General features: G+C 72.3%; 199 protein-coding genes and 8 pseudogenes. 96 read left to right on the top strand and 111 right to left on the bottom strand.

Annotated features, from left to right (window positions below; genetic code table 11):
• Positions 1 to 330: 330 nt before the first annotated feature.
• Positions 331 to 2,505, top strand: a complete 2,175-nt coding sequence (locus ABZ919_RS17860) for an FUSC family protein (protein WP_361248413.1) — start codon at positions 331 to 333, stop codon at positions 2,503 to 2,505.
• A 359-nt stretch (positions 2,506 to 2,864) separates the two neighbouring features.
• Here the strand turns inward: ABZ919_RS17860 and ABZ919_RS17865 are convergent, their stop codons facing one another.
• Entirely contained in the window at positions 2,865 to 4,043 is a 1,179-nt protein-coding gene (locus tag ABZ919_RS17865; protein WP_361248414.1) for an acyl-CoA dehydrogenase family protein, read from the bottom strand.
• Between the two features lie 159 nt (positions 4,044 to 4,202).
• Entirely contained in the window at positions 4,203 to 4,574 is a 372-nt protein-coding gene (locus ABZ919_RS17870) for a ferredoxin (RefSeq protein WP_361248415.1), read from the bottom strand.
• A 156-nt stretch (positions 4,575 to 4,730) separates the two neighbouring features.
• Between ABZ919_RS17870 and ABZ919_RS17875 the strand changes: the two genes are divergently transcribed.
• The gene (locus ABZ919_RS17875; protein ID WP_361248416.1) at positions 4,731 to 5,099 is read left to right on the top strand and encodes a DUF6479 family protein; all 369 of its coding nucleotides are present in this window, start codon (positions 4,731 to 4,733) and stop codon (positions 5,097 to 5,099) included.
• 161 nt (positions 5,100 to 5,260) lie between these two features.
• On the opposite strand, the gene ABZ919_RS17880 is transcribed toward ABZ919_RS17875, so the two are convergent.
• From ABZ919_RS17880 to ABZ919_RS17950, 15 genes are all read right to left on the bottom strand, one after another.
• Positions 5,261 to 5,716 (bottom strand): RpiB/LacA/LacB family sugar-phosphate isomerase, encoded by a 456-nt coding sequence (locus tag ABZ919_RS17880; protein WP_361248418.1) that lies wholly within the window; start codon positions 5,714 to 5,716, stop codon positions 5,261 to 5,263.
• A gap of 146 nt (positions 5,717 to 5,862) precedes the next feature.
• On the bottom strand, positions 5,863 to 7,392 hold the full coding sequence (locus ABZ919_RS17885; protein WP_361248420.1) for an ANTAR domain-containing protein: 1,530 nt from the start codon (positions 7,390 to 7,392) through the stop codon (positions 5,863 to 5,865).
• Between the two features lie 121 nt (positions 7,393 to 7,513).
• On the bottom strand, positions 7,514 to 7,966 hold the full coding sequence (locus ABZ919_RS17890; protein WP_361248422.1) for an STAS domain-containing protein: 453 nt from the start codon (positions 7,964 to 7,966) through the stop codon (positions 7,514 to 7,516).
• A gap of 133 nt (positions 7,967 to 8,099) precedes the next feature.
• On the bottom strand, positions 8,100 to 9,008 hold the full coding sequence (locus ABZ919_RS17895; RefSeq protein ID WP_361248424.1) for a glycosyltransferase: 909 nt from the start codon (positions 9,006 to 9,008) through the stop codon (positions 8,100 to 8,102).
• On the bottom strand, positions 9,005 to 9,946 hold the full coding sequence (locus ABZ919_RS17900; RefSeq protein WP_361248426.1) for a glycosyltransferase: 942 nt from the start codon (positions 9,944 to 9,946) through the stop codon (positions 9,005 to 9,007). The genes ABZ919_RS17895 and ABZ919_RS17900 overlap by 4 nt, the downstream gene beginning before the upstream one ends.
• Entirely contained in the window at positions 9,936 to 10,931 is a 996-nt protein-coding gene (locus ABZ919_RS17905) for a glycosyltransferase family 9 protein (RefSeq protein WP_361248427.1), read from the bottom strand. The genes ABZ919_RS17900 and ABZ919_RS17905 overlap by 11 nt, the downstream gene beginning before the upstream one ends.
• Before the next feature lie 181 nt (positions 10,932 to 11,112).
• Positions 11,113 to 12,543, bottom strand: a complete 1,431-nt coding sequence (locus ABZ919_RS17910; protein ID WP_361248429.1) for a PfkB family carbohydrate kinase — start codon at positions 12,541 to 12,543, stop codon at positions 11,113 to 11,115.
• On the bottom strand, positions 12,540 to 13,241 hold the full coding sequence (locus ABZ919_RS17915; RefSeq protein WP_361248430.1) for an SIS domain-containing protein: 702 nt from the start codon (positions 13,239 to 13,241) through the stop codon (positions 12,540 to 12,542). Before ABZ919_RS17915 ends, ABZ919_RS17910 begins: the two co-directional genes overlap by 4 nt.
• Positions 13,238 to 14,470 (bottom strand): glycosyltransferase, encoded by a 1,233-nt coding sequence (locus tag ABZ919_RS17920; RefSeq protein ID WP_361248432.1) that lies wholly within the window; start codon positions 14,468 to 14,470, stop codon positions 13,238 to 13,240. The genes ABZ919_RS17915 and ABZ919_RS17920 overlap by 4 nt, the downstream gene beginning before the upstream one ends.
• Positions 14,467 to 15,429 (bottom strand): glycosyltransferase, encoded by a 963-nt coding sequence (locus tag ABZ919_RS17925; RefSeq protein WP_361248433.1) that lies wholly within the window; start codon positions 15,427 to 15,429, stop codon positions 14,467 to 14,469. Before ABZ919_RS17925 ends, ABZ919_RS17920 begins: the two co-directional genes overlap by 4 nt.
• Positions 15,426 to 16,436, bottom strand: a complete 1,011-nt coding sequence (locus tag ABZ919_RS17930) for a glycosyltransferase family 9 protein (RefSeq protein WP_361248434.1) — start codon at positions 16,434 to 16,436, stop codon at positions 15,426 to 15,428. Before ABZ919_RS17930 ends, ABZ919_RS17925 begins: the two co-directional genes overlap by 4 nt.
• Entirely contained in the window at positions 16,436 to 17,224 is a 789-nt protein-coding gene (locus ABZ919_RS17935) for an HAD-IIIA family hydrolase (protein ID WP_361248436.1), read from the bottom strand. Before ABZ919_RS17935 ends, ABZ919_RS17930 begins: the two co-directional genes overlap by 1 nt.
• Positions 17,221 to 18,219, bottom strand: coding sequence for a glycosyltransferase (locus ABZ919_RS17940; RefSeq protein WP_361248438.1), 999 nt, complete (start codon positions 18,217 to 18,219; stop codon positions 17,221 to 17,223). Before ABZ919_RS17940 ends, ABZ919_RS17935 begins: the two co-directional genes overlap by 4 nt.
• Positions 18,216 to 19,850, bottom strand: a complete 1,635-nt coding sequence (locus ABZ919_RS17945; RefSeq protein ID WP_361248439.1) for a carbamoyltransferase C-terminal domain-containing protein — start codon at positions 19,848 to 19,850, stop codon at positions 18,216 to 18,218. Before ABZ919_RS17945 ends, ABZ919_RS17940 begins: the two co-directional genes overlap by 4 nt.
• 31 nt (positions 19,851 to 19,881) lie before the next feature.
• Positions 19,882 to 20,889, bottom strand: a complete 1,008-nt coding sequence (locus ABZ919_RS17950; RefSeq protein WP_361248441.1) for an NAD-dependent epimerase/dehydratase family protein — start codon at positions 20,887 to 20,889, stop codon at positions 19,882 to 19,884.
• Between the two features lie 769 nt (positions 20,890 to 21,658).
• Here ABZ919_RS17950 and ABZ919_RS17955 point away from each other — a divergent pair.
• Positions 21,659 to 21,847, top strand: coding sequence for a hypothetical protein (locus ABZ919_RS17955; RefSeq protein WP_361248443.1), 189 nt, complete (start codon positions 21,659 to 21,661; stop codon positions 21,845 to 21,847).
• A gap of 102 nt (positions 21,848 to 21,949) precedes the next feature.
• The gene (locus ABZ919_RS17960; protein ID WP_361248444.1) at positions 21,950 to 22,513 is read left to right on the top strand and encodes a hemerythrin domain-containing protein; all 564 of its coding nucleotides are present in this window, start codon (positions 21,950 to 21,952) and stop codon (positions 22,511 to 22,513) included.
• 247 nt (positions 22,514 to 22,760) lie between these two features.
• Here the strand turns inward: ABZ919_RS17960 and ABZ919_RS17965 are convergent, their stop codons facing one another.
• The gene (locus tag ABZ919_RS17965; RefSeq protein ID WP_361248446.1) at positions 22,761 to 23,099 is read right to left on the bottom strand and encodes a DUF3040 domain-containing protein; all 339 of its coding nucleotides are present in this window, start codon (positions 23,097 to 23,099) and stop codon (positions 22,761 to 22,763) included.
• Between the two features lie 242 nt (positions 23,100 to 23,341).
• On the opposite strand from ABZ919_RS17965, the gene ABZ919_RS17970 reads away from it, so the two are divergent.
• Positions 23,342 to 23,983, top strand: coding sequence for a TetR/AcrR family transcriptional regulator (locus tag ABZ919_RS17970; RefSeq protein WP_361248448.1), 642 nt, complete (start codon positions 23,342 to 23,344; stop codon positions 23,981 to 23,983).
• A 91-nt stretch (positions 23,984 to 24,074) separates the two neighbouring features.
• Entirely contained in the window at positions 24,075 to 25,574 is a 1,500-nt protein-coding gene (locus tag ABZ919_RS17975) for a carboxylesterase/lipase family protein (RefSeq protein WP_361248450.1), read from the top strand.
• A 26-nt stretch (positions 25,575 to 25,600) separates the two neighbouring features.
• Here the strand turns inward: ABZ919_RS17975 and ABZ919_RS17980 are convergent, their stop codons facing one another.
• Positions 25,601 to 27,925, bottom strand: a complete 2,325-nt coding sequence (locus ABZ919_RS17980; RefSeq protein WP_361248452.1) for a SpoIIE family protein phosphatase — start codon at positions 27,923 to 27,925, stop codon at positions 25,601 to 25,603.
• Between the two features lie 799 nt (positions 27,926 to 28,724).
• On the opposite strand from ABZ919_RS17980, the gene ABZ919_RS17985 reads away from it, so the two are divergent.
• Positions 28,725 to 30,755: a SpoIIE family protein phosphatase gene (locus ABZ919_RS17985; protein ID WP_361248453.1), complete on the top strand. Its 2,031-nt coding sequence runs from the start codon at positions 28,725 to 28,727 to the stop codon at positions 30,753 to 30,755.
• Between the two features lie 84 nt (positions 30,756 to 30,839).
• Here the strand turns inward: ABZ919_RS17985 and ABZ919_RS17990 are convergent, their stop codons facing one another.
• Both ABZ919_RS17990 and ABZ919_RS17995 read right to left on the bottom strand, forming a co-directional pair.
• Entirely contained in the window at positions 30,840 to 32,546 is a 1,707-nt protein-coding gene (locus tag ABZ919_RS17990; protein WP_361248455.1) for a thiamine pyrophosphate-binding protein, read from the bottom strand.
• A gap of 603 nt (positions 32,547 to 33,149) precedes the next feature.
• Positions 33,150 to 33,596: a helix-turn-helix domain-containing protein gene (locus ABZ919_RS17995; RefSeq protein ID WP_361248457.1), complete on the bottom strand. Its 447-nt coding sequence runs from the start codon at positions 33,594 to 33,596 to the stop codon at positions 33,150 to 33,152.
• Positions 33,597 to 34,412: 816 nt separating this feature from the next.
• Here ABZ919_RS17995 and ABZ919_RS18000 point away from each other — a divergent pair.
• Positions 34,413 to 35,108, top strand: a complete 696-nt coding sequence (locus ABZ919_RS18000) for an SDR family oxidoreductase (RefSeq protein WP_361248459.1) — start codon at positions 34,413 to 34,415, stop codon at positions 35,106 to 35,108.
• A 105-nt stretch (positions 35,109 to 35,213) separates the two neighbouring features.
• Positions 35,214 to 35,348: a hypothetical protein gene (locus ABZ919_RS18005; RefSeq protein WP_361248461.1), complete on the top strand. Its 135-nt coding sequence runs from the start codon at positions 35,214 to 35,216 to the stop codon at positions 35,346 to 35,348.
• 336 nt (positions 35,349 to 35,684) lie between these two features.
• Here the strand turns inward: ABZ919_RS18005 and ABZ919_RS18010 are convergent, their stop codons facing one another.
• From ABZ919_RS18010 to ABZ919_RS18020, 3 genes are all read right to left on the bottom strand, one after another.
• Complete coding sequence (locus ABZ919_RS18010; protein ID WP_361248462.1) at positions 35,685 to 35,918, bottom strand: hypothetical protein; 234 nt, start codon at positions 35,916 to 35,918, stop codon at positions 35,685 to 35,687.
• Positions 35,919 to 36,198: 280 nt separating this feature from the next.
• Complete coding sequence (locus ABZ919_RS18015) at positions 36,199 to 37,146, bottom strand: alpha/beta hydrolase (protein ID WP_361248464.1); 948 nt, start codon at positions 37,144 to 37,146, stop codon at positions 36,199 to 36,201.
• Positions 37,147 to 37,535: 389 nt separating this feature from the next.
• Positions 37,536 to 38,288 carry a maleylpyruvate isomerase family mycothiol-dependent enzyme gene (locus ABZ919_RS18020; protein ID WP_361248466.1) on the bottom strand — a complete coding sequence of 251 codons (753 nt, stop codon included), beginning with the start codon at positions 38,286 to 38,288 and terminating at the stop codon, positions 37,536 to 37,538.
• Between the two features lie 492 nt (positions 38,289 to 38,780).
• Between ABZ919_RS18020 and ABZ919_RS18025 the strand changes: the two genes are divergently transcribed.
• The 4 genes from ABZ919_RS18025 (at position 38,781) to ABZ919_RS18040 (ending at position 42,362) form a co-directional block, all read left to right on the top strand.
• Entirely contained in the window at positions 38,781 to 39,611 is an 831-nt protein-coding gene (locus tag ABZ919_RS18025; protein WP_361248467.1) for an enoyl-CoA hydratase/isomerase family protein, read from the top strand.
• A gap of 678 nt (positions 39,612 to 40,289) precedes the next feature.
• A complete protein-coding gene (gene dhaK / locus ABZ919_RS18030; RefSeq protein ID WP_361248469.1) occupies positions 40,290 to 41,282 on the top strand; it encodes a dihydroxyacetone kinase subunit DhaK in 993 nt (330 codons plus the stop codon).
• Between the two features lie 67 nt (positions 41,283 to 41,349).
• On the top strand, positions 41,350 to 41,955 hold the full coding sequence (dhaL, locus tag ABZ919_RS18035; protein WP_361248471.1) for a dihydroxyacetone kinase subunit DhaL: 606 nt from the start codon (positions 41,350 to 41,352) through the stop codon (positions 41,953 to 41,955).
• A complete protein-coding gene (locus tag ABZ919_RS18040) occupies positions 41,952 to 42,362 on the top strand; it encodes a PTS fructose transporter subunit IIA (protein ID WP_361248473.1) in 411 nt (136 codons plus the stop codon). The genes dhaL and ABZ919_RS18040 overlap by 4 nt, the downstream gene beginning before the upstream one ends.
• A 22-nt stretch (positions 42,363 to 42,384) precedes the next feature.
• On the opposite strand, the gene ABZ919_RS18045 is transcribed toward ABZ919_RS18040, so the two are convergent.
• A complete protein-coding gene (locus ABZ919_RS18045) occupies positions 42,385 to 43,086 on the bottom strand; it encodes a glycoside hydrolase family 75 protein (protein WP_361248474.1) in 702 nt (233 codons plus the stop codon).
• A 550-nt stretch (positions 43,087 to 43,636) separates the two neighbouring features.
• Between ABZ919_RS18045 and ABZ919_RS18050 the strand changes: the two genes are divergently transcribed.
• Both ABZ919_RS18050 and ABZ919_RS18055 read left to right on the top strand, forming a co-directional pair.
• Positions 43,637 to 44,611, top strand: a complete 975-nt coding sequence (locus ABZ919_RS18050) for a fibronectin type III domain-containing protein (RefSeq protein WP_361248476.1) — start codon at positions 43,637 to 43,639, stop codon at positions 44,609 to 44,611.
• 181 nt (positions 44,612 to 44,792) lie between these two features.
• Complete coding sequence (locus ABZ919_RS18055; RefSeq protein WP_361248478.1) at positions 44,793 to 45,374, top strand: hypothetical protein; 582 nt, start codon at positions 44,793 to 44,795, stop codon at positions 45,372 to 45,374.
• Positions 45,375 to 45,395: 21 nt separating this feature from the next.
• Here ABZ919_RS18055 and ABZ919_RS18060 read toward each other — a convergent pair whose 3' ends face one another.
• On the bottom strand, positions 45,396 to 45,941 hold the full coding sequence (locus ABZ919_RS18060; RefSeq protein ID WP_361248480.1) for a PadR family transcriptional regulator: 546 nt from the start codon (positions 45,939 to 45,941) through the stop codon (positions 45,396 to 45,398).
• A 31-nt stretch (positions 45,942 to 45,972) separates the two neighbouring features.
• Entirely contained in the window at positions 45,973 to 47,988 is a 2,016-nt protein-coding gene (locus ABZ919_RS18065) for an NADPH-dependent 2,4-dienoyl-CoA reductase (protein WP_361248482.1), read from the bottom strand.
• A 160-nt stretch (positions 47,989 to 48,148) separates the two neighbouring features.
• On the opposite strand from ABZ919_RS18065, the gene ABZ919_RS18070 reads away from it, so the two are divergent.
• Positions 48,149 to 48,562: a tautomerase family protein gene (locus ABZ919_RS18070; protein WP_361248484.1), complete on the top strand. Its 414-nt coding sequence runs from the start codon at positions 48,149 to 48,151 to the stop codon at positions 48,560 to 48,562.
• A 12-nt stretch (positions 48,563 to 48,574) separates the two neighbouring features.
• On the opposite strand, the gene ABZ919_RS18075 is transcribed toward ABZ919_RS18070, so the two are convergent.
• Together ABZ919_RS18075 and ABZ919_RS18080 are read right to left on the bottom strand one after the other, a co-directional pair.
• Complete coding sequence (locus ABZ919_RS18075) at positions 48,575 to 48,946, bottom strand: hypothetical protein (protein ID WP_361248486.1); 372 nt, start codon at positions 48,944 to 48,946, stop codon at positions 48,575 to 48,577.
• 94 nt (positions 48,947 to 49,040) lie between these two features.
• On the bottom strand, positions 49,041 to 49,922 hold the full coding sequence (locus tag ABZ919_RS18080; RefSeq protein WP_361248488.1) for a hypothetical protein: 882 nt from the start codon (positions 49,920 to 49,922) through the stop codon (positions 49,041 to 49,043).
• Positions 49,923 to 50,212: 290 nt separating this feature from the next.
• On the opposite strand from ABZ919_RS18080, the gene ABZ919_RS18085 reads away from it, so the two are divergent.
• Positions 50,213 to 52,285: a SpoIIE family protein phosphatase gene (locus ABZ919_RS18085; protein WP_361248490.1), complete on the top strand. Its 2,073-nt coding sequence runs from the start codon at positions 50,213 to 50,215 to the stop codon at positions 52,283 to 52,285.
• 12 nt (positions 52,286 to 52,297) lie between these two features.
• On the opposite strand, the gene ABZ919_RS18090 is transcribed toward ABZ919_RS18085, so the two are convergent.
• The gene (locus tag ABZ919_RS18090) at positions 52,298 to 53,080 is read right to left on the bottom strand and encodes a putative protein N(5)-glutamine methyltransferase (protein WP_361248492.1); all 783 of its coding nucleotides are present in this window, start codon (positions 53,078 to 53,080) and stop codon (positions 52,298 to 52,300) included.
• A 345-nt stretch (positions 53,081 to 53,425) separates the two neighbouring features.
• On the opposite strand from ABZ919_RS18090, the gene ABZ919_RS18095 reads away from it, so the two are divergent.
• The 3 genes from ABZ919_RS18095 to ABZ919_RS18105 all read left to right on the top strand — a co-directional run bounded on the left by ABZ919_RS18095 (position 53,426) and on the right by ABZ919_RS18105 (position 57,930).
• The gene (locus ABZ919_RS18095; RefSeq protein WP_361248494.1) at positions 53,426 to 55,303 is read left to right on the top strand and encodes a hypothetical protein; all 1,878 of its coding nucleotides are present in this window, start codon (positions 53,426 to 53,428) and stop codon (positions 55,301 to 55,303) included.
• Between the two features lie 135 nt (positions 55,304 to 55,438).
• The gene (locus ABZ919_RS18100; protein WP_361248496.1) at positions 55,439 to 56,689 is read left to right on the top strand and encodes a MoxR family ATPase; all 1,251 of its coding nucleotides are present in this window, start codon (positions 55,439 to 55,441) and stop codon (positions 56,687 to 56,689) included.
• Positions 56,689 to 57,930: a VWA-like domain-containing protein gene (locus tag ABZ919_RS18105; RefSeq protein ID WP_361248497.1), complete on the top strand. Its 1,242-nt coding sequence runs from the start codon at positions 56,689 to 56,691 to the stop codon at positions 57,928 to 57,930. The genes ABZ919_RS18100 and ABZ919_RS18105 overlap by 1 nt, the downstream gene beginning before the upstream one ends.
• Before the next feature lie 62 nt (positions 57,931 to 57,992).
• Here the strand turns inward: ABZ919_RS18105 and ABZ919_RS18110 are convergent, their stop codons facing one another.
• Positions 57,993 to 59,129, bottom strand: a complete 1,137-nt coding sequence (locus tag ABZ919_RS18110; protein WP_361248499.1) for a hypothetical protein — start codon at positions 59,127 to 59,129, stop codon at positions 57,993 to 57,995.
• A 125-nt stretch (positions 59,130 to 59,254) separates the two neighbouring features.
• Here ABZ919_RS18110 and ABZ919_RS18115 point away from each other — a divergent pair, with 125 nt between their 5' ends.
• Positions 59,255 to 59,653, top strand: coding sequence for a MarR family winged helix-turn-helix transcriptional regulator (locus ABZ919_RS18115; RefSeq protein WP_361248750.1), 399 nt, complete (start codon positions 59,255 to 59,257; stop codon positions 59,651 to 59,653).
• Positions 59,654 to 59,717: 64 nt separating this feature from the next.
• Here ABZ919_RS18115 and ABZ919_RS18120 read toward each other — a convergent pair whose 3' ends face one another.
• Together ABZ919_RS18120 and ABZ919_RS18125 are read right to left on the bottom strand one after the other, a co-directional pair.
• Positions 59,718 to 60,446: a GNAT family N-acetyltransferase gene (locus tag ABZ919_RS18120; protein ID WP_361248501.1), complete on the bottom strand. Its 729-nt coding sequence runs from the start codon at positions 60,444 to 60,446 to the stop codon at positions 59,718 to 59,720.
• Positions 60,443 to 61,366, bottom strand: a complete 924-nt coding sequence (locus tag ABZ919_RS18125) for an NADP-dependent oxidoreductase (RefSeq protein WP_361248503.1) — start codon at positions 61,364 to 61,366, stop codon at positions 60,443 to 60,445. The genes ABZ919_RS18120 and ABZ919_RS18125 overlap by 4 nt, the downstream gene beginning before the upstream one ends.
• Positions 61,367 to 61,535: 169 nt before the next feature.
• On the opposite strand from ABZ919_RS18125, the gene ABZ919_RS18130 reads away from it, so the two are divergent.
• From ABZ919_RS18130 to ABZ919_RS18155, 6 genes are all read left to right on the top strand, one after another.
• Positions 61,536 to 62,141 (top strand): sulfite oxidase-like oxidoreductase, encoded by a 606-nt coding sequence (locus ABZ919_RS18130; protein ID WP_361248505.1) that lies wholly within the window; start codon positions 61,536 to 61,538, stop codon positions 62,139 to 62,141.
• A gap of 358 nt (positions 62,142 to 62,499) precedes the next feature.
• Entirely contained in the window at positions 62,500 to 63,219 is a 720-nt protein-coding gene (locus ABZ919_RS18135) for a ferredoxin reductase (RefSeq protein WP_361248752.1), read from the top strand.
• A gap of 221 nt (positions 63,220 to 63,440) precedes the next feature.
• Positions 63,441 to 64,025 (top strand): hypothetical protein, encoded by a 585-nt coding sequence (locus ABZ919_RS18140; RefSeq protein ID WP_361248507.1) that lies wholly within the window; start codon positions 63,441 to 63,443, stop codon positions 64,023 to 64,025.
• 105 nt (positions 64,026 to 64,130) lie between these two features.
• Complete coding sequence (locus tag ABZ919_RS18145) at positions 64,131 to 65,099, top strand: acetylxylan esterase (protein WP_361248509.1); 969 nt, start codon at positions 64,131 to 64,133, stop codon at positions 65,097 to 65,099.
• 108 nt (positions 65,100 to 65,207) lie between these two features.
• A complete protein-coding gene (locus ABZ919_RS18150) occupies positions 65,208 to 66,374 on the top strand; it encodes a serine hydrolase domain-containing protein (protein WP_361248510.1) in 1,167 nt (388 codons plus the stop codon).
• A gap of 131 nt (positions 66,375 to 66,505) precedes the next feature.
• A complete protein-coding gene (locus ABZ919_RS18155) occupies positions 66,506 to 67,291 on the top strand; it encodes a GntR family transcriptional regulator (protein ID WP_361248512.1) in 786 nt (261 codons plus the stop codon).
• Here the strand turns inward: ABZ919_RS18155 and ABZ919_RS18160 are convergent.
• A complete protein-coding gene (locus ABZ919_RS18160) occupies positions 67,258 to 68,013 on the bottom strand; it encodes a class I SAM-dependent methyltransferase (protein WP_361248514.1) in 756 nt (251 codons plus the stop codon). The genes ABZ919_RS18155 and ABZ919_RS18160 overlap by 34 nt on opposite strands.
• A gap of 4 nt (positions 68,014 to 68,017) precedes the next feature.
• The gene (locus ABZ919_RS18165) at positions 68,018 to 68,581 is read right to left on the bottom strand and encodes a PadR family transcriptional regulator (protein ID WP_361248516.1); all 564 of its coding nucleotides are present in this window, start codon (positions 68,579 to 68,581) and stop codon (positions 68,018 to 68,020) included.
• Between the two features lie 64 nt (positions 68,582 to 68,645).
• Between ABZ919_RS18165 and ABZ919_RS18170 the strand changes: the two genes are divergently transcribed.
• Positions 68,646 to 69,044, top strand: coding sequence for a nuclear transport factor 2 family protein (locus tag ABZ919_RS18170; RefSeq protein WP_361248517.1), 399 nt, complete (start codon positions 68,646 to 68,648; stop codon positions 69,042 to 69,044).
• 57 nt (positions 69,045 to 69,101) lie between these two features.
• Here the strand turns inward: ABZ919_RS18170 and ABZ919_RS18175 are convergent, their stop codons facing one another.
• Entirely contained in the window at positions 69,102 to 70,448 is a 1,347-nt protein-coding gene (locus ABZ919_RS18175; RefSeq protein ID WP_361248518.1) for a cytochrome P450, read from the bottom strand.
• Positions 70,449 to 70,789: 341 nt separating this feature from the next.
• Between ABZ919_RS18175 and rho the strand changes: the two genes are divergently transcribed.
• Both rho and ABZ919_RS18185 read left to right on the top strand, forming a co-directional pair.
• The gene (gene rho / locus ABZ919_RS18180) at positions 70,790 to 71,938 is read left to right on the top strand and encodes a transcription termination factor Rho (RefSeq protein ID WP_361248519.1); all 1,149 of its coding nucleotides are present in this window, start codon (positions 70,790 to 70,792) and stop codon (positions 71,936 to 71,938) included.
• 227 nt (positions 71,939 to 72,165) lie between these two features.
• A pseudogene (locus ABZ919_RS18185) lies at positions 72,166 to 72,909 on the top strand (D-alanyl-D-alanine carboxypeptidase); the annotation flags it as partial.
• A gap of 11 nt (positions 72,910 to 72,920) precedes the next feature.
• Here ABZ919_RS18185 and ABZ919_RS18190 read toward each other — a convergent pair.
• The 13 genes from ABZ919_RS18190 to ABZ919_RS18250 all read right to left on the bottom strand — a co-directional run bounded on the left by ABZ919_RS18190 (position 72,921) and on the right by ABZ919_RS18250 (position 85,281).
• Entirely contained in the window at positions 72,921 to 74,300 is a 1,380-nt protein-coding gene (locus ABZ919_RS18190) for a glycosyltransferase 87 family protein (protein ID WP_361248754.1), read from the bottom strand.
• Positions 74,301 to 74,308: 8 nt separating this feature from the next.
• Positions 74,309 to 75,712: a polyprenol phosphomannose-dependent alpha 1,6 mannosyltransferase MptB gene (gene mptB / locus ABZ919_RS18195; RefSeq protein ID WP_361248521.1), complete on the bottom strand. Its 1,404-nt coding sequence runs from the start codon at positions 75,710 to 75,712 to the stop codon at positions 74,309 to 74,311.
• 193 nt (positions 75,713 to 75,905) lie between these two features.
• A complete protein-coding gene (locus ABZ919_RS18200) occupies positions 75,906 to 76,844 on the bottom strand; it encodes a glutaminase (RefSeq protein ID WP_361248522.1) in 939 nt (312 codons plus the stop codon).
• A 62-nt stretch (positions 76,845 to 76,906) separates the two neighbouring features.
• Positions 76,907 to 78,319 carry an aspartate ammonia-lyase gene (gene aspA / locus ABZ919_RS18205; RefSeq protein ID WP_361248524.1) on the bottom strand — a complete coding sequence of 471 codons (1,413 nt, stop codon included), beginning with the start codon at positions 78,317 to 78,319 and terminating at the stop codon, positions 76,907 to 76,909.
• A gap of 121 nt (positions 78,320 to 78,440) precedes the next feature.
• Complete coding sequence (locus ABZ919_RS18210; protein ID WP_361248525.1) at positions 78,441 to 79,457, bottom strand: asparaginase; 1,017 nt, start codon at positions 79,455 to 79,457, stop codon at positions 78,441 to 78,443.
• 41 nt (positions 79,458 to 79,498) lie between these two features.
• Entirely contained in the window at positions 79,499 to 80,938 is a 1,440-nt protein-coding gene (locus ABZ919_RS18215; protein ID WP_361248527.1) for an amino acid permease, read from the bottom strand.
• Entirely contained in the window at positions 80,935 to 81,615 is a 681-nt protein-coding gene (locus ABZ919_RS18220; protein WP_361248756.1) for a FadR/GntR family transcriptional regulator, read from the bottom strand. The genes ABZ919_RS18215 and ABZ919_RS18220 overlap by 4 nt, the downstream gene beginning before the upstream one ends.
• 171 nt (positions 81,616 to 81,786) lie before the next feature.
• Positions 81,787 to 82,623, bottom strand: a complete 837-nt coding sequence (locus ABZ919_RS18225) for an undecaprenyl-diphosphate phosphatase (protein ID WP_361248529.1) — start codon at positions 82,621 to 82,623, stop codon at positions 81,787 to 81,789.
• Between the two features lie 75 nt (positions 82,624 to 82,698).
• On the bottom strand, positions 82,699 to 83,073 hold the full coding sequence (crcB, locus tag ABZ919_RS18230; protein WP_361248531.1) for a fluoride efflux transporter CrcB: 375 nt from the start codon (positions 83,071 to 83,073) through the stop codon (positions 82,699 to 82,701).
• Positions 83,070 to 83,444 carry a DUF190 domain-containing protein gene (locus ABZ919_RS18235; protein WP_361248533.1) on the bottom strand — a complete coding sequence of 125 codons (375 nt, stop codon included), beginning with the start codon at positions 83,442 to 83,444 and terminating at the stop codon, positions 83,070 to 83,072. The genes crcB (ABZ919_RS18230) and ABZ919_RS18235 overlap by 4 nt, the downstream gene beginning before the upstream one ends.
• The gene (gene crcB, locus ABZ919_RS18240; protein WP_361248535.1) at positions 83,441 to 83,902 is read right to left on the bottom strand and encodes a fluoride efflux transporter CrcB; all 462 of its coding nucleotides are present in this window, start codon (positions 83,900 to 83,902) and stop codon (positions 83,441 to 83,443) included. The genes ABZ919_RS18235 and crcB (ABZ919_RS18240) overlap by 4 nt, the downstream gene beginning before the upstream one ends.
• A gap of 67 nt (positions 83,903 to 83,969) precedes the next feature.
• The gene (locus tag ABZ919_RS18245) at positions 83,970 to 84,929 is read right to left on the bottom strand and encodes an SMP-30/gluconolactonase/LRE family protein (protein ID WP_361248536.1); all 960 of its coding nucleotides are present in this window, start codon (positions 84,927 to 84,929) and stop codon (positions 83,970 to 83,972) included.
• Between the two features lie 64 nt (positions 84,930 to 84,993).
• Positions 84,994 to 85,281: an ArsR family transcriptional regulator gene (locus ABZ919_RS18250; protein WP_361248758.1), complete on the bottom strand. Its 288-nt coding sequence runs from the start codon at positions 85,279 to 85,281 to the stop codon at positions 84,994 to 84,996.
• Between the two features lie 554 nt (positions 85,282 to 85,835).
• On the opposite strand from ABZ919_RS18250, the gene ABZ919_RS18255 reads away from it, so the two are divergent.
• Both ABZ919_RS18255 and ABZ919_RS18260 read left to right on the top strand, forming a co-directional pair.
• On the top strand, positions 85,836 to 86,186 hold the full coding sequence (locus tag ABZ919_RS18255; protein ID WP_361248538.1) for a VOC family protein: 351 nt from the start codon (positions 85,836 to 85,838) through the stop codon (positions 86,184 to 86,186).
• Between the two features lie 76 nt (positions 86,187 to 86,262).
• Positions 86,263 to 86,661 (top strand): MarR family transcriptional regulator, encoded by a 399-nt coding sequence (locus tag ABZ919_RS18260; RefSeq protein WP_361248539.1) that lies wholly within the window; start codon positions 86,263 to 86,265, stop codon positions 86,659 to 86,661.
• Positions 86,662 to 86,675: 14 nt separating this feature from the next.
• Here ABZ919_RS18260 and pqqB read toward each other — a convergent pair whose 3' ends face one another.
• From pqqB to ABZ919_RS18285, 5 genes are all read right to left on the bottom strand, one after another.
• Positions 86,676 to 87,566, bottom strand: a complete 891-nt coding sequence (pqqB, locus tag ABZ919_RS18265) for a pyrroloquinoline quinone biosynthesis protein PqqB (protein WP_361248541.1) — start codon at positions 87,564 to 87,566, stop codon at positions 86,676 to 86,678.
• Between the two features lie 389 nt (positions 87,567 to 87,955).
• A complete protein-coding gene (locus ABZ919_RS18270; protein ID WP_361248542.1) occupies positions 87,956 to 88,354 on the bottom strand; it encodes an SseB family protein in 399 nt (132 codons plus the stop codon).
• Between the two features lie 832 nt (positions 88,355 to 89,186).
• Entirely contained in the window at positions 89,187 to 89,738 is a 552-nt protein-coding gene (locus tag ABZ919_RS18275) for a cysteine hydrolase (protein ID WP_361248544.1), read from the bottom strand.
• Positions 89,735 to 91,249 (bottom strand): cytosine permease, encoded by a 1,515-nt coding sequence (locus tag ABZ919_RS18280; protein ID WP_361248546.1) that lies wholly within the window; start codon positions 91,247 to 91,249, stop codon positions 89,735 to 89,737. The genes ABZ919_RS18275 and ABZ919_RS18280 overlap by 4 nt, the downstream gene beginning before the upstream one ends.
• Positions 91,250 to 91,361: 112 nt before the next feature.
• The gene (locus ABZ919_RS18285; protein WP_361248547.1) at positions 91,362 to 91,685 is read right to left on the bottom strand and encodes a DUF2795 domain-containing protein; all 324 of its coding nucleotides are present in this window, start codon (positions 91,683 to 91,685) and stop codon (positions 91,362 to 91,364) included.
• A 330-nt stretch (positions 91,686 to 92,015) separates the two neighbouring features.
• Here ABZ919_RS18285 and ABZ919_RS18290 point away from each other — a divergent pair, with 330 nt between their 5' ends.
• From ABZ919_RS18290 to ABZ919_RS18300, 3 genes and pseudogenes are all read left to right on the top strand, one after another.
• A complete protein-coding gene (locus ABZ919_RS18290) occupies positions 92,016 to 92,210 on the top strand; it encodes a DUF2795 domain-containing protein (RefSeq protein ID WP_361248549.1) in 195 nt (64 codons plus the stop codon).
• Positions 92,211 to 92,440: 230 nt separating this feature from the next.
• A pseudogene (locus ABZ919_RS18295) lies at positions 92,441 to 92,567 on the top strand (AraC family transcriptional regulator); the annotation flags it as partial.
• Between the two features lie 167 nt (positions 92,568 to 92,734).
• Positions 92,735 to 93,808: an NAD(+)/NADH kinase gene (locus ABZ919_RS18300; protein ID WP_361248551.1), complete on the top strand. Its 1,074-nt coding sequence runs from the start codon at positions 92,735 to 92,737 to the stop codon at positions 93,806 to 93,808.
• 145 nt (positions 93,809 to 93,953) lie between these two features.
• On the opposite strand, the gene ABZ919_RS18305 is transcribed toward ABZ919_RS18300, so the two are convergent.
• A complete protein-coding gene (locus ABZ919_RS18305; RefSeq protein ID WP_361248553.1) occupies positions 93,954 to 94,343 on the bottom strand; it encodes a hypothetical protein in 390 nt (129 codons plus the stop codon).
• Between the two features lie 340 nt (positions 94,344 to 94,683).
• Positions 94,684 to 95,223: a peptide-methionine (S)-S-oxide reductase MsrA gene (gene msrA, locus ABZ919_RS18310; RefSeq protein WP_361248555.1), complete on the bottom strand. Its 540-nt coding sequence runs from the start codon at positions 95,221 to 95,223 to the stop codon at positions 94,684 to 94,686.
• Positions 95,224 to 95,604: 381 nt separating this feature from the next.
• Here msrA and ABZ919_RS18315 point away from each other — a divergent pair, with 381 nt between their 5' ends.
• Positions 95,605 to 97,314, top strand: coding sequence for a carbohydrate binding domain-containing protein (locus ABZ919_RS18315; protein ID WP_361248557.1), 1,710 nt, complete (start codon positions 95,605 to 95,607; stop codon positions 97,312 to 97,314).
• Here the strand turns inward: ABZ919_RS18315 and ABZ919_RS18320 are convergent.
• Together ABZ919_RS18320 and ABZ919_RS18325 are read right to left on the bottom strand one after the other, a co-directional pair.
• Complete coding sequence (locus ABZ919_RS18320; protein WP_361248558.1) at positions 97,301 to 98,308, bottom strand: SDR family oxidoreductase; 1,008 nt, start codon at positions 98,306 to 98,308, stop codon at positions 97,301 to 97,303. The two genes, ABZ919_RS18315 and ABZ919_RS18320, sit on opposite strands and share 14 nt — an antisense overlap.
• Entirely contained in the window at positions 98,305 to 99,120 is an 816-nt protein-coding gene (locus ABZ919_RS18325) for an SDR family oxidoreductase (protein WP_361248560.1), read from the bottom strand. Before ABZ919_RS18325 ends, ABZ919_RS18320 begins: the two co-directional genes overlap by 4 nt.
• A 79-nt stretch (positions 99,121 to 99,199) precedes the next feature.
• Between ABZ919_RS18325 and ABZ919_RS18330 the strand changes: the two genes are divergently transcribed.
• Genes ABZ919_RS18330 through ABZ919_RS18345 form a run of 4 tightly spaced genes read left to right on the top strand, consistent with a single transcriptional unit; the run spans position 99,200 to position 102,673 of the window.
• A complete protein-coding gene (locus tag ABZ919_RS18330) occupies positions 99,200 to 99,976 on the top strand; it encodes an enoyl-CoA hydratase family protein (protein ID WP_361248561.1) in 777 nt (258 codons plus the stop codon).
• Between the two features lie 14 nt (positions 99,977 to 99,990).
• On the top strand, positions 99,991 to 100,845 hold the full coding sequence (locus ABZ919_RS18335; RefSeq protein WP_361248760.1) for a CoA-transferase: 855 nt from the start codon (positions 99,991 to 99,993) through the stop codon (positions 100,843 to 100,845).
• Positions 100,842 to 101,612 carry a CoA-transferase gene (locus ABZ919_RS18340; protein WP_361248563.1) on the top strand — a complete coding sequence of 257 codons (771 nt, stop codon included), beginning with the start codon at positions 100,842 to 100,844 and terminating at the stop codon, positions 101,610 to 101,612. The genes ABZ919_RS18335 and ABZ919_RS18340 overlap by 4 nt, the downstream gene beginning before the upstream one ends.
• 11 nt (positions 101,613 to 101,623) lie before the next feature.
• Positions 101,624 to 102,673 carry a nitronate monooxygenase gene (locus ABZ919_RS18345; protein WP_361248763.1) on the top strand — a complete coding sequence of 350 codons (1,050 nt, stop codon included), beginning with the start codon at positions 101,624 to 101,626 and terminating at the stop codon, positions 102,671 to 102,673.
• 27 nt (positions 102,674 to 102,700) lie between these two features.
• On the opposite strand, the gene ABZ919_RS18350 is transcribed toward ABZ919_RS18345, so the two are convergent.
• Entirely contained in the window at positions 102,701 to 103,858 is a 1,158-nt protein-coding gene (locus ABZ919_RS18350; protein WP_361248565.1) for an acetyl-CoA C-acetyltransferase, read from the bottom strand.
• 180 nt (positions 103,859 to 104,038) lie between these two features.
• On the bottom strand, positions 104,039 to 104,827 hold the full coding sequence (locus ABZ919_RS18355) for an SDR family oxidoreductase (protein ID WP_361248566.1): 789 nt from the start codon (positions 104,825 to 104,827) through the stop codon (positions 104,039 to 104,041).
• A gap of 224 nt (positions 104,828 to 105,051) precedes the next feature.
• Between ABZ919_RS18355 and ABZ919_RS18360 the strand changes: the two genes are divergently transcribed.
• Positions 105,052 to 106,221 (top strand): acyl-CoA dehydrogenase family protein, encoded by a 1,170-nt coding sequence (locus ABZ919_RS18360; RefSeq protein WP_361248568.1) that lies wholly within the window; start codon positions 105,052 to 105,054, stop codon positions 106,219 to 106,221.
• A complete protein-coding gene (locus tag ABZ919_RS18365) occupies positions 106,221 to 107,210 on the top strand; it encodes an acyl-CoA dehydrogenase family protein (RefSeq protein ID WP_361248570.1) in 990 nt (329 codons plus the stop codon). The genes ABZ919_RS18360 and ABZ919_RS18365 overlap by 1 nt, the downstream gene beginning before the upstream one ends.
• 72 nt (positions 107,211 to 107,282) lie before the next feature.
• Here ABZ919_RS18365 and ABZ919_RS18370 read toward each other — a convergent pair whose 3' ends face one another.
• Positions 107,283 to 107,759: a (2Fe-2S)-binding protein gene (locus ABZ919_RS18370; RefSeq protein WP_361248572.1), complete on the bottom strand. Its 477-nt coding sequence runs from the start codon at positions 107,757 to 107,759 to the stop codon at positions 107,283 to 107,285.
• Between the two features lie 8 nt (positions 107,760 to 107,767).
• Entirely contained in the window at positions 107,768 to 110,092 is a 2,325-nt protein-coding gene (locus ABZ919_RS18375) for a molybdopterin cofactor-binding domain-containing protein (RefSeq protein WP_361248766.1), read from the bottom strand.
• A 291-nt stretch (positions 110,093 to 110,383) separates the two neighbouring features.
• Between ABZ919_RS18375 and ABZ919_RS18380 the strand changes: the two genes are divergently transcribed.
• Positions 110,384 to 110,842 (top strand): archease, encoded by a 459-nt coding sequence (locus ABZ919_RS18380; RefSeq protein ID WP_361248574.1) that lies wholly within the window; start codon positions 110,384 to 110,386, stop codon positions 110,840 to 110,842.
• Between the two features lie 58 nt (positions 110,843 to 110,900).
• Here the strand turns inward: ABZ919_RS18380 and ABZ919_RS18385 are convergent, their stop codons facing one another.
• Positions 110,901 to 112,310, bottom strand: a complete 1,410-nt coding sequence (locus tag ABZ919_RS18385; RefSeq protein ID WP_361248575.1) for an RtcB family protein — start codon at positions 112,308 to 112,310, stop codon at positions 110,901 to 110,903.
• A 33-nt stretch (positions 112,311 to 112,343) separates the two neighbouring features.
• Positions 112,344 to 112,985 carry a phosphoribosyltransferase family protein gene (locus ABZ919_RS18390; RefSeq protein ID WP_361248577.1) on the bottom strand — a complete coding sequence of 214 codons (642 nt, stop codon included), beginning with the start codon at positions 112,983 to 112,985 and terminating at the stop codon, positions 112,344 to 112,346.
• A 339-nt stretch (positions 112,986 to 113,324) separates the two neighbouring features.
• Between ABZ919_RS18390 and ABZ919_RS18395 the strand changes: the two genes are divergently transcribed.
• Both ABZ919_RS18395 and ABZ919_RS18400 read left to right on the top strand, forming a co-directional pair.
• Complete coding sequence (locus ABZ919_RS18395; RefSeq protein WP_361248579.1) at positions 113,325 to 113,774, top strand: hypothetical protein; 450 nt, start codon at positions 113,325 to 113,327, stop codon at positions 113,772 to 113,774.
• Positions 113,775 to 114,078: 304 nt separating this feature from the next.
• Complete coding sequence (locus ABZ919_RS18400; protein WP_361248768.1) at positions 114,079 to 114,894, top strand: class I SAM-dependent methyltransferase; 816 nt, start codon at positions 114,079 to 114,081, stop codon at positions 114,892 to 114,894.
• A 183-nt stretch (positions 114,895 to 115,077) separates the two neighbouring features.
• Here ABZ919_RS18400 and ABZ919_RS18405 read toward each other — a convergent pair.
• Together ABZ919_RS18405 and ABZ919_RS18410 are read right to left on the bottom strand one after the other, a co-directional pair.
• Positions 115,078 to 115,377, bottom strand: a pseudogene (locus ABZ919_RS18405) (DUF6192 family protein); the annotation flags it as partial.
• Positions 115,378 to 115,430: 53 nt separating this feature from the next.
• Entirely contained in the window at positions 115,431 to 116,168 is a 738-nt protein-coding gene (locus tag ABZ919_RS18410; protein ID WP_361248580.1) for an alpha/beta fold hydrolase, read from the bottom strand.
• Positions 116,169 to 116,386: 218 nt separating this feature from the next.
• Between ABZ919_RS18410 and ABZ919_RS18415 the strand changes: the two genes are divergently transcribed.
• Entirely contained in the window at positions 116,387 to 116,767 is a 381-nt protein-coding gene (locus ABZ919_RS18415; RefSeq protein ID WP_361248582.1) for a VOC family protein, read from the top strand.
• 129 nt (positions 116,768 to 116,896) lie between these two features.
• Here ABZ919_RS18415 and ABZ919_RS18420 read toward each other — a convergent pair whose 3' ends face one another.
• Positions 116,897 to 117,037, bottom strand: a complete 141-nt coding sequence (locus ABZ919_RS18420; RefSeq protein WP_361248583.1) for a hypothetical protein — start codon at positions 117,035 to 117,037, stop codon at positions 116,897 to 116,899.
• Between the two features lie 245 nt (positions 117,038 to 117,282).
• Here ABZ919_RS18420 and ABZ919_RS18425 point away from each other — a divergent pair, with 245 nt between their 5' ends.
• The gene (locus ABZ919_RS18425; RefSeq protein WP_361248584.1) at positions 117,283 to 118,143 is read left to right on the top strand and encodes an alpha/beta hydrolase; all 861 of its coding nucleotides are present in this window, start codon (positions 117,283 to 117,285) and stop codon (positions 118,141 to 118,143) included.
• 151 nt (positions 118,144 to 118,294) lie between these two features.
• Positions 118,295 to 118,769: pseudogene (locus ABZ919_RS18430) on the top strand (MBL fold metallo-hydrolase); the annotation flags it as partial.
• Between the two features lie 7 nt (positions 118,770 to 118,776).
• On the opposite strand, the pseudogene ABZ919_RS18435 reads toward ABZ919_RS18430, so the two are convergent.
• Positions 118,777 to 119,225: pseudogene (locus ABZ919_RS18435) on the bottom strand (SDR family NAD(P)-dependent oxidoreductase); the annotation flags it as partial.
• A gap of 74 nt (positions 119,226 to 119,299) precedes the next feature.
• Between ABZ919_RS18435 and ABZ919_RS18440 the strand changes: the two are divergent.
• On the top strand, positions 119,300 to 120,238 hold the full coding sequence (locus ABZ919_RS18440) for a Ku protein (protein WP_361248586.1): 939 nt from the start codon (positions 119,300 to 119,302) through the stop codon (positions 120,236 to 120,238).
• Between the two features lie 216 nt (positions 120,239 to 120,454).
• Here the strand turns inward: ABZ919_RS18440 and ABZ919_RS18445 are convergent, their stop codons facing one another.
• From ABZ919_RS18445 to ABZ919_RS18465, 5 genes are all read right to left on the bottom strand, one after another.
• The gene (locus ABZ919_RS18445; protein ID WP_361248587.1) at positions 120,455 to 121,642 is read right to left on the bottom strand and encodes a DUF2235 domain-containing protein; all 1,188 of its coding nucleotides are present in this window, start codon (positions 121,640 to 121,642) and stop codon (positions 120,455 to 120,457) included.
• Positions 121,643 to 122,014: 372 nt separating this feature from the next.
• On the bottom strand, positions 122,015 to 122,491 hold the full coding sequence (locus ABZ919_RS18450) for a hypothetical protein (protein WP_361248589.1): 477 nt from the start codon (positions 122,489 to 122,491) through the stop codon (positions 122,015 to 122,017).
• Between the two features lie 426 nt (positions 122,492 to 122,917).
• A complete protein-coding gene (locus tag ABZ919_RS18455) occupies positions 122,918 to 125,167 on the bottom strand; it encodes a prolyl oligopeptidase family serine peptidase (RefSeq protein WP_361248591.1) in 2,250 nt (749 codons plus the stop codon).
• A complete protein-coding gene (locus ABZ919_RS18460) occupies positions 125,143 to 126,924 on the bottom strand; it encodes an N-acetylglutaminylglutamine amidotransferase (RefSeq protein WP_361248593.1) in 1,782 nt (593 codons plus the stop codon). The genes ABZ919_RS18455 and ABZ919_RS18460 overlap by 25 nt, the downstream gene beginning before the upstream one ends.
• A gap of 175 nt (positions 126,925 to 127,099) precedes the next feature.
• Positions 127,100 to 128,293: a glutamate--cysteine ligase gene (locus ABZ919_RS18465; RefSeq protein WP_361248595.1), complete on the bottom strand. Its 1,194-nt coding sequence runs from the start codon at positions 128,291 to 128,293 to the stop codon at positions 127,100 to 127,102.
• A 680-nt stretch (positions 128,294 to 128,973) separates the two neighbouring features.
• On the opposite strand from ABZ919_RS18465, the gene ABZ919_RS18470 reads away from it, so the two are divergent.
• Genes ABZ919_RS18470 through ABZ919_RS18490 form a run of 5 tightly spaced genes read left to right on the top strand, consistent with a single transcriptional unit; the run spans position 128,974 to position 136,316 of the window.
• Positions 128,974 to 130,236: a phenylacetate--CoA ligase family protein gene (locus ABZ919_RS18470; protein ID WP_361248596.1), complete on the top strand. Its 1,263-nt coding sequence runs from the start codon at positions 128,974 to 128,976 to the stop codon at positions 130,234 to 130,236.
• Positions 130,233 to 131,510 (top strand): MFS transporter, encoded by a 1,278-nt coding sequence (locus ABZ919_RS18475; protein ID WP_361248597.1) that lies wholly within the window; start codon positions 130,233 to 130,235, stop codon positions 131,508 to 131,510. The genes ABZ919_RS18470 and ABZ919_RS18475 overlap by 4 nt, the downstream gene beginning before the upstream one ends.
• Positions 131,507 to 132,643, top strand: a complete 1,137-nt coding sequence (locus ABZ919_RS18480) for a GNAT family N-acetyltransferase (RefSeq protein WP_361248599.1) — start codon at positions 131,507 to 131,509, stop codon at positions 132,641 to 132,643. Before ABZ919_RS18475 ends, ABZ919_RS18480 begins: the two co-directional genes overlap by 4 nt.
• Complete coding sequence (locus tag ABZ919_RS18485; protein WP_361248601.1) at positions 132,640 to 133,806, top strand: acyl-protein synthase; 1,167 nt, start codon at positions 132,640 to 132,642, stop codon at positions 133,804 to 133,806. The genes ABZ919_RS18480 and ABZ919_RS18485 overlap by 4 nt, the downstream gene beginning before the upstream one ends.
• Positions 133,803 to 136,316, top strand: a complete 2,514-nt coding sequence (locus ABZ919_RS18490) for an acyl-CoA reductase (RefSeq protein WP_361248603.1) — start codon at positions 133,803 to 133,805, stop codon at positions 136,314 to 136,316. The genes ABZ919_RS18485 and ABZ919_RS18490 overlap by 4 nt, the downstream gene beginning before the upstream one ends.
• Before the next feature lie 82 nt (positions 136,317 to 136,398).
• Here the strand turns inward: ABZ919_RS18490 and ABZ919_RS18495 are convergent, their stop codons facing one another.
• The 4 genes from ABZ919_RS18495 to ABZ919_RS18510 form a co-directional block, all read right to left on the bottom strand.
• The gene (locus ABZ919_RS18495) at positions 136,399 to 137,202 is read right to left on the bottom strand and encodes an IclR family transcriptional regulator C-terminal domain-containing protein (protein ID WP_361248604.1); all 804 of its coding nucleotides are present in this window, start codon (positions 137,200 to 137,202) and stop codon (positions 136,399 to 136,401) included.
• Between the two features lie 92 nt (positions 137,203 to 137,294).
• Positions 137,295 to 138,248 (bottom strand): zinc-binding dehydrogenase, encoded by a 954-nt coding sequence (locus ABZ919_RS18500; RefSeq protein WP_361248605.1) that lies wholly within the window; start codon positions 138,246 to 138,248, stop codon positions 137,295 to 137,297.
• A gap of 348 nt (positions 138,249 to 138,596) precedes the next feature.
• A complete protein-coding gene (locus ABZ919_RS18505) occupies positions 138,597 to 139,736 on the bottom strand; it encodes an extracellular solute-binding protein (RefSeq protein WP_361248606.1) in 1,140 nt (379 codons plus the stop codon).
• 190 nt (positions 139,737 to 139,926) lie between these two features.
• On the bottom strand, positions 139,927 to 142,590 hold the full coding sequence (locus ABZ919_RS18510; RefSeq protein WP_361248771.1) for a SpoIIE family protein phosphatase: 2,664 nt from the start codon (positions 142,588 to 142,590) through the stop codon (positions 139,927 to 139,929).
• 319 nt (positions 142,591 to 142,909) lie between these two features.
• Between ABZ919_RS18510 and ABZ919_RS18515 the strand changes: the two genes are divergently transcribed.
• The 4 genes from ABZ919_RS18515 (at position 142,910) to ABZ919_RS18530 (ending at position 146,393) form a co-directional block, all read left to right on the top strand.
• Positions 142,910 to 143,119, top strand: coding sequence for a ferredoxin (locus ABZ919_RS18515; RefSeq protein WP_361248607.1), 210 nt, complete (start codon positions 142,910 to 142,912; stop codon positions 143,117 to 143,119).
• Positions 143,109 to 144,464: an FAD-dependent oxidoreductase gene (locus ABZ919_RS18520; RefSeq protein ID WP_361248609.1), complete on the top strand. Its 1,356-nt coding sequence runs from the start codon at positions 143,109 to 143,111 to the stop codon at positions 144,462 to 144,464. The genes ABZ919_RS18515 and ABZ919_RS18520 overlap by 11 nt, the downstream gene beginning before the upstream one ends.
• A gap of 31 nt (positions 144,465 to 144,495) precedes the next feature.
• Positions 144,496 to 145,680: a cytochrome P450 gene (locus tag ABZ919_RS18525; protein WP_361248611.1), complete on the top strand. Its 1,185-nt coding sequence runs from the start codon at positions 144,496 to 144,498 to the stop codon at positions 145,678 to 145,680.
• A 116-nt stretch (positions 145,681 to 145,796) separates the two neighbouring features.
• Positions 145,797 to 146,393: a TetR/AcrR family transcriptional regulator gene (locus tag ABZ919_RS18530; protein ID WP_361248612.1), complete on the top strand. Its 597-nt coding sequence runs from the start codon at positions 145,797 to 145,799 to the stop codon at positions 146,391 to 146,393.
• Here ABZ919_RS18530 and ABZ919_RS18535 read toward each other — a convergent pair.
• Positions 146,381 to 146,968: a pyridoxamine 5'-phosphate oxidase family protein gene (locus tag ABZ919_RS18535; protein WP_361248614.1), complete on the bottom strand. Its 588-nt coding sequence runs from the start codon at positions 146,966 to 146,968 to the stop codon at positions 146,381 to 146,383. The two genes, ABZ919_RS18530 and ABZ919_RS18535, sit on opposite strands and share 13 nt — an antisense overlap.
• 104 nt (positions 146,969 to 147,072) lie before the next feature.
• Positions 147,073 to 149,469, bottom strand: a complete 2,397-nt coding sequence (locus ABZ919_RS18540; RefSeq protein ID WP_361248616.1) for a glycoside hydrolase family 65 protein — start codon at positions 149,467 to 149,469, stop codon at positions 147,073 to 147,075.
• 224 nt (positions 149,470 to 149,693) lie between these two features.
• Between ABZ919_RS18540 and ABZ919_RS18545 the strand changes: the two genes are divergently transcribed.
• From ABZ919_RS18545 to ABZ919_RS18600, 12 genes are all read left to right on the top strand, one after another.
• Positions 149,694 to 150,761, top strand: a complete 1,068-nt coding sequence (locus ABZ919_RS18545) for a glucose-1-phosphate thymidylyltransferase (RefSeq protein WP_361248618.1) — start codon at positions 149,694 to 149,696, stop codon at positions 150,759 to 150,761.
• A complete protein-coding gene (gene rfbB / locus ABZ919_RS18550) occupies positions 150,758 to 151,747 on the top strand; it encodes a dTDP-glucose 4,6-dehydratase (RefSeq protein ID WP_361248619.1) in 990 nt (329 codons plus the stop codon). The genes ABZ919_RS18545 and rfbB overlap by 4 nt, the downstream gene beginning before the upstream one ends.
• Positions 151,744 to 152,637: a dTDP-4-dehydrorhamnose reductase gene (gene rfbD / locus ABZ919_RS18555; RefSeq protein ID WP_361248621.1), complete on the top strand. Its 894-nt coding sequence runs from the start codon at positions 151,744 to 151,746 to the stop codon at positions 152,635 to 152,637. The genes rfbB and rfbD overlap by 4 nt, the downstream gene beginning before the upstream one ends.
• Positions 152,634 to 153,233, top strand: coding sequence for an acyltransferase (locus ABZ919_RS18560; protein ID WP_361248623.1), 600 nt, complete (start codon positions 152,634 to 152,636; stop codon positions 153,231 to 153,233). Before rfbD ends, ABZ919_RS18560 begins: the two co-directional genes overlap by 4 nt.
• A gap of 265 nt (positions 153,234 to 153,498) precedes the next feature.
• Positions 153,499 to 154,671, top strand: coding sequence for a hypothetical protein (locus tag ABZ919_RS18565; protein ID WP_361248625.1), 1,173 nt, complete (start codon positions 153,499 to 153,501; stop codon positions 154,669 to 154,671).
• Positions 154,668 to 155,438 carry a WecB/TagA/CpsF family glycosyltransferase gene (locus tag ABZ919_RS18570; RefSeq protein ID WP_361248626.1) on the top strand — a complete coding sequence of 257 codons (771 nt, stop codon included), beginning with the start codon at positions 154,668 to 154,670 and terminating at the stop codon, positions 155,436 to 155,438. Before ABZ919_RS18565 ends, ABZ919_RS18570 begins: the two co-directional genes overlap by 4 nt.
• Entirely contained in the window at positions 155,438 to 156,697 is a 1,260-nt protein-coding gene (locus ABZ919_RS18575; RefSeq protein WP_361248628.1) for a nucleotide sugar dehydrogenase, read from the top strand. The genes ABZ919_RS18570 and ABZ919_RS18575 overlap by 1 nt, the downstream gene beginning before the upstream one ends.
• Before the next feature lie 3 nt (positions 156,698 to 156,700).
• Positions 156,701 to 157,816, top strand: a complete 1,116-nt coding sequence (wecB, locus tag ABZ919_RS18580; protein ID WP_361248629.1) for a UDP-N-acetylglucosamine 2-epimerase (non-hydrolyzing) — start codon at positions 156,701 to 156,703, stop codon at positions 157,814 to 157,816.
• Between the two features lie 12 nt (positions 157,817 to 157,828).
• A complete protein-coding gene (locus tag ABZ919_RS18585; RefSeq protein ID WP_361248630.1) occupies positions 157,829 to 158,713 on the top strand; it encodes a Wzz/FepE/Etk N-terminal domain-containing protein in 885 nt (294 codons plus the stop codon).
• Positions 158,676 to 160,163: an oligosaccharide flippase family protein gene (locus ABZ919_RS18590; RefSeq protein WP_361248632.1), complete on the top strand. Its 1,488-nt coding sequence runs from the start codon at positions 158,676 to 158,678 to the stop codon at positions 160,161 to 160,163. Before ABZ919_RS18585 ends, ABZ919_RS18590 begins: the two co-directional genes overlap by 38 nt.
• Positions 160,160 to 161,122, top strand: a complete 963-nt coding sequence (locus ABZ919_RS18595; protein ID WP_361248634.1) for a hypothetical protein — start codon at positions 160,160 to 160,162, stop codon at positions 161,120 to 161,122. Before ABZ919_RS18590 ends, ABZ919_RS18595 begins: the two co-directional genes overlap by 4 nt.
• Before the next feature lie 11 nt (positions 161,123 to 161,133).
• Positions 161,134 to 161,925: a glycosyltransferase gene (locus ABZ919_RS18600; RefSeq protein WP_361248636.1), complete on the top strand. Its 792-nt coding sequence runs from the start codon at positions 161,134 to 161,136 to the stop codon at positions 161,923 to 161,925.
• An 18-nt stretch (positions 161,926 to 161,943) separates the two neighbouring features.
• On the opposite strand, the gene ABZ919_RS18605 is transcribed toward ABZ919_RS18600, so the two are convergent.
• Positions 161,944 to 162,855: a glycosyltransferase family 2 protein gene (locus ABZ919_RS18605; RefSeq protein ID WP_361248638.1), complete on the bottom strand. Its 912-nt coding sequence runs from the start codon at positions 162,853 to 162,855 to the stop codon at positions 161,944 to 161,946.
• Positions 162,852 to 164,879: an O-antigen ligase family protein gene (locus ABZ919_RS18610; protein WP_361248640.1), complete on the bottom strand. Its 2,028-nt coding sequence runs from the start codon at positions 164,877 to 164,879 to the stop codon at positions 162,852 to 162,854. The genes ABZ919_RS18605 and ABZ919_RS18610 overlap by 4 nt, the downstream gene beginning before the upstream one ends.
• Before the next feature lie 71 nt (positions 164,880 to 164,950).
• On the opposite strand from ABZ919_RS18610, the gene ABZ919_RS18615 reads away from it, so the two are divergent.
• Positions 164,951 to 165,613, top strand: coding sequence for a hypothetical protein (locus ABZ919_RS18615; protein WP_361248642.1), 663 nt, complete (start codon positions 164,951 to 164,953; stop codon positions 165,611 to 165,613).
• 17 nt (positions 165,614 to 165,630) lie between these two features.
• Here the strand turns inward: ABZ919_RS18615 and ABZ919_RS18620 are convergent, their stop codons facing one another.
• The 8 genes from ABZ919_RS18620 to ABZ919_RS18655 form a co-directional block, all read right to left on the bottom strand.
• Entirely contained in the window at positions 165,631 to 166,677 is a 1,047-nt protein-coding gene (locus ABZ919_RS18620; protein ID WP_361248643.1) for a glycosyltransferase, read from the bottom strand.
• 79 nt (positions 166,678 to 166,756) lie between these two features.
• Complete coding sequence (locus ABZ919_RS18625; RefSeq protein WP_361248644.1) at positions 166,757 to 170,368, bottom strand: DUF4082 domain-containing protein; 3,612 nt, start codon at positions 170,366 to 170,368, stop codon at positions 166,757 to 166,759.
• 71 nt (positions 170,369 to 170,439) lie between these two features.
• Complete coding sequence (locus ABZ919_RS18630; protein WP_361248646.1) at positions 170,440 to 171,558, bottom strand: DegT/DnrJ/EryC1/StrS family aminotransferase; 1,119 nt, start codon at positions 171,556 to 171,558, stop codon at positions 170,440 to 170,442.
• Between the two features lies 1 nt (position 171,559).
• Positions 171,560 to 172,246 (bottom strand): acetyltransferase, encoded by a 687-nt coding sequence (locus ABZ919_RS18635; protein ID WP_361248647.1) that lies wholly within the window; start codon positions 172,244 to 172,246, stop codon positions 171,560 to 171,562.
• Positions 172,243 to 173,382, bottom strand: coding sequence for a DegT/DnrJ/EryC1/StrS family aminotransferase (locus ABZ919_RS18640; protein WP_361248648.1), 1,140 nt, complete (start codon positions 173,380 to 173,382; stop codon positions 172,243 to 172,245). Before ABZ919_RS18640 ends, ABZ919_RS18635 begins: the two co-directional genes overlap by 4 nt.
• Entirely contained in the window at positions 173,379 to 174,353 is a 975-nt protein-coding gene (locus ABZ919_RS18645) for an SDR family NAD(P)-dependent oxidoreductase (RefSeq protein WP_361248650.1), read from the bottom strand. The genes ABZ919_RS18640 and ABZ919_RS18645 overlap by 4 nt, the downstream gene beginning before the upstream one ends.
• A 31-nt stretch (positions 174,354 to 174,384) precedes the next feature.
• Positions 174,385 to 175,440: a Gfo/Idh/MocA family oxidoreductase gene (locus tag ABZ919_RS18650; RefSeq protein ID WP_361248651.1), complete on the bottom strand. Its 1,056-nt coding sequence runs from the start codon at positions 175,438 to 175,440 to the stop codon at positions 174,385 to 174,387.
• Positions 175,441 to 175,463: 23 nt separating this feature from the next.
• Complete coding sequence (locus tag ABZ919_RS18655) at positions 175,464 to 176,903, bottom strand: sugar transferase (RefSeq protein WP_361248653.1); 1,440 nt, start codon at positions 176,901 to 176,903, stop codon at positions 175,464 to 175,466.
• 277 nt (positions 176,904 to 177,180) lie between these two features.
• Between ABZ919_RS18655 and ABZ919_RS18660 the strand changes: the two genes are divergently transcribed.
• Genes ABZ919_RS18660 through ABZ919_RS18670 form a run of 3 tightly spaced genes read left to right on the top strand, consistent with a single transcriptional unit; the run spans position 177,181 to position 180,425 of the window.
• Positions 177,181 to 178,059 (top strand): glycosyltransferase, encoded by an 879-nt coding sequence (locus tag ABZ919_RS18660; protein ID WP_361248654.1) that lies wholly within the window; start codon positions 177,181 to 177,183, stop codon positions 178,057 to 178,059.
• Between the two features lie 27 nt (positions 178,060 to 178,086).
• Positions 178,087 to 179,379 (top strand): MFS transporter, encoded by a 1,293-nt coding sequence (locus tag ABZ919_RS18665; protein ID WP_361248655.1) that lies wholly within the window; start codon positions 178,087 to 178,089, stop codon positions 179,377 to 179,379.
• Between the two features lie 23 nt (positions 179,380 to 179,402).
• The gene (locus tag ABZ919_RS18670; protein ID WP_361248774.1) at positions 179,403 to 180,425 is read left to right on the top strand and encodes a TolB-like translocation protein; all 1,023 of its coding nucleotides are present in this window, start codon (positions 179,403 to 179,405) and stop codon (positions 180,423 to 180,425) included.
• Between the two features lie 14 nt (positions 180,426 to 180,439).
• Here the strand turns inward: ABZ919_RS18670 and ABZ919_RS18675 are convergent, their stop codons facing one another.
• The 5 genes from ABZ919_RS18675 to ABZ919_RS18695 all read right to left on the bottom strand — a co-directional run bounded on the left by ABZ919_RS18675 (position 180,440) and on the right by ABZ919_RS18695 (position 185,413).
• Positions 180,440 to 181,132 (bottom strand): adenylate kinase, encoded by a 693-nt coding sequence (locus tag ABZ919_RS18675; protein WP_361248657.1) that lies wholly within the window; start codon positions 181,130 to 181,132, stop codon positions 180,440 to 180,442.
• A 402-nt stretch (positions 181,133 to 181,534) separates the two neighbouring features.
• A complete protein-coding gene (locus tag ABZ919_RS18680; protein WP_361248659.1) occupies positions 181,535 to 183,217 on the bottom strand; it encodes a cation acetate symporter in 1,683 nt (560 codons plus the stop codon).
• Positions 183,214 to 183,561 carry a hypothetical protein gene (locus tag ABZ919_RS18685; RefSeq protein ID WP_361248661.1) on the bottom strand — a complete coding sequence of 116 codons (348 nt, stop codon included), beginning with the start codon at positions 183,559 to 183,561 and terminating at the stop codon, positions 183,214 to 183,216. The genes ABZ919_RS18680 and ABZ919_RS18685 overlap by 4 nt, the downstream gene beginning before the upstream one ends.
• Entirely contained in the window at positions 183,558 to 184,343 is a 786-nt protein-coding gene (locus ABZ919_RS18690) for a LytTR family DNA-binding domain-containing protein (RefSeq protein WP_361248663.1), read from the bottom strand. Before ABZ919_RS18690 ends, ABZ919_RS18685 begins: the two co-directional genes overlap by 4 nt.
• Complete coding sequence (locus ABZ919_RS18695; RefSeq protein WP_361248665.1) at positions 184,340 to 185,413, bottom strand: histidine kinase; 1,074 nt, start codon at positions 185,411 to 185,413, stop codon at positions 184,340 to 184,342. Before ABZ919_RS18695 ends, ABZ919_RS18690 begins: the two co-directional genes overlap by 4 nt.
• Before the next feature lie 212 nt (positions 185,414 to 185,625).
• Between ABZ919_RS18695 and acs the strand changes: the two genes are divergently transcribed.
• The 6 genes from acs (at position 185,626) to ABZ919_RS18725 (ending at position 191,411) form a co-directional block, all read left to right on the top strand.
• On the top strand, positions 185,626 to 187,596 hold the full coding sequence (gene acs / locus ABZ919_RS18700; RefSeq protein ID WP_361248667.1) for an acetate--CoA ligase: 1,971 nt from the start codon (positions 185,626 to 185,628) through the stop codon (positions 187,594 to 187,596).
• Positions 187,597 to 187,623: 27 nt separating this feature from the next.
• Complete coding sequence (gene bktB / locus ABZ919_RS18705) at positions 187,624 to 188,826, top strand: beta-ketothiolase BktB (RefSeq protein WP_361248668.1); 1,203 nt, start codon at positions 187,624 to 187,626, stop codon at positions 188,824 to 188,826.
• Entirely contained in the window at positions 188,823 to 189,173 is a 351-nt protein-coding gene (locus tag ABZ919_RS18710) for a hypothetical protein (protein WP_361248670.1), read from the top strand. The genes bktB and ABZ919_RS18710 overlap by 4 nt, the downstream gene beginning before the upstream one ends.
• Complete coding sequence (locus ABZ919_RS18715) at positions 189,170 to 190,234, top strand: alpha/beta fold hydrolase (RefSeq protein WP_361248672.1); 1,065 nt, start codon at positions 189,170 to 189,172, stop codon at positions 190,232 to 190,234. The genes ABZ919_RS18710 and ABZ919_RS18715 overlap by 4 nt, the downstream gene beginning before the upstream one ends.
• Positions 190,231 to 191,061: a 3-oxoacyl-ACP reductase FabG gene (gene fabG / locus ABZ919_RS18720; protein ID WP_361248674.1), complete on the top strand. Its 831-nt coding sequence runs from the start codon at positions 190,231 to 190,233 to the stop codon at positions 191,059 to 191,061. The genes ABZ919_RS18715 and fabG overlap by 4 nt, the downstream gene beginning before the upstream one ends.
• 83 nt (positions 191,062 to 191,144) lie before the next feature.
• A complete protein-coding gene (locus ABZ919_RS18725) occupies positions 191,145 to 191,411 on the top strand; it encodes a hypothetical protein (protein ID WP_361248676.1) in 267 nt (88 codons plus the stop codon).
• A 104-nt stretch (positions 191,412 to 191,515) separates the two neighbouring features.
• On the opposite strand, the gene ABZ919_RS18730 is transcribed toward ABZ919_RS18725, so the two are convergent.
• The gene (locus ABZ919_RS18730; RefSeq protein WP_361248678.1) at positions 191,516 to 191,800 is read right to left on the bottom strand and encodes a hypothetical protein; all 285 of its coding nucleotides are present in this window, start codon (positions 191,798 to 191,800) and stop codon (positions 191,516 to 191,518) included.
• A 206-nt stretch (positions 191,801 to 192,006) separates the two neighbouring features.
• Between ABZ919_RS18730 and ABZ919_RS18735 the strand changes: the two are divergent.
• Positions 192,007 to 192,760: pseudogene (locus ABZ919_RS18735) on the top strand (FAD-dependent oxidoreductase); the annotation flags it as partial.
• Between the two features lie 5 nt (positions 192,761 to 192,765).
• On the opposite strand, the gene ABZ919_RS18740 reads toward ABZ919_RS18735, so the two are convergent.
• The 4 genes from ABZ919_RS18740 to ABZ919_RS18755 form a co-directional block, all read right to left on the bottom strand.
• Entirely contained in the window at positions 192,766 to 193,332 is a 567-nt protein-coding gene (locus ABZ919_RS18740; RefSeq protein WP_361248679.1) for a helix-turn-helix domain-containing protein, read from the bottom strand.
• A gap of 224 nt (positions 193,333 to 193,556) precedes the next feature.
• Entirely contained in the window at positions 193,557 to 194,435 is an 879-nt protein-coding gene (locus ABZ919_RS18745) for an SDR family NAD(P)-dependent oxidoreductase (RefSeq protein ID WP_361248682.1), read from the bottom strand.
• A 124-nt stretch (positions 194,436 to 194,559) separates the two neighbouring features.
• Positions 194,560 to 195,528 carry a 3-hydroxyacyl-CoA dehydrogenase NAD-binding domain-containing protein gene (locus ABZ919_RS18750; RefSeq protein WP_361248685.1) on the bottom strand — a complete coding sequence of 323 codons (969 nt, stop codon included), beginning with the start codon at positions 195,526 to 195,528 and terminating at the stop codon, positions 194,560 to 194,562.
• A 679-nt stretch (positions 195,529 to 196,207) separates the two neighbouring features.
• On the bottom strand, positions 196,208 to 197,404 hold the full coding sequence (locus ABZ919_RS18755; RefSeq protein ID WP_361248687.1) for a helix-turn-helix domain-containing protein: 1,197 nt from the start codon (positions 197,402 to 197,404) through the stop codon (positions 196,208 to 196,210).
• 253 nt (positions 197,405 to 197,657) lie between these two features.
• On the opposite strand from ABZ919_RS18755, the gene ABZ919_RS18760 reads away from it, so the two are divergent.
• From ABZ919_RS18760 to ABZ919_RS18800, 9 genes and pseudogenes are all read left to right on the top strand, one after another.
• Positions 197,658 to 199,343 carry an alpha-keto acid decarboxylase family protein gene (locus ABZ919_RS18760; protein WP_361248689.1) on the top strand — a complete coding sequence of 562 codons (1,686 nt, stop codon included), beginning with the start codon at positions 197,658 to 197,660 and terminating at the stop codon, positions 199,341 to 199,343.
• 153 nt (positions 199,344 to 199,496) lie between these two features.
• On the top strand, positions 199,497 to 200,657 hold the full coding sequence (locus tag ABZ919_RS18765) for a hypothetical protein (RefSeq protein ID WP_361248692.1): 1,161 nt from the start codon (positions 199,497 to 199,499) through the stop codon (positions 200,655 to 200,657).
• Positions 200,658 to 200,795: 138 nt separating this feature from the next.
• Positions 200,796 to 201,452, top strand: a complete 657-nt coding sequence (locus tag ABZ919_RS18770) for a LuxR C-terminal-related transcriptional regulator (RefSeq protein WP_361248695.1) — start codon at positions 200,796 to 200,798, stop codon at positions 201,450 to 201,452.
• Between the two features lie 188 nt (positions 201,453 to 201,640).
• Positions 201,641 to 202,657 (top strand): GlxA family transcriptional regulator, encoded by a 1,017-nt coding sequence (locus tag ABZ919_RS18775; protein ID WP_361248697.1) that lies wholly within the window; start codon positions 201,641 to 201,643, stop codon positions 202,655 to 202,657.
• Entirely contained in the window at positions 202,654 to 204,405 is a 1,752-nt protein-coding gene (locus tag ABZ919_RS18780) for a thiamine pyrophosphate-binding protein (protein WP_361248700.1), read from the top strand. The genes ABZ919_RS18775 and ABZ919_RS18780 overlap by 4 nt, the downstream gene beginning before the upstream one ends.
• Positions 204,377 to 205,030, top strand: coding sequence for an SRPBCC family protein (locus ABZ919_RS18785; RefSeq protein WP_361248703.1), 654 nt, complete (start codon positions 204,377 to 204,379; stop codon positions 205,028 to 205,030). The genes ABZ919_RS18780 and ABZ919_RS18785 overlap by 29 nt, the downstream gene beginning before the upstream one ends.
• Positions 205,027 to 206,046 (top strand): 3-oxoacyl-[acyl-carrier-protein] synthase III C-terminal domain-containing protein, encoded by a 1,020-nt coding sequence (locus ABZ919_RS18790; protein ID WP_361248705.1) that lies wholly within the window; start codon positions 205,027 to 205,029, stop codon positions 206,044 to 206,046. The genes ABZ919_RS18785 and ABZ919_RS18790 overlap by 4 nt, the downstream gene beginning before the upstream one ends.
• Before the next feature lie 3 nt (positions 206,047 to 206,049).
• Positions 206,050 to 207,069: a histidinol-phosphate transaminase gene (locus tag ABZ919_RS18795; RefSeq protein ID WP_361248708.1), complete on the top strand. Its 1,020-nt coding sequence runs from the start codon at positions 206,050 to 206,052 to the stop codon at positions 207,067 to 207,069.
• A 250-nt stretch (positions 207,070 to 207,319) separates the two neighbouring features.
• Positions 207,320 to 208,354: pseudogene (locus ABZ919_RS18800) on the top strand (PP2C family protein-serine/threonine phosphatase); the annotation flags it as partial.
• A 241-nt stretch (positions 208,355 to 208,595) separates the two neighbouring features.
• Here the strand turns inward: ABZ919_RS18800 and lpdA are convergent.
• The 4 genes from lpdA to ABZ919_RS18820 form a co-directional block, all read right to left on the bottom strand.
• Entirely contained in the window at positions 208,596 to 210,011 is a 1,416-nt protein-coding gene (gene lpdA, locus ABZ919_RS18805) for a dihydrolipoyl dehydrogenase (RefSeq protein WP_361248711.1), read from the bottom strand.
• Between the two features lie 195 nt (positions 210,012 to 210,206).
• Entirely contained in the window at positions 210,207 to 211,160 is a 954-nt protein-coding gene (locus ABZ919_RS18810) for a YihY/virulence factor BrkB family protein (protein ID WP_361248713.1), read from the bottom strand.
• A 268-nt stretch (positions 211,161 to 211,428) separates the two neighbouring features.
• Positions 211,429 to 212,313, bottom strand: a complete 885-nt coding sequence (locus ABZ919_RS18815) for a short-chain dehydrogenase/reductase (protein WP_361248715.1) — start codon at positions 212,311 to 212,313, stop codon at positions 211,429 to 211,431.
• Between the two features lie 113 nt (positions 212,314 to 212,426).
• On the bottom strand, positions 212,427 to 213,170 hold the full coding sequence (locus ABZ919_RS18820) for a DUF1990 domain-containing protein (RefSeq protein WP_361248717.1): 744 nt from the start codon (positions 213,168 to 213,170) through the stop codon (positions 212,427 to 212,429).
• Between the two features lie 131 nt (positions 213,171 to 213,301).
• Between ABZ919_RS18820 and ABZ919_RS18825 the strand changes: the two genes are divergently transcribed.
• Positions 213,302 to 213,514 (top strand): hypothetical protein, encoded by a 213-nt coding sequence (locus tag ABZ919_RS18825; RefSeq protein WP_361248720.1) that lies wholly within the window; start codon positions 213,302 to 213,304, stop codon positions 213,512 to 213,514.
• Between the two features lie 6 nt (positions 213,515 to 213,520).
• The gene (locus tag ABZ919_RS18830; RefSeq protein WP_361248723.1) at positions 213,521 to 214,252 is read left to right on the top strand and encodes a DUF1990 family protein; all 732 of its coding nucleotides are present in this window, start codon (positions 213,521 to 213,523) and stop codon (positions 214,250 to 214,252) included.
• Positions 214,253 to 214,262: 10 nt separating this feature from the next.
• On the opposite strand, the gene ABZ919_RS18835 is transcribed toward ABZ919_RS18830, so the two are convergent.
• Positions 214,263 to 214,613, bottom strand: coding sequence for a hypothetical protein (locus ABZ919_RS18835; protein WP_361248726.1), 351 nt, complete (start codon positions 214,611 to 214,613; stop codon positions 214,263 to 214,265).
• Between the two features lie 541 nt (positions 214,614 to 215,154).
• Between ABZ919_RS18835 and ABZ919_RS18840 the strand changes: the two genes are divergently transcribed.
• Positions 215,155 to 215,604, top strand: a complete 450-nt coding sequence (locus ABZ919_RS18840; RefSeq protein WP_361248728.1) for a hypothetical protein — start codon at positions 215,155 to 215,157, stop codon at positions 215,602 to 215,604.
• A 68-nt stretch (positions 215,605 to 215,672) separates the two neighbouring features.
• Here the strand turns inward: ABZ919_RS18840 and ABZ919_RS18845 are convergent, their stop codons facing one another.
• Positions 215,673 to 216,833: a helix-turn-helix domain-containing protein gene (locus tag ABZ919_RS18845; protein WP_361248731.1), complete on the bottom strand. Its 1,161-nt coding sequence runs from the start codon at positions 216,831 to 216,833 to the stop codon at positions 215,673 to 215,675.
• Positions 216,834 to 217,053: 220 nt separating this feature from the next.
• Between ABZ919_RS18845 and ABZ919_RS18850 the strand changes: the two genes are divergently transcribed.
• Both ABZ919_RS18850 and ABZ919_RS18855 read left to right on the top strand, forming a co-directional pair.
• Complete coding sequence (locus tag ABZ919_RS18850; protein WP_361248734.1) at positions 217,054 to 217,689, top strand: carboxymuconolactone decarboxylase family protein; 636 nt, start codon at positions 217,054 to 217,056, stop codon at positions 217,687 to 217,689.
• Positions 217,682 to 218,491, top strand: coding sequence for an SDR family oxidoreductase (locus ABZ919_RS18855; RefSeq protein ID WP_361248736.1), 810 nt, complete (start codon positions 217,682 to 217,684; stop codon positions 218,489 to 218,491). The genes ABZ919_RS18850 and ABZ919_RS18855 overlap by 8 nt, the downstream gene beginning before the upstream one ends.
• 142 nt (positions 218,492 to 218,633) lie before the next feature.
• Here the strand turns inward: ABZ919_RS18855 and ABZ919_RS18860 are convergent, their stop codons facing one another.
• On the bottom strand, positions 218,634 to 219,554 hold the full coding sequence (locus ABZ919_RS18860; protein ID WP_361248738.1) for an MBL fold metallo-hydrolase: 921 nt from the start codon (positions 219,552 to 219,554) through the stop codon (positions 218,634 to 218,636).
• Between the two features lie 486 nt (positions 219,555 to 220,040).
• Here ABZ919_RS18860 and ABZ919_RS18865 point away from each other — a divergent pair, with 486 nt between their 5' ends.
• Entirely contained in the window at positions 220,041 to 222,206 is a 2,166-nt protein-coding gene (locus ABZ919_RS18865; protein ID WP_361248740.1) for a SpoIIE family protein phosphatase, read from the top strand.
• A 228-nt stretch (positions 222,207 to 222,434) separates the two neighbouring features.
• Here the strand turns inward: ABZ919_RS18865 and ABZ919_RS18870 are convergent, their stop codons facing one another.
• The 5 genes and pseudogenes from ABZ919_RS18870 to ABZ919_RS18890 form a co-directional block, all read right to left on the bottom strand.
• Positions 222,435 to 223,619, bottom strand: a complete 1,185-nt coding sequence (locus ABZ919_RS18870; protein WP_361248742.1) for a type III polyketide synthase — start codon at positions 223,617 to 223,619, stop codon at positions 222,435 to 222,437.
• Positions 223,620 to 224,400: 781 nt separating this feature from the next.
• Positions 224,401 to 226,125, bottom strand: a complete 1,725-nt coding sequence (locus ABZ919_RS18875; protein ID WP_361248744.1) for an acyl-CoA dehydrogenase family protein — start codon at positions 226,123 to 226,125, stop codon at positions 224,401 to 224,403.
• Between the two features lie 94 nt (positions 226,126 to 226,219).
• Positions 226,220 to 226,792 (bottom strand): PadR family transcriptional regulator, encoded by a 573-nt coding sequence (locus tag ABZ919_RS18880; RefSeq protein ID WP_361248745.1) that lies wholly within the window; start codon positions 226,790 to 226,792, stop codon positions 226,220 to 226,222.
• A gap of 172 nt (positions 226,793 to 226,964) precedes the next feature.
• The gene (locus ABZ919_RS18885) at positions 226,965 to 227,588 is read right to left on the bottom strand and encodes a hypothetical protein (RefSeq protein WP_361248747.1); all 624 of its coding nucleotides are present in this window, start codon (positions 227,586 to 227,588) and stop codon (positions 226,965 to 226,967) included.
• A gap of 216 nt (positions 227,589 to 227,804) precedes the next feature.
• Positions 227,805 to 228,152, bottom strand: a pseudogene (locus ABZ919_RS18890) (LysR family transcriptional regulator); the annotation flags it as partial.

Genomic DNA, 228,152 nt, shown 5'->3' on the forward strand with positions numbered 1-228,152 from the left:
CGGCCACAAGCGGTAAGAGACCCGGGGCCGCCGTGCCCCCTGTTTCACCGGACCGGTCCGGGGGACGGGTGGCGATCTGCCGGTCCTCCGGCCGGCGCGGGGGCCAATCGCCGCGCTCCGGCCGGACCTGACCCAACAGCGGTTGCCCCCGCTCCGGCCCGGAGGACGGACTGGCGGACGCTCAGCAGTGTCCGCAGTGGCAGCACCCGTCCAGCGGCTGCGGCCGCCAGCCAGTCAGCGGGCCGTGTGGGAGGCTTCCTTGCCCGACGGCTGCCCCACCTCAACCAGGCCGACGCGACCCGGCAGGGCGTTCCGGCCAGGCGGACACCCGTGACGTGGCTGCGGGCCTTCGGGGAGGTCGTGCGATCCGGGCTCAAGATCGAGGAGACGCGGCTGGAGCCCCTGCTCGCGCTGCGCGCGGCCGCCGGGGTGGCGATCGTCATCGGGCCGGCGCTGTGGCTGGTCTCCCCTGCGTATGCCGCGTCCGCCGCCCTCGGCGCCTACTCCGCGGGTGGGGCCACCTTCCAGCGCAGCTGGCGTCCGCGCAAGGTGGTCGCGCTCGGCGCGGGCGCGGGTCTGGCGCTCAGCACCTTCGTGGGCTACCTGGCGGCGGGGCGACTCGTGACGTTCCTGCCGCTGCTGGCCGTATGGGCCTTTGCCGCGGGGATGGCGTGGGCCGTCGGATCGACCGCTGGGATCGTCGCAGCGACGACCGTGGGCAGCATGCTGGTGACCATCACCTTGCCCACGAGCATCGGGCGAGCCCTGGAGCACGCCGGAGTCATCGCACTCGGAGGCGTGATCCAGGCCGTGCTGATCTTGCTGTTCCCGATCCGGCGTTGGGGAGCGCATCGTGACGCGCTCGCCGACGCCCTGGCCGCCGTGGCGGACTACGCCCGCCGGTTGCGGCACGACCCGACCGCCCCGTTCGACCCGGAGCCGTTGATGACGGCCCGGGACGCGGCTGCCGTGACGCCGTCACAGGCCCGTACTCGTCCCTCCGTCCTGCACGGCCCCCGGGGACTCGCCGAGCGCATTCGGCCGGTGGTCGCGGCGCTCGCCGACCCGGACGTCGGCGCCCCGGCGGAGGGACCCGGGCGGGACCGCGCGCGGGAGTTGCTCGACGCGGCCGCCGACGTCCTGGATGCGGCCGCCCGTTCGATCCGCCGGGGCACTCCCGCCGAGGTGCGGCCTGAGAGCACGGACGTCCTGCGCATCGACGAGGAGCACGAGGTGCTGGAGGGCCCCGCGCGGCAGGCCGCCGAGCGGCTCGTGGAACTGCTCGGCGAGGCGTTGGAGATCGCCGGGAGCGGCTGCGCGCGCGGGAGGACGCCCACGCCGCCCGGCCTCGCTGGCGCCCAGTTCCTGGTGCGCCCGACAATGCTCCGGCTGGTCCCGGTCGTCGTCCGGGCGGTGCGCCGTGAGCTCCGCCGGGACTCGCCCGTGTTCCGGCACGCCGTCCGCCTGGCGGCGGTGGCCACGCTCGGCTATGTGTTCGCCGCCCGGCTACCCCTGGGCCACGGCTACTGGGCGCCCATCGCCTCGGTGATGGTGATGCGGCCGGACTTCCACCGGACGTACGCGCGGGCGGTGGCCCGTCTCGCCGGGACCCTGGCGGGGGTCGCGCTCGCCACCGGGATGGTGCGGGCCCTGGGCCCGGACGCCCATGTGTCCGGCGCGCTGGCGGTGGTCTCGGCGGGCCTGTCGTACACGCTGAACCGTACCGGCTACGCCTACTCGCAGTGCTTCACCGCCGCGTACGTCGTCTTCCTGCTCGGCATGGGCGGCCAGGCATGGGAGCAGACAGTCCCGGAGCGGGTGGTGCTCACCCTGCTCGGTGGGGCCCTCGCGATGCTGGCGTACGTGGTGTTCCCCGCATGGGAGACACCCCGGCTGCCGGGCCGGCTTGCGGACTGGCTCGCCGCCAACGGCCGCTACGCGGCCGCGGTCCTCCGCGACTACGCCGAACCGACCCGGGAGCATCACGCCGACCTGCGCAGGGCGCTGCTGGAGAGCAGGGAGGCACGTGCCGCCTGGCAGGAGGCATACGACCGGGCAAGGCAGGAACCGGTCCGCCCCAGGGGTCTGACGTCGCGCGAGGCGCAGGAGGCGCAGGAGGCGCTCAAGGGGTTCGGCCGCGCGGCGATGCTCATGGAGAGCCACGTCCCGCGGGCCGACAGCCGTGTCGTCCCCGAGGCGGAGCGGTTCGCGGAGGCACTGGAGACGGACACCGCGAAGGCAGCGGTCGACGTGCGCGAGCACAGGAATCCGGACTGGGGACGCGTGGAGGAGGCGCTCCACGCGTGGGAGGACGCCGCCGGCGATGGGAGCCCGGTCGTGCGGCGCGAGGCGGAGCTGCAAAAACGGGCCTTGGAAGACCTCGCGACAGCCGTGAGCCGCACACCCCTGGAACGGGACGTCGGCTCTGCTCGCGAGGAGCAGCGGGTGCGGGCCGCCGCGGCGGCGGAAGGTGACGGATCAGGCCCCGCGCACCGGGGTGGGTGACGAAGTCGGCCACGGGGAGCGCCTCGCCTCCTGGAGCGGCAAGCAGTCGCCCCGCCGCGTCGGGCGTCGCCACACGTACGCCGCTGTCGCCATCACGAGAATCCAGCCAGCCGGGTTCTGCGGCGGTGATGCCGTTTCAGCGGCGGGGGCGAGCGGTTGTCGGCGGTGGTTCCTCCCCGGTGGGAAGGACGGCGAGCCCCGTGCGACCGAGCCGTTCTTCAGTACGAGGAGCCGTGGGCGCGGGTTCCCCACGACCGCACCAACGAGCGGCCGACCAACCCGGTCCCGCTGCTCGGCGCAGGCTGAGGACCTCCCTCTTCTGGCGCGTGGGTATCGACGCAAGAGATCTGCACTGGGAGCTAACGCCGCACCCTCGGCATACCCAGGCCGATCCAGGAGATGATCTCGCGCTGGATCTCGTTGTTGCCGCCGCCGAAGGTGAAGATGACCGCCGAGCGGTAGCCGCGCTCCAGCTCGCCGTGCAGGACGGCGCCCGCCGAGCCCTCCTTCAGCTCGCCCGCCGCGCCGGTGATCTCCATGAGCCAGGCGTAGGCGTCGCGGCGGGCCTCGGAGCCGTAGACCTTGACGGCGGAGGCGTCCTGCGGGGTGAGCGTGCCGTCCTCGACGGCGCCGACCATCTGCCAGTTGAGGAGCTTCATCGCGTCGAGCCGGGTGTGGGTCCGGGCGAGCAGCCGGCGCACCCAGGGCAGGTCGGCCACCCGGCGGCCGTCGGCGAGCTTGGTCTCCCACGCCCAGCGCTGCACGTCGTGCAGGGCGCGGATGGCCATGGTGCCGTGGGCCGCGAGGGTGACGCGCTCGTGGTTGAGCTGGTTGGTGATCAGCCGCCAGCCCTGGTTCTCCTCGCCGACGCGACGGGAGACGGGGACGCGGATGTTCTCGTAGTAACTGGCGGTGGTGTCGTGCGAGGCAAGCGTGTTGATGACCGTGCAGGAGTACCCGGGGTCCGAGGTCGGCACCAGGAGCATGGTGATGCCCTTGTGCGGCGGGGCGGCGGGGTCGGTGCGCACGGCGAGCCACACCCAGTCCGCGGTGTCGCCGTTCGTGGTCCAGATCTTCTGCCCGTCGACGACGTAGGTGTCGCCGTCGCGCACGGCCCTGGTCCTCAGCGATGCGAGGTCGGTGCCGGCGTCCGGCTCGCTGTAGCCGATGGCGAAGTCGATCTCACCGGAGAGGATGCGCGGCAGGAAGTAGGCCTTCTGCTCCTCGGTGCCGTAGCGCATGAGCGTCGGGCCGACCGTGTTCAGCGCCATCAGTGGAAGCGGTACGCCGGCCTGTGCGGCCTCGTCGAAGAAGATGAACTGCTCCATCGCCGTCATGCCACGTCCGCCGTACTCCTCGGGCCAGCCGACGCCGAGCCAGCCGTCGGTGCCGAGCCGGCGGATGGTGTCGCGGTAGAACCGCTTCTGCGCGGCCGGGTCGGCGTACCGGGCGTAGGCGTTGTCCGGGACCAGCTCGGCGAAGTAGGCGCGCAGTTCGGCGCGCAGTCGCTGCTGCTCGGGCGTGTGGTCGAGGTGCACGGCGCCTCCAGGCTCCCCAAGGGCGGTCCTGACGCCGCACACCGTAGAACGTGTTTCAGAAATTGGGAATGACGCACCCCGGGGCAATTCCGCCGCACCGCGCGGCACGGCCCGCCGGCCGGGCCGTTGCGCGAGGACGCGAGGAGGTTCCTCGGCAGGTCAGGTGAGGCTCTGCAGGAACTCCGTGCACGCCTCCACACAGGCCCGGCACGTGCCCGCCGCCGACTCGGCGCCCGGCTGCCCGTCGAAGGCGCGGGCGCACTCCAGACAGACCGAGCGGCACCACTCCAGCCGGACGCGGATCTCGTCCTCGTCCTGCCGGCTCTCCTCGCACAGCACGTGGCAGGTGGCGTCGCACACCTCGGCGCACATGATGCCGAGTCTGCGCACGCGCTCCTGGCGCTCGGTGCCGTCCGGGTCGACCAGGCTGGCGCACACCGCGCAGGCGCGGGCGCACTCCGTGCACGCCTGGGCACAGGCGAAGCGGTCCTCCAGGAACCGGTACAGCTGCTGTGAAGTCGGCGATGTCACACCGTGCGGGTAGCCGGGGCGCGGAGCGGCAAACCACCGGGAGCGGGGCTCGGCCGGCGGTCCGGGAACTCACGGTATCCGCGAGTCGCCGCAGGTCCCCGGCCCGCCACGGACGGTGTCCGGTTCGTCCGCTTCTGGGTGGGGTATTCCTGTCCTATGAGTACCGCATCGATGCAGTTGGCCGCGGCGAGCGGCCTGATGACCCTCGTGCTGTTCCTGGTGGCCGGCGTGGGCGTGGTGGTACTGCTCGCCGGCGGCTTCTGGATGACCTCCCGCGTCAAGTACCGCGAGGCTCCCCGGCCACGGCCCGAGGAGCAGCCCAAGCTGCCGCCGGAGGGACCGGTGCGCGAAGTCCGGCAGAACAGGGAGTCCGAGGAGGTTCCCCAGATCCCCAAGGGCGGCCGTCCGCTCACTCCGTACGAGCTGAGGAACCAGGACTCCAGGCCGAGCGAGACGAAGGAACGTCCGCGCTGGAGCCGGGGTTCCAGCGGCTCGTTCGGTGGCGGCGGGCTCGGCGCCCACTGACTCCCGGCCGCGCACGACCGCACCCACCGACCCCACCGGAGACCGACCCCACCGCAGACCGACCCCACCGCACAGCCCGACCACCCACCGCAGAGCCCGACCACCCACCGAAGAAGGCGACCAGCCCCGCCGGCCCGGCCCGCGCCGGACCGCCGTACGCCCTAGGAGTCCTTCCGCGCGGCGTCCAGGCGGCCGACGCGGGCCACGTTCCGCCGGTCGTCGGGGTCCTCGCTGGGTTCGCCCGCGAACCAGGCGTCGAGGATCTCCTTCAGCAGCGGTGCGGAGGTCAGGCGCAGGCTCAGTGCGAGGACGTTGGCGTCGTTCCAGCGGCGCGCGCCGTCCGCCGTGACGGCGTCCGTGCACAGCGCCGCGCGCACACCGGGCACCTTGTTGGCCGCGATGGACGCGCCCGTGCCGGTCCAGCAGCACACCACCGCCTGGTCGGCGGCGCCCTCGGCCACCTCCCGGGCGGCCGCTTCCGAGCAGGCCGCCCATTGCGCGTCCGCGCCCGGCCGCAGCGCGCCGTGCGGCCGCACGTCATGGCCCCGCCGCCGCAAGTCCTCGACGAGCAGCCGGGCCACGGGTTCATCCATGTCGGAGGAGACGGAGATCCGCATACGGGGAGGGTAGTGGAGCGCCGGGGCCGGCACCCCCCGAGGGGACGCGGGACGGTGGGGCCGGGTCACCCCCTCCGGGGCGCGGGGAACTGCGCGACCAGGCGCAGCCTGCCCGCACCCGGCGGAGGACGGTGCCCTCCGTGCGGTCAGGGGTGTTCCGGCTGCTGCGCCGGAGGCACGCCGCCGCCCTCGCCTCCGCCCTTCTCACCCTTGTCCGAGCCGTGCGGGCGTGCGCCCGCGCGGCGGCCGGCCTCCTGGCGGGCCTTGAGCTCGCCGCTGTCCTGCGGGGTGGCGCCCCCCTTGTCGCTGCGCCGCTGTTCGGGCTGCTGCGGATTGGACATGTGCCGGACTCCCTCCGGATGGTGCGTACTGCGTGCGGGCTCCGGGTTCCCCGGCCGGCGCGAGTCACCCACGCCGGCCTCGGCGGGCGGGGCCGCGCCGGTCAGCATCCGGTGGAGGTGTTCGAGGGCGTCCAGCAGCACCGAGCGGTGGTACCAGCTCAGCCAGGCCGCGGTGTCGGCGGCCAGCAGACCGAGGGCCTCGGCCTGCGCGGCGGTCGGCCGGTGCCCGGCGTCGGGCCAGTGCAGGGTGAGCACACCGATGCACGAGCCGGCCGCGGACAGCACGGGAACGCTGTACAGGGCGCCGGTGCCCGTGGTGAGCAGGACGCGCCGGAACTCCTCGGAGAGCAGTGCGTCGACGGCCACGTCGGGGATGCTGACCCGGCGTCCGCGCAACCGGGCCACCGCATCGGCGGTGCCCTCGTCCCGGCCGCGCACCAGGTGGTCGACGAACACCTCCGCACAGCCGTACTGGTTCTCCAGCACCAGCGCGTTCACGGCCGGGTCGACGAACCGCAGGTAGCCGGCCGGCGCCCGTCCGACGGCCAGCGCCTCGTGCAGCACGGCGTCGATCATCTGCCGCCGGCAGCGCGGGTCGCGGCCGTCGCGGGCCAGGATCCGCAGCTGCGGCACGGGCAGGAAACGGCGGCCTGGGAACCACACCTCGCCGTCCGGGGAGCGGGCCACCACCACGGCGGAGACGAGGACGCGCAGCGGCACGTTGAAGCGCTGCGAGGCCTCGCGCAACGCCCGGAAGGCGGTGCCGGAGTCCGGCAGGCCGTAGCGGACCATGAGCACGCCCTGGGCCATGCCGATGACCGGGGCGGTGCGCACCCGGGCGCGCAGCGCGCGGACCTCCTTGCGCAGATCCTCGTAGCTGGGCCGCAGCGGGTCCGCCATCTGCGACCGCCAGGCCGGCAGGTCCTCCACACGGGAGGCGGCGCGGGCCAGCTCGCGCAGCGCCTCGTCGAGGGTGGCGTAGAGCTTGACGCCGTTCAGCCGGGCGAGGTGCACCGCCTCGCGGACGCCGGGCCGGGCGCGGACGATGATCAGGTCCGGGCGTCCGGCGCGCTCCCGGGTCGTCTCGCTCAGCGTGTGCAGCACGGCCGCGCCGCCGAGCTGCACATGGGCCATGTCCAGGACGGGCCGCAGCCCCTCGCGGTCCGCCCTGTCGAGGTGGCCGCGAAGCTCCGCCGACCAGGCCTGGACGCCCGCGGCGTCGAGGCTGCCGGACATGCGCAGCAGCAGTGCTCCCTCGGCCGGCAGCCCCTCGACGACGGAGGACTCGATGACGAGTGGTGCCGGAGCGGCGGGCGGGTCGGAAGAGGTGTTCATGGCATCACCCAGACAGGACGTCGCGATGGACTCGGGCGGCCTCTCCCTGAGCACTGTGCACGGTAGGAGCCCGGCCCCCGGCCGCGCCAGGCGCCGCGCCGGAAGGGGTGGGCCGCTCCGCTCACCAACCGGGACCGCCGGGCCGCGGGCCGGCCCGCCTGCGGGCCTCCAGGGAGTTCAGGGCGGAGGTCATGGTGGCGTGCACCCGCACCCCGGGCAGCCCGGCGGCGCGCAGCGCGTCCCGCACATGCGGCCGGGGCTGGACGACGGGCAGGGCGCGGCCGGAGAAGGCGAGGGCCCCGGTCGCCCGGTCCACGGACCGCACGGCGGCCGGGCAGGCGAGGTACACCTCGGTCATGTCCAGCACGGGATCCTCGCCGGCCTTGTCGGCCTGGGCGATGTGGGCGGCGAGCGCCTCGGAGAACTCCACGGCGTTGGAGGCGTCGACCGTGCCCCGGGCCTTCAGGACGCTGACCGCGCCGGCCTCGGGCCGGTGCTCGTGCACGGTCTGCAGGAGCAGCGGGGGCGGGCCGCCGGGGCGGACCCGGTGACGGGACAGCTGACCGTTTTCCATGAGGATCGGACTTCCTGCCGGGAAGGTGCTTGGGGAAGGATCAGCCAGCCGCGTCTTGACCGGGGAGTTCACTGTGCCTCCGGCACACGCCCCGCGCAACGACTCTCTCCGGGCGTGTCGCACCGCGCCCGGTTCAGCCGACACACCGCCGCGCGGGTGAGGTCCGTCGGGCCCGTTCCAGCGCGGCCAACCGGTCTTCCAGGTCCGGCGGTACCGGGTCGCGCCGGCGCAGCACCCAGGGCAGGCCGGCGGTGGCCTGGGCGAAGGCGCGGGCGGAGGCGGCGTCCCAGGGCACCGTGCGCATCAGACGGCCGGTGCGGCGCAGCGCCGGCAGCAGGGGGCGGCGCAGCCAGGTGAACCACAGGGTGTTGCGGATCCCGAGGACGCGGCGGGCCGTGCTGTCGCGCAGCCGGGAGGCGTGGTGGTGGACGGTGAGCTCCTCGGCGTAGGCCAGCCACCAGCCCTGCCGTTGCAGGTCGCAGGCGAGCAGTTCCTCCTCGCCGCCGAGCCACAGGCCCGGGTGGAAGCCGCCGCCGGCCCGGAAGGCCCCGGTGCGCAGCACCGTGGCACCGGCGAGGAAGGAGCCGAGGGCCGGTCCCAGGAGCCCGCCCGGCCCGGGCAGCGGGGACTCGCGCAGTTCGCGTACGACGGGGTCCTCGGTGCCTACCGGTTCCACCACGATCCGCGCGGTGACGGCCGCGAGCCGGGTCCGGGCGTCGAGCAGATCGGCGGCGCGGCGCAGGCTGCCCGGTTCCCACCAGGTGTCGTCGTCGCAGAACGCCACGTAGGGCGTGGTCACCTGCCGGACGGCGAGGTTGCGGCCGACGGCTCCCAGATTGCGGCCCGGGCGCAGCAGCCCGACCTCGGGGAAGTCACGGGCGACCGCTGCGGCGGTGCCGTCGGTCGAGGCGCTGTCGGTGACGATCACACGGGGGCGTTCCGGCAGGCGGCGCAGCATGCCGAGGGTGCGCAGCAGTTCGGCGCGGCGGTTGTGGGTGGTCACGACGACGGTCGTACGGTCGTCCGGCCCGGTCCGGTTCATCGCTCCCGGCCTTCCTGCGGGCGCCCGGCCGGCTGCCGGTCGAGCAGGCGGGCGGCGTGTTCGACGTGCGGCGGCAGGAGGCGGCGGCGGGCGAGGGCGGCGGGCAGCCGCAGCAGGGTCTCCTTCAGTGCGCGGCGCGCACCGGGCCGTTGCGCCGCGGCGGCCACGGCGAGTCCGGCGACGGCCCGCAGGGCGACGTGCCAGGGTCGGCGCAGACAGGTGGTCAGCACGTAGTTGCGCCGGACGAGGAAGGGGCGGCCGGTGCGGCCCTCGGTCTGCGGGAGATGACGGGCGTGCAGCGCGGGTTCGTAGGCGACGCCCCAGCCCTCGGCGGCCAGGTCGTAGGCGAGCAGGGTCTCCTCGCCGCCGAAGAAGAGCAGCGGGTTGAAGCCTCCCGCGTCGAGGAACGCCTCCCGGCGCACCACGCAGGCACAGCCGAGGAAGCCGAGCACCGGGCGGCCGGGCAGGTCGGGCTCCAGCGGCAGGGGCGAGTCGGCGAGGACGGCGTTGAGGGGGTCGTCGGCGGCCTCGGCGCCGACGAGGGTGCGGGCGGCGAGCAGACCGAGCCGGGGGTGGCGGTCGAGGAGGTCGGCGGCGCGGCGCAGGCTGCCCGGCTCCCACCAGGAGTCGTCGTCGCTGAAGGCTACGTAGGGGGTGCGGGCGTGCCGGACGGCCAGGTTGCGGCCGAGGGCGCCGGTGTTGGCGGCCGGCCGCAGCAGTCGGGTGAGGGCCGGGTGACCGTGCACGGCCCTGCGGGTGCGGTCGTCGCGGGAGTTGTCGACGACGATCACCGGTGGCCGTTCGGGCAGCGCGGCCAGCGCGTCGAGGGTGCGCAGCAGGCTGGCGGTCCGGTCGCGGGTGATGACGGCGACGGTGATCCGCTGGTCGCCGGCCGTGGTCGCGCCGCGGGCGAGGCCGGTGGCGGACTCAGTGGACATGCGCCACCACCGGTCCCGGCTGCGGGCCGGGGGCGCGGACCGGTCCGAGCAGCGTCAGGCAGGCCGCGGCTACCTCGCCGGAGCGGATGCGCAGCAGCCGCGCGTCGGGGGTGCTGCCGTGTGGGTCGCCGGGCGGGCCGGTCTTCCACAGGGCCAGGTGGCGGGGGCTCTCGGGCGGTCCCCACAGGTGCGGGGAGACGGGGCCGAACAGGGTGACGGATCGGGTGCCGTGGGCGACCGCGAGATGCGCCAGGCCGGTGTCGCCGCTGAGCACCAGGGCCGCGTCGGCCACCAGCGCGGACAGTTCGCGGTACGGGAGACCACCGGCGAGCACGTCCTGGGCGCGCTGCCCGCTGCGCTCGGCGACCGAACGCACCAGGGCCTCCTCACCGGGTCCGCCGGTGACCACCACATGGTGTCCGGCGGCGCGCAGGCACCGAACGACCGCCGCGAACCGCTCCCCCGGCCAACGGCGCGAGCCGGAGGCGGCCCCGGGGTGCACGACCACCGCGCCCGGCGCCGGGGACCGCGTGCCGGGCCGGGGCAGACCCAGGTCGAACGGGTCGGCCGGGATGCCGTAGGCGTGCAGGAAGGCGCACCAGCGGTCCCGTTCGTGGACGTCGGCCGGCCAGGGCGGGCCGTCCGGGCAGGCGTGCGCGAGCAGCCGGCGCGGCTGCAGGGACGCGAGGGCGTCACGGCTCTCGGGGCCGTTGCCGTGCAGGTCGATCGCCACGTGGGGCGGCGGCCCGGTCCAGTGCGTGAGGGACGGCACCGCGCGCCCCGGGGCCTCGGCGGGGAACACGGCGTCGACGGCCCCCGTGGCGAGGGCCGGCTCGGTCAGTCCCGGGGGCAGCGCGAGGACGATCCGGTGCCGGGGGAAGGCCCGGCGGACGCCCCGCAAGGCGGGAACACCGGCGAGCAGATCACCGAGTCCGAGCGCACGCAGCACGAGGACGGTCGGGGGGTGGTACGGGGTGGGGGTCACCGAGTGGTCCTCCTGAGGGTGCGGGGCCGCGGCGGGACGGTGGCCGGGTACCACGGCGCGTACCAGGACGCGTGCCGGGCGGGCGCGTGGCGCCCTGGAGCCGGGGGCGGTGGCGCGACGTCCGGCCCGGACGGCACCAAAAGCCCCGGTGGAGGCGCCGGCCGTGCGCGGTGTTCCGTGGTCACTTGGGGCGGCCTCCGGTGGGGGCCGGTGCCAGGGCCGCGCGGCGGGCCAGGCCCGTGGTGGACCGGCCGTCGAGGTAGGGCAGGAGGAGGACCTGGCCGCCCCAGCTCTCCACGAGGGGCTGTTCGGGCAGCTCGGTGCGGGCGTAGTCGCCGCCCTTGGCCCAGATGTGCGGGCGGAGTTCGCCGAGGACGCGTTCGGGCGTGTCCTCGGTGAACACGGCGACCGCGTCGACGCACTCCAGGGCCCGCAGCACCCGGACCCGGTCGGCGACCGGCACCAGGGGCCGGCCCGCGCCCTTGCGGCGGCTTACCGATTCGTCGGAGTTCACGCACACGATCAGACAGTCGCCGGCCCGGCGGGCGGCCTGGAGCAGGGCGACGTGCCCGGCGTGCAGCAGGTCGAAGCAGCCGCCCGCCGCGACGACGGTGCCGCCCGCGGTCCGGACGCGTGCGGCCGTGCGTACGGCGTCCCCGTTGGTGTCGCCGTCGCCCTGGGCGGCCTCGGGCGCCTGCGGCTGCTCCACGGTGGCGATCGCGCGGGCGCCGCCCTCGGCGACGTAGCGGGTCGCGGCGTGGACGGCGGCCTGTACGGCGGCCTCGGTGAGCGCGCCGTCGGCGAGCAGGCCGGCGGCCGCCGCGGCGAACCGGTCGCCGGCGCCGCACGGATCGCCCGCCACGGCGGCCGGGGTGGGGACCAGCAGCGGGGTCTCGCCGTGGGAGAGCAGCGCACCGCGCTCGCCGAGGGTCACGGCGACGGCCCTTGCCTGCCAGGCCCGGACCAGGGTCCGGGCGTCCCGGGCCGCGGTGCGCAGTCCCGCGCCGTCACCGGGCCCGTCGGCGTCGTCGAGCCGGCGGGCGAAGGTCCGGGCCTCCTGGGCGGACGGCGTGGCCAGGCGGGCGCCCGGCACCGGAGCCCGGCCACGGACATGGGGGTCCCAGACCACGGGGGTGCGGCCGGCGGCGGTGGCCAGTGCCGCGCGCAGGACGTCGGCGGTGCCCCGGCCGTAGTCGGCGACCAGGATGCCGCCGGCTCGGGACACCGCGTCCTCGGCGGCCCCCGTCGCCGCGCGGGCGCGTCCCTCGCCGTCGTCCAGGCGGAGCAGCGGCCGGTCGCCGGCCATGACCCGGGTCTTGCTGCTCAGCGCGCCCTCCAGCGGTATTTCCACCAGGTCGACACGGCCAGCCAGCAGCTCCCGCAGGACCTCGCTGGCGGGGTCGTCGCCGAGCGCGGTGACGAGGGTGACCGGACGGCCGTCTGCGGCGGCGAGGCAGGCGGCGAGGGCCGCGCCGCCGGGTCGGGAGCTGCGCCGGGTGCCGTGCACCACCGGGACGGGCGCGTCCGGGGCCAGCCGATCGGCCCGGCCGCACAGGTCGTGGTCGAGCAGTGCGTCGCCCACGACCACCAGAGGGGTGGGTGTGCTCGTCATGGGTGCCCCTTGCGGTGGACCGCGGGCGCGGGGGGCGTGGTGCGGCCGACGGTGCGGGCCCGGCCGACCAGCCGGCCGACGACGCCCGGCCTGCCGTCCGCCCCGGTGGAGCCGGTCCGGTCGGTCTCCCCGCGCTCGGCCGCCTGGTCGAAGGCCTCGCACAGCATGTGCACGGCGACCAGGTGGAGTTCCTGCACGGTGGCGGCGACCGTCGCGTCCACGCACAGCGCTTCGTCCGCGCCGAGTTGCAGCGGGTTGGGCGCCCGTCCGGTCAGCGCCCACACCGTCATGCCGAGGCGGCGGGCGCGCTCGGCGGCGGTCAGCAGGTTGGCGCTCGCACCGCTGGTGGACAGCAGCAGGAGCACGTCTCCGGGGCGGCCGTGCGCGGCGGTCTGCCGGGCGAACACCTCCTGGACTCCGTAGTCGTTGGCGATCGCGGTCGTGGAAGAGGTGTCGGCGTGCAGGGCGAGTGCGGAGAACGGCGCCCGGTCGTCGCGGTAGCGGCCGACGAGTTCGGCGGTCAGGTGCTGTGCCTGGGCGGCGCTGCCGCCGTTGCCCGCGACGAGCAGCCGGGCCCCGGCGCCCAGCCGGCGGGCGAGTTCACCGCCCCACTCCTCGATGAGAGGGCCGTGCTCGCGGAACGCGTCCAGGGCCTGGGCGAGGTCGTCGCAGTGCGTGGTGTCGCTGACGGGCTTCATCGGACGACTCCCGAGAGCGAGGGGATCGAGGACACGGCGCCATACACTCCCGCCACGCAGTCGGTCACCCGGTCCCAGGTGTAGTGGGTCAGGACCCGCTCCCGGCCGGCGGCTCCGTACCGGGCCATCCGGTCGGGGTCGGCGAGCAGCGCGCGCACGACCGCACCGAGGTCGTGGTCCTCGTCGGCGGGGACCAGGACACCGGTGGTGCCGTCCACCACCGTGTCGAGCTGGCCGCCGACCGCGGTGGCGACGACCGGCGTGGCGCAGGCCATGGCCTCCAGCGGGACGATGCCGAACGGCTCGTAACGGGGCAGCGAGAGCACGAGGTCGGCGCCGGCCATCAGCCGGGGCATGCGGGCCCGGCTGATGCCGCCGAGCAGGGTGACGCGGTCGCTGACGCCGTACTCGCCGGCGATGGCACAGAGGCGCTGGGCCTCGGGATCGGTGCCGAGCAGCTCGGCCTCGGGGCCGCCCGCGATGAGCAGTTCGGCGTCGGGGATCCCGGCGAGGGCGCGGATGGCGCTGTCGAAGCCCTTGCGGGGCACCAGCCGGCCGACGGACAGCAGCCGCCTGCGCGCGCCGGCCGGGCGGGTGCGGGGGGCGGGCGCGAACTGGTCGGGGTCGACGCCGCAGGGTACGACGCTGATCCGGTCCTCGGGCAGGCCCATGGCCTTGAGTTCGGCGACCTCGTCGCTGCAGGTGGCGATGATGCGGGCGCACTCGTGGCCGATGGCCTCCTCCGCGGCGAGGCGCTCCGGGGGGCTCGTGTCGGCGGCGCCCTGGTAGCGCTTCTTGACCGTGCCCAGGGCGTGGTACGTCTGCACGACCGGTATGCCGAGCTCCCGGGCGCCGGCCAGCGCGGCCAGGCCTGACATCCAGAAGTGGGAGTGCACCACGTCCGGCGGGCTCAGCGACCACTGTCGGGCCAGGAAGGAGCCGAACTCGGGCATGTGGGGCAGGAGTTCGTCCTTGGGGACGGGTACGGGCGGCCCGGCGGGCACGTGCACCACCTGCACCCCGTCGATCAGGGTCACCCGGTCCGGCAGGCCCGCCGAGTCCCGCCGGGTGTACACCGTGACCCGGTAGCCCCTTCTGGCGAGTTGCCGGGCGACCTGTGCCACGTACACGTTCTGGCCGCCGGCGTCCGGTCCGCCGAGCGCGGCCAGCGGGCTGGCATGCTCGGAGACCATGGCGATGCGTCCGGCCGTGTGCGGAATACGGCTCATCGGGTGACCTCCTTGATCAGGCGCTCCCAGTCGTCCAGGAAGCGCCGCTCTCCGTAGCGGGCCTGTGCCGCGGCCCGGGCCGCCTCGCCGGTGCGACGCGCGAGTTCGGGGTCGGCGAGGAAGACGCGTACGGCGTCCTCCAGGACGTCGAGGCGGTTCGAGACCACCCCTGCGCCGTCGGGGACCGCCTCCCGCACTTCGGTGGTGTCGAGGGCGACCACCGGCATGCCCAGGAACATCGCCTCCAGCAGCGACAGCCCGAGGGAGGTCCAGCGCACGGGGTGCAGATAGAGCCGGCAGCGGGCCATCTCCCGGTGCAGTTCGTGCTGGGGCAGATCGCGGGCGCGGCAGCGTTCGGGCGGCAGGCCGAGGTGCCCGGCGAGTCCTTCGGTGCGCATGCCGAAGACGTCGAGGGGCGCGGACCGGGCGAACCGGGGCAGGAGGTCGGTACCGGTGGTACGGCCTCTGCGCACGGGCTCGTTGACCACGACGGCCGCGCGCCGCTCGGTGCCGGTCCAGCGGTGACCGGGGTCGATGATGCCGTGCTCGACGACCTCGGTGAGCGCCCGGCCGTTGTCCCACATCAGCCGGTTGAAGTGGGTGACGTGCACGATGGGGATCTCCGACTGCCCGGCGAGCGGGTGGAGCTGGCGTTCGGGGGACTCGTCGGGGCTGTTGTGCTCGACGTACACGGCGGGCACGTCCACGCCGGGCCGGCGACCGGTGCGGCGCAGGGCCAGGTCGAGTTCGTGCGGCCGTTGCAGCACCATCAGGTCGATGTCGCCGTCCCGCAGCTGCTTCGGGGTCCGCTCCTGGACGGTCTCGGGCCAGTCCCAGGTCACGGCCCGGCCGAGACCGTCCGGTCCGCGGTCGTCGGTGACCGGGACCAGGTAGGTGTGCGGGCCCTGCACGAAGGCGGTCAGCCACGATCCGTGCACGTGCCAGACGAGGATGTTCATGTGTACCGCTCCTGGATGAGCTTGTGCACCGCGCGCACCACGTCCTGTCCGGTGACCTCGTCCAGGCAGGGGTGTCCGGGGACCGGGCAGGTCACGGCCCGGGTGTTGGCGCACGGCGCGGACTGGTCGCCGAGCAGGATGGTCGGGACGCCGTACGGGGCCCAGCACTCGGCCGGGACCACCGGCGCGAACAGCGACACGACCGGTGTGCCGACGGCCGCGGCCAGGTGGGCGGGCCCGGTGTTGGCGCTGATCACGGCGTCGGCCATGCGCAGCACACCGGCGAGGGTGCGCGGGGAGGTACGGCCGCCGAGGTCCACGGCCAGGTCGCCGCTCACGCAGCAGGTGAGCACGCGCTCATGCGGGCCGCCGGTGACGACCACGCGGTGCCCGGCGTCGGCGAGCAGGGCCACCGCGTCCGCGCACCGCCGTGGGTCCCAGGCGCGGGCGGGTGCGCTGGCTCCGGGGTGCAGGACGACGTACGGGCCGTTGCCGGTCAGGCCGCTGGTGTCCGGGGGCGGCAGCACGCGCAGCCGGACCTCGTCCCCGGGAGGTGGCCGGAATCCCATGGCGGCGGCGGTGTCGAGGGCCGCCTCCACCTCGTGGCGGCCCGGCAGCCGCCGGTGCCGCACGTCGAGCAGCCGCCCGGGGTGGTCCACGCTGTCGGCGCCGATCCGGCCGATGCCCGCCAGCCTCAGCAGGAGCGCGGTGGGCAGGGGGCTCTGGTGGAAGGAGGTGAGGATCAACGCGGCGTCGAGGGCCCCGGCGCGCAGCCGGCCGAGCAGGGCGTCGATGTCGGCCGTGTCCACGTCGGGCGGATCGAAGCCCTCCCAGGGCGCCTCCCAGACCAGCACCTCGTCGACACCGGGCAGCAGGTGGGCGGCCTCAGCGCCGCGCGGGCCGCAGAGCATGGTGACGTGTGCGCTGTGGGCGGCGACGGCGCGCACGGCCGGGCCGGCGAGCAGCACGTCGCCGAAGCTGTCGAGCCGGACGACGAGCGCCCTCATCACGACCGCCGCCTTCCGCAACTCCCCGAGTCCGGCCCGGCCGCCCATGCTCCGCCCGCGCCCGCCGCACCCTGCCGGAACGGCCGCGCTCCGCCGGAAACCGCCGAGCACCGCCCGGCCGACCCCCTCCCCGACAGCCCCACCGGCCCGCCGGCCGCCACGTCCGGCAGCATCCCGGCCCCGGCCGCCCTGTCCGGCGCGGACGGCCACGACCGGCCGGGCGCCGTCTTTCCCGCGGGCGACCAGGGCGGTCCGGGCGGTGCCGTCGGTTCTGCGAGCGCCTTACGGACCGCGGTGAGTACGTCGGGGGCGCTCTGGTGGGCGAAACGCGCCACCTCCGCAGGTGCGGTGGCCGCGTTCGGGACGAGCACTCCGTGGGCGCCCGCCGCGCGTGCCGCCAGTACATCGGCCGCGATGTCGCCGATCACCAGGCATTGGGCGGGTGTGACGCCGAGTCGCGCCGCGGCCGCGAGGACCAGGCCAGGGTGCGGTTTCCGGCAGGCGCAGCCGGCCTCCGGGGCGTGCGGGCAGAACAGCCAGACGTCCAGGCCGCCCAGCAGGGCGTCGGCACGTTCGTCGACGCGGTGCACGGCGTCCGGGGTGAGCAGTCCGCGTCCGATGCCGGACTGGTTGCTGACCACCCCGGTGGCCAGGCCGCGGGAGCGCACGAGTCCGACGGCCTCGGCGGCGCCGGGGAGCAGCCGGACCCGGTGGGGGTCGCCGTTGTACGGCACGTCCTCGACGAGGGTGCCGTCGCGGTCGAACAGCACGGCGGTCACGGTGTTCACCCGCCACCTCCTCCCAGGGGTCGCGCGTGCCGGTGGCGGACGGCTCCGCCCAGCCAGTGCCGCACGGCGAGCGGCGGGATGAGCACGCTGGTGCCGAGCATCCCGGCGATCTCGCGGGCGCTGCGGGGGCCGGGCAGGATGCGGGCGAGGGCGAACTCGGTCGTGCCGAGCGTCCACAGGGCGGCGCAGGCCGCCGCGGCTCGCCGGCGCCCGGCCAGCGCGCAGGCGGCCGCGGCCAGCGCGGCACCGGTCACGGCCAGGTGGCGGGGCAGCCGGCCGCGGGGCGCCTGAGCGCGGTCCCACCAGCCCCGGCCGTGCAGCCGGTTCATCAGGGCGTCGTCGGCGTTGCCGCGCTGCGCGGGCAGCGAGGCCCACCAGTGGGCCGGGCGGACCGGGTGCCGGGTGACGCGCCGGCCGCGCCGCAGTGTCCAGCCGGCCCGCTGCACCCGCAGGGCCAGGTCGGCGTCCTCGCGAAAGGCGCGCGGGAAGCGTTCGTCGAAGCCGCCGGTCCGGGTGAGCACGACGGTGCGGTAGGCCATGTCGGCCGTCGCCCAGGCGGCGTTCTCCAGGCCCTTGGTGTTGCGTTCCCAGTCGGTCGGCCGGCGGTCCAGGGGCAGGGGGACACGCAGCTGTCCCTGGATGCCGCCGACGTCCTCACCGGCCTCCTGGAGGTCCTCGGCGAGCAGCCGGGACCAGTCCGGCAGCACCTGGACGTCGTCGTCGAGGAAGACCGTCCAGGGCGTTGCGACGGTCCGCCAGCCGGCGTTGCGGGCGGCGGCCGGGCCGTTGCCGCCGGTGCGCAGGATCCGTATCCGGTCGAGCAGTGGACCGGCCCGCTCCAGCGGCAGGTCGCCGTCGGTCTCCGGACGGTCGTCCACGACGACCACCTCGTGCGGCGGGTGCCCTTCGGCCCGGGAGAGGGCGCGCAGGCACGCGGCCAGGCAGGGGCGGCCGATCGTCGGGACGACGACGGTGTAGGCGGGCGCGCCGGTCATGCGAACGCCTTCCCGCGGCGGATCGCGAACGGCCCCAGCACCAGCAGGTCCACGGGAGCGGAGCCGAAGCACTCCAGGGCGTCGCGCGGGTCGTCGACCATGGGCCGCCCGGCGGTGTTCAGGCTCGTGTTGACGACCACCGGGAGACCGGTGCGCCGCTCGAACCCGTCGATCATCCGGGCGACCAGGGGCTCCTGGGCCCGGTCGACGGTCTGGATGCGGGCGGTGCCGTCGACGTGCACCACGGCGGGGATGCGGGCCTTCCAGTCGGCGGCCACGGCGTGCACGAAGAGCATGTGCGGGCTGGGCAGCGGCCCGTCGAACATCTCGGCCGCCCGTTCGGCGAGCACCATGGGCGCGACGGGCCGGAACTCCTCGCGTCCCTTGACCGCGTTGAGCCGCTCCAGGTTCGCTGCCCTGCCGGGGTGGGCGAGCAGCGAGCGGTGCCCGAGCGCCCGCGGCCCGTACTCGCTGCGGCCCTGGAACCAGGCCACGATCCCGTCGGCGGCCAGCGCCTCGGCGGCCGTCTCGGCGATGTCGGCGGGCTCCTCGTACGGTACGGCGGCCCGTTCCAGCCACTCCCGCAGCTCGGTGTCGCTCCAGCCACGGCCGAGCGCGGCCGTCGGCATCGGCTCCAGGGTGTCCTTCTGGCCGGCCACGTGCGCGGCGGCGCCGAGGGCCGTACCGGCGTCCCCGGCGGCCGGTTGCACCCAGACGTGCCCGAAGCCGCTCTCGCGCCACAGGCGGGTGTTGGCCACGCAGTTCAGGGCGACGCCGCCGGCCATGGCGAGCGCGTCCTCGCCGGTGCGCTCGCGCAGCCACCTCGCCAGAGCGAGCATGGCCTCCTCCAGGCACAGCTGGGCACTGGCGGCGAGGTCGGCGTGGTCCTGGCTCCAGGCGCCGCCTGCCGGGCGGGGCGGGACGAGGTCGGCCCAGGGGACGGGCCGGGCGCGGAAACCGCCCTGGTCGTCGGCCTGGACGTATGGGCGCAACCGGCCGGCGAAGCGTGGTGTGCCGTAGGAGGCGAGCGCCATCACCTTGAACTCGTCGCTGCTGCGGAGGAAGCCGAGGTGCTGGGTCAGGTCCTCGTAGAACAGACCTAGGGAGTCGGGTAGTTGCTGGGTGGCCAGGACGGTCAGCTCGCGGTTGGTGTAACGGCCGGCCAGGTGGGAGCCGCACTCGCCGCGGCCGTCGAGGACCAGGACGGCGCAGTCCGGATACGGCGACACGGGTCCGGCGGAGGCCGCGTGCGCCACGTGGTGCGGGACGAAGCGGACCTTGGCCGGGTCCAGGCCCGGCAGCGCCTCGGCGAGGAAGCGCGGGGCCTGGCGGGCGTACTCCTGGCGCAGATGGTCCCAGGGGTCGTTCAGGCCCATCTCCTCGGCGGGGCGGGCGAGCGCGGGGTCGTAGGAGTAGGCGACGGCGTCCAGGTCGGACGGGGCGAGGCCGGCCTGGCGCAGGCACCAGCGGGCGGCCTGCTCCGGCAGCTCCCACGCGGAGAAGGGAACGGGCCGCTTGCCGTGCTTGCGGCGCGAGAACCGCTCCTCCTCCGCCGCCGCCACGACCTTGCCGTCGGTGATCAGGGCGGCCGCGGGGTCGTGGAAGAGGGCGTTGATACCGAGGACGTGCATGCGCTGTCTCCAGTGCGGCGGGCGGTCGGGGTCAGTTCGGTGCTGCCGGTTCCTGTGCACCCGGCACCGGCTGGGGAGGCCGGGCGGCGAAGTAGGCGATGGTCTGCTTGATGCCTTCCTCCCACGGGATCTGCGGTGACCAGCCGAGCAGTTCGCGCGCGAGGGCGGTGTCGGGGCGGCGCCGGCCGGGGTCGTCGACGGGCCGGTCGATGAACTCGATCGGTGAACGGGAGCCGGTGAGGGCGACGATCCTGCGGGCCAGGTCGGCGACGGTGATCTCGTCGCTGCCGCCTATGTTCACCGGCCGCACCGACTTGCTCGCGGCCACCCGCAGGATGCCGTCGACGGTGTCGTCCACGTAGCACAGCGACCGGGTCTGGCTGCCGTCACCGGTCACCGTGACCGGTTCACCGGCGAGGGCCTGGCAGATGAAGGTGGGCACGGCCCGGCCGTCGTGGGCCCGCATGCGTGGCCCGTAGGTGTTGAACAGCCGCACGATCCCGGCGTTCGTCTCCCTGGTGCCGCAGTGCGCGGTGACCAGGGCCTCGGCGAACCGTTTGGACTCGTCGTACACGCTGCGCGGCCCGACGGGGTTCACGTTGCCCCAGTAGCCCTCGTGCTGCGGGTGCACCAGCGGATCGCCGTACACCTCGGAGGTGGAGGCGAGCAGGAAGCGCGCGCCGTCGCGTTCGGCGATCGTGAGCGCGTTGCGGGTGCCGAGGCTGCCGACGTCCAGGGTCTCCAGGGGCAGACGCAGATAGTCGGCGGGCGAGGCCGGACAGGCGAAGTGCAGCACCACGTCGTACGGCCCCGGCAGCCGCTGCGCGCAGTCGGGCGCGGAGACGTCGAGTTCCACGAAACGGAATCCGGGCCGGTCTTCGAGCTGGGCGACGTTCTCCCGCCGCCCGCAGGCCAGGTTGTCGGCACAGTCGACTTCGACGCCCGAATCCAGCAGGCTCTCGCACAGATGGGAGCCGAGGAAGCCGGCCCCGCCGGTCACGAGGGCGCGCCGCCAGGGAAACGGTGTGTCACCAGTCATGGGGCTGTTCCTTCGTCCACGTCGTCGCGCCCTGGGAACGCTCCTGCCTGGGCGTTCGGCGCATGCCGCGTCGCCGGGCCGAACTCGTCGGCCCGCTGAGGGAAAAGGACAGGGGTTCGGGTCCCGCAGATCCGGGGGACCGCCCTGATCGGCCGCCGCTGTCTGGACGGCACTGGCAGGCTGAGTTCCCGTGCCAGTCGGATTCACGCGTTGGATTCTCATTGTCCGGGGCTCCGGGTACTCGCGCGACTCCGGTGGCGGCCCGGCAGGCGACCGGGGCCCGAGTGGAAGGCCGGGGAAGGCATGGCGAGGGCCGGAGCGAGAAACGCCGGAACGGACCGGAGGGGAAGCGACGGGCTGGAGAGGGCATGCCCGACGACCTCACGGCCGCGCTGCCGCCCCGCTGCGCCGCCCCCGCCGAAGTCCCCGGCGGGTTGCTGCCGACCGACTGGTTCGGTTCCCGGGACGCCGGGGCGACGGCCGGGGCCGTTGCCCCGCCGAGCGGCACGTGCGGCTGCTGGGTGAGCTTTCCCTTGGGGGCGACGCGCCCGAGGCCTGCGGCGTCCCGCTCTTCGCGGCCCGGTGCAGGGGCCGCGGGCCACCGCGCTGCATGCCGGGTTCAGGGCCTGACGGTGACTGGCAGCCGCCCGGTCTCGGTCGTCGGTCCGGCCTACCCCGCGGCCGCCGGCTTCCACGAGTACGGCGCGCGCACAGCCGCCACGAGGAGGTCGACGCGCTGCTCACCGCCCGGCCGACCGAACAGGACACCGTGAGACCGGCCGAGACGCGTCCGGCCACGGACGACCGGCGGACGTGCGTCACGGCCGGGCAGTACCTGGCGCTGGTCCGTCGCTTCGACCGGAGCCGGGCGCTGCGCGGGGAACGGCTGGACCGCTGGTGGCTCCGGGCGCCTTCCGGATCGGGCCGGATGGCCGCGGCCCGCCACTCGATGCGCTGACCTCGGCCGGGCCGGCCGTGTAGCGCGCCGCGCGCGGGGCACTCGACGCGGCGACGGCAGGCCGCCAAGGGGCCGCCGCGATGTCTCGCAGGAGGTGACGACATGGGTCACGGCGGAAACGTCATTCAGGAGCTGACGACCGATCACCGTGAGGTCGAGGAGATCTTCGGGCGTATCGAGGCGCTGCCGCCCGGCTCCAAGGAGCGCAAGAACCTCGCCGACCAGGCCACGATCGAGCTGGTACGGCATTCGGTCGCGGAGGAGGCCTATCTGTACCCGGCGGTGCGCCGGCATCTGACGGGCGGGGACGCGCTGGCGGACAAGGAGATCGAGGATCACTCCAAGGCCGAGCAGATCATGAAGGACTTGGAGGGCTGCCAGGCGGACGATCCGCGGTTCGACACCCTCATGGCCCAGCTGATGAGCGAGATCCGTGCCCATGTGATGGACGAGGAGCAGAACCTCTTCCCGCAGCTGGAGACCGCCTGTCCGCCGGACGCGCTGATGGACCTCGGTGACAAGGTGCGCCGCGCGAAGAAGATGGCCCCCACCCGTCCGCACCCGTCGGCACCGGACACTCCCCCGGCCAACAAGCTGCTGGCCCCGGGTGCCGGTCTGGTCGACCGGATGCGGGACGCGCTCTCGGGACGCGGGAAGGAGAGCTGAGGAGGGCCGCCGCCCTGTGATCGCAGGTCCCCGTTCCGTCAACCAGGCGCCTGAGCAACGGAGTTGACGGGGACGGGGTCCGGTGTGCGTGGAGGGGCCCGGTGTGCGTGAAGACCGGGGACTTCTCAACCGGACGGCGCCGTCACCGGACGGCGCCGTCCGCGTTTCCGCAGGCGCCGTCCGCGTTTCCGCGGGGTCCGCGTTTCCGCGGTCCCGAGCGGGGCCCCTGGCGGGTGTCTCAGAGCGGTCAGAGCCAGGGGCACGTCCGGGCGTCGGACGGGGGCCGGCGGCGGGTGACGCGGCACAGGAGGCGGAACGCCTGGAAGAGGGTGAGGGGCCACAACAGCGCGAAGCACCACAGCAGCGCGGGGTCCGAGGTGCGGACTGCCATCACGGCCACGAACACCGACGCCGTGCCCAGCAGCAGCACGGCCGTCGACAGCCAGGACGTGCGGCGCGGGACACCCGTCCGGCGCGCGAACCGCCGGTCCTGCCGGAGGCCGGCCTCGATCTGCAGCAGTACGAGCCGTTCGTGCGGCGACAGCCGTACCTCGTCGTGCATCTCCCATTTCTCCCAGTCGTTCACGGCAACGACACCTCCTCCGCCCGACGGCGGCCCACGTGTCCCCGGGCGCCCGAGTTCCCCGGTCGGCCCGGCCGAAGCGAGGCAAGGCGCGGCGGCCCGGGCAGGGCGATGGCCGAGCTCGCAGGCGTTGTGGCGGGCGACCACGGTTGCCTCGTCGGCGCGGCCGTCGTACGGTCTGATCCATCACCCGGTCAACCAATCGATTGGTTGCCTCGGGGCGACGGCACGTGAGGAGCGAGGACGTGGAGGATCCGGGCTGGGAGCCGCGGCGGCTGGCCGCCGTCTCCGCCGTGCTGCCGGAGGGCGTCACACCACCGGGCACCCGGGGCAGGATCCTCGAGGCCGGTTTGTCCGTGTTCGCCGAGGCCGGGTTCGCGGGGGGCTCGATCCGGCAGATCGCCGGTGTGGTCGGCATCAACTCCGCGACCCTGTACGCGCATTACCCGTCCAAGAGTCATGTCCTCGCGGAGCTGGTGCGCGTCGGGCACCAGGAACTGCACTCCCGGCTGGCCGAGGCGCTCGCCGGGGCCGGGGACCGGGCGACCGGGCAGCTCGCGGCCCTGGTCCGGGCGCAGGTGCTGGTCCACGCGGACTACCCGCTGCTGGCCGTCGTCACCAACGACGAACTGCACGCCCTCTCCCCCGAGCTCGCCGCCCCGGCGCTCGAACTGCGCTCCCGCTGCCGCCGGATGCTGCTCGACGTCCTGGAACTCGGCGTGAAGGACAGCGACTTCGCCCTGCCGGACATCCTCATGGCCGCCGGAGCCATCGGGGCCATGGGTCTGCGGGTCGCCTACTGGTTCGGCCCGGACCAGCCGTACACCCGCGAGCAGGTCGCCGACGGCTACGCGGAGTTCGCCCTGCGGCTGGCCGGTGCCCACTGAGCCGGCCCCGCCCGTGCACACGGAACCGGAGCGCGGCGCGTGCCCGGACGCGGAACCGCACGCCACACCACTGCCGACGCACTCGGGAGACATGATGCTGCAACCGGTCGTCCACACCGGGCAGGGCACGGTGCGGGGGGTGCTCGACGACGGCGGAGTGGCCGCCTTCAAAGGCATCCCCTATGCCGCCGCGCCCTTCGGCGCGAATCGCTTCCGGCCACCGCGGCCCGCCGAGCCGTGGTCCGGGGTGCGTGACGCCTCCGGCTACGGCCCCACCGCGCCCAAGGCCCCGTACCCCGCGCCGTACGACAGGCTGATCCCCGAGGTGGACATCCCGGGCGGGGACTGCCTCAACCTCAACGTCTGGACGCCCGATCCCGGCGGACGGCTGCCGGTGATGGTGTGGCTGCACGGGGGTGCCTTCGCCAACGGCTCCGGCTCCGTGCCCGGGTACGACGGCAGCCGTTTCGCGCGGGACGGCGTCGTCTGCGTGACCCTCAACTACCGTCTCGGCGCGGACGGTTTCCTGTACCTGGGCGAAGGGGACCCCGCCAATCTCGGGCTGCTCGACCAGATCGCCGCCCTGCGGTGGGTGCGCGACAACATCCCCGCCTTCGGCGGCGACCCGGACCGGGTGACCGTGGCCGGCGAGTCGGCGGGCGCCATGAGCATCGGGGCCCTGCTGGCCATGCAGTCCGCCGCCGGGCTGTTCGGGCGCGCGATCCTGCACAGCGGCGCCGCGCACCACACCCTCGGCCCGGGGACCGGCCGGCTGATCGGCCGTCAGCTCGCGGACCGGCTCGGGGTCGCCCCTGCCCGCCGGGCTCTCGCCGCCGTCCCGCTGGACCGCCTGACCCAGGCCCAGCAGCAGCTGCGGGCCGACATCGCGGCCCGGCCCGACCCTGCCCTGTGGGGCGAGGCAACCCGCAACCTGATGCCCTTCGAGCCGGTCGTCGACGGGGTCACCCTCCCCCGGCCGCCGATCGACGCCATCGCGGACGGAGCCGCCGCCGGCGTCGACCTGCTGATCGGCACCAACAGCGACGAGTTCCGCCTGTTCCTGGTGCCGAACGGCGTCATCGACCACATCCCCGAACCCCTGCTCGCGCAGACGGCGGCCGGGTACGGGCTCGACGCTGAGAACGCGATCCGCACCTACCGCGAGCAGCGCCCCGGCGCCACGCCCGGAGACCTGCTGGCCGCGATCGCGACGGACTGGTTCTACCGGATTCCCGCCGTCCGCCTCGCCGAGGCCCAGATCCGGCACCGGCCGGACGGCGTCTTCCTGTACGAGTTCGCCTGGCGGCCCCCGACCTTCGCCGGCCGGCTCGGCGCGTGCCACGCCGTCGATCTCCCGTTCGCCTTCGACAACCTGCACGACACGGCGTTCGCCCCCCTCATCGGCACCGAGCCCCCGCAGCGGCTCGCCGACGCCCTGCACGCGGCCTGGGTCTCCTTCATCGCCACCGGCGACCCCGGCTGGCCCGCGTACGACGAGAAACGGCGCGCCACCCTGCGGTTCGACGTCCGACCGGACCTCGAGCACGACCCCCGGCCCGAGGAGCGCACCCTCTGGGAAGGGCGCCGCTGAGCGGTCACGGGGCAGCGCACCGTCCGTCACCCGCTGTGGAGGTGACCTGTTCCCGCGCATGGGGTCCGGATGGTCTGTTCCGCCCAGACCGTCTTGCCCTCGGCGTGGTAGCGGGTGCCCCAGCTGTCGGCCAGGGCGGCGATGATGAACAGGCCCCGTCCGCTCTCGTCGATGGTGCGGGCGTGCTTGACATGCGGCGCGCTACGGGAGGCGTCACTGACTTCGCAGGTCAGGGCGCAGTCGCGGATCAAGCGGAGCCGCAGGGGCGGGGCGCCGTAGCGGACGGCGTTGCCGACGAGTTCGCCGACGATGAGTTCGGCGGTGTCGGCGGTCTCCTGGTCGACGCCCCAGGCGTCCATCCGGCGGCGCACCGCCGCACGCGCGAACGGCCCGGCCTCGGGTCCCGGCGGCAGTGCACAGGTGAGGACCTGGTCCCCGTTCAGCGCCTCGGTGCGCGCCAGCAGCATGAGCGCGTCTTCCGACCGTTTGTCGTCGGTGAGTGCGTACGCGATCCTGTCGCACAGGTCGGCCGGCGGGCGGGTCCCGGCCTCGTTCAGCAGAGGTCGCAGCGGCGCGGACGGCGCGAGGACCTGCTCGGCCAGAGCGGCCGTGCCGATCACCAGCGTGCTGCCCGCCGGGAGGTCGACCGTGGTGGCGGGGAAGGGAGCATTGCCGGTACCGGCGAGCAGCGGTCCCGGCAGCACGGGCAGGACGGCCGAGCTGCCGTCCGCGAAGACCACGACCGGGTTCGACAGCCCCGAGCGGACGAGGGTGCATCTGAGGTCGACGGGGTCGTAGACGGCGATCAGGCATCCGGCGGTGAGCGGCTCGCGGTGCAGGGGGTCGCGCGAGGGCAGCGCGGCACGCTCGGCGGCGAGGCGGGCGGCGGTGTCGTTCAGACGGGCCATCAGATCGTCCGGGTCCAGTTCCAGCGCCGCGAGCGACGTGACGACGGTGCGCAGCTGTCCCATCGTGGTGGCCGCGGCGATCCCTCGCCCGGCGACGTCTCCTACGACGAGCGCCGTCCGTGCCCCTGCCAGGGGGATGACGTCGAACCAGGCGCCGCCGCCCTCGGAACCGGGAAGGTGCAGATGGGAGATGTCCACCGTGGAGGGCGCCTGCGGATGCTGGGGAAGCAGCCTGCGCTGCACCGTTGCCGCGATGGTCCGTTCCCGCACGTAGCGGCGCGCGTTGTCGATGCACAACGCCGCATGCGCGCACACGTCGGACGCCAAAGCGATGTCCGCCACCTCGAACGGCTCCTCGTCCTGGTGCCGGTAGAAGCTCACCACTCCCAGCGCCTCGCCGCGCAAGGCCAGCGGAGCCACGATCAGGGAGTGGGCGCCTGAGTGCCTGATGGCGTCCGCCCGGGCCGGATCGGCGGCGAGCCACAGGCTCTCCTCGTCCACCGACACGAGCCGCGGCCGCAGATCGCTCAGTACGCGCGCGAAGGGAGTTCCGTGGGGCAGGTGCCGCACATCACCCAGCGGGTACGCGGACACCCGGCCGCGGAACGCCGCTCGCCGCAGCGGCACATCGCGGGCGACGGGGACCAGCGGCGGCGCCTCACCCCGCACGACGTCCTCGATCACCTCCACCACCGCGATCCCGCAGAACGCCGGCACCACCGCGTGGACCAGCTCCTCGCTGACGGCGATCACGTCCAGCCGTTCCCCGACCCGTTTGCGGACCTCGTCCAGCACCGCCAGGCGCTCCAGCGCCCGCTCCCGCTCGGTGACGTCGACGGCAGAGGCCACCAGGCCGAGGACGTCACCGCGCGTGTTCTCCAGCCGCACATAGCTGACGGAATAGATGCAGCGTTTGCCGGCGGTCGGCCTCGACACGCGCCGCACCATCCGGTTCACCGCCGGCTGCCCGCTCTCCAGGACCCTGCGGGCCGCCGCCTCTTCCGCCTCCGGGTCGGCGAGCTGATACGCCTCGGTGAAGACCCGGCCCAGCAGATGTCCGACGGGGGCGTCGGGCAGCGCACCCGTCGCCGTGTTCACGCGGACGATGCGCAGGTGGTCGTCCAGGACGTGCAGGCCCACCGGAGACCGCGTGAACATGGCCCGAAGGATGGCCATGTCCTGCCCGGAGACGACGTCCGCCGCGGCATGGACCTCCCACCCCACCGACGAACCGGTCAGGACGGGCCGCACCAGGACACCGCCGACCTGCTCGACCCGGCCCCGGCGCCACTGCTCGTCGCCGGCCGCCTCGCCCACCAGGACGGCCACGGACTGACCTGCGGCCTCTTCGGCGGACCACCCGAACATCTCCTGCGCCGCGCGGGTCCACTCCGTCACCCGGCCGCCCTCATCCAGGTGCATGAGCACGTCACCAGTCACCATGGGCAACACACCTCCCGGCCCCTCCATGCCCGCGTGCGCACACCGCGGCGCAGCCCGGCCGGGAGGAGCCATCCATCGGCGCAGTACCGGGTACCTCGGCACGCGTTCCACGACACCGTGAAGACCGACGACGTCACCGGTGCCCGCGGCGAGGACCGGCGGGCTGACGGCACCGGCGCACCGGGCCCGGACGGCCCCGGATGCACGCAGTGACCACTGGCGGTCGCAGGTGTCCCTCGCTGTCGTGAGGCCGATCGTGCCCGATGGACGGGACGGACGGTCACCTCGATCAGGCGGCCGCCGCCGTCCTGATGCCCCGCCACGACCTGCCTCCGACCGCAATGGACCGCGACGAACCGCCGGGATCGAGAACCGCCCGTGCGGAGCCCGAAATACCAGACGTACTCAGGGCAGCGCGACGGCACCGACCAGCGCACGCCGCGGCCCCCGCGAAGGAAAGGCACAGGGGCAGGGCCTTCGCGCAGGGCGACGAGGGATCCGGGCAGAAGCCCCTCCCCCACCAGCCGCCGGGGCGGCAGTCCGACGAACTCCGCCGGTCACGGCCCCGGCGCGCCACGGACGACTCGGTCCGCCTCGGCCCGACGACGATGTGCGCGTGTGTGGCAGAGCGCCGGCAAGCGTTCGCCGGCGCGGGCCGGGCCTGCAACGGCGGCGGCACGTCCGACACGTCTCGGGGGACGAGGCAGCGGCGCATCGGGGCGAGGTGCAGGCTGGATTGTGGAGGTGGGTTGCCGTGGCGCAAAACGAAGCCGTCTCGCCGGGCAAGGGTGCTGCAGTGATGGAGACTCTGTTCCGTCAGTCGCCGACAGGCCTGCTGATCTTGGACAGGCAGTTGCGCATCCTGCGGATCAACATCACCAGGCCGGCTCTGCACAAGCCGCCGTTCGACCAGATCGTGGGCCGGCGCCTCACCGACGTGTACGACCTGTCCGCACCCGGTGAGGTGGAGGCGATGCTGCACGGCGTGCTGGAGAGCGGCGCACCCGCACGGAACCGACTCGTGGGGTTGCGTGCGAAGGGCTCACCAGGGCCGGAGTACGTGTTCTCCGTCTCAGCATCTCGCCTGGAGGACTCGCAGGGGAGGATCTGGGGGGTGCTGACGGAGATGCTCGACGTCACCGAACGCGAAAAGGTGGGCGCCCGCCTGCGGGTCCTCGCGTATGTGCGCGAGCACGTGGGACGGACACTCGACGTGGTGGCCACCTGCGAGGAACTGGTGCAGGCGGTGGTTCCCGACGTCGCCGACATCGCCGTGGTGGAAGTGGTGGACGCCGTGCTGCGTGGCGAGGAACCTCCTCCGGGTCCGCTGGGACCGGAGGTGCCGCTGCGCCGTGCCGCCTTCGCCCACCGCGGCGGCGAGGTGCAGAACCAGGCACATCCGGTGGGCGACGTGCGCCCTCTGCCGTTCCCCACGCCTTACACCCAGACGCTGACCGACCTCAAGCCCCGCCTCGTCGCCCTGGGCCCCGACACGCCCTGGCTGGCAGCCGACTCGCCACGCGCCGAGGCGATCCGCGCATCCGGTGCCCGTGTTCTGCTCACGGCACCCTTGACACTGCGTGGAACCGTGCTGGGACTGCTGAGCATGTACCGCACCGGTCAGGCCGACGTCTACGACGAGGACGATGTCACCCTCGCCCTGGCAGTGGCCGCTCACACCACGCTGTGCATCGACAACGCCCGCCGTTACACCCGCGAACACACCATCGCCCTGACAGTCCAGCGTCACATCCTGCTGCCCCACCCCGCGTCCCCGACCACTGTGGAGACCGCGCACATGCACGTGCCGTCCGAGGTGGGGGGAGGCGGTGGGTTCGACACCTTCGCCCTGTCCGGCGCCCGCACCGCACTGATGATCGGCGAAGTCGCCGGCCAAGGCATCCACGCGGCCATCACCATGGGCCAGGTACGGACCGCTGCCCACTCCCTGGCCTCGCTTGATCTGGAGCCCGACGAGATCCTCGCCCGCCTCAACGACACAGCCGTGAGCCTCGCCGAGGAGCGCGTGGCGCTGCCGCCCGGAGATCCCCTGCCGCTCACAGGAAGCTGCGCGTACGCGGTCCACGACGCGCTCGCCCGGACCTGCACCATCGCCTTGGCCGGCCATCCGCCACCTGTCATCGCCCATCCCGACGGGACCACCGAGATCCCTGACCTGCCCGCCGGCCCCCCTCTGGGCACTGCCGAGGGACCTCCCTTCGCCGCCACCACCCTGTCCGTCGCCGACGGCAGCGTCCTCGCCTTCTACACCGCGTCCCTGCCGCACGCCTCACGATCTCCGGACACCCTCCAACGGGTGCTGGCCCATCCTGAGCGGCCGCTGCGGGATCTGTGCGACGACGTGCTCTACCGGCTGCGGAACGACATCCGTGACAACGACGTCATCCTCCTCCTCGCCCGCACCCATCCATTCCCCGCCGACCAGGTCGCCGCGTGGCATCTCGACCACGACCCCAAAGCCGTCGCGACGGCGCGCGCCCACGCCCGCCACCAGCTCATCCGTTGGAGAGTCGATGAGGAGACCGCCTACACCACCGAAATGATCGTCAGCGAGCTGGTCACCAATGCCGTCCGCTACGGCACCCCGCCCGTCCGGTTGCGGCTCATCAAGGACCGCACACTCACCTGCGAGGTCCTTGACAGCAATTCCCTCGCGCCACGGCTGCGCCACGCGAAGACCGTCGACGAAGGCGGGCGAGGCTTGTTCATCATCGCCCAACTCGCGCAGAACTGGGGCGTGCGCTACACGCTCGACGGCAAGACCGTCTGGGCCGAGCAGACTCTCCCGCCCCCAGCCACAGCGAGCTGAAGGCCTGCCCGTTCCCCTGTGCATCCCGGCTGGCGGGCCGAAAGCGCCCTGCGCGCCGGAGCCGAAGGCCCTGTGCGGTCTGGGTCAGGCCGGCCTGAGTTGGACGTTGTGGCGGTGTTGCGGGCCGCGAGGCCCGTAATCGATGTCCGCGCCGGTGTTGCTGCTGGTCATGACCGCGGGGGGAGCGTCGTAGGGATCCATGACCGCTTCGATGAAGATCAGCGTGTCGTTGGGCGCGCTGAGGGCCTCCGTCAGGTCCGCGGTGGTCCTGACGACGAACGATCGCGCCGTGGTGTCCGGACGGAGCACCCTCGGCAGATCCGCGTAAGCCCAGGTGGCGATGTCGTTGTACTGCTCGGTCTTGCCGAGGTAACCGCGTTCGATGGTGTATCCGCCGTTGTTGATCAGGAAGATCACCGGCTTGTGGTCGTGCCGCAGGACGGTCGACAGCTCCTGCGCGGTCAGCTGGAACGAGCCGTCACCCAAGAACAGCAGGTGGCGACGGTCTGGTGCTGCGGTCAGCGTGCCGAGCAGGGCTCCGACCGAGTAGCCGATCGAGCCCCAGTTGATCGATCCGACGAAGGTGCAGCCGGGTGGCAGGTGCAGGCCGAGGAGAGCGTACGACGTGCCGTTGTCGAGAAGGAGCACGTCCCCGGCCCGGAGGTAGCCCTGGATTGCCCGCCAGTACGCAGCCTGCGTCAGATGGGTGGAACCGCCTGTACGGGTCCCCGCCGCTGCGGCCTCCCGCTGTGGCGCAGCGCGGCTCGTGACGTGCGGGACGGCGTCCAGGACGCCACGGATGACTTCCTCGAGCGTCACCGCCTGATAGTTGTCGTCACCGATGTCCACCGAGTGGCCGCGGGCGCGGATCGTGTCTGCGGGCAGCGAGGCGGTGAAGTCGCCCGTGGTCACCTCGATCGGCCGGTAGCCGATGGAGAGCAGGCAGTCGCTGGTCTCGATCGCCGCGCGCACGTGCGGCTCGCTCGCCTGGCCGTTGTAGATGCCGACGTAGTAGGGGAACGTCTCGTCGATGACCGCCTTGGCCGTGCTGATCGCTGCTACGGGAATCTGCATTTTCTCCGCCAGCCCCATGACGTCGGCTGCCACGCCGAACCGGTCCGCGTCCAGATCCACCAGGACCGCCGGTGACTTGGCGGCGGACAGCTGCCTCGCGATCGCGGTGGTGCACGACCGCAGCCGTTCCGGGTCGCTGGGCGGTTGCGCGAGCACCAGCGGGGTTTGCGGAACCTCGATGTCGAGATAGGCGATGTCGGAAGGCAGCTCCACGTACACCGGGAGCTTTTCCCGCCAGGCGGTGAGGATCAGCCTGTCGATCTCGGTGGCCGCGTTGTGCGGGGTCAGTCTGGCCTGCGCGGCGGTCACCTGTGCGTAGGCGCCGAGGAAGCGGTCCCAGGTGCCGTCGGCCATCGTGTGGTGCATTCCCAGGCCGCGGTCGATGGACTTGAGCGGTATCGACCCGCAGATACAGACCACGGGCACGTGCTCGCTGTAGGAGCCGGCGACCCCGTTGATCGCGCTGAGCGCGCCGACGGCGTTCGTCACGAGGAGCGCGCCCATGCCGTTCAGCCGGGCATAGCCGTCCGCTGCATAGGACGCGTTCAGCTCACTGCAGTTGCCGACCCATGTCAGCGTGCCCGCGTCTTGGAGCTGCTGCAACAATTCGAGGTTGAAGTCACCAGGGACGCCGAAGAGGTGGCGGACGCCGGCCTCCTCCAGACGCCGGAGCAGGAAGTCGCCGATCGTCATCCATCGGCTCGGGCCAGTGGTCATCGCCTGTGCCTCCGAATCGCTGGTGTCATCTCCACGGGGGAGCGGGAGAGCGGCCTATATCCATTTTGCGGTGAGAGGTGGCTGGGGCCCTCCGGGGCGTTCGTGCTCCCCCTCGCGGGCGGATCGACCAGGCATGATGTCCGCCATGCCATGCGCCCGATACCGCCGAGAGGACCCTGCGTGCATCCCCGCCGGCCCGCCGATCCGGGTGCCGGGACAGGCGCCGACCGTGGACTCAGCTCTTGGCGATCAGCCGTTCCGTCGCGGGGCCTGATGGCGGGCGCTGCGGCTCTGACGGTCGCCGACGGGAGCGGCGGGCCCTACGGCTACAGGCCCGAAGCGGCGGCGGGCCCTGTCCGCAGCGGCTGCGGCGGCGCGAGCGCGGTCGTCGCCGGGGTTGCGTAGTTCGGGACGGGGTGCCCGTACGTGGGACGGGATTCGTACTCGGGGACGGGGTTTCGTTCGTGAACGGGGTTTCGGGAACGGGTTCCGTACTCGAGAACCAGGTTTCGTACTTCACTCCGCGAGAGAGATCGGCCCCGACCACCATCAACCCCGACCACCTTGCAGCCGGGCGGAACTGAGCAATGAAGTCCTACGCCATCAGGCTCCGGTCCCCGTATTCATCACGAATGTCACGCCTTCGGCGGGCAACTCGCGGCCTTCGTCGTCGACGAACCCCACCCGGACGGCCTGACCGGTGGAACGCAATCGCCGCAGAGAGGAGGGTCCCGACGGACGAGGGCGGTGTTGGTCACCCCACTGCTGGAGAGCCGCCAGCACGAGTTGCAGCTCCTGCCCCGCCGGAGTCAGGTGATAGCTCTGCCGATGCCGGCTGCCAGGCTCCTGGTACGTCCGCGTGCGCAACACACCGGCCTCGCTGAGAAGCTTGAGCCTGTCACTGAGCAGGTTCGGCGCGATGCCGAGGGACGACTGGATCTCGGCGAACCTGTGCTTGCCCGCGAATATGTCGCGCAGGACCAGCAGGGTCCACCGCTCGCCAAGCACTTGCAGGCTGCGCTCGATGGAGCAGGCCGGCGAATCCTCCATGGGGCCGGACACTTTCCTTGACGATGGCACTGCCACCCCACCTCCCACATCTCTGCCGGATCCACACCCATGCCACGCGACTGCATGGCATCATCGCATCGTACACCTGAGTATCGGATCACTACCCAGTCTGCCGCTCAAGCGTCTGTTCAGGCGGCCGGAGCATGCTGCCGGCCCGTGACGCGCACGGCATACGCAGCGCGCCGGGGCAAGCCCAACGGCCCGGGCGTCAGGGGACGAGGCCCGTGACCCGCCGTCCTTGAGCCGGCCGGCAACGGTGGCGAGCAGTTCGCCGGAGAGGACCTTGCCGGCCACGGCCCTGGACATGAGCGTGGCGCCGACCAGGGCGCCGAGGGTGAGCATCGCCTCGGCCCGGGCCTCCTCGGAGTCGTCACTCAGGCCGGCGAGCAGCTCCAGGCAGGTGCGGACCTGTTCCTCGTAGGCCTCCCCCTGGTCCGCGACGCCACAGCCGCCCTCTCCCCCGGGCGGATGCACGCCGCACACGAATTGACCGGTCCGACCTACGCCCACGCCATCCTGACCACCGCAGAACCCGTCACCGCATTGGAGGACGCACAGGCGTGAGCCTGAAGGCGCGCCCACCAACCCGGTGAAGCGCCCGCGTGTCACCGTCGGCCGCCTCGTCGGCAAGGGTGACCGAAGCCGCGCCGAAGGACGCCCCGACCTGCCGGACAACCGCCTCGCCGGGGCCGAGGGCAGCCGAGACTTGACTTTAATAATAAAAGTTAGATGGAATCGCTGCCGCCGACCCCAGAGCTCGGCCCGCGTGCAACACCAAGTGGATGGGACACAGACATGCAGATTCAAGGCAAGGCCGCCTTGGTGACGGGTGCCAATCGAGGGATCGGCCGGGCGTTCGCCCGAGAGCTTGCCGAGCACGGTGTCACGGTCTATGCCGCCGCACGCCGCCCCGAACTGATCACCGACCCCGGGGTGGTGCCGATCCAACTGGACGTCACGGACCCGGCCACCATCGCCACGGCGGTCGAGGCGATCGGCGACCTCTCGGTCCTGGTCAACAACGCCGGGACGGCCCTCGCGGCGCCGGTGCTCACCGCGTCACCGGACGACGCCAGGCGCGAGATGGAGGTCAACTACCTCGGCACCTGGGCCGTGACCCAGGCCTTCGCTCCGGCACTGTCCCGCAACGGCGGCGGTGCCGTCGTCAACATGCTGTCCGCCGCATCCTGGCTGGCCCTGGAGCAGGCGCCCGGTTATGCGGCGAGCAAGGCAGCGCAGTGGTCACTGTCCAACGCGATGCGGCTGGCTCTGCGTTCACAGGGCACCCGCGTGCTCGGTGTACACGTCGGCTATGTCGACACGGACCTGTCAGCCGGTGTCGATCAGCCCAAGATCAGTCCCGAGGAGGTCGCGCGGGCCGCGGTCAAGGGGCTCATCGCCGGCGAGGAGGAAGTGCTCGTCGACGAGTTCAGCCGCCAGATCAAGTCCGCGCTGCCGAACGACATCGCCGCGCTGTACTCGGCCCGGTGACGGACGGCGCCCATGAGCGACCTGTGCCACCCACGGCACGGCGGTTCTGCCTGCCGTAACATCAGCGCCAGCGCTGCGGCGACACCTCGCGCAAGGTTCGGCACGTTGCCCGAGCGTATCCGTTACGAGGACATGGTCGAGGAGAAGGCGGCCACGCCGAACGACCCGGCCAGGTGTGCCTGCACCCCCGAAGGATCGTGGACGGCCTTCTCCTGCCTGGCAGTCGACCTGGGACTGTGAGCGAAGGGTCCTGAAGCTGGGTCCGTCAGCCGTTCGACCGCTCGGGGGCCCGGCTGCCACCTGGCGCCGCACCCCCGAGCGGTCGAACGGGCGTCACCGCACACATCGCCGCTACGGGCGCAAGGCCGAGCACCTCCTAGGCTGCGTCGGTCGCGCGGCGCACCTGATCGCATACCGCCGTCTCGCCAGGCAGACCAGGCCGAGAAGCCCATGAGCCGAGGCCGAGCATCGCTTCGTCCGAAGGTCAGTACCTTCCCGAGCGCCTCGCGCATCTCGTCGATGCTCTCGGCCGGCACGTCGAGCACCGCCTCCACCTCGGCGTCCTCCAACTCCACGTCATCCAGACACTCGGGGTCCAGCAACACCGTGAGCAGACCGCAGAGCGACCTCACGGACACAGCCGTAGGCCGTGCACTGGTCCGGGGTCATCACGCAGTTGGTATCGAGGCCGAGCGCCGTGTCCTGCGCGGACGGCTCACCGACAGCGCACGTGAAGAGCAGGAAGAAGCCCTCCTCGTCCTTCGCTACGCCCGCCTGCATCTCGCCGTCGACGTCGACCTCGGCAGCCACCGCACGGGCCGTGAACCTGTATGCCCTACGCCGGTTCTACCAGCAGCCCGCACGGCCCACGCTCAGCCCGCGGCAAGCGACGACACCGTCACCTCTCGCCGGGCCGGGAGGCCCACCGGACTTCCCGGCCCGGGCACGTGGTCATCGTCGCGTAGGAGGCCGCATGGATGTCCGGCACGCCCGGGCGTAGGCGGTGCCCGGGGCCGGCGGGACCGAGTGGGTCGGGGTTGAGCCACTCGGCCCCGGCGAGCGGGTCATGTGCAGAGGACCGGACCGGTCATCACCGGGACGGCACGGTCGTGCCGGCCGCGCGTCCCTGGCCGCGGTACGGGGCCAGGAACGTGGTCAGCGCCGCCAGCATCTCCTCGGGCGCCTCTTCGGCGACCCAGTGGCCGCAGTCGGGGATGACCACGCTCTGCACGTCGTGCGCGGCAGCCTTCATGGAGACCCCGGCTGCGCCACCGATGCTCAGCGCTCCGCCGATCGCCAGGACGGGCATGGTCAGCAGGCCGGCCTTCTGGCGTTGCACGTTCTGCGCCACCATGGTGTCGAACGCTCGGTAGAAGCCGAAGCTGCCGCGCAGTGCGTCGCGGTGGGAGGCCAGGGTGCGGATGTAGTAGTCGGTGGCGTAGTCGGGCAGCTTCTTCGCGGCCTGGATGTCGAACTCGTAGCCGAAGTAGATGTCTTCCCGTCCCCTGACGAGCAGCTCGTTCAGCTCGGCGAGCCGGTTGAAACCGATGTGCCACGCCCGGTCGTTGAGCCCCTCGGGGCCGAAGAGCGGCGGCGACACGCTGATGCCCGGCAGGGGAGCCTCAGCGACGGCCAGGCGATCGACCCGCTCCGGATGGTCCGCGGCCAGGGCGTAGGCGATCGGCATCCCGGTGTCGTGGCCGACCACGCCGAACCGCTGGTGACCGAGTGCGTCCATCAGCGCGACCAGGTCATTGGCGAGGGTGGCGGTGTCATACCCGTCCTGCGGCTTGTCGGTCAGGCCGATGCCGCGCTGGTCGACTGCGATGACCGTGAAGTCCTCGGCCAGTGCGGGCATCAGCAGGCGCCAGGCGTACCAGGTCTCGGGCCAGCCGTGGACCAGCAGCAGCGCCGGGCCGTTGCCTCCGACCACCACGTGCTGGCGCAGTCCACCAGCTTCGACGTACCGGCTGGTGAACGTCTTGGTGAAACCGGCCGGAAGGTGTGGTGCCTGTGAGACGGAGCCGAAGCCTTCCACCTTCCCACCCGCCGGCCATCCGCGGCTCGTTCCGCCTTCGGCTGCTGCAGCCGGCCGGGCAGGGAGCAGGAGGGATCCGGCAGTCGCTGCGACCGCCGCTGCGGCCGAGGTGGACAGGAATTTCCGCCGAGAGTGCGGCGGGATCATTTCAGTCACGGTAGACCTCTCGGGTTGTCCGGCTTGCATGTGAGGGCGAGATGCCAAGGGTGAGAGCGCGGGCGGCTCGTCGGAGCGATGAGTGCTCATCGACGCGACGCCGGGCGCACCCCCTTTTGAGCAGTGAAGGTGCTGTTCGACTTTGAGCAGTGAAGGTGCTGTTCGACGCCGACGAGGCCCGCCGCCCGGTGGGCGGTGCACCCCCTCGGCGGTTTTGGCCGGGCAGCGATGAATCAGAGCGTCAACGTGGCCGACAGCAGGGCGTTCGCCGCGGTGATGTCACCGCTGATCCATTCCGGTCGGGCGGCCTGCCGCTTCCACAGGGCGAGCAGCAACTCGGCTGCGGTGGCCTCCACCGTGGCCGCCGCGGGACCCGAATCCACCGGCAGGGCCTGCGGGATGTCGCCCGGCCGAATGAGCCAGCTGTGTCCCGTGTCGGTGGTACGGAGCGCCACGGGAGCCGGCAGCGGCTTGTGCTCGTCGCTGCCCCAGACCCTGGGAACCATCACGGCGAACACCTCGTCCACTCCGTCGGCCGCGATCAGAGGATCGACGTGCACCTCGGCCCCGAGGGCCAGCTGGGCATCGACCAGGTGGACCGCGGTGTCCTGGGTCACGCGCCGGAACCAGAGCGCAGCCACTGCGCCTTCGAAGCCGAATGCCCAGGTCGGAGCGGTGGGCTCGGTCTCCTCCAGGGCGGCCGCCACCGTGGCCGCGCCCTCGGCGTACCAGTCGGCGATCTGCTGCCCGGCAGGCGGGGCGAACTGGTCGCGGGGCAACTCCCCGGTCTTCAGCACGGCTGCCGCGAAGCGGGACGCCTGGCCCAGATGGGTGCCCAGGTCGTGCATGTTCCAACTGCCGCAGGTGGCCACCGGGACGCCCGGGTCCGCGATGCGCAACAGCCGCTCGAGTGCCACCGCCTCCTCGCGCAGTACGGCCAGATAGGTGCCGGTGGCGAGCGGCAACGGAGCGGGGGGCTGATTCACGGCGACCTCCGGAAAGGCGGGGCTGGTGACGGCGGTTGACTCGGCCGCCAGGGAACTGGCCCTGCATTCAGGAAGCGGCCGTCTGAGCGCCGCCCCTGGGGCCGGAGGGAAGCATGCACGGCAGACTAGAGTTTCGCAAGTCAGATGCTTCCGTCGGATGCGACGGCGCACACGGAAGGCAACTCGGCGCCCCCGATCGGCCCGACGGGGGTTTCGTTCCGCCGCTTCACCACGAGCCGGCCACGTCCGCACAGCGCGACCGGACCCCGGCACCCGCCCACAACGGCCGCCGAGGCGCCGCCCGCAGGTGGGACGGCGCGCATGGCCGGCCGGCGACAACGACGGCGAGCAGATCGCGGGCAGGTTCACCGCGTCAACTGCGTCCACTGCGTCCACTGCGTCCACTGCGTCAACCGCAAGAAGCACCGATACGCCCGTCGCCCCTTCGATGGAGCTTGACTTTCATTTCTATAGTTAGCTAGCGTGCGGCACATGCCAAGCACACAGCAGTTCCACGTGTCCGAAGTGTCGCCGTCCTACTGGAAAGTGACCTTCTCCAACGGCCCGATCAACCTCATGGACGTGGACACCATCGAGCAACTCGCCGCGCTGGTGGACCGGATGGAGCGGGCGCCTGACCTGACGGTGGTCGTGTTCGACAGCGACAACCCCGCCTTCTTCATGGCGCACTTCGACTTCCTGGCGGACAAATCACGCATCGCCGCGATGAAACCCGGCCCCACGGGGCTCCATCCCTACTCGGACAACTTCGTCCGCCTCGGCAAGGTCCCGGCCGTCACGATCTCCGCGCTCAAAGGCCGCACCCGCGGAGCGGGAAGTGAGTTCGCGCTGGCCACGGACATCCGTTTCGCCGGGCACCGCGCAATCCTGGGGCAGTTCGAGGTCAGTGTCGGGGCCGTGCCCGGCGGCAACGCGACGGGGCACCTGAGCAGGCTGGTGGGCCGGGGCCGCGCGATGGAGATCCTGCTCGGGGCCGACGACTTCCCGGCGGAGCTGGCGGCCCGGTACGGCTACGTCAACCGCATCCTTCCCGAGGACGAGCTGGACGATTTCGTCGATGCCTTCGCCCGCCGTGTCGCGGGGTTCGACAAGGCCGCCGTAGCCGGAACCAAAGCCCTCGTCGACGAGAGCACCCGGATCCCGGACGAAGAGTTCGGATCCGCTCTGGACGCCTACTTCCGAACGGTAGGACGGCCGGTGAACGAACACCGCGTCCGGCGCCTGTTCGAAGGAGGCCTGCAGAAGCCGGACGGCGTCGAACTCGACCTCGGCAGGCAGGTCGCAGAGAGCAACCGGAACTGACGCCTGCGACACAGCACCCCGAGCGGGACCTGGCCCTCAGCAAAGCTCGCTAAGGTCCGGCATGAGTGAGCGCACCGGGCGACTCGGCAACCACAGCCGCAACAGCACCTCTCCTGGATCGCCGCAAGCAGTCCTGGCCGGACCCCGGGCAGCCTCCGACCCGGGGTCCGGCCTGCCGACGGGACGGGAGGAAGGTACGGCATCCGACGAACCCTGGTGCTCCACCGCGGCCCGGCCGACCCAGCCCTGCCGAGCACCGCGCCGACCTGGGCCTCTTCACGCGTCAGAGGCCCCATACCGCCCTCATGACGTCAGCCCGTCGTCGCCCTGCACAGCCGGACCCACGGGTCTCATGCCTGCGTCAGGATCACTCGTAGTGCCGACACCGACCGCGACCGGCCGACGGCGCCGGAAGGCATTCGCGGACATCTACTCCGCTCCACGTGACCTTCGCTGCTGCAAGGTCGATACTGCCGACAGGGTTCCGACCGCAACGCAACCAATCGACAAGGGACACCTGGCACTCTGTCAGGGAAGTCAGCATTCAGTCGGCGTCCGGACCACCACGACCCCCTTGCGCCCGCCGTCACCCGCCAAGATCGAGAATCGACCGTACCCAGACTGACCAGCAAAGACACTTGCCAGAGGCCCGTCTGTTGGCCTCACCAGGAGGTATCCATGAAGATGCTGATCAACGTGCCGGAGACCGTGGTGGCGGACGCGCTGCGCGGGATGGCGGCGGCGTATCCCGATCTGACCGTGGACGTGGAGAACCGGGTGATCGTCCGCCGGGACGCTCCGGTGGCCGGACAGGTGGCACTGGTGTCAGGCGGCGGGTCGGGGCACGAGCCGCTGCACGGCGGCTTCGTCGGCCCGGGCATGCTCTCCGCCGCCTGTCCGGGCGAGGTGTTCACCTCGCCGGTGCCGGACCAGATGGCGCGTGCCGCGGCGGCGGTGGACAGCGGCGCCGGCGTGCTGTTCGTGGTGAAGAACTACACCGGCGACGTGCTCAACTTCGACATGGCGGCCGAGCTGGCCGAGGACGAGGGCATCCAGGTCGCCAAGGTACTGGTGAACGACGACGTGGCGGTCACCGACAGCCTGTACACGGCCGGGCGCCGCGGCACCGGCGCGACGCTGTTCGTGGAGAAGATCGCGGGCGCCGCGGCGGCCGAGGGGCAGCCTCTGGAGCGCGTGGAGGCGATCGGCCGACAGGTGAACGAGAGCTCGCGCAGCTTCGGCGTGGCCCTCAGCGCCTGTACGACCCCGGCGAAGGGCTCCCCCACCTTCGAACTGCCCGAAGGGGAGCTGGAGTTGGGCATCGGCATCCACGGCGAGCCGGGACGCGAGCGGCGGCCGATGATGACCTCCGGGGAGATCGCCGACTTCGCGGTGAACGCGCTCCTGGAGGACATGCCGCCGCGCAGCCCCGTGCTGGTGCTGGTCAACGGCATGGGCGCGACCCCGCTGCTGGAGCTGTACGGCTTCAACGCCGAGGTGCAGCGGGTGCTGCGCGAACGCGGAGTCGCCGTGGCCCGCGTCCTCGTCGGCAACTACGTCACCTCTCTGGACATGGCGGGCGCCTCGGTGACGCTCTGCCAGGCCGACGAGGAGTTGCTGCGCCTGTGGGACGCTCCGGTGAAGACTCCCGCGCTGCGCTGGGGGATGTGATACCGCGGACGAGGCGACCACCACCCCCGCCACAGCGGCCAACACCCCTATCACGCAAGGAGATCCTGTGCTCGACGCCGACTTCTTCCGCCGTTGGATGGTGGCGACCGCCGCCTCCGTCCACCGCGAGGCGGACCGGCTCACCGCCCTCGACTCGGCCATCGGCGACGCCGACCACGGCAGCAATCTGCAACGAGGATTCACGGCCGTACGGACCGCCCTGGAGAAAGAGGTGCCGGACACCCCGGGCGCGGTGCTGGTTCTCGCCGGGCGGCAGCTCATCTCGACGGTCGGCGGCGCGTCCGGGCCGCTGTACGGCACCCTGCTGCGCCGGACCGGGAAGGCGCTCGGGGATGCCACCGAGGTCAGCGAGGAGCAGCTGGCCGAGGCGCTGCGCGAGGGCGTGGACGGGGTGATGACGCTCGGCGGGGCGGCCCCCGGCGACAAGACCATGATCGACGCCCTGGTGCCGGCCGTGGACGCGCTCGGCGACGGCTTCGCCGCCGCGCGGGCCGCAGCCGAGGAGGGCGCGGTGGCCACCACCCCGCTGCAGGCCCGCAAGGGCCGGGCGAGCTATCTCGGCGAGCGCAGCATCGGCCACCAGGACCCGGGGGCGACCTCGTCGGCGCTTCTGATCGCGGCGCTGGAAGAGGCGTCGGAGGACGGACGGTGAAGGACGGGAAGGTGGTCGGGATCGTGCTCGTGTCGCACAGTGCGGAGGTGGCCGCCTCGGTCGCCGAGCTGGCGAAGGGCCTGGCCAGCGGGGCGCCGGCGGTGCCCGTGGCCCCGGCGGGCGGCACCGAGGGCGGCGGGCTCGGCACCAGCGCCGAGCTGATCTCCGCCGCCGCGGCCTCGGTGGACCGCGGCGCCGGGGTGGCGGTGCTCACCGATCTCGGCAGTGCCGTGCTCACGGTCAAGGCACTGCTCGCCGAGGGTGGCGAACTGCCGGACGGCGCCCGGCTGGTGGACGCGCCGTTCGTCGAGGGCGCGGTGGCCGCGGTGGTCACCGCCGCGACCGGTGCCGATCTGGACGCGGTGGAGGCCGCGGCGGCGGAGGCGTACGGCTACCGCAAGGTGTGAGCGTGCCGAGCGGTGCGGCCGGTCACCTGTTCGCGACGAACAGCCTGGCCAGCCGCGCCCCTTTGGACACCGCCGCCGCATGGTCCTCGATCGGGTCCAGGTGCGAGTGCTTGAAGACGACGTAGGTGACGCCGGAGGGCACGCCGCCGTCGCGCGGGTCGCTCGGGATGCCGAGGCCGCGGGCGGTGGCGTAGGAAGCCTCGCCGATGACGTCGCGCGGGCCGGTGTCACCGACCACGGCGTACTGGACCCGGCCGTGGTACAGGACGGCGGCGACCGAGCCGCCCTTGACGCCGTCCTTGCGCGGGTTCCAGATGCGGCTGGGGGGCGGGAGGACGATGTAGGGCAGGGAGTCGGCCTTCAGATGACGGCCGTCGGACTGCTGGTAGGCGGTCATGGCGGCGAACGACGGGTCGGTGCGGCGGTTGCAACGGGCGGTGGACTGTCCGTCGCAGTCGATGTCCATGTCGGCCTTCCAGAACACGGCGTCCCGGGTGCCGCAGACGGGCACCTTCGCCGAGCGGTCGGCGTCGGTGCGGTACCGGCCCCGGGAGATCTGGTGGCACTCACCCAGCCGGGCCAGCAGGTCGGTGGCGGCGACGGCGCCTTCGCCGTGGGCCGCGGACCGTTCGCGGGGCGGGACGGCTGCGGCCGTGACGGGCAGCGCGGCCGGGGCGAGCAGGGCGGCGCCGGCCGCGGCCAGCGTCAGCGACGGGACACGCACGATGAGGGACCCTCTCCTCGGGGACAAAACGGATATCTGGCCCTTATGGGGCAAACATCCAGCACACTGTGGGGTGAGCCCGCGCCCCCGGCAGTCCGGACCGCCCCGAAGAGGCCGGATGGAGCACGCTTCTGACGCCTCATGAGGGACGAGAAGTGGCGCAACAGGACTAACGAGGGCCACGGAAGTAGCGGTGAGTGACGAGAAGCGAGGGCGACAGCAGGGGCCGGGGGATCCGGACCGAAGCCGGGCCGGACCCCCGGCCGCCCGCGCGGGCGCGGGATCGGCGACGACAGCGTGTCCGCGCCACAGGCCTGAACTTCCCTGCTCTCCGGGGCAGTTCAGCCGTCGGGAAGCTCAGCATACGTAACCCTGCGGCAAGGTCACCAACGCGGACCCGCCCCGGTCACCCGCCCGGACCCGCCCCGTCCCCCACACGGACTCCCACCGGCCCCCCGTGCGGCCCCCTTGCCGTGGGAGTGCACGCCGCGCCATATTGGTCCGGACCTTTACGTGACCGCCGATGCCGCCGTCCTCGGGAGGCAGAGCCGTGCGACGCGTTCCCTGGCCGCTCCTTCCGGTCTGCGCGGCCCTGCTGCTGGTGACGTCCTGCGGCTGGGGCGGGGGCGCCGACGGGGACGAGGGCCGGGCGCCCGGCCCCCCGACCGGGGTCACCGCGCAGGCGGGCAGCGCCACGAGTGTGCATGTGATGTGGAACGCGGTGCCGGACACCCCGGGCGTCCGTGCCTACCAGGTATATCGGGGCACCACGAAAGTGGAGGAAGTACCCGGCTCGCAGCACATGGTGGACGTCACCAGGCTCAGGCCGTCCACCGTGTATGCCTTCACCGTGCGGGCCCGGGACTCCGCGGGACGGCTGGGGCCGCCGAGCCGTGCGGTGCGGGCGCGGACACCGGCCCTGGCGGCGGCCGACCGCTCGGCGCCGACCCGGCCGTCGCATCCCGCCGGGCGGGTCCTCGGCGGCCGGGAGGTCCAGCTGTCCTGGGGCGCGTCCCGGGACGACCGCGGCGTGGTGTCGTACGACGTGTACCAGGGCGACGCGAAGATCCACACGGTCGGCGGGGACCAGACCGCCACCGTGGTCACCGGGCTGCGCCCCGGCACCGGCTACGTGTTCACGGTGCGGGCCCGCGACGCCGCCGAGAACGTCTCCCCCGCGAGCGCCCCGGTCCCCGTGACCACCCCGGGCACCGACGACGGCCGGGGCACCGCGCCGGTCGGCTTCGCCGCGACGACCCACCACACCGGCGGCGCGTACTACATCGACCTGTCCTGGGACCCGCCCCGCGTGGACGGGGTCGTCACCGAGTACCGGATCCTGCTCGACGGCGCCGCGGCGACCTCGCTGGTGTGGGGCGGCACGCCCCCGCACGGACGGGCGGGCTACAGCTTCTACGTGGGCCGCACCGCGGGGCAGGAACACCGGGTGCGGCTACGGGCTCGGCTGCCGGACGGCACCTGGGGCGGCTGGTCGGCGCAGCGGACGGTGACCACGGGCGGCTGACCGGCGCATCCCCACGGCGTGCCGCCCTGCGCCGGAGGAAGGAGGCCGTCACCCGACCGGGTGTGTCCCGGGTGCGGGTGCCCGCACGGCCGCGTTGGCTGCTGACCAGGCAGCACGGACGCTTCCCGACCCACGGCGGCGCATGGGACGTACCGCCGACCGTGCCGCCGGAGGCCAGCCCATGCACACCTCGCGACTCCTCGTCCGCTCCGGACTGACCCTGGCGGCCGCCGCGGCACTCCCGGCCCTCCTCGCCGGGCCGTCCGCCGCGGTCTCGGGCATCTCCGTCAGCACCACCGGGTCCGCCGTCTCGGTGGTCACCAGCGCGTGCTCCGAGATCAACGGCAGCTGGGGCAACGCGGCCCTGCTCACCAGCAAGCAGGCGAACTTCGCCGAGGGCCGGCGGGTGCCCCTGGCGGGCACGACCGTCAGCCAGTCCGCGGCCTGGTCGGGAGTGGGCCCGGGTACGTACACCGTGGTCGTCATCTGCTCCAGCGGCAGCACGGCGGGCACCCAGTCGGTGATCGTCTCGCCCGCCTCGGCGCCGAAGTCGTCCGCCTCGGCGCCGGATCCGTCCGCCTCGGCGCCGGCGATCTCGTCGACGGCCTCGCCGGGACCGTCCCGGGGTGTGCTGGGCGGCCTGGGCGGAGCGGCCCGCGACTACGGTCCGCTGACGGTGGGCATCGGCGCTGCCCTGGTGTGCGCCGGAGGCATCGCCACGGGCTGGTATCTGCGCCGCCGTTCGAAGCCGTACCGGCTCTGACGCACCGGCCGGCAGCACGGCTCAGCCGGCGTCGGGCAGTTCGGCGAACTCCGCCAGCGCCTGGGTGAGCCACCGGGTCCAGAAGGTCTCCAGGTCGATGCCGGCCCGCAGCACGAGGTGGCGCAGCCGGTCCTCGGGGGCGTCCCGCTCCGGCGGGAAGTCGCGCTCCTCGATCTCCCGGTACTCGGCCAACTGCCTTCGGTGCAGCTCCAGATGCCGGCGCAGATCCGCCTCCAGACCCGTCGTGCCGACCACCGCCGCCGCCCGCAGCCGCAGCAGGAGCGTGTCCCGCAGCGGCTTGGGGTCCTGGGCGGCGGCGGACCAGCGGGCCAGTTCGGCGCGGCCCGCGGGCAGGACCTCGTAACTCTTCTTCTGCCCGCGGGCCGGCGTTTCCGCCGGCAGTGCGCGGATGAGGCCCTCGGCCTCCAGCTTCCCCAGCTCGCGATAGATCTGCTGGTGCGTCGCGGACCAGAAGTAGCCGATCGACTTGTCGAACCGGCGGGTCAGCTCCAGTCCCGACGACGGCTTTTCCAGCAGGGCGGTGAGGATCGCGTGCGGGAGTGACATGGCCTCATCCTAGGGACGGTTCCCACGGGACCTACAGCGCCGCCGCCAGCTCCGTGCCCTGCTTGATGGCCCGCTTGGCGTCCAGCTCGGCCGCGACGTCCGCCCCGCCGATCAGATGGACGCTGCGTCCGGCGGCGGCCAGCTCGTCGTAGAGGTCGCGGCGGGGCTCCTGGCCGGTGCACAGGACCACCGTGTCGACCTCCAGGACGGTGCTCTCCTCGCCGACGGTGATGTGCAGGCCGGCGTCGTCGATCCGGTCGTAGCGCACGCCCGGGACCATGGTCACGCCGCGGTGCTTGAGTTCGGTGCGGTGGATCCAGCCGGTGGTCTTGCCGAGGCCCGCGCCGACCTTGGTGGTCTTGCGCTGGAGCAGGTGGACCTGGCGGGGCGGCGCGGGCCGCTCGGGCGCGGCGAGACCGCCCGGCACCCGGTAGTCCATGTCGACGCCCCAGTTGCGGAAGTACGTCTGCGGGTCCTCGCTCGCCTTGTCGCCGCCGTCGGTCAGGTACTCGGCCACGTCGAAGCCGATGCCGCCGGCGCCGAGGACGGCGACCCGCTCACCGACGGGAGCGCCGCCCTGCAGGACGTCGAGGTAGCCGAGGACGCGGGGGTGGTCGACACCGGGGATGTCCGGGGTGCGCGGAGTGACGCCGGTGGCCACGACCACCTCGTCGTAGCCGTCCACGGTCTCGGCGGTGACCCAGGTGCCGAGGCGTACGTCGACTCCGTGGGCGTCGAGCTGGTGGCGGAAGTAGCGCAGCGTCTCGTCGAACTCCTGCTTGCCGGGGACCTTCCGGGCGACGTTGAGCTGTCCGCCGATCTCGCCCGCGGCGTCGAAGAGGGTGACGTCGTGACCCCGTTCGGCGGCGGAGACCGCGCAGGCGAGGCCCGCCGGACCGGCACCGACGACGGCGACGCGCTTCTTCAGCCGGGTCGGGGAGAGCACCAGCTCGGTCTCGTGACAGGCGCGCGGGTTGACCAGACAGGAGGTGATCTTGCCGCTGAAGGTGTGGTCGAGGCAGGCCTGGTTGCAGCCGATGCAGGTGTTGATGGCCTCCGGCGTGCCGGCGGCGGCCTTGGCGACGAAGTCGGGGTCGGCGAGCATCGGACGGGCCACGGAGACCATGTCCGCGTAGCCGCCGGCCAGCAACTCCTCGGCGAGTTCGGGGGTGTTGATGCGGTTGGTGGTCACCAGCGGCACGGACACCTCACCCATGAGCTTCTTGGTGACCCAGGTGTAGGCGCCGCGCGGGACGGAGGTGGCGATGGTGGGGATGCGGGCCTCGTGCCAGCCGATGCCGGTGTTGATGATCGTCGCCCCGGCGGACTCGACCGCCCTGCCGAGGGCGATCACCTCCTCCAGTGAGGAGCCGCCCGGGACCAGGTCCAGCATGGAGAGACGGTAGATGACGATGAATTCCTCGCCGACGGCCTCGCGGACCCGCTCGACGATCTCGACCGGGAAGCGCATCCGGTTCTCGTACGACCCGCCCCAGCGGTCGGTGCGCCGATTGGTCTGCGCGGCGATGAACTCGTTGACGAGGTAGCCCTCGGAGCCCATGATCTCCACGCCGTCGTAGCCGGCCTGCCGGGCGAGGCGGGCGGCGCGGGCGTAGTCGTCGATGGTCCGCTCGACGTCGGCGTCGCTCAGTTCACGGGGCACGAACGGGCTGATCGGCGCCTGCAGCGGGCTCGGCGCGACGAGGTCCTGGTGGTAGGCGTACCGCCCGAAGTGCAGGATCTGCATGGCGATGCGGCCGCCCTCGCGGTGCACGGCCTCGGTGACGACCCGGTGCTGCTCGGCCTCCGCCTCGGTGGTGAGCCTGGCCCCGCCCTCGTACGGCCGGCCCTCGTCGTTGGGCGCGATGCCGCCGGTGACGATGAGGCCCACTCCGCCGCGGGCGCGGGCCGCGTAGAACGCCGCCATCCGCTCGAAGCCGCGCTCGGCCTCCTCCAGACCGACGTGCATGGAGCCCATCAGCACGCGGTTGGGCAGGGTGGTGAAGCCCAGGTCGAGCGGGGTCATCAGATGCGGGTAACGGCTCATCGGGCCCTCCGTGCGCGGTGTCGTCGCCTCTTGTTGTAGAGGAGACCCCCCGATTATGCAATTAGTTGCAGAACCTCAAGGGGGTGACACCGACCACTCTGTACCTACTAGTATGTACACACGGATCAGCACTCGACCCGCTCCGAAAGGACGTTTCACCATGCCCTTCGTCCGGATAGACACGCTCGGCACCGACCCCGCCCGGCTCGACGCACTCGGCCAAGCCGTCCAGGACGCCCTGGTGGAGACGCTGGGCGTTCCGCCCGCGGACCGGTTCCAGGTGCTGACCAGCCACGACGGCGTCACCAGCATGCTGCGTCACGACGACTACCTGGGCATTCGCAAGGACGACTCGGTGGTGTTCGTGGCGATCACCATGCGTGCGGGGCGCTCCGCGGAGCAGAAGACCGCGCTGTACCGGCGGATCGCCGACCTGGTGCACGAGCGCACCGGGACCGAGCCGCGCAACGTGGTCATCACCGTCACCGAGAACACACTCGTGGACTGGTCCTTCGGCGACGGCGAGGCACAGTACGCCCCGGCCGGCGCAGAGCCGGCCGGGGCGCAGCCGTAGGACAGGGGCGGATCAGCGGCTCTGCAGCCGCAGGTGCAGGTCCCTCTCCTGGTCTCCGGAGGCCGTGCAGGTCTCCTCGACGGTGAACATCGAGTCCAGGGTGTGCCGGAACCGGTCCACGGCCCAGTAGCCGCCCTGGACGTCCGCCTGGACGGACGCGTCGAGGTGGACCGGTGGGCAGCCGGGCCCACGGGCGTCCGCGACGTCATAGGTGCCGAGCCACACCATCGGCCGTACCTCGTGGAGTTGCTGAGGCACCTCGTCCGCGCCCCGGTCGGACGCGAAGCAGGAGCTCAGCGCGTCGAAGACGAGACGGGCGTCCTCCTTGGAACCGCTGATCTCCACCGTGACGGTTTCGGGGTGCGACCGCTCCGTGTGTGCCATTGATCGCTCCTTTCGTGCCGCGCCGCGGTGGAACGGGGTACCCCGCCGAACCGCGTCCATCCCCAGGAAAGCACCAGCGGCCGGCCGGCACACCTCAGCCGCGGGAGAACTTGTACGTCTTGCTGTCCGTGAGAATGCAGAAGCCGGGCGACATCACGATCACGCGCAGGACACCGGTGCGCCGGTCGTAGTCGATGCCCTCCACCTCGAACGTGCCGGAGCAGGAGCTGCGCAGTGGCAGCTGGCGCAGGGCGGTGACATGCCCGGTGACGTCCGCCGAGCCGTTCGGCGGGGCCGAAAGGTCGATCTGGAGCAGCGGCTTGGTGATGCCGAAGAGGCTGCCGTCCGGGTCGTCGGAGGAGCACAGCAGCGTGGTGGGGCCGGAGAAGTCGCAGCCCTGGACGTCACGGACCGGGTGGTCCAGGTTGACCGTCGAGGCCTGCGGGAGATTCGCCGCGGGCGAGGTGGACGGGTTGACACCGGGGGTCGGGAAGACGAGCAGGCGGTTCATCGTGCCCCATTCACCCGAAAGCATCCACTGGCCGTCGGGCGAGATCGCGTCCCAGGAGTTGTTCAGGGCCTCGCCCGGGCTGAGCGTGTGGACGTACTCCGACCAGGTGCCGTCGGGCGCCTGGACGCGGTACATCTTCGTGTCGCCGGAGTCCCGCTGATAGGGCTCGATGTAGTAGCCGTTGTAGGAGGCATCGGGATCGCCGACGTGGTTCCAGCCGCGGCTGGAGACGCCGATCGGAATGGTGCCGACGCCGGTGTACCGGTTGGGGCTGTTCGCCGGGACCTCGACGGAGGTCAGTCCCTGGCTCTCGTCCAGCGGGCGGGCGCGGTCCGAGCCGGTCTCGGTCCAGGTGTCGGCCGCTGCGGCGGACCCGGGTACGGAGAGGGACACGACGGCGGCGGTGGCGAGGGTGACGAGTCCGGCGAGAACTGCGTGACAACGTTGCCGGGCGGACGCGGGCATGGCCGACTCCTCGGACGGGTGGGGGCACTCGGTCGGCGGACAGTCTGGCGTGGCGCATTAGTCATGTACAGGCCAATACAGCAACATGAGCGTGAACTCTCCCGGTCCGCAGCAGCGGCGTGCACGATGTCCGGGTGAGGAGTCGCCGCGCCGGCTTCACCGGACGCGTGCTGCTGTGGTGAGAGATGGTGGAGGCAGCGGCCGAGGCGCCGGTGTGTCGGGTGTGAGCGCGGTGGAACAAGGGGAGTCGGCACGGGGGAGTACGTGCCGTGCGGAAGGCGGTGCATGGCATGAGTGCAGCCGAGGCTCCGGCGACGGCCGGCGGCGAGCCGGAACCGGTTCGGCCCGGCGGTCTCCTCGACGTGCTGGGCGTCGCGTCCGTGGTGCTGGACACCGACGGGCGGATCGTGCTGTGGAGCCCGCAGGCGGAGGAGCTGTTCGGATACAGCGCGCGGGAAGCCCTCGGCCAGTACGCCGCCCGGCTCATGGTGCACGAGCGGCACCTGGAGCTGGTCGGCCGGCTCTGGGCCGATGTCATGCGCACGGGTCAGAGCTGGGCCGGCGGCTTCCCGATCCGGCACAAGGACGGCAGCACCCGGCTGGTGGAGTTCCGCAACATGCGGCTGCTGGACGACCGCGGTGACGTGTACGCGCTCGGCCTGGCCGCCGACCAGTCGACCGTACGGCGTCTCGAGCAGGACGTGGCGCTGTCCGAGCGGATGGTGAAGCAGTCGCCGATCGGCTACGCCGTCCTGGACACCAGGCTGCGCTTCGTCTCGGTCAACCCCGCCCTCGAGAAGATCAACGGGGTGCCGGCCGCCGAGACCGTGGGACGGACCGTGGGTGAGGCACTGCCGACGCTGGACGCGGCGCCCGTGGAGTCCGCCGCACGCCTGGTGCTGGAGACCGGTGTGCCCGTGATCGACGACATGCTGTTCGGCCGCACCCCCGCCGACCCCGACCGGGAGCACACGTGGGCCCTCTCGCTCTACCGGCTCGAGGACGCCACCGGCAACGTGCTCGGCGTGGCGGTGTCGGTGGTCGACATCACCGAGCAGCACCGGGCCGCCGTCGAGCGGGAGGCCGCCCGGCGCCGGCTCGCCGTCATCGCCGACGCCACGACCCGGATCGGTACGACGCTCGAACTGGACCGCACCGCCTGCGAGCTGGCCGAGGTCGCCGTACCGGAACTCGCCGACGTGGCCGCCGTGGACCTGCTGGACGCGGTGGTGGGGGGCCGGCGCAGCACGCTCGGCCCGTCGGAGGAAGCGGTGATCCAGGCCCTCGCGGTGCGCCCGCAGGACGGCTCGGACGCCGTACGGGCCGCCGACCCGCCAGGCGCCATCGCCCGGTACGCACCGGACCGCCTGGTCACCGAGTGCGTACGTACCGGCGAGGCGGTGCTGGTGCCGCACGTGAAGGACGAGGACCTGCCGCGCATCGCCCGCAGCCCCGAGGCGGTCGAACTGCTCGGCCGGGCGGGACTGCACTCCTACCTCGTAGTGCCGCTCATCGCGCGCGGCGAGGTGCTCGGCGCCCTGGACCTCAAGCGCACCCGCAATCCGGCGCCGTTCGACCAGGACGACGTCCTGCTCGCCCGGGAGCTGGCCGCCCGCGCCGCCGTCCAGATCGACAACGCCCGCTGGTACCAGAACGCCCGTAACACCGCCCTCACCCTCCAGCGCAGTCTGCTGCCCGGTCATCCGCGGCTCATGACCGGCCTCGAGGTGGCCTCCCGCTACCAGCCCGCGGGGGCCACCAGCGAGGTCGGCGGCGACTGGTTCGACGTCATCCCGCTGGAGGGCGGCAAGACCGCGCTCGTGGTGGGCGATGTGATGGGCAGTGGGATCAGCGCGGCCGCGACCATGGGCCGGCTGCGCACGGCGACCACCACGCTGGCCGCCCTCGACCTCGACCCGGCGATGCTGCTGGAGCACCTGGACAAGACCACCTCGGCGCTGGACCACTCCATCGCCACCTGTGTGTACGCCGTCCACGATCCGCATCTGCGGCAGTGCCGGATCGCCAACGCCGGCCATCTTCCACCGGCCCGGGTCCGCCGGGGCCGCCCGCCGGAACTGCTCGAACTGCCGACCGGGGTGCCGCTGGGGGTGGGCGGGGTCGAGTTCTCCACCGTCACCGTCGACTTCGAGCCCGGCGACGAGCTCGTGTTCTACACCGACGGGCTGGTGGAGACCCGCTGCCACTCCCTGGACGAGCGCCTGGACTTCCTGCTGTCCCTGCTCGGCGACCCGGCCCGGCCCCTGGAGGAGATCTGCGACCTCCTCCTGCGGACCCTGCACCACCCCGACAACCACGACGACGTCGCCCTGCTCATCGCCCGGGCGCAGGAACTCCCGTAGCCGGGGCGGAGATCAGGGCCGTACGCCGATCACCACGTGCGCGGACAGCTCCTCCGAGACCGCCGGCCGGGTCCTCAGGCCCGCCTCGGTCAGGGCCCGTACGGCCGCCGGTGCCTGGCGCTCACTCGTCTCGGTGAGCAGGCAGCCTCCGGGTGCCAGCCACTCGGTGGCCCCGGCTGCCACCCGGCGCAGCAGGTCCAGGCCGTCCGCACCGCCGTCCAGGGCGACGCGGGGCTCGTGCTCGCGGGCCTCCGCCGGGAGCAGGGGCAACTCGGCGGTGGGGACGTACGGCACGTTGGCGGTGAGGATGCCGACCCGGCCGCGCAGCGCGGCGGGCAGCGCGTCGTAGAGGTCGCCCTGGTGGGCCTGCCCGCCGAAGGCGGCGAGGTTGCGGCGGGCGCACCGTACGGCGGCCGGGTCGATGTCAGCGGCGTGCACCTCGGCACCGTCCAGTGCGTCGGCGAGGGCCGCGCCGAGCGCGCCGGATCCGCAGCACAGGTCCACGACCACGGTCGCGTACGGCGCCTGGGCCAGCGCCTGGTCGACCAGGAACTCGGTGCGGCGGCGGGGTACGAACACCCCGGGTTCGACCGTGACGCGCAGTCCGTGGAACTCGGCCCAGCCGAGGACGAGTTCGAGCGGGTGACCGGCGGCGCGCCGCTCCACCATCGAAGCCGCATCCCCGGGCGTGCGGGCGGTGGCCAGGATCAACTCCGCCTCCTCCTCGGCGAAGACGCACCCGGCGGCGCGCAGGGCGGAGACGACGGTGTCGGGAGACGGGAAAAGAGAGGGCATGGAAGCCGAAAAGCCTTTCGAGGAGCGCGGAACCACTGGGCGCTCCGCACGGTCACCGCTGCCGGTGCACCGCGTCGTCCTGAGGGGAGAGCACCCCGGCTGACACTGCGGTGATGGGTCCCACCTCCTCGGCGATCGGGGCCGCGACCCTCCGCGACCGGACGGCAACCATACCCCAACGCCCTGTTCCGCCACGCCCGGCAACCGGACGCGGACGGCCCGGCGCCCGCGCCCGGTTGCCGGGAAAACCGGGTGACGCGCCGCCGGATGCGCGGCTACGCTCCCGGCGATGACGACTCACGCGACTCAGAGATCGGAGGTCCCGTCCGCGCAAGGTGAGCGCTGATGCTCCCTTCCGCCGCGCACGGGGACTCCCGGCTTTCCATGTGGCTGCGCGTACGGACGTACGCCGTGCCACCGTCCATGATCGAACTGGCCACCGGCCGCCGCACGGCCGGGGACTGGGCCGGGGCCTGCGCCGCCGCCCGGATCGACGTCACACTGGATCTGCGTTCCGTCGCCCGCGCCCACGGCCGGGAGACGGCAGGCCGGCTCCGTGCCGACCTCCGCCGTCTCGCACCCGACCTGCTGCGCTGGCACATGCCGAGGATCGCACCCGACGGGTTGCTGCGCCCCGGACTGACCCTGACGCTGGCCCGGTACGAGCGGCCCGGGCGGGCCGGCCCGCTGCACCTCGTGGCCCGTACCCCGCCGGCCTGGGCGGACGCCGGTCAGCGGATCGGTCTCGCCCTGTGGGATCCGGCCGATCCGGCCGCCGGCCACCACCCGCATCCCCGCCCGAACCGCCGCTACCGGCTCGATCTGCACCGGCACCTGTGGGACGCGAGCAGGGCCGGTGAGCTGCGCGACCGGTCGGGGGCCGACGCCCCCGCACCGCCGGACAGCGATCCGCTGGGGCTCGCGCCGCCCGGGCACGGCTGTGCCGTCGACCGGTGGGCGGCCGAGGCGGCCATCCTGCTGCGCGCCGAAGGACGGTCCGCGGGCACCTTCGTCGTACGCCTCGGCCGCCGCCGGCTGCTCCTGGCACCGGCGCCGGACGCAGCCGGAGCCCCGGCTCCTGGCGAGCACCGACGCGGCTCCGCCCCAGCGGACGGGTCCGCGCAGCTGCCCGGACTGCGGCGCGGGTCCGACCCGGCGGACGGGTCCCCGGGGCTGTACGGGCTGCGACGCGGACCCGATCCGGCCGGCGGGACCCCGGACCGGCCCGGGCAACCGCTCAGGGCCGACCCCGCCGACGGGGCCCCGCACCTGCACGAAGTGCCGCGCGGGGCTGACCCGGCCAACGCGCCCCCGGACCCGCACGGACCACCGCGCGGGGCTGGCCCGACCGGCGTGCCCACGGCCCTCCCCGGACCACCGTGCGGCACCGGCACTTTCCCCGCCGGACCCGAACTCCCGTGCCGACCCGGCCCGGCCGGCGCGCCACCAGCCCCACCCGAACTGCGGCGCCGCACCGGCCAGTCGAGCGAGCCCTCGGCACCACCCGGACTCCCTCGCCGTACTCACCCCGGCAAGGGCGCGGTCGGCGGCGGTGCGCCGCGCCTGCGGATCGTCGGGGAGGTTCCAGCGGGCGGACTCTCCGCCGTGCCGGTGCTGCCCGACGCGGCCACCTGGGTGGTGCCCGATCTGGAATTGCTGCGTGCCGGGCTGATCGGCGCGGACCGGCTGCATCCCCTGGTCGCCGCCGCGCTGGTGCCCGGTGAGGCGGCCTTCGATGCGGCCGGAGATCCGGACCCGGTGGCACCGGCACGCCAGGTGGAGTGCAGGGGAGCCACGCACTGGATCGGCCTGGTCGACGGTGTTCTGGTACCGCTGGACCACGACCCGGACGAGATCCGGCGCGAGGAGCTGTTGGCCGCGCTCGGCGGGCCGCCCCTGCCCTGTCTGCGGGTCATCGACGAGGCGCACCGGCGTCCGGACTGCCTCACCGGTGTGCGGGAACGGCTGGACCACGGGGACACCGTCGGCGCCCTGGCCGTGGTCGAGGCCCTGCTGGGCCCGGGCGCGGTGCTGCGCGAGGGACCGCTGCGGGACGAACTCACCGCGGCCGCCGAGCGGCGCATCGCCTACGGCCTGTACCGGGCCGGTCTGACCGGCGCCGGGCAGACCCCCGCCGGGCAGACCCCCGCGGGCGTGAGCCCCCGCACCGGCCGGGGCCGCCGCCCCACCCGGCGGCAGAACCGCGTCGTCACCTTCTTCTGACCCGCCCTGTCCGCCTTGTTCCTCCGCCTTGTTCCTCCGCCTTCTTCATCCACCTGTCTCCTCCGCCTTTCCCTTCCGCCTTTCCCTTCCGAACCGCCCTTTTCCACCGCCGACTTCACACCCAGGTGATTCCTCATGACCTCGAACGACTCCGCGACCCTGCCCGCAGACCGGCCGATGGCCTCCCGACTCGCCGTTGCCGACGCTCTGTCGGCGCTGCTCGGCGACACGGCCACCGAACCGCGTTCCGACATCCAGCTGGAGGCACTGACCTTGGCCGTGGCCGCCGATCTCCCGGTGCTGCTGTGGGGCGAGCCCGGCATCGGCAAGACGGCGGCGCTCACCCAGCTCGCCACCGCCCTGGACCTGCCGCTCACGACCGTGATCGCGAGCGTCCACGAGCCGTCCGACTTCTCGGGCCTGCCGGTCGTGGGAGACGATCCGGCGGTGCAGGGCGTCCCCATGGCCCCGCCGGACTGGGCGGTACGGCTCGTACGGACCGGGCGGGGACTGCTGTTCCTCGACGAGCTGTCCACCGCTCCCCCCGCGGTGCAGGCGGCCCTGCTGCGGCTCGTGCTGGAGCGGCGGATCGGCGCCCTGCGGCTGCCACCCGGGGTACGGATCGTGGCCGCCGCCAATCCGCGCTCCTCGGCTGCCGACGGCTGGGAGCTGAGTCCGCCGCTGGCCAACCGGTTCGTGCATCTGCAGTGGGCCCACGACCACGACGTCGTCGTACGGGGTCTCGGCGGGACCTGGCCCCGGGCGACCCTGCCCCGACTGGACCCCGAGCGGCTGACCGGGGCCGTGGCCTTCGCCCGGCGCGCGGTGTGCGACTTCCTCGTCGCACGGCCGGCGCTGGTGCACCGGCTCCCGAACGGCGAGAGCAACCGGGGCGGCGCGTGGCCGTCGCCCCGGAGCTGGGAGGCGACCCTGCGGCTGGTCGCCTTCGCGCACGCCTCCGGGTCGTCGCGGGACGTGCTGTCGCTCCTGGTCCGCGGCACCGTGGGGGACGGCCCCGGGCTCGAGTTGCTGGCGAGCCTGGACCGGATGGACCTGCCGGATCCGGAGGAGCTGCTCGCCGACCCCGAGGGGGCCGGCCTGCCCGAGCGCGGGGATCTGCGGCAGGCCGTGCTGGACGGGGTGGTGGACGCGGTCCGCAGGCGACCGGAGCGGGCCCGCTGGGACGCGGCCTGGGCGTTGCTGGTGCGGGCGATGCGGACCGGGGCACCCGACGTGGTGGTCGTGCCGGCGACCACCCTGGCCTCCCTGCGCCGGGAGGACTGGGACGTGCCGGCGGCGATCGAGCAGCTCGCCGGGGTGGTGTCGCTGTCCCGGCGGGCCGACGAGGCCGCCCGGCGGGCCGGGGGGACCCCCGGTGCGCGCTGATGACCGCGGACACGCCCGGGGCGCTGGACCTCGGCAAGCTGTTCGCGGCGCGGCTGCACGCGGCCCGCGTCCGGCCGTACCTGGCGACGGCGCTGTTCGCGCTGCGGCCGGTGGAGTCGCGGCAGGTGCCGACGATGGGGGTCGACCGGTACTGGCGGTGTTATGTCTCACCGGCGTTCGTGGACCGCACACCGGTGGTGGAACTGGCGGCGGTGTGGGTGCACGAGGTGGCGCACCTGCTGCGCGACCACCACGGGCGCGGCGACCGCTTCGCCCGCGAGCACCGGCTGACCGGTTCCGCGGAGCGGCTGCGGATGAACATCGCCGCCGACTGCGAGATCAACGACGACGTGTACGGCGACGGGCTGGCGTTGCCCGAAGACGCCGTGACGCCGGGGAAGCTGGGACTGAACGCGGGCGAGCTGATGGAGGACTACCTGCGGCAGTTCCGGCTCGGGCCACGGCTTCAGCGGCTGGCCTGGCTGGACTGCGGCAGCGGCGCCGACGGGCTGGACCGGGCCTGGGAGCTGGGTCCGGACGGCGCCCACGGGCTGAGCGAGCAGGAGCGCGACGCGATCCGGTTCCGGGTGGCGCAGGGCATCAGGGGCCGCCCGGGCAGCGCCCCGCGGGGCTGGCGTCGGTGGGCGGAGGAGGTGTTCCATCCGCCGCAGCCGTGGCGGCGGTTGCTGGGGGCGGCGCTGCGCTCGGCGGTCTCCGCTGCGGGGGCGGGCGAGGACTACAGCTACGGCCGGCCGGCCCGGCGTTCGGCCGTGCTGCCCGGCGTCGTCCTGCCGAGTCTGCGCCGCAGGCCGCCTCGGGTGTGCGTCGTCATCGACACCTCGGGGTCGGTGAGCGACGCCGAACTGGGCAGCGCCCTGCTGGAGGTGGCCGCGATCTGCCGGGCCGTGGGCGGCCGGCGCGACCTGGTCTCCGTGCTGTCCTGCGACGCCGCGGCCCGGACCGTCAAGCCGTTGTGCCGGACGGAGGGCATCGAGCTGGTGGGCGGGGGCGGGACAGATCTGCGCACCGGGTTCGCGCGGGCGTTGCGCGGCCGGCCCGACGCGGTGGTGGTGCTGACCGACGGTCAGACGCCGTGGCCGGCCGAACGGCCGTCCTGCCGGACCGTGGTGGGACTGTTCCCGCGGTCCGGCGGGTCGTACGACGAGGACGATCCGGGCTACCGACCGGACGTGCCGCCGGCGTGGGCGCGGGTGGTGACCATCGGGCCGGCGGGCGGCTGAGACGCCGGCAGGGAGCTCCGCCCGCCGACGGGCACGCTCCCTGTGCGCGGGCCGGTATCGGGTCAGACGCCGACCGTCTCCTCGATCTCTTCCTCGATCTCTTCCTCGGCCGTCTTTTCGGCCTTGTCCTCGCCTGCTCGCGCCGCCTCGACTGCGCGGGCCGCCTCGCGCCCGGTCGGTACCGGGGCGGGGACGGATGCCCCTTCGGCCGCGGTGCCGGGGTGGCCGGCCGCGTGCCGGGCCTGCCGGGGCCGCTCGTACAGCGCCGCGATCCCGGTCACCACGAGGCCCACCAGGAGCCAGACCACGAGGGTCGCAACGTTGCGGGCGAGGCCGTCGCCGCCGAAGTAGAGCAGGCTGCGGACGCCCTCGACGAAGCCGGCGCCGTTCCAGAAGGCGTGCAGGGTGCCGAAGAAGCCGTTCTGCAGCTCGGGGCGGAACAACCCGCCGGAGCTGGTGAAGTTGAGCATCACGAAGAGCACCATCATCGTGAGCGTGGTCCAGCGCTTGAGGAAGGTGTGCAGGCCGACGCCGATGAACAGGATGCCGGCCGAGTACAGCCAGGCCATGCCCCACACGCCCGCGAGGTCGTGGTGGGCGAGGTGGAACACCGGTCCGGCGAGCAGCGCTCCGATGCCGCTGACCGCGGCGGAGACACCGAGCGTGAGCAGCGCCCGTACCCGCATCGACAGGGCGGCGCCCGCGGCACCGAGGGCGGCGACCGAGGCGTAGGAGCCGATGCTGAGGGCGATCAGCAGGAAGAACAGGCCCTGACCGGTGGGGTCGTCGGCGACCGGCTCGGCCACGTCGGTGACCTTGAGCGGGACACCTTCCTCGGCGGCGACCGGCGTGAAGACCCTCTCGACGGCCGTCGCGCCCATGTCGGAGGCGGCGCTCGCCACCAGCAGTTCGGGCGCCTCGGCGCTCGGCACGTAGGCGCCGGTGACATCGCGGGACTCGAGCAGGCGGACGGCGTCGGCGCGGGAGGCGACGGTGCGTACGTCGAGCTTGTCCCCGGCGGTGTCCTTGACCGTCTGGGCGAAGACCTTGACCTGCGGGGTGCTGCCGACGACGGCGACGGGCAGGTGGTGCGGTTCCGGGGTCACGAAGGCCCCCATGTACGCGAGCCCCATGCCTATGCACATCAGCAGCGGGGTGATCAAGTGCGTGAGCACATGGCGCAGTGCCGGTGACCTCATTGCGCGCGTCCTCCAGAAGGTTGGCTTATACAACTTCCGATCAAGTTGTACTATACAACTAGAGCGCCGGAGGAGGTATTCCCGTGAGCACAGCGGAGTCGGCCGTCGAGACGATCCAGCGCGAGATGACCATCTTCGCCCGCCGGGCCCGAGCCTCGGCGGGCCGTATGCACCCCGAGCTGTCGCTGGTGTCGTACACCCTGCTCGGCCATCTGGAGGAGCGCGACGGCTGCCGGGCCACGGATCTGGCGGCGCACTACGCGCTGGACAAGTCCACGGTCAGCCGTCAGGTTGCCGCGCTGGAGCGGTCCGGGCTGATCGAACGCCGCCTGGACCCGGAGGACCACCGGGTCCAGGTACTGCATCTGACGGCGGCGGGCCGGGACATCCTCGCCCAGGTCACCCGCAGCCGCCGGGCCGCGTTCCGCGAGCGGCTCGCGGACTGGCCGGAGCAGGACCTGGTCCGCTTCGCGGCCTACCTGGAGCGGTACAACGCGGATCCGGGCGGGACCGGGGCCGACTGACCCCCTTCCGCCCTCGCGTGTCCGCCGCCGCTCACTCCGGCCGGTTCCGCGGCCCGTCCGCCGGTCAGCCGCGCCGGGGCCGGGCCGCGAGGAACGCCGTGGAGCGGCGCAGCCGGAAGCCCAGCGACTCGTACAGCCGGATGGCACCCGTGCTCCGGGCGCTCGTGTGCAGGAACGGCGTCTCGCCGCGCTCGCGGATGCCGTGTGCGACCGCGCGGATCAGCCGGGTCGCGAGGCCCTCGCCGCGGACGGCGGGGTCGGTGCAGACCGCGCTGATCTCGGTCCAGCCCGGCGGGTGCAGCCGCTCCCCCGCCATGGCGACCAGCGCTCCGCCCCGGCGGATGCCGAGGTAGGTGCCGAGTTCGACGGTGCGCGGCAGGAACGGCCCGGGCCGGGTGCGGGCCACGAGGTCGAGCATCTCGGGTACGTCCGCCGGCCCGAGGCGGACCGCCTCCGCGTCCGGCGCTGCGGCGAGGCCGTCGTCCACGAGCTGCACCCCGTCCACCCGAAACGTGATCTCCCAGGCGTCCGGCACCTCACCGCAGTATCCCGCCAGCGGGATCTCCGCGCCGGGACCGGCCAGCTCGGCCACATCGGCCCAGTCCCGTGCGTCCGGTTCGTCGGGCAGCGCCAGCCACGGAGAGACGTCGACGGGATAGCGCAGCACCCGGCCCCGGCGCTCGGCGAAGTGAGCGTGCGGGCCGGTCAGCGAGGCGAGGGCGGGGTTGTCGAGGACGTGCGGGGCGTCGTCGGCGGCCGGGTCGCCGACGCCCGGACCGGTTATGAGGCTCATCCGGTGACCTCGATCACGATCTTGCCGAGGGTGTGCCCCTCCTCGACCGCGCGCAGCGCCTGACCGGCCCGCTCCAGCGGAAAGGTGCGCGTGACGTGCGCCTTCAGCAGGCCGCGCACGGCGAGGTCGGCCACCGCGTCCAGGACGGCGGCGGTGCGGGCCCGCTGGACGCGGTCGCCGCCCAGCGCGGCGACGGCCTCGGGGGGAGAGCCGGCGGTGACCAGTTTGCTCCGGTCCTTCAGCACCTCGGCGGCCTCACCGAGCACCGGGCCGCCCACCAGGTCGTACACCCCGTCGATGCCGTCCGGCGCGGCGGCCCGCACCCGCTCGGCCAGTTCGGGCCCGGAAGGCACGTGCACGGCGCCGAGCGACTCCACGAAGTCCTTCTTGCCCTCGCTCGCCACGCCCACGACCCGCAGCCCGAAGGCGCGGGCGATCTGCACGGCGGCGCTGCCCACGCCGCCGCCCGCCCCCGTCACCAGCAGCGTAGAGCCCCCGGGGAGGCCCAGCTGGCGGACACCGTCGTAGGCGGTGGCGGCGGCGACCGGGAAGGTGGCCGCGTCACGGAAGGACAGTGCGGCGGGCTTGTGGGCGCTCACCCCGGCGGTCAGCAGGGCGAACTCGGCGTAGCCGCCGTGGGCGGTGCTGCCGAACACCTCGTCGCCGGCGGCGAAGCCCGTGACCCCGGCGCCGACCTCCTCCACGACGCCGGCGGCCTCGCTGCCGAAGACCGTGGGAAACCCGCCCTCGCCCGCGGCGGAGCGGACGCGGCCCTGGCGCAGCTTCCAGTCGACCGGGTTCACTCCCGCCGCGCGGACCGCGATCAGGATCTCGCCGGGACCCGGTCTCGGCCGGTCCAGTTCGATCAGCGCCTCGGTCTCCGCTCCACCGTGCCGCGTGTAGACGTACGCCTTGGGCATGCTCTTCCTCGCTTCTCTCGCGCTGTCACCGGTGTACCGGTGCCGGCATCGTGCGCAAAGGAGAAGCGCCGCGGAGTCGTTCCCCTGGTCCGAAAGAGAGCGTACGGCCGCGCGGGCGCGGTCGGTGACCAGGGGCGGAGCACTCGGAGCGACAGCGTACGGTTGAAGGATGAATGTCACGCGAGGCTTCACGGGCCGCCCGCGCGTCCACAACCCCGGGTTGCCGCCCGGGCAGTACGACGCGGGCGAGGACTGGCCCGTCCTGTCCGCCGAGGTCACCCCCGACCTCGCGCCGTCCGACTGGTCCTTCCGGATCGACGGCCTGGTCGAGCGGCCGCGCACCTGGGACTGGGACACGGCACACGCGCTGCCGGCGTCGGCGTACGACGGCGACATCCACTGCGTGACCGGCTGGTCGAAGTTCGGCGTGCGCTTCGGCGGTGTCTCGCTGGACGCGTTCTTCCAGGTGGCGCGGCCCCGTGTGTCCGCCACCCATGTGATCGCCCGCTCCCACACCGGCTACACCACCAATCTGCCGCTCGCCGACCTCACCGACGGGCGGGCCTGGATCGTCTGGGAGTACGACGGCGAGCCTCTGCCGGCCGAGCACGGCGGCCCGGCGCGGCTGCTGGTGCCCCACCTCTACTTCTGGAAGAGCGCCAAGTGGATCGCGGGCCTCACGCTCCTCGACCACGACGAGCCGGGCTTCTGGGAGGCCAACGGCTACCACGAGCGCGGCAACCCCTGGGAGGAGCAGCGGTACTCCGGTGACTGACACGGCAACGACGAACGCAGCCACCGACGCCACGAGCGCGGAAGGCAACACCCACGCCGGTCTCCCGGCGAAAGACATCCGCACCGCGGGCCCGGAACCGAGAGCCGCCACCACGGCCCCGGAGCCGACGGTGCCGGACGCACTCCCGGAACCGGGACCGACGGTCCTTGCCGCGCCGCTGGAACCGTCCACTCACGCCGCCCTCCCGCACACGAACCCCCGCGCCGACGCTCCGGACACGGCGACTCCCGCTCCAGGCGCGGCCCCCCTCCCCTCCGCCTCCCCCGCTCCGGTCGCTCCCGCCGCAGCCCCCGCAGCCCCCGCAGGCGGACCCGCCGGTCGTGCCGGGCGGTTCGCGGTGCCCGGGCGGATCGCGGTGAGCGAGCAGGTGGCGGCGGTGTGGCAGACCGCCACGCTGACGGAGATCCGGCGCGAGACGCCGCACGCGGCCACCTTCCGGCTGGCGGTGCCGCGTTGGGCGGGACATCTGCCCGGCCAGCACCTGTTGCTGCGGCTGACCGCGGCGGACGGCTACGCGGCGCAGCGCCACTACTCGATCGCGTCGGCGCCGGACGACTCCGGGCACGTCGAGCTGACCTTGGACCACGTGCCGGACGGCGAGGTCTCCGGCTGGTTCCACACCGTCGCCCGCCCCGGTGACACGGTGGAGGTCCGCGGGCCGCTGAGCGGGTTCTTCGCCTGGCCGGGCGACCGGCCCGCGCTGCTGCTGGGCGCGGGTTCGGGGATCGTCCCGCTGATGTCGATGCTGCGGCACCACCGGCGGCGCGGTCTCACGGTCCCGCTGCGCATGCTGGTGTCCGCGCGCAGCCCCGAGGAGCTGATCTACGCGGCCGAGCTGGGCGCGGAGACGACGCCGGTGTTCACCCGCAGCGCCCCGCAGGGTGTACCGGTGGGACGTCTTGCGGCCGCACATGTGGCGCCGCTCCTGGCCACGCGGCCTCCCGGGGGCTGGGAGGCCTATGTGTGCGGGTCCAACGGGTTCGCCGAGCACGCGTCCCGGCTGCTGGTCGCGGCGGGCCAGCCGGTGGACCGGATCCGCATCGAGCGCTTCGGCTGATCCACCCGGGTCGCGTGCCGGGGCCGGTCGCGCGAGTGCGGGGCGCATGGCGCGTTCCGAGCTCCATATGGGCTTGAACTCGCGGTTCGCGGCGTGAGCGAGGTGCTCCGTACGGGGTACGAGACGGGTGTGGACGCTCGTGCGCGTGAGCGGCGGGGGTGCGACGGGTCCGTGGCCCGGCCTCCCCGGCGCTCCGGCCCCGGCGGTGCGAGGAGGTGGACATGCGTACCGGGCTGCGTGGTTGGCGTTGGCAGCGCAATCCGCTCAGGCGCCGCTCGGATGTCGTGGAGGCGTGGACGGTGCTGATCGTCGCCGTCCTGCTGTTCGTCGTCACGCCTCTGGTCGGCGTGGCCGCGGGCCTGCGCGCGCATGACGCGGCCCGGAGTCTCGCCGCCTCCCAGCGGGCCGAGCGCCACGAGGTGAGCGCGCAGGTGATCGGTGACCCGCCCGAGCGGCTGTCCTCCGAGCAGGTCGGCCGGGCGCGCCCGTACCGCGCCGAGGTCCGCTGGAGCGAGCCGGGCAAGGCGGCCCGTACGGCCTGGGTCCGGGTGCCGGCGGGGACCCGGACCGGGGACACGGTCTCCGTGTGGTTCGACGCCCGGGGCCGCGGTGTCGCGCCGCCGCCGGACGACGCGGCCGTCCTGCAGCACGCGGTGATGGCCGGGCTGTGCGCCGCGGCTGGTACGGCGGCCGTGGTGCTCCTCGGGCACGCCGTCGAGCGCAGGATCGCCCTGCGCCACCGGCTCGCGGAGTGGGAGCGTGAGTGGGCGCGGACCGGACCGAGGTGGACCCAGCCCCGGACATGACGAGCAGGTGAGGGGCCGCTCGAGGAAGCGGACGCTTCCTGGTCAGTGCTCGGTCACCCACGTACGGTGGGCCGACGCGGTCTCCGTTCACCAAGGCGGTTGCAGATGGCCCTGTTCGACCTCCCTCTCGACGAACTCCGTGCGCACCGAAGCGAGTCCACCGAACCCGAGGACTTCGACGCGTTCTGGGCCAAGACGCTCGAGGAGGCCCGCGAGCACCCGCTGGACGCCCGCTTCGAGCCGGTGGACACGGGGCTGTCGACGGTCCAGGTGTACGACGTGACGTTCGCCGGGTTCGGCGGCCACCCGGTCAAGGGCTGGTTGCGGCTGCCGGCCGCGGCCGGCGAACCGCTGCCGCTGGTCGTGGAGTTCATCGGCTACGGCGGCGGGCGCGGGCTGCCGCACGAGCATCTGCTCTGGGCGTCGACGGGCCGGGCGCACTTCGTGATGGACACCCGCGGCCAGGGCAGCACCTGGGGCGGCGGGGGCGGCACGGCGGACCCGGTGGGCGCGGCGCCGGCGTACCCCGGATTCATGACGCGCGGCATAGACGCACCGGAGAACTACTACTACCGCCGGGTGTTCACGGACGCCGTACGCGCCGTGGAGGCCGCCCGCTCGCACCCGCTGACCGACGCGGCGCGGACCGTGGCGCTCGGCGCCAGCCAGGGCGGCGGCATCACGCTGGCGGTCGGCGGCCTGGTCCCGGACCTGGTCGCGGTGGCGCCGGACCTGCCGTTCCTGTGCGACTTCCCGCGCGCCACGATTCTGACGGACCGTCACCCGTACCGCGAGATAGGCCTGTTCCTCAAGACGCATCGCGGCCGCTCGGCGCAGGTGCTGCGCACACTGTCGTACTTCGACGGGGTGCACTTCGCGGCGCGCGGCCGGGCCCCTGCACTGTTCTCGGTGGCACTGGAGGACCAGACCTGCCCCCCGTCGACCGTGTACGCGGCGTTCAACGCCTGGACGCACCAGGACAAGGCGATCGAGGTCTACGACTTCAACGACCACGAGGGCGGCGGCCCCTTCCACGAGGCGGAGAAGGTGCGCTGGCTGCGGTCGTACGCCTGAGGCGACGGGGGACGTGAGGGCACTTCCCTCCAGTCCGACCAGTCGGTACGTTCGGTGCAGCCGGGTCGCGGCGTCGCGGCCTTAAGTTCCGCCGACGACGGAGGTCCCATGTCCGCGCACGAGACTCAGGTCCACGGCCACTGCGACACGCGTTTCGCTGCGGTGCGGGAGGCGTTCGAGGAGAACTTCCGGGAGCGGGGCGAGCTGGGTGCCGCGGTGGCGGTGACCGTCGACGGCACGACCGTGCTGGACCTGTGGGGCGGCTGGGCGGACGCGGCCGGCACCCGGCCGTGGGAGCGGGACACGCTGGTCAACGTGTGGTCGACCACCAAGGGCCCGGTGGCCCTCTGCGCACATCTCCTCGCCGACCGGGGGCTGCTGGACTTCGACGCACCCGTGGCCGCGTACTGGCCCGAGTTCGCGGCGGCCGGCAAGGACAAGGTGCTCGTACGGCATCTGCTGTCGCACCGGGCCGGGCTGTCCGGGCTGCGGGAGCCGCACTCCCTGGCGGACCTATACGACTGGGAGCTGACGACCGCCCGGCTGGCGGCGGCGGAGCCCTGGTGGGAGCCGGGCACCCGGTCGGGGTATCACGCGCTGACCTACGGCCACCTGGTCGGCGAGGTGATCCGGCGGGTCTCCGGGATCCGGCCGGGCGCCTTCCTGGCACGGGAGGTGACCGGGCCGCTGGAAGCCGACTTCACCATCGGGCTGCCGGCGAAGGAGGCGTCCCGGGCGGCGGAGCTGGTGCACCCGCCGGCCGCCTCGAGGAGTGGGCAGGCGGCGGTCTTCAGCCAGTTGGCACCGGCCGCGCTGGCGGCCCTGACGAATCCGGTGGTCGGCGCGGCCGAGGCGAACACACCGCAGTGGCGGGCGGCCGAGATCCCCGCGGCGAACGGGCACGGGACCGCCCGCGCGGTCGCGGCCCTGTACGGCGTCCTCGCCGGCCGCGGTTCCCACGGCGGGCGCCGCCTGCTGTCGCCCGAGGCGGCGGAGCGGGCGCGAGAGGGCCAGGGCAGTTGCCGCGATCTGGTGCTGGGCGCGGGCTTCGACGGCGAGACCGAGGCGGGGCTCGGTCTGTGGCTGAGCGGTCCGCAGGGGTCGTACGGACCGAACCCACGGGCTTTCGGTCATGACGGGTTCGGCGGTTCGTGCGGGCTCGCCGACCCGGAGGCCGGCGTGTCGCTGGGGTACGTGATGAACCGGATGGGGCCGCGGATCGCCGACGACCCCCGGAAGACGGCACTGATCGAAGCCCTGTACAGCGCCCTGTGAGTGCGGGGAACGCGCGGGTGGGTTTCGGCCGAACCCACGGGCCGCTCTTCCCTTGTGGTTTAGACCAATGCTAATTGTGGTCGCGCAACGAGCCCGCACGACTACAACTTGTCACCACAGGAGGGCGCGGCATGGCCCGCACCACCACCCCGCACGAACCCGACCGGAGCGACCACCCCGACCGGAGCGACCACCACGACCCGAGCGACGACCGGCCCCTGTACGGACGGATCGCGGCACTGCTGCTCGACGAGCTGCGTGACGGCACCGTTCCGCCGGGCGAACGACTCCCGGGAGAACGGCACCTGGCGGCGCACTTCGGCGTCAGCCGGGAGACCGTCCGGCAGGCGCTGGAGCTGCTGCGGCGCAGCGGTCTGGTCGCCACCGACCGCAGGGGCAGCCATGCCACGCTGCCCGCCCGGCCGGTCCAGGCACAGGGCGCCTGGGCCTTTCCGCTGGGCGTCCGCTCGGCGGACCCCACAGCGGTGGACCGGGCCACGGTGACCTGGGAGACTCCACCACCGGAGCACGCGCGGGCGCTGGGGCTGGCTCCGCAGCGGCCGACGCTGGTGCACCGTTACCGGTCGGCGACGCCCGACGGCCGGTCGCTGCGGACGGCGGTGACGTCGTTCTCGGCGGTGGCGCTGGCAGAGGTCGCGGAGCTGGCCCGCTACCGGAACCGGGCCGACGGCAGCACGCCGGCGCAGCTGCGCCGGGCCTACGACTGGATGCGCAAGGCCGGCCTGTCCCTGCACCACCGCGACTCCATCACTCAGGTGGACGGTGGCCACTCGGTGCGGGTGACCCGGCGGGTGCACGACCAGTACGCCCGGCCGCTGGAGATCACCGATCTGGTGGTGGACGCCGAACGGGACGCGCTGGTCTACGAGTTCATGCTGCCCGCTGCCGCCGGCTGAGGCCGCCGGGCCACCACCAGCCGGGCCCGTGGGCTGCCGTCGCCGCGGCGCCCGAACTCGGGCAGGGCCTGCAGGTCGACGCCGAACCCGGCGCGGTGCAGTTCCCGCAGCACGTCACCGAGCCGGAAGGCCCGGTAGTACATCACGAACGGCGGCCGCCAGAGGGCGTTGCGCACCCGCATCACCGCGTCGAAGCCGAGCAGCATCCAGAAGCCGGCCCGGCTCGGAGGGGGCGGGGCGAGCACCGGGAAGGCGAACCGGCCGCCCGGCCGCAGGACGGAGTGGACCTGGGCGAACAGTCCCGGCAGTTCGCGCGGCAGGAAGTGGCCGAAGGCGCCGAAGGAGACGACGAGATCGAAGGCGGCCGTGAACGGCAGGGCGCGGGCGTCGCCACGCACCCAGGCGACCTCGGGCCCGTCGGCGGGCCGCACCCGGTGCCGGGCCGTGTCGAGCATGCCCGCGCTGAAGTCGACTCCGGTCACGCTCCGGCGGCACAGCCCGGTCAGCGCCGCGGCGCCCGCGCCGGTGCCGCAGCACAGGTCGAGCCCGTCCTCGAACGGCCCGAGGGGGGCCAGTGCCCTCGCCGTGGACCGAAGCACCTCGTCGGGGGTCCGGAAGGGGGTGTGGTCGAACTTCGGGGCGAGCAGATCGTAGCCGTGCTCGACGGACGACAGCGCCTGCACGGCGAGTTCACGCAGGCCGGGACCTTCGGGACCGAACATCTTCTCAGCCTAGGGCCACTCGCCGCGTCAGCACCGCGAGAACCCGCTCGCACCAGCGCAGGTTCTCCTCCTCGAAGGCGATTCCGGCCATGAGAGTGAGGTAGGGGCCGATGCGTTCGGCGGTGCCCAGGTACTCCTCCTCGGTCCGGCCGGCCAGGAGGCGGTCGCGGACCCGCCGGTAGCGGTCGAGTTTTCCGCTCGCCCAGCCCCTGCGCTCCTCGATCAGGGCGCGGGTGACCTCCGGGTCGCCGCCGTCCATCGCCTGGATCTTGATGAGGAGTTCGTCGCGGATGGCTGTGGGCCGTTTCGGCGGCTCGGCGGCGAACGCGTCCAGCTCGGCCCGGCCGGCGTCGGTGAGCGTGAACATCCGCTTGTTCGGCCGCCGTTCCTGCTGCACCGTCCGGGCCCGGACGAGCCCGTCCTGCGCCAGCCGGTCCAGTTCCCGGTAGAGCTGCTGCGGGGTGGCGGGCCAGAAGTTCGCGAGCGAGACGTCGAACGACTTCGACAGCTCGTAGCCCGAGGCCTCGCCCTCCAGCAGGGCGGCGAGGACGGCGTACTTGAGCGACATGTGGACAGGTTAACAGCCGTTGATTAATCTCATCCGCACCTATTCAATTAATTGAGGTGATCCGATGCACGCGTTCCGCGCGGCGGTCGAGGCCGGGGACATCGACGCCGTCGAGGCGCTGCTGGCCGAGGACGTCGTCTTCACCAGCCCGGTCGTCTTCAAGCCGTATCCCGGCAAGGCGATCACCGCGGCGATCCTGCGCGCGGTCTCCCAGGTCTTCGAGGACTTCCGGTACGTCCGCGAGATCGGCGAGCCGGACGCGCCCGATCACGCGCTGGTCTTCACCGCCCGGGTGGGCGAACGCGAGCTGACCGGCTGCGACTTCCTGCATGTGAACGAGGACGGCCTGATCGACGAGCTGATGGTCATGGTCCGCCCGCTCTCCGGCGCGCACGCCCTGGCCGAAGCCATGGGCGCGCGCTTCGACGACATCGTGAAGGAGGCGGAGGCGCGCTCGGCGTGAGCGCGCCCGAGGCCGGGGCGTCAGGCGACCGCGGGCGTCACGGCCGTCGTCCGGCGCTCAGCCCCTGCGCCGCCCCGGCGTGGCCCCGCCGTCCGTCTCCGTCGGGCCGTCGGCGTCACCGAACGCGGCCGGGCTCTCTCGCGGACCGCCGGGGGCACCGGCGGGTGTGAGCCTGACCGGCAGGGTGCGCACGCTGTTGCCGACGAAACCCGCGTGCGGGGCGAGGTCGGCCTCGGCCACGGCGAGGTCGAGGGCCGGGAAGCGGGTGAACAGCCGCTCCAGCGCGATGCCCGCCTCCAGCCGGGCCAGCGGCGCGCCGAGGCAGTAGTGCGCGCCGTGCCCGAGGGAGAGATGGCGTGGGGCGCCGGGCCGGGCGGGCCGGGTGACGTCGAAGCGGTCGGCGTCGGGGCCGTGGGCGGCCGGGTCGCGGCCCGCGGCGGAATAGCCGGCGAGCACAGGGGTGCCGGCGGGTATGTGCGTGCCTGCGACGGTCAGGTCGCGGACCGGGTAGCGGAACGGGAAGTAGCTGACCGGTGCGTCCCAGCGCAGTGTCTCCTCCACGACGTCGGCCCAGCTCGCCCTGCCCGCGCGCACCAGGTCGAGCTGGTCCCGGTGGGCGCACAGTGCACGGACGGCGTTGGTGATCAGGTTGAGCGTGGTCTCGTGCCCGGCGACGATCATCAGCAGGAGCGTGCCGATCAGTTCCTGGTCGCCGAGCCGGTCGCCGCCCTCGTCCCGGGCGGCGATGAGCGCGCTGGTGAGGTCGTCGGCGGGCGCGGCAGCCTTGGCCTCCGCGATCTCGCCGAGGAGCGCGAGGAGTTCGCGGTTGGCGGCGATGGCCTCGGCGGGCCCGATGCCGGTGGCGACGACCTGGCTGCTGAGGTGGTGCAGCCGGTCCCGGAACTCCGCGTCCACGCCGAGGAGTTCGCAGATGACCGCCATCGGCAGGGGCAGGGCGAAGTGCCGCCGTAGGTCGGCGACGCCGTCGGCTGCGGCGGCACGGGAGAGGCCGTCCAGGAGCGTGGCGGTCAACTGCTCGATCCGGGGACGCAGTTCCTCCACACGGCGGGGGGTGAAGGCCCGGCTGGTCAGGGACCGCAGCCGCCGGTGGTCCGCGCCGTCGGCGGTGGTCATGCCCCGGACCGTGGCGAAGGTGAGCAGCGGCCAGCCCGCGGGGATCCGGCCCTCCCGCAGGTCCGTGAAGTGGCGAGCGTCCTTGGCGACTTCCGGATGCTGAAGGAACTCCTTCAGCGCCTCGTGCCCGAGTACGGCCGCTCCCGGGACCCCGCCGGGCAGTTCCACCGGGACCACCGCACCCCCGGCCAGCAGCCGCGCGTTGAGGGAATGGGGGCAGCCCCCTGCGGGGTCCAGACGGTGCGGGGTCCGGGCGGGAGGGGTCTGCACGGGTTCTTCTCCTCGGAGTCGGGCGGAGGCGACGTGGTCCCGGGGCGGGAACAGACGTGGACGGCATCATGTTGACGCAACCGAGCACACGGGTATAGTGCGATCAGCGCGTGTGTGTGTCCCGTTCTCCGGACGCCGGCGCCGCTCATCTCTCCATCAGCCTCTCGGCCGAGGCTTCCGACCGGCCGGGGCTTCTTCTCCACAGCACCTCGTGACCTGGGCGTTCCCGTCGTACCCGAGGTGCCGTTCCCGCCGCGCACGAGGCAGCTGTCAGCGCCTCCCGCTCGCGGCCTCTCCCCCCTTCCCACGCTCTTGTCCCGTCCCTGAAAGGACCACCCACCATGACCACCACACTCGAACACCCGCCCACGGTCCGGCAGGCACCGGCCGTCCGGCTCGTCACCGGTGTCCTCGACATCGACGCTCACGGGAAGGGCCGGCTGCGCACCGCGAGCCTCCTGCCCTCCCCCGCCGATCCCCTGGTCCCGCCGGCCCTGATCCGGCGCCACGGACTGCGCAGGGGCGACCTCGTCGAAGGTGTCCACGGCGACCAGCGCACCCTGACCGAGGTCACGCGCATCGACGGCCGCGACCCGGCAGAGCTGCGCGGCCGGCGCCACTTCCGCGACCTCACCCCGCTCCATCCGCACGACCGCATCCGCCTCGAACACCCCGCATCCGGGTTGGCGGGCCGCGTCGCCGATCTCTTCGCGCCGGTCGGCAAGGGGCAGCGCGGCCTCGTCGTGGCACCGCCGAAGAGCGGCAAGACGGTGCTGCTCCAGCAGCTCGCCGCGGCCGTGGCCGGGAACCACCCCGAGTGCCGGCTGATGGTCCTGCTGCTGGACGAGCGCCCCGAGGAGGTCACCGAGATGCGCCGTTCCGTGCGGGGGGAGGTGTACGCCTCCACCTTCGACCGGACGCCGAAGGATCACATCGCCCTCGCCGAGCTCGTCGTCGAGCGGGCCAAGCGCCTGGTCGAGGCCGGGGCGGACGTCGTGATCCTGCTGGACTCGCTGACCCGCCTGTGCCGGGCACACAACAACGCCTCCGCGGCCGGCGGCCGCACCCTGAGCGGTGGCGTCGACGCGGGCGCGCTGCTCGGCCCCAAGCGGTTCTTCGGCGCCGCCCGTCAGGCGGAGGAGGGCGGCTCGCTGACCATCCTCGCCACCGCTCTGGTGGACACCGGCTCCCGGGCCGACGGCTACTTCTTCGAGGAGCTGAAGAGCACCGGCAACATGGAGCTGCGTCTGGACCGCGAAGCGGCCGCCCGGCGCCTCTTCCCCGCCGTCGACCTCGATGCCACCGGCACCCGCCGCGAGGAACTCCTCCTCACTCCAGGAGAGTTGGCGGCCACACACGGTCTGCGCCGCGTGCTGCGCTCCCGTGAGGGCGGCCCGTCCGGACTGGAGACCCTGTTGGAGCGGCTGCGGGCCACCCCGGACAACGCGGCGTTCCTGCGGCAGATCCGGCCCACGCTGCCGGCCGGCTGACAGGACGGCGGGGTCCGGCGTCCGGGTTGCTCCTGTACGCCGAACGGCCCTCGCAGCGCGAGCGATGGCGGCTCTCTCCATACGTTGACCCTATGATCACAGGATTTTCTCATCGGGCGGCGGTGTCGGTCTGCTCCCTGTGCGTGGCGAGCGTGCTGGCATTCGCACCGGCCGCCTCCGCGGGACCCCGTGCCGGGGCGCCCGCCCCGCCCGCCCCCGGGACCACGATGCCCGAACCGTCCCTGCTCTACCGCTCCGGCACCCAGGTCCGGCCGCTCCGGGGCGCACCCGAGGTCCCGGCGGTCTCGGCGCTGTCCTGGCTGGTCGCCGACGCCGGCAGCGGGGCGGTGCTGGCCGCGGGCGACGCGCACCGCAAGCTGCCGCCCGCGAGCACCCTGAAGACGCTGTTCGCCGTCACCGTGATGCCGTCCCTGCCCGCCAGGATGACGCACACCGTGCGGGACGAGGAGCTGGAGGACATCGGCCCGGGCAGCAGCCTCGTCGGTGTCGAGGGGGGCCTCTCGTACAAGGTGGCCGACCTGTGGCGCGGTGTCTTCCTCAGCTCCGGCAACGACGCCGTGCACGTACTCGCCGCGCTCAACGGCGGCTGGAAGACGACGACGGCGCGGATGCAGGCCAAGGCACGCACGCTCGGCGCCCTGGACACCCATGTCGTCTCGCCCGACGGCTACGACGCCGACGGCCAGGTGTCCTCCGCCTACGACCTCGCGGTCTTCGGGCGGGAAGGGCTGCGCAACCCCGACTTCGCGCGCTACTGCTCCACCGCCGAGGCGTACTTCCCCGGTGACGGCTCGTCGTACGGCATCCGGAACACCAACCGGCTGCTGACCGGTGCGGACGGCGTGAAGAAGTACCCGGGACTGATCGGCATCAAGAACGGCTACACCAGTAAAGCGGGCAACACCCTCGTGGCCGCGGCCCGCCGGGGCGGGCGCACCCTCGTGGTCACCGTGATGAACCCTCAGGCCGGCGGCGGGTTCACGGTGTACCAGGAAGCGCGCGAGCTGCTCGACTGGGGCTTCGCGGCGGCCGGGCGGGTGGATCCGGTCGGCTCGCTGGACGGGTTGCGCGTCAAGCCCCGGCAGCCGTCGGTGACCGCACCGGTGGCCGCCGCGGCGTCGCCGGCGGACGGCTCCGGCTGGCCGGACGCCGCCGCCGTCGCGGGGTTCGCGGGGCTCGGTGCGGGAGCCGTCGCGCTGACGCTGACGCTGCGTGCCAGGGGCAGCCGGGCCCGCCGCGGCTGACCCGTCGGCAGACCCAGCAGCAGACCCAGCGTGACCCAGGTGTAGGTGTTGCTGCCGAGGAATCCGCCGATGCCGGAGGCGTCGTCGAACCACAGCCAGACCACGCTCGTGCACAGCACCGCGAACAGGGCACCCGCGATGCGCCGGTGCCCGGCGCGCAGCAGCACGGCGAAGCAGGGCAGCAGCCACACCAGGTGGTGCACCCAGGTGATGGGGCTGACCAGGCAGGCCGCCGCCCCGGTCAGCGCGAAGGCCGCGGTCCAGTCGCCGGCCGTGACCGCCTTGCGGGTCCGCCACGCCCAGACGCACAGGGTCAGCAGCACGGCCGTCGCCCACAGCGGGCGGCCCGGCTCGCCGAGGCGGGCGAGTACGCCCTGGAGCGACTGGTTCGACACATAGTCGAGCCGTCCCACCCGGCCGGTGTCCCACAGCGCCTCGGTCCAGTAGAAGCGGGACGCCCGCGGGTCCGCCCAGGCGGCCAGCGCGGTCGCCGCGCCGGCGACGGCCGTCGCGACGCCGGCCGCCCGGCGCCGCCCGGCCAGCAGCAGCAGCCCGATGAACAGGGCGGGTGTGAGCTTCACGGCGGCGGCGAGTCCGATGCCGGCGCCCGCCCACCGCTCCCGGCCGGTGGCGAGCAGCAGGCAGTCGCCGAGGACGAGGGCCAGAAGCACCAGGTTGACCTGGCCGAAGCTGAAGGTGTCCCGCAGCGGCTCGAACAGCGCGAGCAGGCACAGGCACAGCGACCAGCGGTACCAGCCGTGCCGGCGCCAGTCCGGCCCGGCCAGGATCCGCACAACCGCCGCCAGCGCGGCCAGGTTGACCACCAGTGAGGCCACGATCGCCGAGTTCCTGCCCAGCAGGGCCAGCGGCAGCATGGCGACCGCGGCGAACGGCGGATAGGTGAAGCCGTACGAGGTGCCCGGCACCCGGTAGTCGTAGATCCGGCCGCCGTGATGCGTCCAGGTGTGCACGGTCCCGTAGTAGACGCGCAGGTCGAAGAAGCCGCGCAACAGCGGCACGGTGGCGGTGAAGAGCGTCACGGCGGTGACGAGGGCGAGCACGAGCAGCACCCGGCCGCGGTCCGTACGGGGTCGCAGCGGGCCGCTCACGCCATGCGTCCCGTTGCCGGGGACTGGGCCGCCTGGTGGGCCTGCCACAGGACGACCACGCCGAGCACCCCGCCGGAGACGGCGAGCACCAGCTGGCCGGCATCGGCCGGCCCGCCGCTCGGCAGTACGGCGAGGGCGAGCACGCCCGCCAGGGCCGCGCCCCGGTGCCGTACCGAGGTGTCGGGGGCGGCGGCGGCGATGAGGAACAGGCCCCACAGCACGTACCAGGGGCGGATCGCCGGGCCGAACACGGCGATCGTCAGCAGGCTGAGACCGAGCGCGTACACCGGTCTGACGCGTAGCCGGAGCCATATCAGCGCCACGGCGACGGCGGTGGCCGCGAGGCCCAGCAGATGCCAGGCCGGCACGGCCAGCGGGGCCAGACCGCTGCCGAGGTGTTCCAGCAGCGCGCCGGTGGCCCGGCCGAGCAGACTGGTCAGGGCCCAGTTGTGCGGGGAGACGGGGGTTTCCAGGGCCCCGATCCAGCCATAGCCGGTGCCGGCGACGGCCGTGGCGGCGACCGTCGTCACGGCGGAGGCGGCCGCCGCGGTCACAGCGGCCGGCAGCGGGCGCCGGCCGGAACGGACCTGGAGGGCCACGACCGCCGGCAGGCCGAGCGCGGCCGGTGCCTTGACCAGGGCGGCCAGGGTGACGAGGACGGCTCCCAGCACCCCGTCGGCCGGCCGTTCCCCGCGTGCGGCGACCAGGCCGAGCCCGAGCAGGCCGAGCATCAGGGCGTCGTTGTGGGCGCCCGCGACCAGGTGCAGCAGGACGAGCGGATTGAGCGCGCCGAGCCAGAGGGCGGCGGCCGGGTCGGCGCCGCTGTGCCGGGCGAGGCGGGGCAGTGCCACCGCCATGAGGGCCACGCCGAGCAGGGCAACCAGCCGCATCCCGAGCAGGCCCGCGGGCAGCTGGCCGCGGGTCAGGCCGGACAGCGCGGATGCGAGGGCGAGGAAGGCGGGGCCGTAGGGGGCGCCGGTGTGCTGCCACATCGGGGCGACCTCGTCGGCGAGCGGACCGCCGAGCTGGGCGGGACCGTGGGCGTAGACGTCCATGTGGGCGTCGACCATGGCGCCCTGGGCGAGGTAGCTGTAGACGTCCCGGCTGAACAGCGGCGGTGCGAGCAGCAGCGGGGCCGTCCACACGGCGAGCACCAGCAGCAGGGCGCGCGGGGTGGGTGGCTGCGGGCCGCGCACGAGCCGGCCTAGGAGCACCCAGGCCGCTATCAGCAGGACCACACCGAAGTACACCCCGACGAGGCCGAGCGCCGCCTGCACCGAGGCAGGGGCCAGGAGATCCTGCACGGGCAGGGCGCCGGCCGTCTCACCGCCCAGCGCGAGAAAGGCGGTACCGGCCAGTCCGAGCACCTGGCAGCGGCGGAGATCGACGGGGAATGCCATGGCCAACACTGATTCAGCGTGTCAACGCCGGGTGGCCGGAAGGCGACGGTAGCCCTGCCGGGCGGGGGCCGACGCGTGACCGGTACGTGGTGTGTTCCGGTCGGATTGCCGCTGCCGGTCCGTTCCGGCCGGTCGCGCGGTTCGCCGCGCCTCCGGGTCGGTTGTTCCTCCCCGCGCCGGAGAGTGACCCCCTTCAGAACACCGAAAGGCCCGTCAGTGTCGTGAAACGGTCCAGGGCCGCCACCCCCGCCACCGAGTTGCCGCGTTCGTCCAGGCCCGGGCTCCACACGCACAGCGTGCACCGGCCCGGCACGACCGCGATGATTCCGCCGCCGACCCCGCTCTTGCCGGGCAGCCCCACGCGGTAGGCGAAGTCCCCGGCCGCGTCGTACGTCCCGCAGGTCAGCATCACCGCATTGACCTGTTTGGCCTGGCTGCGGGTGAGCAGCCGGCTGCCGTCGGCGCGGATGCCGTGCCGGGCGAGGAAGCCGGTGGCGAGGGCCAGGTCGGCGCAGGAGGCGCTGACGGAACACTGCCGGAAGTACTGGTCGAGCAGGGTCGGCACGTCGTTGTCGATGTTGCCGTAGGACGCCATGAAGTGGGCGAGCGCGGCGTTGCGGTCGCCGTGGGCGGTCTCGGAGGCGGCGACCTCCTTGTCGAAGTCCAGGCAGGCGTTGCCGCTCTCGGCGCGCAGGAAGGCCAGCAGCTCGCCGGCCGCGTCTCCGGTACGGGTCTGCAGGCGGTCGGTGACGACGAGGGCGCCCGCGTTGATGAAAGGATTCCGCGGGATGCCGTTCTCGTACTCCAGCTGCACCAGGGAGTTGAAGGGGTTGCCGGACGGCTCGCGGCCCACGTGCTCCCAGAGTTCGTCGCCCTCGCGGGCCAGGTCCAGCGCCAGGGTGAAGACCTTGGTGATGGACTGTGCGGAGAACGGCTCGCGCCACGCCCCCACCCCGTACACGGTGCCGTCCAGCTCGGCGACGGCCATGCCGAAGCGGCGGGGATCGCAGGCGGCGAGGGCCGGGATGTAGTCGGCGGGACGGCCGCGGCCGGGCGTGCGCTCCATCTCCTCGGCGATGCGCTCCAGGACCGGCAGGAAGGTGTGGGACGACGTCGTTGTCATGATCACCATTGTGCCTCCGGACCGGCCGTGGAGCCTCGTCGCGCGTGGGGACGTCCGCCCGTCACCCCAGGTCAGGCGGCGGGCGCCCCACTTCCGGCGACGACCTCGGGGCGGAGCAGGCCGGCCAGCCTCTCGGCCGGCAGGAGGCCCTTCTCCAGGACCAGTTCCGCCACACCCCGGCCGGTGGCCAGCGCCTCCTTGGCGATCTCCGTGGCGGCCGTGTACCCGATGTGCGGGTTGAGGGCGGTGACCAGACCGATGGAGTTCTCGACGGTGGCGCGCAGCCGCTCGGTGTTGGCGGTGATGCCGGACACACAGCGCTCGGCCAGCGTGACGCACGCGTTGCGGAGGTGGGTGACGGACTCCGACAGCGAGTGCAGGATGACCGGCTCGAAGGCGTTGAGCTGCAGCTGTCCGGCCTCGGCGGCCATGGTGATGGCGACGTCGTTGCCGATGACCTCGAACGCGACCTGGTTGACCACCTCGGGGATCACCGGGTTGACCTTGCCCGGCATGATGGACGAACCGGCCTGCACCGGCGGCAGGTTGATCTCCCCGAGGCCGGCCCGCGGCCCCGAGGACAGCAGTCGAAGGTCGTTGCAGCTCTTGGACAGCTTGACGGCGATCCGCTTGAGCACGCCGGAGACCTGGACGAAGGCGCCGCAGTCCTGGGTGGCCTCGACCAGGTTGGCGGCGGTGACCAGCGGCAGACCGGTGATCTCGGACAGGTGGCGGCGGGCGGCCTCGGCGTATCCCGCGGGTGCGTTGAGGCCGGTGCCGATGGCGGTGGCACCCAGGTTGATCTCATGGATCAACTCGACGGCCTCGGCGAGGCGGCTGCGGTCCTCCTCGATCATGACGGCGAATGCGGAGAACTCCTGACCGAGCGTCATCGGCACGGCGTCCTGCAACTGCGTACGGCCCATCTTGAGCACGTCACGGAACTCGACGGCCTTGCGCGCGAACGCGTCCTGCAGCACAGCCATGGCCCTGAGCAGACCGCGCACCGCGAACACCGTCGCCGTCTTGACGGCGGTCGGGTAGACGTCATTGGTCGACTGACCGAGGTTGACGTCCTCGTTGGGGTGAAGATACGCGTACTCGCCCTTGGCGTGACCGAGCAGTTCGAGAGCCCGGTTGGCGACGACCTCGTTGGCGTTCATGTTCGTCGACGTGCCGGCGCCGCCCTGGATGACGTCGACGACGAACTGGTCGTGCAGCTTGCCCGACCGGATCTCCCGGCAGGCGGCGACGATCGCACGCGCCTTCGTGGGCGCCAGCAGGCCGAGCTCCTCGTTGGCGAGAGCGGCGGCCTCCTTCACGGCGGCCAGGGCGTCGATGAGGTGCGGGTAGGCGGAGATCGGAGTGCCGGTGATGGGGAAGTTCTCCGTCGCCCGCAGGGTGTGCACACCCCAGTAGGCGTCGGCGGGTATGTCACGGTCGCCGAGCAGATCGTGTTCGCTGCGGGTGGTGGCGGCGGTCATGAGGGTACGGTCCTCTTTCTGAGGGGCTGGGGGGAGGAAGGGGCGCGGGGAACTGCGCGACCGGCCACGGACGATCCGCAGACCGGCGACGACGCGCAGGCCCCACCGGTTATGCGGCGAACTACGCGCAGGCAGTGAACGGAACCGGATCCAGCGCACGCACAGCCCGTACGCACCCGACCGGCTCCCCGCCACCCAACAGGGGCTCCCCCGTGAACTCGGTCAGCAGCCCGGGATCGACGCCCGCACGGGCAAGCGCGGCCGCAGCCACCGGAACCCGCGCCCGGTTCGCCCCGTCGGCGATCTTGACCGCGATGGCCCGGCCGTCCGGCAGGGCGGCGGCCTGCACGCCCTCGAAGCCGTCCTTCGCGAGCAGCCCGGGCACGGCCCGCATCAGCGCGGCGACGTCACGCCCCGCTCCGGAAGCCATCTCGGCGTGCGCGCGCATCGCGTCGGCGACCTTCGCCTCGGGCGTGCCGGGGGCTGCGGAGGTGATCCGGGACAGGGCGCGGGCCAGGCCGTGCAGGGAGATGGAGAACAGCGGCGCGCCGCAGCCGTCCGCCGTGACCCGGGCGATCCGCTGACCGGTCAGGTCCTCGACGATCTCCGCGATCGCCTGCTGGAGCGGGTGCTTCGGGTCGAGGTAGTCCTGCACGGACCAGCCGTTGAGCTTGGCGGTCCACAGCATGGCCGCGTGCTTGCCGGAGCAGTTCTGGGCGAGCCTGGAGGGCGTCCGGCCCTCACGGACCCACGCGTCCCGGACGGCCGGGTCGTACGGCATGTCGGGGACGTTGCGCAGGTCCTCCTCGGCGAGTCCGGCGAGTTCGAGGATGCGCCGGGTGCCGGCGAGGTGGCGCTCCTCGCCGGAGTGGCTGGCGGCGGCCAGCGACAGCAGTGCGCCGTCGAGCGGCAGCCCGGCCCGCACCATGGCCACGGCCTGGAGGGGCTTGACGGCCGAGCGCGGGTAGAAGGCGGCTTCGATGTCGCCGAGCTGGAACTCCACCTTGCCGTCGGCGCCGAGGACGACGACGGAGCCGTAGTGGACGCCCTCGACGACCCCGGCGCGGACGAGGTGGGCGACGGGAGCGTGGAGGGGTTCGCGGACGACGGGTGCGTCGGCGGGGAAACTGCTGTACATCACTGCCTGCATCGATGGGTCGGGGTCGCCCGGTACGCGGGTCACGCGTCGGCGCCGGTGGAGGTGCGGGACATCCGGCCGCGGATGCCGTACCAGCCCGCGACCAGGATTGCGACGATGAGCGGCAGACAGAGCACGGTGGTGCGTCCGGCGCCGCCGTCGGCGTACATGAGGACCAGGACGGAGGCGAGGAACGCCAGCGTCGCGACTTCGGTCCAGGGGGAGCCCGGCAGCCGGTACGACGGCCGGGTCAGCTCGCCCTTCTGGGTCTTCCGCCAGAAGAACAGGTGACAGATCATGATCATGCCCCAGGTCGCGAGGATGCCGATCGCCGCGAAGTTGAGGACGATCTCGAACGCGTCGGCGGGGACGACGTAGTTGAGGCCCACGCCGAGGACACAGATACCGCTGGTGAGCAGGATTCCGCCGTACGGGACCTGGCTGCGGCTCATCCGCCCGGTGAACTTCGGGGCCGAGCCGCTCATCGCCATGGAACGCAGGATGCGGCCGGTGGAGTACAGGCCGGAGTTGAGGGACGACATGGCGGCGGTCAGCACGACCAGGTTCATCACGTCGCCGGCGGCGGGCACGCCGATGTGGGAAAGGACCGTCACGAAGGGGCTCTCGGCGGCGCTGTAATCGTTCCAGGGCATCAGCATCGAGAGCAGGACGACGGAGCCGACGTAGAACAGGCCCACGCGCCACATGATCGAGTTGATCGCCTTCGGCATGATCTTCTCGGGGTTCTCGGTCTCGCCGGCGGCCACGCCGACCAGTTCGACGGAGGCGTAGGCGAACACGACGCCCTGGATGATCAGCAGCATCGGCAGCAGGCCGTTGGGGAAGACGCCGCCGTTGTCCGTGATCAGGGACGGGCCGGGGTGGTGGCCGTCGACCGGGTGCTGGGTGACCAGCAGGAAGATGCCGATGCACAGGAAGACGACCAGCGCGGAGACCTTGACGATCGCGAACCAGAACTCCAGTTCGCCGAAGATCTTCACCGAGATGAGGTTCACGGTCAGCACGACGGCGAGCGCCGCCAGCGCGATCACCCACTGCGGGACGTCGGAGAACATGCCCCAGTAGTGGGTGTAGGTGGCGACGGCCGTGATGTCGGCGATGCCGGTGGTCGCCCAGTTCAGGAAGTACATCCAGCCCGCGGTGTAGGCGCCCTTCTCCCCGAGGAACTCCCGGGCGTACGACACGAAGGCACCGGAGGACGGCCGGTACAGGACGAGTTCGCCGAGGGCGCGGACGACCAGGAAGGCGAAGACGCCGCAGAGCGCGTACGCGATGAAGAGGGAGGGCCCGGCGTCGGCGAGCCGGCCGCCCGCGCCGAGGAAGAGGCCGGTGCCTATGGCTCCGCCGATGGCGATCATGTTGACGTGCCGGTGCTTCAGGCCTTTGCTGTAGCCGGCGTCTCCGGCGTCGACATGGCCGGACGAGGGGCGCGTCTCGTCTTTGAGGTGCTGCTCGCTCACGCCTCGGGTCCGCCTTCCGTGGGGAGGTCGTCCGTCCGCTGGGGGCGCACGATGTCGGTGAGGGTCGTCTCGACGCGGTCCAGGTGGTGGCTCATGGCCTGGACGGCGTCGTGTTCGGAACCGTCGATCAGCGCCTCGACGATCGCCCGGTGCTCGCGGTTGGACTGCTCGCGGCGCCCGCCCAGTTCGTTGAGGAAGGCCGACTGACGCGCCAGTGCGTCGCGGATCTCCTCGATGACCCGGCGGAAGACCGGGTTCTGGGCGGCCTCGGCCACGGCGAGGTGGAAGAGGGTGTCCATCGCGACCCACGCCGTGGTGTCCGTCTCCCGCTCCATGCGGTCGAGCAGGTGGGCCAGGTGGTCCAGGTTCTCCGGGGTGCGGCGCACGGCCGCGTATCCGGCGACGGGGATCTCGACGTGCCGGCGCACCTCGAGCAGGTCGCTGGCCGCGTAGTCGCCGAAGGTGGGGTCCTCGACGGCGTTCGCGACGACGAAGGTGCCCTTGCCGGTCCGGGAGACCGTCAGCCCCATCGTCTGCAGCGCGCGCAGCGCCTCGCGCAGCACGGGGCGGGACACCTCGAGGGTGCGGCACAGTTCCGCCTCGGAGGGGAGCTTGTCACCGATGGCGTACCGGCCGCTTTCGATGGCGCCGCGGAGGTGGCCGAGGACGGCTTCCATGGCGCTCACGCGCCGGGGGCCCAGGCCACCTGTCTGGCTGTCTGACAGGTTCACGGGAGCGATCCTCCGGGTTGTGGGCAGGGGCTGTCAAGGCGCCCCGTGAGAAACATGCACGGGGTGCGGCGCCCGAATACAGGCATCCGCACCCCGTGGGTGATCAGGACAGGTCGGTCAGGCGGTGAGCGTGCCCGTGGCGAGCAGGCCGAGCACGCCGGCACCGATGAGGATCCGGTAGATCACGAAGGCGTTGAAGGAGTGCTTGGCGACGAACTTCAGCAGCCAGGCGATGGAGGCGTAGGCGACCACGAAGGACACGATGGTGCCGACGGCCAGCGGGGCCGCGCCCACGCCCGCACCGAGGGCGTCCTTCAGCTCGTAGATGCCCGCGCCGGTCAGCGCCGGGATGCCGAGGAAGAACGACAGGCGGGTCGCGGCGACGCGGTCGAGGTCCAGGATCAGCGCGGTGGACATGGTGGCGCCGGAGCGGGAGAAGCCGGGGAAGAGCAGGGCGAGGATCTGCGAGCAGCCGACCCACATGGCGTCCTTGAAGGAGGTGTCGTCCTCACCGCGCTTGTGGCGGCCCATCTGGTCGGCCGCCCACATGACGCCGGAGCCCACGATCAGCGAACCGGCCACCACCCACAGAGAGGCCAGCGGGCCGTCGATCAGCGGCTTGGCGGCAAGACCCACCAGCACGATCGGAACGGTGGCGGCGATGACCCACCAGGCGAACTTGTAGTCGTGGTGGTAGCGCTCCTCGCGGTTGGTCAGCCCGCGGAACCAGGCGGAGACGATCCGCTTGATGTCCTTGAAGAAGTACACGAGCACGGCGGCGATGGCACCGACCTGGATGACGGCCGAGAACCCGACCACTGACTTGTCGTCGACGGGGATGTCCATGAGTCCCTCGGCGATCTTGAGGTGACCCGTGGAGGACACCGGGAGGAACTCGGTCACCCCCTCGACTACTCCGAGGACTACGGCCTGACCGACGGAGATGGCGCTCATGGGATCCAGTTCTGAGGAGAGTTGGTCGACAGTGTTGTAGACAGTACTTGCTGCGCCCGGCCCTGTGGCAAGCGCCTAACCCCACAAGACGTGGGCGAGTGAGACCCCGGCGAAGGCCGCGGCGAGCCCCGACACGACGCTCGCCGCGATGTTCACCGAAGCGTAGAGGCCGGATCCGGCCTCGGCGAGCCGCAGGGTCTCGTAGGAGAACGTCGAGTACGTCGTCAGCGCGCCGCACAGCCCGGTGCCCAGCAGAAGCTGCAGATGGGGCCCGGCGGCCCCGGCGGAGGCCGCGCCGGTGAGCAGCCCGAGGATCAGACACCCGGTGACGTTCACCACGAAGGTGCCCCAGGGGAAGACCGAGTCGTGGCGGGCCTGCACGGCACGGTCGGTGAGATAGCGCAGCGGTGCGCCGACCACGGCTCCCGCGACGACGAGCAGCCAGTTCACGAAGACTTCTCACCCTTCGGATCCGTACCGCCCGGACCGCGTCCCACGTACCGGACCACCTCGCACTCCTCCAGGGTCACGAGACCCTCGTCGACCAGTTCGTCGAGCTGCGGCAGGAACGCGCGTACGCGCTCCTCGGTGTCCACGACGACGACGGCCACGGGCAGGTCCTCACTCAGGGACAGCAGGCGTGCGGTGTGGATGCGGGAGGAGGCACCGAAACCCTCGATGCCCCGGAAGACGCTCGCCCCGGCGAGACCGGCCGCGTGCGCGCGGTGGACGATCTCGGAGTAGAGGGGCTTGTGGTGCCAGGTGTCGTCCTCGCCGATGTAGACGGTCAGCCTGAGGGCCCGGCCCGAGAGTGATGTCATCCCTGCCTCCTGACGAGCACCCGGCGGGCGGCGACCGAAGCCAGCCACACCGCGGCGAGGGCCGCGCACAGGGTCGCGGCGAGATAGGCGAGTCCGGCTTCCGGGCGGCCGGCGCCGACCAGTTTGCGGATGTCGACGGCATAGGTGGAGAAGGTGGTGAAGCCGCCGAGCACGCCGGTGCCGAAGAAGGGGCGGACGAGGCGGTGCGCGGCCCACACCTCGGTGATGAGGACCATGAAGATACCGATCACCGCGCAGCCGATGACATTGGTCCAGAAAGTCGCCCAGGGGAAGCCGCCGGGCGGCGTGGGCCAGGCGAGGGCGAGGCCGTAGCGGGCACAGGCGCCGAGGGCGCCGCCGAGGGCGACCACCGTGACGACGGGCGTCTGGGCACGCCGCTCGGAGCGCCCCCCGGGGGCGCTGCGGGCGCGGAGGCTCTCGGCTTCCGGGGCTGTCATGCTGGTACGTCTCCTGTTCGGCCCGCCCCGACGGGTGATCACGGCCGGGCACCAGGGTACCGCCGTGTCAGCGGGCGCCTGACCGTGCGCAGACCGCGACCCCGCGCTCGTGCAGGCTGCCGAGGACGAGGTGGTCCCCGGTCGCGCAGACGCTGGTGACCATGCGGAAGCCGGAGCGGCGGCGCGTCAGGTGCCGGACCGTTCGTCCCGCGTCGTCGAGGGCCATCACGCCGATCGTCCCGGCCGGGCGGTACGGCGCGTGCACGGCGGCCCGGGCGGCGGCGCCGCGCACGGCGGGCGGGCTGCGGTGCAGGAGCTCCAGGGGCGGGACCCGGGGACTCGCGAGCGCCACCCAGAACGGGCCGCCGGGGCCCTCGCGCCAGAGGTTGTCCGGCATGCCGGGAAGCGTGGCGAAGAGATCGGTGCGGCCGGCCTTCGGACCGGTGAGGTGGTAGCGGGTCAGGCGGCAGCTGCCGGTCTCGGCGATCACCAGGAAGGAGCCGTCGGCGCCGGCCGCCACACCGTTGGCGAACTGCAGCCCCTCCAGGACGACTTCGGGCGCCCCGCCCTCGGGCGGAAGGCGCAGCAGCCGTCCGGTGCCGCTGTGTTCGACGATGTCGCCGATCCACCGGCCGAGCGGATAGCGGCGGCTGGAGACGGTGAAGTACACGCTGCCGTCGGGCAGGGCGACGACATTGCTGCAGAAGCGCAGCCGTTCCCCCGCCACCGAGTCCGCGAGGACGCGGACGGTGCCCGCGCCGGGGTCGACGCGCAGCAGGCCGCGTTCCGCGTCGCACACCAACAGGCCGCCGTCCGGCAGCGGTTCGAGTCCGAGCGGGCGGCCTCCGGTGTCGGCCAGCACCTCCACGCGGGCCGTGCGCGGGGAGCCCAGATGGTGGACGCGCAGGATCCGGCCGTCCGCCACTCCGGTCAGCACGCGCCCCTGCCCGTCGGCCACGACGTCCTCGGGGCCGCGGGCACCCAGGGAGACGTAGTGGAGCGGGACGAGTGCCGTGGATCGGTCCACGTGCGTGCCCTTCGCCGTCGGCCGGCCCGCCCTGCCGGCCGGCCGTGCACCCAGTGTCCTTTCCTCACCAGCCCTTCTCGAACACCCGGGCCACCTCGGCGATACGGATCTCGTCGCGCCGGTAACGGGTGCGGCAGCGGACGCGGCGGGTGCGCAGCAGGCCGAGCCGGGTGAGGAAGTCCAGATGGGCGAGGGCGGTGCGGCGCGGTACACCCAGTTTGGCGGCCACGGCCCGCGCGGTGACGCCCGTCTCGGCGAGGTCGCGGCCCCGGGGCGCCGGGAAGTGGGTCTCGGGGTCCTTGAGCCATTCCAGAATCGTCCGCCGCATCCGGCCCGAGGGGGTTCCCGTCATCCGTCCGCCTCCGTCCCCGGCCTCCTCGTACGCAGTGTTCCCAACTCTGACCCGGGCGACGCCGTCGCGTGCGGGACTCGGCGGTCGTTGTCCGGTACCGAACGGCCGTGCGACCGAGGATGTGCATATGACCCCGCGCCAGGTGACCGTGATGACGGTGACGTCGATGGCGGTGCTCGGGGCGATCGGGTCGGTGCTCGGGGTCACGCTGGGCATCGCCGCGTACGAGACGGTGATCCCCCGGATGACGGCGGGAGCCGACATCACCCCGCCGTCGTCCACGACGGACGTCCGGCACGCGCCGAGGCTGGCGGAACCGGCGGCGGCCGGGCTCGTGATCGCCGTGCTGGCGCGCTGGTGGCCGCCCGACCGCGCCGCCCGCCTCACCGTCGCCGAAGTGCTGCACAAGGAGGAGGGCCACCCGGATCCGCAAGCGGTCGGGATCGGGCCCGCAAGCGGTCAGGATCGAAGAAGCCGCGCCGGGCTCCGCGGCTCTAGCGTGAGGTGCACCGGCGGACGTGCCGCCGGGCCGCGCATCCCAGAAGGAGACTCCCATGACCGCCGGCGTGCAGACGATCATCTACCCCGTCAAGGACAGGGACCGTGCCAAGGCACTGTTCACCGCCCTGCTGGGGGTCGAGCCCTATGTGAACGAGCCCTACTACGTCGGCGTCAAGGCCGGGGGCCAGGACGTGGGCCTCGACCCGAACGGGCACGCCCAGGGCCTGACCGGACCGGTGCCGTACTGGCACGTCACCGACCTCCGGGAGCGGCTCGCGGGCCTGCTGGAGGCGGGCGCCGAGGTGGTCCAGGACGTACGGGACGTCGGCAACGGCCGGCTGATCGCCTCCGTGCGGGACGCCGACGGCAACCTGATCGGCCTGCTCCAGGATCCGGCCGCCTGAGCACCGGCCCGGCCGCGCTTGCACCCGCAGTAGTTGCACACTCAACGATTGACGGGATCGGTGCTACGGTGCGGGTATGGCAGTCAAGACGGCCGACGCCCGGCTCGAGGAACGGTGGCGGGACATCCTCGCCGTACACGCGCGCACCATGTGCGAGATCGACCGGGCCCTGCACCCGCACGGGCTGGGCGCCAGCGACTTCGAGGTGCTGGACATCCTGGCGGCCGAGTCGCCCGCAGAGGGCGACCAGTGCCGGGTGCAGAACCTGGTCGGGAGGGTCCATCTCAGCCAGAGCGCGCTGTCCCGGCTGATCGGCCGGCTGGAGAAGGACGGGCTGGTGGAACGCTCGGTGTGCGCGGAGGACCGGCGCGGGGTGTGGGTGGCCCTCACCTCCAAGGGCCGCACGCTGCACGCCGAGGTGCTGCCGCTGCAGCGCGCCGTGCTGGAGCGCATGCTCACCGGGCAGGAACGTTAGGCACGGCCGTCACGTCAGAGCACCAGCTCGGCCCCGTCGGGCAGGATCTCGATGCTCTCGTCGGCGACATGCGCGCGTGCCGGTGACGCCGGGTCGAGCAGCGGGTTCGTGTTGTTGAGGTGGGTGTAGATCCGGCGGGCGCCGAGATGCCGGGCCAGCGCCGCGAGGGTGCCGTCCGGGCCCGTGACCGGAAGGTGGCCCATGGCGGCCTGCCCGGCGCCGGGCCGTACCGTCGTCCCCATCTCGTCGGCCGCGTAGAAGGTGCCGTCCAGCAGTACGCAGTCGGCCTCGGCGCACAGCTCGTCCAGGGCCTGGCTCCAGGCGCCCACGCAGGGCGCGTACACCAGCACTCCCCCGCTGGCCAGATCCTCGATGCGGTACGCCGTCACCCACGCGTCGGCCGGCTCCGGAGTCGGCGCCGGTACGTACCTGGGGATCTTCGCGCCCACCGGATGGGCCGTGACCACCAGCCCGCCCGCCAGCACGAAACCGCCGTCGGCCAGGCTGTCCGCCCACTCCCAGGGTGCGTAGCGGTCCAGGGCGGCACGGGCGGGGGCCAGCACGGCGCGGACCGGCGGGGCGGCATAGACCTTCAGCCCCGCCGCTCCGCGCAGTTCGCCCAGGCCCGTGACATGGTCGGCCTCGGCGTCGGTGAGCAGGACGCCGCGCAGCGGGGTGTCCCGTGGGCCGGGACCGGGCCACAGCGCCGGTGTGGCGCTGAGCTGGGCACGCAGATCGGGCGAGGCGTTCAGCAGCCACCAGTCACGGCCGTTGCCCGTGACGGCAGCGCACTCCTGGGTACGGGAGGGCAGCTTGCCGTCCCGGGCGCCCCTGCACAGTGAGCAGGCACAGTTCCACTGCGGGAAGCCGCCACCGGCGGCGGTGCCCAGCAGGACGACCCTCACGACCATCGGCTCCTTCGCGCGCCGCGCTTTGTGTCTCTCGCCGGGGATCTTCCCCGTCCGGAGCCCTGTGACCACCCCTTGGCAGGGGGCAGTTCCGGCCGTCCTTCGCCGCGGCGGCGTCGTTCTCTCGCCCGAGGGGGCGGGCTCCCGCCCGATGGGGCGGGTGCGAACGCTTCCCGGGTGCCGGTGCCGTCGCTTCCCGCGTGGGTGCGGGTGCGGACGTTCTCGTGCGCGGCGGGTGCGGGTGGGGGTGGGGGTGGGGGTGCGGGTGCGGGTGGGGGTGCGGGGCAAACGCTTCACGCATGGGTGCGGGCGCGGGTGCGGGGGCGGACGCTTCTCGCGACCCCGCGGCGGAGCCGCGTGCTCGACACGGCCCCGCGGGGGGGCCGTCACCTGGCCAGCAGCGTGCGTACCCCCTGTGACGTGAGCGTCAGAGCGTGGGTGGAGTTGCCGTCGATGGCCAGGGAGAGCTCCTCCTCGGGCCATTGGGAGGCCAGGGCGCCCAGCGGGATGAGGCGGTAGCGGGAGACGAACGGCAGCAGGCCGGCCATCTCGCCCTCCGTGGTGAAGACGGGGACGACAGGGTCGCCTCCCGGCTGTTCGAGGACGGGCAGGGCCACGGTGGTGGCGTCGGCGCCCTCCCCGTCGATCGCGTCGTCCGGCACGGGGACGAGCACGTCACTGTGGGCGAGTACGTCCAGCGCGGCCTGGTCCTCGGCGTTCGAGGCGAGCGCGTCCAGCGCCTGCTGGGCCGGCGTCGGCAGGTCGTTGTGTGCGGGTGTCTCCATAGCAGATCCCCAGGTAGCGGCGGTGTTTCGGCCACCCGGTGCGGCTCCGCTCCCGGGCGTGCTCCGCCTCGCGTACCCGGTGGGCTCGCGGACATGCGTGCGGATCGACCGGAGATCCGGTGGTGTCCCGACCCGGCGGTGGCCCGGAACGGTGAGAATCGGGCGACGAAGGCCGCCGCCTTCAGGGGACGGAACCCTGTGCCGGCGCAGCCCTGCGTCCCGGGGGTCTCCTGGAGCGTGTCGCCCGGCGGGCGCCACAGCGGCTGCGCCTCCCGGGCGTCGAGGGGACGCCCGGACACTGCTGGTCCCCTAGCTCCGGCCGGTGCCGGAGCCCGCGACAACAGCCCGGTGAGCGGCTGCCGGCCGAGGCTGCGGGCGGGCACCTCGCGGATCAGCGGCACCGGGGCCGGAAAACCGCGCTCGTACGCCACGCCGGTGCCGTCCGCGGCCCGCTCCCCGCTCCCGCTTCCGCTCCCCGTACTGGTACCCGTCCTGCCCCGGACCCAGCTCCCCGGCGACAGCCGCCTCGTACGCCTCGCGTCCGGCGAGGGTACCGGCCGCCGTGTCCGCGTCGTGGAGGCCAGGGCGCGGGCCTGGCCGAGCCGGTCGCTCGGTGGGCGGCGGTCGTCGAAGAGGACGTGGGGGGCCTGGCCGGTGCGGGTGGTGATCAGGCCCGATCAGGCCCTCCTCACACCGTTCGGCGAGGGCGGCGGGGATGGCCGTACGACTGATGCCGAACCGCTGGGCGAGGGCGTGTCCGGCGGGCAGGTGCCGTCGCCAACCTCCCGGGTCAGGCGCCGGCTGATCCGCCGGGGCTCGAGCGGGACGCCGGTCACGGACCGGGCTCCGCGAGCAGGTCGTCGATCGTGGTGACGCGGATCAGCGGCCCGTACAGCTCCATGATCTGCAGGGCCTTGAGGTGGGAGTCGTCGTCCACGCCCGCGCAGGCGTCCGCGACCACCAGCACCTCGGTGCCGGCGTCCGCGGCGGCCAGGGCGGTGGAGAGCACACAGCACTCGGTGCTGACACCGGCCAGCACCAGGCGGTCGTCCGGGCCGAGCCGGGCGGCGAGTTGCGGGGTCCACTTGCCGAAGGTGGTGGCGTCCACGACCGGGGCGACCGGCTCGGCGAACTCGTCGGACAGCTGCCAGAGGCCGGCGTCCGGTGGTCGCTGGGCGAAGGGCCACCGGTCGTAGTAGGCACGCCAGGCTCCGGCCGGTGCCCGGGGCGCGAGGAAGCGCGTGAAGGTGACGCGGCCCGAGAAGGCGGGCAGCAGACCGCGGACGCCCGCGGCCGCGTCGGCGTACCGGGGGGTGGCCCAGGGGCTCGCCGGGTCGGCGAAGACCCGCTGCATGTCGATGACGGCGAGGTGTCCGGCGGTCATGCGCTGAGCACCCCTTCGTCGGACGCCGGGCTCGGCATCCGCTCCTCCTGCGCGCGGACCCTGCCCCGGCCCGTCAGCAGGGTGCCCAGGAAGGCGAGGACCAGGGCGGCCAGGACCCCGAGGTTGGCATGGGCCCAGGATCCGGTCTTACCGCCGAGGCCGAGAGGAGCGAGGAGGTACCCCTGCCAGGTGAGCCAGCCCGCCGCGGTGTTGGTGACCAGGCCCCAGCCGACGGCGGTGGCGCCGAGGGTCAGCACCAGGGGTGCCGGGAGGATGTCGCCGTAGCGGCCGTGCGGGCGGTAGAGGTCGCCCTCGTCGTAGTCGCGGCGGCGCAGGGCCAGGTCGGCGAGCATGATGCCGCACCAGGCGGCGATGGGGACGCCGAGGGTCGTCAGGAAGCCCATGAACTGGCCGAGGAAGTCGCCGGCGAAGAACACGATGTAGACCGAACCGGCGATCATCAGGAGGCCGTCGAGGAAGGCCGCCAGATGGCGGGGCACCGGCAGACCGGCCGAGAGCAGGGCCAGGCCGGAGGAGTAGATGTCGAGGACCGCGCCGCCGACCAGGCCGAGCACCGCGACCACGGCGAACGGCACCAGGAACCAGGTCGGCAGGATCGTGGTGAGCGCGCCGATCGGGTCGGCTGCGATCGCCTTGCTGAGCGTCTGCGAGGACCCGGCCAGCAGCAGTCCGAAGACCAGCAGGAGCAGCGGCGCCACGGAGGCACCGAACGTGGTCCAGCCGATCACGCCCCGGCCTGACGAACTCCGGGGCAGATAGCGGGAGTAGTCGGCGGCGGCGTTGACCCACCCGAGGCCGAAGCCGGTCATCATGAAGACCAGGGCACCGATGAACTCCTGGGCGGAACCCGCCGGGACGGCACTGACGGTGCTCCAGTGGACGTGGCCGGCGACGAGTCCGACGTAGACGACGGTCAGGACGCCGGTGATCACGGTGATGGCCGTCTGCAGCCGCATGATCAGGCCGAAGCCCATGACCCCGCCGGTCACGGTCAGTACGGCCACCACGGTCAGGGCGACGACCTCGGTCCCGGTGCCGCCGCCCCAGCCGAGACGGCTGAGGACGGTCGCGGTGGCCATCGTGGCGAGCGCGATGAGGACGGTCTCCCAGCCGACGGTGAGCATCCAGGAGACCACCGACGGCAGCCGGTTGCCGCGCACTCCGTACGCCGCCCGGCTGAGCACCATCGTGGGCGCCGAGCCGCGCTTTCCGGCGACCGCGACGAACCCGCACAGCAGGAACGAGACGACGATGCCGAGCACTCCGGCGGCGAGGGCCTGCCAGAAGGAGATGCCGAAGCCGAACGCGAAGGCGCCGTAGCTCAGGCCGAGCACCGAGACGTTGGCTCCGAACCAGGGCCAGAACAGCGTGCTCGGGGCGCCCTTGCGCTCGGCGTCCCCGATCACGTCGAGCCCGTGCGTCTCCACTCGCAGCGGGCGGCCGGGAGATCCGCCGTCGGTGACGCCGAGCGGGTCCTGCGGTTGCGTCATCGCCGAGCCACCTGCCCTGCCTGTCCGGACGTGTCCACCGACGCTAGGCCGGGGCCCCGTGGCCGTCAAGGACGGGCCAGGGCGGCCGAACGGCCCTGCCGGCAGCCGCCGTTCAGCGGTCGAACTCCTCCTGGATCGTTGTCCTCGGCTCCTCCCGCAGGTGTTGGGAGAGCCCGGGTTTGCCGCCTTGCCGTGCACGTTCCGCGCGCTGTGCTGCGGTGTGGCCGAGGCCGGCGTCCGGGTCCGCCCGAACCGACCTCGCCACGTCCTCACGGCCCGTGTACTGCTCGGCGGGAATGCCGCGCAGCGCCTTGACCACCCCGTCCGACGCGCCCGCCGCACGCGCGGCCGTGACCAGCCGCTCCTTGTCGGCCGGGTACGACACGTCCTTCAGCGCGGCCAGCACCTCGGGGAGGCTGGGGCGTGCCGTGCTCATGACGCCTCCCTCACTCGTCGTCCTGCTCGGTCTTCCCCTCCGCGGTGTCCTGGCCCTCCGCCTGGGACCGGGGTCGTGCGTGGCGGCTGCTCCGCCTGTGCGTCGTCGGTCTCCCGCTCGCCCTCCGCCTGCGGAGGGGTGTTCTCGCTCATAGGGCCTCCCACACGCGTCGGTGTCCGTTTCGAAGCCCCCGAGTACCCGTCCGCCCCGCCTCCCATGGCCGGGGGGAATCCGTGAATCCGGTGCCAGGGGGTGGGTACCTGTGCAGTCCCGGCGCAGCGTGCGGCGCCGACGTACAGCCCGAGCACCATCTCACCGCCTGGAGGAGCCATGGCGGGTATCAGCCCCCCTGACCTTCAGAAAGCACTGTCCGGCGCGGAGTATCCGGCCAACTCGGAGCAGCTCCGGGAGGTCGCCCGGAAGAACCACGCGTCCAAGGAGGTCAACGAGCGCATCGCGCACCTAGGGAAGAAGGAGTTCCAGAACCCCGCCGAGGTGAGCAAGGCGGTCTTCCAGAACGAATGACCGCCACCGGCGTGCGGCGGCCGGGCTTCCTGCCCCGGCCGCCGCGCGCGTGTCCAAGGTCGTTGCGCCGGCCTTGCGAGGCCTGCGTGATGCGGCGGATCGGATCGCCGCTGGTCACAGGCGCGGGGCGAGCGGGTCCTGCGGTGTGCGGTGTGCGGTGTCTCTCCTCGGCGTTTGTCAGGGGCGGTTCGGGCGGTCCCGGTGTCACGGCGGTCCGCGCCGGCTCGACGACGCCGGTGACCACGGTGGCGCACCGCTGTGGCTGGTCCTCGGCCAGCGTTCATCGATGTCTTCCGCCGCACGTTCGGCCATACGCCGGGCTCCCGGGCGGCGGACGCCCGCGGACCGTTCGTCTGAGAGGCCTCGTGCCGGCGGCCCCAGCGGCCGTGTTCACCCTTCGCCCCGCACGCCGACCGGGCTGCCGCGCTCGCGGCGTGGCGCGTGCCGCGCCGGTGCGGTCCGCGGCGAGGATGGCGGACGGGAGCATTCCGGCCGGGAGGCGGTACGACGGTGTGGAGGCGGGCATGACGGTGAACCGTGTCGGTCTGGTGGTGCACGGAGGACGACCCGAGGCCGTCGCCGCGGCGCACGCGGTGCGCGCGTGGTGCGCGGAGCACGCCGTGGGGTGCGCCGACATCGACGTGTGGCAGGAGGGGGCGCGCCACAGCGCCCGGGAGGAGGTCGACGCGGCGGGCGACCCGGACCTCATCGTCACCCTCGGCGGCGACGGCACCTTCCTGCGCGGGGCACGGCTGGCGGCGGAGAGCGACGTCCCGGTCCTCGGTGTCGATCTCGGCCGCGTCGGATTCCTGACCGAGGTTCCGGTTCCCTCGGTGCGCACGGCTCTGGACACGGTCCTGGCCGGGCGGATCACCGTGGAGAGCCGGATGCTCCTCACCATGCGGGCGTCGTGCCGCCTGAAGGTGCCCGCGCAGATGGAGGCGCTGCTGCGGTACGGCCGCGGGCCGATGCTGCCGCCGCCCGCGGTGCGCGCGGAGTGCCGGACGGGTGACAACTGGGGTGTCGCCCTGAACGTCACCGCGCTGAACGACGTCGTCGTGGAGAAGCTCGCCAGGGACCGGCAGGTGTCGGTCGCCGTCTATCTGGCGGGCCGGCTCCTGGCCTCCTACTCGGCCGACGCGCTGCTGGTGGCCACGCCCACGGGCTCCACCGCGTACAGCTTCGCCGCCGGCGGCCCGGTGGTCTCGCCGCGCGCGGAGGGCCTGGTCTTCACGCCGGTCGCCCCGCACATGGTGTTCAACCGCTCGGTGGTGGCCGCCCCCGACGAGCCCGTCGCGCTGCGCATCCTCCAGCGGTCGGGCCAGGCCGCCGTCAGCATCGACGGCCAGCTCCGCGGAGTGCTGAGCCCGGGGGACTGGATCGGCGTGTACGCCGCGCCCCGCCGGCTGAAGGCGGTCCGGCTGGGTCCGACGGACTTCTACGGCCGGCTGCGCGAGCGCATGAACCTCACCGACGCGCCGGCGGCGCTCGCCGACGGGGAGGCCACTCCGCTGTGGCCGGTGACCACACCACCGCCGGGCGACCTCGCCCACCTCGCGCTGCCGCCGGCTCCCGACGACGGGCACGGGTCGGCCTGACGTCCGGTGCCCTGCTGGGCCGCGGCGTCGGCCATGTCGAGCACGGCGCGCAGGGTGGCGGTGGCCACGGCCGGCGCGGCATCCGCCGGGAACGCCAGGCGCAGGCCGAGCACGGGGCCGCCGGCACCGTGCTCCGTGGCGGCCGTCACACAGGGATCCGGCTGCTGATGTCCTGCGCGGTGACGAGCTCGTGGTGCCGTACGCCGGTCGGACGACCGGTGAACGAGACGAGGGTCAGCTCGCGCAGGAGTGCCTCCCGGTGCTGTTGCGCCGCCAGGTACAGCGGGTGGGGCAGGTCGGTCAGCGTGACCGGCGCCGTCCGGCCGGAGGGCGGCGCCGCCTCCCACGGTGACGAGGGCGGCGCCGGCGCGTGCGACCACAGGGCGAACCAGACCGTCTTGCGGTGCTCCTCGACGGGGACGCCGTGAGCGGAGGACAGGTCCTCCACCAGTGCCAGGCCCCATCCGGTACAGGCGTACACCGGGCGCGCCTGCAGCGCGGGACGGTACTCCGGGCAGCCGTCGACGACCCCCACGTGCACCCGGCCGGCGCCGGCCCGGCACCTGGATCTCGACGTCGGTGCGCGCGTGCAGCACCGCGTGGGTCACCAGTTCCGCGGCCAGCAGCTCGGCGGTCTCCATCGTCTGCGGTGCCAGGCCGCCCAGCGCCGACCGCACGAACCGCCGCGCGGCCGCGACGCTCTTGGGCCGCGGGGGAAACCGTCTCGACGGCGCCCCCGGCGGACTCAGGCCACCCGTACCGACACGATGTACCCAGGAACAGGGACGGAACGAGTGGATCCGGGGATCGCGCACGCATCGATCGGGCGGGCGAGCCTGCGCGGGGACGGCAGGGCCCGTCGCAGTCCCCGCCGGTCAGTTCGCCGAGGACGCCTGGTTCGTCGTGGACTGCTCCCGCCGCGGCAGCTTCCAGTTCGGCCGCGGGAAGTGGCACGTGTAGCCGTCGGGGTAGCGCTCCAAGTAGTCCTGGTGCTCCGGCTCCGCCTCCCAGAAGTCGCCCACGGGTTCCACCTCCGTGACCACCTTCCCCGGCCACAGCCCGCTCGCCTCGACGTCCGCGATCGTGTCCACGGCCACTCGGTGCTGTTGCTCGTCGCCGTAGAAGATGGCGGACCGGTAGCTTCGCCCGAGGTCGTTGCCCTGGCGGTCCTTCGTGGTCGGATCGTGGATCTGGAAGAAGAACTCCAGGATGTCGCGGTAGGTCGTGACCGCGGGATCGAAGACGATCTCGATGGCCTCGGCGTGGTCGCCGTGGTTGCGGTACGTGGCGTTCGGCGTGTCACCACCGCTGTAGCCGACGCGGGTGGACACCACACCCGGCTGCTTGCGGATCAGATCCTGCATCCCCCAGAAGCAGCCGCCTGCCAGCACGGCCCGCTCGGTTCCCACGGTCATCGGTCCACTCCCTGACGCTCGACGAGCCCGGCGCGGTCGTCGTGCCGGTTGCACGGTCATCCAGCCTAGTACCGGCCCTGAGCGTCCGAGCAACGGGCGCCCTGGGGCGCCGCGGCCGCGGCATGCCGCGGGCCGGCACCCCCGGCGCCCCGTCCGCCCGGTACCCGGCGCCGGGGCCGGCCCCTTCACTCAACTCCCGCTCGCCAGTTCCGGGTTCGCCCGGCACGCCACAGGACCACCGGCACCGGAAATCCGGTGCAGAGTTGGTCTAGTCCTCTTGACGGGATCACCCGTCGGCGCTTTGGTATGTACCAACGTTCCGCCCTGCGCAACCCACCCCACCACTCCCCGCCCGCGGGCATCCCCGAAAGGGGCACTGTCATGCACCTGGCAAGATCTGCGGCTTCCGTGTGCGCTCTCGCGCTCGCCGCCACCGGCGCCGTCGTCGCTCTGGCACCTGCCGGCAGCGCCGCGGCGAGCAGGGTCTACTCCGTCGCCCCCTATGCCGACATGTCGAACGGCCAGGAAGGACTGCTCGACACGGCCATCACAGGACACCGGCTCAAGGCCTACACAGCGGCGTTCGTGCTCGGCGAAGGCTGCAACCAGATCTGGGGCGACACGCTGCCCCTCGGCAACGACTCCTACACCGACCCCGAGATCGCCAGGGCAAGGGCCGAGGGCGCCTCCGTCATCATCTCCTCCGGCGGGGCGAGCGGTGAACCGCTCGCCTGGACCTGCTCCACCCAGAGCAGCATCGACGCCGGCTACCAGGCCATCATCGACGACTACGGCGTCACCCGGCTCGACTTCGACGTCGAGGGCGCCGCCGTCGCGGACACCGCGGCCGCGGCCCGCCAGATGCAGGCGATGAAGGACCTCAAGGCGGCCGACCCCGGTCTGCAGTTCTCCATGACCCTGCCGGTCCTGACAAGCGGCCTGACCAACGACGGCGTCAACATCCTCAAGGCCGCCAAGAACGCGGGTGTCAAGATCGACGTGGTCAACATCATGACCATGGACTACTACGCCGGCACCGGCACCGAGATGGGCCAGGGCGCGGTCTCGGCCGCGAAGGCCACGCTGGCGCAGATGCAGTCGGTCGACTCCGGCTACTCCTACGCCAACCTCGGGATCACCCCGATGATCGGCAAGAACGACGACGGTTCCACGTTCACCCTGGCGGACGCCCAGACGGTGGAGAGCTTCGCGGCGCAGAACGGCGTCGGGCGGCTGGCGTTCTGGTCGGTCAACCGGGACCAGCCGTGCAGCGGCAGCGCCAATTCGCTCTCCACCTGCAGCGGGATCAGCCAGAACAGTCTCGCGTTCACGGACGCCTTCGTGCCGTACGAGGGCAGCTCGGGCGGAGGCGGAGGCACGTCCGGTGACTTCTCCCTGTCCCTCTCTCCGGGCTCCGCGTCAATCGCCCAGGGCGGTTCCGCGAGCGCGACCGTCTCCACGGCCGTCACGGCCGGCAGCGCCGAATCCGTCAGCCTCTCCGCCTCCGGCGCCCCCACCGGGGTCAGCGTCTCCTTCAGCCCCGGATCCGTGACGTCCGGGGGCACCTCGACACTGACCGCGACGGTCGGTTCGTCCGTGGCCGCGGGCACCTACCCGATCACCGTCACCGGCAGCGCCGCCGGCGGCAGCCACAGTGCGACCTACACACTCACCGTCACCAGCAGTGGCGGCGGGGGTGGCGGAGGCGGGGGCTCGCTGACCAACGCCGGCTTCGAAACCGGCGCTCTGAGCCCGTGGACCTGCACGGCAGGCAGCACCGTGGTCTCCGGCCCCGTCCACACCGGCAGCCACGCCCTCCAGGTCAGCCCGAGTTCCAGCAGCACCGGCGAATGCGACCAGACCGTCACCCTCTCCCCCAACCACAGCTACACACTGACCGGTTGGGTCGAGGGTGCCTACGCCTACATCGGGGTCAGCGGCGGCGCGACCGCCAGTACGTGGTCCGACAACGCGAACTGGAACCAGCTGAAGGTCGCGTTCACCACCGGCAGCAGCGGAACGGTCACCGTCTACGTCCACGGCTGGTACGGCCAGTCCGACGTGCACGCCGACGACTTCACTCTGGGCTAGTCCTCTGACCGCAGAGGTTCGCCGGGTCTGCCGGCCGCGGTGGTGCCCCGCCCGCACGGCACGGCGAGCCAGGCGGACGGGCCTGGAGTGCTCCGTAGACCGGCTGAGGGGGTTCCGCCCCGGCGAGCAGTTCGAGCGCCGTCGCGCCTGCCTCCGCCGGGGTCAGGCGGGCGCCCTTGTCGGCCGTGGGGCCGGGGCGCCAGCCCTCCATGACCGTGATGCGGCCGCCCTCGGCCTCGAAGACCCGGCCCGTCACCCCCGCGCAGGCGCCGGAGCCGAGCCAGACCACGAGCGGGGAGACGTTCTGCGGGGCCATCGCGTCGAAGCCGCCGTCCTCCGGGGCGGCCATGGCCTCGGCGAAGGCCCGTTCGGTCATCCGGGTCCGGGCGGCCGGGGCGATGGCGTTGACCTGGACGCCGTAGCGGCTCAGTTCGGCGGCGGCGACGAGGGTCAGGCCGACGACGCCGGCCTTGGCGGCGGAGTAGTTGCCCTGGCCGACACTGCCCAGCAGCCCGGCTCCCGAAGCGGTGTTGACCACGCGGGCCTCGGGCGTGCGTCCCGCCTTCGCCTCGGCACGCCAGTGTGCGGCGGCGTGCCTGAGCGGCAGGAAGTGGCCCTTGAGGTGGACGCGCACGACCGCGTCCCAGTCGTCCTCGTCGAGGTTCACGAGCATGCGGTCGCGCAGGAACCCGGCGTTGTTGACCAGCGTGTCCAGGCGGCCGTAGGCCGCCAGGGCGGTGGCGACGAGCGAGGCCGCGCCCTGGGAGGTGGCGATGTCACCGCCGTGCGCGACCGCCTCGCCGCCGAGGGCGCGGATCTCGTCGACGACCCGCCCCGCCGGTCCGGAGGTCCCGCCGGTGCCGTCGAGGCCGACGCCGAGGTCGTTGACGACGACCCTGGCTCCCTCGGCGGCGAGGGCGAGGGCGTGGGCGCGGCCCAGGCCGCGGCCCGCGCCGGTGACGACGGCGACGCGTCCGGTGCACAGTCCGGTCATGGTGCCAGTCCTTTCGTCGGGTGGCGTGGGGCGTGCTGCCGGTTGACGCCGGCGGCGTCGAGGAAGGCGGGGCGCTCTCCTCCGCCGTGCACGTGCAGGCTCGCCCCGCTGATGTAGGCGGCCCGGTCGGAGGCGAGGAAGACGCACGCGTCGCCGACGTCGGCGGGCGTGGCGAGCCGGCCGAGCGGGACGGTGCGGGCGACGGCGTCGATGCCGTCCTCGTCCCCGTAGTGCAGATGGGACAGTTCGGTGCGGACCATGCCGGGTACGACCGTGTTGACCCGCACCCGCGGCGCCCACTCCACGGCCATCGAGCGGGCGAGGCTGTCCAGGCCGGCCTTGGCCGCGCCGTACGCCGCGGTGCCCGGTGAGGGACGGGTGCCGCTCACACTCCCGATCATCACGATCGACCCGCCCGCCCGTTGACCGAGCATCACCTCGTGCGCGGCGAGCGATGCGGTGAGGGGAGCGAGGAGGTTCAGCTCCACGACCCGGGCGTGCCGTGCCGCTCCGCCTTCGCCGAGCAACCGGAAGGGGGCGCCGCCGGCGTTGTTGACGAGAGTGTCGAGGCGGCCGTACTCGTCCCGGACCCGCGGGAAGAAGGCGCCGACCGCGTCGGGTTCGCGCAGGTCGAGGGGGAGGAAGCGGGCGGTGCGGCCGGCCGCCTCGACGGGTGCCTCCGGGGGCCGGCGCGCGCAGATGACCACGTCCGCAGCGGCCTCCAGGAAGGCCCGCGCGATGCCGGCGCCGACACCCTGGGTGCCGCCGGTGACGACCGTCACGCGTCCGGTGAGATCGATGATCGCCGCCAATGGACACCTCCCGTACGGCCCGCTCCGCTGCTACCTTCTCGCCTAACAAACGTTTGGTGGAAAGGTAGCTGATCCGCTCATGGGTGTCTCCACCTCCGTCCCCGAACCGGGTGTCGTCGTCGTCACCGTGGACTTCCCACCGGTCAACGCCCTTCCCGTGCACGGCTGGCACGAGCTGGCCGCCTCGGTGCGCGCCGCCGGAGCCGATCCGAAGGTGCGCTGCGTGGTGCTCGCCGCCGAAGGCCGCGGCTTCAGCGCCGGCGTCGACATCAAGGAGCTGCAGGGCACGGCCGGGCAGGCGGCGCTCATCGGCGCCAACCGCGGCTGCTACGAGGCGTTCGCCGCCGTGTACGACTGCGAGGTCCCGGTCGTGGCCGCCGTGCAGGGCTTCTGTCTGGGCGGCGGCATCGGCCTGGTGGGGAACGCCGACGCGATCGTCGCCGCCGACGACGCGTCCTTCGGCCTGCCCGAGTTGGACCGTGGCGCTCTGGGCGCGGCCACCCACCTGGCCCGGCTGGTGCCGCAGCACCTGATGCGGGTCCTGTACTACACCTCGCGCACCGTCACCGCCGAGGAGCTGCACCGGTACGGCTCGGTGTGGCGGGTGGTCCCGCGCGAGCGACTGCGGGGCACAGCGGTGGAGCTGGCGCAGGAGATCGCCGCCAAGGACGGGTCCCTGATCCGGCTGGCCAAGGCGGCGATCAACGGCATCGACCCGGTCGACGTCCGCCGCAGCTACCGCTTCGAGCAGGGCTTCACCTTCGAGGCCGGTCTCAGCGGCGTCGCCGACCGCGTCCGCGACACCTTCGGCCGGGACCGGGACACCGTCGCAGCGGAGCAGGAGGAGCCGTCGTGAGCAGGGACAAGACGATGACCGCCGAGGAGGCCGTGGACCGGCTGGACAGCGGCATGACGATCGGCATCGGCGGCTGGGGGTCGCGGCGCAAGCCGATGGCGCTGGTGCGGGCGCTGCTGCGCTCGGACGTCACCGACCTGACCGTCGTCTCCTACGGCGGCCCGGACGTCGGGCTGCTCGCCGCCGCGGGGAAGATCCGCACGCTCGTCGCGGCCTTCGCCACTCTGGACTCCATCCCCCTGGAGCCGCACTTCACGGCGGCCCGGCAGCGCGGCGCGCTGCACCTGGTGGAGCTGGACGAGGCCATGGTCATGTGGGGTCTGACCGCGGCCGCGCACCGGCTGCCCTTCATGCCGATCCGGGCCGGCCTCGCCTCGGACGTGATGAGGGTCAACCCCCGGCTGCGGACGGTGCGTTCGCCGTACGAGGACGGCGAGGAACTCGTCGCCGTCCCCGCGCTGCGCCTGGACGCCGCACTGGTGCACCTCAACCGCGCTGACGTGCACGGCAATGCGCAGTACCTCGGCCCCGACCCCTACTTCGACGACCTCTTCTGCGAGGCCGCCGACGCCGCCTACGTCTCCTGCGAGCGGATCGTGGACAGCCCGGACCTGCTCAAGGACGCCGGGCCACCGACCCTGCTCGTCAAGCGCGCGTTCGTGAACGGTGTCGTGGAGACCCCGAACGGCGCCCATTTCACCTCCTGCGTCCCCGACCACGACCGGGACGAGGTCTTCCAGCGCGCCTACGCACGGGCCGCCCGCGACCCGGAGGCCTGGCGGGCCTTCGCCGAGCGGTTCCTGTCCGGCGACGAGGACGCGTACCAGGCCGCGGTGTCGGCGTTCCACGAGGAGGAGGGGACGGCATGAGGGACAGCCGTACGACGACGCCGACACGGGCCGAGTACTGCGCGGTGGCCTGCGCCGAGGCCTGGCGGGATGCCGGGGAGGTGCTGGCCGCCCCGATGGGCACCGTCCCGGTGATCGGTGCCCGGCTGGCGAAACTCACCTTCTCCCCCGACCTGCTGCTCACCGACGGCGAGGCACTGCTGATCGGCGACGTTCCGGCGCTCGGCGCCAGGGCGGGGGTGGTCGAGGGCTGGCTTCCCTACCGGCAGCACCTGGCCCTGGTGGCCACCGGGCGGCGGCACGTGATGATGGGCGCGAGCCAGCTCGACCGGTACGGCAACCAGAACATCTCCTGCATCGGCGACTGGAGCCGCCCCTCCCGGCAGCTGCTGGGCGTGCGCGGCGCGCCGGTCAACACCCTGAACAACCCGACCAGTTACTGGGTCCCGCGGCACTCCAGGAGGGTGTTCGTGGAGCGGGTGGACATGGTCTGCGGCGTCGGCCACGACCGCGCCGCCGCGGCCGGCTACTCCGCGGCCCGCTACCACCGCATCGCCGACGTCGTGAGCGACCTGGGCGTCTTCGACTTCCGGACGCCCGAGCGGACGATGCGGCTGCGCTCGCTGCACCCCGGCGTCACGGTCGAGCAGGTCACCGGCGCCACCGGATTCCCGCTCGCCGTCCCGGACGAGGTGCCGTACACCCGGGAACCCACCGCCGCCGAGCTGCGGCTGATCCGCGAGGTCATCGACCCGAAGGGGTTGCGCGAGGGCGAGGTGCCGGGGTGACCGGCGCCGCGATCGCCACGGCGCTGACGCAGCTCGTCGGGGTACGGCACCCCATCGTGCAGACGGGCATGGGCTGGGTCGCCGGTCCCCGTCTGGTGTCGGCCACCGCCGAGGCGGGCGCCCTCGGGATCCTCGCCTCGGCCACCATGACCACCGACCGGCTCCGTTCAGCGGTCCGCGAGGTCAAGTCCCGTACCGACGCGCCCTTCGGGGTCAATCTGCGGGCCGACGCCTCGGACGCGGCCGAGCGGGTGCGGATCGTCATCGAGGAGGGAGTGAGGGTCGCCTCGTTCGCGCTCGCTCCCTCCCGGGAACTGATCGCCCGGCTCAAGGACGCCGGCGTGGTCGTCGTCCCGTCCGTCGGGGCCCGGCGGCACGCCGAGAAGGTCGCCGCGTGGGGCGCCGACGCGGTGGTGGTGCAGGGCGGGGAGGGCGGCGGGCACACCGGGAAGGTCGCGACGTCCGTCCTGCTCCCCCAGGTGGTCGACGCCGTCGCCATCCCGGTCGTCGCGGCCGGCGGCTTCCACGACGGCCGGGGGCTGGTCGCCGCGCTCGCCTACGGTGCCGCCGGGATCGCCATGGGCACCCGTTTCCTGCTCACCTCCGACAGCACCGTGCCCGACGCGGTCAAGGCCCGCTATCTCGCGGCCACGGTCGACGACGTCACCGTCACCACCGAGGTCGACGGCCTCCCCCACCGGATGCTGCGTTCCGAGCTGGTCGACTCCCTCGAACGTTCGGGCCGGGCGAAGGCGCTGCTGCACGCCGTACGGCACGCGGCGGCCTTCCGCGGACTGTCGGGCATGAGCTGGGCCCAGATGGTGCGCGACGGCCTCGCGATGCGACACGGCCGGGAGTTGACGTGGAGTCAGGTCCTGCTGGCCGCCAACACCCCGATGCTGCTGCGGGCGTCGATGGTCGAGGGCCGGACCGACCTCGGCGTGATGGCCTCCGGCCAGGTCGCCGGTCTGATCGACGATCTGCCGTCCTGCGCGGAGCTCATCGAGAGGATCATGGCGGAGGCCCGGGACACCCTCCGCGGTCTGCCCCCGGCGGGGTAGCTCCGCCGCGGCCCGGGCCGGGATCCGTCAGAGCCGCTCGACGATGGTGACGTTGGCCTGGCCGCCCCCCTCGCACATCGTCTGCAGACCGTAGCGTCCGCCGGTGCGCTCCAGTTCGTGCACCAGCGTGGTCATGAGCTTGGTGCCGGTGGCACCGAGGGGATGGCCGAGGGCGATGGCGCCGCCGTTGACGTTGACCTTCTCCGGGTCGGCGCCGGTCTCCTTGAGCCACGCCAGCACCACGGACGCGAAGGCCTCGTTGATCTCCACGAGGTCGATGTCGTCGAGGGTCATCCCGGCCTTCTTCAGGGCGTACGCCGTGGCCGGGATCGGCGCGGACAGCATCCGGACGGGGTCCTCGCCGCGCACCGAGAGGTGGTGGACGCGGGCACGGGGCGTCAGTCCGTGCTCGCGTACGGCTCGTTCGCCGGCGAGCAGCACGGCGGAGGCGCCGTCGGAGACCTGGGAGGAGACGGCGGCGGTGAGCCGTCCGCCTTCGAGCACCGGCTTCAGGCCCGCCATCCGCTCCGGCGTGGTGTCGCGGCGGGGCCCCTCGTCGGTGCTCACGTCGCCGTAGGGGACGAGTTCGCGGTCGAAGCGGCCCTCGTCGATGGCGTGGACGGCACGCCTGTGGGAGCGCAGGGCGAACTCCTCCATGTCCCGGCGGGAGATGTTCCACTTCTCGGCGATCATCTCGGCGCCGGCGAACTGGTCGACCGGCCGGTCGCCGTAGCGAGCCCGCCAGCCCGCGGAGCCGGCGTAGGGGCCCTCGGTGAGGCCGAGGGGTTCGGCGGCCCGGCGGGTGGCGAAGGCGATGGGGACCATCGACATGTTCTGCACCCCGCCCGCGACCACCAGGTCCTGGGTGCCCGAGAGCACGCCCTGCGCGGCGAAGTGCAGGGCCTGCTGGGAGGAGCCGCACTGGCGGTCCACCGTCACACCCGGCACCTCCTCGGGCAGCCCTGCGGCCAGCCAGCAGGTGCGGGCGATGTCCCCGGCCTGCGGACCGACCGTGTCCACACAGCCGAAGACGACGTCCTCGACGGCGGCCGGGTCGACGCCCGACCGCTCCATCAGCGCCGTCAGCACATGGGCGCCGAGATCGGCGGGGTGGACGGCGGCGAGCCCGCCGCCGCGCTTGCCGACCGGGGTGCGTACGGCTTCGACGATGTATGCCTCGGCCATGGCCAACTCCTAGGGGGATCGGTGTGTCTGCGGTGTGACGCGCGCGGGCGATGCCCTCCAGCACCGCCGACGTGTACCTGCGGCGGTGGTCGCCGGCAGGTTCTCGCGCCGCTGGGGCGAGGGGCCCTGGGCCGTGGGCTTCCTCCCGCCGCTCGCCTTCGCCACCTGCCCCTCCCCGTGTCAGGGGTGCTGGCTGCTGACGGACAGGACCTCGCCGGTCAGATACGAGGAGTAGCCGCTGGCCAGGAAGACGATGACGTTGGCCACCTCCCACGGCTCGGCGCAGCGGCCGAACGCCTCACGGGCGGTCAGTTCCTCCAGCAGTTCCGGCGTGGTGACCTTCGCCAGGTGCGGGTGCAGGGCGAGGCTGGGCGAGACGGCGTTCACCCGCACCCCGTACTCCGCGGCCTCGACTGCGGCGCAGCGGGTGAGGGCCATGACCCCGGCCTTGGCGGCGGCGTAGTGCGCCTGGCCCTTCTGCGCCCGCCAGCCGACGACGGAGGCGTTGTTGACGACGACTCCCCCGCCGCCCGCCGCCTTCATCCGGCGCAGCGCGGCTCGGGTACAGCGGAAGGTGCCGTTGAGGGTGACGTCGAGGACGCTGTCCCACTGCGCGTCGGTCATCTCGACGAGGTCGGCGGTGCCGCCGAGCCCGGCGTTGTTGACGACGACGTCCAGACGCCCGTGCCGATCCTGCGCGAAATCGAAGAGCGCGCCGACCTGTTCCTCGTCGGTCACGTCACAGGGCAGTGCCGCGACACTGTCCGCGCCGAACTCCACGGCCAGGGCGGCGGCCGACTGCTCCAGCCTGCGGGCGTGGGCGTCGGAGAGCACGACGCGGGCGCCTTCCTCCAGCAGCCGTCGTGCGGTCGCCCCGCCGATGCCGGCGCCCGCGGCGGCGGTGACCACGGCGGCACGGCCCTCGAGGAGGGCGTGGCCGGGGAGGTAGGGCGGCGGGGGCGTGGTCACGGGCGGGCCTCCTTCGGCAGGCCGGGAACGCGCTCGGCGATGCTGTCGGGCTGGATCGCGTGGCGCCGGCACGGAACTGCCCGACGCCGCTCACGGACGGTGCGTACCGCCCTCGACGTCTCACCGCCCGTACGTTAACCTACCAAACACTTGTTAGGGAAGGAGTCCGGGGTGTACGGCGAACACGCGACGAAGCCGTCCGGCACCAGGAAGGCGGGCGCCTGATGGACCTCGACTTCTCCGCCGCGGACGAGGCCTTCCGCGGCGAGGCCCGCGCCTGGCTCACCGGCCATGTGCCCGGCACCCCCCTGCCCTCGCTGGAGACGGCCGCGGGGTTCGCGGCCCACCGGGACTGGGAGCGCACGCTGTCCGCCGACCGCTGGTCGGTCGTCTCGTGGCCGGAGGAGTACGGCGGGCGGGGCGCCTCGATCCTGCAGTGGCTGGTCTTTGAGGAGGAGTACTACGCGGCCGGTGCTCCTGGCCGGGTCAGCCAGAACGGGATCAGCCTCCTCGCCCCCACCCTCCTCGAGCACGGGACGCCGGATCAGTGCGCCCGCGTCCTGCCGTCCATGGCGAGCGGTGACGTGATCTGGGCGCAGGCCTGGTCCGAGCCGGAGTCGGGCTCCGACCTCGCCTCGCTGCGCTCCACGGCCGTACGCACCGCGGGCGGCTGGCTTCTCAGCGGCCAGAAGACCTGGTCGTCACGGGCGGCGTTCGCCGACCGCGCCTTCGGGCTGTTCCGCAGCGACCCGGACGCCGGCCGGCCGCACCAGGGCCTGACGTACGCGATGTTCCCGCTGGACGCGGAGGGCGTGACGGTGCGGCCCATCGGGCGGCTCGACGGCAGACCCGCCTTCGCCGAACTCTTCCTCGACGAGGTGTTCGTGCCCGACGAGGACGTCATCGGCGAGCCCGGACAGGGCTGGCGGGCCGCGATGAGCACGGCGGGCAACGAGCGCGGGCTCACCCTGCGCAGCCCCGGCCGGTTCACGGCCGCCGCCGGCCGTCTCACCGCGCTGTGGCGCTCCGTCGCCGACCCGTCCGACAGCGCACTGCGCGACCGGGTCGCCGACGCGGTGATCGGCGCCCGCGCCTACCAGCTGTCCGCCTACGCGGCCGCCTCACGGCTGTCGGCCGGCGGCAAGATCGGCGCGGAGTCGAGCCTCAACAAGGTCTTCTGGTCCGAACTGGACATCGCCCTGCACGAGACCGCCCTGGACCTGCTCGGCCCGTACGGCGACCTCGCCGACGACGCCGGCGAGGCGCCCGCGCACGGCGGCTGGGCCGAGGGCTACGTCTTCTCCCTGGCCGGTCCCCTCTACGCCGGAACCAACGAGATCCAGCGCGACATCATCGCCGAGCGGCTGCTCGGCCTGCCGAAGGGACGCCGGTGATGCGGTTCCTCCTCGACGACGGGCAGCGCGACTTCGCCCGCTCGCTGGACGCCATGCTGACGGCGGCGGCCACCGCGGCGGTGGTCCGGTCGTGGGCGGCCGGGGACACCGGGCCGGGCCGCGCCCTGTGGGCCCGGCTGGCCGAGGCCGGGGTGTTCACGCTCGCGGTACCCGAGCAGTACGACGGACTGGGCCCTCTGCCGGTCGACCTGACCGTGGCCTTCGTGGAGTTGGGCAGGCACGCGGTGCCGGGCCCGCTGGTGGAGACGGTCGCGGCAGCGGCTCTCCTGGACCGCCTGGGCGACGCGACGACGGCCGCCGCCTGGCTGCCGGGCATCGCCGCCGGCAAGGTCGTGGGCTCGCTGTGCCTGCTCTCCCGCGACTGCCCCTACGCCCTGGACGCGGACGCCGCCGACGCGGTGTTCGTCGTCGAGGGCGACACCCTGCGCCTGGCCGGGGCGCACGGTCCCGTACAGCACTCGCTCGACCCGGCCCGGCGGCCGAGCCGTCCGCTCGGCGGCGCCGTTCTGGCCCAGGGTCCTGCCGTCACCGTCGCGGCCGCGCACGCCGCCGAGGTCGCCGCGCTGGCCACCGCGGCGCAGGCCCTCGGGCTGGGGCGCGCCCTGCTGGAGCGCACCGTCGGATACGCCCGGCAGCGCCGCCAGTTCGGGGTCCCCATCGGCTCGTTCCAGGCGGTCAAACACCGGCTGGCCGACACCCTCGTCGCCCTCGAGTTCGCCCAGCCGTTGGTGCACGCCGCCGCGGTGGCGCTGGGGCGCGGCGACTCCACGAGCGGACGTGATATCGCCGCGGCGAAGGTCACCGCCGGCGAGGCCGCGTACGCCGCGGCGCGCACCGCCCTGCAGCTGCACGGCGCCCTCGGCTACACCGAGGAGCTGGACCTGTCCCTGTGGATCCGCAAGGCCCGTGCCCTGCGGTCCTCCTGGGGCACTCCGTCGGCCTGCCGCGCCCGGGTCCTCGCTCCCTGAGCGCCCCGCATGTGTCCTGACCGCGCGCCACGCCGTTCGGCGGCCCGCCGGCGGACGAACCGGTGCGGCGCCTCAGTACTTCTTCGCGCCGGCCGTGATCGCCTGCCGGATGCGGTGGTAGGTGCCGCACCTGCACACGTTGCGGATCTCGTCGAGGTCGGCCTCGGTGATGTCGCGGCCCTCCTCGCGGGCCTGACGGACCTTGGCGACGGCGGTCATGATCTGCCCCGGCTGGCAGTAGCCGCACTGCGCCACGTCGTTCTCCAGCCAGGCCTCCTGCATCGGATGCAGGTCTCGGCCGACGGTTGCGGGCAGGCCCTCGATGGTGGTGACCTCGTCGTCCGGGCCGACCGCGCCCACCGGCACCGAACAGGGATTGAACGCCTTGCCGTTGATGTGGCTGGTACAGGCCTTGCAGACGCCCAGTCCGCAGCCGTACTTCGGGCCGGTGACGCCGAGAACGTCCCTGAGCACCCACAGCAGCCGGACGTCGTCCTCGATGTCCACGGTCACCCGCTCGCCGTTGAGGATGAAGGTGTGTTCGGGCACGGGAGCTCCTAGAAGGTGTGGTCGAGGCCGTCGGTGGGGGACGCGGGGACGGGCGGGGTGGTGGGCAGCGGCTCGAAGCCGAGCGGTCCGGAGTGGTTGACCGGGAAGGTCGTCGGCATGGCGCCGGTGGCACGGCCGTAGGCGCAGGCCACGGCGGCCGCCGCACCCGCCACGGCCAGCTCGCCCGCACCACCGGGCTGCCCTGTGGTCGGCGGCATGACGACGATCTCCAGCTCGGGCGGGGTGTTCCACTGCCGGGTGTAGAAGTAGTTGTCCCAACTTCCTTCCAGGAAATGGCCGTTGTCGAGGTGGAGGCCGGAACTGAGGATGATCGCGATTCCGTCCATGATTCCGCCCGTCATCTGGGCCTCGAGGCCCAGCGGGTTGACCGCCAGGCCCACGTCGACGGCGCACACCACCTTGGTGACGCGGGGGCCGGTCCAGGCGTCGGGAACCTTGCGCCCCGTGGTCTCGGGCCGGCAGTCGATCTCGGCGAGGACGGCGACGTAGGCGTGGTACTCCGGATGCAGTGCGATGCCCTGTGCCGTGCCGGCCGGCATGCTCCGGCCCCACTCCCCGACGTCGGCCACCTTGTCGAGGACGGCCCGCGCCCGCTCGTCCTTGAGGAACTCGCGGCGGAAGCGGTACGGGTCCTTGCCCATCCGCCCCGCCAGCTGGTCCACGACCAGCTCCTGGGCGGTGCGCACGTTGGGCGAGTAGATGTTCCGCATCGAGCCGGTGTGGAAGCCCTTGTCGGTCTCGCCGAGCAACTGGGTGACGACGCCGAAGTGGTACGGCGTCTGCTGGCTGAGCGCGAAGATGGTTTCGGAGAACGTCAGGTCGCCGACGGGCAGCCGTGCGGCCTCCGCGGTGATGATCTCGCCGACACCGTGGCCGAAGTCGGTGGCGACGGAGGTGTGCCGCTGGTCGTAGGTGAGGACCTGGCCGAGCGCGTAGGTGGCGCGCACCCGCGAGGTGGCCATCGGGTGGACACGGCCCTGGCGGAAGTCGTCCGTGCGGTGCCACATCAGCCTGACCGGCTTGCCCATCGCCTTCGAGATCTCGGCGGCCTCGGCGGCGGCGTCGTGGAAGAGCTTCCGCCCGAAGGAGCCGCCGCCCTCGGTGACGTGTACGGTCACCGCGGAGACGGGCAGCCCCAGCTGCAGCGCGATCTGCTCCTGGGCGACGATCGGGGACTTCAGGCTCGCCCAGATCTCCGCCGACTCCGGTCGTACGTCGGCTACGGCGCAGTTGGTCTCCAGCGCGCTGTTGCTCGCGAAGTGGAAGGTGAACCGGGCGTCCACCGACTTCGTGAGCAGGTCCAGCGCCGGAAGCGGGAGTTCGGCGCGGCGCAGTTCGTCGCGGACCGTGGTGTCGGAGGCGTCGTCCGCACTGCCCGGCCCCCAGGAGACCTTCAGCGCGCGGACGGCGTCGATGCACTGCCCGAACGTACGCCCGCGGACGGCGACTCCGGTGGAGACGGGGGCGACGTCGGTGACGCCGGGCATGGCCCGCACCTCCGCGAGGTTCTCCACCGAGCGGACGGTTGCGTTGATCGTCGGCGGACGGCAGACCATGACCGGCAGGGCGTCGGGGACATGCACGTCCATGGCGTACCTCTTGCGCCCGGTCACCGCCTCCAGGGCGTCGATGCGCCGTCGGCCGGTGCCGATGACCTGGTACTCCGCGGCTTCCTTGAGAGTGACGGGCACCTGAGCGCTCGTCGCCGACGCGGCTTTCCCGGCCAGCTCGCCATAGGTGAGACTGCGGCCGGTGGCCGACGAGGTGATGATCCCGGCCTTCGCGGTCAGGGTGTCCAGGGCCTCCCCGAGTTCCAGGGCGGCGGCCTGCAGCAGCCGGTGGCGGGCCGTGGCGGCGGCGACGCGGATGGGCGTGAAGGTCGAGATCGTGGTGTTGGAACCACCGGTGAGCTGGTTGAACAGCAGCTCCGGCCGTGCGTCGGCGAGCGTGACCCGGATCCGGTCCAGCGGCAGGTCGAGCTCCTCGGCGATGAGCATGGCGCTGGACGTCGTGATGCCCTGCCCGACCTCCGCCCGCGGCAGCGCGAAGGAGGCCGTGCCGTCGGTGTCGATCCGGATCGTGATCAGGTTCGCCGTCGGCAGTGCCGCATCGGTGAGCATGTCGTTGAGGTCGTAGATCTCCGCGGGACCCGGCACGGACGGGACGACCGCCGCCGCCTCGTTCGGCGCGAGCACCGCCTCGCCGAGTTCCGCGGCCACGGTCAGCGTCGCGGCGGCCAGCACATATCCGAGGAATCTGCGGCGCTCGATCCCGCCCCCCGCGGGTCCTCGCGCCCGCTGTGAGGAGCCCATGCCGATGTCCGTCAACGTTCCTCCCGCCACACGCGTTCCTGGTGTTCACAGCTTGTAGCCCCCCGTGGACCCCCGCGCCAACCCCCTGTGGACGACCTTCACGTCCTCGCCCCATACCGCTCCGCCGCATCACGGCCGCTGCCGGCGCGTCCCTCGGTGGCCGGGCCGGGCCGGCGGCTGGTCGTCCTCGGCTCCCCGTGGTCACCGGGCTCGCTCTTCGGCGGCGGCGCGCAGCCCGGAGCGTGACAATCGAAAGCGAGGGAGGGGCCACGAGAAGGGATCACGGCGGTCATGGTCGGTGACATCAGCGACGAACTGCGAGCACGGCGCCAGGGCGAGAACGGCCACCGCTCGATGCCGCACACCGCCGACACACGCCTGCAGGCGTGGGGCACCACCCGGGAGGACTGCCTGGCCGAGGCCGTACGCGCGATGGTGGAGGCCTTCGCCGACGTGTCGCAGGCTCATCCCACGGCCCTGGAACGGGTCCGCCTGACCCCCGGCGACGACGAGGAGCTGCTGGTCGCGCTGCTGGACGAGGTGGTCTTCCGGCTGGAGGTGGCGGGCCGGGTGCCGGTCGACGCGGAAGTGGAGTCCGCCCGCGACGGCGGACTGGAGGTACGGCTGTCGCTCGCCGACCTCGCGGACGTGCCCGTCATCGGGGCCGTACCCAAAGGTGTGTCCTGGCAGGAGCTGCGCATCGCCCCGGACGCCTATGGGTGGTCGTGCGCGGTCATCGTCGACGTGTGACGGTCACGGGCGCCCCGGCCGCACGGACCCTGGCCGGCCTCCGTCCGGCCACCCGGGATCACCCCTTCACCACCCCGAGCGGCACCAGCCGGGCGACCCTGCGGCACAGCCCCGCTCCCTCGCTCGCGGCGACGACGGCGTCGACGTCCTTGTACGCCTCCGGCGTCTCCTCCGTCAGGCCCCGCCAGGACTTCGGGCGCGCCGCGATGCCGGCGTGACGCAGCCGTTCCCGCAGCTCACCGCTGGTGACCGAGCGGGCGGCCTGGTGCCGGCTCATGGTGCGGCCCGCTCCGTGGCAGGTGGAGTGGAAGGCGTCGCCGCCGGACACTCCGGCCAGCACGTACGACGCCGTCCCGAGGGTGCCGGGGATCAGCACCGGCTGCCCGAACTCCCGGATGTCGGCGGGCAGTTCGGGATGGCCGGGCGGGAAGGCCCGGGTGGCGCCCTTGCGGTGCACGCACAGTTGCCGCCGCTCGCCCGCCACCGGATGCGTCTCGATCTTGGCGAGGTTGTGGGAGACGTCGTACACCAGCGAAAGCCCGACGCCCGCGGCACGCCGGAACACACCACGCGCCGCGTCGGACAGCAGCTGCCGGTTCGCCCGGCCGTAGTTGGCCGCCGCCGCCATAGCCCCCAGATAGGCCTGCCCCTCGGGTGATTCGACCGGCGTGCAGGCCAGCTGCCGGTCGGGCACGCGGATGCCGTACCGGGCCATGGCGCGGTCCATGAGCCGCACGTGGTCGCTGCATATCTGGTGCCCGAGCCCGCGCGAGCCACAGTGGATCATCACGCACACCTGCCCCGCCCCGATCCCGAAGGCGGACGCGGCCGGGCCGTCGTACACCTCGGCGACCCGCTGGACCTCCAGGAAGTGGTTGGCGGAGCCCAGGCTGCCCACCTGGCCGAGGCCCCGTTCCCGGGCCCGCTGCCCGACCTGCGCGACGTCCGCGTCGGCGACCGCCCCGCCGTCCTCGCAGCGCAGCAGGTCGCGCTCCTCCCCGTGTCCGCGCTCCACGGCGTAGCGGGAGCCCTCGGCCAGCAGCCGCTCCAGTTCGCCGGCGCCCGGCCGCCATACGCCACCCGGCCCGGCCCCGCGCGGAATCGTCCGGTCCAGGCCGTCCATCACCGCGGTCAGCGCGGGCCGGAGCGTGTCGCCGTCGCAGTCGGCGGCCAGCAGCCGCACCCCGCAGGAGATGTCGAAGCCGACACCGCCCGGCGAGACGACCCCGCCGGCGTCCACGTCGGTGGCGGCGACACCGCCGATGGGAAAGCCGTAGCCCCAGTGGATGTCCGGCATGGCGTAGGAGGCGGCGACGATGCCGGGGAGCGTGGCCACGTGCGCGACCTGCTCCAGGGACTGCTCGGCATCCGCGAGCAGCGCGCGGGACGCGAACACCACGCCGGGAACCCGCATGCCGGCGTGCGGCTCGATGCGGTAGCGGAAGGAACGTTCCTCGACCAACTCCATCGCGACCTCCGCACGACGTCGGCGCGCCCGGCGTCACTGACCGTGCAGCGCGGCGAGCACGTCGTCGTCCGTCAGCTGCTCGAAGTCGTCGTACCACTCCCCCACGGCCAGGAAGTCGGCCGGCCGGTGCAGACAGAGGACCTCGTCGGCCTCACCCCGCAGCAGGTCGGCCGCCCGCGGGGAGCACACGGGCACCGCCAGCACGACCCGTTCCGGCGACTGCCGGCGCAGCCACCGCAGCGCGGCCCGCGCGGTCGCCCCGGTGGCCACCCCGTCGTCCACCACGATCACGGTACGGTCCCGCAGCTCGGGCGCGGGACGGCCCTCCCGGTAGCGCTGCTCCCGGCGGTGCAGCTCCGCCCTCTCCCGCTCCACGACGTCGTCCAGGGCCGTCTCGTTCAGGCCGAGCTGGTCCAGAGTGCGCTCGTCGAACAGCGGAGGGTCGTCGCCCGCGAGCGCCCCGACGCCCAGTTCCTCCTGCAGCGGTGCGCCGATCTTGCGGGCGACCACCACGTCGAGCGGCGCGTCGAGCGCTCGCGCCACCTCGCGCGCCACCATGGCCCCGCCGCGCGGCAGCGCCAGCACGACCGGGTGCGTCAGCGCCCCTGCTTCCTGCCGGAGGCGCAGCCGCTCGGCCAGCTCCCGGCCGGCATGGACGCGATCATGAAACCGCATGTCCTGTCGACTCCTTCCGCTCACCGCCGCACGATGCGTCCGCGGCACCTGCGAAGGGCTGTTCACCCTGCAGCACGCCCCGGTCACGCACCACCCGGCCCGTGCCGAGCGACGCGCCGCACCCGGTTCCACCTCCTGTCGGCCGGACGACCGCAGTGGGCACGGCGGCACTTGCCTCCGGCGCTCCCGCCGGGTACCCGGGCCACGCTCGTACGACACGGGAGGGACCGCCGTCACAGCGGTCACGAAAGGCGGCCGGGAGGGGTGGGGGGACGAGGCGGGTGCGCCGTGCGGCGGCAGCCCGGAGGAGGGGTGAGGATGGAGGGGAGGGCCTGGGAGATGGCACGGATACTCACCGAGGGTGACGACGTGGTCGTGCGTCTGTCGTGGCCGGAAAGAGCAGCGGCCCGCCGCGGTGACGTGCGGGTGCCGCTGTCCGCCGTGTGCCGGGTGACGGTCGAGGACGACTGGTGGCGCGCCCTGCGCGGAGTCCGCGGGCGCGGCGCCTGGACCCCCGGCGGCGCCTGCACCGGCACGCGCGGTCACGCGGGTGGGACGGACTTCGTGGCCCTGCGCCCCGGCAGACCCGTCGTGGCCGTCGAACTGCGCCCCTGCGCCGCCTTCCGTCTCCTCGCCGTGTCCGTGCCGGATGACGACGAGGCGAGGGCCACGGCTCGACGGCTGCGCCGGGCCGCTCCGCGGCTCGACACCTCCACCCGCTACCGGCAGCCGATTCCCGTTCCCGGGGAGTTCCCGGCGTGGGGCCCGGCGTTGGGGCCGTCCGCATAGCCGGTCTCGAATCAGGCGGCCCCGTGCGGTCCCAGCACAGGGAACAGCTCCGCGATCCGGCCGCAGCGGCGCAAACCCGCACCGGACGCCGACAGACGTCCGGCCCGTCGCTACGGGGGAAAGCGACGGGCCGGACGACCCCACGATGTCACACACCCCTCGCCATAAGCCACTGCGGGCTCACCGCTCCCCTCCGGGCGGCTCGGACGGTCCGCGCGTAAGGGGCCCGGCCCCCTGCCCCTGGGAACCGATCATCTAGGCTGGCGCGGTGACTGATGGGCAGGAGCGGGTGCAGCCGTCGGGAGTGTGGGCCACGGCGGTGGGGGTGGCCAGGGTGCGGGCGCTGGAGACCCAGCGGGAGAACGCGCTGTTCCGCGACCCGCTGGCACAGGCCTTCGCCGCCGCCGGCGGTCTGTGGCCCTCCTCGCCGCCGCTGCCGGATGACGAGGCCGCGCGACGCCGCCGGCTGGCCGTGTCGTTCTCCATCGTCATCAGGACGAAGTTCCTCGACGACCTGTTGCAGCAGGCCTCCGCGTCCGGGGTCCGGCAGGTCGTGCTGCTCGGCGCCGGCATGGACAGCCGGGCCTTCCGGATGGACTGGCCCGAGGGCACCCGGCTGTTCGAGGTCGACACCGCCGCGCCACTGGACTTCAAGGCTTCGGTGCTGCGCCAGGAGCGGGCCGTCGCACGCTGCGAGCGGATCACCGTCGCGGTGGATCTGCGTGAGGACTGGCCGGCCGCGCTGGCCGCCGCAGGGCACGACCCGGCGGTGCCGACCGTGTGGATCGCCGAAGGACTGCTGATCTATCTGCCCGAGGACGCGGTGGAGCTGCTGCTGGCCCGGATCAGCGCGCAGTCGGCGGCAGGCAGCCGGATGGGGCTGACGTTGGGCTCGCGCGGCGTGATCGAGCGCTTCGGCGCGGACGCCGTGCCGGGATCGGCGGCGTCCATGTGGATTTCGGAGATGCCCGAGGACCCGGTGGGCTGGCTGGCCGGGCACGGCTGGGAGGCCGAAAGCCACACCCTTCGCGAGTGCGCTGCCGCCTACGGCCGCCCGATCAGCAGCCCGCAGCAGCACGAGGAGCGGCCCGGCGGACTGATCTCGGCGGTCCGCCGGTAGAGCGCCCCGGTCCCCTGGATGATCGATCGGGCCGCTCGCTTTGCACGAGGCGGGCCGGTTCGCCGTCGACGTCCAGCTTCCCGTTGTCCACTGCCGTCTGGGCCCGGTCGAGGGTCGCGCGGACGCGGCGAGGTTCTTGTGGATGACGACGCGTTCGTCGCCGCCGCCCCGGCGGTCGCGCAGGCCCGGGACGACCCGGCCGGACGCGGCCACGAACACGTGGCGGGCGGTCACCAGGCCGAGGGACTCCACGGAGCGGTCGATCGCTCGGATCGCCGGGGCGGCGGGGCTGTTGCGCCCGAAGTCCTCGCGGGCCTGCCGGCCGCGTTCGGCCGGGCGCGGTTGACCTGGTCGGTGCGGTTGCCGCGCGTACCGCAGCGGTCGAGACGCACCGGCGTTGTGCGCGGGTGCGTCCGCGGGCCCCCGTGACCGCCCACCGTCGCTGCTTGCGATCGACGAACGCGCGTGGCACATGCGGCTCATGGGGCCGCGGCCACTGCGAGGCACGGGACGGGCCGCAGGTGAGCGCGGCGACGTCAGCGGGCGATCTCGTTGAGCAGTGATGCCAGTTCCGTCGGCCGGGAGAACATCGGCCAGTGCCCGGTCGGCAGGTGGTGCAGATCCATTCCGGCCATCGGCTCGAAGACCGGGTTGCCGCTGCCTGCCAGCATGCGCGCCTGTTCGGGAGTGAACGTCGAGGCGATGACCGAGCAGTGCCTGCTCGGCAGCGGGGAAGGACGGTCCAGAGGGCGAGTGGCGGTCGCGAACGGCTGAGGTGTGGCCAACTCGGCCATGCGGGCGAGATGTTGCCCGGTGAGGCCTGCCAGGTTGTGCGGATCCGCTGCCGGATCGAACGGCGGTACGGGCAGCTGCCAGCCGTCGCCTGCCTCCGCGACCTGCTTGCGCCACTCCTCCTGTTTCCGGGGCGTGTTGAAGTCGATCACAGCCATGCCCGGGAGCAACGGTCCGGCGTCCACGTACACGATCCGTGCGATCCGTTCCGGGATCCGGTCCGCGGCGCCGGTGACCGGAAGATTCGCCCCGCTGTGCCCGACCAGGACCACATCCCGCAGACCCTCGCCTTCGACGAGACGGACGATGTCGTCCACATGCGTGTGGACGTCCACGTCGGGCGTGGCCTCGGCCGCCCGCTCGGCCAGGCCGGTCAGCGTGAGCGGGTGGACCTCGTGTCCCGCGGCCCTCAGCTCCTGTGCCACTTCTTCCCATGCCCATGCGCCGAGCCAGAACCCGGGAACCAGAACGATCTCTGCCATGGCCGCCGCCCCTCTCTTCGTGCCTGCCGTCCTGCGCGGAACGCCACGCTAGGCACGATGGCGGACACCTGCTGTCCTATATCCGCCCGATCACCCGAAACCCTTCGCACCTGATCGCCTCGCCGGGGTACGGTCTCGAGCGTGTCCCGCTGGGCGGAGCCCGAGAGCAACGCGCGCGGCCGCCGCGGCAGTTCCCACGCCGAGAGTAGGTTTCGCCGATGGCATGTCGTATCAGTGAGCTCGTGCTGGGTTGCCGCGACCCCGAGGTGCTGGCGCGGTTCTGGTGCGAGGTCCTGGACTTCGTGGTGCTGGACCGCGAAGACGACGGCACGCTCGAGATCGGGCCGCGCGAAGGGTTCGGCGGTCCGCAGCCGACGATCATCCTCAGCCGCGAGGACGAGCCGGAGCCGGGGAAGTCCCGGCTGCACATCGACGTCAACGCCACCGACCGCGATCAGGACGCCGAACTCGAACGCCTCCTGAAGCTCGGGGCGCGCCCCGCCGACGTCGGCCAGACCGGTGAGGAGCAGTGGCATGTGCTCGCCGACCCCGAGGGCAATGAGTTCTGCCTGCTCAAGGCCCGCCTCAACCCGCTCTGACGGGTCCGGCTTCGACAGCTGGGTCGCTGAGCGGTCGGCGGCGGCACTGGTCGAGCCGTTCACTCGTCGACGGCCGCGACGAGGAAGACGAGGGTCATCGGGTGCCCCAGGGAACCGAGGCCGGACGGGCTACAGGCCGATGTTGGTGAGCGGGATGTTCCAGTCGCTGCTCTCGACGTCGCCATGACCATCCCGAGCCGCGGCCGGTACGACGGACAGCACCAGCCCGGCCACGGCGGCAGCCAGGACAGCGAGGAGACGACGCTTCACGGTTCCTCCCGACGACGACAGCACTGACCACCCTGGACCGAGCCGGCAGCCCGACCCGATCGGACACGCCGCTCGGACCCGGGGTTCAGTCCCCGGGCGGCATCGTCCCGGTCGGAGGGGGAAGGTCTTGCCGCCCGGATCCGGGCCGTCAGCCGGGCCCCGGGGCCGTGCCCGCCAGGTTCTGCCTCCGGGGGAGCTTCAATCCGGTGTTCGCGAAGTCGTGTGCCCCCTACAGTGATCTCCCGATGACACTCTTACATGCCCACGACTATGGGGGCGACGGCCCTCCACTCGTTCTGCTGCACGGTTACGCGCGGTCCCTGACCGACTGGGACGCCTCGGCTTCCCTGCTCACCGCCGCGCACCGCGTCCTCGCCGTCGATCTTCCCGGGCACGGCCGTTCTCCCGGCGTCTCTCCCTGGACCATTCCCACCGTGGTGCGGGACATCGCGTGCACGCTCGACGCGCACGGCCTGCCGGAGGCCGTTGTGGTGGGCCACTCTCTCGGCGGACTGATCGCTGTCGAATACGCCCGGGCGAACCCCGAACGTGCCCGCGCCCGTGCCGCCGTGAACCTCGACGGCTTCTGGTGGAGACCCGACTTCCCCGGCGGTGAACAGGTGTGCGAGGGGCTGCTGGCGTCGGCCGGGGCCGTCGCGCCACCCGGGTACATCGAGCAGCAGGTCGACAACTGCGTCCGGCTCGGGATTCCGGCCGACCGTGCGCAGACCGCGATCCGTGCGGCCGTACGCCCGTTGCCCGACGGCACGTGGCAGACGCTGCCGTCGCGGGCCGAGGCACTGGATGTCCTCGACGAACTCCACAGGCTCGGCGCGCTCGGCGTCACCACATGGCTGGACGGTGTCGGCTGCCCGCTGCTGCTGGTACAGGCCGGCCGACGGCAGCCGCCCGCACCCGGCACGGAGTGGTTCGACGAATTCAGCGCCCGGTTCGCACAGGTTGTCTCCGGCGAGCTGGCCGCGCTCTCCGGCACCAGGCCGACGATCCACGTCAGCCGGATCGATGCCGGCCACCCCATGATCCTGGAGACTCCGGAAGCGGTGGCAACGCTGGTCGCCGAGTTCGTCCGAGAGCTGCCCGGCTGAGGAATCCGGCAGCGCGAGCGCACCATCCACGCAACGATCAGGACATCACCGTGTGCAGGTCGCTGTGCGGGGAACCCGGCCCGGGCACGCAGACGGGGCGAAGTCGGACGGGGCGCATCCGCCGGACGCGCCCCGTCGGGCAAAGACCGCTATTACTGCCTTCGACGAGGCGATCGATCTTCACTTCATCGGCAACGCGACGGTGCTGCTGCGGTTCGGCGAGCTGACCCTGCTGACGGACCCCAACTTCCTTCACCGCGGCGAGCGAGCACACCTGGGATACGGGCTGGGATTGGCTGGTCAGCCGTCGGCGCACCGAACCCGCCCTCGACGTCGCGGACCTGCCTCGCCTGGACGGTGTCGTCCTCTCGCACCTGCATGGTGATCACTGGGACCGCCGGGCCCGAGGCCACCTGGACCGCTCGGTACCGATCGTCACGACACCGCACGCCGCGCGTCGTCTGCGCACCTGGCAAGGCTTCCGCAGCACAGGAGGGCTCTGCACCTGGGAAAGCTGCACGCTCAGGCGTGGCGAGGCGCAGGTCCGCGTGACAGCACTGCCCGGACGCCATCCCCTGCAGCCCGTACTGCGTCGGCTGCTGCCTCCCGTCATGGGCAGCATGCTGGGTCCGGCACGAAGGACTTCGAGGCGTTGTACACCGGCTGGAAGGGGCCTGGCATGGTCGCCGCGATGGAGGACGTGAAGGCCAGCCGGCCCGCACCGCGGCCCAGCATGTCGCGCAGCAGTGGCTTGGCAGCCGCACGGTGGAGGTCACATTCAGGTCGATCACCGCGAGGTCGTCGGCCAGGTCGGTGTCCGCGAACGCTCCGCCCTGCCCCACTCCCGCGTTGAGCACGGCGGTGTCGATCTCGAGCCCGGTCGTCGCCGCGACCAGCCGGTCCACGCCGCCGGCCTCCGTGAGATCGGCCTGAACGGCACGGACCTCGGCGCCTGTCCCGCGCAGTCGCTGTGCGGCGTGGTGCAGACGGTCGTCCTCCGCATTGATCAGCAGGTCGTAGCCACGCTCGGCGAACTGCCTGGCCAGCGCGTGTCCGCTGCCGCTGGAGGCCCCGGTCACCAATGGCGCATCGCGCGTGCGGGGCGGGTGAGACGCTCATAGTCTGGTGGTGCTCGGGGCCGCTGTGGAGGTCCTTCATGCCCCGAACGATCTGGTCCGGCGCCATCTCCTTCGGTCTGGTCACGGTGCCGATCAACGTGGTCAGCGCCACCGAGGATCACAGCATCCACTTCCACCAGTACCACCTGACCGACCAGGGCCGGGTCCGCTACCGCAAGGTGTGCGAGCTGGAGGACCGCGAGGTGCCCCAGGAGGAGATCGGCAAGGGGTACGAGCTGACCAAGACCCAGGTCATCCCGATCACGGACGAGGACCTGAGCAATCTGCCGCTGCCGACCGCGAAGGCGATCGAGATCGACGCGTTCGTGCCGGTGACGTCGGTCGATCCCCTCCGCATCGCCGAGGGCTACTACCTGCAGCCGGCCGGCCAGGTGGCCGCGAAGCCGTACAAACTGCTCGTCAAGGCGCTCGGGCGGACTTCCAAGGTGGCCGTCGCGAAGTACGCCTGGTCAGGCCGGGAGAGGCTGGGGCTGCTGCGCGTCCGCGACGATGTCCTGGTCCTGCACGCGATGCGCTGGCCGGACGAGATCCGTGACCCCACCGAGTTGCTGCCACCGCCGACCGAGGTGTCCGAGCAGGAGATCGAGGGCGCCCTCGCCCTCATGGACACCATGACCATCGACAGGCTGGAGGGCCCGGAATTCACCGACCGGTACACCGAGGCCATCGCGCAGATCATCGAGGCCAAGCGCGGCGACAAGCCGCTGCCGGAGGCGCCGGAGCCGGAACAGCCGGCCCAGGTGCTCGATCTGATGGCCGCACTGAACGAGTCGGTGCAGAAGGCCAAGGCCACCCGGGCCCGTGACGCGGGTCCGGCCGAGGTGCACGAGCTGCCGCAGCCGAAGGAGAAGGCGCCCGCGAAGAAGCAGCCGGCGAAGAAGACCGCCCCGAAGAAGACCGCCGCGAAGAAGACGACTGCGAAGAAGGCCTCGGGCCGCCGACCGCGCAGTGCTTAGGCGAGGGCGGTACCGGGCCGGCGGTGCCCACGGCGGCCCCAGCCGACGGGTTCCGGACGTGCCTCTCGCTCCGTACTCGACGGCGGCGGCAACCGGGCCGCCGGCCGGCACCTCGGCGACCATTCCGCGCCGGACACCGTGCACCCCGCTCCGTGCACCCCGCTCCGTCGCCGTCGCTCCGTCGCCGCACGGCCGCACGGCCGCCCGTGCACCCGGTCAGCCACGCGTCGCGCTCTCCTCTTCCGGCCGCCGGCGCCTGCCCCCTTCCCTCTGCTCCGCCGCGTGGAGCCTCAGCAGCACCGGCTCCAGCCGGACGCGCTGCTGATCGGCGAGATACCGCTGCAGCTCGGGCGGCCGGTAGTCGCTGTCCGCGTCGTAGCGGTTCTTGGCCGGCACCCCCAGGAACTCGTTCCCGTCGAGCCGGCCCTGTGCGTCCGTCGCGCGTCCCAGGGGCCGGTGCAGCGGCTCGGCCAGTCGGTACAGGCCCGTACGCGAGGGGTGCAACGTGCCCAGACTGTCCGGCTGCACGCGGAAATCGACGCTCTCACCCGGCTTCTTCTCAGCCGGCCCGACCGCGCTGAGCGCCTCGGCGTCGAACTCCAGCCCGTGCCGGCCGGCTTGCTCGGCCATCCACAGCAGGGCTATGTCGGACAGCCCCGTCTCGTTGTAGCCGCCACCGACATCGCAGTGCGACCCGGCGAACCACACCTGCTTCAGCTCCTGGCCGCGCTCGGCGGCGCCCGGCTTCTGGTGCCACAGCGCCGGCCGGAACGCCTCGCGCTGTTCGTCGACGGACAGCGCGTGGAAGGCCGCCCTGACCCAGCTGCTCAGCTCGGTGTCATGGAACGCCCAGCGGCGGTTGAACCGGTTCACGACCGGCCGGAGCCACCGAGGTCCCGGTGCCGGTATGCCCAGGGCGCCCACCGTGTCCCACACCCCGATGAAGTGGATGTCCGTCTCGTGCGCGTAGGACCGGCGGAACAAGGCGGAGGCCACACCGGTCGGTTTCTCGATCCGGTCGCGGTAGAGAGCCCAGGCGTCCTGGATCCGGTCGGCGTGGTCCCGGCGCACGATGCCGCAGTTGCGCACCAGACCCGCCAGGCTGCGCGCGGTGAACGCGCCCCGGCTGAATCCGAACAGGAAGAGTTCGTCGCCGGGTTCGTACGTCTCGACGAGGAAGCGGTAGGCGTCGAGGACGTTCCGGGACAGCCCCAGACCGAACGCGCCGCCACGCAGACGCTCCCACCGGTGGGTGCCGACTCCGCTGTGGTAGTAGACTCGCTGGTCCTTCCCGGCGGCGGGTCCGGCGTGAACGGACAGCGCGATCTTGGTGACGTTCGTCTTGCTCGGCTGGTCGGCGAAGTTCCACGTTCCGTCGCAGCAGACGACCAGACGCTTGATCATGACCATCCCTCCTGCCGTGTGAAGTGGCTGTTGTCGTCGCTCTGCGCGGGCTCGCCCCTGCGCGCGGCTCCGGGACGCCCTGGCGGGCGCTCGTCGATCAAGTCGGTGTGCGAGGAACAGGACCGGACTGGGAGGCGACGACCTGCAGCATCCCGTCGGCGTCCACCAGTGCTCCCTGGAGCGTGGTGGCGAAGAGCCGCTCCGGACGAGCAGGACGAGCGCAGCGGTCGACACGAGCAGGAACGCGGGCATGACGGCGCGCCGCCTCCCGGCGTTCGAGCCCCGCCGGCCTCCTGCGCCTTGTGCCGCGCTTGCGTCGCCCCGGGCGTCCACGCCCGTCCCTTCCGCCGGACGTGGACGCGGCCGTGCATGCTATTTCTCGTCGAAGACGAGGTCTTCCGGAGGGCGGGTGAGCTTCACGGTGTTGCCGTTGGTGACCTCGACGACGGTGCCGAAACCGGTCGACTGACCGCTGGAGACGATGAACAGCCGGTCGTTCCGCTGCTCCAGATTCGCCTTGAAGCCCGCCAGCGACGGACTCCCGTCGTTGAGTATCAGGTAGTCGGCCAGCCGCCGGAACAGCTTGGGCAGGACCACCGCGGAACGGGTCAGCGTGGACAGATCGTCGATCTTGACCCCGCTTTCCGTCACGTCGACCGGCCACAGCCCCCTCCCGGTGTTCCGCGCCTCCACCACCGCCTCGGCCATGGCCTTGCGCAGGTCGGCGAAGAGGTTGCGGCAGAAGGTCGGGTAGGCCAGACCCGTCGTCAGCCGGTGGTAGTTCACCGTCTTCTTCAGGGCGTCGACGTCGACACCGACGAAGGTCCCGCCGGCGCCCGTCCCACTCATCCGGGTTGCCCGGGTAGAAGCGCACCGAGTCCCCGTCGGGGCTCGCTCCAACGATCTTGTACACGCCCTTGATCAGCAGCATAGGCATGACGACTCTTTCTCTCCTTCACACGGGATGCCAAACGGTTACTGGCATGCGAGAAGAAACAGAAATCACGGTCCACTTGCTGCTGACTGGTTCACCGCGCCTCGACACACAATCGGCAAGGATCCGACTCGCCTCACCCGTTCAGGGCCATCGTCTCTCCTATCGGGTCAGCCGTCCACCGGAAGCAGGTTGACGCGTCAAATAGACCGTCAGATACGTGAGCACGGGGCAACTCCTGTGTGTCAAATAAAAGTTGAACAGAAAGCTTCGCATTTCGAGCGGGAAAGAATGCAGAGAAAAGACCCCGGCCCGCCCATGACGGTCAGCCGGTCAGCCGGTCAGCCGGTCAGGTGCCGTTGCAGCCAGTCGGCGGCGGCGCGACGGAAGAGCCGGCGGTTGTCGGCGCGGAGGAACTCGTGGCCCTCGTCGCGCAGCGTGAGCAGTTCGGCCGTCAGACCACGGTCGCGTGCCGCCCGTACGAACTGCGCCGACTCCCCCGGCGGCACGTTGGTGTCGTGTTCCCCGTGCACGGCGAGCACCGGCGCGCGCAGCGCGTCGATGCGGCTCATCGGTGACAGGGCGTGCAGCAGTTCACGGTCGCCCACCGGGTGACCGTACTTGTTGGCTGCGGACTGGGCGATCCAGGGTTCGGTGCCCTCGAAGAACGTCGCGAAGTCGGACATGCCGCACACCGCCACACCGGTGCGGAAGAGGTCCGAGTGCCAGACCAGGGAGGCGAACGTGAGGTAGCCGCCGTACGAGCGGCCCATGACCGCCAGCCGGGAGGGATCGGCCGGGCCGGCCAGCACCGCGTGGGCGGCGCAGTCCGCGACGTCGTCGATCGCGGCGAACCGGCCCCTGCCCAGGTCCGCGTCGACGAAGGACCGGCCGTATCCGGACGACCCGCGTACGTCGGGTGCGAAGATGTCCAGCCCTCGTCCCAGTATCTCGTGGTACAGCGGGTCGAGGACGGGACGCTCCTGGTCCTCGGGACCCCCGTGCAGATAAATGACGCAGGGCGCCGGTTCACCTGCGCCGCGGCCGGGTGCGCGGTAGTACCAGCCGCTCAGCGGCAGCCCGTCCCGTGCGGTCGGACGGAGGTGGACCGGTCGTACCGGCGGCCGGCCCGGGGGAACGGCGTCCTCGTCCCGTGACGACCACGGGGTCCGCACCGGGGCCGTGCGCTCCGGCAGCCACCAGATGCCGGGCCGCCGCTGGGACCCGGACAGGGCCAGCAGCAGCCGCGTGCCGGCGTGGACGACCCGCGTGACCACTTCGTGCGGCAGGGGCACGGCCCGATGCGGGTCCGTGGCGGGCCCGGCCGTGACGGACGGGTCCGTGTCGAGGATCTCCACCTCGCTCATGCCCCGGACGTTCCAGGCCAGCACGGCGGCGCTGCCGTCGTGGACGCATCGCAGCAGTTCCAGGTCGCAGTCCTCGCGTGACGCCTCGACGGACCAGCCGCACGGCCGCCCTTCCGGGTCGAGTTCCGCGGCGAGGAGCACCGCGAACTCCCGGTGGGCGTTGCTGCGCAGCCAGAGGGTGTCCGCGCGGGGTGAAAAGCTGCCGATCCACGGGTCGCCGTCGGCCACCGGCACCGCACAGGTCGTCACGTGGTCGATGGTGCGCAGCACGACCGCCTCGCGCCGCCCGCGGGGACCCCGGCGCAGCAGCGCCAGTGCACCGTCGCGGCTGAGGTCGCACACGAGGAGCGTCGCCGCGTCCTGTTCGGTCGCGAGCAGGACGGGGGCGGCGACGCCGTCGGGGTCGATGAGGTAGGCCGACAGTCCGTCGCCGTAGCCGTCCTCCGGGGCGATGTGCCTGTCGCCCGGGGCGCCGGCCGACCTCGTGCCGACGGTGCCGGGGGGCGGTGACGGACCCGGCCCCTGGCCCGTGCGGGGTGCGGCACCGAGGAGTTCCGCATCGCCCATCCGGCCCTGCCAGTGGTCCGGCAGGAGACCGGCGGCGGGGCCGGCGTCGCCCGGACCGGGCTCGGCCGTGGTGTCCGGGGCGGGTACGGCGGTGGGGACCGCGACGGTGACCGCGACCGCCGATCCGTCGTGCGCCCAGCAGCCCAGGTGGGCTGAGCTGCCCGGCTCGGCTCCGGCCAGGATGCGCCGGTCGGTGCCGTCGGGGCGCACGCACAGCACCCGGGTGAGCTCACCGCCGCCGGGGGCCGTGGTGTAGGCGATCCAGCGGCCGTCGGGTGACCAGGACACCTCCTGGACGGGGTCCGGTCCGTCGTCCAGCAGGCGCACAGCGTCGCCGTCGACGGGGCCCGCCCACAGCTGGGGTACGCCGCCTCGGTCGCAGATGAAGGCGACCTGTGTTCCGGCCGGGTCGGCCGAGGGATACCAGCAGCCGTGCGCGATCAGCCGCGTCGTCGCCTCGCGTGGCCCGGAGGCTTCCGGCAGCGGGCCGCGGGCGGGCGCGGCGAAGGCGGGGCCACGGGCGTCCGGGGCCGTCGCGGATGCGTCGGTGGCCCGCGCCAGGTGCGCGGTGGCAGGCCGCTCGGCATGTGTCCCGGCGGTGTCGAGCGTGCGTTCCGTGAGGGGTTCCCCGGTCAGATTCCGTGCGTCTGCAGCCATATCTCCAGCAAAGCCACTTGCCACAGCGCGTTCGCCCCGCGCTTGGTGCGGTGTCGGTCCGGAGCCGCCAGGAGCCCGGTGACGTACGAGTCCTGGAAGAGCCCGCGCCGCTTCGCTTCCGGGGCGCTGAGTGCCTCGCGCACCCTTTCCAGCACGGGCCCGGCCATGTGGGTGATCGCCGGTACCGGGAAGTAGCCCTTGGGGCGGTCGACCACCTCGTGCGGCAGCAGCTTGCGGCCGGCCTCCTTCAGGACGCCCTTGCCGCCGTCGGCGAGCTTCAGCTCCGGCGGGCAGGCGGCGGCCAGCTCCACCAGCTCGTGGTCCAGGAACGGCACACGGGCCTCCAGGCCCCAGTCCATGGTCATGTTGTCGACCCGCTTGACCGGGTCGTCCACCAGCATGACATGGGTGTCGAGCCGCAGGGCGGCGTCGAGCGCGGTCTCGGCCCCCGGAACCGCCATGTGCTCGCGGACGAACCGGCCGGAGACGTCGTCCTGCGGCAGCATGTGCGGTTGCAGCATCGCGGCGAGGTCGGCGTGCGGCCGGTCGAAGTACGTCTCGGCGTACCTCTCCGGCTCCTCCTCGCGGGCGGCGTCGGCCAGACGGGGGTACCAGTGGTAGCCGGCGAACACCTCGTCGGCACCCTGACCGCTCTGGACCACCTTCACGTGCCTGGACACCTGCTCGGACAGCAGATGGAACGCGACGACGTCATGACTCATCATCGGCTCGCTCATCGCCGCGACCGCCGCGTCCAGGGCCGTCGAGACCCGGTCCGAGGGAACCACCAGCTGATGGTGGTCGGTGGCGAACTCCCTGGCGATCAGGTCCGAGTAGCGGAACTCGTCCCCCTCGTCGCCGCCCTCCGACTCGAAGCCCACGCTGAACGTGGCCAGGTTCCGCTGTCCCTCGTCGGCCAGCAGTGCCACGATCAGGCTGGAGTCCAGTCCTCCGGAGAGCAGGACGCCGACCGGGACGTCGGCGACCATCCGCCGTCGTACGGCGGTGCGCAGGGCGTCCAGCACCGCGTCCCGCCACTCGGTGGGGCGCATGCCCGCGTGCTCGGGGCGGCGCGTGTACGAAGGCTGCCAGTAGCGGTGCTCCTCGTAGGTGCCGTCCGGCTCGACGATGCGTACGGTGGCCGGCGGGAGCTTGCGCACACCGGCCAGGACGGTGCGGGGCGCGGCCACGGTCGCGTGCCAGCTGAGGTACTGGTGCACGGCGGCCGGGTCCAGCGAGGTGTCGATGCCGCCGCCCGCGAGCAGGGCGGGCAGCGATGAGGCGAAGCGCAGGCGTCCGGGGGCCTGCGCCAGGTACAGGGGCTTGATGCCGAGCCGGTCGCGGCCGAGGATCAGCCGGCCGGTCCGGTGTTCGACGAGGGCGAAGGCGAACATGCCGTGGAAGCGGTCGACGCAGGCGGCGCCCCACTGCTGGTACGCCCTGAGGACGACCTCGGTGTCGGACGTGGACCGGAACCGGTGGCCGAGGGCCTTGAGTTCCGCACGCAGTTCCTCGTAGTTGTAGATGCACCCGTTGAAGACGCCGGTGAGCTCCTGCTCGGCGTCGGTCATGGGCTGGGCCCCGCGCTCGGACAGGTCGATGATCTTCAGCCGGCGGTGCGCCAGCGCCACGGCGTCCCGCGACCAGATTCCGTGGCCGTCGGGGCCGCGGGCGGCCAGCCGGTCGCTCATGCGCTCGACGGCCGCCAGGTCGGGCCGCGTCCCGTCGAAGCGCATCTCTCCGCTCAGGCCACACATCCGGAACCACCTCCCCGCTGCGGGTGGGGGGCGCGCGGGTCGCGCGGTGGTGAGGTGCGCGGGGGCCCGCCCGTCGGTATGTGGTCCGGAATGGTCGACACGGTGGTGATCCTCCTTGACGGTGAGCGCGGGTACGGGTTCCGTCGGTGAGGTGCCTGCGCTCCTTGTGCGTGCTCTAGTGGTCGGCGATGCCGGCCGGCCGGGTCCTCGAAGCGTCCGCGCCCCGCCGCCCGGGGGAGGCGCGATGCGGGGTGGGCCCGGCACCGGGCCGGTGACGGGGGTGGTCATCGGCTCTGGTTTCCGCGATCGCCAGATCGATGCAGGCCAGCAGGTCCTCCTCCGCGGCCGTGCGGCGCAGGCGGTGGGCGGCGCTGCCGGCCGCGAGCGCCGTCTCGGCGAGGTCCCGGACCGTGTGCCAGTCCCCGGCGGCCTCGAGCGCCGGGCGCACTCGCCTCAGCAGGCGGCGGACCACGTGGACCGCAGGCGCCTCGTGCCGGCTTCCGGGATCGATCAGGGTTCCTTCCAGGCCCGACCGCGCGGCCCGCCAGGCAGCGGCGCGCAGCCACTCGTGCCGGCCCACGCAGGCGGGGACGTCCGCCGTCTCCAGCCGCTCACGGGCGTCGGTGACCAGGGCGCGGAAGAGGCCGGCGATCAGCACGACCGTTTCCGCACGGGGGCAGGCGTCGCAGATGCGCAGTTCAAGGGTCTGCTGGTGGGCGGAGGGCCGGATGTCGTAGTAGATCATCCCGGCGTCGCTGATGACACCGGAGTCGACGAGGCACTGCACAGCGGCGTCGTACTCGGCGGCGTCGGCGAAGCATCCCGGCGGCCCGGCGGTGGGCCAGCGCTGCCACACCATGGTCCGCCAGCTGGCATAACCGGTGTCGGCACCCAGCCAGAAGGGGGAGCTGGAGGACAGGGCCAGCAGCACGTGCAGCCACGGCGACACCTCGCACATGACGCGTACGGCCACGTCGCGGTCGGGGACGTCGACGTGGACGTGGGTTCCGCAGATCAGCTGCTCGTCGGCGATCATGCGGTACTCGTCGACCATACGGCGATAGCGGCGCCCGGCCGTGGGACGCATGTCCGCCGTTCTGGCCAGCGGCACCGTTCCGGCGGCCACCACCGCGAGCCCGTGTGCGGTCGCCGCGGCATCGAGCCGGCGCCTGGTGCCGACGACGTCGCCGTACAAGGTGTCCAGAGACGTGTGCACATCGCTGTTCGTCTCCACCGTCGCCTGCTGCAACTCGGTCGTGAAGGTCGGTCCGGGCAGCTTCTCCAGCACGATGTCGGCTCTCGGCACGAGCAGACCCGTCTCCACCTCGACGATGTGGAACTCCTCTTCCACTCCGATGCGAACGGTCACGGACGCTCCTCACGTGACGGGCGGGCGCCTGACTGCTTCGCCCGGGAACCGGCCCACCTCACCGGCCCACCGGCGGCGGCTGTGCACACCTCCGACTTCCCACCCAGCCCGTTGCTAAGCAGGCAGCGCTCTACAGAGACGTCGTTATCACAGATGAGCAGAGGTCGCATGCGGACGCGACACCGCCGGCCGACCCACGGAGGACTCCGGCCCGTACGACCGATCCCGACGAGAAGGGGCCGCCCTGCGCGTCCACTCCGCCGCCCGCGCGATCAGGCGAGGACGATCCCCGGAACAGCGCCCCGCACATCGACGCGGTCCCGTTCCGGCCATAGCCCGGAGCCCCTTCACCGGCCGCTTTCCATAAGGCACCCTTCAGTCGCATTCAACAAGCGGTTATACATGGCCGATTGGATGTGATCACCGTCTCCGGGACCGAAGGAACCGAATGGCCTTGCTCCGCGTCCACGAGGCATCAAACCCCCTGTTCGTCATGGCCAGTTAACGCAAGTGCGTTCCGCATAGTGAGATATCCTGGTGCACCGGACGCCCCACTCGTCATGGCGCGCCGCATTTCACACCCTCAGCGACACGGTCCACGCCCGCCATAGTGGACCGGCTCCGTCGCGCCTCGCCGGACATTTCCCGTGCCGGCGGGCCACGCCTTCGAGCAGGAATTGATGCCCGTTCAACCATTTGCGGAACTCATACGTTTCGCGCGCCACAATTCGCCTTTCTACCGTGAGCTCTATGCCCGGCTTCCCGAGCACGTCACTCGTCTCACGGACCTTCCGGTGGTGCCCCAGGCCGATTTCTGGCGGGCCAACTCGCCCCGTGGCAACCGGCTGCTGACCGCTCCGCTGGACGAAGCGGTCGTCTTCCGCAGTGGCGGGACCACCGGGTCGCCGAAGTTCTCCTACTACACCCGCACGGAGTGGCGGGAGTTCACAGCCGCGTTCGGTGCCGGGCTGGTCCGTGCGGGGCTGCGGCCAGGGCACCGGGTGGCGGATCTCTTCTACGCCGGCGACCTGTACGCCAGCTTCAGCTTCGTCCTGGACTCGCTGCACCGCTCTCCCGTGGCCAACGTCCGCCTGCCCATCGGCGGCGCGGCGCCCTGGGAGTCCACCGCGGCGACCCTGGAGGAGTTCCGGGTCCAGGTGGTCGCCGGTACACCGACCACGCTGTGCTCGCTCGCGGAGCGCCTCACCCGCGCCGGCCGGACGCTTCCGGACGTGGAGCTGCTGTTCTTCGGCGGGGAATGCCTCTTCGGTGACCAACTGCCGCTGCTCCGCGAGGCGTTTCCGCATGCCCGGCCACGTTCCCTCGGGTACGCGAGCGTGGACGCCGGACTCCTCGGTGAGGCAGTGCCCGGCGACGACACCCGCGTGCACCGCGCGTTCACCCCGCACACGGTGGCCGAGATCCTCAGCGACGACACCGACCGTCCCGTCGAGGCGAACGGCGTGCCCGGGCGGCTCGTCGTCACCGACCTGCGCAGGCGGCTCATGCCGGTGCTCCGCTATCCGGCGGGCGACCGGGCCGAGTGGGTCGACCGGGACACCGGTGTCTTCCGCATCCTCGGCCGCGCCGAGGAGGGCGTGCGGGTCGGTCCCGTCTCGCTGTACACCGAGGACGTCCACGACGTCGTCAGAGCGGCCGACACCGCGGGCGAGGTGACCGGCCTGCAGCTGGTCGTGCGGCGGCGGGACGGCCGCGACGGCCTGGTGCTGCGGCTCGCGACCGCCGGTCCGGGCGCACACCACGCCGGGCTGGGCGAGTCCGTCGTAGCCGCCCTCCTCGCTCAACGCCCCTTCTACGCCACGGCGACGGCCGCCGGGCACGTGGACCCGCTGAGGGTCGAGTGGGTGCGGCACCAGGACCTCGCGGTCAACTCCCGCTCGGGCAAGCTCATCCGCGTCGTCGATGAACGGCCGCACTCGTGACCGCGGGACCTGCGCCGGTGCGGCGGCTGCCCCTCGTGCTGCGCAACCGGTCCTTCGGCAGGGTCTGGGCCGGTCAGCTCCTCGCCCAGGCGGCGAGCAGAATGTTCCAGGTCGGTGCGGTCTGGTGGCTCGTCGGCCGGGCGGGCGGCGGCCAAAGGGGCCTCGCCTGTGGCCTGTTCCTCATGGTGAGCACGCTGCCCGCGGTCGCGCTCGCTCCGGTGGTCGCGGGCATCGTCGCACGCTGGGCGCACCGGACGGTGCTGGTCTGCGCGGCAGCTGTGGCGGGGGCGGTGGCCGGCACGGCCGCGGTCCTGGCGTACGCCGGGGTGCTGCCGGTGGCCGCCGCCTACGCGGTCGGCCTGGCGCTGGCCGCCTGTCAGGCGGTGTTCGATCCCTGCCTGACCACCTCGGTGCCGGAACTCGTCGACGCCGCCGACATCGAGTCGGCCACCGGATTCGAACTGTCGACCCAGTCCGTCGCGGGGCTCTCGGGAGGACTGCTCGGCCCGCTGGTCGTCGACGCGGGCTCACTGGCCGCCGTCATCGCCGCGTGCGCGGCCGCGTACGTGCTCGCCGCCCTGCTGGTCGGCGCCTCCCGCTTCCCGCGGACCGGGGCCGGGCACCCGGACGCGGACGGGTCCCGTCCGAGCCGCCGCACGCTGCGCCAGGTCCTGGCCAATCTGCCCTTCATCCGGCGCGTGCTGACGTGTTTCGCCGCTGCCAACCTCTTCACGACGGCCGTCTACGTCGTGATGCCCCTGTACACCCGGGAGGTGCTGCACGCCACCGGCTCGACCGTGGCCTCGCTGGAGGCGGCCCTCGGCGCGGGCACCCTGGTCGGATCCTTCAGCGGCGCGCGGCTGCCCGGCCGACCGGCCGCCGTCGGCAGCGCGTGCCTCGCGGTGACGGCCGTCTCCATCGGCGCACCGGGACTGCTCGCCGGACACACGGCGGCGGTCGCCTCGATGGCCGTCGTCGGCTGGTGCGTCGGGGTGATCGGCGTGCGGTTCGTCGCGCTGTTCCAGCGGCTGGTGCCCGCCGACGACAAGCCCGGGTTCTTCGCGGTCATGCAGGCGCTGCTGGGTGCCACCTTCCCGGTGTCCTCGCTCGTCTTCGGCGCGCTGGGAGACCATCTGACCGCCCGCACGCTGTGCCTGGTCCAGGGCGCGGGTCTCGCACCGGTGGCGCTGGCGCTGTGGTGGACGGCCCGCCGTTACGACGCCGAGGCTCAACGGCCGCCCGTTGCGCAGGAGCCGGCGGGAGTGACGTCGTGAACGCCGTCGTCTCCCCCGCCCGCGTCGAGGACATCGCCGAACTGCGCCAGCTGTACTTCGAGGTGTACGGCCACGGCTATCCGGTGCCGCTCGGCAGCGACCCGGCCGTCATGCGCCGGCTGATCACCGACGGCACCGCGCACTGGCTGACCGCCCGCACCCGCGGCGGCGCCCTGGTGGGCTCCGCCGTCGTGCTGACCGAACCGGGCAGCCGCATCGGAAAGCTGGTCGGCCTCGCCGTGCATCCCGGCCATCGCGGCGGCGGGCTGGCCTCCCGGTTGACCGGGGCGGTCTCGGCACAGGCCTTCGGCACCGGCCGCCTGGACTCGGTGTACGCCACCGTCCGCCTGGTCACCGAGGGCCCGCAGCACGTCGTCGTACGCAACGGCTTCCGGCCGCTCGGCCTGCTGCCGAACGCCGTCGAGGTCGAGGGGTGCGAGACCCTCGCGCTGTTCGCCCGCTACGCCGACGGCGTACTCGAACACCGCGAACCGGTGGCGAGCGTGCCCGAACGGCTGGCGCCGCTGCTGTCCGCCGTGTCCACCGGCGTCGGCATCGACCGGGCCGGCACCCATCGTGTCCCCTCCCGCCGGACGGTGGGCGCGGCCACCGGTGCCGAACCGATCGAGCTGATCACCGCACCCGCCTTCGTGCGGCGCCGCTTCCTGGAGCTGTTCCCGCAGGCCGACGACCGCTTCTTCCCCCTGCACACACCCAACGCGGTGCTGGTCGCCGCCGACGGCAGCTTCGAGGCGTACGCCGACCTCGACGCCGCCGCGGGAAGCTGCGCCCTGGTCGCCGTCCATCCGCGTCCGGCCGCGGTGGCCGGCGCCCTGGAGGCGCTGACGGCCGCGGTGACCCGGGCCGGCGCGGACTACGCCGAGGCATTGCTGCCGCTGGCCGACACCGAGGCCCTGGAGGTGTTCCTCGCCTCGGGGTTCGTGCCCAGCGCGGTCTACCCGGCGATGCGCCGCATCCGCGACCGCCTCCACGACTACGTGGTGCTGTCGCGGACCAGCCGTCAGATCGACTTCCGCAGCACCGCCGTCAGCCCGCTGCTCCAGCCGTACCTCGGCGCCTACCTGAGTGCCTGGACCGCCACCTATCTGCCCCTTCACGAGGTGTCCCGATGAAACCCCATCTCGCTCCCGTCGAGGTTCCCGACCCGGCGGCGCTCGGCCATGTGCAGCGGCTCTGCGACCTGGCGCAGCCGTACGCCGCCGGCCCCGCCACCGACGAGCTGTTCGCCGCAGCCATGGCGCAGACCACCGCCTGGCACGCCCGCCGCTCCCCCTTCTTCGCCGCCCTGCTTCAGGACGGGGCCGAGACACCCGCACCCACCGTCGGCGCCGGGGTGCGCACCCCGCTGGTGCCCGCCGCCTTCTTCAAGCGCCATGAGGTGCTGTCGATCCCGCGCGACGAGGTGTTCCTGCATCTGACCTCCTCGGGAACCACGGGCCAGAAGTCACAGATGTTCTTCGACGAGTGGACCATCCGCTCGGCGCAGCGCATGGTGGCGCGGATCTTCGACCACTACGGCTGGATCACCCCCGAGCAGCCGGTGAACTACCTGCTGTACAGCTACGAGCCGGCGCCCTCGCTGAAGCTGGGCACGTCGTTCACCGACAACTACCTGTGCGACTTCGCCCCGGCCCGGCACACCACGCACGCCCTGCGGCACACCGGTACCGGCCACGAGTTCGACGTGCACGGCTGCATCGCGGCGCTCCGGCGCTACGCCGGGGACGACGTACCGGTGCGCATCCTGGGCTTCCCCGCCTTCCTGTACTTCACCCTGGAGCGGATGCGCGCGATGGGGCTGCCGCCGCTCACGCTGCCCGAGGGTTCGCTGGTGGTGCTCGGCGGCGGCTGGAAGGGCCATGCCGACCGGCAGATCGGCAAGGAGGCGTTCTACGCCGAGGTCACCGACCTGCTCGGCGTGCCGGGGGACCGCATCCGCGACACCTTCGGCTCGGTCGAGCACTGTGTGCCGTACGTCGAGTGCGCGCACCACCGGCTGCACGTGCCGGTGTGGTCGCGCGCGGCCGTCCGTGACACCGGGACGCTGCGTCCCCTGCCGTACGGCGAGCGCGGGTTCCTGCACCTGGTGAGCCCCTACATCACCTCCGTGCCCGCGCACAGCGTGGTGATGGGCGACCTCGCGTCGCTGCACCCGGGCGAGGAATGTCCCTGCCCGCTGTCCACCGACTGGTTCACCGTGCACGGCCGCGCCGGGGTCAGCCGCAACCGCAGCTGTGCGGTGGCCGCCGCCGAACTGATGAAGGGAATGTCGTGACCCCCTCCGTACTCCACCTCTGGCAGGGCGAGTTCATCGACGAGGCCGAGGCCGGCCGGCGGCTCGCCGGGCTGCCGGAGCTCGCCGGTCGTGTCCTGACACGTCCCGTGCCCACCGACGTGGTGCTCGGCGCCTGCGCCGCGGTCGCCCGTGACCTGGCCGATCCCGCCTCCGCCCTGTACGGCCGCCTGGCCGGGCACCTGCCGGCCGGCGAGGCCGCGGTCGTCCTGGCGGAACTGGCCGCCGCGCTCACCCGGGAGGCGCTGGAGCGCAAGCTGCGGCGGGAGCTGGGCGGCCTGCGACCGCAGCGGCTGACCCGTCCGGACGCCCGCGAGACGGTGTACGAGGCCTGGGCGCCCGTCGGCCTGCTGGTGCACATGGCGCCCGGCAATGCCGCGGCCGTGGCACCGCTCAGCGTCGTCGAGGGACTGCTGGCCGGCAACCTCAACGTGCTCAAGACCAGCAGCTCCGACCCGGGCCTCGCCCTGGACCTGCTCGCCGCGATCGGTGCCGCCGATCCCTCCGGGCTGACGGCCGAACGCGTCATCGCCCTGCGGTTCCCCTCATCGCGCCGCGCGTGGCTCGAGGCGCTGTGCGGGCAGGCCGACGCGATCGCGGTGTGGGGAGGCGAGGACGCGGTGCGGGCGGCGGGCGAACTGGCGCCGCCCGGCTGCCGGGTGGTCGAGTGGGGCCACCGGATCTCCTTCGCCTGTCTGACCCGGCAGGCCGCGGGTGACGACGGCGTCCTCGACGCCCTCGCCGAGGACGTCTGCCGGCTGGAGCAGCAGGCGTGTTCCAGCCCGCAGGTGGTCTACCTCGACACGGAGGACACCGGAACCGAGGAACTCTTCGCGTTCGCCGGACGTTTCGCCGAGCGCCTCGCGAAGGTTTCCGCCGAGCGGCCGGCGTCCTCGCCGCCGGGCACGGCCGAGCGGGCGGAGATCACCACGGTGCATCAGCTCGCACGGCTGGAGCAACACCTGGGCCTCACCCGCGTGTTCGCCGCCGAGGAAGGTTCATGGCGGGTGCTGGCCGACACCCGGCCCTCCCTCGACGCCTCCCCGCTGTACCGCACCGTCTGGGTCAAGCCCCTGCCCCGGCACGCGGTCACCGCGACGCTGCGCCCCATGCGCCGCTACTTGCAGACCGCGGCGATCGGGGGCGACCGCGCGGACGTGGCCGCGCTGTCGCGCGCGCTGTTCGCGGCGGGCGTCACCCGTGTGACCCCGGTCGGTTCCATGCTGGAGAGCTACGAGGGCGAACCGCACGACGGTGTCTACGCGTTGCAGCGCTACAGCCGCCGGGTGAGCGTGCGCGCCACCGGCGCGGACTTCCGTACGGTGGCCTGCCTGGACGACCTGGTGGAGCCGCCGGTGCTGCCCCCCGCGCCGGACGCGCCGCTGCTGGGCAAGGAAGGAGTGCAGCGCGCGCTCGCCACCCTGGGCCCACCCCATGCGCACCTGTACTTCCGCAGCGGAGGCTCCACGGGCGCGCCCGCGCTGTCGGTGTTCACCTGCGACGACTACGGCAACCAGATGCGTGCCGCGGCGGACGGACTGCTCTCCGCCGGATTCGACCCGGCCCACGACCGGGCGGCCAACCTGTTCTACTGCGGCGGCATGTACGGGAGCTTCATCAGCTTCTTCTCCATCCTGGAACGGCTGAACGCCACCCAGCTCCCGATCGCCGCGGGCCCCGACCACGCCTCGGTGGCCGAGGCCCTGGTCACCCATGGGGCGGACACCGTCTTCGGCATGCCGTCGTACCTGTGGCAGCTCTTCCACACCGAAGCGGACCGGTTGCGTGCCTACGGCGGCATCCGCAAGGTCTTCTACGGCGGCGAGCACTTCACTGCGGAGCAACGCAAGGTGCTCAGCAGCGAGTTCGGGGTGGAGGTCATCCGTTCCGCGGCCTACGGCAGCACGGACCTGGGGCCGCTCGGGTACCAGTGCGCGTTCGCCGAGGGCTCGGTCCACCACGTGCTGACCGACCTGCACACCCTGGAGATCCTCGATCCGCACGAGGACCGGCCGGTGGCGCCGGGCGAGCCGGGGCGGCTGGTGTTCACCTCCCGGGCGCGGGCCGGCCAGCGGCTGGAGCGCTATGAGATCGGTGACCTGGGCCGGGCGGTCGGGGGCCCGTGTCCGTGCGGCAGCCACGTACCCCGCCTGGAACTGCTCGGGCGCTACGGCGACGTCGTCCGCGTCGGCACGTACTCCGTCAACTACCGGCGCGTCGTCCGGGCCCTGGAGGAGACGCTCGGCTATCACGGCGAGGCGCAGCTCGTGGTGGCCCCTGGTGCCGAACGGGAGCGGCTGACGGTCCGGCTCGACGAGCAGTACGCTCCCGGTCCCGAGGCCGTCCGCGCGGCTCTCACCGCCGAGGTGGCGGAACTCGCCGCGGCGGAGGCGGAGGGACTCGTGTCGCTCGCCGTGCGGGCCGTCCGGCGGGACGAGTTCGAGCGCACGGCGACCAGCGGCAAACTGCGGCCGGTCATCGACCTGCGCTAGTGCTGTGACGCGATGCGGGAGGGCGGCCGCCGGCGGCGGTCCTCCCGCGGGTGGGCGGTGTTCGGCGGCTCGGGGCGGGCGGTCAGTCCACCGACCAGGCTCCGCCGAGCCGGCTGAGCCGGGCAGCCGCGGTGATGGTCGCGTGGACATAGCGCTGGGGGGCTTCCGGCATGACGTCCACGGGCTTGAGCAGCAGGAGCGCCCCCCAGATCGCACCGTCCCAGATGACGGGAGCGGCGACGGAGTTCCACTTCGCCATGCACTCCTCGCGTCCCAGGGCGTAACCCTGGTCACGGATGTCGGCGAGTGAGGCCAGCAGCTCGTCGCCGTCCCGGATGACGCCGGGGCCCGCTTCCTCCGGGACCGGGTCGGCGGCCACGCGTTGCTGCACCTGGGCGGGCAGATAGGCGAGGATCGTCCGGCCCGAGGCACCGGTGCGCAGCGACCGCGTGACGGAGAGGACGTCCCGCGGGGTCATGCCGAGTTCGACGAGGTCGGAGTCCCCCACGGCCATGTCCAGGCACTGTCTGCCGGCTATGCCGAACGGGGCCCGCATGTACAGGAAGACCAGGCCGCTGTCGGTCGCCTCCCGCAGGCCCCGCAGGACCTCGGTGGCCTCGCCGCCGGAGAGCTTGTCCTCGGACAGGGCGTGCAGACCCAGGTCGGCGACCGTGCTGCCGAGCTGATAGAGGCCTCGGTCGACCCGGACGAAGGTGCCGTTGTAGGTGCCGGCGGTCAGCATCCGGCCGGTGGTCGAGTCGTCGAGATCAGCCGCCTTGGCGATCGCGGACAGCCGGTGGGCACCGGGGCCCAGAGTGATGAACGCCTGCTGCACTCGCATGAAACGGTCGGCGTAACCGGTCCCGCTTCCGCGCTGCCCACTCATCAGCCGTACCCCCTTCGTCCCGGTCGCGTGCCCTCTTGGGGAACGCGGGCGTACCGGTGCTGGCGCCACCGCGTACGTTCCGGGCACCAAGATTAGTGTTCGACTGTATCGAGACTGAACTTGCCCATGCCGGAACGGTTGTTGAGCAGGGTGTGCGCCTTGGCCGCATCGGCCAGCGGGAAGGTACCGCCGCTGACGATCTTGAGCGTGCCGTTGCCGACGGCGTCGAAGAGCTGCCTCATGGACGCCGTCAGCGGGAGCGTCCGGTCGGCGTACAGGTGCGGGAGCCAGAACCCCGCGGCGGTGACGGACTTCTGGAGCAGCGTGTGCACGGGGACGTCGGCCGGCTCTCCGCCGGCGAAGCCGTACACAGCGAGCCGGCCGCGCGGGGCCAGCACGTCGAGGGTCTGCCGCAGCGTCTTGCCGCCGGTCATTTCCAGCGCGGCCTGAACCGGTCCTCCCGCCGCGTCCAGGATCCGCTCGGCAAGACCGTCCTCGTCGGAGGAGTCGACGGCCGCCACCGCCCCGAGTTCCATGGCGAGCCGGCGCTTCTCCGCCGTACCGGCCAGAGCCACGACGCGGGCGCCCGCCCGCGTGGCCAGCTGGACGGCCAGCGAACCCACACCTCCGGCCGCGGCGGGGATGACGACCGTCTCCCCCTCGGCGATCCGGGCGACCGTGAAGAGCAGGTGGTACGCGCTGTTGCCCTGCAGCGCCAGGGGCACCGCCTGTTCGTCGGTGATCTCGTCCGGGATCTCCCAGTGCAGTCTGCGGTGCACGGCGACCTTCTCCGCGTAGCCGCCGCCCTGCGTCAGCGCCACGACGCGCCGGCCGTCCGGTGTGGTGCCCACCACCTCGTTGCCGGGGACACAGGGCAGTTCGACCGGCGCCAGGTAGGTATTTCCACGAACGTGGACATCTGCGTAATTAACGCCCGCAAGCCGCACGTCCAGTGGGATTTGGCCGCGCCCGGGCTCGGGGTCGGGAACCTCTTCCAGGCGCAGAACCTCGGGGCCGCCGAATTCCCTCATGACAATGGCGCGCACGGTACTCCTGTCGACGCGGGCCGGATGCGTACGCCGACAGGCTAGGGCATCCACGCACCGTTTCCGACCCGGGAATGCTGCCTCATACACATTTCTCATGAGCCGAGAAAGTGCCCGCCTTTTCTCAGTTCACGAGAAAGTTCAACCTCGAACTTCTCGGGACATGAGAATGTGAATTCCGGAGTTGCATTCGCCCATTCGAAGAGACATAGTGATGCCGCCCTCCTTTATTGCCGCGCACGTCCCGGACGGGGGATCTGACGGGACGGCCGGCAACACGGGGGAGGAGGGCGACTCGTAGCCCCGGTGCCGGCAGGGCCGGCACCGGGAGCGGGGCCGGGATGCCGGTCAGCCCTGTACCGCCTTCGCCCAGCCCTTGACCACCGTCTCCCGCGCCTTCTCTAGTTGCGCGTCCGTGGGGAACTGCGGCGTTCCTTCGACCGTGGGCAGCCGCGCGGCGGCGGCCTTGTCCAGGGTGCCGTCCTGCCTCATGGCGTCCATGAGCACCGGGCGGGCGTAGCCGAGCAGCCGCAGGTTCTGGCCCTCTGGGCTGAACAGGTACTCCTGCCACAGACGGGCAGCCGCCGGGTGCGGGGCGTTCTTGTTGATCGCCAGCGCGAAGTACTGGGCGAAGCTGCCGTCGAAGGGGATCGCGACCTGCCAGTTCACCCCTCTGCCGCGCAGCTGGTCGGCGTAGTGGAGGTTGATGTAGTCCCAGTTGATGCTGATGGGGGTACGGCCGTCCTCGACCGTCGCCAAGTCGGAGTACAGGGGGTTGAAGTTGCCCTTGTCCTTGAGCTCGGCGAAGAAGTCCAGACCGGGCTGGACGTTCGAGAAGGACCCGTTGTTCGCCAGCGCGGCCGCGTAGACGCTGTCGAAGGCGGTGGCGGACCGGCGCGGGTCGCCTTCGAGCGCGACCTTCCCCCGGTAGGCGGGCTTGAGCAGGTCGGCGAAGGTCTCCGGACAGGGCTTGACCCTGTTGGCGTCGCAGCCGATGGAGATGTAACCCCCGTAGTTGTTGAACCAACGGGCCTTCGGATCCTTCTGGTTGCCGGGGATCGAGTCGTGAGGAGCCACCTCGTACGGCGCGAGCAGACCCTGCGACGCCGCGCTGCGCGCGAACGTGTCGCCCACGTCGATCACGTCGGGGGCGGTCGGCCGGTGCCCCCGCTTGCGGATGGCGTCGATCTCGTCCTCGCTGTGGCCCAGCGGAGTCTCGACCGTGACCTTGATCCCGTACTTCTTCTGGAAGCCGTCGATCAGGCCGCCGTAGTTGGCCCAGTCACGCGGCAGCGCGATCGCCGTGAGCCTGCCCTCCTTTTTCGCTGCGGCGATCAGCGCGCGCATGCCGCCCGCGTTCTCGGCGGAGGTGGCCAGCGACGGCTTCTGCGGTCCGGCGGCCGGTGGGTGCTCGCACGCGCTCAGACCCAGTGCCACGAGAGCGAGGCAGCCGAGCACGGCCGTTGCTCGGGCACGGGGTGGGGTCACGAGTGCTCCAGGGCGTGGGGGACGAGGTTGTCACCGGAGGACGTGTGCTGGTTACAGGGTGCGTCGGGCGACCGAGGAATGCCAGGCGCACCGGGGCCGGTCGTGGCGTCCGCGCAGCTGTCGCGGGCCGGGCGTCGGCGGGACGGGTGCGGTGGGCCGGCCGTGGGGGAATGCGCCGTACACGCTCCCCTCACAGTTCCGTGTCGTCCCACTCGCCGAGCAGGATCTCGTCCAGTCCCTCCGTCTCCGGTGCGGCGCCGTGGTGGAGGGACTGCTCCGCCCAGATGACCTTGCCGGTGGGGGTGTAGCGGGTACCCCAGCGTTCGGCGAACCGGGCGACCAGGAACAGTCCGCGGCCACCCTCGTCGGTGGCCTTCGCGCGGCGCAGCCGGGGCGAGGTGCTGCTGCCGTCGGAGACCTCGAAGATCAGGGTGCCCGCGGCGGGGCCGCTGCTCGGCACCGTGCGCAGCAGCCGGACGCCGATGGGTTCGGCGCCGTAGCGGACGGCGTTGGTGATCAGTTCGCTGAGGATGAGTTCGGCGGTGAAGACCACCTCTTCCAGACCCCACTCCGTCAGCCGGCGGGCACAGGCGGTGCGCACCGGGCCCACCGCCGCCGGATCCTGGGGTACGTCCCACTCGGCGACCTGTGCCGGCCCGAGCCGGCGCGTGCGGGCCACCAGCAGCGCGATGTCGTCCCTGGGCCGGTCGGACAGCATGGCGTCCATCACCGCCACGCACGTGGCCTCCGGCGTGCGCTCCGGTCCTGACAGGGCATCGCGCAGGGCCGCGAGGCCGGCGTCCAGGTCCCGGGTGCGGTCCTCGATCAGGCCGTCGGTGTAGAGCACCAGCCGGGAACCCTCGGGCACCGTGAGCACGGCGGTCTCGACGGGCAGGCCGGCACCGAGCCCCAGGGGCGGGGAGACGGCCAGCCGGGGGAAGTCCACGGTCCCGTCGGGCCGGACCACCGCCGGCCCCGGGTGACCGGCGGTGGCGAGAGCCAGCTGTCCGGAGGTGGGGTCGTAGACGGCGTACTGACAGGTGGCCCCGGTGATCATGCCCTGCCCGTCCTCGGCGACGTCGGCCTCCTCGGCGTCGATCTGGGCCACCAGCTCGTCCAGCCGGCCCAGCAGCTCATCGACGGGCATGTCCAGGCCGGCGAAGTTGTGCACGGCGGTGCGCAGCCGGCCCATGGTCGCCGCGGCGTGCAGACCATGACCGACGACATCGCCCACGACCAGGGCCACCCGGGTGCCGGACAGCGGGATGACGTCGAACCAGTCGCCGCCCACCCCGGCCTGGGCCGGCAGGTAGCGGTAGGCCACGTCGAGCGCAGACTGCTCGGGCAGCCCGCGTGGCAGCAGGCTGTGCTGCAGGGTGACGGCCATGGTGTGTTCGCGGGTGTAGCGGCGGGCGTTGTCGATGGACACCGCCGCCCGGGCGGCCAGCTCCTCGGCGAACGAAGCGTCCTCCTCCTCGAACGGCGGGGAGCCCTTCGCACGCCAGAATTCCACCACTCCCAGCACCACGCCGCGGGCTCGCAACGGAACCACGAGCAGGGAGTGGATGCCCTGGTCGAGGACCCGCCGGGCCCGCTCCGGGTGCTGGGCCCGCCAGCCGTCGGAGGCGCTCAGTTCCCCGACCAGGACCGGTCGGTCCTCGGCCATCGCCACGGCGACGGGGTGTGACGGGACGAACCGGATCAGCTGGCCGACGGGGTGGAGGAGGTCCGCGTCCGGACCGACGACGGCGCTGCGGCGCAGCTCGCTGCTCAGGGCTGCCGTGCCGGGGGACTCCTCACCGTGCAGGACCGGCTCCAGCAGTTCGACGGTGGTGATGTCGGCGAACCGGGGCACCGCCACCTCGGCCAGTTCCCCGGCCGTGCGCATCACGTCCAGCGTGGTGCCGATCCGCATGCCCGCGTCATAGAGCAGCCTCAACCGTTCCCGCGCCACGTCGGCCCGGCCGGTGAGGGCCCGGAGCTCGGTGGTGTCCCGCAGCGTCACCACGCTGCCGACCCCTCCGTGGGGTGCGGTGAGCCGCTTGTTGACCGCGAGCAGCCGGTCGGCCGCCAGGTACACCTCGTCGGTGGCCGGGCGGTCGGAGGCCAGCATTCGGGCGAGGTCGTCCTCCAGACCCAGATCGGTGACGTGTCGCCGCTCCGCGTCCGCCGGCAGGTCCAGCAGCCGCCGTGCCTCGTCGTTGGCCAGCAGCAGCCGGCCGTCACCGCCGACGATCAGCACTCCCTCCCGCACCGCGTGCAGCACCGCGTCGTGGTGCTCGTACATACGGGTCATCTCGGTCGGCCCGAGGCCGTGCGTCTGGCGCCGCAAACGCTGGCTGACCAGTCCTGACCCGCCGGCCGCGACGACGAGGGCCGCTGCGGCCCCGCCGAACAGCACCGGCAGCTGCTGGTTCACCCTGTGCTGCACGGTCTCGACCGTGACGGGCACGGAGACGATGCCGACGACCGAGCCGTCAGGAGCCTTGACGGGAACCGCCGACACCACGGAGAGCCCCAGGGACCCTTTGAAGGTACTCGTGAACGGTTTGCCGGCCGCCGCCTGCGCGTAGGGCCCGATGACGTGTTTCCCGATCTGCTGCGGGTCGCTGTGGGTGAGGGTGACCCCGTTCAGCCCGTACACGATGATGGCGTTGACGCCCGCGGCCTTCCGGGCCGCCTCGGCGTGCGGCTGCAGCATCGCGCTCGGGTGCGCGCTCTTCAGCGCCGCCACGGTCCCCGGGGCGTTCGCGAACGTCTGGGCCGTGGCGAGCGTCCGCCCCCGGGCGTCCGCCATGACGTCGCGTCGAGCCTGGACCACGAGCGCCACCAGGGTGGCGGCGACGAGCAGCATCACGACCGCCAGCTGCAGCAGGAAGACCTGACCGGCGAGGCTGTGCACGCTCAGCAGCGAGCCCGGCCGCCGCTCTGGTTCCTCCTGGCGGGGCTGATCGGGCCGATGCGTCGTCCTGGACACATGAGGCACATCGCTCCCGGTTTGACCCGAAGCTTCACGCATATTCCCTTTCTATCGTTTCTCGGCGGTCAACCACTATGCGACCGGACCGGCCGGTCCGGTCGCATACGGCGTCCCCCGGCGGTCGCCGTGCGAGCCTCCGGGTGTCCGCCCATGCTGGAACCGAGGGGGGTGGACCACGGAGGAAGTGGTGACCATGCGGACCGTTGTCGACCTCACGCGCTGTCAGGGCTACGCCCAGTGCGTGTTCCTCGCGCCGGAGGTGTTCGAGCTGCACGGCGAGGAGGGGCTGCTCTATGCCACGGCCGTGCCCGACGACCAGGTCGACCGCGTACGCCAGGCCGCCGCGGCGTGCCCGGTACAGGCGATCCTCCTCGGGGAGGCGGTGAGCACCGGTGCCCGATGACCTCACGGACGGCCGTATCGTCATCGTCGGCGCGTCGCTGGCGGGGCTCAGGGCAGCGGAGGCACTGCGCGAGGAGGGCTTCACCGGCTCACTGACCGTGGTCGGCGACGAGCCCCGTGCGCCGTACGACCGGCCGCCCCTGTCCAAGCAGGTGCTGCTCGGGCAGGCGACGGCGGACACCACCGAGCTGCCCATGCGCCGCGACCCCGAGGCCGAGTGGCGGCTGGGCGTCCCCGCCACCGGTGTGGACCTGCTGGCCAAACGGGTGCTGCTGGCCGACGGCGAGTCGCTGCCGTACGACCGGCTGCTGATCGCCACCGGAACCCGGGCGCGCCCCTGGCCCCACGCCGAGCAGGCCGCCCTGGACGGGGTGTTCACCCTGCGCACGAGCGAGGACGCCGCGGGACTGGCCGAACGGCTGGCAGCCGGGCCGGAGCGGGTACTGGTGATCGGCGGCGGCTTCACCGGCTCCGAGATCGCCTCGGCCTGCCGGGAACGGGAACTGGACGTCACGGTCGCCGAACGCGGCCCCGCCCCCCTCGTGGGTGCGCTGGGCGGCACTCTGTCGAAGCTCGCCGCCGTCATGCAGCGCAACCACGGCGTGGACCTGCGCACCGGTGTGACGGTCACCGCCCTGACCGGCAACGGCAGCTTCACCGGTGCGGAGCTGTCCGACGGCAGCCGCGTCGAGGCGGACGTGTGCGTCGTGGCCCTGGGAGCGGTCCGCAACGTGGAGTGGCTGGCCGACTCCGGCCTTGCGGCGGGCCCGCGCGGGATCGCCTGCGACGCCGGGTGCCGGGCGTTCAACATGTACGGGATCGTCACCGACGACGTCTTCGTGGCCGGCGACGTCTCCCGGTTCCCCCATCCGCTCTTCGGCTACCAGATGCTCTCCCTGGAACACTGGGGCAACGCGGTCGAGCAGGCCGGGGTGGCGGCCCACAACATGGTGAGCCCGGGGCCGCTGCAGCGCCCGCACCTGGCCGTCCCGGTCTTCTGGTCGACCCAGTTCGGACTCAACATCAAGTCGGTGGGCGTGCCCACCTACTCCGACCACGTCGTCATCGCCCAGGGCTCCCTGGAGGCGCGCCGTCTCGCGATGGTCTACGGCTACCGGGGCCGCGTCACCGCCGCCGTCACCGTCGACATGGCCAAGTCGCTCGACTACTACCGGCACCTGATCGAGACGGCCGCTCCGTTCCCGCCCCCGCCCGGCGCGGCCGACCGGGCGATCGTGGCCGACGTCCCGATCCCGTCCGACGTACCGGATCCCTCGGTGCTGTCCCACGGCCCGACCGTCGCGCTCACCGGGTATCTACCGGACCGCCGACTCACGGTGGTGTAGCCCACGCCCCAGCCCCCTACGAGGAGCCACGATGGACTCCGCGACCCTGCTGGCACGGATCACCGACCACGCCAGCCGACCGAACCCCTACCCGCTCTACGAGGAACTCCGCCAGGCAGGACCTGTGGTGCAGCAGGCCGACGGCAGCTACCTGATCGGCACCTACCACCACATCGCCGCGCTGCTCCACGACCCACGGATGAGTGCCGACCCCCGCACCCGCAGCGAAGTGCCCCACAAGCCGCCCTTCCTGCGGCTGGACGACCCCGAGCACCACAGGCTGCGCACGCTGGCCATGCGGCCCTTCGGGCCCCCGCACAGCCCGCACCGCGTCGACAGCATGCGCGGCGAGATCGACCGGATCACCAAGACGCTGACGGCCTCCTTCGAGGCCGGGCGGCGGATCGACGTCGTCGACGACTTCGCCTATCCGCTGCCCGTCACCGTGATCTGCCGCCTGCTCGGCGTTCCCCGCGAGGACGAGCCGCTCTTCAGCGCCTGGTCCACGGCCCTCGTCACGGCCGCCGACGTCCGGGCCGGCGAGGACACCACGGAGGCCGGCAAGGCGGGCGACCAGGCTCGCATGGAAATGGGCGGGTACCTGGTGAACCTCGCCGAACAGCGCCGCGGCAACCCGACCGACGACATGCTCTCCGCCTTCGTCAACGAGCCCGACCCGGCCCTCCGGCTCACCCAGGAGGAACTCGCCGAGACCGCCGTGCTCCTCCTCATCGCCGGACACGAGACCACGGTCAACCTCATCACCAACGGCGTCCTGACCCTGCTGCGCCATCCCGAACAGCAGGACCTGCTGCGCCGCCAACCGGAGCTGATGCCGCGCGCGGTGGAGGAGCTGCTGCGCTACGAGCCCCCGGTCCACATGCGCGAACGCATCCCCCACGCCGACATCGAGGTCGCCGGCACCACCATCCCCCGGGGCGCCTCCGTCATCCTGGTCCTCGCCTCGGGCAGCCGCGACCCCAATCGGTTCCACGAGCCCGACCGGTTCGACCCCACCCGCCCCGACAACCAGCACTTCGGCTTCGGCAGCGGCATCCACCTCTGCTACGGCGCGCCCCTCGCCCGTCTGGAGGCAGAGGCCGCGCTCGGCGCCCTGCTCCCCCATCTCGACACCGCGAACCTGGTGGAGGATCCACCTCCGTACCGCCAGAACGCGATGCTTCGCGGCCCCCGCCACCTGCCCGTCCAGCTGTGAGGCTGCGTCGCGGCCACGGGCGGGGACGGTCTCGGTTAAGGTGACAAGCGGAGCATTGCTCCGATTGCTCCTGGGAACAGCGTCCCGCTTTCCATGGCTGCCGGAAGGAGAGTGCGGTGCCCGCTTCAGGCCAGTCCGGGGAGGTGCCGGCCCGAAACAAGCGGGCCGACGCGCAGCGCAATCAGCAGACGCTGCTGGCCGCCGCGACCGAGGTGTTCGTCGCCTCCGGCGTCGACGCGCCGATCCGGGAGATCGCGGCCCGGGCGGGCGTCGGGATGGGCACCATCTACCGCCACTTCCCGACGCGGTCGGATCTCGTCGTCGCCGTCTACCGCCACCAGGTCGAGGCCTGCGCCGAGGCCGGTCCGAGCCTGCTGGCCAGTACCGACTCCCCGTTCGCAGCACTGCGCCAGTGGATCGACCTCTTCGTCGACTTCCTGGTGACGAAGCACGGACTCGCCAACGCGCTGCAATCGGACAACAGCGGCTTCGCCGCACTGCACACCTACTTCATCGACCGCCTGGAGCCGGTCTGCGCGCAGCTGCTCGACGCCGCGGTCGAGGCCGGCGAAACCAGGCCCGGTACGCAGCCCTATGAACTGATGCGCGGCATCGGCAACCTCTGCATCGGGCGGGACGGCGACGACCGCTACGACCCCCGCCGGCTGATCGAACTGCTCCTTCGGGGACTGCAGCGACCTCAGTCGTCCTGAGGGCCGCTGCGTCCCGTCTGTCCCGGCGGTGCAAAGGCCCAGCGCGTGTGGCTGTACACCCCTGCGTCCCTGCCGAAGCCGTACGCCGTCGCCGGCGCCACCGCGAAGACCACCGCCTCGCCTGCGCGGAAGGCGTCCCCGATGCCGTGAAAGGTGCCTTCGGGCGAAGTGATGTGCCACCCGTACTGCGCCTCGTAGGCGGCGATGACCTGCTCCAGCGCCGCCGGATCCGTCACCCGCCGCGCCATGCCCTCGACCACGAGGTCGAGCCCCTCGGTGAGCGAGTTGCGCCCCGTGGTCAGCGCGCAGTGCGCGTCGTGCGCCAGGTTCTTGGCCTTCTGTTCCGCGGGCCCGGTGGAGAAGTACAGCACGCCGTCGTGCCATGCGGCGATCACCGGCGTGATGTGCAGCCGGCCGTCGGGCCGGACGGTGGACAGCCAGAAGATCTCGGCGGCCTCCAGCTGCCGCTCGGCCTGTGCCCACTCGGTGGCAGTGACCTCCCGGGACCCCGGTCGCGCAGTGAGTGCCGAGCTGTAGCGGGCGTCGAGCTCCGTACGGGGTTGCCGTGCGGGCATGCGCGTCACCTTCCTCTTCTCGTCCGGGACGGAAGACGCCGGCCGTCGAGCGCTGCGCGGCGAGTGCGGCCGAGCCGTCGGTGGCGCCCGTCCGGTCCTCCGGGCTAATCCTCGACCGCTGTCCGGTGCTCCTCCCCTGTGGGCAGGCCCACCGGACGGCGGCCCGGCGGCTGCTGGGGCTCCGGACGGTTCGGCGCGGGGGGAATCGGCCGGTCCACCGGGGCGTCGGTGGTCAGGTCGATCGGATCGCCGTGGTGCAGCACGGTCAGCGGTTCGCCTTCCCCCAGGGTGTAACGGGCATGGGACGGGCCCACGTCCACCTTCAGTCTGCGGCCGCGTACCAGCACCGTGAAGGCCACCCGGGACAGCGCCTCGGGCAGACGTGGTGAGAAGGACAGCCGATCGGGCTCGCCCGCCACGCCGAAGTACCGGCGCATGCCCCCGAAGCCCGTGACCAGAGCGATCCACGTGCCGGCGAGGGAGGCGATGTGCAGCCCGTCGCGGGTGTTGTGCTCCAGGTCGTCCAGGTCCATGAGCGCGGCCTCACTCAGATAGGCGTAGGCCAGCCGCAGGTGTCCGGTCTCGGCGGCGAGCACCGCCTGGAAGCAGGCCGACAGGGAGGAGTCCCGGACGGTCAGCGCTTCGTAGTAGGCGAAGTTGCGTGCCTTCTCCTCGGCGGAGAACAGGTGCGGGCACTCCACGATCGCCATCACGAGGTCGGCCTGCTTCACCACCTGCTTGCGATACAGGTCGAAGTAGGGGTAGTGCAGCAGCAGCGGGTAGTTCTCCGGCGGTGTCGCCTCGAAGTCCCAGTGCTGGAAGGTCGTGAAACCGGCCGACTGTTCGTGCACGCCCAAGGACGCGTTGTACGGCACCGCCATGCGGGCCGCGGCGTCCCGCCACCCCGCGGCCTCCTCCTCGTCGACACCGAGTTCCTCGGCCCGTTCCGGATGCCGCGTGGCCATGTCCGCGGCCGTCAGCAGGTTCTGCCGGGCCATCAGGTTGGTGTACAGATTGTCACGGGCTACGGCGCTGTACTCGTCCGGTCCGGTGACCCCGTCGATGTGGAAGACACCCTCCGGGTCGTGGTGTCCGAGGGAGCGCCACAGGCGGGCGGTGTCCACGAGGAGGTCGAGCCCCTCACCGCGCTCGAAGTCCTCGTCCCCCGTCGCCATGACGTACCGCGCGGCGGCCAGGGCGATGTCGGCGTTGACGTGGAAGGCGGCCGTACCGGCGGGCCAGTAGGCGGAGCATTCGGCGCCGTCGATGGTCCGCCAGGGGAACGCCGCACCCGCGAGACCCAGTTGCCGGGCGCGTTCCCGCGCCGCCGGCAGCATCCGGTGCCGCGACCTCAGCGCCGACGCGACGGTCTCCGGCGCGGTGTACGTCAGCAGGGGCAGCACATAGGACTCGGTGTCCCAGAAGCAGTGCCCGTCGTAGCCGGTGCCGGTCAGCCCCTTGGCGGGGATCGCCCGGTCCTCGCCGCGGGCCGCGGCCTGCAGCACATGGAAGAGTGCGAACCGCACCGCCTGCTGGATCTGGGCGTCACCCTCCACCTCGACGTCCGCGCAGGCCCAGAAGCGGTGCAGATACTCCCGCTGGGCGGCCACCAGCCCGTCCCAGCCGGTGCTGAGGGCGGCCGCCACCGCCCCGTCGACCTGATCGTGCACGGCCGGCAGCGAACGCTCCCCCGACCAGCCGTACGCCACGAACTTCACCAGCCGCAGCGGCTGTCCGGGCACGAGGTCCGCGGTCACCGTCAGCCGGCTGACGTCGGGCTCGCTCTGCGCCGACCAGCTCGTGCCCTGCGGCCCGTACACGAGATGGTCGGCCGCCGCGGCCACCCGTAGCCGGCTGGTTCCGGTGCAGTGCACGAGCCGCAGCCGGGTCTCCTGGGCGAAGTGCTCCTCGGGCACCAGCGGCGACTCGATCGCCGCGGCGACGCGCGGGTCACCCTGGTAGCTGGGCAGTTGTTCGTTGGCGACGAGCTCGGACTGGACGGCCACGGCGGCCGGCCCGTCGACCGGCTCCACCTCGTACACCACCGCGGCCACCGCCCGCTGGGTGAAGGACACCAGCCGGCGCGAGGTGATCCGCACCGTGCGGCCGCCCGGCGACATCCACCGCGCGCTGCGGCTGAGCACACCGGACCGGAAGTCCAGCACCCGCTCGTGTGCGAGCAGCCGGCCGTAGCGCAGATCGCACGGATGGTCGTCGACCAGCAGCCGGATGATCTTGCCGTCGGTGATGTTGATCAACGTCTGGCCGGACTCGGGGTAGCCGTAGCCGGCTTCGGCGTACGGCAGCGGATGCCGTTCGTGGACGCCGTTGAGGTACGCACCGGGCAGTCCGTGCGGCTCCCCCTCGTCGAGGTTCCCGCGCCAGCCGATGTGCCCGTTGGACAGGGCGAACACCGACTCGCTCTGGGCGAGCACGTCCAGGTTCAGCTCGGTCTCGCGCAGGCTCCAGGGCTCGACCGTGAAGCTTGGATGAGTGATCACGGCGACTCCAGAGGTCCGGCCAGGCCGGCACGACGCCCCAGCATGCCGCCGAGGCTAGGAGCCGCGCGGCCGGAGGCGTGTCAGATCGGGCTCCGGCACGCCGGAAGCCACCCGCGCGCACCACGGCGTGAGATCCCGTGTGGTGTGCCCCGCCCGTTCCGGACGGGCCCTGTGGTACGCGGAATCCCCCCGTCACCGAGTGCGGCGTGCTTAGGGTGAGAAGCATGAAGGCCCTCTTGTTGTCCGGTGGCTCAGGTACCCGATTGCGCCCCATCACGCATACATCGGCGAAGCAACTTGTACCGGTCGCGAACAAACCGGTGCTGTTCTACGGTCTGGAGGCGATCGCCGAGGCGGGCATCACCCAGGTGGGGATCGTCGTCGGGGACACCGCCGGGGAGATCCGGGAGGCGGTCGGCGACGGCTCCGCGTTCGGCGTCGAGGTCACCTACATCCCGCAGGCGGCACCGCTGGGGCTCGCCCATGCGGTGCTGATCGCCCGTGATTTCCTCGGCGAGGACGACTTCGTGATGTACCTCGGCGACAACTTCGTCGTCGGCGGCATCACCGGTCTGGTGGACGCCTTCCGCACCGAGCGGCCGGCGGCACAGATCCTCTTGACGAAGGTGCCGAACCCGACCGCGTTCGGTGTGGCCGAACTGGACGCTGCGGGCCAGGTGATCGGACTGGAGGAGAAGCCCACGCATCCCAAGAGCGAGCTGGCGCTGGTGGGCGTGTACCTGTTCTCGCCGGAGGTCCATGAGGCCGTGCGCGCCGTACGGCCGTCGTGGCGCGGTGAGTTGGAGATCACCCACGCCATCCAGTGGCTGATCGACGCCGGACGCGACGTGCGCAGCTCGACGATCTCCGGGTACTGGAAGGACACCGGGAACGTCACCGACATGCTCGAGGTCAACCGCTCGGTGCTGGAGACGCTGGAGCGCCGGATCGACGGCACGGTCGACGACGACAGCGAGATCATCGGCCGCGTCCGCATCGAGCGCGGGGCGAAAGTGACCGGCAGCCGGATCGTGGGTCCGGTGACCGTGGGCGCCAACACCGTGATCACCGATTCGTACGTCGGCCCCTTCACCTCGATATCCGACGACTGCCGGATCGAGGACAGTGAGATCGAGTACTCGATCGTGCTGCGCGACTCCTCGGTGAGCGGCGTCCGTCGAGTGGAGGCGTCCCTCATCGGCCGCAATGTCGAAGTCACTCCCGCGGCCCGCAAGCCCGCCGCCCACCGTTTCGTTCTCGGCGACCACAGCAAGGTGCAGATCTCGTCATGACGACCAGAATCCTGGTGACCGGCGGTGCCGGCTTCATCGGCTCGCACTACGTCCGTACGCTGCTCGGTCCGGCCGGCCCGGGTGGTCTGGCGGTCACGGTGCTGGACAGCCTCACCTACGCGGGCAACCCGGCCAACCTCGACGAGGTGAGCGACCATCCGGGATTCGCCTTCGTCAAGGGAGACGTCTGTGACGCCGCACTGGTCGGCGAACTCCTCGCCGACCACGACCAAGTGGTCCACTTCGCCGCCGAGTCGCACGTCGACCGCTCGATCCTGAGCACCACCGAGTTCATCCGCACCAACGTCCTCGGCACCCAGACTCTGCTGGACGCGGCACTGCGGCACCGAAGACCGAAGACGTTCGTGCACATCTCCACCGACGAGGTGTACGGCTCCATCGACTCCGGCTCCTGGCCGGAGACGGACCCGCTGCGCCCCAACTCCCCGTACGCCGCCTCCAAGGCGTCCAGCGACCTGATCGCCCTGGCACACCACCGCACCCACGGGCTCGACGTGCGGGTGACCCGCTGCTCCAACAACTACGGGCACCACCAGTTCCCCGAGAAGGTCATCCCGCTGTTCATCACGAACCTGCTGGACGGCAGGAAGGTCCCGCTGTACGGCGACGGCGGCAACGTCCGCGACTGGCTGCACATCGACGACCACGTCCAGGGCATCGAGTTGGTGCGCACCAAGGGGCGGGCCGGTGAGGTCTACAACATCGGCGGCGGCACCGAGCTGTCCAACAAGGAGCTGACCGCCCTGCTGCTGGATGCGTGCGGCGCCGACTGGGACACCGGCGTCGAGTTCGTCGCCGACCGCAAGGGCCACGACCGCCGCTACTCGGTGGATTGCGGCAAGTCGCGTGCGGAGCTGGGCTACGAGCCTCGCAAGGACTTCGCCACCGGCCTTGCGGAGACGGTCACCTGGTACCGCGAGAACCGAGCCTGGTGGGAGCCGCTCAGGGAGCGCGCGGCGCTGTGACCACCACTTGGCTGATCACCGGCGCCGCCGGAATGCTCGGGCAGGACGTCCTGGCGCGGCTTCGCCGGGACGGCGAGACCGCCACAGGCCTGGACCGTGGCAGTCTCGACATCACGGACGCCGCGATGGTGCACGACGCGGTCGACGCACACCGGCCCCGGGTCGTGGTCAACTGCGCCGCCTGGACGGCCGTCGACGACGCGGAGGCACGCGAGGCGGACGCCCTGCGGGTCAACGGCGACGGGCCCCGGCACCTCGCCGAGGCGTGCGTGAGGACGGGGGCCCGGCTGATCCAGGTGTCGACGGACTACGTGTTCGCGGGCGACGCCACCGGCCCCTGCGCCGAGGACGCCGCGACGGCACCGCGCAGCGCGTACGGCCGTACCAAGCTGGCGGGCGAACGGGCCGTACTGGCTGCGCTGCCCGAGGCGGGGTACGTCCTGCGCACGGCCTGGCTGTACGGGGCGGGCGGAGGCAATTTCGTCGACACGATGATCGGTCTGGAGTCGGTCAGGGACACCGTCGACGTGGTCGACGACCAGCGCGGACAGCCCACCTGGACGGTGGACCTGGCGGACCGGCTGGTACGGCTCGGGCGGGCCGCCCTCACCGGTGGCGCGCCCGCCGGGGTGTACCACGGCACCAGCGGCGGGGACACGACCTGGTTCGGACTGGCCCGGGAGGTCTTCCGGCTGCTCGGCGCGGACCCCGGACGCGTCCGGCCGACGAGCAGCGCCTCCTTCCCGCGGCCGGCTCCCCGCCCGGCGTACAGCGTTCTGGGACACGCCGGCTGGCGCCGGGCGGGGATCGAACCGATCCGCCCCTGGCGCGAGGCGCTGCGGGAGGCACTTCCGGCTCTGCTCGAAGAGAAGAAAGGTTCAGCCAGGTGAGCTCGAGGATTCAGCCGACCGCCCAGGTCGACGAGACGGCCGCGGTCGGTGACGGAACGACCGTCTGGGATCTGGCGCAGATACGGGAAGACGCCCGGCTGGGCAGCGGGTGCATCGTGGGCCGGGGAGCGTACGTCGGCCCGGGCGTGCGGATCGGGGACAACGTGAAGCTCCAGAACTACGCGCTGGTCTACGAACCGGCGGTGCTCGGTGACGGCGTCTTCGTCGGTCCGGCGGCGGTGCTCACCAACGACCACTCCCCCCGTTCGGTGGACCCGCAGGGCCGGCTCAAGCGCGCCGGCGACTGGGAGGCCGTGGCGGTGGTGGTGGCCGAAGGGGCGTCGCTGGGAGCCCGTTCGGTGTGCGTGGCACCGGTGCGCATCGGCCGCTGGGCGTTGATCGCGGCGGGTGCCGTGGTGACCCGGGACGTGCCGGACTTCGCGCTCATGGCGGGCGTTCCGGCGCGCCGGATCGGCTGGGTCGGCCGGGCCGGCGTCCGCCTGGTCGAACGTGAAGGCGAGCCGGGTGGATGGAAGTGCCCCGAGACAGGCACGCTGTTCGACGAGAAGGACGGTCAACTCGTCGAACAGGCCTGATACTTCGGTTTCCCGCGAAACGCAAATGCTCGAACATCTACCGGCATAACATGTGTGCGAAGTGTGCAGTCCGAGCACAATGAGCGCACGTACCAGTAGTGCCCAGGGGGGGGTTACGGGTGGGGACAGTTGTGCCTGAAGCGAGGAGCGGCATCCGCTCCGACGCCTGACACCGGCCTTGCCTTTCCGCCGCCCGGCCGTCCGGCCGCGGCGAACACAAGCCTGCGCACATGAGGACCCACAGGGGGGTCGGTGTGTCCGAACGATGACCATCACACGTCTGACGGCGCTCGGGCGTGAGGAGCCGGCGCTGCTCGCCCTCGCCCACCGACTGCTCGCAGTCGCCGAGTCGGGACTTCCGTCGATGCTGCTCCCCGGCGGTGAGGCCTTCGCCTTCACCATGGCCGGACGGCAGGCGCCCGACGGCTCCTGGGCCCTGGAGCGCCGCGGGACCAGCACCCGGTACGCGGCCATCACCGCGCTGGGGGTCCGGTTCCTGCCCGAGGAACGCCAGCGAGCGGTGCTCGGCGGCCGTACCGCCGAGGAGTTCACGGGACTGCTGATCGAGTCACTGCCCGCGGTGACCAACCTCGGTGACGCCGCGCTCATCGCGTGGGCCGCCGCCGAGACCGGGCACCCCAAACTGTCCGACGCCGTCGCGCGGGTGGACGCCCTGGACGAGGACGGCCGGCCGCAGTACACCGTCGAGGCGGCCTGGGTGCTGTCCGCGCTCGCGGCGGCTCGCGACACGGTCGATGTGGAGAGACGTTTCACCGCAGCTCGCGACCGTCTGCTGCGGGCCCGGATCGGGGACAGCCCGCTGTTCCCGCACGCGACCGGGCCCGGCCTGGTCCCGTGGTACCGGGCACACGTGAGCTGTTTCGCCGACCAGACGTACCCGCTGCAGGCTCTGGCCCGCGCGCACGCCGGTGCCGGCGGAGGCGGCGATCCGCAGGCGCTGGCCGCGGCCGAGGCGTGCGCGGCGCGCATCTGTGAGCTGCAGGGCGACGGCGGGCAGTGGTGGTGGCACTACGACGCGCGCACCGGCGGTGTGGTGGAGGGTTACCCGGTCTACAGCGTCCACCAGCACGCGATGGCGCCGACCGCCCTGTTCGATCTCGCCGATGCCGGCGGCACCGACTTCGGCGCGGCGATCCGCAAGGGCCTGCGCTGGATGACGGACGTGCCCGAACTGGCCGAACGCCCGCAGCACCGGGAACCGTTGATCCTCGACGGGCTCGGTGTCACCTGGCGCAAGGTCTACCGGGGCGACCCGAAGAAGGCCGTACGCGCCGCCCGGGGACTCGGCACCCGGGTCGCTCCGAACCTGCGGTTGAGGTCCCTGGACCGGTTGTACCGCCCCGTCTTCGTGGACCGCGAATGCCGGCCGTACGAATTCGGCTGGATGCTTCATGCCTGGCAGGGGGGCCGGATATGAGCGAGCGTCGGACCCTGTTCGGGGTCGAGCTGGACCCGCTGACCATGGACGAGACCGTGCAGCGCTGCCTGGCCGCGGTGCGGGACGGCCGACAGCTCGAGATCGGGGTGGTCAACGCCGCGAAGCTGGTGAACATGCGGCGGGACGACCGGCTCGCCAGGGCCGTGGCCGGTTGTGATCTCGTCCTGGCCGACGGACAGGCCGTGGTCTGGGCCGGCCGCGTGCTGCGCGCGCCGCTGCCGGAGCGGGTGGCCGGAATCGACCTGTTCATGCGGCTGCTGGCCGAGGCCGAATCGGCAGGCATGTCGGTGTACTTCCTCGGTGCGAGGCAGGAGGTCCTGGAGCGGATGCTGCGCCGGGTGGCCGACCGCTTCCCCGACCTGAAGGTGGCCGGCAGCCGCAACGGCTACTTCGACGACTCCCAGCAGGCGGCCGTCGCGGACGCGATCGCCCGCAGCGGCGCCCAGATGCTGTTCCTCGGCATGACCTCGCCGAAGAAGGAGATCTTCACCGCCGCCCACGGCGCCCGCACCGGCGCCCGCGTCGTGCACGGCGTCGGCGGCTCCTTCGACATCCTGGCGGGGGTCACCAAGCGGGCCCCCGAGTCCTGGCAGCGGTGGGGACTCGAGTGGCTCTACCGCGCCCTGCAGGAGCCGCGCCGCCTGGGCAGACGCTATCTCACCACCAATGGCGCCTTCCTTCTCATGACGGCGCGGGAGTTCGTCCGCCTCACCCCGTCGCCCGCTTCCGCGAACAGGAGTCACTGATGCGCGTCGTCGTGGTCGGACAGGGATACGTCGGCCTGCCGCTGGCCATCCGGGCCGCCGAGGTCGGCCACGAGGTGATCGGCTACGACGTCGACTCCCGGCGGATCAAGAGCCTGGCCGCCGGTGAGTCCTTCGTCGAGGACGTCTCCTGCGAGCGGATCCGCGCGGCCCTGGACGCAGGCACCTACCGCCCGAGCGAATCGGCCCGCGACTGCGGCGGTTTCGACGTCGCCGTGGTGACCGTCCCGACCCCGCTGCATGAGGGCACTCCCGACCTGCGCTACATCAAGGAGTCGGCGGTCACCCTCGCCCGCTATCTGCGTCCCGGGGCCACGGTCGTCCTGGAGTCGACCACCTACCCCGGCACCACCCAGGAGCTGTTCGCCCCGATCCTGGAGGACGGCTCGGGACTGACCGCGGGCTCCGACTTCCACCTCGGGTACAGCCCCGAGCGGATCGACCCGGGAAACACCGTGTGGGGCTTCAAGGAGACACCGAAGGTCGTCTCCGGCGTCGACACCGCCTCGCTCGAGGCCGTCCAGGACTTCTACGGGCAACTCGTGGACACCACCGTGCCGGTGAGCTCGCCCAAGGAGGCCGAACTCGCCAAACTGCTGGAGAACACCTTCCGCCATGTGAACATCGCGCTGGTCAACGAGATCGCGATGTTCGCCCACCATCTGGACATCGACGTGTGGCAGGCCATCGACGCCGCCTCCAGCAAGCCGTTCGGCTTCATGAGGTTCACACCCGGCCCGGGCGTCGGCGGCCACTGCCTGCCGATCGACCCCTCGTACCTGTCCTGGCGGGTCCAGCGCGAACTCGGACAGAGCTTCCGCTTCGTCGAACTGGCCAACGACATCAACAACCACATGCCCGAGTACGTGGCGCGCCGCATCAGCGACCTGTTCAACGAAAGACGCCGGTCCGTGAACGGCTCGCGCGTCCTGCTGCTCGGCCTGGCGTACAAGAAGAACACCGGCGACGCCCGCGAGTCGCCCGCCCTGCGCATCTCCCAACTGCTGCTCGACATGGGCGCCCAGGTCAAGGCGGCGGACCCGCACGTCGTCGAGAGCCTTCCCGTGGACGCCCGGCTGGTGCGGGTGGAGCCGACGCCGCAGGAGCTGGCGGACGCCGACGTGGTGGTGCTGCTCACCGACCACGACGGCTTCGACTACGACCTCGTCGCCGAGCACGCCCCGTTCGTACTCGACTGCCGTCGACGGCTGCCGTCCGGACCCACGATCGAGGTGCTCTGAGCCATGCCGCGCATCGTCTGCGTCGCCGGGGCGCGCCCCAACTACATGAAGATCAAACCGGTGATGGACGCCCTGGAGCGCCGGGGCGCCGAGGTGGTCCTCGTCCACACCGGGCAGCACTACGACCCGGCCATGAACGACGTGTTCTTCGCCGACCTCGGCATCCGGCCGCCCGACCGCTTCCTCGGGGTCGGATCCGGCACGCACGCCGAGCAGACCGGCCGCGTGATGACCGCGTTCGAGCCCCTCCTCGACGAGATGTCCCCGGACGTCGTGGTCGTGGTCGGCGACATCAACTCCACTCTGGCCTGCGCCCTGGTCACGGCCAAGGCCGGACCGCTGCTGGCCCACGTCGAGGCCGGCCTGCGCAGCCGCGACTGGAGCATGCCGGAGGAGGTCAACCGCGTCGTCGCCGACCGCGTCAGCGACTACCTGCTGGCTCCCTCGCCCGACGCCGTCGAGAACCTGCGCGCGGAAGGGTACCGGGAGGACCAGATCCACCTCGTCGGCAACGTCATGATCGACACGCTGCTGGCCAACCTGGAACGGGCCAGGGCCTCGGACGTCCTCGACCGATACGGCCTGACCAGAGGCGAGTACGGTCTGGTCACCCTGCACCGCCCGGCCAACGTGGACGACCCAGAGGTCCTCGCCGGGCTTCTGAAGGCACTGGGCGAGACAGCCGGGCGCTGCCCGCTCCTGCTGCCCGTGCACCCGCGTGCGGCGGGACGGCTGGACGGTACCGGCGTGCCCGCGGGCATCCGGCTCGTGCCGCCCGCCGGATACCTGGACTTCATCGCCCTGCAGGACTCCGCCCGCCTCGTGCTGACCGATTCCGGGGGCATCCAGGAGGAGACCACCGCGCTCGGCGTGCCGTGCGTGACCCTGCGCGACAACACCGAACGGCCCATCACCGTGGAACAGGGCACCAATGTGCTCGCCGGGCGGGATCCTGCCCGGATCGTGTCCGTCGTGAACCGGGTGCTGGACGAGCCGCCCGCGCCGCGCCGGCCCGACCTGTGGGACGGTCGCGCGAGCGACCGCATCGCCGGGGTGCTGCTGGGGGGAGGCACCGCCGGCACCCGGCCGAGGCCCACCGAGCGGACGTCCCCCGTATGATCCGCTCGCGTCATGCTCGTCGAACGTCAGGTCGCTAGGGGGACCACCACCATGGATCTCGCGGAGATCGTCCGGGTCATGCGCAGGCGCTGGTACGTCCTGCTGCCCGGACTACTGCTGACCGCCGTCCTGACCGTGGCCGTGGCCCTGCTGGTCCCGGTCACCTACCAGTCGCAGAGCACGGTGGTCCTGCTGAACTCCCAGAAGGCGACCCTGGCCTACGACGGCAACCCCTTCCTCAGCACCCAGACCTCGCTCACCGGTATGGCCGACAGCCTGGCCCGGAACCTCAACTCCGACGCGTCCGTCCGGGAGTTGAAGTCCCGTGGCCTCACCGGCACGTTCGAGGCCAAGCTCGCCGACAACGCCCAGGGTCCGCTGATGTGGCTCACGGTGACCGGCACGGACGAGGCCGCGGTCCTGTCCTCCGACCGCGTCCTGACCGCGTACGCCGAGGAACGGCTGGACCAGTTCCAGAAGCAGCAGTCGGTCGCCCCGAAGGCGATGATCCGCATGACGACCATCGTGCCTCCGCAGAACCCGGTGGCGCAGACCAAGACCCGGCTCGAATACCTGGTCCTGGCCGGGTGCCTGGGCCTGGTGCTGAGCCTGGTCGCCGTCTTCTACGTGGAGGCGCGCCGCAGGTCGCGCACACCGGTGCGGCCTGACGAACCGGTGCAGCCGGTCCCCGCCCCCGAGCCGGGGGCCGGGGAACCGGCCGCGGACCAGACGATGACCCTCCGGCCGCCGCCCACCTGGTCGCAGTCCACCGGGAACGGGCCGGCCGCCGAGCCGGGGGCCGCCCGGCCCGCCATGGCCGTGGCGCCCGCCGCCGAGCCGCTCGACGAGGAGTCGACTCATGGACAGCGTTCGCACACCGGACAGCGGGACCGCTGAACCGAGCGACACCCCCGCTCCCGCGACCCTGGGCCGCAAGGTCCGCAACGCGGCCCGCTGGAGCCTGATCAACACCGTCGTCATGCGCCTCGGCAACTTCGCCACCGGCATCCTGCTGGCGCGCTTCGCCCTCGGACCGGCCCAGTGGGGTGTCTACGGCATCGCCCAGACGGTGCTCCTGGTCCTGCTCTCCGCCAACGAACTCGGTGTCGGCCTGGCCATCATCCGCTGGGACGGCGACCCCCGCCGCTTCGCGCCGACCGTGCTCACCCTGGGCGCGGCGTCCAGCGGGCTGCTGTACGCCGTCCTGTTCGTCTCGGCGCCGGCCGTGGCCGGGCTGCTCGGCTCGCCCGAGGCCGCGGGCGTCCTGCGGGTGATGTGCCTGTGCGTGGTGACGGACGGGGTGGCCCAGGTGCCCGCCGGCTTCCTGGCCCGGGAGTTCGCCCAGGGCAGGCGCATGCTCGTCGACGCGGCCAACTTCCTCGTCAGTACCGCCGTCACCCTGGCGCTGGCCTTCGCCGGCTGGGGCGCGATGAGCTTCGCCTGCGGCGCGGTCGCGGGCAACGTCGCCGCCCTGATCGGCTGCGCCCTGGCCGCGCCCGGCACCCTGCGATTCGGCTGGGATCCCGAACAGGCCCGTGCGCTGCTGAAGTTCGGGCTGCCCCTGGCCGGCGCGAGCCTGCTCGCCCTCGCCGTCGTGAACGTGGACACCCTGGTCGTCGGCTCCTCCCTGGGCCAGGTCTCGCTCGGCTTCTACGTCCTGGCGTTCAACATGTCCGGCTGGCCGGTGCGCATCGTGTCCGAGGCGGCCCGACGTGTCTCGTTCGCCGGCTTCTCCCGGCTCGCCGACTCCCCGCAGGCCCTCGCCCAGGGCTTCAGCCGCGCCCTGGGAGTGCTGGTCGCCGGCACCGTCCCCCTGTGCGTGCTGCTCGGGGGCCTCGCCGCCCCGGTGGTGCACCTCGTGTACGGGAGCCGCTGGCTGCCCGCCGCCGCCGCGCTGCCGTGGCTGATGGCCCTCGGCCTGATCCGTATCGGCTGCGAACTCGCCTACGACTGCCTGGTCGCCACCGAGCAGCGCCGTGCTCTTCTGCTCGTCCAGGGGCTCTGGGTCGTGGCGCTCGTCCCCGTCCTCCTCGTCGGCGCACGCCTGGGCGGCATCGTCGGCGTCTCCCAGGGCCACGTGCTGGTCGCCGGCTGTCTCGTGGTGCCCGCCTTCCTGCATGCCCTCGGCCGGGCCGGGATCGGTCTCGTCCCGATGGCCCGGGCCTGCGCCTGGCCCTTGCTCGCGGGAGTCGTGATGGCCCTGGTGCTCCTTGCCGCGAAGCGGTTCCTCGGCGAGAGCACCCTCGCGCTCTGCGCCGTCGGTGCCGCCGCCCTGGTCTGTTACGTGCTGTGTGTCCTGCCCGGCCGCCGCATCCTGCTCGGCTCCCGCACCGTGGAGACCGCATGACCCGGTTACGCCGACTGCTCGCCGTCCTGGCGCTCGTGCTGGCCACCGCCTGCGCCGGCGGCGCTTCCCCTCCTCCCCGTGAGGACGGGAAGGAGACCGCTCACTCCGGTGCCGGGCGCACGGACACGCCTCACGCGGGACCCGCGGCACCCGGGGAAGCGGGTTTCCCCGACGCCCGCAGCACCGGCCCCCGTGTCCCCCTCACGCCCCACGCCACCGGCGACATGACCGTCAGGACCGACGGGGCCGTCATCAAGGGATGGGACATCACCGGCTCGCTCGACATCTACGCGAACGACGTGACCATCGTGGACACCAGGATCACCTCCGCCAACTGGTGGGGGGTCAACCTGCGCCCCGGCCACAGCGGCCTGCGGATCCTGCACACCACCATCACCGCCGTCCCCGGCAAGGGCCCCGACAACGGCGGCGTGGACTACGCCGTCTCCAACATGGGGACCAGCTCCGTCGAGGTCGGCTGGTGCGACGTCTCCGTCTTCGGCAACGCCCTCTCGATGGGCCAGGGCGACATCCACGACACCTACGTGCACGACCTCGTCCCCTTCCGCAACACAGGCGGCGAGTGGCAGCACACCGATGCGGTGATCAGCGGCGGAGGCGGAAAGGGCAAACTGATCATCCGCCACAACACCTTGCTGAATCCCGTCTCCGTCGACCGCGGGGCCTCCGCGAGCATCGGCCTGTTCGCCGACACCGGCCACGTCTCCGACACGGTCGTCGACGGCAACCTGCTGGCCGGGGGCGCGTACGCCCTCTACGCCGGCGGCAAGGGCGCCACCGGGATCACGGTCACCGACAACGTCTTCTCGACGCGGTACCACCACAACGCCGGGGGCTACGGAGCCGTCACCGCCTGGAACGCCGGCGGCAACGGCAACGTCTGGCGCGGCAACAGGTTCTCCGACGGCACCCCCATCACCCCCGAGCCGGCCGGCTGAGGAAGAGGATCATGCGACGCATCGCCCGCGCCCCCTGGGAACTCCTCAAGCGCAGCTTCGGCTGGCTCGTCCTCTTCGAGCTCCGCAACAAGATCCTCCTCGCGCCCTCCGCGCTGCGGCTGCGCCGCTTCGAGACCGCCGAGACCCGCCGCCTCGCGGCTGCCGCCGCCGGCCTGCCCGCCGGTCTCGTCGCCACGGTCATCGCCACCCACCGCCGTCCCGACCAGCTGCGGGCGGCCGTGCGCTCGGCCCTCGCCCAAACCGTACGCGACCAGGTGGTGGTCGTGGTCGACGACGGCGCCGGCCTGCCGGAACTTCCGGACGATCCACGGCTGTGCGCCGTCTCGCTGGCGCGCAACACCGGCGTGGCCGGCGTGGTGCGCAATGTCGGCATCCGCCTGACCCGTTCGCGGTACGTGGCCTTCCTGGACGACGACAACCTGTGGGAACCCGACCATCTGGAGCGCGCGCTGGCGGTCCTGGGGGCTCCCGGCGGGCCCGACGGCGTCTACACCGCGCTCCGCCGCGTCCTGCCGGACGGGACCGAGCGGGACGTCCTGTCCGTCCCGTTCGACCGCCGCCGGGCCGGGCGGGAGTCCTTTCTGGACACCAACGCGTTCGTCGCGCGACGCAACGGGTCGCTGCACTTCAGCCGACTGCGGCGGACGCCGGACGTGCTTCCGCGTGAGGACTGGGAGCTCGTCCACCGCTACAGCCGCCGCCACAGCGTGCGGCACGTGCCGGACGCCACCGTGCGGTATCTGGTGAACCCCCACAGCTTCTACACGACTTGGTCCGGCTGATCCTGCGCCCACCGGGTGTCACGGTCCCGGCGTGACCCGCAGTGCGCCCGGCGTTAGCAGGGCGGTCGCCGCCGCGCGGCTGGCCCGCCTGCCGAGGGCGGCCCGCGACGCCTCGCGCAGGAACACGGCACCCCTGAAGCACACGGTCGCCAAGGCCCCGTGGCGCCGCCCGTACAACCGCACGCGGTTGAGGGTGAGCAGGGTCCACAGCCGGGGCGAGACCCGGGAGTCGCCGCCCAGGTGGACGGCCTCGGCCGTCGGCTCCAGCCGGGTGGCGTGTCCCAAGTCCCTGGCCCGCAGGCAGTACTCGGTCTCCTCCGAATAGAGGAAGAAGGACTCGTCCCACGGCCCGCAGTCGGCCAGACAGTCCGCCGAGACGGCCATCAGCGCGCCGGTCGCCCAGTCGGCGCGCGTGGGCCGCCGGTACGCGGCGGGGTCGGTGACGAGTTCGCTCAGACGGGGGAAGCGCCCGGCCCGGCGGTTGCCGATGAGGGCCTCGCCGAGCGCCCGGGACACGCTCGACTCGCGGCGCAGCGAGTAATGGGGGGTGTCCCGGCCCTCCTCGTACAGGAGCGGGACGGCGATGCCCACTCCGTCACCGAGCCCGTCGACGAGCCGCTCGGCGCAGCCCTGACGCATACGGATGTCGGGGTTGCAGATCAGCACGGCCCCATAGCCGCCGTCCCACTCCTCGGCGGCGCCCAGCGCCGCGTTGACACCCGCGGCGTACCCGGCGTTGCGGCCGGTCTGGACGACGGTGGCGTCGGGGGCCAGCGCGTGGAGCACCTCGACGGTGTCGTCGGCGGAGTCGTTGTCGGCGACGAAGAGCCGCCAGTCGAGGCCCGCCATGCCGTGCGGAAGCGCGGCGAGGAACCCGGGGAGCACCGAGGCGCTGTTCCAGGTGACGACGATGACGGCGACGCGGTTCAACGGGTCTCCAGGAGTTCGGGAAGCTGGGCTTCGAGGTCGTCTCGGGCCGCCGGGACGGCGGCGGCAGCCGCCTCGCGCCGGGCGAAGCCCAGATAGCTGCCGCCCGCGCCCAGCATCAGGAAGAACATGCCGGCGAACATCGGGAAGCTCAGTGAGTCGAAGGTGGCGCTGATGACCAGGGCGACCACCGACGAGGCGAAGAACGCCTGCCCCAGTTCCCGGTCGGACTCGGTGCGGGCCAGCCGCCGTACCGCGCCGCCGTGGTGGATTCCGGTGACGAACAGGACGAGCAGCGCGACGATCCCGAGCACACCCATCTCGGCCAGGGCCAGCATGTACTGGTTGTCCGTGAAGAAGTAGAGGTCCGGTGTGAAGGTCCCGAAGCCCCGCCCGAACAGCGGATGCTCCTTCAGGTAGGGCACGATCGCGCTGTACTTGACCGTCCGCGCCTGGGTGCTGCTGTCGGAGTTGGACAGGAACGACGCGAACAAACCGGTGATCGTGCCGATCAGCCCGGGAATGAGCACCTTGAAGACGGCCACGGAGGCCGTCATCACACCGATCGCGGCCCAGCGCCGGGCCGGTTTCCAGCGCGGCACCATCACCAGGGCGACCAGCAGCAGACCGATGATCGAGGTCCGCGACACCGTCAGGGGCAGCGCTCCGGCCATGAGCGCCACCGGTCCCCAGCGGCGCAGCACATGGAGGTGACGGCGTACGGGATCCAGGGCCTGCTGGATCGCGAAGGGCAGCAGGATCGCCAGCATGCCGGCGAACTCCAGCGGCTGGGCCGTGGTGGCCCGGGGCCGGGTGAAGGCGCCACGGTCCATGACGCTCACCTGGGCCACGCTCGTCTGCAGGCCGGGGACGTGGAGGGAGTCGGCGACGTTGGTCGCCGCGAAGAAGTCGTAGAAGCCGATCGCGGCGACCACGGATCCCAGCACCACCACCCGGCGCATGAGGACGTCGAGCCGGCCGCGGTCCTGCACGCCCGCCGAGGTCAGGACGACCAGCGCCACCCACACCAGGAACCCGATCAGCCCGCGGTCGGCGCCGAGGACCTCCTCGTGCGAGCTGTCGCGCATCGCGTCCGCGACGTACGCCACCAGGACGGCCACCCCGAGCCCGCACATCGCGATCCGGACGGGCCTGGTTCCCGGCGCGGGAAGGATGCGGCCGCCGAGCCAGGTCGCGAGGTACCACAACAGTCCGAGCAGGGCGAAGACGTTGGCCGGGGTGCCGACGCCGCCGAGCGCGGGCAGGGCCAGGTTCGACGGAATGAAGAAGGCCAGCACCAGATAGACGGTGAGGATCGCGGTGGCGTCGACCCGGCGGTTCAGCCAGCCCGCTCGTGCGCCGTGGACGGCGAGGGCCTTCCGGGGGCGCGCAACCGCCCTCCTGCCGCCCTGGCGCCGGCGGCGCACCACCGCGACGCCCTCCATCAGGATCGACAGCAGGAACGCGCTGACGACGCCCAGGATGACGACGGCCGCGATGTCCTGGTAGCGGCTCTTCGACTTCGCCACCGGGGTCTGCGGCAGGACGACGCTCGCGGTCTGCACCGTGTAGGCGGGAGGGACCTTGGAGGCGGCCTGCAGCACGTTCAGCTGCTCGCCCGCGAAGGCGGTGAGGGTGTCGGTCTCCTCGAGCACCTTCGCCCGGTCGGTTCCGGTGACGCCGAGCAGAAGCAGCGGGCTGTCGCTGGCGGGCGCGAATCCCGCGGTGTAGGGGTCCGTGACGCCCCGGCTGTGCAACTCCCTGGCGGCGTCGTCCGATTCGAGCGCCCTGATCAGCACGTCGGCCGTGACGATGAGCGAACCACCGGCGTTCGAGATCGGGTTGCCGAACGTGGGGGCCAGCCGCGCGACGGCAGAGGAGTCCAGCAGCGCGACCGAGCTCTGCGACTGGTAGGAGACGGGGACGGTCGCGTACAGGTACGCGCCACCGAGCAGGCTGAGCACGGTGAAGGGCACCATGAAATACCAGCGTCTGCGGAGAATGGCCCATATCTCACCGAGGCTCATGAACCGTTCCTCCGTTCGGTGGCACACCGCCGCGCGTCCTGCCAGTATCGGGGGCGACGGAAGGATCTCGCATGTCGCCCGGGAACGTCGCCGACGCGCTGCTTCGCCGCTGGTACGTCCTGGTGGCCGCGCTGCTGCTGACGGCCGCCGGGGCGTACCACGTGGTGCGCCCCGCTCCCCAGTACGTCGGCTCCGCGGTCATCGTCCTCAAGCCGCCGGTGACGCAGAACCAGCCCAATCAGCTCACCAATCTGCAGCCGCCGCTCGCGGTGGTCTCCTACGCGGTGGTGCAGCAACTGCAATCTCCCGCCGGTGTCAGGGAGTTGAGCGCGGTGGGTGTCCACGGGACCTACCACCTCGTCCCCCGGAACAGCGGTACCAGCGCGACGCCCCGCTATCTGATCCCGTCCCTGCAGGTGCAGTCCCGGGCGTCCGACGCCGGCTCCGCGGTGGCGGCGGTGCGCCGCATCATCGGCGTCTACGTCAGACATGTCGACGCGCTGCAGACGGCCCAGGCAGTCCCGGCCGGTTCGCGGATCACCGCCTCCGTCCTGACCTCCCCGAGCGCCGCCCGGGTGCTGGGCAACAAGAGCAGGGGCCTGGCGGGTACGACGCTGCTGGGCCTGGCCGGCGGCGTTCTGGGCGCGTTGTGGCTGGACCGGTACGCCCTCCACCGCCGGAAGCTGCCCCCGGGCCGCCGCCCGGTGCCCGGTCCGGTGCCCGCGGCCGGCTGAACCGTTCTGCCCGCTCATCAGATGCCGCGGCGCTTCCACGACTCCCACCACAGCCACTCCCGCCCCCGCTCGGCCACGGCCGACCACACCAGCGGCTGCAGGTACGGCATCACCGCCGGACCGACCCGCCTCCGCAGCCGCAGCGCCCGGTACTCGGGCAGCGCCGCGTATCCCGGCAGGCACTCCTCGGCGAACGCCACGCACGCGTCGACCGGCACGACGTGGGTGCGCCCCCGGTCGTAGGCCCGGTAGGCCCGGCGCAGCGCGAAGCGGGCGAGCCGGGTGTGGACCTCGTCGGCCAGGCGCTCGGCGTGGGGCAGTCGGTCGGCGCACTTGGCGAGCACGGAGTCGAACGCCACGAGACGCTGGCGCAGGTCGTCGAGCTGACCGCCGAAGTCGGTGGTGGACATGTTCTGGCCGTGGACGCGGTAGAAGGCCTGGTCGGCACCGCGTATGTAGCCGACGTCGGCGTGCGCGGCGAGCCGCATCCACATCTCGATGTCGCCGGCGTGGGGAAGGGCCGGATCGTAGCCGCCGACCGTGCGCTGGAGGCTGGTGCGGACGACGACTTCCGGTGAGGTGATGCAGCCGGTGCCCTCGCGGAACCGCCGTTCCAGCCACCACTGGCCGGGGTAGACGATCGAGCCGGTGCTCTGCGTGCGGGCCCGCGGCAGGGGGCCGCCGTGCGTGAAGCGCAGGGGGCGCCCGTAGGCGAACCCCGCCTCGGGATGGGCGTCCAGCAGGGCGGCGGCCCGCGTCAGCGCGCCCGGGACGAGTCTGTCGTCGGCGGAGAGGAGGGCGACGTAGTCGCCGTCGGCCCACTCCAGGAGGCCCTCGTTGTAGGTGGCGATGTGGCCCTTGTTGGTCTCGTGGACGCGGACTTCGATCCGGGGGTCGGCGGCGGCGAGCTTGTGCGCGGTCTCCGCCGAGTCATCGGGTGAGGCGTCGTCGATGACGAGGACCCGGACGTCGACGCCGTCCTGCTCGTCCAGGACGCTGCTCAGGCAGTCGGCGAGGAAGTGGCCGTACTTGTAGCAGGGGATCACAACGCTGACGGTGCTCATCGATGCGGGAAGCCAATCCCCGGTGACCGGTCTTTGGCCGCGCTCGGCGGGAGACCGGTCACCGGTGGGTTCTGGGCGGTCAGTTCTTCTTCGTCTTGTGCACGGTCCTGCTGGTCAGGGTCCAGCTGCGGGACGTCACCGGACGGCGGTGCCCGTCCCGGGCCGTGACCGTGACCTTGAACCGTGTGCCGTCCGGCAAGGGAGCCGAGAGGTGGACGGACATCCGGTGGGTGGCCCGGTCGTAGGAGGTGACTGCCGTGACGTGGAGTTTCCTGGCGGCGGCCGCCTGCGGGCCGGACAGGACGGTGACGGTCGCCTGGACCGAGGACACCGCGGCCCCGGTGGGCAGCGTCACGACGAGGGGGCTGCACGCGTCGGCGGTGTGCGTCACCGAGGACGTGGTCACCTCCGAGGCGGTGGGTGCCGACAGCATCGCGTTCGGGTCGTCGGCGGTGAAGACGGGCCCGACCCAGTAGTTCGCGGAGCCGTAGGAACCGTTGGGGAAGGCCGAGTCGGTGCCGTACCGGTAGAGCCCGTTGTGGTGGGCGGTGGTGTCGGCGGTGGCGGTCAGCGGATACGACTGGTGGGCGGCTGAGAAGTAGCCGCCGTCCACCGCGTAGTTGCCCTTCGGCGCGTGGTAGGAGACGACGTACGGAGTGCCGGCGGTGACGGCCACCGGGGTGGCGAAGGTCAGCTGCTGCCAGCCGGAGGCCGTCTCGCCCGTGAAGGTGCCGCTGGCGAGCAGCGTGCCGCTGTCGGACCAGAGGCTGCCGGTGTGGGTGCCGGTGTTGCCGGTGCCCTTGTAGAAGGTGACGCCGGTGACCCAGCCGTCCACCGAGGAGGTGAACCGGGTGCCGAGCTCGACGGAGTTGGCGTCGCCGGTCACGTCCGTGGTGGCCGGCACGGCGGAGGAGCTCCACAGCGAGCAGGGGCAGGTGACCGCGGGCGGGCTGGAACTGGTGGTGAAGGACCACGTGACCGCGTCCGGCATGGCGTTGCCCCACACATCCAAGGCCTGGACGGACGCGGTGTACACGGTGTGCAGCGCGAGTTGCGTCGAGGGGGTGAAGGTCGCCTTGTTCGACGCGGGGAAGGTGACGGCCCCCGGCACCGTGTCGCCGTCGGGGTCCTTCAGGCTGAACGTCACGCTGTCCGGGTCGACGGCAGAGCTGAAGACGGCCGACGCCGCCGCCGTGATCGACGCGTCGGTCGCCCCGGAGGTCGGGGAGGTCGAGGTGACGGTGGGCGGGGTCGTGAGGGCGTTCGAGGTGTCCAGCACCACGTCGACCCAGTAGTTGCTGCCGGAGGACTGCGAGGAAGGGAAGGCGCTGGCCGAGCCGTAGTGGTAGACGCCGTTGCCGCCGTCGGTGCCGTTCTTCAGCGCGGTGAGCGGGGCGAGGCCCGCGTCGCCGCCGGAGAAGTAGCCGCCGTCGTAGGAGTATCCGCCGTTGGGGGCGAAGTACGAGGCGACATAGGTGGTGTTGGCCTTGACGGTCACCGGGGTGGCGAAGTTCAGCTGCTGCCAGCCGGAGGCCGTCTCATTGGTGAAGGTGCCGGTGGCCAGGCGGGTGCCGGAGGCGGTCCACAGGCTGCCGGTGTGGGTTCCGGTGTTGGCGGGCGACTTGTAGAAGCGCACACCGGTGATCGAACCGGCCGTGGTGGTACGGAACTTGACGCCGAGCTCCACCGAGCTGCCGTCGCCCGCGTTCACGGTGCCGGGCACCGCCGAGGCCGGCCAGACGGTGCAGGGGCAGGCCTGGGGGCCGACGGTCAGTGGGAGGGTGGTGACGGCGCCGATGTTGACGCTGTCGTCGACCGCGCGGACCTCGATGGACGCCGAGCCCGGGGTCGTCGGGGTCCAGCTGTACTTCCAGGACGCCAGGCCGGTGGCGGCGTTCCAGGTCTTTCCGCCGTCCGTGGACACCTCCACGCGGGCCACCACGCCGCCGCCGGAGTCGGTGGCGGTGCCGGTGACGGTGACCGGCTTCAGCGCCGGGACCGTGATCCCGGAGGCCGGGCTCGTCACGGTGACCGTCGGGCCGGTGGTGTCGGTGGAGGCCGTGGCGGCGACCAGGTTGCTCTGCAGGGTCTTGGGCTGTACGCCCATGTCGGCGAGGACGTTCACGGTCGCCTGCTGCATGCGGGAGTCCTCGGTGACCACCGTGTCATCGGGGTTGTTCACCGGGATGTTGGTCAGGCCCCACGACCACTGCACGGTTCCCGAGCCGAACACCAGGGCCCCCGAGTCCGGGTCGCGGAACTCCACCAGACTGTGCGTCGCCGTGCCGTTGCCGTACACGTTGCCCCAGTCCATGCGGAGTTTGCCGTCGGCGATGTCCACGGTGGTGGACGACAGGTCGATCTCGCCGGCCGGCCTGGTGCTGTTGGTTATGTCGCTGTCCCACTCGTAGCCGAGGGTGCCGGTCGGGAAGGTGGCGGTCTGGCCGGCGGTGAGGCCCGCGACGGAGGTGTTGCGCCAGATCCGGTTCCTGCCGTACGAGCCGGGGACGGTGATGGCGTCGCTGCGGTAGCCGTTCACCTGGAACATGGAGCCGGTGAGGATGTTCGGCGGCTGGTAGCCCTGCCCGTACTGGGTGCTGGCCGGGTCCATCCAGGTGCCGGTCCAGATGCCGCTGGGGTCGGCGACGCCGTTGTTCTGCGCCATCTTGGTCATCTTGTAGCAGACCAGGGTCCGGTCCGCCGTTCCGGTGCCGTCGATGCTCGGGGCGAACCGGGTCTTCCAGAAGACCTCGTTGCCGCTGAAGAAGGCCTCCCGCACACCGGCCTTGCGGGCCGCAAGGACGTTGGAGTACTGGCTCTGCGTCCAGTACTCGTCGTGGCCGGAGGACATGTACACCCTGTGCTTCTTCAACAGGGTGGCGCCGCCCGGCGAGGACACGTCCACGCCGGACAGATAGCTGACGTCGTAGCCGTTGCGCTCCAGCCAGGACAGCATCATGTACTCGGAGCCGTAGATGCCGTTGTCGCCGCCGATGTCCAGCGGCCGGTTGTAGCTGACCTCGTAGGCGCGGCCGTCCGGTGCGGGCCCCGCGCCCCCGTACAGGTCCTGGCCCCCGTAGTCGTTGTACGCCTGCCAGGTCTGGTCGCTGGTCTGCACGACCATGTCCGAGGTGCTGGAGTCGTTGCGGACGACGAACGGGTACGGCATCAGGCCGTCGCCGTCGTTCTGCGTGAGGTTGGCGATGTACAGGCCGGACACGGCGTCGCTGGGGACCGTCCAGCTCGCGGTCACGGGCCAGTTGCCGCAGTCGACCAGACCGGTGCTGCTCTTGGTGGTGCAGTTTGCCGGTTTGGTGACGTAGTCGGCCGGATAGTTCACGGACGCCTGGGCCGGGGTCGACATCTCGCGCGCGCCGTCGCCGCCGTACCAGCCCAGCCGGTAGATCTCGATGTGGTACGAGACCTTCGACTGGACCTTGAACTGGACGGTGTCACCGGCCTGGACGCTCTCCTTGGTGGTGAACCCCTGAATGTCACCGTAGGCGTTGGGCGCGAACCAGTCGGACATCGGGCTGCCCGGCTTGGAGTTCTCGCAGACGATCGGGTTGGAGCCCGCTCCGCACGGATCGGACGCCGCCTGGGCGGGCACAGCCTGCGGGAGCACCGCCCATGTCAAAGCCGCTACGACGGCGAGGCGGACGCCCCGGATCCGTCTGGTCCATCTGTTCATGTGTACCTCTCAGCGGTGCTGTGCAGGACCGGCCCGTGGGAGCCGGGGTGGTACGTGGAGCCCGGGTCCGGTCAGGCGCGCAGCGCGTCGGTGAGCGTGTCGACGACGCGCTGCTGCTGGCCAGGGGTGATCTGCGGGTAGAGCGGCAGCGACAGGATCCGTTCGGCCGCCTTCTCGGCGTTCGGGAAGTCGCCCCTGGTGTGACCGAGGGGGCGGTAGGCCGGAGTGAGGTGGACCGGGGCCGGGTAGTGCACCCCGGCGCCGATCCCCTCGGCATTGAGCTTGCCCACGACGTCGTCACGGTCCGCCCCGGCGATCTGGACGACGTACAGGTGCCATACGTGGACGTTTCCGGCCGCCGTCGTCGGCAGCACGACCCGGCCCGTGGCCACCAGGTCGGCGAGCAGCGTGTCGTAGCGGGCCGCGGCCGCCCGCCGGGCGGCGTTGCCGTCCGCCAGCCGGGCCAGCTTCGCCCGCAGGACGACGGCCTGCAGCCCGTCCAGGCGGCTGTTGAAGCCGGGCATGTCGTGGCGGTACTTGGCGACGCCGCCGTGGTTGGCGATGGCCCGCACCCGGCCGGCCAGTTCCTCGTCGTCGGTCAGTACCGCGCCGGCGTCGCCGTAGGCGCCCAGGTTCTTGCCCGGGTAGAAGCTGGTGGCCGCGATACCGCCACTGCCCGGCGGCCGGCCCTCGCGGGTCGCGCCCTGGCACTGCGCGGCGTCCTCCACGACCCGTACGTGGCCGGGCAGTTGGCCCGCCAGCTCCCTCACGTCAGCCATCTGGCCGTAGAGATGGACGGGTACGACCGCGCGGGTGGCCGGGCCGACCGCGTCCAGCGCGGCCTGCGGGTCGAGCAGATGGCTGTCGGGCAGACAGTCCGCCAGGACCGGTCGCGCGCCGGTCCTGGCCACCGCTCCCGCCGTGGCGATGAAGGTGTTGGCGGGCACCACGACCTCGTCGCCGGGCCCGACACCGTGGGCCCGCAGGGCGAGTTCGACGGCGTCGGTGCCGTTGGCGACACCCACGCAGTGGGCGACGCCGCCGAAGTCGGCGTACTCGCGCTCGAACCGGCGGACCTCGTCGCCTCCGATGAACGCGGTGCCGGCCAGGATCCGTTCGAACCCGGCCCGCACCTCGCCGGCGACCTCCTCGTGTGCCGCCTTGAGGTCCACGAGCGGAATCTGGTTCATGTCAGCGGTCCCCCACTACTGTTCGCCTCGCAAGTTCGTCGAGCGCGGGCGCGTCGGCCTCACGCAGTCGCCGGGCCGGGCTCCCCGCCCACACCTCGCCCGGCGGCACATCGCCGAGCACACCGCTCCCCATCCCGATCAGCGACCAGGCGCCGACCGTCGTGCCCTCCCTGACCAGGGCCCCGGAGCCCACGTAGGCCCCGCGCTCCAGCCGTGCGCCGCCGCCCAGGCGGACGCCGGACGCGAGCGTGACGTAGTCCTCGACCACGTCGTCATGGGTGAGGACGGCCTGCGGCATCACGGCGACGTGGGCGCCCACCCGCACGGCGGCGGTCAGCACGCAGTGCGCGAGCAGCACGGAGCCGGAGCCGACCTCGGACGTCGCCGACACCGCCGCCGTCGGGTGGATCACGGTGGCGTAGCGGCCGGTGGACAGGCCGAGCCGGCGGACCAGTCGGGCGCGGGCCGCGTAGTCCCCGGGGTTGCCGACACAGATCACCACCCGGGCGCCGGGCAGGTCATGGACCAGGTCGCAGCCGCCGAGAACGGGCACCCCGTCCACCTCGCCGCCGTGCAGCGCGGGGTTGTCGTCGAGGTGGCCGAGCAGCTCGACGTCGCCCGCGTCCCGTACCGCCTGTGCGGTCTCCCGGGCGAAGCCTCCCGCGCCGACGATCAGCAGCCCGCTCATCTTCGGGCCTGTTCGCGCAAGCCGGCCACGACCCGGTCCTGCTGGGCCTCGGTCATCGTGTGGAACAGGGGCAGGATCAGCGAGTCGCGGGTGATCCGCTCGGTGAACGGCAGCGGTGCGCGGGGGTGGTCGGCGTAGGCGGGTTCGAGGTGCGCGGCCATGATCCCGCGCCGGGCGGAGACGCCGGCCTCGGCGAGTGCGGTGAGCAGGCCGTCCCGGCCGACGGGGAAGTCCTCGTCCAGCAGCACCCAGTAGGACTGGAAGTTGCTCTGCCCGTGCGCGGGGTCGCGTACGGGGGTGAGGCCGTGGAGGTCGTGCAGCAGCGTGTCGTAGCGGGCCGCCAGCTCGCGCCGCCGGGCGATCATCGCGTCGAGCTTGCCGAGCTGGACCAGACCGACCGCGGCCTGGATGTCAGTCATCCGGTAGTTGAAGCCGACTTCCAGGTAGCTCTCCAGAACCGGCTTGTCACTCGCGTGGCGCTGCGCCGCCGAGGCGTTCATCCCGTGCTCGCGCAGCCGGCGCAGACGTGCCGCCCACTCGGCGTCGTCGGTGGTGATCATGCCGCCCTCGCCGGTGGTGACGAGCTTGCGGGGATGGAAGGACCAGGCGGCGAGCAGCGCGCCCTGACCGACGGGTTTGCCGCCGACGGTGGAACCGATGGCGCAGGCCGCGTCCTCGACCAGGGGAAGGTCCCAGTCGGCGCAGGCGGCTCGCAGGGCGTGCACGTCGGCCGGCACGCCGCCCTGGTGGACGGCGAGGACGGCCCTGGTGCGCGGAGTGCGGACCGCGTCGACGGTGGCCGCGGTCAGGTTGCCGGTGGCGAGGTCGACGTCGGCGAACACCGGCTCGGCGCCGACGTACCGTACGGCGTTGGCGGTGGCGATGAACGACAGTGAGGGCACCACGACCTCGTCGCCGGGCCCCAGTCCGAGCGCGACGAGCGAGAGGTGCAGGGCGGTGGTGCACGAGCTGACCGCGATGCCGTGCTCGGCGCCCACCCGCTCGGCGAAGGCCCGCTCGAAGGCGGCGACCCCAGGGCCCTGGGCGACCCATCCGGACAGCACCGCTTCGGAGGCGGCGCGGGCCTCCTCCTCGCCGAGCCAGGGGATCATCACCGGGATGCGGTCGGTGCTCACTTGGCCGCCTCCCGCTCCGCTCGCCACCACTCCACCAGGTCCCTGAGCCCCGTACGCAGGTCGATCCGCGCGGTGAAGCCGAGCCGCTCGGCGGCGTGCGAGGTGTCCGCGAGCCTGCGGGCCACGCCGTTCACCGCGCGGGCGGGCCCGTGCACCGGCTCCAGGCCCTGGGCCCCCATCGCCTCCAGCAGGCCGTGGGCGAGCTCCTTCAGTGAGGTCTCGGTACCGCTCGCGATGTTGAACACCTCGTCGGTGAGGTCCGACTCGGCGGCCAGCACATTGGCCCGTGCGATGTCGCGGACGTCCACGAAGTCCATGGTCTGCGTGCCGTCGCCGAGGATCAGCGGCGGCTCGCCCGCCTCGATGCGTTCCATCCAGCGGATGAGCACCTCGGTGTAGAGGCCGTGGATGTCCATCCGGGGGCCGTAGACGTTGAAGTAGCGCAGCGCCACGTAGTCCAGGCCGTACATGGCGTGGAAGCTGCGCAGCATGCCCTCGTTGAAGGCCTTGGCCGCCCCGTAGAACGTGTCGTTGTTGTACGGGTGGTGGCGCTCGGTCGTCGGGAAGGTCTCGGCCATGCCGTAGACGGACGCCGAGGACGAGGCGATCACCTTGGACACGCCGGCCTCGGCCGCGGCCTCCAGGACGTTGAAGGTGCCGTCGACCAGGACCTCGTTGGCGAGCCTGGGTTCCTCCGCGCACTGGGTGATGCGGATCGCGGCGAGGTGGAACACCAGGTCGGCGCCCTCGGTGGCCTTGCGTACGGTGTCGGCGTCCCGTACGTCGCCCTCGACGATCCCGACGGCGCCGCTCGGCAGGGCCCGGGCGAGATTGGCCCTCCGTCCGCGCACGAAGTTGTCCAGCACCACGATCTCGCGGGCGCCCCCCTCGGCCAGAAGGTCGACGAGGTTGGAGCCGATGGTGCCCGCTCCTCCGGTGACCAGGATCTTCTTGCCTCGTACGCTGCTCAACTAGCTTGCCCTCTCAGTGAATTGAGTTCCCTCAACGCCCGGCGCGCAGGCCGACGACCGCGCCCTTGAACTCCAGGCTCCGGGACGCCGCCTCGAGAATGTCCAGCACCCTGAGCCCTGCCCGTCCGTCGGTCAGCGGCGCCCGCCGTCCCCTGATCGCGTCGGCGAACTCCTCGACCATGCTGCGCAGCGCTTCCCTCTCGCCGATGGCGGGCGCGACCATGTCCCCGGACCGGTACGACACGAGCATCTCCCGGCGCTCGTCCGCGCCGATCTCCTGCGGCGCGGCCAGGTCCACGCCCCGGTCATAGACCGCCACGCGCTGCAGGGGGTTGAGGTCGTCCCAGATCAGGGTGCGTTTCGCCCCGCCCACCATGGTGGTGCGCACCTTGGTCGGGGACAGCCAGTTGACGTGCACGTGGGCGATGGCACCCGTGTTCAGCTGCAGCGTCAGATAGGCCACACAGGCCTGTCCCGCGCCGATCGGGTCTGCCCCGTGGGCGGCGACGGCCACCGGCTCGACGTTGTCGGGGAGGATGAAGTCCAGGATCGACAGATCGTGCGGCGCGAGATCCCACAGGACGTCGATGTCCTTCTGCACGAGCCCGAGGTTGATGCGGACCGAGTCGACGAAGTGGATCTCACCGAGTTCGCCGGAGCGGACCAGCTCCCGGATGCGGCCGGCGGCGGGCGTGTAGCAGTAGGTGTGATCGCACATCAGGGTGAGCCCGCGCTCTTCCGCCTCGGCCACCAGCCGCATCCCGTCGGCGTATGTCGCCGCGAGCGGCTTCTCCACCAGGACGTGCTTGCCGGCACGCAGGGCGGCCAGGGCGATGTCGAGGTGGGTGCCGGCGGGGGTGGCCACGGCGACGGCGTCGACGCAGGGATCGGCGAGGACGGCCGCGTAGTCCGCGGTGGCCCGGACCGTCGAGTAGCCGCCGAGGACCCGCTGGGCCCGGTCCACGTCGAGGTCGCACAGCAGGCGCAGCCGGAACCTGTCGCTGGCCTGGAAGTTGCGTACGAGGTTGGGTCCCCAGTAGCCGGCCCCGACGACCGCGACTCCCAACGGCTCGGTGGTTCGCGTCACTTGGCTCCTCTTCCGTCGGTCCATCAGTAGGCCCCCGTTCCCCGCACCACCGCGGCCCCGGTCCGCAGCAGGATCGAAAGGTCGAGAGTCATCGACCAGTTGTCCACGTATCCGAGGTCGAGCCGGACGGCCTCGTCCCAGGGCAGGTCGGAGCGTCCGCTGACCTGCCACAGTCCGGTGAGGCCGGGCTTCACGAGCAGCCGGCGCTTGATGTCCGGCGTGTACTCCTCCACTTCCTCGGGCAGCGGCGGTCGGGGGCCGACGAGCGACATGTGGCCCCTGACGACGTTGACCAGCTGCGGCAGTTCGTCGAGCGAGCTGCGGCGCAGCAGCGAGCCGACGCGCGTGATCCGTGGGTCCTGCTTCACCTTGAACAGCAGGCCGTCACTGTTCTGGTTGAGGTGCGCCAGCTCCGCCCGGAGGGCCTCCGAATCCGGCCGCATCGTGCGGAACTTCAGCATGGTGAAGTGATCTCCGTACCGGCCTACGCGCTGCTGCCGGAACAACGCCGGCCCGGAGCTGTCCAGTCGCACGATCAGGGCGATCAGCAGCATGGGCAGCGCGAGGACGGCCAGGAGCGCCGCCGCGAGCGTGCGGTCCAGGAGTTCCTTGGGCAGACGGGAGAACCGGGAGAGGTTCGGCGCCTGTATCCGCATCAGCGGCACACCGTTGCTCGGCCGTATCGCCAGCCGGGAGGCGGACACGTCGGTCAGCACGGGGGCCAGCACGAAGTCGACGCCCTGTACGGCTGCCGTCCAGGACATGCGGCGCAGGACGGAGGTCTCGGCCCCGGGGAGCGGCAACGCCACCACGGTGTGGATGCCCAGGGCCCGGACGACGTCGTGCATGTCGCCGAGGCCGCCGAGGAAGGGGATCCCCAACTTCCGTGTCGCGGCGGCGTTCTCCGGATCGCTCAGACACACTCCGGTGACCTGGAGATCCTGTACGCCACCGCGCCGCAACACCGCGGCCAGTTCCACGATGCCGTGCGAGGGCCCGACCAGGAGCGTGGCGCTGCGGTCGCGGCCCCGCGCCCATCGTCTGCGGAGCCGGCGGCGCAGGGCGCAGCGGATCAGCAGAGCGATCGCCACGGCCGGCACTACAGCCATGGCCATGTCATGAAGAAGGGCCGAATCATGCGTGAACAGCCAGTAGGTGACCGCGGCCGGCGCCGGCAGCGCGACGGCGCCGCGGAGCACCCGCCGGTACTCCTCGGCACCCAGACCCAGCGCGCTGCGGTCGTAGGTGCGGTGGGCGAGCATGGCGACGATCCACATCGGGGGCAGCGCCAGCGTCACCGCCCAGCGGCCGTAGGCCGTGTGGATCAATAAGGCCGCGGCAACGGCTGCGAAGCCGTCCGCGACCAGCAGGACGATCCGGTAGTTGCGCTCCCACCGTCTTCGGCGAAAGCGCGGACCTCTGTGCTCGACAACCCGGTGCTCATGCGTGACCTCAATGGTCATGCCTCCCCCCACATGCGCGGCTACCCCCCGGTCGAAGTGCCCTCGACACAGCGGCACTGGAAAGCGAGAGAGCTTCGGCGGTTCCCCAACCGCTTCATGCCCCCAGCATGCTGGTGCGGCGTTTTTCGTTCACAGAGCTGCACCATGACGTGCCATCAGGAACAAGTACCCACCCAAACCGATCCGGCGGAGCTCAATCTAGACCACGAGCCGCGGCCGCGGGAACAGTTGGACGAAACACGCATCGCATGAGCGATTTTGGCTGCATACTGCCTCGGTGACGAGCATCGTGATCCCGGCTCACAACGAGGCACGAGTCATCGGACGGCTCCTCGATTCGCTGCTGGCCGACTCCTGCGGGGCCGATTCCGCCGGGACCGATTCCGCCGGGGCCGAGACCGACATCGTGGTGGTGTGCAACGGCTGTTCGGACGACACCGCGCGGATCGCGGCCGCGCGGGGCCCGCGTGTCCGGGTGGTCGAGATCCCCGTCCCCTCCAAGCACATCGCCCTGCGCACGGGGGACGATCACGCGCGCGGCTTCCCGCGTCTCTACGTGGACGCCGACGTCGTGCTCACGGCCGCCGACGTACGAGCGCTCGCCGAGCCCCTGCACGACGGCGCCTCGGGCGTTCTCGCCACCGCCCCCGAACGGCGGATCCCGCTGGCCGGCTGCGCCTGGCGGGTGCGCGCCTACTACCAGGTGTGGCAGCGGCTTCCGGCCGTACGTGAGGGGTTGTTCGGCCGAGGCGTCATCGCGGTCTCCGAGGCCGGGCACGCCCGGATCGCCGCGCTGCCGCCGCTGATGGCGGACGACCTGGCCGCCTCCCTGGCATTCGCCCCCGAGGAGCGGCTCGTGGTCGGCGCGGCCCGGGTCGTGGTCCGTCCACCGCGCACCTGGCCCGACTTGATCAGGCGCCGGATCCGGGCCGCGGTGTCCACCGCGCAGGTCGAACAGCACCGAGGACCGCAGGAGGCTTCGGCGCGCACGAGCAAGGCGGATCTGCTGAGCGTGCTCCGCGGGGAACCGAGACTGCTGGCGGGTGTGGTGGTCTTCGCCGCGGCGGCGGTCGTCGCCCGACGCCGGGCCGAAAAGGCCATCCGGGCACGGGACTTCGGTACCTGGCTGCGGGACGAGAGCAGCAGACAGGCCTGATCCGCAGCCCACCTGGAGTCCTCGATCATGTATCTCACCGACCGCTCCACGCCGCCGGGTGCGGACACCGGGCAGGGCCGAAGGCGCACCCCCGGCAAGGTCGCCCCGGTCGTGCTCGTACTGGGCACGGTCAGTCTGGTCACCGACATCTCCTCGGAGATGGTGACCGCCGTCCTGCCGCTCTACCTCGTCACCACGCTCGGCTTCAGCCCGCTGGGATTCGGCGCACTCGACGGCGTCTACAACGGCGTCAGCGCCCTGGTCCAGCTGACCGGCGGCCACCTCGCCGACCGGGTGCGCCGTCACAAGCTGTTGGCGGGCCTCGGATACGGCCTGTCCGCGCTGTGCAAGCCACTGCTCCTGCTCGCGAGCAGTCTCGGCACGCTCGGCGCGGTCCTCGCCCTGGAACGGACCGGCAAGGGCCTGCGCACCGCCCCGCGCGACGCGATGATCTCCCTGTCGACGCCAGCCGCGAACCAGGGCCGGGCCTTCGGCGTGCACCGGGCGATGGACACCACCGGCGCGATGCTCGGCCCGCTGGCGGCCTTCCTCATCCTGCGCGCCGCGGCCGGCGGCTACGACGCGGTGTTCGGCGTGAGCGCGTGTGTCGCCGTGCTCGGCGTCCTCGTGCTGGTGCTGTTCGTACCGGGCAGGCCGAAAGGGGCGCGGACGGACGGACCGGCGGACGAGCGGCCGGACGGCGGGGGCGCGGCGAACGGCGGGCCGCCGGTCCGTGTGCGCGAAGCGCTGGCGCTGCTGCGCCTGCCCCGGCTGCGGGCGCTCGCGGGCTGTGCCGCACTGCTCGGCCTGACCACGGTCAGCGATGCCTTCGTCTACCTGCTTCTGCAACGGCGCACCGGCGTCGGCGAGCAGTGGTTCACGCTGTTGCCGCTCGGCACCGCCGTCGTGTTCCTGCTGCTGGCCGTACCCGCGGGTGCGCTGGCCGACCGGATCGGGCGGCGCACCGTCTTCCTCGCCGGGCACATGGGGCTGCTCACCGGCTACGCCCTGCTGCTGTGGGCCCCGGCCACGCCGGTCCTTCCGTGTCTCGTGCTGGCCCTGCACGGCACGTTCTACGCGGCCACCGACGGTGTGCTTCCGGCCGCCGTCGCCGGCATCGTGCCCGAGCAGCTGCGCGCCAGTGGCCTGGCCATCGTGGGCACCAGCCAGGCGCTGGCCCGGTTCTCCTGCTCACTGGCTTTCGGCGCCGCCTGGACGGCGTGGGGAGACGGACCGGCTCTGGCCGGCTCAGCGGTCGGCCTGCTGTGCTGCGCGGCCGTCGCGGGCCTCGTGCTGCGGCCGACGGGAGGCAACCGATGACCACCACAGCCCCGAGGATCCGCATGACACCGCTGCGCCGCCGCCTGCTCATCCTCCTCACGGCCGTCCTGCTCCTCGCGGGGTTGGGAACGGGCGTGGTCCTGCACGCCGCCGCCCGCGCGGACCGGGCCGGCCAGCTGCAGTCGGGCGGTCCCGCCGTCAGCGCGGGCACGTTGACGCTCGCCCAGAAGGGCCGGCTTGCCTTCGTCAACGCGGCCGCCGGCCCGCATCGCGGCGCGGTCGCCTCGGTCCCGTCGACCGATCCGAAGGACGGCCGGATCGCCTCGAACCTGAAGTGCGTGCGCTTCTACGCGGCAGCGGGCACGGGGGTCTGCCTCCAGTCCGTCACCGGCGTCCTCAAGCAGAGCAACCGCGCCCTGCTCCTGAACGCCGAGCTGCGCACCCGGCACACCTTCGCGCTCGCGGGCACCCCCAGCCGGGCCCGGGTCTCGCCCAGCGGCCGCTTCGTCGCCTGGACCGTCTTCGTCTCCGGCGAGTCCTATTCCTCCGCGTTCTTCTCGACCCGGACCTCGGTGCTGGACACCCGCACCATGCGGCTGACTCCCAGCCTGGAGACGTTCTCCGTCGTCCTGGACGGGAAGCCGTACCACGCCTCGGACGTCAATTTCTGGGGCGTCACCTTCGCCTCCGACGACGACACGTTCTACGCCACCCTCGGCACCGCCAACCACACCTACCTGGTTCGCGGTTCCCTCTCCCGTCGTACGGTCACCAGCCTGGTCCAGAACGTGGAGTGTCCCTCGCTCTCCCCCGACGGGACCCGCATCGCCTTCAAGAAGCGGGTCCTGTCCGGTACTTCCCTCTGGCACGAGTACGTGCTCGACCTGCGCACCCTGCACGAGACGGCGCTCGCCGAACGCCACAGCGTCGACGACCAGGCCACCTGGCTCGACGACCGCACCGTCGCCTACGCCCTCCCGGCCAACGGCAAGGTCGGCACCACCGACCTGTGGACCGTACCCGCGGACGGCACGGGAAGCCCCCGCCTGCTGATCGCGGGCGCCTCGTCCCCGGCACCGCTGTAGGCCGGGGCACCGCGTCACAGGCGGCCGGCGCCGCCTGCCAGAAATGCCGAGGACCCCGCAGCGCCCCGCCCGAGAGCGGTCAGGAGGCGTCGGGTGACGTCGTCGGCGTCTCCGCGGCCGTCTATCTCGTGGAGCACACCGGTCGGCCGGTAGCGCTCGAGCAGGGGTTCCGTCTGCCGTGTGTGAACCGCCAGGCGCGCGTGTGCGGTCTCGGCCGTGTCGTCGGCGCGCTGCACGAGGCGGTGCCCACAGTGGTCGCAAAGACCCGGAGTGCGCGGCCTCTTGGTGTCCAGGTGATAGCTGTCCCCGCAGTCGCCGCAGGTTCGACGTCCGGTCAGGCGGCGCAGCAGCGTACGGTCGGGAGCGGTGAGATGGAAGACCGCGGTGAGCCGTCGCCCATGGCCGGCCAGTGCGGCGTCGAGGGCCTCGGCCTGCGCGGGCGTGCGCGGAAAGCCGTCCAGCACCACGCCCGCCGCGCAGGACGGGCCGAGGATCCGGTCCAGGGCCATCTCGGTCACCAGTTCGTCCGGGACGAGGTCGCCGCGCCGCATGTGTGCGGCAGCGGCGGCGCCGAGCCGGGTCCCTTCCGCGACATGGCGGCGCAGCAGGTCGCCGGTGGACAGATGGGGGATGCCCAGGGCCTGCCGGAGCCGGGCGGCCTGAGTGCCCTTTCCCACGCCGGGCGGGCCGATGAGGAGGAGGTCCATGAAGTGCCTTCCGTCGTGCGTGCCGGATGTGCCCACCGTGTGCGGCGGTGCGCCAGGCGGGCAAGGACGGTCCGACCGGTGGTGGGCCGGGTACGGCGAACGGTCGCTCGACCACGACGAACGGTCGGCCGCCGGCGGCCGACAGTCGACAGTCGGCGGTCGGCGGTCGGCGGTCGGCCGAGGCCACGCGGTCCGCCTTGGACGAAGGCCGGAGGCCGGAGCACGGAAGCCGGGGGCCGGAAGCCGGGGGCCGGAAGCCGGAACCGAAAAGGAGGGCCGAAGGCCGGAGTGTGGAGGACGGTGGACGGCGGACGGCGGACGGCGGACGGCGGACGGCGGAAGGCGGAAGGCGGAAGGCGGAAGGCGGACGGCGGACGGCGGAAGGCGGAGACCAGTCAGGCGTCAGCGCCCGCGCCGGACCGGTTCCGCGGATTCGGGCACGTGCACGGCCAGCATGAGGTCCTCCGCACCGGCGGGAGGCCGCCCGAGCCGGGAAACGGCGATCATGACCGCGCAGGCAAGTGGCGTCGACCAGGCCGCGGGTTGCAGACAGAGGGCCCTGGGCCAGCCCGCGGGGGCCGCGCCCAGCGCGGAGATCACCGCGGCTGAGGCGGCCGAGACCCCGCCGACCACAAGTCCGGCGCTCGCGCCGGCCGCCGTCAGCCCGCGCCACCAGATGCCGAGGAGCAGCAGGGGGCAGAGCGTGGCTGCGGAGATCGCGAAGGCCCAGCCCACCACGACGCTGATCTCCAGCGAGCGCGCCGGCAACGCCAGCAGCACGCCCACCGCGGCCCCCGCCACGACCGTCATCCGCAGATCACGCAGCGAGCCGGTGCGCAGATCGTGGCCGATGCCGCCGGCCACCACCAGCAGCAGCCCCGAAGAGGTCGCCAGGAAGGCGGCGTAGGTCCCGGCCGCGACGACCGCCGACAGCGCGGCGCCCCACGGCGGCCCCAGCACCGCCGCGGGCAGGACCAGGGCCACCGTGTCGGTGGGCCCGGTGAGGTACAGCTGCGGGACCACCGTCCGGGCGAGCAGCCCGTACACGGCCGGGGCGAGGAAGAAGAGGCAGAGCAGGGCCAGGGTGACCACCACCGCGCGGCGCGCCGCTCTGCCGTCCGCGCTGGTGTGCAGTCGTACGAGGATGTGCGGCAGGCCCACGGTGCCCAGGACCGTGGCCAGCAGCAGCGACCACGTCTCGAACAGGGGATGCGTGCCGCCGGGCAGGTGGAGGAGAGGGGTGCGCCAGGCGGGACCCCCCAGCTCCCCGGCACCGCCCACCTGGGGAACCGCGGCCCTCCGGGGGAAGCGCACCCGTGCGCCGTCCGCGACCCAGTGGCGCCCCGGCGCCCAGACGGCCGTCCGGTCGTCGACGGTGACGGTGACCGGGCCGCGCACCTGAAGCACGGCGGGCGTGTGGAACTCGACGGTGGTCGCCTGCGGGAAGTGGGTGCCGCGCTCCGGGTGAACGGCCGCGGACCGCCCGGCCGGTCCGACCGCGATGATCAGCGCCAGCGCGGGCACGGCCAGGAAGAGCAGCTTCACGGCGTAGTGGAACGCCTGGACGTACGTCGCCGAGCGCATACCGCCCAGCGCCACGGTCACGGCCACGACGGTGCCCGCGAGCGGCACGGCCAGCGGGTACGGCACCCCGCCGAAGCGTTCCAGGACGAGGCCGGCGCCCTGGAACTGCGGCACCAGATACGTCCAGCCGATGAGCAGGACGGCCAAGCCCGCCAGGCGCCGGGCGGGCGGCGAGCCGAGCCGGTTCTCCACGAAGTCGGGCACGGTGTAGGCGCCGGAGCGCCGCAGCGGTGCCGCGACCGCGACCAGCAGCACCAGATATCCGGCGGTGAAGCCCACCGGGAACCAGAGCACACCGACACCACTGGCCAGCACCAGGCCGGCTACGCCGAGGAACGAGGCCAGCGAAAGGTACTCGCCCGCGATGGCCGCTCCGTTCATCGCCGGGGACACGCCGCGGGCGGCGACGAGGAAGTCGCCCGTGCTGCGCACCACCCGCACGCTGAACATGCCGATGCCCAGCGCGGCCAGCGCCACCAGGGAGATCAGGGCGATGGTCATCGCGTCCGCTCCGCCCGCTCGGCGCGGCGCAGGAGGACCACGGCGGCCAGCAGCAGCAGCGGGTGCGCGAACACGCCGACCAGCAGCCAGGACAGGGGGATGCCGAGCAACCGGATCGTGCCCAGCTGCGGCACGGTGGCGATCAGGAGCGGCAGGGCCAGCAGCAGCGTGGCCAGTGTCAGCACCGTGGCGCCGGCGAGGCGGCGCTGCCGCAGATAGGCGCGCCGGGCGGCGGGTGCGTCGAAGTCCGGTGGCAGGACCAGCTGCCGGCCGGCCGCCGAGCGTCGGGCCAGCGCCAGCCGGGTCTGCGGGCTCACCACCGGCACGCGGCGCGGCCGGCTCATCGCCGCATCCCGCCGGCCCGGCCCTCCCGGGCCGCGGCGAACAGCTGTTCCTTCAGGTGGCGGGCATGGCGGCGGCTCACCGGGACGTCGCCGCCGGCGGTGTGCGCCACCAACTGGCCCACGGCGTCGGTCCGCAGGTCCTCGACCGCGCGCAGGGCGAGCAGGTAGCTGCGGTGCACCCGCAGGAACCCGGCCCGGGACCAGCTGCGTTCCAGGGTGGACAGCGGCATGCGGACCAGGAACCGACCGTCCCGCGTGTCCAGTCGCACATGGTCGCCGTGCGCCTCCACGAACCGCACCTGCTCGCGCCGCACGAACCGGGTGCGGCCCGCGGACTCCACCTTGAGCACGGCCAGGTCACCGGCCGGCTCGGGCGGCGCGCCGGCAGGGGCCCCAGGGGTGGCGGGGGCGGCGCAGGCCCGGCGGACCCGGTCGAGCGCCTGCCGTACCCGTCCGGCGGACGCCGGTTTGAGGAGGTAGTCCACCGCTCCGATCCCGAACGCGTCGACCGCGTGTGCCTGCGAGGCGGTGACGAAGACGACGGCGGGCGGCCGCGCCAGCCGGGAGAGGACCGCGGCCAGCTCCATGCCGTCCAGCCCGGGCATGCCGATGTCGAGGAAGGCGGCGTCGAACTCCCGGTCGCGCAGCAGCTTGAGCGCGGACATCGCGTCGGGGGCCGAGGCCACCTGTCCCACGCCGGGGACGCCGTGCAGCAGGTGCACCAGTTCGTCGAGGCTGAGCGGCTCGTCCTCGACGACCAGCACCGACAGCTCCCCGGTCATCTCGTCGCCATTCCCGGTGACGACAACGGCACCCGGAGGGTGATCCGGGTACCCGCGCCGGGCGCGGTCTCCACCAGCAGCCCGTACTCCGGGCCGTACAGGGTACGAAGCCGCTGGTCCACGTTGGCCAGGCCGATCCCGGAGCGCTCGCCCCGCCCGGCCAGCACCGATTCCGCCAGCTCCGGCTCCATGCCCGCGCCGTCGTCCTCGACGGTGATGGTGCAGTCGGGGCCCAGGGCCGCGCCGGTCACGGTCACCGTCCCGCCGCCCCGCCGCGGTTCGATGCCGTGCCGGATGGCGTTCTCCACCAGCGGCTGGAGGGTGAGGAACGGCAGCGTCACCGGGAGGACCTCGGGGGCGACCCGCACCGAGGTCGACAGCCGGGAGCCGAAGCGGGCCCGTTCGAGCTGCAGGTACACCTCGATGGCGCGGAACTCCTCGGTCACGGTGGTGAACTGTCCGCGCCCGGAGAAGGCGTAACGGGCCAGTTCGGAGAACTGCACCAGCAGGTCCCGGGCCCGCTCCGGGTCGGAACGCACCAGGGACGCGATCGCGGAGAGCGCGTTGTAGAGGAAGTGCGGCGAGATCTGGGCGCGCAGGCGGCTCAGCTCGGCCAGCGCGAGTTCCTCTCTGGCAAGGCCCAGCACGGCTCGCTCCAGGGCCTCGCCGAGCCAGTCCGCGAGCGCCTCCGTCTGGTCGGCCGCGACCTCGCCGCCGGCCACCACCAGCGCCCCCAGCGGTTCCGCACCGGTGAGCAGCGGGGCGGCCACGGCGCCACCGCCGCGCACCGGGCGGCCCTCGGTGAGGGCCCGCTCCGCCAGCTCGCGCACGTCCTCGCGCACTTTCCCGGCGGTGCCGAGCGGTCCGGACAGGTCGCACAGGACGACCCCGTCGGCGTCCAGCAGTCTGCGGGCCCGGCGTGCGACCCGGTCGGCGGCCCGGGGCGTGAGGCCGTCGGCGAGTTCCTCGGCCATCTCACGGGCGGGCCGCAGCACGGCGGCCACGTCGGCGCCGCCGGCTCCGAGCGGACCGCGCCGATGCCTGATCCCCGACGGGTGGACACCGATCACCTACTCACCGTACGACCACGCGGTCCGCCGTGCCGTCCACCGGCCGGCCGACCGTTCGTCGCGCCGCGGGGACCGCTCGTCGCGGACGGCGCGCGGCCCGTCGTAGCGGCCTTCCGGCCACGCGGGGGCCGGGCGCAAGGTCGGTACCAGGCATTCCGCCGAGGAGACGAACCGGCGCAGCCGCGACCATCACACGGCAGAGGAGCAACACCGTGACGGACCGCACTCCGCACCCGAAGCACCCGAAGAGCGACGCGAAGACCACCACCACCGACCTGTTCCCGGCGCCGGGCGCCACCGGCCGACGGCCGCAGGCGGACACCGAGGCCCTCTACGCGCGGGCCGCCGCCGACCGGCTCGGCTTCTGGGCGGAACAGGCCCGCCGGCTGTCCTGGGACCAGCCGTTCACGACGGTCCTGGACGACACCGAGGCGCCGTTCCACCGCTGGTTCACCGACGGCACGCTCAACGCGTCGGCCAACTGTCTCGACCGCCATGTGGCCGCCGGGCTCGGCGACCGGGTGGCCTACCACTGGCACGGCGAGGAGGGCGAGACCCGGACGATCACGTACTCCGGGCTGCTCGACGAGGTGCAGCGGTTCGCGAATGCGCTCGAGGGACTCGGCGTCACCGCCGGCGACGTGGTCGGCATCCACCTGCCGATGATCCCCGAGGCCGTGGTGGCGATGCTCGCCTGCGCCCGGATCGGCGCCGTCCACAACGTCGTCTTCGGCGGCTTCGCCCCCCAGGCGGTCGGCGAGCGGATGGCGGCATGCGACGCCAGGGTCCTGGTCACCGTCGACGGCGCACGCCGCAAGGGCCGCGTCACCGCCGTCAAGCAGACCCTGGAGGACACTCTGGAGGCGCTGCCCGATCTGGAGCACGTCGTGGTCGTCGGCGCCACCGGGGCACCGTGCCCCATGCGTCCCGGCCGCGACAGCTGGTACGCCGATCTGTGCGCCGCCGCCGACCCGGTCTGCCCGGCCGTGCCGCTGCCCGCCGAGCACCCGCTGTTCATCCTCTACTCGTCGGGTTCCACCGCCGCGCCCAAGGGCATCGTCCACAGCACCGGCGGCTACCTGACCGGCGTCTCCTACACCCACCGGATCGTCTTCGACCTGGATCCGGCCCGGGACGTCTGGTTCTGCACCGCGGACATCGGCTGGATCACCGGACACAGCTACCTGGTGTACGGCCCGCTGGCCAACGGTGTCACCTCGGTGCTGTTCGAGGGTGCGCCCGACCACCCGCACAAGGGGATCTGGTGGGAGCTGGTGGAGCGCTACGGCGTCACCCAGCTGTACACCGCCCCCACCGCGATCCGGGCCGCCATGAGCTGGGGCGAGGAGCTGCCGGGCCACTACGACCTGTCCTCGCTGCGCCTGCTGGGCAGCGTGGGCGAGCCGATCAACCCCACGGCCTGGCGCTGGTACCACCGGGTGATCGGCGGCGGCCGCTGCCCGATCGTGGACACCTGGTGGCAGACCGAGACCGGCAGCATCATGATCGCGCCCCTGCCCGGCAGCGCCGGCGCCAAGCCGGGGTCGGCCACCCGCCCGCTGCCGGGCGTGTCCGCCGCGCTCGTCGACGCCGACGGCGCCCCGGTCACCACCGGGACCGGCCTGCTGACCCTCACCGAGCCGTGGCCCAGCATGCTCCGCACCCTGTACGGCGACGACGAGCGCTATCTGAAGACGTACTTCTCCCACTTCGGCAAGGACACCTACGTGGTGGGTGACGCCGCCCGGCTGGACGAGGACGGGGACTTCTGGATCCTCGGCCGCACCGACGACGTGATCAACGTCTCCGGCCACCGGCTGTCCACCGCCGAGATGGAGTCGGCCGTCGCCACGCACCCCGCCGTCGCCGACGTGGCCGTGGTCGCGGTCCCGGACGAACTCACCGGCCAGGCCGTGGTCGCCTTCGTGACCCCGGCCGGCGACCGCCCGGGCGACCCGGCGCTGGACGCCGAGCTGCGCGAGCACATCGCGGTGCGCATCGGCAAGCTGGCCCGCCCCAAGAAGATCGTCTGGGCCGCGGGCCTGCCCAAGACGCGCTCCGGCAAGATCATGCGCCGCCTGCTGCGCGACCTGCTCACCGGCGAGGGCACCGGAGACGTCACCACGCTCGGCGAACCGGACGTGATGGCCGCCCTCACCACCGCCGTGACCCCCACCCACTGACCGTACGAGACGAGAACCGGAACTCCCATGCAGAAGCACAACCACCACGGCATCGTCGTCCTGAGCGGTGTCCGCACCCCCATCGGCAAGTTCGGCGGCGCTCTCGCCGACGTCCCGCCGGCCGACCTGGCCACCCTGGTCACCCGCGAGGCGCTGAAGCGCAGCGGCGTGGCACCCGACGACACCGGACAGGTGGTCTTCGGCCACGTCATCCCCACCGAGCCGCGCGACCTGTACCTGGCCCGGGTGGCCACCGTGCAGGCCGGACTGCCGGTGTCGGTCCCGGCGATGAACGTCAACCGGCTGTGCGGCAGCGGCCTGCAGGCCGTCGTCTCGGCCGCCCAGAGCATCGCCCTGGGTGACTGCCAGGTGGCCGTCGGCGGCGGCGCGGAGGCGATGAGCCGCGGACCCTACTGGCTCCCGCAGGCCCGCTGGGGCGCGCGGATGGGCGACGGCCGGATCCTCGACGCCATGGTGGCGGCGCTCACCGACCCGTTCGACGGCGTCCACATGGGCATCACGGCCGAGAACGTCGCCGAGCGCTGGGAGGTCTCCCGCGAGGACCAGGACGGGCTGGCGCTCACCAGCCACCACCGGGCCGCCGCGGCGACCGCCGAAGGACGCTTCGCCGAGCAGATCGTCCCGGTGGAGATCGCCGGCCGCAAGGGGACGGTCCAGGTCACCACCGACGAGCACACCCGCCCCGGCATCACCGAGGCGGACCTCGCCAAGCTGCGCCCGGCCTTCAAGCCCGGCGGCACCGTCACCGCGGGCAACGCCTCCGGCATCAACGACGCCGCCGCGGCAGTCGTCCTGGCCGACGCGGCCGTCGCCGAGGAGCGTGGTCTGAAGCCTCTGGCCCGCCTGGTGGCCTACCGCCACGTCGGAGTCGAGCCGGCCTACATGGGCATAGGTCCCTCCCCCGCGATCAGTCGCCTGCTGGAGGACACCGGCCTGAAGGTGGACGACATCGACGTCTACGAGGTCAACGAGGCATTCGCCGCCCAGGCCCTGGCCGTGACACGCGAGCTCGGCCTGCCGCCCGAGCGCGTCAACCCGAACGGCAGCGGCATCGGCCTCGGCCACCCGGTCGGCGCCACCGGCGCAGTCCTCACCGTCAAGGCCCTGCACGAACTGCGCCGCATCGGCGGCCGGTACGCCGTGGTGTCGATGTGCATCGGCGGCGGCCAGGGCATCGCCGCACTGTTCGAGCGTGAAGGAGGCGCATGATGACGGCCGACAACCTCTTCGGCGACTGGTCGCAGAAGCCCTTCCGCGACTGGTACGAGGCGATGGAGCAGCAGGCCGCCGAGGCCACCGAGCAGCTCGTCTCCGGCAGCGCCTTCGCGGAGCTGCTCGGCCTGACCGCGGGCAACTTCGCCGCCCTGACCCGGATCAGCGGGGAGACCTGCGACCTGATGCTGCGGAACATGCGGCTGGCCGGGCGTTCCGACGTGACCCGCCTGGGCCGCCAACTGGCCAGGAACGAAGACAAGTTGGAGCGCGTGCTGCAGGAGGTCGAGGACCTGCGCGACCAGCTGACGGACCGGGCGGCCGGCGAGGGGGAGGAATCATGACCGTCCGGCACCCCCTGCACCCGGCCCGGGTGCTGGCCGAAGCCGCCAACCTGATCCTCACCGCGGACCAGGCGAACGTCGCGGCCACCCCCCGCGACGTCGTCTGGACCCACCGCACGACCACCCTGTACCGCTACCGCAGCGACCGGCGCCGCCACCCCGTCCCGGTGCTGCTGGTGTTCGCCCTGATCAACCGTCCGGACGTGTTCGACCTCCGGCCCGGTAACTCCTTCGTGGAGTTCCTGCTCGCCGAGGGCTTCGACGTCTACCTGCTCGACTGGGGCGTACCCGACGAGGAGGACGCCGACCGGGGCCTGGAGCACTACGTCTGCGACCAGCTGCACTGGGCCGTACGCCGGGTGCTGCGCAGCTCCGGCGGCGACCGGGTGTCCCTGGCCGGCTGGTGCATGGGCGCCGCGTTCACCGCGATGTACGCGGCGCTGCACCCGGGCGGCCCGGTGGCCAACACGGTCCTGCTGACCATGCCCTTCGACACCGAGGGCTCGGTGTACCGGCAGTGGGTCACGGCGGACGCCTACGACGTGAGCACGCTGGCGGACCTGCGGGTCGTGCCGGGGCACGCCATCGACTGGGCGAACAAGATGCTCAAGCCGGTGGGCAACTACCTGACCACCTACCGCAGGCTGTGGGACCAGGTGGACCAGGGCACCGTCGACCGGGAGGCCTTCCAGTCGATGGCGCGCTGGGTCGCCGACAACCCGCCGTTCCCGGCCCGCGCCTACCGGGAGTGGATCACCTGGCTGTACCAGGAGAACCGCTTCGCCGCAGGCACCCTGCGGCTGCGTGGGCGGCGCGTGGACCCCGCCGGGATCGACGCCGCCGTCCTCGTGGTGACCGCCGCGCAGGACCACATCGCCCCACGCGCGGGCACCCTGCCCTTCCTCGACCGCGTCGGCGCGACCGACGTCACCCACTTCGACCGCCCGGGCGGGCACATCGGCCTCATGGCCGGCTCCAAGGCCCGGAACCGGATCTGGCCCGACATCGCCGGCTGGCTCGCCGCCCGCTCGGCCACCACCCCCGCAAGGAGCACCTCGTGACCATCACCGCCCCCTTCGCCACCGCCACCACCGACCGGAGCCTGCAGGACCGGGTCGCCCTCGTCACCGGCGGCACCCGCGGCATCGGCGCCGCCATCAGCCGCGGCCTGTTGGGCGCGGGAGCCACGGTCGCCGCCGCCTACGCCGGCAACACCGGGCGTGCCCGCGACTTCGTCGACCAGTGCCGCACCGAGTTCGGCGCGGACGCGGAGCGGGTCAGCGCCCACCAGGCGGACGTCAGCGCCCCGGCGGACTGCCGGCGCCTGGTCGCGGACGTCGTCGACCGTCACGGCCGGATCGACATCCTGGTGAACAACGCCGGCATCACCATCGACCGCACGGTGGCCAGGATGACCGACCACGACTGGCAGCAGGTGCTGGACGTCAACCTCTCGGGCCCCTTCTACCTCGCGCAGGCGGCGCTCGGTTCCATGGTCGAGCAGGGGTCGGGCCGGATCCTGATGATCTCCTCGGTGATCGGCGAGACGGGCAACATCGGCCAGGCCAACTACGCGGCGACCAAGTCCGGGCTGTTCGGACTGACCAAGACCCTCGCCCGGGAGGCCGCGTTCCAGCTGGCCAAGGCCGGCCGGCAGGACCCCTACGGCCCCGGCATCACGGTCAACGCCGTCACCCCCGGCTTCATCGCCACGGAGATGCTGGAGCACATCCCGGCCAAGGTCCTCGACCGCATCGTCGGCCAGGTCCCGCTGGGCCGGCTCGGCCGCCCCGAGGAGGTGGCCCGGCTGGTGCGCTTCCTGGCCGACGACGCCTCCGGCTACATCACCGGACAGGTCTGGGGCGTCAACGGAGGCCTCGACATGTGACCCACCGACTCCCTTCCCGCGCCGCCCGCGCGGGAAGGGCCATCCAGGAAAAACCCATCCCACAGGAGGTGTTCATGCAGGGCATGAGAGCAGAGGAGTACGGCGCCGGCTTCGACCAGGCCGTACGCGGTCTGGCGGACGTCCAGGACAAGTACCGTCACGCCGTCAGGCGGACGGGCCTCGCCGTCGTCGACGCCTGTGAGAAGTCCGTGGTCGCCGCAGTGCGCGTCCAGGAGCAGACCTCGCAGGCCGGCGCCGACTGGGTCGCGGAGACCACGCGCACGCAGACCGGCCTCGCCAAGGAGCTCAGTGCCATCTCGACCGGCGTGCTCCGTCAGCTCCTGGGCTGACCCGAGGCACTCCCCCAGCCGGTGGCCGCCGTACAGGCCACCGGCTTTCGCCTGGGACGGCCGCCGGTCCCGGCTCCAGCGGTCCGGCGCCGCCTCGGGGGTCGCTACGCGGCGGCCACGACCCGGCCGGCCGTGACCCGGGGAGGGTTGGGCAGCAGTGACGCCATGTGCTCGCGTACGAAGTCCGCCGCCGTCCTGACCGACTCCTCGGCTCCCGCCTGGTCTTCGAAGACGCTGGTGGAGACCATGACTCCCTCCCCGGCGTCGACCCAGTAGTACGCCACGAATCCGGGGATCTGGCGCAGGAGCGGCACGAACTCCTCGTCCACCCGGCGTCCCGTCTCGACGGGATCGGTCACGCCTTCGTACCACCGAACCACTCCGTACATGGCTGGTCTCCTGATCGGTCCCTGAGGTCACCTGGCCCGGAACGACGTACCCCCACCGCGCGTCGCTCGCTCGCGGCAGGCCCGGAAGACACCCGGACGGATGCAGGAAACGCGCCGCCCGCTCGGCATCCGACCGAGCGTGACACGCCCGGTACGGCGTGATGGCATGGGGCATGGAGCTGCGGGCGTTCGTGGCGGTGTGGGAGGAGGGCGGGCTGTCCGTACGGGTCGGCGTCCGGGTGACCGCCCTGCGCCGCCCGGATCCCGCCGGCCCCGTCACGCTCACCCTCGACGACGGCGGAGAGCTGGAGGCCGACGAGGTGCTGTTCGCCACCGGCCGCACTCCCGCCACCGGTGACATCGGGCTGGACACGCTCGGTCTCGCCCCCGGCTCCTGGCTGGACGTGGACACCACCTGCCTGTGAACGGTGTCGACGGCGACTGGCTGTACGCCCTGGGCGACGTCAACCACCGTGCGTGCTCACCCATCAGGTCAAGTACCAGGCCCGTGCCGCGGGCGACGCGATCGCCGCCCGCGCCGCCGGCCGCCCCGTGGACGATGCGCTCTAGGGGGACCACGCCACCACCGCCGACCAGCACGCCGTGCCGCAGGTGTTCTTCACCGATCCCGAGGTGGCCGCCGTGGGGCTGAGCGCCGCGCAGGCGGCCGGCGCCGGCCACCGGATCATGACCGTCGACCTCGACTTCGACGTGGCCCAGGGCGCCGAACTGTACGCGGACGGCTACCAGGGCCACGCCCGGCTCGTCGTCGGCCTCGACCGGGAGGTGCTTCCCGGAGTGACCTTTGTCGGTCCCGGGGTCAGCGAACTCCTGCACTCGGCGACCGTAGCGGTCGCGGGCGAGGTCCCGCTCGAACGGCTCCGGCACGCGGTCGCCTGCTTCCCCACGGTCGGCGAGATCTGGCTCTTCCTGCTGGCCGCCTGCCGACAGGACCAGTAGCGGCCTCAGCGGACGTACAGGCCGTCCAGGAGCGCGGTCAGATAGCGGCGGGCCGTCTGCACACGGGCCGCGGGGTCGCCGTGGACGTTCGCGGCGAAGGCGATCCCGCACATCAGCGGGACCAGGTCGTCGGAGGTCAGGTCGGCGCGTACCACCTCGGCGTCGCGGGCCCGCTCGAGCAGCTCGGTGCCGATCGACCGGAGGGTCTGCTTCAGCTCGGTGGTGCGGGGCAGGGCGTCCGTGGACGCCGCGGTGACCGTGGACAGCGATGCGTCGGTGACCTGCGCTTCGATGGTGCGGGTCAGGAAGCCGGCCAGGGCGCGCCCGGGGTCGTCGTCGGCCAGGGCCCGGGCGCCGTGGGCGGCGAGTGCCTCCAGGCTGGGGGTGGCGACCGTCTCCAGGAGCGCCTCGGCGGTGGGAAAGTGGCGATAGACGGTGCCCACGCCCATGCCGGCACGGCGGGCGATGTCGTTGAGCTGCAGTGGTGTGCCCTCGTCCACCAGATCGCGGGCCACAGCGACGATCCGTTCCCAGTTGCGGGCGGCGTCCTTGCGCAGAGGGGCGGTCGTCATACGAGCAGTCTAACCGGATAGCCCATCCGGACCGTTGTGTGGCACGGTCCGAGTGAGCCCACCCGATTCCCCGTCCGAGTGAGTCCACCCGATTCCCCGTCCGAGTGAGCCCACCCGTTCCCCCGTCGGAGCAGGCCGGCGCCGGGGCCGCCCGAGTCGGCGCGAGCCGGCGCGAGCCGGCCGCGGGTCCGCGTCACCGGCCCGTCGGTCGGGTCCGGACCTCGTCAGGCAGTGGTCACCGGCGCGAGGCGCTCGCTGAGGCGGCGGACGGCTTCGGCGACGCGGGGATCGGCTGCGGCCCGGAAGGGCGCGACCGGATGCGCCTGGGGTCCGATGACGACGCCGGTCCGGCCGGCCAGCGAACCGTCGGTCGCGGCGAAAATCGAGGACCTCGCCGCCAGGGACGCCGGTCCGGAGGTCGAGCGCTCGAACTTGCGCCGGACCAGCGGCCACAGCAGCCGCAGCCCCGGCGAGACGATCTTCGGGTCGGTCATGGTGCCGTTGGTCATGTCGGTCGCGGCGCCGCCCGGGTCCGCCGCGAAGACCGAGACGCCCGTGCCGTCCAGCCGTTCCGCCAGCTCCAGCGTGTAGGCGAGGTTGGCCAGCTTGGCGCGCCCGTACCAGTGGAAGCCGTAGTAGCCGCCCGGCGGCTCGACGGCGTCGAAGACGCGCTTCGCCACGCCGACCGCGCCCGAGGTGACGTTCACTATCCGGCTCGGCGAGCCGGCTCGCAGTACGGGCAGCAGCAGTTCGGTCAGCAGATACGGCGAGAGGTGGTTGACGGCGAACGTCGCCTCGATCCCGTCGACCGATTCCTGCCGGTCCGCGAACATGGCTCCCACGTTGTTGACCAGCACGGTCAGCGGACCGTCCGCCGCGATCCGGCCGGCGAGCGCGCGAACGGCGCCGAGCGAGGCGAGGTCGGCGGCCAGGAACCGGGCGGAGTGCGCCGGTGCCGTGCCGTTGATCCGTTCGACCGCCCGCGCGCCGCGCTCGCCGTCGCGGCCGACCAGGGTGACCGCGAGGCCCGCCTCGGCCAGCCCCAAGGCGGTCTCCAACCCGATTCCCGCCGTCCCTGCCGTGACCACCGCTGTCTGCTTCATGGCGCAACCCGTTCCGCGTATATGGATACATCATCCGGTTGACGTCACCGTAGCAGATCCGGATGACCTATCCGTTTAGGTTGTCAGTCTTGCGGGGTCGTATCGCGCCTGGACCTGGCGTTCCCTATCGGGCCGGAGCGGGGGGAAGCTCACCCAGCGCCCGCATGAGGGCGATCTGGGCCCGGTCCCGCTGGGCCGCGAGCTCCCCGATGGGCCGGTCACCGAGGTAGGCCCGGGCCTGCTCGCTCAAGAGCTTGACCGTGGTCTCGTCGAAGGCCGGGTCGCCCAGGTACTTCCAGCTCCGCTCCATCGCGGGTGCGAAATGCGAGAGGAAGTGGGCGAACCCGCCGGAGCCGCCGCCCAGATGGAAGCTCTGGAAGGGTCCGGCAACCGCCCAACGCGGACCGATCGACGAGGTGACGAGCTCGTCGAGCTCCTGCTCGGTCACCACTCCCTCGGCCACCAGATGGACGCACTCGCGGAACAAGGCCGCCTGCAGACGGTTGGCGACGAAGCCCGGAACCTCCTTGCGCAGCACCTGGGGCTTCTTGCCCAGCGCGCTGTAGAAGGCGCGCGCCCGCTCAATGGTCTCCTCGGAGGTGAGTTCCCCCGGAGCGATCTCGACGAGGGGCACCAGGTGGGGCGGGTTGAAGGGGTGGCCGACGATCAGGCGCTCGGGCCGCTCGAGGATCGTGGCGATCCGACTGGCCGGAAGACCGGAGGTCGAAGTGGCGAAGAGCGCGTGGGCGGGAGCGTTCTCCTCGATGGTGGCCCATATCCGGTGCTTGACCTCCAGACGCTCCGGACCGTTCTCCTGGACGACGTCGGCGTGGGCCACCGCGGCAGCCAGATCGGCCTCGAAACGCAGACGGGCGGTCAGATCGCCGGTGTCCAGGCCCAGCTCTTCCAGCGATGGGACGATCTCGGCCAGTCCTGCGCGCACCTGGCTCTCCGCAGTGGGGGCCGGGTCGCTGACGGTGACCTCGCATCCGTGGGCGAGGCACAGGGCTGCCCAGGACGTGCCGATGACGCCGGCCCCGACGACGGTGACGTTCCGGAACGGTTCCGCCATCGCGGTGTTCATGTGGTTCATGGTGTGCGATTCCTTACGAGTGACAGCGGCGCTTCGCTGACGCCGCATGAGGGGGTGAAGGCTGCCGTGAGGGCTCGCGGAGTCGCTGCTGCAGCCGCCGGCTCGCGTCGATCACGGCGTCGCCGTGGTCTTCCTCGACCTGGACATCGATAACGGTGCAGACCCGTCCGGAGGACCAGTCCGGCACACCCACGGAGGCCGAGATCGGCACCTGGGTGAACTCGTATGTCGAACGCTGCGTGATGCGGCAGCTGGTCGAGGAAGTCGCGCAGCCGCTTGGGGAACTCCTGCCGGTCGGGACAGGGAAGACGAGACACAAAGACTCCTTGTGGGAATGCGAGGCGAATTCCGCTCTGCGACGGCAGTGGACGGGCCACTCGGCATTCCGGGCCGTACCGCCGCATGGATGACGCCTCCACCGCCTCGATGACCAGTCATTGCATGAGGTGGTCACCTTCATGGGGCTATGGGTCGACTGCCTGCATTTGTCAATCTAAGCGACGGCGACGGCGACTCGGCGATGCCCGACTACAAGTTCTGGTAGTTGTTCCTCTGACCGGTGCGGCGCCGCATTCCGGACAAAGTGCTACCGCAGCCGGGCGCGCGCGTATGACCGCTCGTCCCGATCCGGGGTTCGCGACGAGAGGACCGCCTCGGATGCAGGGCGGGCTTCGCCGCCCTAGGGCTGGTGATAGAGGCGGAGGGCGACCAGGGAGGCGACGAGGCCGTCGCCGCTGCGCGGATCGAGCCCGGTGAGTTCGTTCCACCGGCCGAGCCGGTACGCCAGCGAGTTCGGGTGCAGGTGCAGGCCGCGGGCAGCGGCGGCAACCGACAGGCCGTGGTCGGCGAACGCGACCACGGCCGCGGCCAGATGGGGGTCCGTGCGCGCGGTGGCCACGGCCCTGGTGAACAGCGGGGCCAGGCGGGTGGCCTGCCCGCCGAGGCTGGCGGCCAGCCAGGAGTCGGCGAAATGCACGACGCGGCGCTGCCCGCCCGTCCGGGACAGCGCCTGCGTCGCGTCGGTGATGCTGTCCACCGCACCGGCCAGGCCCGGGCGGGACAGGCCGATGCCGATCGCGGTGGCGTCCCGCCGCGGCGGGATCGCCGCGGCGGCCGCGGCGACGGCGTCCGGGTCGTGCCGCTGGCCCAGGACCAGGAGCCGGGTGCCGGCGGTGGCGCAGTGGAGTTCGCCGGGCAGGGCGATCAGTCGATGGCGCAGTTGCTCGGTGCGGTCGTCCGGCCAGTCCTCGGCGGGCAGGCACAGCGCCTGGAACTCGCCGTCGGGTTGGTAGCCGAGCGCCTGGGCCAGGGGCGCCGCCGCCTCCGACCGGACGGAGTCGGCGGTGAGCGCGGCGAACAACCGGTGGGCGAGCGTGGCCCGGGTGACCTGGGCACGCCGGACTTCCTCGCTGTAGGCCTCGGAGGCGTTGCCGGTGAGGACCCGGATCCAGGTCCAGATGAGGGTGACCAGATGCGTCAGGTCGCCCACGTGCTCGGGGTGGTCGGTCGTGGCCTGCTGCAGGATCCTGTCCCAGGCCTCGCGGAAGGTGATGTGGTAGGCGCCGAGCATCAGTTCGAGGGGCAGGCCCTGCTGGGCGCGCCGCCGGCCGAGTTCCCGGGCGTGTGCGGTGTCCTCGTCGCCGGGCAGGGTCTGTTCGGCGATGCCGGCCAGCAGCATGCGGCCCTGATACAGCACGAACTCGCGGTGTTCCTCCGCCGGCACGACGGCGTACTCCGGGATCTCCGCCCGGATTTGCCGGACGACCTCGTGACTGATCGTCGGCAGGTTCCCGGCGATGTGTGCGCAGATCAGGGCCACGGCCTGCCGGGCCGCGTCCGAGAGTGGCACCGTCAGAGCGGCTTTCTCGGATTCCACAAGCCTGAGCTTATCAAGACGCGTCTTCCGTCACCGCGGTCGATCTCCTGTAGTGGAAAGCCCGAAGCACCGACCGGGCAGCTCGGTCTCGGTTCCCAGAAGTCGGCGGACCCAGTTCGTGGTTTCCACAAATCAATGCCGGAGATGTCCGGGCTTTCGCCGTAGTTCGCACCCCCGGCCCAGTGAAATGCTCGAAGCGTCAGGTAAACGAGTGAAACAGGCGCGGGACCACCCGCCGGGATCGAGGTCACACATGCCGGTCGGCTTCACTGTGGGCGACTACCTTCTTGCCAGGCTCACCGAGATCGGTGTCCGGCACGTGTTCGGTGTGCCGGGCGACTACAACATGGCGTTCCTCGATCACATCATGGAGCACGACCGGATCAGCTGGGTCGGCAACGCCAACGAGCTCAACGCGGCCTACGCGGCCGACGGCTACGCCCGCGTCAACGGGGCCGGTGCCCTGCTGACCACCTACGGGGTGGGCGAGCTCAGCGCGATCAACGGGATCGCCGGCGCGTACGCCGAGTACGTCCCGGTGATCCACATCGTGGGCGCACCTTCCACGGCGGCCCAACAAGCCCGCGCCCTGCTCCACCACACCCTCGGTGACGGCGACTACCGGCACTTCGTCCGGGCGCACGCCGAGGTCACCGTGGCACAGGCCTACCTGAGCACGGGCAACGCGATCGCCGAGATCGACCGGGTGCTGGCCACCAGCCGACGGGAACGCCGTCCCGGCTACCTGGTGCTGCCCACGGACGTGGCCGCGAGCCCGGCCGAGCCGCCGGCGCAGCCGCTCCCCGTACCGGCACCGGAGACCTCGGCCCGGGAACTGGCGCGGTTCACCGACGCCGCACGCGCCATGCTGGCCGAGGCCGACACGCTGGGTCTGCTCGCGGACTTCCTGGCCGACCGGTTCGGTGTCCGGGCCGAGTTGGCCGAGCTGGTCGCCGCCGGCCGGATTCCGAACGCGACGCTTTCCATGGGCAAAGGCGTACTCGACGAGAGCGCCCGGACGTTCGTCGGCACCTACTGTGGCGCCGCGAGCTCCGAGCGGGTGCTCGCCGCCGTCGAGCAGGCCGACGTGCTGCTGTCGGTCGGTGTGCGGTTCAGCGACAGCACCACCGCGTTCAGCCACCGTGTCGACGCCGCGCGGACCATCGACGTGCAGCCGTTCGCCACGCACATCGGCGACCAGGTCTTCGCTCCCCTGCCGATGCGCGACGCGGTGCGCGCGCTGACCGCGGTGCTGGCCGAGTCCGGCCGGTCGTGGGCGCGCCCGGATCTTCCGCCGGCCTCAGCGGATCGCCTGGCCGGCGACGCTTCCCGCGACAGTACGGACGCCCTGCGCCACGCGACGCTCTGGCCGGCGGTCCAGAGCTTCCTGAGGGAGGGCGACACGGTGGTCGCCGAGCTGGGCACCTCGCTCTTCGGGGCGCAGGCGATGCGGCTGCCGGCCGGGGCCACGTTCATCGGCCAGCCTCTGTGGGCGTCGATCGGGTACACCCTGCCGGCGGCCCTGGGCGCGCAGCTCGCGGCGCCGGGGCGGCGCACGATCCTGCTCATCGGGGACGGGTCGGCACAGGTGACCGCTCAGGAGCTCGGCACCCATCTGCGGGAAGGCTGCACGCCGATCGTGCTGCTGCTCAACAACGGCCGCTACACCATCGAAAACGTCCTCCACGGTGGGGAGCGCCGCTACAACGACATTCCCCGGTGGAACTGGAGGCTGCTCCCGGCGGCCATGGGAGGCGAGTCGGCGGTCACCCTGCGGGCGAGCACACCGGCCGAGCTGAGCACGGCACTGGCCCGCGCCGCCGATCCGGCCGATCTGGTGCTGCTGGAGGCCCTGCTGCCCCCGTCGGACGTCCCGGACGTCCTCGTACGGGCCACGGAGCGGCCGCTCGCCGCCGCCGACCGTCCCGGCCCGAGCTGACGCCCCGGCCGGGCCGGCGGCCTGCAACACCCCGACCTCGTCCCCTACTTCGCCCAGCACCTCGTGTCAGCGGGATGCCCCGCCGGCGGAAACAGCACCATGGATCATTTTCTCCCAGGCATGCGGCGTGGAAGCGCAGCAGCACCGCGGGCCTTGACGACCGTACTGCGAAAGATCGGCGCGATCCGTGCGAGCAGGGACGAGTACGTCCTGCGGCATGGCGTGAAGAGCCTGGTCGCAGCGGTGCTCACCTGGCAGCTCATCGCCCTGTGGCTACCGGGGCAGCAACAGTTCCTCGGCGTGGGCACTGCGTTGGTCATGGCCAATGCGTCCACGGTCTACAGCTCGGTGATCCATGCGGCGCGCCGGGTGGCGACCCAGGTGTCGGGCGTCCTGCTGGCTGTCTTCGCCGCCTGGCTGCTGGGAGCCACCGCCGGAGCCGTCGTGGCCGTCCTGACCGTGGTACTGCTCACCGGTGGACGCCGTAACGGCGAGGACCGCCTCCAGGTCGCGTCGACTGCGGTGATCAGCCTGACGGCTGCCGCGGCGGCTCCGGTCGGGCATGTGGTCGTACCCGCGGTCTCCACCGTTGCCGGCGCCGGGGTCGGAGTCGCCGTCAATGCCCTGGTCTTCCCGCCGACGTACCTCGGTCGGTCCGACGCCGCCGTGCGCAGTCTGGCCCGCTGCACGGGCACGCTGCTGCAGGACATGGGCCGCGGGTTGCGGGAAGGACTGTCTGCGAGCCACGCGCACGTCTGGCTGGAGCGGGCGCAGGAGCTGGAGCGGCAAGCCGCCGACGCTCGCGACGAGGTGCAGAAGGCCGCTGAGAGCCTGCGCTGGAACGCCCGCGCGGCGGCGCGCCGGCACCACATGTCCGCGGTCCACGCATACGCCTCGGAGGTTCTCCATACGGCGTCGTTCCAGGTGCGAGGCATCGCCAGGACCCTGGCCGACAACATCGAGCAGGACGCGGACCACGGCCTGAAGCAGGGATTCGCCGTCCGATACGGGGAGGCGCTCGAGTGGGCGGGACGGGTGTTCACCACCTACGCCGCGCTGGGGGTGGCGGCCGACTCCAGCCAGGGCGATGCCCGGCAGCAGTTGCGCACGGTCATCGACCGCATGCTGACCTGGCATGCCACGGTGACCGATCTGCTCGAGCGCGGTGCCCTCACCGATCTGAACGCCTGGCAGGTCTACGGATCGCTCGTGGCCGACGTGGAGCGGCTCCTCACCGACCTGGAGGGCATCGAGCCGCCCGAAGAAGCACGGGTGCCCCAACTGGTCGGCGTCCGCGGTGTGCCGAGCCGATGACCCGGTCGGACGAGTGGGTCATGGACCCGTGCCCCGGGCGCGACTGCCCGAACCGCGGACGTGGGCCGTTGGCCGCTGTCCGTGGGCCGCTGTCCGTGGGCCGTTGGCACTTCGCCGTCACAGGAAGGAACGTGATCGGTGAGTATCGAATCGGATGAAGGGACCGATCTCCGACAGCAGATGGCTGTCTGGCGGAACCGGTTTCTGCGACTGCTCGACCGGTCGCCGGCGCCCACGGCGATAAGCCGGCCCGACGGTTCGCTGCTGATCGCCAATCCCTCGTTCTCCGCCCTGTGGGGATTGACGCCCGGACAGATACGTGACCGCAACCTGGTCGATCTGCTGGTGTCCACCGACGAGGATTCATTGCGCAAGCTCTCCGAAGGGCTTCGGTACGGGCGTCGGTTCCGCTACCCGATTCCTGTCGAGTGGGACACCGAAGGCTTGACCAGGACCGGGCAACTCACCGTGGAACCGGTCAGCGACGAATTCCTCACTCCGACGCTGCTCATGACGTTCCTGCACGTCACCGACAGGGCGCACGACATGGAGCGGGAGCTGGCGCACGCCTTGTCACCGCAGGAAGGGCGCATCCTGGCGCTGGTCGCGTCGGGAGCCACCTCCGCGCTGATCGCCCGGTCGGTCGGTCTCACGCCGGACGGTGTCAATTACCATCTCTCCCGGCTGTGCCGCCTGCTCAGAGTGCCGAACAGAACCGCCCTGGTCGCCAAGGCGTATGTCCTCGGGCTCCTCCCTCCCGCGTCCTGGCCGCCCGACTCCCGAGAAAGCCGGTGAGGTCGGGCGAGGATGCCGGCCAGCAGGGCCCGGAGGCCCTGCCTGTGAGCTGTCTCACCCTTCGCCGCCTGTCCGGCGCACGAACTGCCTGACCAGCGCTGTTCCCACCCGTCACACGCCGTCCGTTGGCCGGATGCGTCAGTAATCTGTCATTGCAGCCAGTGCGACATTCGATACAGGCTGTGACCGTGCTGGAACGACGTGTTGTGGTGGTGGTGTACGGGGGCGCGATGGCCCTGGACATCACCGGACCGATTGAAGTGTTCGATACCGCGAACCGGCTCCTGGGCCCCTCGGGCATCCCTTACCGGACCGACTTCGTCTCCGCCGACGCACCCCTGGTGCGCATGAGTTCGGGCGTGGTGGTGGAGGCCTCGCCGCTGGAGGCGGGGCAGGGCCCGATCGACACGCTCCTCGTGCCGGGCGGATGGAGTCTCGACGACGCGCTGCGGGACCAGGCGCTCGTGTCCTGGATCGGCCGGGCAGCGGCCCGCTCCCGCAGAGTCGCCTCCGTGTGCGGCGGATCCTTCCTGCTGGCCGAGGCGGGCCTCCTCGACGGCAGACGCGCCACCACGCACTGGGCGTACAGCCAGGCGATGGCGTGCCGCTACCCGGATGTCACGGTGGAAGCCGAGCCGATCTTCGTCTGGGACGGCCCCTTCGTGACCTCCGCGGGCGTGTCGACGGGCATCGACATGGCGCTGGCTCTGGTGGAGGCCGATCACGGATCGGCGCTCGCACTGGAGACGGCACGGTTTCTGGTGCTGTTCCTCAAGCGGCACGGAGGGCAGTCGCAGTACAGCGCCGTCCTCGACGCCCAGTTGGCCGACCATCCGCCGATCCGGGCAGCGCAGGAGTGGATTGTGGACCACCTGGACGGCCCGCTGACCGTGGCCGAGATCGCGCGGCAGGCCAACATGAGTCAGCGCAACTTCGCCCGGGTCTTCCGGCGTGAGGTGGGCACGACACCCGGCCAGTACGTCGAGCGGACGCGTATCGCCCGCGCGCGCGAACTGCTGGAAGCCACGGACTTGACGATCAGCCAGATAGCCGGCCGCTGCGGATTCGCCGCCACCGAGACGTTCTTCCGGTCCTTCGGACGAACCCTGGGACTCACCCCCAAGGAATACCGGCACCGCTTCCAGGTGATCTCGCCATCCGGCCTCATCGACCGGCACCGAGAGAGGGAGGGGAGCCCCGCATGACCACCGCGACCCCGGAATTACGCGAGGCGGAGACGGTACGCCTGGTCGACCATCTGGCCGGGGAACTCGCCAGGGCAGGCGTCACCCATGTGTTCGGCGTCGGCGGCGCGAACATCGAGGACCTGTACGACGCGGTGCACCGCGCCGGAGCCGTCCGCGGTGTCGTCGCCAAACACGAGTTCTCCGCCGTCACCATGGCCGACGGATACGCACGCACCACCGGGCGCCTCGGCGTCGTCGCCGCCACCTCGGGCGGTGGGGCGATGAATCTGGTACCGGGTCTGGCGGAGGCGTACGCCTCCCGGGTGCCCGTGCTGGCCCTGGTGGGCCAGCCGCCGACCGGCCAGGAAGGGCGCGGGGCGTTCCAGGACTCCAGCGGCAAGGCGGGCTCCTTCGACGCGCGGGAGGTCTTCGCACCCGTTACCCGGTTCTGCGCCCGCGTCGATGCCCCGGACGCGCTCGCGGAGTTGCTGCCCCGGGCGATCGCGGCGGCACAGTCCGATCCGCGCGGGCCGGCCGTGCTGCTGTTGCCCAAGGACGTGCAGCAGGCGCGGATCCGGGTGCCGGCCCGCGACGCGGCCCCGGCATCGGGCGGCCCCGCGACGGCATCCGCGGTGCGGCTCGACGCCGCTGCCGTCGGCGCCGTGTCGGACGCCCTCCGCGGGGCCGATCGCGTCCTCGTCATCGCCGGTGAGGACGTCGCCGCCGCCGACGCCCGGGCGGAGCTGGCGCAACTGGCCGGGCGCCTGGGGGCATGGGTGGCGGTCACCCCGGACGCCAAGGACGTCTTCGACAACCGTGATCCCCGCTTCGCGGGCGTGGCCGGGGTGATGGGCCATGCCAATGTCGAGGACTGTCTGCGGCGGGCCGACCTGTGCCTGCTGGTCGGTACCCGGCTGCCGCTGCTGGCACGCGGCGGCCTCGAGCGGGCCCTGGCCGCCTCCGACGTCGTCTGCCTAGGCCCCGAACCGCCCTTCGTGGCGGGCACCGCACTGGGCGGGAACCTGCGGGACGCGCTGCGCGCCGTGACGGCCCGGCTGCCGTCGCACCCACGTCCCTGCCCGCCGCACGCCGGCCCCCTTCCCACCCCCCTCCCGGGTCCGCTCCTCCAGGCCCGGGAACGCACCGTCCCCCATGCCCAGGCGGTCGCCGCGGTGGAGGCGGCACTCCCGCAGGACGCACACGTCTTCGTGGACGCAGGCAACGCGGGGGCCAGCGCGGTCCATCTCCTCCCGGCACCGCGCCACGGCCGCTTCGTGGTGGCGGTCGGCATGGGCGGCATGGGCTACACCTTCGGTGCCGGCATCGGCGCCGCGCTCGCCACCGGCCGGCGCACGTACGTCCTCGCCGGCGACGGGTCCTTCCTCATGCACGGGATGGAAGTGCACACCGCCGTTCAGTACGACGCCCCCGTGACGTTCGTGATCTTCAACAACAACGCCCACGCCATGTGCGCGATGCGGGAGGAATTCCTCCAGGGCGGCGTCCGCAGCGACGACCTGTTCGCCCCGACCGACCTCGCCGCCGGAGTGGCCGCCGCCTTCCCGTCCCTGCCGGCCACGGGAACCGCCGACGCGGACCACCTGCGCACGGCACTGCTGCGCAGCAATGCGCGCGGCGGTCCCGCGTTCGTCGCAGTGGCCTGCGACCCACGGGAGATCCCCCCGTTCCTTCCCTTCCAGTCCTTCACCGAAGCCACCGAGAACAAGGAGAGTTCAGATGAGCGAGGAGTCGTCCACGTTGGCTGACATCCCCGGTCTGGTCCGGATCGAGAACACCGGCAAGGAGGAACTGACCGCCCACTGCATGGAGCTCACCCACGCGGTCTACCCCCACCACCAGGTCTACGGGCAGTACTGCACCATCCACGAGTACGTCGACTGCCCCCCGGAGCAGGCCTACGACTACCTGCGTCAGGGACACCACCTGGAGGAGTGGACCTGCAGCCTGCGGGACTTCGCGCCCACCGGCACCCCGGGGCTGTGGGTCGGTCACGACCGGCTGGAGGACGACACCAGGATCTACTGCAAGGTGCTCGCGAACCCCGAGGCCATGACCGTGGACTACCACTGCTCCTGGGACCAGGGCGACACGCTGTGGATGATCTACCTGATGCGTGTCGTCCCGGCCCGACCGGTGCTCGACAAGCCGGGTTCGGTGATCACCTGGACCAACTGCCGGCACCCCTACTACGACGACAACCCGCGCCCCGACCTGGCTCCCCGCCCGGACCGGCCCTGGGTGGGCGACTACTGGGACCTCTTCTACGCGGGGCACACCGTGGAGATGCGCAACCTCAAGGCCATCCTGGAACACCGCCACCGCGGCGGCCTGCCGGTCTGCTCCGCTCCCGCGAGGGCGGTGGCGCAGTGACCACGGTCAGCCTCACCGACGTCGCGAGCTACCTGCCCGGCGAGCCGGTCCCCGCGGAGTTCTACACGGACTTCCCCGGAGCCGAGGACAAGCTCCGCAGCCATCCGATGTTCAAGGTCCCGCCGTTACGGCACCACGTGGCCAGGGACGAGACCAACGCGGACATGGTCGAGCGCGCCGTTCAGCCCCTGATCGAACGGCACGGCGCGGCGGAGATCCGGGGCGTCGACGTCCTGTTGGTGCACAGCCAGTTGCCGGACCTGCCGTTCGTGGGCGCCGGAACCGAGGTGGCGCGTCGGCTGGGCCTGAAGCCGGAGTGGCTCGTCGACGTGGCCAACGCCGGCTGTGCGTCGTTCGTGTACATGGTGAAGCTGGCCCGGCAGATCCTCACTTCCACCGAGGCCAGGACCGCGCTGATATGCAACGCGCAGAGCGCCGCGGGGCAGTGGTTCACCCAGTCCGAGGTACGCCGGCTCGCCCAGGCGGCGATCCCCGGCGACGGGTGCGGTGTGGGATACCTGACGACGTCGGCCCAATCACCGGTCCTCGACGTGGAGACCCGGCACATCGGCGAGTACGCCGGCGACATGACCGTGGCGGTCGACGACGGCCGCAAGTACTGGGAGCCGGGCGAGTCCCAGCTGCGGATCGGGTTCACCGACGCCAGCGTCGCCAAGGTCCTGGCGCGGGGGAACCGCCTCGTCCCCGAGGTCGTCATGGACCTGTGCCGGCGGCTTCGAGTGGCGAGCACCGACATCGACGTCCTCATCACCAACCAGCCCAACCGCACCTTCCTGCGGAACTGGCGAGAGGCGCTGCAGCTGCCGGCCGAACGGCACCTGAACACCTTCGACGACTACGGGAACCTGTTCGGGGCGGCGATCCCGATCACGTTGGACCGCGCGATCCGCTCCGGGCAGGTGGGGGACGGCGACCTGCTGGTGCTCGGGGGATTCGCCCACGCGGGCGACTTCGCCGGCGCCGTCGCCGTCCGCTGGCACGGCGGACGGGGCTGAACCATGGACACCCCCGTTCTGCACCGGCTCGCCCTGAACGAGAGCCCGTATCCCCCGCTGCCCTCGGTACGCGAGGCGATGCAGCGGGCCGTCGAACAGGCTCACCGTTACCCGCAGTTCCATCCCGACGACCTCACCGAGCTGATCGCCGCATGGTGCCGGGTCACCCCCGACCGGGTCGCGGTGGGCAGCGGATCGGTCGGTGTCGCCCTGCAGTTGCTCCGGGCAGTGGTCCGGCCCGGTGACGCGGTGGCCTACGCCTGGCGGACGTTCGACGCCTACCCCCTCCTGGCCGCAATGGTCGGCGCTCACCCTGTCCCCGTACCCCTGTCGCCGGACGGGCACCAGGATCTGGGCGCGCTGCTCGCGGCGCTCGACCATCGCACCCGCGTCGTCGTACTGTGCAATCCCCACAACCCCACCGGCAGCCTGGTCACCGCCGACGCGCTGTCGGCGTTCCTGCGGCAGGTCCCCCCACACGTCACCGTGCTGCTCGACGAGGCGTACGTGGAGTTCGCCCGCGGCACCGAACTGCCGGACGCACCCGCGCTCCTGGACGCGTACCCCAACTTGCTGGTCCTGCGGACCTTCTCCAAGGCGTACGGCCTCGCCGCCCTGCGCATCGGGTACGGACTCGGCGCTGCCGGCCTGGTGCAACGCATCCGTCGGCAGCAACTGCCCTTCGGCATCAACGCGGTGGCAACGGCGGCGGTGCGGGCCTCACTGCGGGCCGAACGCGAGCTGCGCCTCCGCGTGGACACCGTGGTCGCCGAGCGCGAACGGCTCGGGCGTGAACTCGTGTCCCTGGGTTGGCGCGTACGCCCCGGCCACGCCAACTCCGTCTGGCTCGCGGCGCCCGATCCGATCGATGAGGGCGCCGCGGCACTCGCCGACGCCGGTGTCCAGGCGCGTCACTACGCCGGCGAGGGACTCCGGCTCACCGTCGGCAGCCGGAGCGCCAACGACGCCGTACTGACGGCGCTGGCGGGAGTGCGCCTGCGCCAGGACGCATCGCGGACGTGAAACACACCGGCCGCCGCCCGGCCGCGGACGCTGTGGAGCCGTCCTCGTTCGTCCTGCGGCCTGCCGCTGCGGGATCGGTGGCGGTCTGACCGACCACGACCACGTTTGAGCAGGTCAGACCCTTGGCTCGGCGGACGGAGCACATGCCTTTCCCGTGCTCGGGAGGTGAGCGGGGCTGGGATCGGTGTGAGACTGGGGGCGGAGGGGGTGATCCCCGTGCCGGACCCACCGCACGCCTCCACCGGTCCCGCAACAACGGCTGCTCATCCCCGTCGAGGAGGCCCGGGAGGCGCTGCCGGTCGAGGGCTCGTCGGCCGGCTGGGCGTACCGGACGGTCTCCCCGCGGGTGTGCGAGGCCGACGCCGGCCTGGTCGTCTGGATGCCCCTGGTCGACGGTGCGGAGCGGCTGGGCGTGCTGGCGGTACGGACCGCCTCGCTCGACGGGGTGCGGATGCGCCGCAGCCGGATGCTGGCCCACCTGATCGCCATGCTGATCACGTCCAAGCGCGCCTACAGCGACTGGCTCGCCGCCCGCACCCGCACCGCGACCATGGCTTTGCCCGCCGAGATGCTGCGGGCCTTTCTGCCACCCCGCACCATCGGCAGCAGCAGGTGCGTCTCGACCGCGGTCCTGGAACCGGCGTACGACATCGCCGGCGACGCCTTCGACCACTCGGTGATCAAGGACGTGCTGTACACCACGATCCTCGACGCCATGGGGCACGATCTGACCGCCGGACTGACCACGTCGGTCGCCATGGCGGCGGCGCGCAACGCCCGCCGGAGCGGGGGCGATCTGGAGGACGTCGTCGGCTCCATCGACAAGGCGCTCGCCCGGTGGCTCCCCGACCACTTCTGCACCGGTGTGCTGTGTCGGCTCGATGCCAGGACGGGGGTCCTGCGCTGGGTCAACTGCGGTCATCCCCCACCGCTGCTGATTCGTGGCGACCGGGTGCTCACCGGGGCGCTGGACAGTCCCCCACAGCCACCGATCGGCCTGGCCGGCCCACTCGTCCCGGCAGCCCGGCACGTTCACGAGACGACTCTGGAACCAGGCGACTGCGTCCTGCTCTACACCGACGGTGTCGTGGAGGCTCGCGACGCCGACGGTGCGGAATTCGGCCTCGACCGGTTCACCGACTTCATCATCCGCTCCACCGCCGCCGGCCAGCGCCCCGCCGAGGTGCTGCGGCTGCTCATCCACGCCATCCTCGAGTACCAGCGCAACCAGCTGCGGGACGACGTGACCATCCTGCTCTTCGAATGGCGCCCTCAGCGCCGGTGACGGGTACCGAGGAGACCCGGTGCCCTCGCTCCCACCGGACGCCACTGACACCGGCCCGCCGCCGACCGGGACCGGCCGCACCGTCCGTAGCGGCTCCGGCCGACCAGCCTCATTCGAGGTCCTCGGCCATCCGCCCGCCCGGGGCTGAACGCCCGGCCCACGTGATCATCCGCTCCGGCGGTGCCTTCTTCGGCGGCCTCCGGACGACCGGGCCGGCCACTTCGACGGATCGGGAGCGATCTCACAGGTTGATCATGTGTCCGGCCAAGCCGTGCACGGCCTCCTGGATGGCCTCGCCGAGCGTCGGATGAGCGTGGACGTTGCGGGCGACCTCGTGGACGGTGAGGTCCCACTGCTGTGCCAGGGTCAGCTCGGGCAGCAGTTCGGTGACGTCGGGGCCGATGAGGTGGCCGCCGATCAGTTCGCCGTACTTCGCGTCGCTGATCAGCTTCACGAAGCCGGTGGCGTCGCCCAGGCCGTGCGCCTTGGCGTTCGCGGTGAACGGGAACTTCGCCACCTTGACGTCGTAACCCAGTTCGCGTGCCCGGGCCTCCGTGTGGCCGAAGCTGGCGATCTGCGGCTGGCAGAAGGTGGCCCGCGGGATCATCGCGTAGTCGAGCTCCATGGTCTCCGCGTCCGCCAGCGTCTCGGCGGCGATCACCCCCATCGCCTCAGCGGCGTGCGCGAGCATCAGCTTCGCGGTGACGTCACCGATGGCGTAGATGTGCGGCACGTTCGTACGGCAGCGGCCGTCGACGTCGATCGCGCCGCGCTCGGAGACCTGCACACCGGTGTTCTCCAGTCCGTAACCGGTCACGTTGGGGGCGAAGCCGAGCGCCTGGAGGACCTTGTCGGCCTCCAGGACCTGCTGGGAGCCGTCCTTGCCGGTGACCGTGACGCGGACGCGCGGGCCCGATTCGTCGATGGAGTCGACACGGGTGGAGGTGAGCGCGTCGATGCCCAGTCTGCGGTACTGCTTGGCGAGTTCCGCGGACACCTCGACGTCCTCCAGCGGGGCGAGGCGGTCCAGGAACTCGACGATCGTGACCTTCACCCCGTAGTTGTGCAGGATGTAGGCGAACTCGACGCCGATCGCGCCGGCGCCCGCGATGATGATCGACTGGGGCAGTTCCTCGGCGAGGATCTGCTCCTCGAAGGTGACCACGCGGGAGGTGCGCCGGGTGCCGGGCAGCAGCTTCGGCGTGGCGCCGGTGGCGATGACGCAGTGGTCGAATCCGACGGTGCGGGTGTCGCCGTCGAAGCCGGACACCTGGAGGGTGTGCGGGCCGAGAAACGTGCCCTGACCGTCGATCTCCGTGATCTTGTTCTTCTTCATCAGGTAGTGCACGCCCTTGACCCGGCCGTCGGCGACCTTGCGGCTGCGGCGGAACGCCTCGCCGTAGTCGAAGGACACCTGCCCGTCGACGCGAATGCCGAAGGTCTTCGCCTCGCGGGTGAACACGTGCGCCAGCTCGGCGTTGCGCAGCAGGGCCTTGGTCGGGATGCAGCCCACGTTCAGGCAGATCCCGCCCCAGTACTTCCGCTCGACGACGGCGACGCGTCTGCCGAGCTGGGCGGCGCGGATCGCGGCCACGTAGCCACCGGGGCCGGCACCGAGTACCACCACGTCGAAGCGGTCGTCCGGCTCGTCCGTCATCGATGCCTCCTGCAGCGGAACACGTTCGGGCTCCGGCCAGAGTTCCCCGTTCGAAGCCGACGGCAAACTGCGGTGCTTCCCAATGACGGAACAGGGACCGGCCGACACGGTCGGCACGCCGCAGAAGCCCGGCGTGCGGACACGGCACGTCGGCCGTGAGATGTGATCAAGACCGGGCCCCGGGCCGCGGACGGATCAGGGGGGTCCCTTGTCGCCCACGGCCGGCGGTGGAGGCTCGCCGAAGCGGACGTAGATCTTCTCGAAGCCCTTGAAGGACTCCGTGGCAGCGTAGGAGCGGTAGGCGCGCAGGTCGCCCGAGGCGAGGTGGACGTGGTCGGTGAAGGGCGTCAGCAGGCTGCGCGGCCACAGCCGCAGGCAGCGTACGGCGATGATCTCCGCTGTGGCGAGGTACACCGTGGCCGCGAGATAGATCCACGCGAGCAGGCCGAGCACGATGCCGAACATGCCGTAGGTCGCCGTGGCCCCCCGCAGCACGTGACCGACGTAGTAGGAGCCGCCCCACTGCAGCGCCTGCCAGGCGCATGCGGCTCCCAGGGCCGGGCCGTACGTGGCGCGCAGCGGCAGTTTGCGCCGGGTCATGAGCCGGTAGCTCAGCAGCAGGAGGGCGGCGTTGAGGACGACTCCCAGGATCCCGGCGGCGATCCTGATGCCGATGGCCAGGCGGTTTCCGTAGATGGTGGCAGCGGACTCCGAGGTGGACAGTGCCGTCGTCAGGCAGAGACCGACCGCGAGCAGGAGCAGGAAGTACAGGCTCCTCGCCCGTGAGCGCAGCGGGTCGGGACGGGCATGGCGCGGCACCGCGAAGATCTTGTTCAGGGCGTGCTGAGCCGCCTGGGCGATGCCGAGGGCGCCGTACACGCTGCCGGCGACTCCCACCACGATGGCGGCGCCGCTGCCGTGGAACGAGTGGATGTTGTGGCCGAGCTGGTCCCCGATCACCGGGAACTCGCTCAGTGCGGAGTGCAGCATCGAGTGCTGCAGCTGCGCATTGCCGTGCAGGGCGGCGCTGAGGATCGCGACCAGGAACAGCAGCAGCGGGAAGAGGGAGACGAAGCCGTAGTAGGCCATCAGTGCGGCCAGGTAGGTGACCTGGTCGTCGAAGAACTTGTACACGACCGCGAGCGGCATCCCCGCCCACCGGTGCCGTCTCTGATATCGGTCCAACCGGGCCAGCACGTCCATGTGCCCTCCCACACCCTCGGGTGCGAGTCCGCACGTCAGCGGAACACCTCAGCATTCCGGTGCCCCGGCCGGGGCCTTCCACACCGACGCTCGTGATCACCTCTGTTCGGAGGCGGACGCCCGGGTGCGCCGCAGGAGGTGCCGCCCGCCGAGCCGCGGAGGGCACCCGAGTCCGCTCGGGGCCGGCCCTCCCCGCTTCTGGGGACCGCCCCGGTCAGTCGTCGCCCGGTTCTGCCGCGGCGCGGTCGGCTCGCCCGCCGGCGCCGAGCCGGCCCGTGCCGGGCAAGGGATGCCCGGCGTCCAAGCGGGGCAGTTCGTGCCGGGAGATGCGCAGCACGAAGGGGGGCAGGGCAGCGCGCACCGCCTGGATGCAACGCAGCCACGCCGGTACGTAGACCGCGGTACGGCGGCACTCCACCGCGCGGGCCAGTCGGGCCGCGACCGTGGCGACCGGGTAGACGGTGCGAGCGGGAGGGGGCATGTGGGCGCGCAGCTCGTGCATCGCGGTGAAGCGTTCCGCCTCGCGGATCATGTCGGTGTCGGTCCAGGAGGGGTAGGCGACGCCCACGGCGACCCCTTGGTGGGCCACTTCCGCCTGCAGCGTGTGCGCGAAGGCTTCCACGCCGGCCTTGGAGGCGCAGTAAGCGCTCATCATGGGGGTGGCGCCGAGTGACGCCAGGGATGCGACCTGCAGGAAGTAGCCGGCCGTCGCCACCAGGTCGGGCAGGAAGGTGCGCGCCGTCTGTGCGCTGCCCGTCAGGTTCACGTCGATGACACGGCGCCATGAGTCGGGATCCGACGTGGCAAAGGGGCCGCCCAGCGCGATACCCGCGTTCGCCACGACCACCGACGGACGGCCGAGAAGACCGCGGATCTCACCTGCCGCATCGGTGAGGGCGGTGTGGTCGGTGACGTCGACCTCGAAAGCGAGCGCGGTGGTGGGAAGGGCTGCCGCCAGCGCCTCCAGCTCGGCTCCTTCATGGCCCAGCAGCGCCAGGCGCGCCCGGCGCCGGGCCAGTTCGAGCGCCAGGGCCGCGCCCAGGCCGCGCGCGGCTCCGGTCACCACGATGGTCCGGTCCTTGAGGGGGCTGTCCGTCACCGGTTGTCCCTTCCCCTCTGCGGTGCCTCTGCGGTGCCTGTGTGGTCCCCTCTGTCGTCTTCTCTGTGGCGCCGCCCTCTGCGGTTCCCTCTCTCCGGCGGCTCGCGCTCGGCTCACGGAGCTCTCCCGCCGGGCGGCGCCTCCGCGACCCACGCCGCGGAAGCCCATGTCGTGCGTCGCGCGGCCCTCCCAGGGGGATCGAGCCGGCGCGTGGCGACGTGCACTCCGTCCGTCAGCCGGCCACCCGATGCCGTGACGGCGGACAGGCAGAACCGGACCCACATGTTGAGCTGAATCTCCTTCGCCAGACGCAGGTGCGAGTACAGAAGGTGCACCATGCGGCTGCCCGGCCGGGCCCACAGCTCGATCTCGAACACGAGCAGGTCACCGTCCTCGTGCGCACGGAACTGCACCTGACCGGCCTCCATGTGGCCGCGCAGGGTCACCAGACGCAGGGTCTCGGCGTCGCGGTGGACGACTCTGACGGGTCCGTTCCAGGGACCCGGCATGTCCACCACCAGCTCGTCCCCGGCGTCCAGACCATGGGCGCGGAGTTCACCGGCGCGGATGTCGACGACCTCCGTGGGGACGAAGCTCTTGAAATCGCGGCAGACCCGTTCGATGAGCCGGCCGGCGTCGATGTCGGCCTCGGCGATGCGCACCCGGAAGAGGCGGTGGAACAAGGGGCCGCAGCCGTCCTCGGCCCGTTGCACCCGGGCGTCGACCGTTTCGGGGGGCAGGCGCGGCGGGCGGTCCCGCTCGTCGCCCCGGCACTCGCCGCCCCGGTGGAGGGGAGTCGTTTCCCAGAGATAGCGCCAGGTGACCAGCACCGTGCCCAGGAGCCACCGCGCGAGCACGGTGTGTACCCGAGGACCGTGTCGTCGCGACATGCCCACCCTTCCCGAACCGTCACGATTGCCTATTAGTGTGTGAATACTTGCACATCGGACATGACACAGTCTCACCAGCGGACGACCCGGAGGCGCGCATGGTGGTCCAGCTCCTGCACCGAGCCGGCGCGCGCCCGGCACACCTGCACTCAGCCTCACTCGCCGCGATCGGCCTGTGCCTGACGTTGTGGGTGCGCGCGAAGGCCGTCGACCAGGAGCAGCGGGGGAACGCCGAGCGGCGCGCACTCTTCGTGGGCCTGTGGCCGCCGATGCTGTGGCTCATCGGCGAGTCACTTCGGGAACCGAAGTGATCGCCATTGGGTGACCTGGTCTTCGGACGGCTCGACGCCGCGCGACTGTGGCAGGGGCTCGCAGCCGCACGCGTCAACTACTCCGTGGAGGAGGTGCGCCGGCCGGCCTGGAACATCGACGCCTACCGCACCGCACTGCCGCCCGAGCGACCGGGCCCCCCGGAACCGGGGGGATGTTTCGAGCACGCCTGCCGCCTGGTCCGGGACTACGAGTTCTCGCCGCCGGAGATCGTCCGAGCGCTCTACGATCCGGACGCGCCACTGCTCGGGCGTGACATGCTGCTCGAAGCCCGCTTCCACGGCATGCACTTCTACTGCGGCGTACGCGTCACCGAAGTGGTGGACGAGGCCCGTGACGCCGCGGACCGCGTCTGGGGATGGGCCTACGAGACCTTGGAGGGCCATCTGGAACGGGGCAAGGTCACGTACGAAGTCGTGAAACACCAGGAGACGGGCCAGGTGGAGTTCCTGGTCTCATGCCATTCGCAAGGCGCACCCACTTTGGATCGGATCACCGTCCTCGGCTGGCGCCTGTTCGGCCGCCGCACCCAGTTGCGGTTCTACCGCAGGTGCAGCGAGCGAATGCAGCGTTTCGTCGGCAGCGCGCTGCGCGGTGAGCACTGCCCGTCCGGCCCTCCGCAGCGGGTCGGGCATCTGGTGTGCGCGCCCTCCGACGCCAAGGTGCGTCGTCTGGACGCGCTGGCGATCCACCGGGTCGCCCCGGCTGCCGCAGGCTGACCCTCGAGCTCTACGAGCAGTGCGGGCACGGAGCGCGTCGAGCCGGATCGTCGAGGGCGAGGACACCCTCGACGATCCGGGCCTCACGGGCGTACTCACTGAGCCTCTCGAGCCGCTCGATGAGGCCGTACCCCTCACAGAGCACCGCTTCGTGCCCGCCGTAGGACTCCAGGTTCACGACCGCCGCATCCAGATGGCGGATCTCGGACAGCAACAGGGGGATGCCGCTCAGGCCCCGCGCGAGGGCGAGGCCGGCGCGTGGATAGAGCAGCGGCGGCAAGGCGGCGCCGCTGGCGTTGTGGATCGTGGCCGGATCGCTGCCGCTGTGCACTTCCAGGCAGGTACGCGCGTGCTGGATCACGTGAACGAGAACCTGGAACTCCGCCGGAGTGATCTCGACCGCGAGTAGGCCACCGGGTGCCAGGGGCTCGACGCTGGACGGTCCGTCGTCCGGGCGCGTCCGATCTCGACGACTCCGCCTCCACGGCACCACATCCGCCCCCCAGCACGTGCCTGATCGTCTCCCCGCCCACGACACGCCAGGGCGATGGGACAGTCCCCCCGACCCCAGCAAGGGCCTGCGGAAAACCGAGAGTAGCCGATAGAAGCGTCAACCTTTGCCGAGTGGAAACGACGTGCTGCGGGCATCGCCGACCCGGCCGGTCCGAGCGCCTTCCTCATCAGCGCGGGCGGACCGTCCGTCCACCTCCCAGGCGCAGGGGGGCAACTGTCGAGGGGCCACCCTCCTCACCGGCTGCCTCGTCACCCGGGTGGCCGACCGACGCCGCCCATTGTCCGCCGCCTGCCCCAGCTCACGGGCTTTTCGAACCCAGGTACGGAGCTGACGTGCCGCCAGGTGGGTAGGGGCGTGGACTCAACGGCATCGAGGAAGGGGAAAAGCCATGTCAGTGGATCCCGAACCTGCCGAAGCAGTGCCTGCGGCCAAGAGCGTCGCCGAATCACTGGTCGAGTTGTGCCGACGAGCACGTGAGGACGTCGCGCCCACGGTCTCGGACGAGCAGATTCGCGGCCTTCTCGCGCTGGACGGTGAGCCAACCAGCCCGGGCCGTATGGCTGTTCTCCTCGGCGTCAGCCCTTCGTCCGCGACGGGACTGCTCGGCCTGCTGGAGCGACGCGCATGGGTGCGCCGCCTCCCCTCCGGGGAGTTCTACGTCACCGGCGCGGGAAAGTGTGTGCTCGAAGCGATGCGTCAACGGCGTCGGCAACTCCTGGAACAGGCGCTGGTGACAGCCGCGCCCCAGGACCGCCTGGTCTTGCGCGACGCATTGCGTCAGCTCTACGGGACGGTGAGGCCCTTGGCCCGGGTGCCTCGCAGCCGCTCGCCGATCTGATCGGGCCGCTCACCCCTGCTCGACGGTCGGCTTGGCCGGGAAGCTGGGGCCCCGGTGGCAGGCGGCCCTCACGGAGGTGTCCCCAAGTCGCGTGCCGCCAGGGCCCAGCTGAGTTCCACCACGGTGTCCGGAGCGTCCAGGCTGGTGCCGGTCAGCTCCTCGAAACGGCGCAGACGGTAGCGGACGGTATTGACATGGACGTGTGCTCTGCGGGCGACCTCGCGGACGTGCCGTCCACTCGCCAGGTATTCCCGCACCGACTCCTCGATGAGCGCACCGAACTCCCCCTCCGCCTCCAGCGGGCGCAGATAGCGGTCGAGCAGCACCTCGGCGAGTTCCGGTTCGGCGACGACCGCCACCCGCCACGACAGGTCGCTCAGGTCGTACACACCGCGCAGACCGTACGCACGGGCGGCCTCCAGCATCCGGCCGGCGGCACGGAAGGAGCGGTGCACCACGGCCAGGCCCGTCGGCGGCCCGAGCCCCGCCGTCACCTCCAGGTCACCGCTCTCCGGCCTGGCCTCGACGACCCCGGCCACAGCGTCGTCCAGCACGGTGAGCAGCGCTCCCCGGCCGTTCCTGCGGCCGTGGGAATCCAGGAGGCGTTCCAGCGCGTCCGGACGGACGTCGCCGCCCGGGACGGCTTTGATGGCCCGGTACCGCCGCGCGGGGTCCAGTCCGTAGAGCGCCGCACCACTGTGGATCTCCACCGCGCTCAGCGTCCCGTGGAGCAGTCCGCGCAGGAAGTCGGCGCGACGACGGGCGTCGAACAGGGCGGAGGCGATCTCCGCCTGCCGGTGGACCGCGGCGATCTGCACGCTCGCGACGTCCGCGAGCTCCCACAGACACCTGGTGCGGTCGACGACGAGGCCGGGGTCCAGCCCCTGTTCGGTCCCCTCGGCGAGGAACAGGTCCCGTATCGCGCTCAGCGCCCGGCGGAAGGCGCGGAGCCCGTCGCCGAGCGGCACGCCCCGGGCGACCCGGTCCCAGGCCACGTCGGCTTCGCCGAAGTCCTCCGGCGCGGGCACCGTCCCTTCTCGCACCACCGACAGTGCCCGCTGGAAGTGCCGGTGCCAGATCCGGTCCAGTAGTTCCCGCGGGACAGCGCGGTAGGACGGGACGTGGTCCGTAAGCTCCGCGTACAACCGCCCGCCCAGGCGCGTCTGCTGCGCGGTCATCGCGGCGATGACGCGTTCGAGGGGCACCGCCGCGCACGACTGTCCGGGCATGGACCGCGCCCCCTCCCCTCGCCCACCGCTCGTTGTGCACCTGAACAATATGCCGGCCTCCGCCCTTGGCCGGGGATCCGTCGACAACGCCCCACCGCCGACAGCACAGTGGCACGGCGGCGGAACGAGCACGTCGGCAGCGCACGGCAAGGCACCGATCGACCGTGCTCAGTCCCGCCCGCGTGCCATCGACCGCCCTGACGAACCGTGCGGAGCCACCATGACCGACGAGCACCATCACCGCCCCGACCGCCCCGCCACCGGCCCGCGCCTCGCGCCACTGCCCGAGGACCGCTGGGACCGGTCCACCCGGGAGCTGCTCGCCCCCGTCCCCCGGGACGCCGACGGTCACCCCGCCAACGTCTTCACCACCTTGGTGCGGCACCCCGGCCTCTTCAGGCACTTCCTGCCGTTCGGCAGCCACCTGCTGCGCGACGGCCGCCTTCCGGACCGGACCCGGGAACTGCTGATCCTGCGCACCGCCTACAACACCCGGGCCGGTTACGAATGGGGGCGCCATGTACCGCTGGCCAGGGCCGCCGGGGTCACCGACGAGGAGATCCGGCGGGTCGGCGCGGACCCGGACGCGGGAGGGTGGACGCCGGACGATGCCCGACTGCTGCGTGCCGCCGACGAACTGCACCGGGACGCACGTCTGTCCGCGGCGACCTGGTCCGCACTCTCCGCCGACCACGACGAGGCACAGCTCATCGAAATCACCATGCTCGTCGGCCAGTACCACATGGTCGCGTTCTTCCTGAACTCCGTCGGCACCCCGCTCGAGCCCGGCTACGCAACGGAAACGCTGCCCGGGGCGGACCCGGGCTCAGCGGAAGGGACACACACCGATGTCTGAGCCCCGGAACGGCGCGACCCACCCGATCGGCCTTCTGACCGGCCGTAACGTACTGGTCATCGGGGCGGGTACCCGCCCCGGTGACGATGCGAGGGCCCCGGTGGGCAACGGACGGGCGGTGGCCGTGCTCGCCGCCCGCGAAGGAGCCTCCGTGGCCTGCGCCGACGTCTCCCCCTCCGCCGCGGCGGCCACCGCCGCCCTGGTCGGCGAGGAAGGCGGTCGTGGCCTGCCTGTGGTCGGTGACGCGACGGATCCCGAACAGTCCTCGGCCATGGTCGCCGAGACTCTCCGCGGACTCGGCGCGCTCGACGCGCTGGTGGTCAACGTGGGCATCGGTCTCGGCACGGGGCTGGCGGACACCTCACCGCAGCAGTGGGAACGCGTGCTCTCGCTCAATCTGGGCGCTCCCTTTCTCGCCGCCAAGTACGGTCTGCCCGCGATCGCCGACGGAGGCTCGATCGTCTTCGTCGGTTCCGTGGCGGGGCTGCGCGCCGCCACCGACTCGCCCGCCTACGACAGTTCCAAGGCGGGCCTGTTCGGACTCACCCGGCATGTCGCCAAGGAGGGTGCGCCCCGCGGGATCCGCGCCAACCTGGTCGTCCCGGGCCTGATCGACACCCCGATGGGCCGTGAGGCGTCGGCCCGGCGGGCGTCGCGTTCCACCTCGTTCGCCCGCATACCGCTCGGGCGCCAGGGCACCGCCTGGGAGGTGGCCGAAGCCGTCACCTTTCTGCTCTCCGACCGCGCCTCCTACATCACCGGGCAGAGTCTGGTGGTGGACGGGGGGTTGAACGCCGTCTGAGCACGTGGCGCCCGTCGGCTCCGCCGGGCGGGGCGGGGTGCGGGGGCAGCGGCCGGGGGCCGCCCCCGCAGGGTCACTTCGTGAGCGCGGGCCGAAAGCCCGGACTGCCGGGCGTCCCGCGCGCACGCGCCGGCGCGCGCCGTCACGGCAGGTCGGCGAGAGGGGCGCTCGGTTGCCAGGTGACGGGGAGGACGACGTCGACACCGTCGCGGCGGGCCAGGGGCAACAGCCGGCGCATCGTGGCGTCCATGTCGTCCAGGAAACGGGGCATGGGCCTCAGAGGCCGGTGCAGACCGAGGAAGAAGTCGTCCCAGTGCACGAGGACCACCCGGCGGGCCCCCGTCGCGACCACGACCTCGTCCCAGTACGCATGCAGGAACTCGGTCGACTGCTTGCCCAGATTGCCGATGCCGAGATAGACGGCGTCGGCGGGCCGGCCCCGCAGGGTGCCGGGGCGGAAGTTGGCGCTGGCGTGCAGCAGGATGCGGCCCCTCGGGTGGGTGACGAGCACGCTGTAGGCGATGCCGGTCTTCCATGCGCCGGCGCGGGCCGGTGGCACAAGGGGCTGGTCGACGGTGCCGGGACAGCGGTCACCGGGGCTGTGCACGGAGTCCAGGAAGGTGAGGTCGAAACGGCCGTAGGAGACGGTCTCCCCGTCCGCGACCACCCGCAGGGACGACTCCGGCACTCCCAGGCCGCGGCCGATGTTCGCGGTCGAGGGCGATCCGACCAGCTCCGCCCCGGTCTCCAGGGCCCACACCGGCGCGTCGAGGGCGTGATCGTAATGGGAGTGCGCGCAGATCACCGCGGCCAGACTCCTCACCCGTAGTCGGTCGATCGTGGCGCGCACAAGGGAGCGGTCGGGCGCGATCCTGCCCAGGGCGACGCGAAGCATCCCCGGCCGGGTGACGAACCCGTCGCTGAGCACGGAGGTCTCCCCGTCCGTCAGCAGAACGGAGCTGGTGCCGAGGAAATGGGCGACCACACCGTGGTCGCCCATCATCGGGCGCTGTGCGTAGGGCAGCCAGGGGAGCAGGCTCGGACGGCCGAGAGGCGTTCTCATGCCGGCATCCTCGCCTGTCGAGCGGCTCCGGCCGACCACTGCCTTTTCGTCTCTCCGGGTCGGGTCGCCCCGGTCCGGCGGCGCAGGGATGCAGTCGCGGTGTTCGTCGAACTGGTGGTCCCTGGTGAGCTGAGCCGCCGGTCGGCGGGCTCGGGGAACCCCTCTTGATCACCTTGGCCGGACCGTCCTCGCGTGGCGCCGCGCGCAGGGTGATCCGGCGCGGTGGTCCGCCGGGGGTCGTCGCATCCGGCGGTCGTCGCATCCGGCGTCGTCGCATCCGGCGGGCAGCGGCCTCCGGGGAGGTGCGGCACGGCCCCCCCGGCCGCGGTGTTCCCTCACTGTCCGCGTTCGCCGCGCGATCCTCTGGTGTGGGCGAAGCGACCCCCGGTGTTATTCAATGAGGTGTGCGTCAGGGGATCTCGGGGCCCCGTCGCACGGGTCCGAGTACGGCCTCGGCGCTGCGCCGGGGATTGCTGAGAGAGCCGCATGGACTCCACACCCTCCCCCTCGTCCTCCTCGCCGTTCGACCTGGTCAGCAGTGCCCTGGGGCGCTACATCCCGCGCGGCGGAGCGGCAGCGGCCGCCGGTCCTGCCGACGCGCAGGGCGACCGCACCGCCCCCCGTCGCGTACCCGACAACCCGGCAGTCGGCCGTCAGGAGCAGATTCTCGGCGCGCTCAACCTGGACAGGGATCTGAGGATCACCCGCTGCAATCTGGACGCCCCCGTATTCGCGGGTCTGGACGCCGTGGCCGGGAGTCCCTTCGTCGATCTGCTGCCCCCCAGGGACGTACCGACGGTCACACGGCGGTTGCGGCAGGTCCTGGACACCGGTGAGGCGCACGTCGCCCGGATCCAGCGCCTGCGGCGCGGCGACGGGTCGGAGCTGGTGGTCTCGCTGAGCATCCTGCCCGCCGCCGTGCCTCAGGAGGGCCTGACCGTCTCCGTGATCGCCATGGCCAGGAGGCTGCACCTGTACGCCGCCGAGACCGCGATCGGCACCTCGCTGGACATCGGCGAGACCGCGCAGTCGCTGGCGGAGTCCCTGCGAGCCTGGGGAGACGTGGCCGCCGTCGATCTCGACTTCGCCGTGTGGACGGGCGAGGGAGTCACCGGGCAGGCCCAGGGGCGCATCCGGCTACGGCGGGCGGCCCTGGTCCCGGACCGGGCGTGGCCCGATGGCTACGTGACTCCGGGCGACGATCTTCCCGGCGACGCGAGTCGCCTGCTGGCCCAGGCGGTACGGCGGGACGACGCCGCCCCGCAGGCCATCGTCATACCCGACCGCGAGGCGGTCGAGCGGGTACTCGGCAGTCCGCGAGTGATGCGGGCCCTGGTGCCCGGCGACCGGTCGGCGGGTGTGGCGTGCATACCGCTGGTCCTGGAGGGCGCGCCGCCCGTCGTGCTGGGCGTGGCGGAGGTCTGGCGGCGGGCGGACTGCCCCTTCCGTGACAGTGAGCTGTTCGACCTGCAGGAACTGGTTGCCAGGACCGCCCACCACATCGACCTGGCGCGTCAGCACCAGCGCGAGCACACGCAGGTGCTCGCGTTGCAGCGCCGGCTGCTGCCCCGGACGGGCGGCGACACCGTCGAGATCGCCAGCGTCTACCATCCCGCCACGCCCGACAGCGCGGGCGTCGGCGGCGACTGGGTGAACAGCTTTCCGCTGCCGGACGGCCGTACCGCGCTGGTGGTCGGTGACGTCGTCGGGCACGGCCTGGGAGCCGCGGCAACCATGGGCCAGCTGAGCATGGAGGCCCGCGCGCTGCTGTCCGCGGGGCTCGCGCCCGACGAGGTACTGGAGCACCTGGACGAGACCGTGACGCTGCTGGACGACGCCGAGTCCGGACTGACGGCCGGCTACAGCGCCCTCGGATCCACCTGCTGCATCGCCCTCTACGACCCGGTCAGCCATCACGTGGCGCTGTCCAGTGCCGGCCACCTCCCCCCGGTCCTGGTCTACCCGGACGGGCACGCGGGACCGCTCATGGTCCGCCCTCATCCCGGGCTCGGCGCCGAGTTCGCGCTGCGGGAACCGTTCGACGTGCACACGTTCGACGCGCCCCCGGGCTCCCTGCTCGCCCTCTACACCGACGGCCTGGTGGAGGATCCCGCCGTGTCGATCGACGAGGGCATCGGCAGGCTGGCGGACGCCGTGTCCACGGTGCACCCCTGGGACTCCCTCCAGCAGGCCGCACGACACGTCGTCTCCGCGCTGGCACCCGTGCGCCAGCGCGACGACGTGACCCTGCTGCTCGCGCGGATGATCGGCTACCGCAAGGGGGACACCGCGACCTGGCGGCTGCCCGCCCGTGACGACGCCCCCGCCCGTGCCCGCGCCCAGGTCTGCGCGCTGCTGCGGCAATGGCGCACCCGGGACGGCACCCGGGACACCGTGCTGCTGCTGGTCAGCGAGCTGGTCACGAACGCGGTGCGCTTCGCCACCGGTCCCATCACGGTACGGCTGATCAGGGCCGGTCACGGTCTGCTGTGCGAGGTGGGCGACACCGGCAACGGCAGGCCGCGTCTGGGCCCGGGTGGCCTCCTCGACGACGGCGGTCGCGGCCTGCAGATCGTGCACCGGCTCACCACCCGGTGGGGGGTGCGGTGGACGGACACCGGCAAGGTGGTCTGGGCGGAAGTCGCGAGGTGACGCGGCTGTCGGCGGGAGCGCAGCCGGTGTGTGGGAGCGCGGCGGGGGTACGGGCGGCGTACCCGTCACCCGTCACCCGTCACCCGTCACCCGTCACCCGTCACCCGTCACTCGGCGCCATTGACGCCCGGGGACGCCAGGGACGCCAGGGACGCTGCCCTCAGCGGTGCCGGTGGCGTCATCGGGGATGCGGTCGGCCGGTGCTGATGGGGGTGGCGGGGGTTCGCCCTAGAGCCACTCCCCTTCCAGGGCGGTGGCGGTGAGGCCCGGTGCCGCCGCGTAGAGGACGGCGCGGCTGCCCGGCTTCTGCCCGGCGTCGTGTGCCCGCCGCATGATGTCGAACACGGCGGCGCCTCCGCGGTTGCCGCTGGTGTAGCTGTCCCGGCTGTAGTCCAGCAGCCCTGACGGCCACGCGTCGGGCATCGTCTGCTCCATGTACTCCAGGACCCGGGTCCCGCCGGGGTGCGCGAGCAGCACGTCGGGATGCCAGGAGTCGGGGTCGTCCTGGTAACGGACGCGCAGCCAGTCCCACATCGCGGTGACCGTCTCCTGTACGGCCCGCGGGCCGCGCCGGTCCATCACGAAGTGGGTGCCGTCGGCCCGCGTGTCCAGGCGGTGCAGGTCCTGGGTGCCGGGCAGGGTGTGGTGCCAGGCGGAGTCCAGCCGCAGCACCGACTCGCGCCGCGGGCGGCCCGTGACCACCGCGGCGACCGCGGTGTCGGCGAACAGCAACCGGACGATCAGGGACTCGAGGGTGTCGTCCGCGGGCTGATAGGTCGTGCTCAGCGCCTCCGCGATCACGACCAGGACCACCCGGTCGGGGTCCGCGGCCACGAGATCCGCCGCCAGCGCCAGGGAGCGGGTCCCCGCGATACAGGCCCACTGCGTGGCCGGCAGCAGCATCGCGTCGTTGCGGAGCGCAAGCTTGTTGGCCAGGGCGATGTCCAGACCCGGCAGCGCCGGGGTGGTGGAGTTACTGGTGATCAGGCAGTCGATGTCCATGGCGTCCAGCCCGGCGATCTGCAGGGCTCCGCGCGCCGCACGCTCCCCGTAGGACTGCACGGCCTCCCAGGCCGGCGCGGTGCGCTCCTGGACGGTCTGCGGCGTGGGTATCGCCTCAAGTGCGGCGATCACACGGTCCACGTCCTGCTGACTGAACCCGTCGCGTGCCAGCGCCTCTTGGGCCGGCCCGATGCCGACAGAGCGCAGGCCACCGCCGTTGCCGGGCGCGACGGCGGTCTCCAGCGGCAGCATCCACCCGCGGGTCTCGATGCCCGTGCTCGCCGCGATGCCGTCGATCCGCGGCGCCCACGCGGCGTGCGGATGCCGGTCGCGCACCTCCGCCACGATCTGGCTGGTCTCCACGGCGTGCTCGCCGTGTATCACGGCAGGAGGGCAGAGGTAAGCGGACATGATGGGGCGCCTTTCCGAGGGGACAAGCGGAAATGTCACGAGTGCTGTGTCATGGGTCACTTTGGGAGATAGCACCCAAGAACATGCCGATCGGCTCCACTTCGGGAGTCGGTAGCCGTTTCGAGCATGGACGCTAAATGGACATTTCCGCTGTGATGCAGACAACTTGCACAGCCCTTGGCGTGCGTGACTCGGCACACACCGCTGAAACAGGGCCCCTCAGAGCGGATTCGCAGGTCTCACCTGACTGACCTTCAGGCAGGAGGCTGCCTGGTCACTGAAAGAGAAGAGATGCGCCGTGATCGGCAAGCCGTCCGACGGACGGGCGACGCTCATCGGCCGGGGCGGCGCGGCACGGCACGCACACCAGCCCGGGCCGCGCTCGCGCCGCGGCGAACTCGATGCCTTGGGTGACGCCGCACAGGGCGAGCCGGTCACGTGACCGGGGGGCGGCTGCATACGGACACCGCGATCCAGGGCGAGCCGCGGCGGATCCCTGCCCGGGCGCTTGTGTCATCCGGGGGAAGACTCCCTCCCGGCGGCCTCGCCGGGTCACCGCCTTCGCGTGCCCGGGCGGCCCAGGCGTCCGCCTCACCGGGCCACGCCCCGCATACGGGTTGCCCCTGTGGCCTGCCGGGAATGGACGCCGATGGCCTGCGGGAATGGACACGGAGTCGAAGCCCTACGGACCGGTGGCAGGCCCGACGGACCGGTGGCCGTGCCCGACCGATCGGTGGCCGTGCCCGCGTGACCCGGCCACCGGTGGTGCGCAGAGACGCGCCTACGGAGCCATCTCGTACGCTCCGGACAGCGCCTCGACCCGCTGCCAGACCCGCTCCGCACGTGCGTCGTCGACGACCGGCCGCCGGATCGAACCCAGCGCCCAGTCCTGCTGCTGTCCGGTCGCCGAGTCCTTGCCGTGCAGTTCGACGGCGTGCGCGGAGAAGTCCCGTACGAGGACGGCGAAGAGTTCGTCGAGCACGTCCTCGTCGAGTCCGGTCAGGGCAGCCTGTTCCAGGACGAGCTGACCGTGCACGACGAGGGCGAAGAGCTGACCGACCGCGAGGACGAGGTCGAGGTCGCGGCTCTGCTCCGCGTCGGGGGCGGCCGTGGCGACGAAATCGCAGAGCGCATCGGCCTGTTCGCGGAAGCGGGCCACGTTGGACAGGTGCGCGTACGCGTCGAAGGCGGGCCGCCAGTCGTGGAATCGCACCGAGCCGAGGCCGCGGGCCGGGCCCTGCCGGAACAGGAAGTCGTCGTCGGCCGGGTCGAGGCGGGTCGGCACGGCGGGGTAGTCGACCGGGTCGAGGAGGTGGCTGCGCATGAACTTCAGGATCAGCGCCAGGTTGACGTGGACCGTGCCCTCCAGCTTCGGCAGACCACGGATCTCCACGGCCGCCTGGCCGAAGTAGTTGTCCTTCTCGAAGCCCTTGGCAGCGATCACGTCCCACATCAGATCGATGACCTTCTCGCCCTCCGTGGTCACCTTCATCTTCGTCATCGGGTTGAAGAGCAGGTAGCGGCGGTCGTCCGGGCCGGCGGAGCGGAAGTAGTCGACGGCGCGGTCGCTGAACAGCTTCATCCCGACGAGCCTGACGTACGCGTCGGTCAGCTCGCGCCGCACATGCGGGAAGGCGGTGACGGGGCGGCCGTAGAGGACGCGGTTGTGGGCGTGGGTGACGGCCTCGTACATCGCGTGCTCGCAGATGCCGATCGAGGCGGTGCACAGGTTGAACTTGCCGACGTTGACGGTGTTGAGGGCGGCGTCGAAAGCGGCACGGCCGGTGTGCAGGACGTCCTCGGCCGCTACGGGGTAGTCCTCCAGGCGGAACTCGCTGACGAACTTGGAGGAGTCGACGACGTTCTGGACCAGGTGGTAGGCCGGGTGGCGGCTGTCAGCGGCGAAGAACACATAGCCGTCGGGCCCCTCGACGTCGGTGCGGCGGCCGAAGACGGAGACGAGTCCGGCGGCGTTGCCGTTGCCGATGTAGTACTTGGAGCCGGTGGCGCGGAAGCCGCCGTCGCCGTCGGGCTCGAGCAGCATGTCGGTGGAGTAGATGTCGGCGCCGTGGGTCTTCTCGGACAGGCCGAACGCGAACACCTCCCCCTGTGCGAGGAGTTCGGCGGCGCGGGCGCGGGCGGCGGCGTTGTCGCTCTGCCAGACCGGGCCGAGGCCCAGGATCGTGACCTGCCAGGCGTACCAGTAGTCGAGGCCGTAGAAGCCGAGTATCTCGTTGAGCGCGGCGATCCGGGCGGTGTCCCAGCGCTTGTCCGCTTCCCCCTCCCCCGCCGCGGACGAGGGCGTCAGGAAGGTGGCGAACAGGTTCTCCTTCGCCGCGAAGGAGAGGAAGTCGCCGAGCCATGCGCGGGTCCGGTAGTCCTCGATCAGCCGGCGCTTCCCGCGGTTCTCGAACCAGTCGACGGTGGCACGCAGCAGGCGGCGCGTCTCGGGATCGAAGTGCGCGGGGTCGTAGCTGCGCGGGTTGAACAAGGGCTGGTCAGCCATGGTGGGGCCGCCTTTCGGCTGGTGGACGGGTGGGAATCGGAACTCGGCGGCTGGACCGACGGTGTCGGAAGGCCTGCGGAGGGTGCGGCGGCGATCAGTGGCCCGGACCGAACCGGGCCAGCGTGGCGAGGACGTCGTCCAGCCAGTCGATCATCATCCGCTCGTACGCGATGCCACCGCGCAGGACGACGTGCTGGAGCTCCCGCTCCGCATCGAGCGGTGCCGGCGGACCGGCCGCGTTCGCCTCGGGCCCGGTGAAGTCCCGTGCCTCTCCTGCCAGATAGTGCGCCAGCCGGTCCCGGTGCGCCTGCCGGTGCCGCTCCACCTCGCGGATCAGGGCTGCCGGGTCGTCGAAGGCGGCGCCCCGGATTTTCACGGCCAGGTCGTGGCGGACGCTCTCCGGCTCGATCGGATCGTGCAACCAGGACGACAGGGCAGCCCGGCCGAGGTCGGCGACGCTGTATTCCTTCTTGTCCGGCCGGCCCTGCTGCGGGACGTCCCTGACGTCGACCCAACCGTCGTTCTCCATGCGTTTGAGCACGCGATAGATCTGTTGGTGGGTCGCGGTCCAGAAGTAGCCGATGGACCGCTCGAAACGCCGTGCCAGCTCATAGCCGGATCCCGGCTTCTCCAGAAGCGACACCAGAATCGCGTGTTCGAGCGCCATGACGCCGATCCTTCTATGCAACTCGTTGCATAGCAACCTCATCGGGCCCCGATGCGACGCGGCTCACGCTCCGGACGGCCCATGCGCCAGGCGCCGACCACCCTGCCATGACCGCGCCCGGCTGTCTCGCGGGCATACGGACCGCGAGGCAGCCGGGCGCTCGACCGGTGGGTCAGTCCCGGACGACGAACGTCTTGGCCCTACCGGCGCGGCTGGAGCAGGACCGCTTCTCCTCGGCGGTCATCTTCCTGGACTTGACGACCACCGCGTTGCTCCGGCCGTCCGTCCCGTTCGGGGCAGGCCCGACGACCACGTCGGGCACGAACCAGAAGTAGTGACCCCACTTCCGGTCGTCGTAATGGGTCTGCCAGGTACCGGAGACGGTCTGCATCACCTGCGCACGGGAGATCCAGCCGACTTCGCCGGGCTTCACCGTCATGTTGACGGAACTGGCCTCCGAGTGCGTGCTCGACCAGGTGTGGCTGTAGGTCGCCGTCACGCTGAGGTCGATGATGCCCGCTATCTTGCCGCCGGCGGTCACGGACACGCCCGCCGAGTCCGTGGAACCGACCGTGTCGGACCAGGTCATCGACTGGGTCGCAGACGAGGTGCTGCAGTTGTACAGCGAGTCGGAGACCCGGTGGAAGTCTCCGAGATACGCCTGCCCCAACTGCGGGTCGTTGAAGGTGCACTTCCCTGCGCCCGAGTCACAGTCGGCCATGAGCTGTGCCCGGGTGGGCTGGTCATCGGCCGAGGCCGGAACGGCTGTCGCCGCGACGGTACCCAGGGCAGCCACTGAGAGCGCCAGTATCCGTCGGCCGTAGCGCATCCTGCGGTTGTTCGCCATACATGTGCCTTTCGCCGTGCATGAGGGGGGTCGGTGATCGCAGGAAGAGCGACTGAGGTCAGCGCGATCACCGCCTGTCGCGATCCGAAGGACGCGACAACGGACTTGTTTACACGACGAGTTGGTGAAATCCCAGCCGTGGGAGACTGAGCCTCCCGCCCCCCGTCAGGCCGGGATCGCGTGCGGATCGTCGGCGGGCAGCCAGGCGTCCGGGGCATGGATCCCGAGGTCACCGACGCCCTCGCACAGGGCGTCGACGGCGGCAAGGACTCCGGCGCGGTCCTCGCTCTCGCGCCGGACCAGGGACCAGGTCCAGTAGACCTTCGGCGCGACGATCTCGCGGCGGACCAGGTCGGGCGGCAGCGGCGCGGTCTGCCCCTTGGGCGAGTTGAGGACGGGGCGGGTGCAGCGGCGGACGTGGTCGAAGTAGGCCGGGCCGGTGACGGCACCGTCGCAGATGCGCACCGCACGGGCTCCGGTGACCCGCGTCAGCTCCTCGGCGTACACGTTCCA

This window comes from Streptomyces sp. NPDC046759, assembly GCF_040645475.1.
Taxonomy (GTDB): Bacteria; Actinomycetota; Actinomycetes; order Streptomycetales; family Streptomycetaceae; genus Streptomyces.

Coding starts and splice junctions, on each gene's coding strand:
- ABZ919_RS17875 (WP_361248416.1), top strand. CDS start 4,731: ATGAGTACCGCATCGATGCAGTTGGCCGCGGCGAGCGGCCTGATGACC.
- ABZ919_RS17880 (WP_361248418.1), bottom strand. CDS start 5,716: ATGCGGATCTCCGTCTCCTCCGACATGGATGAACCCGTGGCCCGGCTG.
- ABZ919_RS17885 (WP_361248420.1), bottom strand. CDS start 7,392: ATGAACACCTCTTCCGACCCGCCCGCCGCTCCGGCACCACTCGTCATC.
- ABZ919_RS17890 (WP_361248422.1), bottom strand. CDS start 7,966: ATGGAAAACGGTCAGCTGTCCCGTCACCGGGTCCGCCCCGGCGGCCCG.
- ABZ919_RS17895 (WP_361248424.1), bottom strand. CDS start 9,008: ATGAACCGGACCGGGCCGGACGACCGTACGACCGTCGTCGTGACCACC.
- ABZ919_RS17900 (WP_361248426.1), bottom strand. CDS start 9,946: ATGTCCACTGAGTCCGCCACCGGCCTCGCCCGCGGCGCGACCACGGCC.
- ABZ919_RS17910 (WP_361248429.1), bottom strand. CDS start 12,543: ATGACGAGCACACCCACCCCTCTGGTGGTCGTGGGCGACGCACTGCTC.
- ABZ919_RS17915 (WP_361248430.1), bottom strand. CDS start 13,241: ATGAAGCCCGTCAGCGACACCACGCACTGCGACGACCTCGCCCAGGCC.
- ABZ919_RS17920 (WP_361248432.1), bottom strand. CDS start 14,470: ATGAGCCGTATTCCGCACACGGCCGGACGCATCGCCATGGTCTCCGAG.
- ABZ919_RS17925 (WP_361248433.1), bottom strand. CDS start 15,429: ATGAACATCCTCGTCTGGCACGTGCACGGATCGTGGCTGACCGCCTTC.
- ABZ919_RS17930 (WP_361248434.1), bottom strand. CDS start 16,436: ATGAGGGCGCTCGTCGTCCGGCTCGACAGCTTCGGCGACGTGCTGCTC.
- ABZ919_RS17940 (WP_361248438.1), bottom strand. CDS start 18,219: ATGACCGGCGCGCCCGCCTACACCGTCGTCGTCCCGACGATCGGCCGC.
- ABZ919_RS17945 (WP_361248439.1), bottom strand. CDS start 19,850: ATGCACGTCCTCGGTATCAACGCCCTCTTCCACGACCCCGCGGCCGCC.
- ABZ919_RS17950 (WP_361248441.1), bottom strand. CDS start 20,889: ATGACTGGTGACACACCGTTTCCCTGGCGGCGCGCCCTCGTGACCGGC.
- ABZ919_RS17960 (WP_361248444.1), top strand. CDS start 21,950: ATGGGTCACGGCGGAAACGTCATTCAGGAGCTGACGACCGATCACCGT.
- ABZ919_RS17975 (WP_361248450.1), top strand. CDS start 24,075: ATGATGCTGCAACCGGTCGTCCACACCGGGCAGGGCACGGTGCGGGGG.
- ABZ919_RS17980 (WP_361248452.1), bottom strand. CDS start 27,925: ATGGTGACTGGTGACGTGCTCATGCACCTGGATGAGGGCGGCCGGGTG.
- ABZ919_RS17985 (WP_361248453.1), top strand. CDS start 28,725: ATGGAGACTCTGTTCCGTCAGTCGCCGACAGGCCTGCTGATCTTGGAC.
- ABZ919_RS17990 (WP_361248455.1), bottom strand. CDS start 32,546: ATGACCACTGGCCCGAGCCGATGGATGACGATCGGCGACTTCCTGCTC.
- ABZ919_RS17995 (WP_361248457.1), bottom strand. CDS start 33,596: ATGGAGGATTCGCCGGCCTGCTCCATCGAGCGCAGCCTGCAAGTGCTT.
- ABZ919_RS18000 (WP_361248459.1), top strand. CDS start 34,413: ATGCAGATTCAAGGCAAGGCCGCCTTGGTGACGGGTGCCAATCGAGGG.
- ABZ919_RS18025 (WP_361248467.1), top strand. CDS start 38,781: ATGCCAAGCACACAGCAGTTCCACGTGTCCGAAGTGTCGCCGTCCTAC.
- dhaK (WP_361248469.1), top strand. CDS start 40,290: ATGAAGATGCTGATCAACGTGCCGGAGACCGTGGTGGCGGACGCGCTG.
- ABZ919_RS18055 (WP_361248478.1), top strand. CDS start 44,793: ATGCACACCTCGCGACTCCTCGTCCGCTCCGGACTGACCCTGGCGGCC.
- ABZ919_RS18060 (WP_361248480.1), bottom strand. CDS start 45,941: ATGTCACTCCCGCACGCGATCCTCACCGCCCTGCTGGAAAAGCCGTCG.
- ABZ919_RS18065 (WP_361248482.1), bottom strand. CDS start 47,988: ATGAGCCGTTACCCGCATCTGATGACCCCGCTCGACCTGGGCTTCACC.
- ABZ919_RS18070 (WP_361248484.1), top strand. CDS start 48,149: ATGCCCTTCGTCCGGATAGACACGCTCGGCACCGACCCCGCCCGGCTC.
- ABZ919_RS18075 (WP_361248486.1), bottom strand. CDS start 48,946: ATGGCACACACGGAGCGGTCGCACCCCGAAACCGTCACGGTGGAGATC.
- ABZ919_RS18080 (WP_361248488.1), bottom strand. CDS start 49,922: ATGCCCGCGTCCGCCCGGCAACGTTGTCACGCAGTTCTCGCCGGACTC.
- ABZ919_RS18085 (WP_361248490.1), top strand. CDS start 50,213: ATGAGTGCAGCCGAGGCTCCGGCGACGGCCGGCGGCGAGCCGGAACCG.
- ABZ919_RS18090 (WP_361248492.1), bottom strand. CDS start 53,080: ATGCCCTCTCTTTTCCCGTCTCCCGACACCGTCGTCTCCGCCCTGCGC.
- ABZ919_RS18095 (WP_361248494.1), top strand. CDS start 53,426: ATGCTCCCTTCCGCCGCGCACGGGGACTCCCGGCTTTCCATGTGGCTG.
- ABZ919_RS18100 (WP_361248496.1), top strand. CDS start 55,439: ATGACCTCGAACGACTCCGCGACCCTGCCCGCAGACCGGCCGATGGCC.
- ABZ919_RS18105 (WP_361248497.1), top strand. CDS start 56,689: ATGACCGCGGACACGCCCGGGGCGCTGGACCTCGGCAAGCTGTTCGCG.
- ABZ919_RS18110 (WP_361248499.1), bottom strand. CDS start 59,129: ATGAGGTCACCGGCACTGCGCCATGTGCTCACGCACTTGATCACCCCG.
- ABZ919_RS18115 (WP_361248750.1), top strand. CDS start 59,255: ATGACCATCTTCGCCCGCCGGGCCCGAGCCTCGGCGGGCCGTATGCAC.
- ABZ919_RS18120 (WP_361248501.1), bottom strand. CDS start 60,446: ATGAGCCTCATAACCGGTCCGGGCGTCGGCGACCCGGCCGCCGACGAC.
- ABZ919_RS18125 (WP_361248503.1), bottom strand. CDS start 61,366: ATGCCCAAGGCGTACGTCTACACGCGGCACGGTGGAGCGGAGACCGAG.
- ABZ919_RS18130 (WP_361248505.1), top strand. CDS start 61,536: ATGAATGTCACGCGAGGCTTCACGGGCCGCCCGCGCGTCCACAACCCC.
- ABZ919_RS18140 (WP_361248507.1), top strand. CDS start 63,441: ATGCGTACCGGGCTGCGTGGTTGGCGTTGGCAGCGCAATCCGCTCAGG.
- ABZ919_RS18145 (WP_361248509.1), top strand. CDS start 64,131: ATGGCCCTGTTCGACCTCCCTCTCGACGAACTCCGTGCGCACCGAAGC.
- ABZ919_RS18150 (WP_361248510.1), top strand. CDS start 65,208: ATGTCCGCGCACGAGACTCAGGTCCACGGCCACTGCGACACGCGTTTC.
- ABZ919_RS18155 (WP_361248512.1), top strand. CDS start 66,506: ATGGCCCGCACCACCACCCCGCACGAACCCGACCGGAGCGACCACCCC.
- ABZ919_RS18160 (WP_361248514.1), bottom strand. CDS start 68,013: ATGTTCGGTCCCGAAGGTCCCGGCCTGCGTGAACTCGCCGTGCAGGCG.
- ABZ919_RS18165 (WP_361248516.1), bottom strand. CDS start 68,581: ATGTCGCTCAAGTACGCCGTCCTCGCCGCCCTGCTGGAGGGCGAGGCC.
- ABZ919_RS18170 (WP_361248517.1), top strand. CDS start 68,646: ATGCACGCGTTCCGCGCGGCGGTCGAGGCCGGGGACATCGACGCCGTC.
- rho (WP_361248519.1), top strand. CDS start 70,790: ATGACCACCACACTCGAACACCCGCCCACGGTCCGGCAGGCACCGGCC.
- mptB (WP_361248521.1), bottom strand. CDS start 75,712: ATGGCATTCCCCGTCGATCTCCGCCGCTGCCAGGTGCTCGGACTGGCC.
- ABZ919_RS18200 (WP_361248522.1), bottom strand. CDS start 76,844: ATGGTGATCATGACAACGACGTCGTCCCACACCTTCCTGCCGGTCCTG.
- aspA (WP_361248524.1), bottom strand. CDS start 78,319: ATGACCGCCGCCACCACCCGCAGCGAACACGATCTGCTCGGCGACCGT.
- ABZ919_RS18210 (WP_361248525.1), bottom strand. CDS start 79,457: ATGTACAGCAGTTTCCCCGCCGACGCACCCGTCGTCCGCGAACCCCTC.
- ABZ919_RS18220 (WP_361248756.1), bottom strand. CDS start 81,615: ATGGAAGCCGTCCTCGGCCACCTCCGCGGCGCCATCGAAAGCGGCCGG.
- ABZ919_RS18225 (WP_361248529.1), bottom strand. CDS start 82,623: ATGAGCGCCATCTCCGTCGGTCAGGCCGTAGTCCTCGGAGTAGTCGAG.
- ABZ919_RS18235 (WP_361248533.1), bottom strand. CDS start 83,444: ATGACATCACTCTCGGGCCGGGCCCTCAGGCTGACCGTCTACATCGGC.
- crcB (WP_361248535.1), bottom strand. CDS start 83,902: ATGACAGCCCCGGAAGCCGAGAGCCTCCGCGCCCGCAGCGCCCCCGGG.
- ABZ919_RS18250 (WP_361248758.1), bottom strand. CDS start 85,281: ATGACGGGAACCCCCTCGGGCCGGATGCGGCGGACGATTCTGGAATGG.
- ABZ919_RS18255 (WP_361248538.1), top strand. CDS start 85,836: ATGACCGCCGGCGTGCAGACGATCATCTACCCCGTCAAGGACAGGGAC.
- ABZ919_RS18260 (WP_361248539.1), top strand. CDS start 86,263: ATGGCAGTCAAGACGGCCGACGCCCGGCTCGAGGAACGGTGGCGGGAC.
- ABZ919_RS18270 (WP_361248542.1), bottom strand. CDS start 88,354: ATGGAGACACCCGCACACAACGACCTGCCGACGCCGGCCCAGCAGGCG.
- ABZ919_RS18275 (WP_361248544.1), bottom strand. CDS start 89,738: ATGACCGCCGGACACCTCGCCGTCATCGACATGCAGCGGGTCTTCGCC.
- ABZ919_RS18280 (WP_361248546.1), bottom strand. CDS start 91,249: ATGACGCAACCGCAGGACCCGCTCGGCGTCACCGACGGCGGATCTCCC.
- ABZ919_RS18285 (WP_361248547.1), bottom strand. CDS start 91,685: ATGAGCACGGCACGCCCCAGCCTCCCCGAGGTGCTGGCCGCGCTGAAG.
- ABZ919_RS18290 (WP_361248549.1), top strand. CDS start 92,016: ATGGCGGGTATCAGCCCCCCTGACCTTCAGAAAGCACTGTCCGGCGCG.
- ABZ919_RS18300 (WP_361248551.1), top strand. CDS start 92,735: ATGACGGTGAACCGTGTCGGTCTGGTGGTGCACGGAGGACGACCCGAG.
- msrA (WP_361248555.1), bottom strand. CDS start 95,223: ATGACCGTGGGAACCGAGCGGGCCGTGCTGGCAGGCGGCTGCTTCTGG.
- ABZ919_RS18315 (WP_361248557.1), top strand. CDS start 95,605: ATGCACCTGGCAAGATCTGCGGCTTCCGTGTGCGCTCTCGCGCTCGCC.
- ABZ919_RS18320 (WP_361248558.1), bottom strand. CDS start 98,308: ATGACCGGACTGTGCACCGGACGCGTCGCCGTCGTCACCGGCGCGGGC.
- ABZ919_RS18330 (WP_361248561.1), top strand. CDS start 99,200: ATGGGTGTCTCCACCTCCGTCCCCGAACCGGGTGTCGTCGTCGTCACC.
- ABZ919_RS18335 (WP_361248760.1), top strand. CDS start 99,991: ATGACCGCCGAGGAGGCCGTGGACCGGCTGGACAGCGGCATGACGATC.
- ABZ919_RS18340 (WP_361248563.1), top strand. CDS start 100,842: ATGAGGGACAGCCGTACGACGACGCCGACACGGGCCGAGTACTGCGCG.
- ABZ919_RS18350 (WP_361248565.1), bottom strand. CDS start 103,858: ATGGCCGAGGCATACATCGTCGAAGCCGTACGCACCCCGGTCGGCAAG.
- ABZ919_RS18360 (WP_361248568.1), top strand. CDS start 105,052: ATGGACCTCGACTTCTCCGCCGCGGACGAGGCCTTCCGCGGCGAGGCC.
- ABZ919_RS18365 (WP_361248570.1), top strand. CDS start 106,221: ATGCGGTTCCTCCTCGACGACGGGCAGCGCGACTTCGCCCGCTCGCTG.
- ABZ919_RS18375 (WP_361248766.1), bottom strand. CDS start 110,092: ATGGGCTCCTCACAGCGGGCGCGAGGACCCGCGGGGGGCGGGATCGAG.
- ABZ919_RS18380 (WP_361248574.1), top strand. CDS start 110,384: ATGGTCGGTGACATCAGCGACGAACTGCGAGCACGGCGCCAGGGCGAG.
- ABZ919_RS18385 (WP_361248575.1), bottom strand. CDS start 112,310: ATGGAGTTGGTCGAGGAACGTTCCTTCCGCTACCGCATCGAGCCGCAC.
- ABZ919_RS18390 (WP_361248577.1), bottom strand. CDS start 112,985: ATGCGGTTTCATGATCGCGTCCATGCCGGCCGGGAGCTGGCCGAGCGG.
- ABZ919_RS18395 (WP_361248579.1), top strand. CDS start 113,325: ATGGCACGGATACTCACCGAGGGTGACGACGTGGTCGTGCGTCTGTCG.
- ABZ919_RS18410 (WP_361248580.1), bottom strand. CDS start 116,168: ATGGCAGAGATCGTTCTGGTTCCCGGGTTCTGGCTCGGCGCATGGGCA.
- ABZ919_RS18415 (WP_361248582.1), top strand. CDS start 116,387: ATGGCATGTCGTATCAGTGAGCTCGTGCTGGGTTGCCGCGACCCCGAG.
- ABZ919_RS18425 (WP_361248584.1), top strand. CDS start 117,283: ATGACACTCTTACATGCCCACGACTATGGGGGCGACGGCCCTCCACTC.
- ABZ919_RS18440 (WP_361248586.1), top strand. CDS start 119,300: ATGCCCCGAACGATCTGGTCCGGCGCCATCTCCTTCGGTCTGGTCACG.
- ABZ919_RS18445 (WP_361248587.1), bottom strand. CDS start 121,642: ATGATCAAGCGTCTGGTCGTCTGCTGCGACGGAACGTGGAACTTCGCC.
- ABZ919_RS18450 (WP_361248589.1), bottom strand. CDS start 122,491: ATGAGTGGGACGGGCGCCGGCGGGACCTTCGTCGGTGTCGACGTCGAC.
- ABZ919_RS18455 (WP_361248591.1), bottom strand. CDS start 125,167: ATGGCTGCAGACGCACGGAATCTGACCGGGGAACCCCTCACGGAACGC.
- ABZ919_RS18460 (WP_361248593.1), bottom strand. CDS start 126,924: ATGTGTGGCCTGAGCGGAGAGATGCGCTTCGACGGGACGCGGCCCGAC.
- ABZ919_RS18470 (WP_361248596.1), top strand. CDS start 128,974: ATGCCCGTTCAACCATTTGCGGAACTCATACGTTTCGCGCGCCACAAT.
- ABZ919_RS18485 (WP_361248601.1), top strand. CDS start 132,640: ATGAAACCCCATCTCGCTCCCGTCGAGGTTCCCGACCCGGCGGCGCTC.
- ABZ919_RS18495 (WP_361248604.1), bottom strand. CDS start 137,202: ATGAGTGGGCAGCGCGGAAGCGGGACCGGTTACGCCGACCGTTTCATG.
- ABZ919_RS18510 (WP_361248771.1), bottom strand. CDS start 142,590: ATGCTGCTCGTCGCCGCCACCCTGGTGGCGCTCGTGGTCCAGGCTCGA.
- ABZ919_RS18515 (WP_361248607.1), top strand. CDS start 142,910: ATGCGGACCGTTGTCGACCTCACGCGCTGTCAGGGCTACGCCCAGTGC.
- ABZ919_RS18525 (WP_361248611.1), top strand. CDS start 144,496: ATGGACTCCGCGACCCTGCTGGCACGGATCACCGACCACGCCAGCCGA.
- ABZ919_RS18535 (WP_361248614.1), bottom strand. CDS start 146,968: ATGCCCGCACGGCAACCCCGTACGGAGCTCGACGCCCGCTACAGCTCG.
- ABZ919_RS18545 (WP_361248618.1), top strand. CDS start 149,694: ATGAAGGCCCTCTTGTTGTCCGGTGGCTCAGGTACCCGATTGCGCCCC.
- rfbB (WP_361248619.1), top strand. CDS start 150,758: ATGACGACCAGAATCCTGGTGACCGGCGGTGCCGGCTTCATCGGCTCG.
- ABZ919_RS18565 (WP_361248625.1), top strand. CDS start 153,499: ATGACCATCACACGTCTGACGGCGCTCGGGCGTGAGGAGCCGGCGCTG.
- ABZ919_RS18570 (WP_361248626.1), top strand. CDS start 154,668: ATGAGCGAGCGTCGGACCCTGTTCGGGGTCGAGCTGGACCCGCTGACC.
- ABZ919_RS18575 (WP_361248628.1), top strand. CDS start 155,438: ATGCGCGTCGTCGTGGTCGGACAGGGATACGTCGGCCTGCCGCTGGCC.
- wecB (WP_361248629.1), top strand. CDS start 156,701: ATGCCGCGCATCGTCTGCGTCGCCGGGGCGCGCCCCAACTACATGAAG.
- ABZ919_RS18585 (WP_361248630.1), top strand. CDS start 157,829: ATGCTCGTCGAACGTCAGGTCGCTAGGGGGACCACCACCATGGATCTC.
- ABZ919_RS18590 (WP_361248632.1), top strand. CDS start 158,676: ATGGACAGCGTTCGCACACCGGACAGCGGGACCGCTGAACCGAGCGAC.
- ABZ919_RS18595 (WP_361248634.1), top strand. CDS start 160,160: ATGACCCGGTTACGCCGACTGCTCGCCGTCCTGGCGCTCGTGCTGGCC.
- ABZ919_RS18600 (WP_361248636.1), top strand. CDS start 161,134: ATGCGACGCATCGCCCGCGCCCCCTGGGAACTCCTCAAGCGCAGCTTC.
- ABZ919_RS18610 (WP_361248640.1), bottom strand. CDS start 164,879: ATGAGCCTCGGTGAGATATGGGCCATTCTCCGCAGACGCTGGTATTTC.
- ABZ919_RS18615 (WP_361248642.1), top strand. CDS start 164,951: ATGTCGCCCGGGAACGTCGCCGACGCGCTGCTTCGCCGCTGGTACGTC.
- ABZ919_RS18620 (WP_361248643.1), bottom strand. CDS start 166,677: ATGAGCACCGTCAGCGTTGTGATCCCCTGCTACAAGTACGGCCACTTC.
- ABZ919_RS18625 (WP_361248644.1), bottom strand. CDS start 170,368: ATGAACAGATGGACCAGACGGATCCGGGGCGTCCGCCTCGCCGTCGTA.
- ABZ919_RS18630 (WP_361248646.1), bottom strand. CDS start 171,558: ATGAACCAGATTCCGCTCGTGGACCTCAAGGCGGCACACGAGGAGGTC.
- ABZ919_RS18635 (WP_361248647.1), bottom strand. CDS start 172,246: ATGAGCGGGCTGCTGATCGTCGGCGCGGGAGGCTTCGCCCGGGAGACC.
- ABZ919_RS18655 (WP_361248653.1), bottom strand. CDS start 176,903: ATGACCATTGAGGTCACGCATGAGCACCGGGTTGTCGAGCACAGAGGT.
- ABZ919_RS18665 (WP_361248655.1), top strand. CDS start 178,087: ATGTATCTCACCGACCGCTCCACGCCGCCGGGTGCGGACACCGGGCAG.
- ABZ919_RS18670 (WP_361248774.1), top strand. CDS start 179,403: ATGACACCGCTGCGCCGCCGCCTGCTCATCCTCCTCACGGCCGTCCTG.
- ABZ919_RS18675 (WP_361248657.1), bottom strand. CDS start 181,132: ATGGACCTCCTCCTCATCGGCCCGCCCGGCGTGGGAAAGGGCACTCAG.
- ABZ919_RS18680 (WP_361248659.1), bottom strand. CDS start 183,217: ATGACCATCGCCCTGATCTCCCTGGTGGCGCTGGCCGCGCTGGGCATC.
- ABZ919_RS18685 (WP_361248661.1), bottom strand. CDS start 183,561: ATGAGCCGGCCGCGCCGCGTGCCGGTGGTGAGCCCGCAGACCCGGCTG.
- ABZ919_RS18690 (WP_361248663.1), bottom strand. CDS start 184,343: ATGACCGGGGAGCTGTCGGTGCTGGTCGTCGAGGACGAGCCGCTCAGC.
- bktB (WP_361248668.1), top strand. CDS start 187,624: ATGCAGAAGCACAACCACCACGGCATCGTCGTCCTGAGCGGTGTCCGC.
- ABZ919_RS18710 (WP_361248670.1), top strand. CDS start 188,823: ATGATGACGGCCGACAACCTCTTCGGCGACTGGTCGCAGAAGCCCTTC.
- ABZ919_RS18715 (WP_361248672.1), top strand. CDS start 189,170: ATGACCGTCCGGCACCCCCTGCACCCGGCCCGGGTGCTGGCCGAAGCC.
- ABZ919_RS18725 (WP_361248676.1), top strand. CDS start 191,145: ATGAGAGCAGAGGAGTACGGCGCCGGCTTCGACCAGGCCGTACGCGGT.
- ABZ919_RS18730 (WP_361248678.1), bottom strand. CDS start 191,800: ATGTACGGAGTGGTTCGGTGGTACGAAGGCGTGACCGATCCCGTCGAG.
- ABZ919_RS18740 (WP_361248679.1), bottom strand. CDS start 193,332: ATGACGACCGCCCCTCTGCGCAAGGACGCCGCCCGCAACTGGGAACGG.
- ABZ919_RS18745 (WP_361248682.1), bottom strand. CDS start 194,435: ATGAAGCAGACAGCGGTGGTCACGGCAGGGACGGCGGGAATCGGGTTG.
- ABZ919_RS18750 (WP_361248685.1), bottom strand. CDS start 195,528: ATGAACCACATGAACACCGCGATGGCGGAACCGTTCCGGAACGTCACC.
- ABZ919_RS18760 (WP_361248689.1), top strand. CDS start 197,658: ATGCCGGTCGGCTTCACTGTGGGCGACTACCTTCTTGCCAGGCTCACC.
- ABZ919_RS18780 (WP_361248700.1), top strand. CDS start 202,654: ATGACCACCGCGACCCCGGAATTACGCGAGGCGGAGACGGTACGCCTG.
- ABZ919_RS18785 (WP_361248703.1), top strand. CDS start 204,377: ATGAGCGAGGAGTCGTCCACGTTGGCTGACATCCCCGGTCTGGTCCGG.
- ABZ919_RS18795 (WP_361248708.1), top strand. CDS start 206,050: ATGGACACCCCCGTTCTGCACCGGCTCGCCCTGAACGAGAGCCCGTAT.
- lpdA (WP_361248711.1), bottom strand. CDS start 210,011: ATGACGGACGAGCCGGACGACCGCTTCGACGTGGTGGTACTCGGTGCC.
- ABZ919_RS18810 (WP_361248713.1), bottom strand. CDS start 211,160: ATGCCGCTCGCGGTCGTGTACAAGTTCTTCGACGACCAGGTCACCTAC.
- ABZ919_RS18825 (WP_361248720.1), top strand. CDS start 213,302: ATGGTGGTCCAGCTCCTGCACCGAGCCGGCGCGCGCCCGGCACACCTG.
- ABZ919_RS18840 (WP_361248728.1), top strand. CDS start 215,155: ATGTCAGTGGATCCCGAACCTGCCGAAGCAGTGCCTGCGGCCAAGAGC.
- ABZ919_RS18845 (WP_361248731.1), bottom strand. CDS start 216,833: ATGCCCGGACAGTCGTGCGCGGCGGTGCCCCTCGAACGCGTCATCGCC.
- ABZ919_RS18850 (WP_361248734.1), top strand. CDS start 217,054: ATGACCGACGAGCACCATCACCGCCCCGACCGCCCCGCCACCGGCCCG.
- ABZ919_RS18855 (WP_361248736.1), top strand. CDS start 217,682: ATGTCTGAGCCCCGGAACGGCGCGACCCACCCGATCGGCCTTCTGACC.
- ABZ919_RS18860 (WP_361248738.1), bottom strand. CDS start 219,554: ATGAGAACGCCTCTCGGCCGTCCGAGCCTGCTCCCCTGGCTGCCCTAC.
- ABZ919_RS18865 (WP_361248740.1), top strand. CDS start 220,041: ATGGACTCCACACCCTCCCCCTCGTCCTCCTCGCCGTTCGACCTGGTC.
- ABZ919_RS18870 (WP_361248742.1), bottom strand. CDS start 223,619: ATGTCCGCTTACCTCTGCCCTCCTGCCGTGATACACGGCGAGCACGCC.
- ABZ919_RS18875 (WP_361248744.1), bottom strand. CDS start 226,125: ATGGCTGACCAGCCCTTGTTCAACCCGCGCAGCTACGACCCCGCGCAC.
- ABZ919_RS18880 (WP_361248745.1), bottom strand. CDS start 226,792: ATGGCGCTCGAACACGCGATTCTGGTGTCGCTTCTGGAGAAGCCGGGA.